Raw genomic sequence first — 229,244 nt, 5'->3', positions numbered from 1 at the left:
CAGGCAGTAGTGGAGGTACTGCGCCCAGCCCCCGCTTCCGAAAATGACGACCTTGCTCATAGGGTCCCCTCGTGACGGTGTGGATGGGTGGGCGGCAGGCTCAGGTGCTCGGCTTCACGCGCCGTCGGGGCCCAGCCGAGGTGGCGCACCATCGCCCCTACTGCCCACGCTGCCGGTCGATCAGCTCAGCCAGCTGGGCGATGGTGGGGTTGGCGAAAAAGGAGGACACCGGGACCTCGACCCCGAAGGTCCGCTTGATCTGCATGAGGATCCGGATGGCCGGCAAGGACTTGCCCCCGAGTTCGAAAAAGTCATCGTGGATGCCCACTTTGGACAATTTCAGGGCCTCCTTCCAGATGTCCGTGACCTGCTCCTCGGTTCCGCTCCGCTGCTCCGCATAGGTCGCGGAGACATCCGGCCGGTCGGAGTCCGGGACAGGCAGCGCCGCGCGATCGAACTTGCCGTTGACCGTCAACGGCAGCTTGGGCAGGCGGATGAAGTACGAGGGAATCATGTACTCGGGCAACGCACTCGCCACATGGTTCCGGAGGTCCTGCGCCGCGAGTGTCTGCTCGCCCACGTAGTACGCCGCAAGCCGGTTGACCGTGGCGTCATCCGTTCCCGAAGGCGCGCCGGAGGGCTGGACGACCGTGACCACGCAGTCGTGGATGTCCGGATGCTGCTGCAGCCGCGCCTCGATTTCCCCCAGCTCGATCCGGGCTCCGCCGATCTTCACCTGGTGATCCGAACGACCGAGGAAGATCAGGCGGCCATCCTCGGTCCAGCGGGCGAGGTCTCCCGTCTGATACACCCGCAGCCGCTTCGGCTCGGCGGAGCCATCGGATCGGCCGTCCCGGGGATGCCTTGGATCCGGGATCGTGATGAACCGCTGCTGCGTCAGGTCGGGCCGGTTCAGATAACCGCGGGCGAGCCCATCCCCCGCCAGGAACATCTGGCCGATGACCCCCGGCGGCACCGCCTTGAACTCCTCATCAAGGACGAAGACGTTCATGTTCGCCGCCGGGACGCCGATCGGGACCGACAGGGTCTGATCGTGATCCAGGTCGAAGCGATGGATCATGCAGCCGACGGTGGCCTCGGTGGGCCCGTACTCGTTGTAGATGCGGATCGGCGCACCAGCCTGCCGGGTGATGGCGCGGGCCAGGTCCGTCTTGAGGTCCTCCCCGCCGACAATCAGCACCTGGAGGTCCATGGAACGGAGCTCCATGTCCTTGATCATCGCGAGGTGCGCCGGAGTCAGCTTCATGACGTTCACGGCTTGGTCCTCAATCACCTTGAGCAGCAGCGTCCCGTGCGACCAGGTGTCGTCATGGTAGACGACGATGCGCCCACCGGAGACAAGAGGCGTGAACAGGGTCGTGACGGTGAGATCGAAGGCGAGCGAGGAGAACAAGGGCCAAGCCAGCCCCTCGCCGGAAACATAGGACCGCTTCGCCCACCAGATGTAGTTGACCAGGCTCCGGTGCTCGATCATGACCCCCTTGGGTTCGCCCGTGGAACCCGAGGTGTAGATCACATAGGCCAGCTTGCCGGGCGCCGTCAGCCGCTCCGGATTGGCCTGGTCGAAGCGCTCCAATCCGGCCAGATCCGGGTGGATCGTCACGACCTGCGCGGCCCTGGGCGGGAGGCCCTCAGCCTGGCCCCTCCCCGCGACCAGAAGCGGCGTGGCCCCCTGATTCGCGTCCCTGATCTGCTGGAGGATGTATTCGACCCGCTTGATCGGATTCGAGGGATCGATGGGCACATACGCCGCGCCTGCCTTGAGAATGCCCAGGATGGCACAGACCACCTCGATGGAGCGGTCCATCCTGAGGGCGATGAGGTGCTCAGGCCGGGTGCCGAGGGAGAGCAGGTGCCAGGCCACCTGGTTGGCCCGCTCATTGAGTTCGGCATAGGTGAGCGAACGGGCCTCGCAGCGGATCGCCTCGGCATCGGGCATCCCCAGCACCTGCTGCTCGAACAGGTCGACGATGGTCTTGTCGGACGGATACGGGCTCGCCGAATCGTTGAACGATTCAACGAGCAGGCGCGTGGGGTGGTCAGGCCTCAGGCCGGCGGTTGGCGTCATGGCCCCTGGTGTCTGGTCGTTCTTCATGCAGCCGTGCCCTTTCCCGCTGGACGCTTACCGCGTTGATTGGAACCTGGAGGACCGCCCCCGCACCCTAGCCCGTCGCCCGGGCCGGCGGCGATGGGGCGACCAGCGCAACCGCCGGTCCGGGGGCCCCGGCCCGAAGTCAGAGGGACCATGCGATCACCTCCTTCAGCACTTCGTTGGCCCCGGCGAAGATCCGGTGGACCCGGCTATCGGCCCACATGCGCGCGATCTCGTACTCCGTCATGTAGCCATAGCCCCCATGGAGCTGGACGCATTCATCCACGACTTCACATTCACAGTCGGTCAGCCAGTACTTCACCTGCGCCGCCGCGACCGAATCCAGCTGCCCCGCCACGAACCGGTCCACGCACTCATCGAGGAAGACCCGTCCGACACGGGCCTTCGTCGCACACTCCGCCAGCTTCATGCGGGTGTTCTGCAGCTCCAGGAGCGGCGCCCCATAGGCCATCCGCTCCTTGACGTAGGTGGACGTGAGACGAACAGCGGTCTCCATCGTCGCCACGGCGATGACACCGATGGCGAGCCGCTCGTAGATCATGCGCTCCATGATCTGAGCAAACCCCTGTCCCTCCTTGTTCCCAAGCAGGCAGGAAGCCGGGACGCGGACCTCGTCGAAAAACACTTCGCAGGTGTCCTGTCCGTGCATTCCCACCTTCTCCAGCGGCTGCCCTCGCGCAAAGCCCGCGAGCCCCTCCGTTTCGACCAGGAGGAGGGAGATCCCCCTGATCGGAGGCGCGGCCGGGTCGGTCCGGACGGCCAGGCAGACGAGACCCATGAGCGATCCGTTGGTAACGAATGTTTTTGAACCATTAATGATGTAGTCGTCACCGACGCGCTTGGCCGTCATCCGGATGCCCTGGAGGTCCGACCCCGCCGAGGGCTCCGTCAGCGCGACGGCTCCCACCAGCTCGCCGGCCGCCATGCGGGGGAGAAGGTCACGCTTCTGCTCCTCCCTTCCATAGGCATGGATGTAGTGGGCGACACCGTCATGCACGTAGGAGGCGAAGTTCACTCCCGCCTTGGCCAGTTCTTCCACGACGATCGCCTCGTGAACGAAGCTGCCGCCGCCGCCGCCGAATTCCGCTGGCAGGTCCACGAGCAGCATCCCGGCCTGCCCTGCTTTCAGCCAGGCGTCGGCGTCGGGGCGGTGCTGCGCCCGCCAGCGGGGCTGGTGTGGAACGAACTCCCGTTCAACAACCCTTGCGATCGCCGGTCGGAAAAGCTTCAGTTCTTCATCCATGGTAAGAACATGCAAGATTGCGCACCGCGCTCAAGGGGAAAAGAACGATCACCGGATCCAGATGCTCCGCGGACGCACCACCGGCGGAGAGGCGCCATCGGATCCTCTCCTTCTGGTGCCCAGAGGCCGTTCCCTCGAAGTTCATCCTTCCTCCTGGCCCATGGATCGGCAACTCAAAAAAAACCTTCGGATGAGGGCACGCTAACATGATTTTCCAAGAATGACATATACATTGCATAACAATTGGTGGCGGCCCTTTCGGCATTCGATATCACAACTGTTGGATCCGGCCGCTGGGCAGATCCCGTGCTGGGCCGCTCCGTCCGGCTGAACCCCAGGTCGGGTCCGGGCCGGAGGCAGGTGGAACCTTCCCGGCGGCAGTCCCATCTCCAGGAGCCCTGGGCCGGGAACCGAGCGGCGTTCCCCCACCCGTGACCCTCGTCACGCCCGGGCCTGCCGGGTGACCATTACAGTGGTCGTAACCGTCCCGGCCGACCGGCCGGGCATAGGGAGGTTTTGTGGACGCGCTGCTTGAAGCCCTTGAACCGAAGACTTTCTGGTCCTACTTCCTGGAGTTGTCGAAGATCCCCCGCGGGTCCAAGAACGAGGCCGCGGCGGCAGCCTGGGTGGCTGATCAGGCCAAGGCCCTGGGCTGCGAGGTGGAGCGCGACGAGGTCGGGAACGTGATCATCCGGAAGAAGGCCACGCCCGGGAAGGAAGGCCGGCCGACGACCTGCCTCCAGGCCCATGTGGACATGGTCTGCGAGCAGAACGAGGGCACCGGCCACGACTTCACCAAGGATCCCATCAAGGTCCGGAGAGAAGGTGATCTCCTCCGTGCCACGGGCACCACCCTGGGCGCCGACAATGGCATCGGAGTGGCCGCCGCCCTCGCGGTGCTGGCCAGCAAGGACATTGCCCACGGCCCCATCGAGGTGCTCATCACCATCGACGAGGAGACCGGCCTGACCGGCGCCAACGGCCTCCAGCCCGGCCGCCTCAAGGCCAAGTATCTCCTCAACCTCGACAGCGAGGAGGAGGGCTACCTCACCATCGGCTGTGCCGGCGGCGAGGACACCATCGTCACCCGCAGGCTCACCCGGGTCGCCGCCCCGGCCGGCAGCCACGCCTACCGCCTGAAGGTGTTCGGCCTCAAGGGCGGCCACTCCGGCATCGACATCCACGCCGGCCGCGGCAACGCCATCCGCATCCTCGCCCAGATCCTGGACGCCCTGAAGCCAGCCTTCAGCTTCGCCCTCGCCGGCATCAAGGGCGGCAACAAGCGCAACGCCATCCCCCGCGAGGCCTCGGCCCAGATCCTCCTGGATCCCGCGAAGGAGCAGGCCTTCAAGACGGCCCTGGCCGAGCATGAGGCCCACTGGCGCGCGGCCCTCGGCGCCTTCGATCCAGGCCTGCACCTGGCCCTCGAAGCCGGGGAAGGCACCCAGGTCATGTCCGGCGCCGAGGCGGACGCCCTGATCCGCCTGCTGCTGGCCCTGCCCCACGGTGTCGAGGCCATGAGTCCGGACATCCCCGGGCTGGTGCAGACCTCCACGAACCTGGGCGTGATCGAGACCCGCGAGGACGAGGTGGAAGTGAACCTCCTCACCCGCAGTTCCATCAACGCCTCGAAGACCGCCCTGTCCGAGCGCATCGCAGCCACCTGCGCCCTGGGCGGATTCGAGTCCCACGTCACCGGCGGGTACCCCGGCTGGAAGCCCGAGCCCAAGGCCTCGCTGGTCCGCATCGTCAACGAGACCAACCAGAAGGTCTTCGGCAAGCCGCTCGAGATCATGGCCATCCATGCCGGCCTGGAGTGCGGCCTCATCGGCGAGAAATACACGCAGATGGAGATGGTCTCCTTCGGCCCCAGCATGTGGGATGTCCACACCCCCGACGAGCACGTCAGCGTGCCTTCCGTGGGCAACTTCTGGAAGCTCCTGATCGCCGTCCTGGAGACCGTCTAACCCCGCCATTCATGGCCCTTGGCTCAGGCCCGGGGCCGTGATAGCCTTGTTGCTTCCGCCTTTGCGTGGAAGCCCTGGAGAGTTGTCCGAGTGGTTTAAGGAGCACGCCTGGAAAGTGTGTGTAGGCCAAAAGCTTACCGGGGGTTCGAATCCCCCACTCTCCGCCAGAAAGCGCCCCGCGAAGCGGGGCGCACTTGTCTAGCACGGAGAACCCGGGGGATTCGAAGTCACTGATGAGGAGGGCTGCGCCATGAAGGTCATGGGCATCGTCGGGTGGAGCGGCAGTGGGAAGACCAGCCTGGTGGTGGAGGTGCTGCCGCTGCTCCGAGCGGCGGGGCTGAAGGTCTCGACCATGAAGCACGCGCACCACCGCTTCGATGTGGACAAGCCCGGGAAGGACTCCTTCCGGCACCGGGAGGCGGGCGCCTCGGAAGTCCTGGTGGTGACCTCCTCACGCTGGGTGCTGATGCATGAATCCAGGGAGGAACCGGAACCCAGCATCGAATCCCTGATCGAGCGCATGACGCCCGTGGACCTGCTCCTCATCGAGGGCTTCAAGACCCACCCGCACCCCAAGTTGGAGATCCACCGGGAATCAGAAGGCAAGCCCCTGCTCTGCCCCGAGGATCCAGGGATCGTGGCCGTGGCCAGCGACCGCCCGTTGTCCGGGCTGAAGATCCCCGTGCTCGACCTGAACGATCCCCGGGCCGTCGCCGACTTCATCCTCGTCCACACCGGCCTGAGCAAGGCCTGAGGGCCCCGGCTCAGGTCTCAGGCCCCGTAGTGCTTGTAGAAGTACCAGGCTGACAGGATGAAGCCGATGCTGACGACGCCGACGCGCACGGTCTTGCGGCCGACGCGGTGGGCCATGTGGGAACCGAAGAGGCCCCCCAGCCCGGCCGCGACGGCCATGACACCGACGAGAACCCACTGCACGTTGCCGGGATGGCGCAGGAACTCCATACCCAGGAACGCGAAGATGGCGATGCCGTTGATGCAGAGGGCCAGCAGGTTCTTGAGGCCGTTCATCTGGTGGATGTCCGTGAGGCCCAGCAGGCTCAGGGCCGCGAGCATGAGGATGCCGATGCCCGCACCGAAGTAGCCACCGTAGATGCCCACGATGAACTGGAAGATCATGGCGCCGATCCACCACCCCGGTGTGCGGTCATGGCTGCCCATCTTCTTCAGCACCTTGTTGACGGGATCGTTGGCCGCCAGGAGGATGGTGGCCGCCAGGATGAGCCAGGGCACCAGCTGATCAAAGACCTTCTGGGGCGTGACCAGCATGAGCCAGGCCCCCAGGGCCCCGCCGATGAGCGAGGGGGGCATCAGGCGCAGGGCGAATTCCCGGATGCCGATGAGATCCTCGCGGTGGCCCCAGAAACCGCCAATGGAGCCGGGCCACAGGGCGATGGTGCTGGTGACGTTGGCCTGCTGACCCGTGAGGCCGATGCCGAGCAAGGCGGGGAACGACACCAGCGTGCCGCCCCCCGCGATGGAATTGATGGCCCCGGCGATGAAGGCCGCTGCCATGACAGTGAATACGTGTCCGATGTGCATGCCATCCAAGATGACAGGCTCGCGGGCCGATCAGAAGACAGCTACTTCCACTTGAAGGGGTAGATCGGTTTCTTCGAACCGTACTCAGGCGGCCACACGGTTTCATGCTTGCCGTTCTGGATCTGCTCCACCAGCATCTGGTGGTGGTTCTGGTTCGTGTAGCCGCTGTAGTCGATGAACCGGACGTCGCCCATGATGCCGTTCCAGTGGCCGCCACGCAGCTCCGCGCGGAGTTTCTCGCGGTCGCCGCCCACCTTGGCCGCGGCCTCCGCCATCACCATCATCGAGGCATAGGCGTTGGCGGCGTGATAGGGCACCTCGGCCTTGCCGAACTTGGCCTTGTAGCGCTTCCCGAAGTCCTTGGCGCCCGGCCAGTTCACATCGGTGGTCCACTGCGTGCTGGAGAACACGTTGTTGGAGATGGCCTGTTCCCGGGCGAACTCGGAGGACGCGAAGCCCGCGCCCGCACCCAGGAAGGCCTGGGGCTGAAGACCCACTTCGCGGGCCTGGCGCATGAGCAGGATGCCATCGGCCACGTAGGACACCATGAAGACGAGGTCAGGCTTGGTGGCCTTGACCTTCGCGAGGGTGGAGCGGTAGTCGGGCGAGCCCGCCGCATAGGCCTCCTCCATCACCACCTGGATGCCCACCTGGGCGGCGTAGGCCTTGGCCGACTTCGCCCCGGAGGTGCCGAAGTCCGTGTTCTCGTTCAGGATCGCCATGGTCTTGGGCTTGCCCAGCTTCTGGGCCATGGAGATGAGGATGGACGCATAGTCCTCGGTGGTGGCGCTGAGGCGGAAGACGTACTTCTGGTTCTGGCGGGTGATGTCTTCCTTCGACGCCACGGGCACCAGCAGCGGCACCTTGTATTTCTCGGCCAGCTTGGACACGGCGTTGGCGCAGGCGGAGCTGTAGGGCCCTACCACCGCGGCCACGCGGTCGCGGGTCACCAGCTTCTCCATGGCCGACATGGACACCTGGGGCTTGCCCGTATCGTCTTCGGTGACCAGCTCGACCTTGATGCCCTTCTTCTGGAGATCCTCCAGGGCCAGCTTGTAGCCATTGCTCATGTACTCGCCGATGGGCGCCTGGGTGCCCGTGGCGCAGTTGATGACCCCGATCTTCACGGGGGTCTGCGCCTGGAGGACAAGACCGAGGGCCATCAGGGGGACGAGGATTCTCAGCTTCATGCTGGCTCCTTGGATTTGGGATTGGAATGGGATGCTGGACGGGAGCCTAGCATGACGGGATCTCCCGGCGCGTGGTAGGCTCGCGGTCTTTCCCCGAGGTCGGCCATGCGGTTGCTCCTGGCATCGATTCTTCCCCTCGGCCTCGTAGCCGCGCCTCCCGCGGCGGGCCTGCGCGTCATGAAGACCCTCCCCATCGGGGGATCGGGCGGGTGGGACTATGTGGCCCTCGACAGCTCGGCCCGGCGCCTCTACGTGCCCAGGTCCGACCGGGTGCTGGTCCTGGACCTGGACGGCAAGCCCATCGGGGAGATCAAAGGCACGGACGGCGTCCACGGCGTCGCGCTGGCCCCGGGCCTGGACCGTGGTTTCACGAGCAACGGCCGGAGCCACACCATCACCATCTTCCGGCTGGCGACCCTGGAGGTTCTCGGCCAGGTCAAGGCCACCGGCGAAGGCCCGGACGCCATCCTCTTCGATCCCGCCACCAGCCGGGTGTTCAGCTTCAATGGCCGGGGGAGGAACGCCACGGTCTTCGACGCCGCCACGGGGAATGCCGTGGGGACCATCCCCTTCGGCCACAAGCCGGAGTTCGCCGCCACGGACGGCCAGGGACATGTGTTCGTGAACCTGGAAGATTCGGCGGAAGTGGCCGTGATCGATGCGAAGAAGCTCACCGTGGACCAGCGCTGGCCCCTGGCCCCCCTCCAGGATCCCACGGGCATGGCCATCGACCGGAAGCACCACCGGCTCTTCATCGTCGGGGGCAACAAGCTCATGGCGGTGCTGGACACGGGCACCGGGAAGATCGTGGCCATGCCCGCCATCGGGGCCGGCGCCGATGCCGCCGCCTACGATCCCGAGCTGGGCTTGGCCTTCAGTTCCAATGGGGAAGGCACCCTCACCGTCATCCGCCAGGAGAGCCCGGACCGGTACAGCGTCCTGGAGCAGGTCCCCACCAAGCGTGGGGCGCGCACCCTGGCCTTGGACGAGAAGACCCATCGGATCTACCTCCCCACCGCCGAGTTCACGCCCGCCCCGGCCCCGACGGCGGAGACGCCGAGGCCCCGGCCCGCCATGGCGCCCGGCAGCTTCCAGATCCTGGTGGTGGGACGCTAGATCTTCCTGAGTTCAACGACCACCAGCGCCGCCCCGCCATACCCCGGGATCAGCTGAAGACGGTCTGGGCCATCCTCCACCCGCAGCAGGTGGCGCCGGCCCAGGTGCAGGTCCGCCTCCGGAACATGGACGGTGCCCCCGGCCACGAAGACGAGCAGGGCCGAATCCGCCGGCCGGGACAGGGTGCGGGGTGAGGCCAGGCGGAAGGACTCCACCCGCGCGTGGCAGCACCGGGGATCCACCATCAGGTTGAAGTCCGTGCAGGGCCCGCCCACCAGCGTGGCCGTGGCCGGCCAGTCGCCGGAGAAACGGACGGGAGCCAGCGGTTCGGTGAGCCGCACCCGGCCCCGGGGGCCGAAGTCGAGGTCGAAGCCCTCGCCCTCCAGCAGGAGCAGCCACCGCTCCAGGCCCGGAAACGGGGAGAAGGGCCCGGATACCCCCACTTCCGCGGAGCTCAGACGCCAGCGGAAGCCCGACTCCAGCGAAGCTCCGGGCGGCTCCACGGCCAGCTCCAGCGTCGTGCCTCCGCCGTTCTTCCAGGGCATCCGCCGGCCCTCCTCGGGTGTGATGTGCTGCCATGTCATCGCCTGCCCTCCAGCCTCTGGGCCTCCGCCCGGCTCAGGGTCCTCCAGGGCCGGGGGAGCAGGCCGGGAACCCGGTCCATGTAGTCCCGGTAGGCGACACCGAAGCGGGCCAGGAGCTTCCGCTCCTCCAGCCACGATCCGACGATGAAGTAGACGGTGATCCATCCGGCCGACACAAGCCGCGCTGCGTTCATGTCGCGGGTCCAGAGGATCACCAGGAACAGGCTGTACCAGGGATGCCGCACGAAGCGGTGCAGGGTCGAGATCCGGAACGGCTCCAGGTCCTCGGCCATGCCCCGGCGGGTCCGGAGCTGCCGCCAGCCCAGGAATTCCCCCAGATCGTAGCCGGCGGGCCAGGCGACCAGGATCCCGGCCGCCACGAGGGCCAGCCCGTTCATCACCCAGGCTCCGGGGCCCTTCCAGCGCCACAGCCATACCCCCGGCCGGTCGACCACCAGCCCGAAGATCGGCAGGAGCGCCAGGCTGGCGACCAGGTTGTAGACCAGCCGATAGGCCGGCACCAGGCGCGGGAGGTGGGCGGCCACGGCACGCTTTAATCCCAGGGAGGCCAGGCCGGAATGCAGGGCCGCGTAGGCGATCCACGCGAAGGAAAGCAGCATCAGGTTGGCGGTGTCGGCACCCATGGGACGATTGTGGGCGCCCCTGTCTCCCGGGGCCACCGGCGGAAGCGGCAGGCGGGTTATCCTGTGGCGATGCATCTGACCTGGCCCCAGCCCGCGCGCGTCGCGCTCGTCCTAGCCCTGCTCTGGGTGGCCTACGTCCTACTCTGGACACCGGGCCCCTTCTCCCTGAGGCTGCTGGGTCTGTACCCCAAGAAGCTTGGCTCACGGGTGGTGGGCTGGGCCGCGGCCCGCTCCCTGCCGCACGCCTGGCGCGAGCCGCTGCTGGGCCGGTTCGCGGGGCACTTCGGCATCGACCTCGAGGAAGCCGAGCACGCCCTGGGGGACTACCCCAGCCTCCAGGCCCTGTTCACGCGGCGCCTCAAGGCGGGCCTCCGCCCCCAGGACGCGCCCCTGCCCGGCGCACTGAACAGCCCCGTGGACGCCCGCATCATCGCCAGCGGCCGCATCCAGGCCGATACGGCCATCCAGGCCAAGGGCCTGCCCTACCGCCTCTCCGAACTCCTGAAGCATGAGCGGGGCGCCGATCGTTTCGAGGGCGGCCAGTACCTCACCCTCTACCTGTCGCCCAAGGACTACCACCGCATCCACGTGCCCCTGGAAGGCAAGGTCACGGCCGTCAGCCGCGTGGAGGGTGAACTCTGGCCCGTGAACGACGCCAGCACCGGCGCCATCCCCCGCCTCTATGAGCGCAACCGGCGCGCGGTCTGGACCGCCCTGGGCGCGGGCACCTGCGAAGGTCTCGAGGTGGCCGCCGTGCTGGTCGGCGCCACGCACGTGGGCGGGGTGGTCATCGACGCCCGCTGGCTTGGAGGCCGGAGCCTGCCGGAAGATGGCGGGTTCCCCGTGAACCTGCTGCCCTGCGCGCCGGGCGAGGATCTCGGCACGTTCGAATTCGGCTCCACCGTGGTCCTGCTCATCGGCGGGCCGAGGGCCAGGGATTGGGCACCACTCCGCACGGAGGGCAGCGTGAAGGTGGGACAGCGGCTGGGGGCGTACCGGTGAACGAGACCGATATCTTCAACCAGGAGCCCCTCTGGGATGAGGGCGGCGACCTGCCGGGCGCCCTCGAGGCCCTGTTCACCGCGGCCGGCGAGGTGCTGGACCTGGCCCGGTTGAGGGAGCTCACGGGCCTGGGGGACGGCGCCCTCCAGCAGGGCATCGAGAAACTGCAAGAACGCCTGAGCGGCGCCAGCGGGTTGCGCCTCCTCGAGGTGGGCGGCGGGTGGCGCATGGCCACCAGCCCGCTCTACCGGGAGATGGTCGCCCGGCTGGTGACCACCACGCGCAGCGGCAAGCTCACGCCGGCGCAGATCGAGGCGCTGGCCATCGTCGCCTACCGCCAGCCCGTCACCATCACGGAGCTGAACGCCATCCGGGGTGTCACCAGCAGCGCCAACCAGGTGAAGAGCCTTCTGGAGCGCCAGCTCATCATCCCCGCGGGCCGCAAGCCCGTGGTGGGCCGGCCGATGACCTACGCCACCACCCAGGCCTTTCTCCTGCACTTCGGCCTGAAGAGCCTGCATGACCTCCCGCGGCTGGACGACTTCGGCGAAGGCCGCCTGGAAGCCCAGGCTTTGGCCGCGCTCGAACCGCCGATGCCTGAAGGCGGGCTCTTCGGGGAGGACGCGATGGAGACGATCGAAGACCTGCCCGAGGAAGGGTTCGAACCATGAACCAGGACACCACCCTCAGCCTCCAGGGACAGCCTGAAAAGCCGAAGGCCGAGACCCCCACGGGCTTTGTCCTCCAGTCCTGGCAGAAGGGCTGCCTGCTGGTCGTGCTCCTCGGCGTGCTCTACCTGCGGATCTGGCGCCGCAAGCGCGCCCACATCCTGGTATGCAGCCACTGCGGGAAAAAGAATCCCCCCCACCAGAGCAACTGCCAGAAGTGCGCAGCGCCGCTGATGCGGGTTCATGAATAGCTGTCAGCTATCAGCTGTCAGTGACTGAGAGCTGATAGCTGATAGCTGATAGCAGACAGCTAAAACTCGATATCGATGGATTCTTCGGCGAGATCGTTCTCTTCGCCCAGCACTTCGCAGGCGGCGCCGTACATCTGGAGCACGGCGGTCTTGCGGTTGCTCAGGCTGGTGAGCAGTTCCTTCACGCGCTGCACTTCGGAAGCGATGGTGTTGTTGATCTGGGACACCTCGGAGCGACAGCGCTCGCGGGTGGTCTCGTAGAAGGCCTTCTGATCCTGGCTCAGATCCATGGGTGCTCCCTGGGGGCGGCGAAACTGTTCGGAAAGGGTGATCTTATCCAGATCGCCTGTTCAGGACCACTGGGTCATGACCACCGGGCGATGGCCAGCAGGGCCACGAGGATCGCCGAAAGGCCCAGAATCACGGGCAACAGCCAGCGCGGCCGGGGCGGGATCTCTTCGATCGGCTCGAGGGGCTCCAGGGGTTCCAGGTCGGAATCCAGCGTCTCGGCGGCCAGGGGGACCTTCCGGATGGCCGTGTCCGCCTGGAGCGCCAGATTGCGGTGGGTCCCGCTCGTGAAGCCCGCGGGTGGCGGAAACCGGGAGGCGATCAGGTTCTCGAGGTTCTCGGGGGTCCCGTTGAGCAGGGTCTGCATGTACTCCGCCACGTCGTGCTCGGTGATGGGCGGACCCAGGCGCTGGAGGTAGTCGCGCAGGTCGCGCTCCATGAACCGCGCCGAGGGATAGCGATGGTCCACGCTCTTCTGGAGCGCCCGGTTCACGATGGCCACCATCTCCTTCGACACTTTCGGATTCAGCGCGAGCAGGTCCGACACCCGGCCGAGGCGCACCTTCTCGAGCACGCCGAGCTCCGAGTCTGCCTGGAAGCAGCGCTCGCCCGTGAGCAGCTCGAACAGGACCAGACCCAGCGAGTAGAGGTCCGAGCGGTTGTCCAGGGGCTGGCCCGTGGCCTGTTCCGGGCTCATGTAGAGCAGCTTCCCCTTGAGCGCCCCCGCCACGGTGTGGCTGGCCTTGCTGGCGGCCTTGGCGATGCCGAAGTCCACGAGCTTGACGGCGCCCTCGGTGGAGAGGATCACGTTCTGGGGGCTGATGTCCCGGTGGACCAGCTTCAGCTCGCGGTCGTCGAACCCCCGCTTCCGGTGGGCGTAGTCCAGGGCGGCAGCCACCTTCATCACCACGAAGGCCGCCACCTGCTCCGGGAAGGGCAGGCCGTATTCCCGAACCTTCCGCAGCAGCGTGCGGAGGTCGCGGCCATTCACATACTCCATGGCGATGTAGTACGAACTGCCGGCCTTCCCCAGGTCGAAGATCTGCACGATGTTCGGGTGGGTCAGCTGGGCTGCCAGCTTGGCCTCGTCGATGAACATGGTGACGAAGTCCTCGTTGTCGCTGAAGTGCGGCAGGATGCGCTTGATGGCCACGATCTTCTGGAAGCCCTGCACACCCCGCTGCTGGGCCTTGAACAGCTCTGCCATGCCGCCGATGGCGATCTTCTCCAGCAGGAAGTAGTTCCCGTACTCCTCCAGGATGTCCGGCGTTCCCACGGCCGCGGGTTTGGCCTCCTGCGCAGGAGGAGCCTCGGGGGCGCCCGCCGGGCCGCCGGACCAGGCGAAGGGGTCATGGACTCCGGAAATGCCGCTGAGCGTGAAGTCCGAGGGGCCCAGGGGCGACGCCGGCGGCAGGGAGGGGGTCGGCGCCGAGCCTGACATCGAGGCCAGCGCCGGGGCCACCCGCACCAGGGTCCTGGCCGGAGCGGGTTCGGGCAGTGCTTCCACCTCCTCGATCACCTCGCCGAAGATGTCCGCGGCGCTGAGGGGGGGCTGCGCCGCCGGCGCTTCGGATCCCGGCTGGGTCGGAACAAAGTCCAGGCCGCCCTCCAAGTCCGCCAGGAGGTCGCCGAAGATGTCCTGCGTGCTGAGCCTGGCGGCTCCAGGGCGATAGCGGCGGAGGATGGCGGCGATCTCACCATCGGGCCGCGTGCGCTCCAGGTATTCCTGCACGTCGGCCCCGGCCTCCTCCCCGTTCCCGGGGCCTTCGGTCACCACCAGGACCGGCAGCCGGGGGTTCCGCTCGCGGAGCCGCCGCACCAGTTCGCTGCCGGCCCCGCCGGGGGCGGAGGAATCCAGCAGCAGCAGATCCGGATCCAGGCCTGCCTGGAGGAAGTCCTCCGACCCGTCGTGGCGGATCCACTGGACCTCCCAGCCATCGCCTTCCATGGCAGACACCAGGCCGGGAGTCCGCAAGGACTCGCCGTCCACGATGAGAAGGAGAGGGCGCCGCATGGTCATCCAGAAGAAGCAGTGAGGGTTAAGGGTAACCAGAGGCTTTCCTCCTCGCCATAACCCCAGTGTTGAGGTAGACTTTTCGTTCGGTCCGGTGCTGCCCTGCAGCCCAGCTGAAATCCACGGGAAAGGAGGTGCATCCATATGCCTTTGGTCAAGGTCAAAGAAGACGAAACCTTCGAGTTCGCCCTTCGCCGCTTCAAGCGGAAGTGCGAGAAGTCCGGCATTCTCAGCGAGCTGAAGAAGCGCCAGCACTACGAGAAGCCCAGCACCAAGCGCAAGCGCAAGATGCTCGCCGCCCGTAAGAAGACCCTGAAGCGCCTCGCTCAGGAGCGCCGCATGATCGGATGAGATGAAGCTCCGCTTCCTCTCGAAAAAGGCCCGCGGAAGCGGGCCTTTTGTTTTACTGAAGGCTGAAGATGTCGCCCATGAACCCTGAACTCCATGCCCTTGAATTCCCCGATGCGGTGCGCCTGATCGAGTCGGGGGCCCGCACGGCGCCGGCCCGGGCGGCCCTGGGGGCCATGCAGCCCTGGGACGGGCTCGCGGGACTGCGGCGGCTGCACCAGATGGAGCTGCAGGACCTCTGGATGCAGTCGCCGGATCTCCTGCCGGTGCTGCCCATGGACGAGGCCCTGGACGAGCTGCTGAACCCGGCAGGCTGGCTGCTGTCGGAGCACTGGCGCCAGCTTCGGGACGGCCTGAGGGCCATGGCCCGCCTGCTGCAGAGCCTGGCCGCCCTGCCCTGGCCCGAGGCCCGCCCGGCGCCGGCGGGCACGCACCTGGGCATCGACCGCCTCCAGGTGACGGCGGCCCTCCTTCCCGACCCCGCGCCCATCGCCGAGCGCCTGACAAAGAGCTTCGATGCGGACGGCCGCCTGGACCCCCTGCGCATCCCGGCCCTGGCCAGCCTCCACCGCGGGCGCCAGGACGCCTTCCAGGCCGTCCAGGCCAAGCTCCAGAAGCTGCTGCGGGGCACCCCGGACGCCTTCAACGAGGCCACCATCGTCGAGCGCAACGGGCGCTTCTGCCTGCCCGTGCGCCAGGAGCGGCGCAGCCTCGTGCCGGGCCTGGTACTGGATCGCAGCGGCAGCGGCGCGACGGTCTTCATCGAGCCCATGGAAGCCGTGCCCCTCAACAACGCCTTCGTGGAAGCGGACCGCGACTACGCCCAGGCCGTGCAGGCCTTCCTGCGGGACCTGCTGGCGGAGCTGCGGGGCCGCCGGGAGGACTTCGCCCGCTGGCGGGACCTCCAGGCCCAGGCGGACCAGGGCCTCGCCCTCCTGCGCTGGGCCGCCCTCTGCGACGGCCGCCTGCCGGACGTGGAAACGGATCCCAAGCAGGGCCGCCTCTGCCTGCTGGACGCCCGCCACCCCATGCTGCTGCCCGCGGTGCGGGAGGCCATGGGCCTCGAACCGCTGGCCCACCCGGTGGTGCCCCTGAACCTGGTGCTGGAGGCGGAGAAGCCGGGCCTCGTCATCTCGGGCTCGAACACCGGCGGCAAGACCGTGGTGCTGAAGACCGTGGGCCTGCTCTCGGTGCTGGCCGCCTGCGGCTGCGCCGTGCCGGCGAAGGAAGGCTCCAGCTTCCCCGCCCTGCCCAGCCTCCACGCGGACATCGGCGACCACCAGACGATCACGGGAAGCCTCTCGACCTTCAGCAGCCATGTCCTGCATCTGAAGAAGATCCTGGAAAACGTCCATGACGGCGGCCTGGTGCTGCTGGACGAGCTGGGCACGGGCACGGATCCCAAGGAGGGCGCCGCCCTGGGCATCGCCATGCTCCAGACCCTGTCCCGGCGCCGCTGCTGGATCCTCTGCTCCACCCATCTGGGCGAGATCAGCCAGTGGGCCCTGCGGCACACGCGGTTCCAGAACGCCTCCGTGCAGTTCGACGAGGACCGCCTGGCCCCCACCTACCGCCTGCTGGTGGGCCAGCCGGGCCAGAGCCGGGCCCTCACCATCGCCGCCAAGCTGGGTCTGCCCAAGGCCGTGCTCGACCATGCGGACAGGGTGCTGGGCAAGCGGGAGCAGGACTGGCGGGACTTCCTGCGGGAGCTGGAGGCGGAGCGCACCCGCCTGCTGGAGGAGGCCGAGACGCTGCGCCAGCAGACGGCCGCCGTCGAGAAGGACCGGGAGATCCTCCGCCAGCGGGAGGCGAAGCTGCGGACCGAACGCGACGCCTTCCAGCAGGAATCCAAGGAGAAGGTGGCCCGGGTGCTGGACTTCCTCGACCATGAGGGCAAGCGGCTGGTGAAGGAGCTGAAGGAGCGCCAGAAGGCTGCCGCCGTGAACGCCGACCGCCTGGGCACCGAGGCCCACGAACGGGTGAAGCAGCTTACCCGCCTGGCGGAGGCCGAGCTGGCGCCGCGGGGCGCCAAGCCACAGACCACCGCCCCCAAGGAGGTCCGGGAGGGCGGGTACGCCCGTCACCGGGGCCTGGGCGTCGAAGGCAAGGTCGTCTCCCTCAAGGGGGACCGGGCCACCCTGGAGACGCCCCAGGGCCGCCGCCTGGAGTGCCGCCTCGGCGAACTGGAACCCATCGGGGCGCGGGAGGCGGCGCCGAAACCCACCGGCAAGGTGCGGGTGCGGGCCGAAGCCCAGGAGATCGACTCCGAGATCAACCTCATCGGCCGGGCCAGCGATGACGTGGACAGTGAGGTCTACCGTTTCGTCGAGGAAGCCCTGGCCGCAGGCCGGCGCTTCGTCCGCATCGTCCACGGCCACGGCACCGGAAGGCTGAAGGCCGCGGTCCGCGAGGCTCTGCGCGGGCACCCCGGCATCGCCCGGGTGGAGGACGCCCCCCAGAACCAGGGCGGAGCCGGCGCCACCGTCATCACGCTGAAGTGAGCCTGCCCACCGCATGAAGAAGGCCCCGCGGGTGCGGGGCCTTCTGCTTCGGATCCAGGGCCGGATCAGAACTTGACGCGGACGCCGACCTGGAGCTCGCGGGTCTTGTCCTTGGTCACGGTCCCGAGCTGGCCGAACTCGGCGTTGGTGATGATGTAGCCATTGGGGGAGCGGACGCTGAAGTCGGCCTTGTTGAACAGATTGTAGATGTCGATGATGCCTTCCACCTGGAGCTTGCCGTAGACCTTGAAGTTGCGGCTCAGGCGGAGGTCGAACTGGGTGTAGCCGGGCTGCCGCTCGTCGCCGCGGGTGTGCCCCGGGGCGAAGTGGTTGGCCATGCCGTCGCCGTTCACGTCATTGCCCAGGTAGGCCGAGTAGGGCAGGCCGCTCTGGTAGAGCCCGCGCACGGAGCCCTCCACGCCCCAGAGGATGGGGAAGTAGGCCACCACATTGGCGACCCAGCGACGGTCGCTGTCGCCGTAGCCGTAGTTGGAGGCGGGGTACTGGGGATTGGGCGTGAGGGAGGCGCCGAGCTCGCTACTGAAGTTCGGGCCGGAGGACGTGTAGGTGCCCCGCTCGAACGATCCGGTGTCCTGGGCCTTGGAGTAGGTCACGTTGCCGATGACACCGGTCTTCTCATCCCAGGTCTTCTTGACCGAGAAGCTCAGGCCCCGGTAGTGGCCCCAGCCGTCGGTCTTGACGAGGTAGACATCGCTGAAGCCGCCGACCGGATTGCCGGGCGTGACGGCGGCCTTGTTGAAGTCCACCCGGTGGCCACGGATGACCGCGTAGTTGGGGCGGGTCGCGATGCTCCAGGCGTCGATGCCGGGGGCATAGCCGTCGTTGTAGGCCTGGCCGCCGGTCTGGCCGAGGTTGATGTTCTCAAAGCGCTGCAGGTTCTCGTACCGGACATAGGTCGCCGTCAGGCCCACCACCAGGTTGTTGCCGAGGTCGTGCTCGACGCCGAGGCTGGCCTTCTTGGAGCGGGAGAGCTTGTTTTCGGGATCCCAGAGGGAGGTGGAGGAGGCGCCGGCCGTGAAGATCGGCATGGCGGCGATGGTGGCGAGCTCGGCGTCGGTGGCCTTCCGCATCGAGCTGCCGCTGATCAGGTTCGAGGCGCTCAGCAGGCCCGAGTTGAACAGGGCCAGGTTCGCGGCATTGGCGCGGTTGAGGGAGAAGCTGTAGTTGGTGATGATCTGGCCGTTGCCCGTCATGGTGTTGGAGTGGAGCAGCAGCGGGGTCGGGCTGCTGAAGGAGCCGTAGCCGCCCCGGACCACCGTCTTGCCCCGGCCATCCACGTCGAAGCTGAAGGCGAACCGGGGGTCCACGGCGCTGGCGCCGCTGGCCTGGTCCAGCCCCTGGAAGTTGGGGTTGGGCGCCGGGTTGTCCGAGAAGGACTGGTTGATGGTCCGCAGGCCCGCCGTCAGAGTCAGGCGCTTGTCGAGCAGGCCCGAATACTGGACCTGGCCGAACACGCTGTTGGTCTTGGTCCACATCTGGATGCGGCCGTTGTAGGGGCTGACGGCCCCGCTGTAGGTGATGGGGTTGGCTTTGTTGTAGTCGGGGTTCGGGGGGACCGGAGGCGTGTTCAGGTCGCCCAGCGTCCCGTTGGCCCAATCGGCTGCGGCGCCGTAGGTGCCGAACTGGAAGCGACCGGCATTGTTCTGGAAGAACTGGTTATCCACATCGACCTTCATGAGGTCGACGCCGCCTTTCACCTGGAAGTCGCCGTGGTTCCAGGTGGTCGCGCTGAAGAACTGCTGGGTGTTCTCGTTGCTCTCGCGGGGCGTGGAGGTCTTGGTGCCAAAGGCCATGAAGCTGGCGGTGGTGGGCACTTCAAGGGAGGGGACGCCCGGAACCGAGTTGTTCCGCATGGGCCGGGCCTCCCGGGCGATCTGCAGGCGGCTCTCCGTGAACAGCTCGTTGGTCCAGATGTCGTTGGCCTCGACCACCCAGCTGATCGAGTTCGTCTTGGTGGGGATGTTGTTGCTCTCGGCGTTGTTGGGGTTGGCGCTGGTGTTGTTCAGCGTGTCCGTCATCGTCTGGTAGTTCATCCGCAGGACGAACCGGTGGTTCTCGTTCAGCGAATAGTCCAGGCGGCCGAAGTACACCGTGTTGGTGTTCTCCATGGGATAGGCGTGCGGGGGGATGCCGGCCTTGGGATTGCCCAGTTCCTGGGCCAGGGTGAGGCCGTTCCGGTTGGTCAGTACGCCCCCCAGTGGGCTCGCCACGAGGTTGTTGAAGTCCTCTGGCCCCATGCCCGAGGTGTACGCCGGATTGGGAGTCACCCCGTCAGCCAGGAATTTGCTCTGCCCAAGCGAAGTCGGATTCGGATTGGCGGTGATGCTCTTGGTGTAGCGCTCAACCCCCATGAAATACCAGAGCTTGTCCTTCACGAGGGCCCCGCCCACGTTGAAGTTCACGTTGGTGGAGTCGTTGAACCTCTGGAGGTTGGTGGGTGTGTTGAAGGTGTGGCTGGGATCGTAGGGCACGGGCTTCGGCCGGGCGCTCCAGCTGGTGCGGCGGATCTGGTACAGGGCGCTGCCGAAGAACTCATTGGTGCCCGTCTTGGTCACCGCATTGATGGTGGCGCCGGCCTGGCCGTACTGGACGTCGTAGCCATTGGTGACGATCTGGAGTTCCTTGATCGTGTCCGCGCCGAAGATGAACGGCGTATAGACGCCACCGCGCTGCTCGTTGAAGAACGCGGAGTTCGTGCTCGCACCATCGATCTGGATGGCGTTGAAGATCTGGCGCCCGCCTTCGACGACGAGGCGGCCGTTGTTGCCGGACACCACTCCCGGGGAAAGCTTGGCCACGTCCGTGAAGTTGCGGCTGACCAGAGGGACGGCCTCGATCACCGCGGCATCCACACTGGTCATGACGTTCGTCTCTTTGGTGTCCACGCCGCCGGACACGCCCACGATCTCCACCATCGCGGAGGCCTCCGCCACGTCCAGCCGGAAATTGGCGATGGTGTTCTGGCCCAGGAGCACCTGGACATTGGTGTCCTTCAGGCTGCGCATGCCATTGGCGGTGACGGTGAGCTCATAGGTCCCCACAGGCAGCAGCCCGATCTGGTACTCACCCCCGGCATTGGTCGCGGCCGTGCGGGCCAGGCCCGTCTCGCGGTTCCGCAGGGAGAGGGTGGCGCCGGATACCGCCTGGCCGGCCGTGTTCTTCACCACGCCCCGCACCGCGCCGGCGGTGGAGGTGGTCTGGGCCGAGGCCACGGTGGCGCAGGCCAGGGCCGTCAGCGTGAGGGTTGTCCAGCGTCGAGTCATCGTCGCTCCTGAGGCCAGAAAATTGGCCGCCTATGAATTGCGGAGCCCGGTTTATTCCGGTGCATCCGTGGCATGGAAAGTCCAAGGATCCCCGATTCCTATACGGCGACTCAAGTGCCTTTTTTCCCCGAGAAATTCCCAGAGATGGTCGACAACCTTCATCCAACAGTTACAACCCGGGATGGCTCAGGCGAGATTCCTGGACTTCAGGAAGGTCACGAAGCCGAAGTCCCCATCGCTGATGTGGTGCTTCAGCCAGCCTTCCATGAAGGTCGGGACCATCAGGGCAAGGGCATGGGGGCTTTCCCGGAACTTGTCGAGCAGTTCATGGAGGCTCGTCAGCATCGAAGCGTGCTCGGACATGTGCTGGGTCAGGTCGGGGTAGCCGTAGCGCGCCATGAAGGACTCCTCCGTGGCGAAGTGGCGCTCCGAGTGGCTGACCAGCGTGGCCAGGAGCCGTTCGACCTCCCCCTGCTCCGCACCAGACTGGATGGAGTTCCGCAGGCAGTCGACGGTGGCGAATAGTTCCTGGTGCTGCTCATCGATGATCTGGATGCCGGTGTTGTAGCGGGTGTTCCAAACAACATCCATGGTCCAGATCCTTTTTCACGGCGGGAAACAGGGCGATCAGTTCAGGGGTCGCCAGCTGCAGGCGATCCACCATCAGGTTGCGTTCTTGATACGGCTAGCAGACAGCCGAATGTAGACTTCAAGGATGTTCTGATCAAGAAGATTATGCGCTTATTTCCTGGTTCGGGCCCCTGTGGGGCCCGAACGATGGTACCGGTGGTCGGACTCGAACCGACACTCCTTTAGGGGGAAACGGATTTTGAGTCCGTCGCGTCTGCCATTTCGCCACACCGGCCAGAAGGCCCAGGATAGCGCGGCCATGCAGGATTGCGAAAGGCCCGGACGAGCCGTGCAGCGCCGGCCCCCGGAGACTGTCAATCCGCCGTGAGGGGGATCCTCCTCCCCGCGCCGAAGGCCTTGGGGCTCACCTTGAAGGCGAAGGGCAGCTGGCGCCGCTTGAACTCCGTCCGGCGGAGGAGGCCCAGGATGCGGGGCAGCGCGGCCCTTGCCTGATCCAGATCGCGCCCTTCCAACAACAAGGCCAGGTCATCGGCGAGGCCCTCCTCGGGCCGCTGGGCCTCCAGGGCCGCACCCAGGATGGCATCCAGCTGGGCGTAGGGCAGGAGGCTGGCCTCGTCCGTCTGGCCCGGACGCAGTTCCGCCGTGGGCGGACGCTCCACCACGCCGCGGGGCACCGCCCCGCCCAGCTCTTTCGCCACGGCGTAGACCCGGGCCTTGAGGCAGTCCCCCAGAGGCGCGAAGGCGCCGATGCCATCCCCGTAGAGGGTGAAGTAGCCCGTGGCCGCCTCGCTCTTGTTGCCGGTGTTCACCACGGCCACGCGGCCGGTGCCGAGCCGCCGGTGGACCTCCGGCTCGGACGTCAGCGCCATGAGCAGACTGCCGCGGCACCGGCTCTGCAGGTTCTCGTCCGTGAGGCTGAAGGTGCGGCCGGGCAGGGCCTGCTCCAGCGCCGCGGTGAACCCTGCGAAGGGCTCGTCCACATTGATGTTCAGGAAGCCCATGCCCAGCTGCCGGGCCTGCTGTTCGGCGAGACTGGAGCTCTCTCCGCTGCTGAACCGCGTGGGGAGGGCCACTCCCAGCACGCGATCGGCGCCGAGGGCCTCCACGGCGAGGGCGGCGGCCACGGCGCTGTCGATGCCTCCGGAAAGTCCCATCACCAGCGCTTCGAGCCCCTGCTTGGCCAGGTTGTCCCGGATTCCCATCACCAGCGCGGTCCGCAGCCAGGATCCCTCTGCCACGGAGGACCAGGCATCGCCGGCAAGTCCCGTGTCGGTCATGACCTGCCCCACATGGAACGGCTCACAGCCCTGCCACCGTCCATCGGGAAGCGCCAGGCCCGAGCCGCCATCGAAGAGCAGCCAGCTTTCGGCCCCGACCCGGCTGGCATAGGCGATGGGGATCCCGTACTTCTGGGCCAGCCCCGGCAGCAGGCGGCGGCGCTGGGCATCCTTCGAGGGGATCGCCCAGGGGGCGCTGCGGCCCGCGGGCAGGTAGCTCCCCAGCCCACTGGGACTGGCGCTGGCATTGAGGATCAGCGTGGCACCGGCGGCCGCCAAGTCCGCGATCGGATCCAGACCATAGTCCACCGGCGCGTTGCCCAGCTGCGGATCCGCCCAGAGATCCTCGCAGATGGAGAGACCGATGCGCTGATCCCGGAAGGCCACCAGCGGCTGCGGTGAGGGATCGGGCTCGAAGTACCGATGCTCGTCGAAGACGTCATAGCTCGGCAGCACCCGCTTGTGCGCGCAGTGGCGGAGGGTCCCGCCTTCACACCACCACAGCTCGTTCCACAGGCGGCCGGATGGGGCCGGGCGGGCCGTCCCGAACAGCAGCGGCGCGGCTCCCGACAGAGCCGCCAGGCGGTGGGACTCCCGCTCGATGCGTCGCCGCAGGCCGGGCTCCCACAGCCGGTCCTCGGCCAGGTAGCCGGGGATGGCCAGCTCCGGGGCCAGGACCAGGTCTGCCCCCGCGGCCACGGCCTCGACATAGGCCGCCTCCAGGACGCGGCCGTTGCCCTCGGGGTCGCCGAGGCGCGCATTGAGCTGGAGGAGCGCGATCTTCATGACATCAACTTACCAGCCTCCCTACCAGCGGATCTCCGCGCAGGTGCCGCCCTCGGGGCGGGGGACCAGGCGCAGGTCGGCCCCCTGGGCGTTGAGCCATTTGAGGGCCAGCGGAAGGCCCAGGCCGGTGCCGTCCGGCCGGCCGCTCTCGAACGGCCTGAGCATGCGGACCGCCGTATCCTCCGAAAGCCCCGGGCCGCCATCCAGAATGTCCACCCGCCCTTCGGCGACCCGCACCAGGATCCGGCCTCCGAGCGGCGTGGCCTGGCAGGCGTTCTCCAGCAGGTTGACCAGGGCCTGATGGAGGAGCGAGGCATCCCCCGTGGCCCCCCCTTCTCCCTCCGCCACCAGCTGGCGGCCCTGGCTCACCGGGCGGCGCTTCAACTCGGACACGGCCTGGGCGGCGGCCTCCTCGAGGCGGAGCGGCTCCGCGGCCGGCACCAGGGGCCTCGCCCACTGGAGGAAGCGCTGGACGAGGCGCTCCAGTTCCTCGGTCTCCTCCAGCAGGGCCTCCGCCGTCTCGTCGTGGCCGGCCCGCTTGAGCATCTGTCCCCGGCCCTTGAGCACCGCCAAGCCGTTCTTCAGCTGGTGGGCCACCCCGGCCGTCATCTCGCCCAGCTCCGCGAACCGCTCCCGCAGCTGCCGGCGGTGGTCCTCGGCCTCGGCCTCGGTGACGTCCTCGAACTGCACCAGGGCGCCGATGCGGTCCGGGGCCTCGATGCGCTGGAGCCGCCAGCGGCGGCCCCCGGCCGCACAGCGCCAGGCGGGGCCGGGCTCACGGCCCAGGGCCTCCCTTAGCCAGGGGAAGGGCTCCAGCACGAAGGCCGCCTCCAGGCCCACGACACCGGGCCGGACCCCCAGCAGATCGCACCCGCGCCGGTTCAGGGCGGCCAGGCGCTGGCGCTGATCCACCCAGAGCACGCCCACGGGGAGCACGTCCAGCAGCCGCTCGTGGACCGTGCGCAGCTCGCCCAGGGAATGGGCCAGTTCGCCCCGCTCCCTCAGGCTGCCGGACACCGCGGAGAGCAGGAGCGCCTCGGGATCCGCCTTGGCGCGGCGGTGGATCCGCGCCCAGCGCGTGAGCACCAGGGCCGCGCCGCCGACGGCCACCCCGGCCGGGAGGGCCATGGCCAGCCACACGAGGGTACGGGACAGGGGTTCCATCGCCCCAGGGTATGCTCTTTCCATGGACAGGCAGCCCATCTACGTGGTGTCGGGGGGGTCCGGCGAGACCGCCCAGCGCATGGTCCAGGCGGCGCTGACCCAGTTTTCCAAGGGCGAAAGCTCCGCCCTGGTGCGGCGGTTCCAGAATGTCCGCTCCAAGGAGGACATGGACCGGGTGCTCCAGATGGCAGCGGACAAGCGCGCCGTCATCATCCACACCACCGTCTCCCGGGAGATGCGCTTCTACCTGGCGGATCGGTGTGCGGAGCTGCGGCTCACCCAGGTGGACCTCTTCGGCAACCTGCTGGACACCCTCGCCCTCTACCTCCGGGAGCGGCCCGAAGAGCGACCCGGCAGCTTCCACGCCGTGGGCGACAAGTACTTCCGCCGCATCGAAGCCATCGAGTTCGCCCTGAAGTTCGACGACGGCATCGACATGGGCGGCCTGCCGGATGCCGATATCGTCCTGGTGGGCATCAGCCGCACCAGCAAGACCCCCCTCTCCATGTATCTCGCCATGGAGGGCTACAAGGTGCTGAACGTGCCCCTGGTGCCGGGCGTGGCGCTGCCTTCCGAGCTCGAGGCCATTCCCCAGGGCCGGATCGTCGGCCTCACCATCCAGCCCGACCGGCTCCAGGAGATCCGCGCCTACCGTCTGAAGCGCCTGGGGGCCGCGGGCAGCGCGGACAACTACAGCGACCTGGGGCACATCCTCGACGAGCTGGTCTATGCCGACGAAGTCTTCAAGCAGCATCGCCGCTGGCCCATCCTCGACGTCACCGGCCGCAGCATCGAAGAAACCGCGGGCCTGGTGCTGGATCGCGTGTTCGGCAAGGAACGGGCCGTGTGAGGGCTGGCTGTCGGCTCTCAGCTGTCAGCTGACAGCTATCAGTGAAAGCCGACAGCTGACAACCATACCTACAGTTCCTCCTCCAGCCGCTGCACGAGCGTCCGCAGGATCTTGATCCGGCCGTAGTACTTGTCCTCGCTCTCGACGAGGGTCCAGGGGGCGATCTCGGTGCTGGTGCGGTCCAGCATGTCGCAGATGGCGGCCTCGTAGGCGGGCCACTTCTCGCGGTTGCGCCAGTCCTCCTCGGTGATCTTGAAGCGCTTGAAGGGAGTCGTCTGGCGCTCCTCGAAGCGGCGCAGCTGCTCCTCCTGGCTGATGGAGAGCCAGAACTTGAGCAGGATGCTGCGGTTGCGCACGAGCTGATCCTCGAAGTCGTTGATCTCGCTGTAGGCCCGCCGCCAGTCGGCCTCGGAGCAGAAGCCCTCCACCCGCTCCACCAGCACGCGGCCGTACCAGCTGCGATCGAAGATGGCCACCCGGCCCTGGCGGGGGAGGTGCCGCCAGAAGCGCCAGAGGTAGGGCTGGGCCCGCTCCTCCTCCGTGGGCGCGGCGATGGGGTGGATGTGGTACTGGCGGGCGTCCAGGGCCTGCGTGATCCGCCGGATCCCCCCGCCCTTGCCTGCCGCATCCACGCCCTCGAACACCAGCACCACCGCATGTTTCTGGAAGTTCCGGTGGCGGGTGAGCAGGTTCAGCTTCCCCTGGAGGGTGAGCAGCTCCTCCTCGTAGTCCTTCTTGTCGATGCGTTTCGAGAGGTCCAGGGCCTTGAGGACGTTCATGCCATCCAGGGAAACGGTGGGCGGCTGGGAAGGCCGGGCGGGCTCCACGGGGGCGGGATGATCCAACCGGGCCCGCAGCCGCTCCAGGAGGATCTTCCCCACAGTGAGCCGCTGGTAGTGGGGATCCACGGCCTCCACCACGATCCAGGGGGCATCTCCCGTGCTGGTGGACCGCAGGGCCCGCTCCGACACCTGCCGGAAGGTGTCGTACATGTCGAAGTGCTTCCAGTCGCGGGAGGTGACCCGCCAGCGGGTCCTGGGATCCTTCTCCAGCCCCTTCAGACGCTTCTTCTGGGCCTCCTTGCCGAGGTGCATCCAGAACTTCAGCACCAGGGCCCCTTCGTGGATGAGCATCTGCTCGAAGCGCGCCACCCGGGCCATGTCCTGGTCCAGGTCCGAGGTCTTGATGCGACCGTAGGCCCGCTCGAGGATGGGCCACGTGTACCAGGACCCGTCGAAGATCCCGATCGTCCCCTTGGGCGGCAGCAGGCGCCAGTAGCGCCACATGTGGGGCCGCTCGCGTTCCTCGTCCGTCGGCTCGGCCAGCCCATGCGTCTGGATGTGCCTGGGATCCATCCATTCATTGAGCGTGTTCACGGTCTCGCTCTTGCCGGCCCCATCCACCCCCGCCACCAGGATGATCACGGGGAATTTCGCCCCCGACAGGTCGTACTGGGCGTCCAGCAGCGCCTCCCGGAGGAGGGGAACCTCCCGTTCCCACACGTCCTTGGTGATCCTGTGGCCGAGCTCCGCGGATTCGAACATGGTTCCTCCGGGACGGTTCCGGAGGCCACGATAGCCGATTCCGGGCCGGAGGTTCAGTATTCGTTCGCCAGATCCCCCGCCCGCACCTGCTTCTCGAAGGGCTGGAACACCGGCGCGCCGGCGGCCTGGGCGATCCATTCGGCCACGCGGATGCCGTCCACGGCAGCAGAGGTGATGCCCCCGGCGAAGCCGGCGCCCTCGCCGCAGGGGTAGAGGCCCGGGTGCGACACCGACTGTCCGTCCTCGCCGCGCAGGAGCTGGATGGGGCTGCTGGTGCGGCTCTCGATGGCCAGCAGGATGGCCTCCCGGCTGGCGAAGCCGTGGATCTTCCTGTCGAAGGCAGGCAGGGCCCCCGCCAGCTGGTCCCGCACGAAGTCCGGCAGGCAGGTGCGGAGATCCGCCGCCACGGCGAAGGGCTTGAAGCTGGTGCGCGGCAGGCGGCCCGTGGCGCGGCCCTTGAGGAAATCCAGCACCGACATGGCCGGGGCCCCGTAGGTCTCCCCTGCGGCGCGGAAGGCGGCCTGTTCCCACTTCCGCTGGAAGTACATGCCCCCGAGCAGGTGGTCGCTGCCGAAATCCGCCGTGTTCACCTTGGCCACCAGGCCCGAGTTGGCGAAGCCCGAGTCGCGCTTCTCGTTGCTCATGCCGTTCACCACCACGCCGCCCGGCTCGCTGCTGCACTGGATGACCTCGCCGCCGGGACACATGCAGAAGCTGTAGGCGGCGCGGTTCAGGCCGAAGTTGCAGACCAGCTTGTAGTCCGCGGCGGGCAGCGAGGGATGGCCGGCGCTGGGGCCGTACTGGGAGCGGTCGATGAGGTCCTGGGGATGCTCCACCCGCACGCCCATGGCGAAGGGCTTCTGGCGCATGGCCACACCGTGCCCGTGCAGCATCTCGAAGGTGTCGCGGGCGCTGTGGCCCGGGGCCAGCACCAGGGCCTCGCAGGGGATCTCCTCGCCGTCGGCCAGCACTGCGGCGCGGACCCGGCCCCGGTCATCGAAGCGCACGTCCGCCAGCCGGGCCTTGAAGCGGTAGCGGGCCCCGCGCGCCTCAGCCTCCTTGCGGATCAGCACGGCGCAGCGGCGGATGACATCCGTGCCCACGTGGGGTTTGGCCAGGTAGAGGATCCGGGGATTCGCGCCGAAGCGCACAAAGGCCTCCAGCACATAGCGCGTGGCGGGATGGCCGATGCGCGTGGTGAGCTTGCCGTCGCTGAAGGTGCCGGCGCCGCCTTCGCCGAACTGGGCGTTGGCCTCGGGGTCCAGCACCGCGTCCTTCCACAGCCCGGTGATGGCCTGCACGCGCTCACCCATGGCGGGCCCGCGCTCCAGCACGATGGGTTCGATGCCATAGTCCAGGAGGCGCAGGGCGCAGAAGGTGCCCGCGGGGCCGCTGCCCACCACCACCACCCGGGGGCGGCGTGGCGGCAGGGCCACCGCGTAGGGTGGTAGGGCCGGCGCCAGGTCCAGCTTCAACCCGCCGGGCAGCGGGCCCAGGTCCAGGGCACGGTCCGTCTCGAAACTCAGAGTCGTGAGAAAACGGATGGCTCCCTTGTGGCGGGCGTCCAGGCTGCGGCGCTCCAGGGTCGCGGCCCGGAAGTCCTTCGGTGCACCGCCGAGGGCGTGGGCCAACGGCTTAGCCAAGTCCAGCGCCTCCTCGCCCAGGTTCATCGGCAGGTTGGAGAGCAGGTAGCGCATGGGAACCTCGGCGGAAGGAGTCCACGGGACTCAAGGCCTGGTTTCAGGATAGCCGCCCCGAGCCGCCCTGCGGAGCAGAGCGTCCGGGGCCCTATGGTTCTGTGGGCGAAGGCATCACCTTGGCCCGCTGGCGCTCGGCCCTCTCCAGATGCAGCGCCTGAGCGCAGTGGGGGCAGATGCCATGGGAGAACGTGGCCGAGGTGCGGGTGGAGATGTAGCCTTCCAACTGGGTCCAGTAGCCAGCGTCGTCGCGGATCTTCTTGCACTGGGAGCAGATGGGAAGCAGGCCGCTGAGGGTCTTGATCTCGCGCATCCGTTCCTGGAGCTCGCCATTCGTGCGGGCGAGCTCGTCGTTGGTGAGCTCCAGCGCGGCGCGATGGCCCCGGATCTTCCGGGCGTAGGTCCCGAGCACCAGCACGAGGGTCACGAGGAAGCCGGTGCTGGAGACCAGGATGAACGTGATGTAGCGCTGCTTCCCGATCCTCAGGTCCGAGATCAGCTTGTCCCGCTTCAGATCCTCGATCTCGCGGTCCTTCTTCTGCGTCGCCGCCTTCAGGGCGGCTTCGGCCATCTTCTGGCTCTCCACCACGGAATAGATGGAGTCCCGCGTGAGGACGGCCAGCTTGTAGTACCGGAAGGCGGCGGCGGTGTCCCCGGCCTTCTGGTGGAGGTCGGACAGGAGCTCGTAGCAGAGCTTCAGCTCATCCCGGGCGTTGATGGTCCGGGCCAGATCCGCGCCCTCCCGGACGAGGGGAAGGCCCTCCGCGATGCGCCCCCTCAGCAGGTCCAGCCGGGCCCTGGCCCGGAGCACCTGGACCATCCCGTGCTTCTGGTCCCGCTCCTGGTACTCCGCCTGGGCCTTGCGGAGGTAGGTGTCCGCCCGGGTGAACTGATTCAGTTCGGAAAGGGTGAGGCCCAGGTTGAGGTGGGCATAGGGGATGTAGGCCTTCTCGCCGATGGCGGTGGAAAGTGCCAGGGCCTCCTGGTGGTTCTTCAGGGCCTCCTCAAGCCGGCCGAGCTTGTACTGGGCGAAGCCGAGGTTGTGCTTGGCGAGGATGAGGCGTTTCGGGTCCGGCCTGGCCTCGACCCGCTTCAGGATCTGGTTGAAGTACTCGATGGCCTTTTCGTACTGCCCGCTGTGGTGGTACACCACGCCGATGAGGTTCAGCGACTGGCTGACGGCCTTCTCCTGGCCCAGTTCCTCCCGGAGGCGGAGCGCTTCGAAGCTCTCCTCCAGGGCTTGGCTGTAGGCCCCCACGAAGGTGTAGGTGATCCCCAGTGCGTTGTGGACCTTGGCGATCCGATCCTTGTCTCCGAGCGCCGTTCCGAGGGCCAGGGCCTTCTTCCCGTACTCGATGGCCAAGGCGAAATCGCCGGTCTGGCTGCAGCAGAAGGTGGCCGTGGACAGGAAGGCCGCTTCCTTCTCCCGGTCCCCTTCACGGATGGCGAGGGCGAGACCTTCCGTGGCGAATCCCAGCGCCTCCTGGGGCTGTTCGGATTCGAGGGCATTGGCCAGCTTGAGGAGCGCCGTGAGCCGCTCCGTTCCCTGGAGGGAGGGCAGGAGGGCCCTCATGGCGCCAGGGGAAGGCTCCTGGGCCCGGGCCAGGCTGGATAGGAGGACCAGCGCGAGGAGGGCGCCTCTCATGATGTTGCCGCGACAGACATGGCTACGCCTCCAGCGTCGAGCATACCCAGTGGGACCCCCTTCCTTGAACCGCCGGGGCCGGGCGCAGGAAGTCCCGGCTCATCCTCCCCAGGGCTCCGGCCGATAATGGACGGGACGGACGGAGGCAGCTTGGACGGATCCAGACCCAGGCAGGTGGTGGTCGCCGGAGGCACCGGCCTGGTGGGCCGCCCCCTGGTGCGGGCGCTGGTGGATTCGGGTGCGCGGGTGACGGTGCTGACGCGCCGCCCATCCCAGACCCTCCTGCCGGAGGGCGCCACCGCCCATGCCTGGGAGGATCTGCCCGCCGTGCTGGACGGCGCCGCCGCGGTCATCAACCTGGCCGGCGAGGGGATCGCCGACCAGCGCTGGACGACCGGACGCAAGGCAGCCATCCGGGAGAGCCGGGTTCTCGCCACCCGCCGCCTCGTGGAGGGCATGCGGGACTGCCAGAAGCCCCCCACGGCCCTGGTGAACGCCTCCGCCATCGGCTACTACGTTCCGAGGGATGGGGCCCCCGTGGACGAAGGCGCCGCACCCGGAGCGGGCTTCCTGGCCGAGGTGTGCCAGGCCTGGGAGGCGGAGGCCATGGCGGCATCGGACATCGGCGTCCGCGTCGCCCGCATCCGCATCGGTGTGGTGCTGGCCCGGGGGGAGGGTGCCCTGCCGAAGATGGCGCTGCCGGTGCGGTTCTACTTGGGCTGCAAGCTCGGATCGGGCCAGCAGGGGCTCAGCTGGATCCACCTGGATGACCTCGTGGCCATGTTCCTGGAGGCGGCCCGCAATCCGGCCTGGGAAGGCCCCTTCAACGGCACGGCGCCGGAACCCGTCAGCAACGAGGCCTTCACCGAACTGCTGGCCCGCCGCTTCCGCCGTCCCCTGTTCCCGGTGCCAGGCGCCGTCACTGCCGCCGCCACCAGGGTGATGCTGGGCGAGATGGCCACGAGCCTGCTGCTCCAGGGCGCCTTCGTGCTCCCGACCCACGCCCAGGCTCTGGGGTTCGGGTACCAGTTCCCCACCGCCGCTTCGGCCCTGGAGGATCTGATTTAGCTGTCAGCTGTCAGCTATCAGCTATCAGCTATCAGCTGTCGGCTGTCCGAGGCGCTCGAGGCCGCCGAACCGGGCCATGATGCGCCGATCGCCGCCCTGGTCGAAGCGGATGGTGTAGGTCAGGCCCTCGCCCCGGCCCGAGGAAGCCAGCACCGTGCCCGCGCCAAACCGGGCGCTCCTCACCCGGGTGCCAGTTTCAAACGCAGCCGGATCTTTGGCTTCGACAGGTTCGGAGAACCTGCCGCCCTCGGGTTCGCCCGACGGAACCGGCACCTCTTTGACCCGGTCGAAGAAGCTGCGGATGCGCTGGAGCTCGGTGGCCACGGACCCGCCGCCGGCGCTCCGGGTGAAGGAGCTGCCGGGCCGTACTCCCTCTCCGGACTGGTAGATCTCCGTCCCCCACCGGATGGGCGCCGTCAGAGCCTCCGCGGGGAGTTCTCGCAGGAAGCGGCTGGGCATCGAAAGCATCTCGGTGCCCATGATGCGCCGCCGCCGCGCCGCACTCAGCGTGAGGCGGCGCTGGGCGCGGGTGATGGCCACGTAGAAAAGGCGGCGCTCCTCCTCCAGGCCCTCGGGCGTCTCCCGGGCATTGCGGTTGGGGAAGACATCCTCCTCCATGCCGATGACGAACACGAACGGGAACTCCAGGCCCTTGGCGCAGTGGATCGTCATGAGGCTGAGCTGGGCAGAGTCCTCGATCTGGTCGGCGTCCGCCGCCAGCGTGATGCGGTCCAGGAACTCCGACAGGCGCAGGCCCAGGGACTCGGATTCAGCCGCGGCGCTGAGGAACTCCTCCAGGTTGCGGATGCGGCCCTCGGCCTCCAGGGTGGCCTCGTCCTCCAGACTCTGGAGGTAGCCGCTCTCCTGGAGCACCCACTTCACCAGGCCCGCCAGGCCCTGGGCCTCGCGCTCGGGGGCGGCCCGGTGGAAGAGCTCCAGGAACTTGCCCATCTCGCGCTGGGCGCGGCCCTTCAACTCGCCGGACCGCAGCAGCAAGGCCAGGCCTTCCAGTGGCGTGCCACCCTCGGGGATGGCGCCCTCGATCTTCCCCAGCGTGGTGGGCCCCACGCCCCGGGTGGGCGCGTTCACGCAGCGGCGGAAGCTCACCAGGTCGAAGGGGTTCGAGATGAGCCGCAAGTAGGAGATGAGGTCCTTCACTTCCTGGCGCTCGTAGAACTTCACGCCCCCCACCAGCCGGTAGGGCAGGTTCTGGGCCCGCAGGGCCTCTTCCATCTGCCGGGACTGCCAGTTGGCGCGGTAGAGCACGGCCACCTTGGCCTCGGGTTCCCGGTACCGCAGCTCCTGGATGCGCTGCACCACCCACTCCGCCTCCAGGCGCCCCTCGTCGGCCAGCTTGAAGGTGATGGTCTCGCCATCGCCCAGATCGGTCTTCAGGGCACCCTTGCCCTCCACGCGCTGGGAGTTGTTGGCGATCACCTCCGAGGCCGCGTCCAGGATCTTCTTCGTCGAGCGGTAGTTCTGCAGCAGCTCGATGCGCACGGCTTCGGGGAAGTCCTGCTGGAAGTCCAGGATGTTGCGGATGTCCGCGCCTCTCCACCCGTAGATCGACTGGTCTTCGTCACCCACCACGCACAGGTTGTGGTGGCGCCGCGCCAGGTGCTGCACCAGCAGGTACTGGGCGCGGTTGGTGTCCTGGTACTCGTCCACGAGGATGAACTTGAAGCGCTCACCGTAAGCTGCCTGCATCACCGGGTCGCGGAACAGGCGCTCGGTCCAGAGCAGCAGGTCATCGAAGTCGCAGGCGCGGTGGTTCTTCAGGCCTTTCTGATAGAGGTCATAGGCGTCCAGCACCTTGCGGGTCCAGGGGTCCAGGGCCTCCTCCCGGGCCTCCTCCGGCAGCAGGCAGCGGTTCTTGAAGTCGCTGATGAGTTCCAGAACCTTCTTCGGATGGAACTGCTTCTCCGGGAGCTTCAATTCCGCCAGCACCTGCTTCATGAGGCTCTTCTGGTCCGAGGGATCGAAGATGACGAAGTCCCGGCCCACGGGCGTGCGCTCGCCCTCGCGGCGGAGGATGCGCGTGCAGAAGCTGTGGAAGGTGCTCACCCACATCTGCGCGGCGGGCACGGACACCAGCCGCTGCACGCGCTCCCGCATCTCCTCGGCCGCCTTGTTCGTGAAGGTCATGGCCAGGATGGAGCCCGGATGGACGCCCTCCTCCTCGATGAGCCAGGCGATCCGGCGCGTGATCACCGTGGTCTTGCCCGACCCGGCGCCCGCCAGGATGAGCAGGGGCCCATGGGCGTGGCAGACGGCCTCCCGCTGGGGGGCGTTCAGGTTGCGGAGCAGGGGGTGGGTGGAAGGATCGGGAGCGGCGCCGGGCATCCCTTCATCCTATCGGCCCGCCTCCTGCTTCGGCGCGATGGCTTTGCCCTTCTCGGCCTTCCGGAGCACTTCTTTCACCAGGAGTGCCGCGTCGGCCTCGGTGAGGCGGTCCTTGAAGGAGGGCATGACCAGGCCGAAGAAGATCCCCTTGCGGATGGTCTTCTCCATGTCGGCGTCCGTCTCCTTGGCGGCCTTCGGGGAGTCCGTGAAATCGAACCCGCCCAGTTTCTTCCCTTCGGCGCTGTGGGCGGACCCGTCGGGACCGTGGCACTTCACGCAATTCTGGGAAAAGAAGGTCCGCAGCTCATCGACCGACTTCGCGGGAGCTTGGGCCCCCAGGCTGGTGACCAGCAGGAGGGAGGAAAGCGTCAGGAGGATCCGCATGGCCACCTCGATGGATGTTGAAACACCCGCCCAGGATGGGCCCGATGGCCCTGCGTGCAAGGGGAATCAGCGGGTTTTCCTGTGGGCCAGGGGGCCGATCACCTCCGTCAGCAGTCGCCTGGCCTCGGGTTCCGTGAGCTGCCGGGCGAACCCCGGCATGGCGCCCCGGCCCTTGAGGATCGAGGCCACCAGGGCCCCTTCCTCTTGGTGGGTCCGCCAGCGGCTATCCGCGAGGTTCCGTCCCCCCAGCCTGGCGCCCCCCGGCCCATGGCCGGAACCGTCGGCCCCGTGGCAGACGGCACAGCGCTCCCGGTAGAACGCCCGCAGGTCCCGCACCTGGGCGGACAGGGTGGCGGGCAGGATCGCCAGCAGCAGCGCAGCGGAACGGGTCCTCATGGCTCGACGCTACCACGGGCGGCGAAGCGCCGTTAGGCTGGAGCGGCGCGCCCGTGGCGGAATGGCAGACGCCGCGGACTTAAAATCCGCTTCCGGAAACGGAGTACCAGTTCGAGTCTGGTCGGGCGCACCAACAGCTGGAGGCTCACCCCTGCTCGGACAGCAGCTTCAGCAGGGGGATGAGGATCCCGTTGAACCGCTTCCAGCCCGAGAGATCACCGCGGACCAGGCGGTGGACCTTCACCCAGTCGCCCTCGCCGGCGGCCTTGGGCACTTCCTTGAGCATGAAGTCGTAGGCCAGGATGCGGGCGGCCAGGGCCGGCTCCAGCGCGCGGTCCGGGTCCTCCACCAGCTCCACGCCGACCAGCTTGCCGAAACGGGCGTACTCGGCCCGACCGAGCACCGGGATGAAGCCCCGGCCGCAGTACCTGGCGCCGTCGCCGGGTTCCGTGTTGCCCAGGGCGCGCTTGAACTCGTACATGCGCCGGAAATAGGCCTCGCTGCCCTGTTCCCGCTCCGGCGCGAAGAGATAGCTCTCCGCCCCGATGGTCGCAATGGCGGCCACCTCCGTGGCCGGATCCTGGATCTTGAGGGCGGCCAGCGCCTCCACCACCAGCGGCCAGTTCTGCTCCACGTTCGCGAGGGGCGCATGGAGGGTCGTCGCGATGACGTCCGCCTTGAATGGCATGGCTGGCTCCCGGAGGAAAACGGCAGGCTAGGCGGGCAATCTACCATGACGGCGGCCATCCCGCACGAGGGCCATAATCTCAGGCATGGACATCCATCGACTGCACACCGGTGAGGCCGAGGCCCTCATCGCCGCCACGGGCGCCGAGCTCCAGTCCCTGCGTCTGGGCGGGCGGGACCTCCTCTGGACTGCGGGCCCGCTCTGGCCCCGGCACGCCCCCCTGCTCTTCCCCATCGTGGGCCGCCTGAAGGACGACACACTGCGGTACGACGGCGCGGCCTTCCCGATGCCCCGGCACGGGTTCGCCCGGGACCGGGACTTCTCCCTGCTCGAGGCGACGGCCACCACCTGCACCGCCGAGCTGCGCGACGATGCCGCCAGCCGTGCCAGCTATCCCTTTCCCTTCGTGCTGCGAGTGGCCTACACCCTGAACGCGACCTCCCTGCGCATGGATCTCGCCCTGCGGAATCCCGGCACGGCGCCCCTGCCCGCCAGCCTGGGCCTGCATCCGGCGTTCCGGTGGCCCCTGGTGCCGGACCTCCCCAAGGCGGCGCACCGGCTCGTCTTCGAGGTCGATGAGCCCGGCCCTCTCCGGCGCCTGACGCCCGCCGGTCTGCTGGGCCCTGAGCCGCATCCCACGCCCATCCAGAGAACCGTGCTGCCGCTCCGCGAGACCTTGTTCAGTGAGGATGCCCTGATCTTCCTCGAGCCGCGAAGCCGGAGCCTGCGGTTCGAAGCGGAAGGCGGGTCGGCCTTCACCCTGCGCTGGGAGGGCTTCCCCCACCTCGGGATCTGGGCCAAGTCGGATCCGGGCCCCGCCTTTCTCTGCCTCGAACCCTGGGAGGGCCACGCCGACCCCGAAGGCTGGGACGGGGACTTCGCGACCAAGCCCGGAGGTTTCCTGCTCCCCCCCGGCGCCACCCGCCGCTGGAACCTCACGCTGACGGCCGATAGCTGATATCCGACAGCTTTCTAAACCAGCTCCGCCCCCAGAAAATGGGGGCTCGCCTGGGTGACCTTCGCCAGCACCAGCCCGCCGAAGGGCAGCTCGCGGCCGGGTCCGGCGGTCAGGTGCACGGTCTTCCACTCGCCGCTGCGGGCCAGCCACCAGCCGTGCTCGGTGGGCCCATGCGTTTCGATCCGAACCGGGATCTCCCGCCCCAGGAACCGTTCGTTGCTGGCTCGCGTGAGCTCGGTCTGGCGCTGCTGGAGCCGGGTCAGCCGCTCGGACTTCACGGCCATGGGCAGGTCGTCCTTGAGCCGCAGCGACGGCGTGCCGGGCCGGGGCGAATAGATGAAGCTGAAGGAGCCGTCGAAGGCGACTTCGCCCAGCACGCGCATCGTGTCCTCGAAGTCCCCGTCGGTCTCACCGGGGAACCCCACGATGAAGTCCGTGCTGAGGGCCATCCGCGCACGGCCCTCGCCCAGGTAGGCCAGGCGCTCCAGGTATTCGGCCACGGTGTATTCGCGCAGCATGCGCTTCAGCACCCGGTCGCTGCCGCTCTGCAGGGGCAGGTGGAGGAAGGGCGCCACCTTGGGGTTCGTGACCAGCACCCGCGCCAGCTCCTTCGTGAAGTTCATGGGGTGGCTGGTGGTGAAGCGGATCCACTCCAGGCCCTCCACCTCGGACACGCGCTCCAGCAGCTCCGCGAAGGTGCAGCCGCCCGCATAGCTGTTCACGTTCTGGCCCAGCAGCTCCACCTCGCGGTAGCCGCGTTCCACCAGGCCCCGGACTTCGCCCAGGACATCCTCGTATGGCCGGTGCCGCTCGGCCCCGCGGGTGGTGGGCACGATGCAGTAGGTGCAGGCGTGGTTGCAGCCCTCGGTGATGGTGACCAGGGCTTTGGCCGTGTCGCGCCGGCGGGTGACGGCGGGCGGGAACAGGTGGTTGTCCGGGTACTCGCCGGTGTCCATGACCCGGGCCCTGCCGGCCTGGGCCTCGGCCACCAGCCGCGGCAGCTGCTTCAGGGCCATGGTGCCCAGCACGAAGTCGAGGTGGGGCGCCCGCTTGAACAGAGCCGCCTGCTCCTGCTGGGCCAGGCAGCCCGTGACCCCCACCAGCAGGGGGCGCCGCTGCTTCTCCTCTCGCAGGCGGCCCAACTCCGAGTAGACCTTGTGCACGGCCTTCTCGCGGATGGAGCAGGTGTTGAGCAGCACCAGCTCGGCCTCCTCCGCCGAATCCACCGCTTCAAAACCCTCGGCCGACAGCAGCCCCGACAGCTTCTCGCCGTCGTGGTCGTTCATCTGGCAGCCCCAGGTCTGGATGTGGAACTTCATCGCACCGCCCAAACCTTTGAGTGTACTGAGAAAAAGGCTGGGACAGGATGAACAGGATTTCTTTGGATTAACGGGATTCAAGCCAAGGAGATGAATCCTGTCAGTCCTGGTTTTCATCCTGGCCAGGCTTTTCCGGCCTCCGACGCCTCAGAACCGGTAGCGCGCCGTGACGCTCACCTGACGGCCGGGGAGGAGGTAGTACTGGGCATCCCCCAGCTCGCTCTCGGCCACGGGCTTGCGGCAGTCGGTGAGGTTACGGCCCTCCAGCCGGAGCTCCCAGGTCCTCTCCCGCCAGCCCAGACTGGTGGCGAAAGTGGCATAACCCCCGGCGGGAGCCGTGTTGCGCTGATTGAGGAATACGGCCCCCACATAGGCCATCTCCGCCGAGGCGGTGAAGCCCTGGGCTGGCGCATAGGTGAGGCCTAGGCCGCCCAGGTGGTAGGGCGACATCTCCAGGCGCTTGCCGGCGAGCTGTGTCAGGGTGCCGTCGCCGAAATCCTTGGCGTAGTCGCGGAAGCGGGCGTCGTGGTAGCTGTAGGCGAGGCGGGCGGCCAGATCGTGCGTGAGGCGCCAGATGGCACTGGCCTCCACACCCTGGAACCGCTCGGTGCCGGCGTTCACGAGGACCGGCGCGCCGGCTGCGGACTGGGGCACGACCAGGTCCTCGAAATCCATGAGGAAGGTGCTGACCTCCAGGGCGAGCTTGCGGTCCACGAGATCCGCCTTGAGGCCGAGGTCGTAGCTGGTGGCGGTCTCGGGCTTCAGGATCAGAGAGCCGCTGTCCAGGCCGAAGTCCATGGCCGCGGGCTTGAAGGTGCTGCGCACGCCGGCGAAGAGGTTCACGCGATCCTCGCCGCGCCGCCAGGCGGTCCAGGTGGCCCCGGCGCTGCCGCCCAGCCGCGTGGTGGTCCGGGCGTCCGAGCCGCCCTCCTCGGTGCCGCTGGCGAAATCCAGCGTGGCCGTGCGGCGGGTCTCCTCCGCCCGGGTAAGGCGCAGGCCCGCCTCGACGATCAGGCGCGGCGCCACCTGCCACTGGGCGAGGGCGTAGAAGCCCGAGAAATCCCGGCGATCGTCGATGCGGATGTCCGCCTGGCTGGGGAGGTCGGCGGCCCCGGGAGCGCCGGACCCATCCAGGTTCACGAGGTAGTCGAAGTCCCCGCCACGGCCGCGGCCCTGACCATGCAGGTGATCCAGGCCCGCCACCAGCTTGAGGCCGTCGCCGCGCAGCCAGGTGAGGTGGGAATCGAGATAGACATCCGTGAGGTCGATGCGCTCCCGGAACCCGTGGGCGTTGGGAGCCGTGGTGCCCACGTCCGTGAGGAAGCCGCGGAAGGCATCCTGCCGGGCCCGGGACACGGACAGGGTGGTGGACCAGAGGGTGGCGGATGCCAAGGTCCGTTCGTACCCCGTGGTGAAGGTGGCGCGCCGGTCATTGAGGTAGGCACCGGCGGGATTGTGGTTGGCATTGAGGGGCACCTGGTCCGTCAACGTCCGCCCCACGCGGGGGAAGGGGCTTGCGGGCTGCTGGTCTGCAGCCGTGCCCTCAAGGTCGAAACGGACCACCCCGTCCAGGGCCTGGATCCGGTTGCGCCAGAGGAGGTGCGTGCGCTTGAAGCCGGTCCGTGCATCCTCGAACCCCTGGCTGTCGTGATCCACGGTCAGCATGGCCTCCGTGCCGGCCCTCGCGGGAAGGCGGAGCGAGACGGCGCCGCCGAAGGTCCCGTGGCTGCCCGCGGAGAGGCGGGCGGTGCCCCTTCCCTCCGGGGGCAGGCCCCGGATGACGTGGATGACACCGACGAAGGACGTGGCGCCGTACAGCACCGGAGCCGAGCCCCGCTGGATCTCGATGCGCTCCACCCCTTCGAGGCTCAGGGTGGAGAGGGCCGGGTTGAAGGCGCCGCCCCAGGGCACGCCATCCACCACGAGCAGGAAGGCGTCGAACTCCTTCAGGCCCCAGAACTCGGGCACGGAACCGGCCGGTCCGCCATCCCCGCCCGGGGCGATGGAGACGCCCGCCAGCAGGGCCAGGGCGCTCCCCAGATCCGTGGCGCCCCGCTCCGCCAGGTCCCTGGCGGTGAGCACGGTGATGGAGGCGGGCACCTTGGCCGGATCTTCCGGAAAGCGCGTGGCGGTGACCTCCACCACGGCAGCCGGTGGAACGGGAGGGGGTGTCTGGAACATCAGGATTCCTTAGGCAGCGTGGATTCGGGGTTTCGTCGCGGCAGGCGGACCTGGAGGCAGCCGGAGGCGGGTTCAACCGTCAAGCCCAGGTGGCTGGCCATGCCCCGCAGCCAGAGCCCAGCCAGGCTTCGCGGTGCGTCCGGGGGAGGTTCCGCTTCCAGCGCGAGCGGCAGGGCGGCATCCGTGATCCAGCGCAGGCCCCAGGCCTCGGGGCCGGCCTCCGCCTCCAGGCGCAGGGGCCCGGGCGCGGCCCAGGGGAGGATCTGCCGGGTGAAGGCCACGACCCAGTCCTGGAGCAGGGGCCCCGGCCAGGACGACCCTGCGTTTCCGGTGTTCACCAGATCGACCGGGCAGTGGAAGAGACTGCCGGTGGCATCGAGGCGGGTTCGCACGCCCGCCTCCCAGTCCGTCCACGGCATCGGCTCGGAATCGGGAATGCGACCGAGCGCCATGGCCCGGGCCATGGCCAGGAGGGTCTTGCCTTCCTCGACGAGCGTCTCCAGCCGGGCGTGGTTGTGCGGATCGAAGGGCTGATCCGGGTCACCCAGATCGGCCACACCCTGGAGCCCCGTCACCAGATTGTTGAAATCGTGCAAGGCCGCGCGCCAGAGTCCCTCGGAATCCATGCCCCCTCCCGGCCCACAAAAGCCTTGAATGACGTTACCTTGGGGGCCACCCTCTGTGCAGTACCGGAAGACCGGACCCCCAGGAACCCCACATGCAACAACCGATCAAGCGGCTGGGCGAACTGCTCGTGGAATCCGGCCTCATCACGCCGGCGCAGCTTCAATCCGCCATCACCCACCAGAAGATCGCCCGGGGGCGCCTGGGGAGCAATCTCGTGGCCCTCGGGTACATCACCGAGGAGGTCCTCATGGACTTCCTCAGCCACCAGGCGGGTGTGCCCCAGATGGATGTCCGCAACCTGGAGGTGCCCCCCGAGGTGCTGAAGCTGGTGCCCTATCGCCTGGCGGACCAGTTCACCGTGTTGCCGATCTCCATCAAGGAGCCCAAATCGCTGGTGCTGGCCATGTCCGATCCCTCGGACCTGAACGCCGTGGACAGCGCCCGATTCGCCTCGGGCCTGCACATCCAGCCCGTGGTGGCTTCCCACAGCGCCCTGAGGAAAGCCATCGGGGACCTCTATCGCGCCCTGGACGCGCCCATCCCCGGAGCCCCCCTCACGGTGGACGTGGGCGCGGACCATGAGGAAGGCGAGGCCCTTCCGGTCAATTTCCGACTCACCCCCCTGCCCATGCCCGCCGCGGCCGCGACGGACCCAGCCTTTCCGCCGGATCCGTTCTTCGGCCACCTGGGCGCGCCGCACCAGGAACCCACGAATCTCGACCCCTTCCAGTTCTTCGAACCGACCGAGGCCCCGCGTCCGACGGTGTCCCCCGACCTCATTCCGGGCCGCACCCTCCGCGAGTCGGTGCCCCCTCTGGAGTCCTACCAGACCCGCACGCTGGTCCTGGGCCTGATCCGCCTCTTCCAGCGCCGGGGGATCCTCGGCCAGGACGAGCTTCCGCGCCTGCTCGTCAACCTCGTCGAATCCGGAGAGATCAAGAACGGCGATAAAGGTGATTAACCTTCAACCTTCAGGATCGCCAGGAAGGCCTCCTGGGGGATCTCCACGTTGCCGATGGCCTTCATCCGCTTCTTGCCCTCTTTCTGCTTGTTGAGGAGTTTCTTCTTGCGGCTGACGTCGCCGCCGTAGCACTTGGCGAGCACGTCCTTGCGGCGGGCCTTCACATTGGTGCGGGCGATGATCTTGCTGCCGATGGCGGCCTGCACGGCCACATCGAACATCTGCTGGGGGATGACTTCCTTCATCCGCTGGCAGAGGGCGAGCCCCAGCGTCTGGCTCTTGCTGCGGTGCACCAGGATGGAGAGGGCGTCCACCGCCTCGCTGTTCACCAGGATGTCCATCTTCACCAGGTCGGACTCGGTGTAGTGCTTCATGTGGTAGTCGAAGCTGGCGTAGCCCTTGGAGACGGATTTGAGCTTGTCGTAGAAGTCCATCACCACTTCGTTCAGGGGTAGTTCGTAGACCAGCATCACGCGGTCCTGGCTCACGTATTCGAGCTTCTGCTGGAGGCCGCGGCGCTCCTCGCAGAGCTTGATCAGCCCACCCACGAAATCCGTGCGGGTGAGGATCGTGGCCTCGATGATGGGCTCCTCGATCTTGGCGATCTTCTGGAGGGGTGGCAGTTTCGAGGGGTTGTCCACGGCCGTCTCGGTGCCGTCGGTCAGGTGCACGTGGTAGCGCACGCTGGGGGCCGTGGTGATCAGGTCCAGGTCGAACTCGCGCTCCAGGCGCTCCTGGACGATCTCCATGTGGAGCAGGCCGAGGAAGCCGCAGCGGAAGCCGAACCCCAGCGCCGTGGAGGTCTCGGGCTCGTAGGTGAAGCTGCTGTCGTTGAGGCGCAGCTTGTCCATGGCGTTGCGCAGGTTCTCGAAGTCGTCGCTGGAGGTGGGGAAGATGCCCGCGAAGACCACGGGCTGGATCTCCTTGAAGCCCCTCAGCATCTCGGTGGCGGGCTTCGTCGTGAGCGTCACGGCGTGGGTCACCGTGTCGCCGACCTTCACGTCCACCAGCTGCCGGATGTTGGCCACCAGGTAGCCCACTTCCCCCACGGACAGCGATTCCTGCTTGTCCATCTTGGGATCGAAGATGCCGATCTCATCCACCCGATGCTCGCTGCCCGTAGACATGAAGCGGATCTGGTCCCCGGCCTTCAGGGTGCCGTTCACCACGCGGATGAGGTTCACCACGCCGCGGTAGGCATCGTAATAGCAGTCGAAGACCAGCGCCTGCAGCGGCGCATCCGGGTCGCCCTGGGGCGCGGGGATGCACTTCACGATCTGCTCGAGCACCTGGTCGCAGTTCGCCCCGGTCTTGGCGCTCACGTTCACGGCGTGGGCCGTGTCCACCAGGCCGATCACCGTGTCGATCTGCTCCAGCACACGCTCGGGATCCGAGCTGGGCAGGTCGGTCTTGTTCAGCACCGGGAACACTTCCAGCCCGTTCTCCAGGGCCAGGTAGGTGTTGGCCAGGGTCTGGGCCTCCACGCCCTGGGTGGAGTCCACCACCAGGATGGCGCCCTCGCAGGCGGCCAGGCTCCGGCTCACCTCGTAGGTGAAGTCCACGTGCCCCGGAGTGTCGATGAGGTTCAGGGTGTAGGTCTTCCCGTCCAGAGCCAGGTATTTCAAGGTCACCGCGTGGGCCTTGATGGTGATGCCGCGCTCCCGCTCCAGATCCATGTCGTCGAGGATCTGGGCCTGCATGTCCCGCCCCGCCACGGTCTTCGTCAGCTCGAGCAGGCGGTCCGCCAGCGTGGACTTGCCGTGGTCAATATGGGCGACAATGGAGAAATTGCGGATGAGACTGGGATGAGCCACTGAGGAACCTCGAACTGGTCATTGTACTGTTGGAAACCCTTGCTGTCTGCGGGGTTTTACCTACTCGGGGCTCATCCTGTGGTTGATCGGGGCCGATGAGGCCTATACCCTCGATATACGAGAGCTAAGGAGTTCGCTTGTCCCAGTTCGCGTCTCCCATGACCATCCTGATGGTGGAGGACAATGCCCTGCAGCGACGCCTGTTGGAGGCGCAGCTCCAGCCGCTGGGGCACCACCTCATGGTGGCGGCGAACGGCGAAGAGGCCCTGGGACGCCTCAAGGGCAGCGGCCCGCGCCCCGACATGCTCATCATGGATGTGGTCATGCCCTCCCTGGATGGGTTCAAGACCTGCGAGGCCATCAAATCCGATCCCGCTTTGGCGGACATCCCCATCCTGGTGCTGACGGCCCTGAGCCGGGACGCCAAGGACCGCAGCTACGCCGCCGGCGCTGACGATTTCATCCGCAAGCCTGCCAACACGCTGCTGCTCCAGGTGCGCGTGCAGACCCACCTCCGCATCCGGGCCCTGTCGCTCCGCACAGGCTCGCTGCCGACGGCCCGTCCCAAGGTGCTGGTGGCCTCCGCCAGCGCGCTGGTGCTCACCCAGGTCCAGAACCACTTCGGCAAGGACCAGGCGATGTACCTCGAGGCCCAGAGCGAAAGCCGGGCCCGGGCCCAGATCCTCGCCCACCGCCCCGACCTGCTGGTGCTCGACACGGACCTCTCTGAAGGCGGCGCCCAGAACCTGGTCGTGACCCTGCACCAGTCCGAAGAGCTGAAGAGCATGCCGATCCTCCTGCTGCATGAACCCGGTGAGCTGGAAACCTGGTCACGCTTGCGCGAACCCGTGGCCGATGCGCTGGAGAAGCCGCTGGTGGCGACGGAGACCCGCCGCCGCCTGGCCCTGCTGGCCCGGCTGGCCCAGCTGCAGAAACTCGTCGGGCAGGCATGACGCGTCGTTCCAGCCGCGGTTTTGGAGCGGCTCTCAGCCTCCTGGCCGCCCTCGCCTCGCCGGCCTCTGCCATGGAGGGCCGCGTCACGGATGGCCACCGGGGCCTGGCAGGTGTCCGTGTCTACCCCGACCGGCAGCCCCGGGTGTCCCCTGCCGCGGATCCACCGCTGGCCGTGACCGATGGGGAGGGGCGCTTCCAGCTGGACCTGGCGCCGGAGGACACCGTCCTGGCGGTGGAGAAGGACGGCTGGCGCCGCGACCTGGTGCCGGCCTCCGAATGGCGCGGCGACATCACCCTCAGCCCGGAGCCCCGACACCGGAAGGAAGCGGTCTTCCTGGTCCGCCTCGACTTCACCGACGAGCCCTCCAAGCTGCCGGACGGCGCCCTGCGGGAACTGATCTTCTCCCGCCGGCCCGGCGTGGCCAGCGCAGCCAACTACCTGTACGAAGTGAGCAAGGGGGTCGTGTCCCTCGTCGAAGGCCGCTTCCTCAAGCTCCGGAGCGCCGATTTTCCTGCCCCGCGGACCGATGCCCGCAAGATGGACATGGCCGGATGGGTGGTGGAGCGCCTGCAGGGCGAGGACCTTGGCGACTGCGACCGCATCGACAACCGCACCGGCGCGCTCCGGCCCGACGGCAAGCCGGACCACCTCTGGATCATCACGCCCGGCAAGCCCCAGTCGCTGACCGCCGATGACGCCGACCTCAAGGCCGTGAGCCTGCTGCTGCCCCTGCCCTGGAACCGGGCCCGCCGGTGGCCGCTGATCTTCATGACCGAGGAGGTCCCCCTCGGGAACATCGTCCACGAAGCCTTCCATGCCATGGGCGAGCACCGGGTGGATGACCTCTACCTGGGTTGCGACGATCCCCTGACGGCTGGCATCTGGGACCTCATGGACGCAGGCCAGTACCGCGGCTGGGACCGCTCCCACCCCGAAGAGGGCCCCTGGGTGGAGGACACCGGCTACAGCCCCTCCCACCCCACCGCCTGGGTGCGGTCCGAGCTCTGGTACCGGGGGTACTTCCGTTCCCTGATGACGCGCCATGCCGTGAAGGGCCGCGCCTGGGAGGGCTGGATCGCACCCGCCTCCCGCGCTCCGGGCGCCGATCCGCAGTGGGTGACCCTGCCGGATCCCCGGAAGAAGGGCCGCTTCTTCAGCCTGGAAGTGCGCCGGCCCTGGGGCTTCGAGCGGGGCCGCGTGGGGGGCCGCTTCGGACCCGGCTACGAGGGCCTGATCGTGGCCACCATCGATCCTTCGCTGTTGAGCGCTGGCGATCCGCGGGGCCCCGTGCGCGTGGTGGACGCCCATCCCGGCAGCCCCGAGCCACCCAAGCCCCGCTTCCCCTGCCGGCGCTGGGAACTGGATGACGCCGCCTTCAACCTGGGTCCCGGCGAAAACCCCAAGGGCCGCAGCGGGCCGCTGTCCTGGGAGGTCCTGGAGACCGACGCCAGCGGGCGCCTGCGTGTGCGGGTCAGCCTCCGGCGCCGCTGAGACCCGGCTGTCGACAGGAGCCCCCCATGCGCCCCGCCCTGCTTTTCTGCGCCACCCTCACCCTCGCCGCCCAGGCTCCGGCCGAGCAGGCCATCGCCGCTGTGCTGGATGGCTGGCACCTCGCGGCGGCGCAGGCGGACGAGGGACGCTACTTCGGCCTGCTGGCAGAAGACGCGGTGTTCCTGGGCACGGACCCGACCGAGCGCTGGACCAAGACTTCGTTCCAAGCCTGGGCCCATCCCATCTTCCAGCGCGGCCGGGCCTGGACGTTCAAAGCCAGGCGCCGGGCCATCACCCTGGCGCGGGACGGCCGGACAGCCTGGTTCGACGAGGATCTGGAGACGCCGAACCTGGGCCCGGCCCGGGGCACCGGGGTGCTCACCCGGGAGCCAGGCGGCTGGCGGATCCGGCAGTACAACCTGAGCGTGCCGATCCCCAACGACCTGATGAAGGCCGTCAAGGCCCAGATCGAGGCCCTGGCAAAAAAGCCATGAATCAGGGGAATTGCCAAGTAAGATGAGGCATGACTCCTCTCCGCTGCCTTCCCCTCCTCCTGGTTTCCCTCACCCTCGGCGCCCAGGGCTCCCAGAAGCCCGCTGAGCGCCTGCGGAGCGAGGCCTTCCGCACGCACGGCGCCTACACGGACCTCGCCTGGCTCTGCGACCGCATCGGGCCTCGCCTCAGCGGCTCGCCGCAGCTGGACCAGGCCATCGCCTGGGCGCAGGCGCGGATGAAGGCGGCCGGATTCGCCAACGTCCACCTCGAGCCGGCCATGGTGCCCCACTGGGTGCGCGGCCGGGAATCCGCCGAGATGCTCCTGCCCACCCCCCATCGCCTGAACATCCTGGGCCTGGGCGGCAGCGTGGGCACGCCCGAGGGCGGCCTCACCGCCGACGTGGTGGTGGTGGGTTCCTTCGACGAGCTCGACAAGCTCGGCGGGGCCGTGAAGGGGAAGATCGTCCTCTTCGACGTGCCCTTCCAGGGCTACGGCCACACGGTGGTCTACCGCCACGACGGGGCGGCGAAGGCGGCGAAGTACGGCGCGGTGGCCGCCCTGGTGCGCTCCGTGGGGCCCGTGAGCCTGGACACGCCCCACACCGGCGTCATGGGCTACGACCCCGCCTACCCCAAGATCCCCACCGCCTCGGTGACCCTGGAGGCCTCCACCCAGATGCGGCGCATGCAGGATCGCGGCGAGCAGGTGCGGGTCCACCTCGAGATGGGCGCGCAGACGCTCCCCGATGTCCCCTCGGCCAACGTGGTGGGCGAGATCCGGGGTACGGAAAAACCTGAGGAGGTGGTCATCCTCAGCGGCCACCTGGACAGCTGGGATGTGGGCCAGGGCGCCCAGGACGATGGCGCGGGCACCGTCACCGTCCTGGAGGCGGCACGCCTCATCCAGGCTCTGGGTCTGAAGCCCCGCCGCACCCTCCGCGTGGTGCTCTGGACCAATGAGGAGAACGGCCTGCGCGGCGGCCTCGCCTACCGGGATGCCCACCGCGCCGAGCTGGGGAACATCGTGGCCGCGTTCGAATCCGATTCCGGCAGCGAGCGCATCAAGTCCTTCGGCCTCGACCTCCGCAAGGCCACGCCGGAGGCCAGGACCGCCGCCCTGGCCTCGTTGAAGGGTCTGGCCTCGAGCCTCGAACCCTTCGGGTCCATCGATGTGCGGCTCGGCGGATCCGGTGCGGATGTGAGCCCCATGGTGGCCGAAGGCGTTCCGGGCATCGGCGTGGGCCACGCCGCCACCCACTACTTCGACATCCACCACACCCAGGCCGACACGTTCGACAAAGTGGACAAGGACGACCTCGCCTTCAACGCCGCCGCCCTGGCCTCGTTCGCCTTCGCGCTGGCGCAGTCGGACGTGAAGTTCCAGTAGCGGCCCGGAGCCGGGGGCACGGATTCCCCCGGCCCTCAGACCAGGCCTCGCCAAGGGGTGGTAACCTCAGTCCAGTACAACTGGGCGCGCTGTGACGTGTTGCAGCGAATGAGGGAGACAGCTAGATGGACTCCGCCCTGCCGAACCGCATCGCCTTTCTGGGCGGCTATCTGCCGCGGCTCTGCGGGATCGCCACGTTCACGCACGACCTCTGCGAGGCGGTGGCCCTCGCGGCGCCCTCGTCGCAGTGCTTCGCCGGAGCGGTGAATGACCGCATGGACGCCTACGACTACCCCGCCCGCGTCCGCTTCGAGCTGGACGAGAAGGAGCTCGATTCCTATCGCCGCGCCGCGGATTTCCTGAACTTCAACAACACGGACGTCCTCTGCGTCCAGCACGAATTCGGCATCTACGGCGGAGGGGCCGGCAGCCATCTCCTGGCCTTGCTCAAGGAAGTCCGGATGCCGGTGGTGACCACGCTCCACACGGTCCTCCGCGAGCCGAACGCGACGCAGCGCAGGGTGATGGAGGAGCTGATCCTCCGCAGCGACCGCCTGGTGGTCATGGCCCGCAGGGGCGCGGAGATCCTGCGGGACACCTACGCGGTTCCGCTGACCAAGGTGGACATCATCCCCCATGGCATCCCGGACATGCCCTTCATCGACTCCAGCTTCTACAAGGCGCAGCTCGGCGTGGAAGGGCGCAAGGTGCTGCTCACCTTCGGCCTGCTCGGGCCGGGGAAAGGCATCGAGCATGCCATCGAGGCCCTGCCTGAGATCGTGAAGCGCCATCCGAATGTGGTCTACCTCGTGCTGGGCGCCACCCATCCCCATCTGGTCGCCCGGGAAGGCGAAAGCTACCGGCTCAGCCTGGAGAGGCTGGCCGAGGACCGCGGCGTCAAGGAACACGTGATCTTCTACAATCGCTTCGTGTCCCTGGAGGATCTCAAGGAGTTCATCGGCGCGACGGACATCTACCTCACGCCCTACCTCAACGAGGCCCAGATCACGTCAGGCACCCTCGCCTATGTCTTCGGCGCAGGCAAGGCCGTGGTCTCCACGCCCTACTGGCACGCGCAGGAGCTGCTTGCCGAGGGCCGCGGCATCCTCGTGCCCTTCCGGGATCCGCACGCCATTGCCGAGGGCGTGTGCGCCTTCCTCGACGACCCGGGCCGCCTGAAGGCGACGCGGGATGAGGCCTATCAGCTCGGGCGCGCGATGATCTGGCCCGCCGTGGCGCAGCGCTTCATCGAATCCTTCCAGCGCGCCCGCACGGAACGGAGGGCGGTGCCCCGATCGGCCTTCGCCGGGTGGACCCTCGCCAGCCGGCCCTACGACCTGCCCCCGCTCCGGCTCGATCACCTCGTACGCATGAGCGACGGCACCGGCATCCTCCAGCATGCCACCTTCAACGTGCCGAATTTCCACGAAGGCTACTGTACCGACGACAACGCGAGGGCCTTCATCCTGTGCAACCTCCTGGATGAACTTGGCGGCCGCCCGCCGATGGAGGGCATCGACCGCCTGGCCACAAGCTACCTTGCCTTCCTGGCGGCGGCCCTGAACCCCGGAACGGGCCGCTTCCGGAACTTCATGAGCCACGGCCGGCAATGGCTGGAGGAAGCCGGCAGCGAGGACAGCCACGCGCGCGCTCTCTGGGCTGCGGGCACCGGCTCGGGGCGCTCGCGCAACCCCGGCCACCGGCGGCTTTCGGCCCAGCTCTTCGAGCGTGGCCTGCCCGTGCTCGAATCCTTCACGTCCCCCCGCGCCTGGGCCTTCACGCTGCTGGGCATCCATGAGTACCTCCGCACCTTCCCGGACCACGCCCAGGCCTTGGCTCTCCGAGAAACCCTGACGGCCAGGCTCATCGGCCTTTGGAAGGACTGCGCCACCGAGGATTGGCCCTGGTTCGAATCGAGCGCCACCTACGACAACGCCCGACTCTGCCAGGCCCTGATTCTCAGCGGCCAGAGAATGGCCCACCCCGAAGCCCTGGACATCGCGCTCAAGTCGCTGGGCTGGCTGATCTCGGTGCAGAAGACCCAGGAGGGGCACTTCCGCCCCATTGGAAGCAATGGTTTCTATGTCAGGGGAGGCGCCCGCGCCTATTTCGACCAGCAGCCGGTGGAGGCGCAATCCATGGTCTCCGCCTGCCTCGCGGCCTTCCGGGCCACCCGGGATGATCAGTGGTTGCGGGAGGCGAAGCGGGCCTTCGAGTGGTTCCTGGGCCGCAACGACCTCGGCCTGCCTCTGTACGATTCCAACAGCGGAGGCTGCAGTGACGGGCTGCATACGGATCGGGTCAGCGAGAACCAGGGCGCGGAATCCACCCTGGCCTTCCACCTGTCCCTTGCCGAGATGAACCTCGCTGCCCATGCCATCGCACCTGCCCCGACTCCCGCCCCATGACGACCATCCCGCTCCGCCGCCACGATGTCACGCTCGTCCCCGAGAGCGCCCGGGTCATCATCCGCCCCTTCGTGCCCTCCAGCGCCCACCGCATCACCACCATCCTCGGCCGTGCCCTCGCGCTGAGCGAGACCGAGGCCGCGGGCGAGCTGGACTCCATGCTGGGCGAGTTCGCCTCCCGGCACCTCGACATCGAGACGCCCCTGCTGGCGAACTTCGACCGGGTACTGCCCCACATCTTCACGCACCGCCCCCTCACCCACGCCCGCAAACTCCTCATCGGCGCCCTGTTCTCCGGGGAGTACGCACTCGAATCCGCGGCCCTCTTCAACCCCTCGATCGTCCCGCATCCCGACCAGGAGGGCGTACCCGAGGGCGCCTTGCGGTTCATCCTGAGCCTGCGGGCCACGGGCGAGGGGCACATCTCCTCCATCGAGTTCCGGACCGGACTCGTCGACAGGGATGGCGGCCTCCACCTGGACCCCATCTCGCCCTTCGTGGCGCTGCCGGACCTCAACCCCAATCCCAGCTACAAGAAGCTGCCGTTCATCGTCAAGCTGCACGAGATGGGCTTCGAGAATGGGCATGCGTCCATGGTGATGGATGCCCTCGGAGAGACCTTCACCCGGAGCGACCTGAACCGCTGCGTCCTCCGGATCCGGCGCGAAACCCGGCCCCTCACCCAGGACCTCAGCAACACCCTCCGCTGCATCCAGTGGCTGGCCGACTCCAACTACGAGCTTCACTTCTCCGCCAAGCTCGCCATGAGCGAGCGGATCATCTTCCCCGTATCGACGAACGAGAGCCACGGCATCGAGGATGCGCGGTTCGTCCGCTTCGTCGAGGAGGACGGATCGGTGATGTACTACGCCACCTATACCGCCTACAACGGGCACGCCATCCTGCCCCAGCTCATCGAGACCAAGGACTTCCTCCACTTCCGCATCCTCACCCTCAATGGCACGGCGGTGCAGAACAAGGGCATGGCCCTCTTCCCCCGGCGGATCGACGGCAACTACGCGATGCTTTCCCGCCAGGATGACGAGAATCTCTTCATCATGTTCTCGGATAACCCCCACCACTGGAGCGATTCGACCGTCCTGCTCCGTCCGACCGAGATGTGGGAGTCCGTGAAGATCGGGAACTGCGGATCGCCGATCGAGACCGAGGCCGGCTGGCTGGTGCTGACCCACGGCGTCGGGCCCATGCGGAAGTACTGCATCGGGGCCGCCCTACTGGACCTGCACGATCCGACGAAGGTCCTCGGCCGCCTCCGCGAGCCCCTGCTGTCGCCGGAGGGCTCCGGGAGGGAGGGCTATGTCCCCAACGTGGTCTACAGCTGCGGGTCCCTCCTCCACGGCCGCGACCTCATCCTCCCCTTTGCCATGAGTGACCGGGCCACCGCCTTCGCCAGCGTCCCCCTGGACGAGTTGCTGGCGGCGCTGCAGACCTGATTCCCGCAGCTCACACCCCCGGCGGGAACCCCACGGCAAGCCTCACCCGGGCGATGGCGGGGTCCACGCTGCCATCGGCGCGGCGGATGAGGATGGGCGACTCGACCTCCGGGCACTGCGCCCTGGCCCCGAAAGCCTCCGGATAGTCCTGGCGGCGCCCGGCGGCAAAGACATCCAGGCCGTAGGGCTCGTCGGCCTTGAAGACGATCTCGCGGCGGTGGAGGCAGAGCAGGCCGGCGTCGCCCAGCGCGGCCAGGGCGCGATCGCGCTGATCGTTGGGAAAGACACATGCGAAGATCCCGCCGGGGGCCAGGAGCCGGGCGGCGGTCTGCGCGTAGTCCGCGATGCTGCCGCGCACCTCCAGGCGGGCGGGTACGGACTGGGGGTGCGCCGCCGGCAGGCGGTGGCCTTCGGGCCAATAGGGGGGCGTGCCCGTCACCAGGTCGAAGGGTGCGTCCCCCTCGAACAGGGCCGGCTCGCGGAGGTCGCCCAGGCGCGGGAAGATCCGGCCTTCCTGGCCGTTGTAGCGGATGCTTTTCCGGGCCAGGCGCAGGCTCTGCTCCTGGGCCTCCACCGTATGGACCACGGCCCCGGGGCAGCGCCAGGCGGTCAGGAGGGCCACGCTGCCGATCCCCGAACCCAGATCGGCGATGCGGCCCGCCCGCGGGCACCAGGTGGTTCCGTACCAGGCCGTCACCAGGTCATCCGTGCTGAAGCGGTTGCCTTTCGCCAGCTGGAAGATCCGCCAGTGCCCGCACAGGCCATCCAGGGTCTCGCCGGGTTCCAGCTCCACGCCGCCCGGCGGGACGGGTCCCGGGCGGGTCCAGCCCTTGTAGGCGGGGGCATCGTCGGGAGCGGATCGGCGCGGCATTCCTTGAGTGTCCGATAAACCGCCTGGATTCAGAAGCGCCCCTGCGCGACACTCGAGCATGGCCGTGCCTGGGAAAACCCTGGAGCCCGTCCTCCGCGAGGGGGAAGGCTCGGCCTGCGAAGGGGACAGTTGCCTCACGCTGGACGGGGCCTTCGATCGGGTGAAGGCGGCCTTCCTCCAGCACCACCCCAAGGGGGATGTGGCCCTGCTCCGCCGGGCCTTCACCGTGGGCCGGGACATGCACGCCACCCAGCTCCGGAAGAGCGGCGAGCCCTACTTCTTCCATCCCCTGGCCGTGGCCCAGAGCCTGGCGGACTGGCGGCTGGACGCCGTGAGCGTGGCCTGCGGCCTGCTGCACGACGTGGTGGAAGACACCCTCATGACCCTGCCCCAGGTGAAGGCGCAGTTCGGGGACGAGATCGGCGAGATCGTGGACGGCCTCACCAAGATGAGCAAGCTGGCCTTCACGGACAAGCACCTGCTGAACGCCGAGAACGTCCGCAAGCTGCTGGTGGCCATGGGCAAGGACGTGCGCGTGCTGCTGGTGAAGCTGGCGGACCGCCTGCACAACATGAAGACCCTGGGCGTCATGGAGGAGGAGAAGCGCCGCCGCATCTCCCGGGAGACGCTGGAGCTCTACGCCCCCCTGGCCAACCGCCTGGGCATGGGCGTGGTGCGCCTCGAACTCGAGGATCTGGCCTTCCGCCAGCTGGAGCCCGAACAGTACGAGTACCTGAAGAACGCGGTGGAGGCCAAGCGCGCCAAGCTCTCCGGCACCATCCAGGAGATCCACGGCTCGCTCCAGGCCATCCTGCGCCAGCAGGGCATCAATGCCCACGTCTACGGCCGCGTCAAACACCTCTACGGCATCTGGAAGAAGATGGGCGCCCAGGCCAAGGGCTTCGAGGACATCCACGACTGGCTGGCCTACCGCATCATCTGTCCCGACCGGGCCAGCTGCTACACGGCCATGGGCCTCGTGCACGGCCTCTACCGACCCGTCCCCGGCAAGTTCAAGGACTACATCAGCCTGCCCAAGGAGAATGGCTACCAGAGCATCCACACCACGGTGCTGATGAGCTCCGGCGACATCTTCGAAGTGCAGATCCGCACCGAGGAGATGCACGTCCACGCCGAGGCCGGCATCGCCAGCCATTGGACCTACAAGGACGGCCGCATCGCCAACCGCCTGGAGATCAACCAGGTGGCGTTCCTGCGCCGCATGGTGGAGCTGCACCAGGACGCCCAGGACAGCCGTGACCTGGTGGCCAACCTGCGGGGCGAACTGACCTTCAACCGCATCCAGGTCTTCACGCCCAAGGGCGACCTCCGCAGCCTGGTGGAGGGCAGCACCCCGGTGGATTTCGCCTACGCCATCCATACCCAGGTGGGGCACCGCTGCGTGGGCGCCAAGGTGAACGGGCGCATGGTGCCGCTCAAGCACACCCTGCAGAACGGCGACCGCGTGGAGATCCTCACCCGCCTCGACCACAAGCCCAGCCGCGACTGGCTGGGCTTCGTGAAGTCCGCTGGCGCCAAGAGCCGCATCCAGGCCTTCATCCGCGAAGAGGAGCGCGCCCACGCCGTCACCCTGGGCCGGGAGCGGCTGGAGCGCGAGGCCCGCGCCCTGGGCGTGCGCCTGGACGACACCGAAGCGCAGACCAAGCTCGAGGCGCGGCTGACCGAGCTGAAGCTGGCGAACTGGGACGCGGCCTACGCCGCCCTGGGCTTCGGGCGCATCACGGTCCACAAGCTCCTCGAGCCCCTGGTGCCCGAACCCGAGCGCGCCAGGCCCAAGGAGAATGTCTCGAACCTCATGGACTCGGTGGTGGTGGGCGATACCGCCGGCATCCTCTATGCCCTGGCCGCCTGCTGCAAGCCCATCTGGGGCGACGAGGTGGTGGGCTACATCACCCGCACCCGCGGCACCGCCATCCACCGGGCCGACTGTCCCCAGCTGACGAAGGGGACCATGCACCCCGAGCGCCGCGTGAACGTGGCCTGGGGCAAGCACGGGACGGAACTCTACGACACGGAGATCGCCCTCACCACCGAGGACCGGCCGGGCATGGTGGCCGCCATCTCCGAGGGCATCCAGCGCGTGGGCATCAACGTGCAGCGCTTCCACGGCTCGGCCACGGAGGAGGGCGCGGGCCTCTTCCACATCGCCCTGCGGGTGCGGGACCGGACCCACCTCGTGGAGCTCATGGCCGGCCTGCGCCGCATCCGCGGCGTCTACACCGTCGAACGGGTGAAGGGATCCGTGTTCGGGAAGATCAAATGACCGCTTGGCGCGCCCCCGACGAAGCCCCGCCGCTCTCCTGGGCCCGCATCGCCGAGAGCCTGCGGCGGCCCCAGCTCGGGCCCGATCCCCACAAGATCAGCGCCCGCATCCCCGAGGACCCGCGCCGGGCGGCGGTGGGGGTGATCCTCTGGGGCGATGCCGCCGGCGCCCGCAAGCTGGTGCTGGTCCAGCGCGGCTATGGGGCGCCCCACCACCCCGGCGAGATCGCCTTCCCCGGAGGCATGGTGGAGCCCCGCGACCGCGACCTGCCCGCCACGGCCCGCCGGGAGGTGGCCGAGGAGATCGGCGTGTCCGAAGGCCTCTGGGAACTGGGCTGCTTCCCCGATGGCGTGGCCAAGGCCCGTGTGCGCTTCACGCCGGTCTTCTTCCGCTGGGAGGAGCCGAAGCCCAGCTTCCGCCTGGACCACGAGCTCGAGCAGGTCCTCCTGCTCCCCCTCGCCCCACTGATGGAAGCACCCTGGACCATCGAGCGCCTCGAACGCCACGGCCTGGCCCTGGACGTTCCCAGGCTCGAACTGCCCCAGGCTCCGCTCTGGGGGGCGACGGCCTTCGTGCTGAAAGCCTGGCTGGATGTGCTGCGCGAGTGCCCCGATCCGGGCCCGGCGGACCGCTGAGCCTCCGGCCATACACACCCGATGGGTCGATTGACACCCCTTCCCGGTGGACCTACATTCCGGCCGCAGGTCCCGGTCCGGACCTCCCTTGAGCGGCGCGGAGGAGCCATGATCCTCACCATCCGGAAGACGGGCGGCTCGGCAGCCATCTCGGAGATGCTGGGCACCGTGGACGCGACGCACCTGGACGCGGAGACCCGGCGGATCCTCGCCATCCAGTTGGAGGACCTGACGGATCTGACCATCGGCCATGAGCCCATTGACGCCGACTGCTTCCGCTACGAAGTGGAAGTCCAGGGCCCGGGCCGGTCCCGCAACCTCCTGGCCGTGGACGACGAAGGAGATCCGGATCAGCCCGCCTTCAAGGCCCTGGGCGCCCTGATGCGAACCCTCGGCCTGCCCCCACCCTGAAGGGGCCGGCCGAAGGCCCTTCAGAAGCCCTACTTCACATTCACGGCCAGCCAGGCGGTGTTCACAGTGGCGTACTCGTCGGAGGCGGCCCCATAGAGATCCGCGGCCGCGTTCAAGGTCGCCACGCGCGCACCCGCATAATTCGTGCGCTTGGTCATGTAGGTGGTGAGGGCCCGGTACCAGATGCGGCCGGCCTTGTCGTTGCCGATGCCGGTGATGCTGGTGACGCCGTTGGTCATGGGCGAGGCGATGTTGTCGCAGAGTCCGTCCACCAGGCTGCCGTGGGCGAGGAGGAAGAAGAAGTGGTTGGCCACGCCGGAGCTGTAGTGGACGTCCAGCCGGCCGATGGTGCTGCTGTAGAAGTCCGGGCTGCGGCCATCGCGGCTGGGCTTGTACATCCAGCGCAGGGCCTCGTTCGGGTAAGCGTGGCCCCAGCTGTTCTCGAACAGCTTGTAGTTGGCGGTGACATGGTTGGGACCCACGCCGGGTCCCGGCGTGCTGGGGATGAAGCTGCCGGTGCTGTTGTTCAGGGTGTAGAACTCCACCAGGGTGCCGAAGATGTCCGAGTTGGCTTCGTTGAGGCCGCCGGACTCTTTCCGGTACTGGAGGTTGGCCGTGGCCGCACAGACGCCGTGGCTCATCTCGTGGCCGGCCGTATCCAGGTCCGCCTCGCCCACGGAACCGCCCACCTGGCCATCCCCATAGGTCATGCAGAAGCAGCTGTCGGACCAGAAGGCGTTGTCGTACTGACTGCTGTAGTGCATGCGGCTGAAGGTGGCCCTGCCGGCATCGTCGATGCCGTCCCGACCGAAGGCGTTCAGGTAGAAGTCCCAGGTGGCCTGCATGCCCCGGTGGCCGTCCACGCCCGCAGTCTGGGCGTTCGCGCCCATGCCCGCCGTGCCATTGTACTGGAGGCCGTCGCCCCAGGCGTTGTCGGCGTCCGTGAAGATCGTCCCCGCGCCGGAGGTGCCGTTGAGCAGGTTGGTGGTGGCGTTGTTGCCGAAGGTGCCACCGGTGCCCCGGGTGGTGTCCCGCAGCTCATAGCCCGTGGCCGTGCTGTTCGTGGCGAGGCTCACGGTTCCGTACCACTGGGACTGGCCGCTGCCGGTGGCACCGGCGGTGCGGAGGGTATCCCAGGTGTCGAGGATCCGGCCCGTGTGGGCGTCCACCAGGAAGTCGGTGTGCTTCGTCTCCCGGGCCCCGTTCTCCAGCTCCGTGTGGACGTGGTAGGCCAGGGCGTACCGCGTGGCCCGGCCGGGACCGCCCGGCTCGAGGCCGGCCACGACCAGGGTGGCGGTCGGCTCATAGGCATAAGTGCCGCGGGGGGCCAGCGCCGCATGGGCCGCCGCCAGGGCCTCGGCCCGGCCCAGGGTCGGCTCCACACTGAGCGTCAGGCCCCGCACCAGGTCGTCGGTCACCGCCCGCACCCGGCCGCTCCGGAAGTGGACGATGGCCTCGCCCTCGAACACGGGCAAGCCCTTATAGGTCTGCTCCAGCCGGACGTGATCCTCGCCGAGGGCATCGGAGACGAGGTTCCGGAAGGTGAAGCCTGCGTGCTGGCCCAGACCCATCTGGAAGGCCCGGGCAGCCAGGTGGCCCCGGGCGTCGCGGACCAGGGCATCGGTGCGGGCCTGGTCCGCAGGCACGGCCAGCAGGCAGGCGGGAAGGAGGAAGGGAACCACATGGCGCATGGAACCTCCAGACAAGAGGAGGGTCGGAGTGTCCAACCGACCTGGGGCCACGATGCTACTCCCAGCAGTTAAGTTGTGTTAATTTTTCGACCCCTTTTGTACTGGCAAACTAATTATTCCCGGCACTGGACTTGGGCAGGCACGACAAGGCCCGGGCGCGCACTTGCGTGCCCGGGCCTTCCGGATTCGGGGGACTACTTCTTCTCGGCCTTCACCGAGCCATCCTTGTCCAGGTACTTGTCGGGATCCTTCTGGAGGGCCTCGCCGCAGTGCTTGCTGCACACGCGGTAGTCGCGGCCCCGCACGGCGACGGTGGTGGACTTCGCATCCACCGTCATCTTGCAGACGGGATCCTTGGTGTTGGTGGCGGGCTTGGCCTTCTGGGCCGCGGGGGCGGCCAGGACGGCGAGGCTCAGCAGGGCGGTGTTCAGCATGGGGTTCTCCTTCGGGAAACCAGTTTATCTCCTACTTCCGGGCGTTCTTCGGGGTGCCGTCCTTCTCGAGGTACTTGTCGGGGTTCTTCAGAAGCGTGGCGTCGCAGCCGCCGCAGCAGAGCCGGTAGGTCTGGCCGCGCACGACCACGGTCTTGGAGGTTTCAGTCACCTTGCCCCCGAGGACGGGGCACTTGGTGTTGGTGGCGGGCTTGGCCTGGGGTGTGGCCGCGACGGCCAGCGTGAGCAGGAGGTTGAGCATGGGAGATCCTTTCGAGAGCACGGCCCTGGGGTGGGCGGCGGTCCCTGGGCCGTGTCCGGGACCGCCGGGTTGAGGTGGGTGTCGCAGCGGGGATCAGGCTGGCAGTGGGGTGACCGGGCCTTCCGCCACCTCCCGGCGCTTCCAGAGGTAGTAGATGGCCGGGTAGACCAGCAGCTCCAGCAGGAAGCTGGTGGCCAGGCCGCCCACCATGGGCGCGGCGATGCGCTTCATGACGTCGGCGCCGGTGCCCGTGCTCCACATGATGGGCAGCAGACCCATGAAGGCGGCGAAGACGGTCATGGCCTTGGGCCGCACGCGCTTCACGGCCCCGTGGATGATGGCCTCCACCAGGTCGCCCGTGGTGTTCAGCCGGCCCTCCCGTTTCGCCTCGTCGTGGCTGAGGTCCAGGAAGAGCAGCATGAACACGCCGGTCTCGGCGTCCAGGCCCATGAGGGCGATGAGCCCCACCCACACGGCGATGCTCATGTTGTAGCCCAGGGCCCACAGCAGCCAGAAGGCGCCGATGGCGCTGAAGGGTACGGCCAGCATCACCACCGAGGCCTTGAAGGCGCTCTTGGTGTTGGCGTAGAGCAGGCCGAAGATCAGCACCAGCGTGATGGGCAGGATGACCTTCAGCCGCTCCTTCACGCGGATCATGTTCTCGTACTGCCCCGACCAGGTGAGGCTGTAGCCCGGCGGCAGCTTGAGGTCCTTCTCCACGGCGGCCTTGGCGTGATGGACGTAGGTGCCCACGTCGAACTTCGACGTGTCGAAGTCCACCAGCACGTAGCCGTTCATCTGGCCGTTCTCGTCGCGGATCATGGCGGGTCCGTTGGCCCAGGTGAGGTCCGCGATCTCCTCCATGGGGATCATGGCGCCGCTGGGCGTCGGGATGAGCACCCGCTTCAGGGCGTCGGGGCTTTCGCGGAAGTCCCGGGCGTAGCGGACATTCACGGGGTAGCGGGCCCGGCCGTCAAAGACCGTGCTCTGGTTGTCGCCGCCGATGGCGGTCATCACCAGCATGTTGGCCTGCTCCACGCTGAGCCCGTAGCGGGCGAGCTGCTCGCGCTTCAACACGAAGTCCAGGAAGTAGCCCTGGGCCGTGCGCTCCGCGAAGGCGCTGCGGGTGCCGGGCACGCCGGCGAGGATGCGCTCGGCGTCCACGGCCACCTTCTCGATGGTCGCCAGGTCGGCGCCATTGATCTTGAGGCCTACGGGCGTGCGGATGCCCGTGGAGAGCATGTCCTGGCGGGCCTTGATGGGCATGGTCCAGGCGTTGGGGATGGCCGGGAGCCGCACCACGCGGTCCAGGTCCGCCACGATCTCCTCCTCGGTGATGCGGTCCCGCCAGAGGGGGCGCAGGGCGGCCTTGAGGAAGTCGGGCGCCCAGGCGCTGAACCAGCGGGGCTTCGCGCGCCACTGCTCCTCGGGCTTGAGGACGATGACCGTCTCCATCATGGAGAAGGGCGCCGGATCCGTGGCCGTATCGGCGCGGCCGGCCTTGCCGAAGACGCGCTCCACTTCGGGCACGGTTCGGATGAGGCGGTCCTGCACCTGGAGGATGCGCTGGGCCTCGGTCTGGCTGAGGCCCGGCAAGGTCGAGGGCATGTAGAGGATCGTGCCTTCGTTGAGGGGCGGCATGAACTCGCTGCCCAGGTTCAGGAAGGCCGGGATGGTGGCCGCCACCATCAGCACGGCCACGGCGATGGTCGCCTTGGCGTGCTTCACCACGAAGCGGCAGGGCCCTTCGTAGATCCGGTGGAGGAAGACGCTGATGGGGTGCTTCTCCTCCGCGTAGTACTTGCCCACGGCGAGCTGGGTGAAGGTCCAGGCCAGCCACTTGGGCTTGAACATGAAGGGCTCCACCCGCGCGAAGAGCATGCGCATGGCGGGGTCCAGGGTCAGCGCCAGGATGGCGGCGATGGCCATGGCCAGGTTCTTGGAATAGGCCAGGGGCTTGAAGAGGCGGCCCTCCTGATCCAGCAGGGTGAAGATGGGCATGAAGCTCACCGCCACCACCAGCAGGGAGAAGAAGACCGAAGGCCCCACCTCCATCAGGGCCTCCAGCCGCACCTGGTGGAAGCTGCCGGGTTTCCCCGCCTCGATCCATTTCTCGATCTTCTTGTAGGCGTTCTCCACCTCCACGATGGCGCCGTCCACCAGCACGCCGATGGAGATGGCGATGCCCGCCAGGCTCATGAGGTTGGCGTTCTGGCCGATCCCGTACATCGGGATGAAGGCGAGCGCCACGCTCACGGGGATGGTGATGATGGGCACCAGGGCCGAGGGCACGTGCCACAGGAAGATGAGGATGATGATGGAGACGACGATCATCTCCTCGATGAGCTTGTGCTTCACCGTCTTGATGGCGTTGTGGATCAGCTCGGAGCGGTCGTAGACCGTGATCACGTCCACGCCTTCGGGCAGGCCCTGTTTCAGCTCGATGATCCGGGCCTTCACGCGCTCGATGACGTTAAGGGCGTTCTCGCCCTGGCGCATGACCACGATGCCGCCCACCACATCGCCCTGGCCGTCCAGGTCCGCGAGGCCCCGGCGCATCTCGGGGCCCAGAGTCACGGTGGCCACGTCGCCCAGGCGGACAGGGGTGCCGTTCTCGGCTTTGAGCACGGCCGACTCCAGGTCCTTCGTGGCCTTCACATAGCCCCGGCCCCGGACCATGTACTCGCGGCCGCTGTATTCGACGAGACGCCCGCCCACTTCCGCGTTGGCCCCCTTCACCGCCCCGATGACGGACTCGATGGGGATGCGGTAGGCCGCCAGCTTGTTGGGATCGACCTGCACCTGGAACTGCCGGGCCTGGCCGCCCACGGTGGCCACCTCGGCCACGCCGGGCGTGCTCTGGAGGCCGTAGCGGAGGAACCAGTCCTGGAGGGAGCGCAGCTCGTCCGAGCTGTGCTTGCCGCTGCGGTCCACCAGGGCGTACTGGTAGACCCAGCCCACGGAGGTGGCGTCCGGGCCGAGGGAGGTCTGCACCCCGGGCGGCAGGTTGGCGGTGATCTTCGAGAGGTACTCCATCACCCGGCTGCGGGCCCAGTAGATGTCCGTGCCGTCCTCGAAGATCACGTAGACGTAGGAGAACCCGAAGTCCGAGAGGCCGCGCACGGCCTTCACCTTCGGCGCCCCCAGCAGGCTGGTGACGATGGGGTAGGTAACCTGGTCCTCGACGATGTCGGGGCTCCGGTCCCACTTGCTGTAGACGATGACCTGGGTGTCGCTGAGGTCCGGCAGCGCATCCAGGGGGATGTTCCGCATGGTCCAGAAGGACATGGCCAGCAGCACCGCTGAGGCGGCGATGACCAGCCAGCGGTTCTCCGCAGAGAAGCGGATGATCCGCTGGAGGAAGGTCGGGTGTTCGGGATCGTAGGCCGTGGTTCCGCTCATCTCGGCCCCCTCAGTGCTGGTGGCCGGACGGGGCCGGCTGGGAGGCGCCCGCGGGGGCCGCGGGTTGGGCGTTCTTCTGGCTCATGTGGGCCAGGGCGGCCTTGAGGCGGGATTCGGAATCCACCAGGAAGTTGGCGCGGACGACGACCTCGTCCCCGGCCGCCAGGCCGGAGCGGATCTCCACCTGCTCCCCCACCGTGGCGCCGGTGGTGACTTCGCGGGGCTCGAACTTGCCGTCGCCCAGGGACACGAATGCCACCTTGGTGGTGCCTGCGTCCAGCACCGCATCCAGGGGGATGAGCAGGCCCTTGTGGCCCGGCCCGTGGAGCACCACGTCGCCGAACATCTCCGGCTTGAGGACCCCGCCAGGATTGGGGAACTCCAGGCGGGCCCGCGCGGTGCGGGTCTTGGGATCCATGACGGGATCCACAAAGGCGATGCGCCCCTTCAGGACCTTCCCCGGAGAGGCCTGGACCGTGAGTTCGGCGGGCAGGCCCACCTTCACACGGCCCAACTCGGCCTCGTAGACATCCACCTGCACCCAGACCCGGCTCAGGTCCGTGATCTCGAAGGGGATGTCCGCTGGTGTGAGCCGGGCGCCCTCCACCACGGTCTTCGCGGTCACGATGCCGGAGATGGGGCTGCGCAGCGTCAGGGCCCGCTGGACCTCGCCCGTCTTCTCCAGGCGCTCGACAGCTTCGGCGGGCACATCCCAGAGCAGGAGCCGCCGCCGGGCGGCCTCCAGCAGGTCGCCGCCGCTGGCCTGCAGCGAGCCGCCGGACAGGGCCTTCTGGGTCTTCAGGGCCAGCAGGTACTCCCGCTGGGCGCTGACGAACTCGGGGGCGTAGAGGCTGAACAGGGGCTGGCCCTTGGCCACGGGCTTGCCCACGAAGTCCACGAAGAGCCGCTCCACGAAGCCCTCCACCTTCACGGTCACCTTGCGGACGCGGGTCTCGTCGATGGCCACGCGGCCCAGGGCCCGCAGCTCGCCGCTGACGGTCCCCTCCACCACCTTCTCCGTGCGCAGGCCGATGAGCTGCTGGCGCTCGTGGTCGATCTTCACCGTGGCGTGGGACTCGATCCCCGCGCCTTCGCCTTTCAGATCACCTTCGTAGACGGGGACATAGTCCATCCCCATCTCGTCCTTCATGGGGACCGGAGAGGTCTGGCTCGGGTTCATGGGGGAGCGGTAGTAGACGATCTTGCCCCTGTCCTTGGGGGCCTCGCCTTCCATGGGCACCAGGTCCATGCCGCAGATGGGGCAGGTGCCCGCGTGGTCCTGGATGATCTGGGGGTGCATGGGGCACTGGTACATCTGCTTCTTCGGCGCCGCCGCGCTGGCGGCTTCGTGCTCGTGGTCGTGCTTCGGGGCGGGCCGGAGGAGGAGCGTGCCGCCCACCCCGGCGACGAGGCCCAGGGCCACCAGGCCGAGGGTGCGGAGGCGCGGGGCGCGAGCTGGCGACGGGGAATCGAAATCAGGTCGTTCGTTGGTCATGGCGGATCTCCTACATCTTGGACATGGCGGGGCCGCTGTCCTGGGCCTGGCCCGGGGCTTTGGCGGAGGAGGCGGACTTGGCGGGGGAGGCGGCGGCGCCTGCGGCAAGACTGGCGGAAGCCAGCGACCCGCCGCTGATGGGCGGAGTGGACCCGAGGGTCGCTTCGGCCAGGGCGATGTGCTGGGCCTGGAGCTGGGCCAGGGTCTGCAGGTAGGTGCCCTGGTCGCCCACCCAGCCGTTGAGGGCTTCGAGGGCCCCCAGGAAGGGCGCGCGGCCGGCTTCGTACTGGGCCAGCGACGCTTTGAAATTGGCCTCACTCTGCACCAGGAGGCCCTCGCGGTAGAGGTCGCGGGTGCGGCGCAGGGTCTCGATCTGGATGGCCCGCTCCTCGGTCCGCTGGCGCAGGAGGGTGCGCACGGATTCCACCTCGGCGCCCTGGCCGAGGCGGTGGTGCTCGTGCTCGGCGATGGCGCGCTGCTGCTTGGAGCGGCCATAGATGGGCAGGGAGATGCTCACGCCCACCTGCCACATGGGATCCAGGCTGCCCCGGGGCATGATCCCGGCGGTGACGGCGAAATCGGGGCGGCGGTCCAGCTTCGCCAGCTCCAGCAGCTTGTCGGTCTGCCGCACGCTGGCACGGGCGCCGGCCAGCTCGGGGCTGCGGGCCTCGACCTGCTCCGGCGTGAGGGGGGCGGGTTCCGGCAGGTCCGCCAGCGCGGCTGTGGTGGGAATGGGATCCACCGGGTCGTGCTGCCGGAGGCGGTTCAGTCCTGCGAGGGCCGACCGTTCCTCGGCCTCCAGGGACCAGGTCGCCTGCTTGAGGCGCGTGAGCTCCAGCTGGGCCCGCAGCAGGTCGCCCTGGCTGCCCTGGCCCACCTCGTAGCGGGTGCGGGCCAGGCGCTCAGCCTGCTCCAGGAAGACGGCCTGCTGCGCCAGCAGCTCCTTCTGGCCGCGCACCAGCAGCAGGGCCGCGTAGCCCCGGCGCACATCGGCTTCCAGGCTCATCTGCACGCGGCTGCGGGTGGCCTCCGACACGCCGACGCCGGCGGCGGCCACCTCCTTCCGCAGGCCGCGCTTGCCCGGCCATGGCAAGGGCTGGGTGAAGGCCACGCTGTAGAAGCTGGTCTCCATCTTGCCGACCTGGATCCCGTTGAAGCCGTCGTTCTGGAGGCCCAGGGACAGGGTGGGATCCGGCAGCACGCCCGCCTGGGGGATGCGCTCCTGGTCCATGCGCACGGCCGCCTCGGCCTTCTGGACGTCGGGGTATCTCCCGAGGGCTTCCGCCAGGAGGCCCGCCAGGACCGGATCGGCCTCCGCGGCCAGTGGGGATGGGGAGGGGTGGTGGATGGGGGCCTGGGCCACGGCCGGTGCGGCGAGCACCAGGGCCGGGGCCAGGCGCAGCAGCGTGCGCATGGGAATCTCCGGAAACGGGAAAGAGGAACGGCCCGCCCGCGGGCAGGCAGAGCTTCGCTCAATCCCGGATCAGATCCGGAGCGTGTCCAATCGCGCCAGGTGCCGCCCCAGATCCGGGTCGCGGCCGCCTTCGGTGGAGACAGGACGAAGGACGGGGCCCGCTTCGGAGGCCGCGCGGGCCCAGCCGGCCGGCTCGGGCCGGGGCTCGGTCCGGCGGGCGCCCTGCTCGGCCCGGCGGGCCGCCGGGGCGACGACCACCTGGCGCTCGGCGCAGGCGCCGCGCTGGGGCGTGCGGTTCCCCTCCGGCTTGGGGCATGGGCAGGGATCGCCCATGCCGCCGGGCATCATTCCGCAGCAGCACTCGTGCGGGGCCGACGCGGTCCGGTCGCCCGCCAGCGCCCAGTCCCCGCCCACGCCGCCCAGGAGCAGCGCGACGGCCAGGATGGCGCGCAGGATCGTCCGCACGGAGAAACCTCCGGATGGCTTCCATGATAGGCCTTCCACTCATGTGGCAACACGAAAAGGTTGACGCCGGTCACACCGGAAAAGGCCCCGCCCATCGCCAAACCGAGTCCCGGCGCCCATCGGCGCTAGGATGGAGAGATGGGCACGGTTGAGACGGCGGAAGTGGCGATCATCGGCGGCGGCATCGCCGGATTGAGCTTGGCGTTCCACCTGACCCGGGCCGGCCAGCGGGGCCTCGTCCTACTGGAGCGCGAAGACCAGCCCGGAACCTACGCCAGCGGTCACAACGCGGCCGTGGCCCGGTCGCTGACCGGCCGTGACGAGCACACGGCCCTGACGGTGGAGGGCCGCCGGCGGCTGGCGGAGGCCGGCCTGATGACCGCCGGCGGCGGCCTCCTGGTGAGCGTGGAACGCGGCCCCCTGGATGCCTTCGAGGCCGAGGCCGCCCGCCACGGCGTGGAGGTCCACCGCGGCGAAGGCATCCCCCTGCCCGGCCTCCGGGCTGCCGAACATCTCGCCATCCCCGGCGATGGCGTCATCGACGCCGCGGGCCTGCTGCAGACCTGCGCCGAGGGCGCCCGGGCCGGCGGCGCGGAGCTGCGCTTCGGCTGCGCGGTGGCGGCCGTGCAGGCCACCGGAACAGGCTTTGACCTGGACACAGATCGCGGCCCCCTCCACGCGAAAGCCCTGGCCATCGCCGCGGGCGCCTGGGCGGGCGAGCTCGGCCGGATGGCGGGCTCGCACATCGGCTTCACGCCCCTGCGGCGCTCGCTGGTCTGGAGCGGCGCGGCCCATCCCCAGGCCGAGCCCTGGGCCTGGTGGGTGGACCGCCCCTTCTACCTGCGGCCCGAGAGCGGCGGCGTCCTCATGTGCCCCTGCGAGGAGGTGGCCGTGCCCCTGCCCCCACGCGGCCGCCAGCCGGATACGGATCCCGCGGTGCTCGAGGGCCTCTTCGCCAGCCTGCGCGAGCTGGCGCCGGATCTGGCGGAACGCCCCATCACCCGCTACTGGACCGGCCTGCGCACCTTCGCGCCGGACCGCCGCTTCGTCATCGGCTGGGACCCCTGGAACCCGCGCCTGTTCTGGTCCGCGGGCCTGGGCGGCCACGGCATGACCAGCGGCCTCGCCGTGGGCGCCCTGGCGGCCGAGCGGTTCATGGACCGCCGTGGGGGAGGCCCCCTGGATCCGGCCCGCTTCCGCTGATCGCCACCCGGTTCAGCGGGGCGCGAGCACCGCGATGGTGAGCCGCGAGATGCAGGTGGGACGACCCGCCTCATCAGCCATCTCAATCTGCCAGACCTGAGTCGAGCGGCCGAGGTGCAGCAGCCGGCCGGTCCCGATGACCCACCCGGAGGTCACGCTGCGGAGGTGGTTGGCGTTGATCTCGAGGCCCACGACCTGATGCCCCGGCGGCGCTGCGAAGGCTGCGCCGCAGGACCCGATGGTCTCCGCCAGGACGACCGAGACGCCGCCATGCAGCAGGCCCATGGGCTGGCGGGTGGTGGCATTCACCGGCACCCGGGCCCGGATGAAGTCGTCCCCGACCTCCAGGAATTCGATGCCGAGGTGGGACACCGCCGTGTCCGCGCACATGGCCGTCAGCCGTTCGACCGAGAGGGGGGTTTTCCAGACCTGTTCCACGCGCCCATCCATCCGGGAGCCCGAGCGGCTCTGGTTCCAGCGTATCGCCCCCGGGTTCGGAACGACCCCGCCGATCGGGTAGGATCAGGCCATGCGCCCCGCCTCCCTCCGCGTCGCCCTCGTCCAGCAGGACACGGTCTGGCAGGACCCGGCCGCGAATCTGGCCCGGGCCCGGGGCTTCGTGGCGGAAGCGGCCCGTTCCGGCGCGCGGGTGGCCGTGTTCCCGGAGCTGTTCACCCTGGGCTTCACCATGGCGCCGGAGCCCTTCGCGGAATCCATTCCCGGCCCCACCACCGAGGCCGTCGCGGCACTGTCCCGGGAGTTCGGCCTCTACCTGGTGGCCTCCGCGGTGGAGGCCCACGCGCCCCACCCCCGCAACGCGGCCTTCGTCACCGCACCGGGCGGCTCGCTGCTCGCGGCCTACCGCAAGATCCACCCCTTCTCCTACGGCGAGGAGCACCAGCACTACTCGGGCGGTTCGGACGGCCCCGTCTTCGAGATCGATGGCGTCCCCTGCGGCCTGCAGATCTGCTACGACCTGCGCTTCCCGGAACCCTTCCGCGCCCTGGCGGCCAAGGGCGCCGAGGTGGTCTTCATCCCCGCCAACTGGCCCGTGCGCCGCATCGCCGCCTGGTCGACGCTGCTGGCAGCCCGCGCCATCGAGAACCAGATGGCCGTCTGTGGCGCCAACCGCGTGGGCCGCGACGGGGCCGGGCTCGACTACCCCGGCGCCTCCGCGCTCCACGACGCCTTCGGCGAGGTTGTGGCAAAGGGTGACGCAGCCGAGGGACTGGTGGTGGGCGACCTCGACCTTTCGGCGCTGAGGGCGTGGCGTGAGCGGTTTCCCGTGCTCAAGGACCGGCGGCCTGAGGTGTACCGGCGCCTGGTTGAATGAGCCCCGACCCGGGGTCCACCGCCCTCGAGGGCCTTTGATCGCCCCTACCTGGGCCGCGCGCGGAACCTAGAATGGGTGCGTATGCGAAAGGTGCCGCGCTGGGCCGCCGTCCTCCTCGCGATCGGAGCCGGGGCGATCCTTCTCATGGCGTGGCTCCTCCGGAAGCCGAGCCTGGCGGTGAAGGTCGCCCGCGCAGAGCCGGGGCCGGTGGAGGAGATCGTCGCCAACACCCGGGCGGGTACCGTGAAGGCCCACCGCCGGGCCAAGCTCTCGCCGCAGATCCCTGGCGTGGTGATCGCCCTGCCCCACCGCAAGGGCAGCCGGGTGGCCGCCGGGGACCTGCTCCTCCAGATCGAGGACTCGGTGCAGCGGGCGGCGCTGAACCTGGCGGAGGACCAGGTGCGCACCGCGGAGGCGCGCACGCGGGAAGCCTGCCTCGCGGCGGACCTGGCGGAGAAGGAGCTGGCCCGGGGCCTAGCCCTGAGCCGGGACGGTGTCCTCAGTCCGCAGGCTCTGGACGCCCTCCAGAGCGCCAGGGACCGGGCCATCGCCACCTGCCAGGCCCTGCGGGCCGCCCTGGGGGAGGCCCGCAGCCAGGTGCGGCTGGCCCGGGCCCAGCTCGCCCTCACCCAGCTGCGGGCGCCCTTCGCGGGCCTCGTGGCGGAGTGCTCGGGCGAGGTGGGTGAGTGGATCACGCCCTCGCCCACGGGCATCCCCATCCCGGCGGTGCTGGACCTCTTCGACCCGGCCACGCTCTACGTCAGCGCGCCCATCGACGAGGTGGATTCCCAGCGGGTGCGGGCCGGGATGCCGGTGCGGATCACCGTCGACTCCCACCCCGGCCAGAAGCTGACGGGCCGACTCGACCGCGTGGCCCCCTACGTCCTGGATGTCCAGGAGCAGAACCGCACGGTGGAGGTCGAAGTGTCGCCCCTGGATCCCTGGTCCGCCCAGGGCTTCCTGCCCGGCACCTCCAGCGATGTGGAGGTGATCGTGGCCCGGCGGGACGGCGTGCTCCGCATCCCCACCGCGGCCATCGCCGAGGGTGGGAAGGTGCTGGTGCTGGAGGGCGGGCGGCTGGTGGAGCGCACGGTGAAGACCGGCCTGCGCAACTGGCAGTTCACGGAGGTCCTTTCGGGCCTCACGGCGGGGGATCCGGTGGTCACGGTGCGGGACGCCACGGCCATCCGCCCCGGAGCTCGTGCCCATGCCCAAGATCAGGGCCGGGAGGGGCCATGATCGAGCTGCAGGGCGTGTGGCGCACCTACCCGGTGGGGGAGGGCGTGGTCCATGCCCTGCGGGACGTCAGCCTCAGCATCACGCCGGGCGAGCACGTGGCGCTCATCGGCCCGTCGGGGTCTGGCAAGTCCACCCTGCTGCACATCCTGGGCTGCCTGGACCGCCCCAGCCAGGGCCGCTACTGCTTCGAGGGCCGGGACGTGGTGGCGCTGCCGGAAGCCGAGCGGTCGCTGCTGCGCCGGACGCGGATCGGCTTCGTCTTCCAGTTCTTCCACCTGCTGCCCCGCCTCACCGCCCAGGGGAACGTGGAGCTGCCCATGCTGTTCAGCGGCGTCCCCCGCAAGGAGCGGAAGGCGCGGGCGGCCCAGGCCCTCGCCTCCGTGGGCCTCCTCCCACGCGCCGCGCACCGGCCGGACCAGCTCTCGGGCGGGGAGCGCCAGCGGGTCGCCATCGCCCGGGCCGTGGTCATGAACCCCGCCGTGGTGCTCGCCGACGAGCCCACGGGCAACCTGGACCGCGCCTCGGCCCAGGAGGTGATGGGGGTGCTGGAGGCCATGAACCGGCAGGGCCTGACGCTGGTGGTGGTAACCCACGACCCCCTACTCGCCGCCCGGGCCAGGCGGGTGGTGCACCTGGCGGACGGCCGGCCGTCGGACGCGCCCGGCGGGGAGGCCTAGATGGCCTTCCTCGACCTGCTCGGCTTCGCCGTGGGCGCCCTCCGGGGCCACAGGCTGCGCACCGCGCTCTCGGTGGCGGGCGTGGCCATCGGGATCACGGCGGTCCTCGCGCTCACGGCCCTGGGGGAAGGCGCCCGGCGCTACATCGTGGACGAGTTCGCCACCCTCGGCTCCAACCTGGTCATCATCCTGCCGGGCAAGGTGGAGACCACCGGTGGCGTGCCCTTCGGCGGCGTCACCCACGACCTCACGCTGGAGGACCACGCCGCCCTCGCGCGGCTGGGCCGCCTGCGCCGCGCCGCGCCCATCGCCGTGGCCACCGAGACGCTGCGCTTCCGCGACCTGGGCCGCTCGGCCCCCATCCTGGGCACCACCGCCGACTACCAGGAGATCCGCCGCCTCCGCCTGGCCGTCGGGACCTTCCTGCCCTCCGGCGATCCCGAGCGTTCGGGGACGGAGATCGTCCTCGGCACGAAGGTGGCCCAGGAACTGTTCCGCGGGGAGAACCCCCTGGGCCAGGTGGTCCGCGTGGGCCCGGACCGCTTCCGCGTGGTGGGCGTCCTCGCGCCCCGCGGCCTGTCCATGCTCGGCTTCGACCTGGACGAGGCGGCCTTCATTCCGGTACGCACCGCCATGCGGCTGTTCAACCGCACCAGCCTCTTCCGCATCGTGGCCGAGGTGCGGATCTTCGCCGAGATGGACCAGGCCAAGGCCGAGGTCCTCGCCCTCCTGAAGGACCGCCACCGGGCCGAGGACGCGACCGTCTACACCCAGGACGCCATGCTCGCCTCCTTCTCCGCCATCCTTCGGGTCCTGACGCTCTCGCTGGCGGGCATCGCCTCGGTCTCCCTGGTGGTGGCGGGCGTGGGGATCATGAACGTCATGCTCGTCTCCGTCACCGAGCGGCGCGCGGAGATCGGCCTGCTCAAGGCCCTGGGCGCCCCGGCCCCGCGGATCCTCCTGGCCTTCCTCGCCGAGGCCGTGATCCTCGCGGCCCTGGGCGGCGCGGCGGGGCTGGCGGCGGGCGCCGCCGGCGTGGGCCTGCTGGCGCTCGCCTACCCGGGCTTCCCGGTCGCCATCCCCCTCTGGTCCGTGGGCGCGGCCATGGCCCTCTCCTTCCTGGTCGGCGTGGGGTTCGGCGTGTGGCCGGCGCGGCGGGCCACGCAGCTCGATCCCATCGCGGCCCTGGCGCGGAGGTGAGGATGCCCCTGCTGCCCTCCGCCGAGCTCCTCCGCTTCGCCCTCGGGGCCGTGGCCGGCCACCGGCTCCGGTCCGCCCTCTCGGTGCTGGGCGTGGGCATCGGCGTGGCCGCCGTGGTGCTGCTGACATCGCTGGGGGAGGGCACGCGGCGGTACATCGTGTCCCAGTTCAGCCAGTTCGGCACCAACCTGCTGGCCATCAATCCCGGCAAGGTGAAGACCATGGGCCTGCCCGGCGTGTTCGGCGGCACCACCCACCTGCTCACGCCGGAGGACGCGGAGGCCCTCCGCCGCCTGCCGGGCGTGGAGGCCGTGATCCCGGTCGCCATGGGCCAGGGGCGGGTGGAGGCGGGCGGACGGGGGCGCAGCGTCTACATCTACGGCGTCAACCACGAGCTGCCCCGCGCCTGGGGCGTCGGCACGGCCCAGGGCAGCTTCCTCCCGCCCCTGGACCCCGGGCGCCGAGCCTCCCTGGCGGTGCTGGGACCCAAGCTGGCCCGGGAGATCTTCGGCAGCGCCTCGCCCCTGGGCCAGCGGATCCGCATCGGCTCCGAGAGCCTCGTCGTCATCGGAGTCATGGAGCCCAAGGGCCAGCTGCTGGGCTTCGATCTGGACGACACCGCCTACATCCCCGTGGGCACGGCCATGGGCCTGTTCAACCTGGCGGAGCTGCAGGAGATCGACCTTCTGGCCGCCACCAGCGAGGGCATCCCCGCCCTGACGGGCCAGATCAAGGCCACCCTCATGGCCCGGCACCGCGGCGAGGAGGACTTCACCCTCACCACGCAGACCGAGATGCTGGAGGTCTTCGGACGCGTGATCGGCATCGTGACCCTGGCCGTCACCGCCATCGCCGCCATCTCCCTCGTGGTGGGCGCCATGGGGATCCTGACGGTGCTGTGGATCTCCGTACACGAGCGCACCGCCGAGATCGGCCTCCTCCGGGCCCTGGGCGTGGACGGCCCGACGGTCCAGGCCCTCTTCTTCCTGGAGGCGGTGCTGCTGGCCGTGGGCGGAGGGCTCGGCGGCCTCGCCCTCGGCGGCCTGGTTCAGGCCCTCCTCCGCCTGCTGGTGCCCGGCCTGCCCCTGGCTACGCCGCCCGAAGCCGTGGCCGCCGCCCTCCTGGTGACCCTCGTCGTGGGCGCCGCCGCCGGCGTGCTCCCCGCGAGAAAGGCCGCCTCCCTGGATCCCATCGAGGCCCTGCGGGCGGAGTAGCTCCCGCGCCGACCGCCCCCGAGGCACCCGGTAGAATCGGGCCATGCCCGGCCTCCCCGACGCCCTCCGCGCCCTCCGCTACCGCAACTACCGCCTCTTCTTCTCGGGCCAGCTGATCTCGCTCATCGGCACCTGGATGCAGACCGTGGCCCAGTCCTGGCTGGTGTACCGGCTCACGGGCCAGGCCTCCATGCTGGGCCTCGTGGCTTTCGCCGGGCAGATCCCGGTGTTCCTCCTGGCCACGGTGGGCGGCCTGGCCGCCGACCACATGAAGCCCCACACGCTGATCGTCATCACCCAGAGCGCCTCCATGGGCCTGACGCTCATCCTCGCGATCCTGACGCTCACGGGCCACGTCCACCTGTGGCACATCATCACCACCTCGCTGCTGCTGGGCCTCGTGAACGCCTTCGACATCCCGGCCCGCCAGGTCTTCGTGGCCCAGACCGTCGGGCGGACCGACCTGATGAACGCCATCGCCCTGAACTCCTCCATGTTCAACGGGGCGCGCATCCTGGGGCCCGCCGTGGCCGGTGTGCTGGTGGCCTCCGTCGGCGAAGGCTGGTGCTTCCTCATCAACAGCGTGAGCTACCTCGCGGTCATCGCCGGGCTGCTGGCCATGCACCTCGAGCCCGCCCCCAGCCGGCCTTCGCCGAGCGGCCACTCGATCCTCGAGGGGTTCCGGTACGTCCGCCGGACCCGCCCCGTCCGGGACCTGCTCCTGCTGCTGGGCCTGGTGAGCCTCCTGGGGATGCCCTACAGCGTGCTCATGCCGATCTTCGCGGGCCAGATCCTCCACGGCGGGGCCAAAGCCCTGGGCACCCTCATGGGCGCTTCCGGCATGGGCGCCCTGGCCGGGGCCGTGATCCTGGCGATGCGGCCCAGCCCGAAGGGCCTCGGCGCGTGGATCGCCGCCTGCGCGTCAGGGTTCGGTGCGGCCCTCATCGCCTTCTCCCTGTCGCGGGCCTTCCCGCTCTCCGTGCTCCTCATGCTGCCCGTGGGCTTCGGCATGATCGTGCAGATGGCCTCCAGCAACACCCTCATCCAGATGATGGTCCCGGATGTCCTCCGGGGCCGGGTCATGTCCGTCTACTCGATGATGTTCATGGGCATGGCCCCCATCGGCGCCCTCCTCGGCGGCACCCTGGCGCACCGCCTCGGGGCGCCCCTCACCGTGGCCCTGGGCGGCGCCGGCTGCCTGCTGGGCGGTCTGGTGTTCGCGCTGCGCCTGCCGGCCTGGAGGCAGAGCGCCCGGACGCTGTTCCACGCCCAGGGGGCGGAGCGGAACGGGGGCTGAGACGCCCGGGCCGAAGGGTCCGGAATGGCCGTCAGGTGGTCGCCACCAGCAGCTCTTCGGCGGGATCCGGGGGGCGGAGGCCGTCGGTGCGACCGGTGAAGTAGCGCTGGGCCAGCAGGCCGGACGACACGTGCCGGGCCTCGCGGAACCCGGCGGCGCGGGCGAGGGCCACCAGCTCCGGCGGCTCGAAGAAGCTGAGGAAGGGCGTGCCGCTGGCCCGCGCGCCCTCCATGGCCCGCACCATGCCGGGGCGCACTTCGGGAGCAGCCATGTCCAGGGGTACCAGGAAGGACATCACCAGCGTGGAGCCCGGCGCCAGGGCCGCGACCCGGCCCAGCATCGCCGCGACGGCCTTCCGGGTGAGGTACATGCTCACGCCGGTGGAAGCCACCACCGCCGGCCGACGCGGGTCGAAGCCCGCCGCCACCAGCCGCTCCCACTCGCCGTCGCCGGCTTCGAAGTCCACGGGCACGAGCCGCAGCCAAGCCGGGATGCCGAAGCCGAGGTCCAGCAGCCGCTGGCGCTTCCAGGCCTGGGGCCCAGGCTGGTCCACCTCGAAGACGGTCATGTGGGAGGTCAGGTCGGCCCGGCGCTGGGCGAAGGTATCCAGCCCCGCGCCCAGGAACACAACCTGCGCCACGCCCCCGGCGGCTTGCTCCTCGACCCAGTCCTCGATGAACCGCGCCCGGGCCACGATGGACGCCCGGAAGGGCCGCGTGAACGGCCCCATGTCCGGCCGCTCCCGCCAGCCCGCCTCCGGCGCCGCCAGCCGCAGCCCCACCTCGTCCCGGAACACCGGCGGCGCCCCATCCACCTCCAGGTGCAGCGCCCGCCACAACGCCACCCGAACCGCCGTACTGTCCGGTGCCGCCAGAGGTCTCTCACGCATCGCGCCCTCGCTCAAAAACCATCGAAGGCAGTCTAGCGGGAGGAGATGGCGCCCAGAGATCGGAGGCTGGGTTCACTGGCGCAGGATCTTGTCCATTGATTTGCCCTTGGCGAGCTCGTCAATGAGCTTGTCGAGATACCTGATTTTCTGCGTGATGGGATCTTGAATGTCTTCGACGCGAATGCCGCAGACGACCCCCTTGATGTGAGCCCTGTTTGGATGGATCGCCGGGGCCTGGTCGAAAAAGGTCTGGAAATCGATTTGGACCGCTGTGTGGTGGCGGAGCTGTTCGCGGCTGTAGCCCGTCAGCCAGCAGATGATCGTGTCCACCTCTTCCTTGGTCCGATGCTTCCGTTCGGCTTTTTGCACATAGAGCGGATAGACCGTCGTGAAAAGCAGCTTTGAGATATCGCGTGGGGGCATGGTGGCGTCTCGTGGCGTGATGGTGTTCTGGGATGCCTTAGAAAGGAAGCTCGGCGGACTGGACCCTTGCGCCGTTATCCGCTGCCGCGAACGATCAGGTCCTGTTCAACCCGGGCTGAGGTGAGGCGGACTCGGGCTGACGATCCTTCAAAATCGAGAGGTAGCGCCCCCAGGGGCCCACCGCCCGGGTGTGTACCTTGGCGAGCGTTCGGGCGATTTGGCCGAGATGGTCCAGGTCATGCACAGCCCAAGTGGCCAGGAGCTGGCCCAGGGTGACCTCACCGAGTTCAGGATGAAGCCCGGTCCGGTCGAAGTCCGTTTCCCTGAGGTTCATGCCCAGGAGGGTGGCCATATTGTCCCGCCTGAGCCCTTCGAATGTCTGGAGCAGCTCGGACAGCGGCTTGCCTTGGCTCTGATTGAATTGAGCCGTTCGGTCAAATGGCTCGAAGGGGCGGGTCTCGCCCGCGAGGATGTGCCGTGCGCGGGGGATCCAGTTGGCGCGTTCGCCGTAAATCAGGTGGCCCATCACATCATATGGAGACCATGTGGCGCCGCCTTCGGTGGCGGTGACCAGGGCCTGGGGCAATCCCCCAAGCAGGGCTGACAGGCTGGCGGGGGTGCGCGACAAAACAGCCACGAGATCATCAAGGGAAGGCTTGTGGGGAGTCATGAGGCCATTCTACTGCCCTGGCATTCGGGCGAACCTTCCGGAGCATGCCGCCCGGGTTGCAGACCTGACCTTGAACTCGGCAAACCGCTGGGAGGTGGGATCACCACCGGTCCACCGGGGCATCTTGGCGGTTGCCTTCGGGCGACCTCGACGGCATGTCCGGGTGACCGCGGCCCATCCGGGGTCATCGGTGGCTCAGGGTTCCTTTCTCATTTCTCCGGATTCGCCGGCGCGTCGCGCTTGTACCACGAGGCCTGTCCATAGACGGGCTTCACCTTCTGTTCAAGGGCGACCAGCTGAGCCTGATTCAGGGGCAGGAACTCCCCCGCGATGCGGACGTTCTCTTCGAGCTGGGCCACGTTGTCCACGCCGATGATGATGGTGCTCACGGGATGGCTCAAGGTGTAGCGCATGGCCTCTTTGATGGTGAGGGTGCCGGGGCGGTCGTGCTTTGCGGTACCGCGCCGCTGCTCGGGGGGCGGCGGCTGCACACCGGCCAGGATGCGGCCGCGGGCGGGGATCTTCATGCCGATGATGCCCATCTCCTTCTCCACGGCCAGGGGCAGCAGGGTCTTCTTGAAGGGCAGGTGCCAGGTGTCGGCGGCGTTGAAGGCCATGAGCACCGTGTCGAAGGGGAAGCGGCGGATGGCCTCGGCCAGCACATCCGGATCCGTATGGCCGCTGAGGCCCAGGAAGCGCACCAGCTTCTGGTCGCGGGCCTTCTGGAAGGCCTCCAGGGCGCCGCCCTTGGCACAGACATCATCCACATCCTTCATGGAGCTCATGGCGTGGAGCTGCCAGAGGTCCACATGGTCGGTCTGGAGCAGCTTGAGGGAGGTCTCCAGCAGCCGCATCGAGCCGTCGGCCGTGCGGTCGTGGGTCTTGGTGGCGAGGAAGGCCTCGTGCCGCCGCCGCTTCATCACCTGCCCGAAGTACTGCTCGCTCCAGCGGGCCTCGCCGCCATAGCGGGCGGAGGTGTCGCAGTAGTTCACGCCGAGGTCCAGGGCCCGCTCGATGAGGGGGATGGCCACCTTCTCGTTGTGGGGCTTCTCGATGGCCGCCTGGCCACCGAGGCTGAAGATCCCCACCTTGTGCCCCGTGCGCCCCAGGTTGCGCGTGGGCATGGCCGCGGCCGTGGCGGGATTGAAGGGCGCGTGGGGCGCGGGATGCAGGGCCACGGGCTCGATGGATGCCGGGGCGCCCTCCAGGGCCGCGAGGCGCGTGGCGACCAGGCCTGCCGCGGCGGCGGCCCCCAGCTTGAAGAGATCGCGTCGGGTGGTGCCGGGCTCGGACATGGCGTCCTCCGGAAGTGCGTGCCTGATTATCGCGCCAGGAAGGCGTCCAGGTGTGCGAGGGCTTCGTCAACGCCCCCGTAGGTCCGGAAGGCCACACTCTCCTGGCGGATGCCCGTGAGCATCTTGCTGACGCGGACGCCTGCGCGGGCCAGGCAGAGCACGGGCTTGCCGCGCTCCAGGGCGTAGGCGATCTCGAAGCCCACGCCGTGGGAAGGCGTGCTCACCTCCGCGATCACCGCCTCGCTGGCGCGGAGCCAGGCCGTGTCGCGCTCGTAGACAGCCTCGGGCGACAGACCCCCATCCGCGGCCATGGCGGAGGCGTCGGCCAGGTGGGCCGTCAGCACGCGGTGGCCCAGGGCCTCCATCCGATCCACGAGGGCCGCCACCACGGGCTGGTCCTGGCGTCCGCCGGTGAGGGAGCAGGAGAGGTAGAGGTCCATGGGCTACTTTCCCACCAACTCGTCCGCGAGGTACCCCGCGTCCATGATCTTCCGCAGGGCCTCGAGGATGGCGCGGGCGTCCGTGGCGACGGCGCGCTTGGTGTCGGGGTCGTAGACGTAGTAGCCGCCCTGACCTTCGAACACGCTGTCGAAGTTGATGCCCACGAACTCGCCCTTCACGTTCACCACGGGGCTGCCGCTGTTGCCACCCACGGTGTCGCAGGCGTAGATGAAGTTGAAGGGAGTCGTCAGGTCCAGCTTCGACTGCCGCTTGAGCCAGCGCTCCGGCAGGGTCCAGGCCCCGTGCTCCGCGGCCGCCGCATTGCCGCCCCAGCCCAGGTGCCGGTCGTACATGCCCATGAACGTCGTGAAGGGCTGGGCCAGGGTGCCCGTGCCGTTGGCATAGGTGGCGACAGGGCCGTAGCCCAGCCGCAGGGTGAAGGTGGCATCGGGATACACGCCCCGGCCGAAGGCCTTGAAGCGGGCCTCGGCGATGCGCCCGCCGTGCTCGTTGAAGACGCCGGTGACCTCCGCCTCCAGCCGCTGGTGGATGGCGCGCCCGAAGGGATCGACCTTCCTGGCCAGGAGGATCATGGGATCCGTGCTGGCGTCGAGCGCGGCCTTGCCTCCTTCGGCCAGCGCCTTCCGCACGGCCGGGTCATCCAGCTTCGTGCCCGCCACCGCGGCCTGGGCCACGGCCTCCGGGGACTGGCCGGCCAGTAGCGCCTTCACGAAGGGGTGCTCCGCACCCAGCTCGTCCTGAGCCTCCTGCAGCCCGGCCGCCAGCAGGGTGGTGTCGATGGGCTTCTGAACGGGCCGGGGCGAGAGGAGCTGCGCCCGGGTGGCCTTGAGGTTGCCGTCGCTGAACTCGCTGAGCCGCTCAGCCGAGGGCTTGGCCAGTTCGTCCGCGAGCCGCACCAGGGTGAGGGCGTGGCGCAGGGCGGCCACCCGGCCCACCAGGGTCCCGCGTCCGCTGTCGAGGTAGGTGGCTTCCTTCAGCAGTGCCTTCTGCCGTTCCACAGCCAGGGCCACCCGGCCCCAGCTCTCCCCCACGCGGGCCTGCAGGGCAGGATCCTTGGCCACGGCCGCCTTCAGGGCGGCTTCAGCCGCCGCGACCTTCTTCAGGTTCTCCGGCTTGGCCAGGCCCAGCAGCTGCCCGCTGAGCCGCTTGTGACCGTTCTCGATGCCGTAGATGGCCTCGGCGGCGAGGCGGCGCGCCTCGGGTGAGGTGGCCGAAAAGGCCTGGAGGGCCTGCTTCTGGCGCTCCAGAGTGTGGAGCTGGAAGGGGATGCCGATGTCGCGGGCATAGGCCATCTGGGCGTAGGTCTGCTGGCGGTAGGTGATGCCCGGATGTCCCGAGATGAAGGTCAGCTCGCCCATGGCCACGCCCTTTGCGCTGAAGGGCAGGATGGCCTCGGGCCGGTAGGGCTTCCCATCCTCGTAGACGCGGAACAGGGAGAAATCCAGGTTGTGGCGGGGGTAGGTGTAGTTGTCGGGGTCGCCGCCAAAGGCCGCCACCTGGAGCTCCGGCGCCGCGACCAGCCGCACGTCGCCGAACTTCTTGTAGCGGTAGAGCCAGTACTCGCCGCCCTGGTACAGGGTGACGGGCTCGCAGGTGAGGCCGGTCTTCGCCTCCTCGGTCCGGCGGAGGTCCGCCAGGGCGTTGAGCCGCGCCGCCAGGGCCTCCTGGTCCGCCATGCCGGGCTTCACGGCGCCGTTCACCCGCGCCGTCACATCCTTCATGGAGACGAGCATCATCAGCTCCAGGCCCGGCACCTTGATCTCCTGGCTCCGCCGGGCCGCGGTGAACCCGTTCTTCACCAGATCGGCCTGGGCCGTGGACACCTGGGCGATGGCGCTCCGGCCCACGTGATGGTTCGTCACCACCAGGCCGTCGCGGCTCACGAAGGCCCCCGTGCCGCCGGGGAAGCGCACCGTGGCGAGCTGCAGGTTCTTCAGCCAGGCGGCATCCAGGGTCACGCCATATTTCGCCTTGATCTGCTGCACCGGGATGTTGTCGAAGGTCCACATGCCCTCGTCCGCGCGCAGCGCGGGCAAGGCGAACACGGAGACGAGGGACAGGGCGAGGGCGTTGAGGCGCACGGGGGACTCCGAAAAGGGGCCCCGGACGGGGCCCCTGGCATTCAGCGGTACGAGACTACTTCCCGGTCAGTTCGGCGGCGAGGTGCGGCGCATCATAGACCTTCACGAGCGCTTCGAGGATGGCGCGGGCGTCCACGGAGACGCTGCGGTTCACCTTCTCGTCGTAGTAGTAGCGGCCGGCGTTGCCTTCGATGTTGCCGTCGAAGAGCAGGCCCACCAGCTCGCCCTTGCGGTTCACCACGGGGCTGCCGGAGTTGCCGCCCGTGGTGTCCACGGCGTGGGAGAAGTTGAGGGGCGTCTTGAGGTCCAGCTTGCCCATGCGGTCCAGCCAGCGCTGGGGCAGGCGCCAGTCCGTATAGTCCTTCGCGTCATTGCCGCCCCAGCCGAAGTGGCGGTCGTAGAGACCGGCCCAGGTGGTGAAGGGCTGCTGGAGGGTGCCGTTGGCGGGATAGGTGGCCACGGCACCGTAGGTGATGCGGAGCGTGCCCGTGGCATCCGGCGGCAGGGTCTTGCCGTAGACGGCGAAGCGGGCCTTGGCGATGCGGGCACCGTGCTCTTCGAGGATGGCCTTCACATCGTCCTGCTTCTTGCGGAGGCTGAGCAGGATGGGCTCGAGCTTGCGGGCCAGCACGATCATGGGGTCGGCGCTCTCGGCCACGGCCTTCTTCCCGCCCTCGATCAGGGCCTTGCGCACGGCCGGGTCATTCAGCTTCGTGCCGTCCACGGCGGCCTTGGCCACCTCTGCGGGTTTCTTGCCGCCCAGGATCGCCAGGACGAAGGGATGCTGCGGCCCCAGCTCCCGGGCCGCGTCTTCCAGGCCGCGCGTGAAGAGCAGCGTCTCCAGCTCGGGGTTGGCACCCTGCCCCATCATGCCCATGGCGGGTCCGCCGAGGCGGGTCTTCAGGGTCTTCAGGCTGCCTTCCGAGCGGTACTCCGTCAGGCGCTTCTCCACGGGAAGCTCCTGCTGCTCGGCCAGGCGCACCAGGGCCTGGGCCTGGCCCAGCGTCGTGGAGCGGGCCGAGCCGACGGACTGGGCCTCCTTGAGGTACCCCTTCTGCAGCTGGATCGCCTGCTCGATGCGCGCCCAGCTCTGGCCGGCGCTGGCGGTCAGCTTGGGATCCTTGGCGACGGCGGCCTTGAGGGCCTTCTCCGCGGTCTCGATCCGCTTCATGGCCTCAGCATCCTTCAGGCCAACCAGGGCGCCCTCGTTGGCCTTGGCGCCGTTGTTGACGCCCAGGATCAGGGTCTGCACCTGGCGGGCGTGCTCGGCATCCCGCTTGCCGTATTCCTCAAGGATGGCGCGGGTGCGGTCGGCGCTGCGCAGGTAGGCGGGAATGCCCAGGTCCCGGTCGTACTTCATCTGGGCGAAGGTCTGGAGGCGGCTGGTGCGGCCGGGGTGGCCCACCACGAAGGTGAGGTCGCCCAGCTTCAGCCCCTCGGTGCTCCAGGTGAGGTGGTGGGCGGGATGGTAGGGCTGGTCGTTCTCGTAGACGCGGACCATGGAGAAGTCCAGGTCGTGGCGGGGGTAGGTGAAGTTGTCGTAGTCCCCGCCGAAGGCCGCCACGGCGATCTCAGGCGCAGCCACCAGACGGATGTCCTTGAACACCTTGAAGCCGTACATCCAGGTCTCGCCGCCCTGGTAGAGGTTCACCACGTCGTAGGTCAGCCCGCTGGCCTTCTCCAGCTCCGCCTTGATGGCATCCAGCTCCTTCGCCCGCACCGCGGCCGCCGCCTTCTCGCCGAGGCCCGGCTTGACGGCCTTGGCCACCCGCTCCGTCACGTTCTCCATGGCCATGAGGGTGCGGTAGGTGAGGCCGGGGATCTTGATCTCCTGGTCACGGCTCATGGCCACGAAGCCGTTCTTCACCAGGTCGCGGTCCTTGGTGGACAGGCGCTGGATGGAGCCCCGGGTGCAGTGGTGGTTGGTGACGACGAGCCCATCCGCGCTCACGAAGGAGCCGGTGCAGCCGCCCAGGGTGAGGGTGGAGAGGCGGACATGGTCGATCCAGTCCTTCCCCGGTTCGAAGGCGTACTTCTCCTTCAGCTGCTTCAGGGGCAGGTTGTCGAAGGTCCACATGCCGTCTTCGGCCCGGAGAACGGGCAGGGCGAGCAGGAGCGCAAGCGCGGAAAGGCGTTTCATGGTGACTCCAGAAGACAATTATTTCCCGGTGAGTTCGGCAGCCAGGGCCGTGGCCCCGTAGACCCTCTCGAGGGCGTGGATGATGGCCCGGGCATCCACGGAGACGCCGCGGTTGGCGGTGTCGTCGTAGAAGAAGTTGCCGGGCAGCATGTCGATATCGCCATCGAAGATGAGGCCCACCAGTTCGCCCTTGCGATCCACCACGGGAGAGCCTGAATTGCCGCCGATGATGTCGACCTTGTGGACGAAGTTGAAGGGCATGGCGGGATCCAGCGCGCCGCGCTTGTCGAGCCAGCGCTGCGGCAGGGCCCAGGCACCGCCGTGGGCCCCCGCCGCGTTGCCGCCCCAGCCGTCGTAGCGGTCGAAGAGCCCGCCGAAGGTCGTGAAGGGCTGGATCAGGGTGCCGTTGGCGGGGAACTCGGCCACGGGACCGTAGGTGAGGCGCATGGTGAAGGTGGCGTCCGGGTAGGTGTTCTTGCCGAAGACCGCGAAGCGGGCCTTGGCGATGTGGGCGGCATGCTCGGAGATGACGCTGTGGACCCGCTCCTCCTGCTTCCGGCGGATGGCGCGGCTCAGGGGATCCAGCTTCTTCGCCAGGAGGATCATCGGATCCCGGCTTTCCACGATGGCCTGCTTCCCGCCGGCCAGCAGGGCCTTGCGGACCTCGGGATCCCCGAGCTTCGACCCGGTCACCGCCGTCTTGGCGACCTCTGCCGGGGACTTGCCGCAGAGCATGGCCTTCACGAACGGGTGCTTCGGACCCAGCTCCCGGGCAGCCTCTTCGAGGCCGCGGGTGAACACGAAGGCCTCCTGCTCCGGGTAGTAGGGGGCAGGAACGACCAGCCGGGCCTTGGCGGACTTCAGGTTGGTGTCGCTGTATTCGGGCAGGCGCTTTTCGCCGGGGAGGCGCTCTTCCTCCGCGATGCGGACCAGGGCCAGGGCGTGGCCCAGCAGGGTGGAGTGGGCCGGGCCGACGTAGGCGTTCTCCTTCGCCAGGCCCCGGGCCTCTTTCAGGGCCGCCTCGATCCGGCCCCAGCTGGAACCGGCCTCGGCCTGCAGCTTGGGATCCTTGGCCACCTTGGCGCGGAAGGCCTTCTCATTGGCTTCGATGCGGGCCATGGCCTCCTTGTTCTTCAGGCCGGACCAGTAGCCGCCCAGGGCTTTGAGGCTGTTCTCGATCCTGAGGATCTGGGTCCCGACCTGGCGTGCCGCCTCGGGCGAGGTCTTGCCGTACTGGACCAGGGCCTCCTTCTGGCGCTCCAGCCCCTTCAGCCGCATGGGGATGGCGACATCCCGGGAATAGAGCATCTGGGCGAAGGTGTCCTGCCGCTTGGTGCTGCCGGGGTGGCCGATCACGAAGGTGAGGTCGCCCGCCTTCAGGCCCGCCCGGGTCCAGGCCAGGTGCTCGGGGGGGGTGTAGGGCCTGCCGTTCTCGTAGACGCGGAACAGCGTGAAATCGAGGTTATGGCGCGGATAGGTGAAGTTGTCGTAGTCCCCGCCGAACAGGGCGATCTGGAGCTCGGGGGCGAAGACCAGGCGCACATCGGTGTGCTTCTTGTACGAGTAGATCCAGTGCTCGCCGCCCTGGTAGAGCGTCACATACTCGCAGGTCAGGCCGCTCCTGGCCTGCATCTCCTGCTTGATCTTCTCGATCTCGGCATGGCGGGCCTTCGAGATCTCCTTCTCGGAGGCGCCGGGCACCTGGGTCTTGGCCAGGCGATCCGTGATGTTGTCCATGGCCATGAGCGTCATGAGCTCAAGGCCGGGCACCTTGATCTCCTGCTCCCGCGAGGCGGCCGCGAACCCGTTCTTCACGTAGTCGGCTCCCGGGCTGCTCACGCGCTGAAGCCAGCCCCGGCCGACGTGCTCGTTGGTCAGCACCAGCCCATCCCGGCTCACGAAAGAACCGGAACCGCCGGGAAACCGGAGCACGGAGAGGCGCACATGGTCGAGCCAGGCCTGGTCCGGCGCCCAGCCGTAGGCCGCCTGGAGCTTCTTGGTCGGCAGGTTGTCGAAGGTCCACATGCCCTCTTCGGCGCGCACGGGTGCGGAAGCCAGGGCGAACGCCATCAGAGGCAGCAGCAAAGGTCTTGCGCGGAACAACATGAAATCTCCAAGCCAGAGGAATAACCATCGTATCACTACGTATTCGGCCTCACAGGACTTCCCTCACTTCAAGCCCAGGCGCGCCGATCGGCCCGCTGCGCTGGAGCCCCCGGAGCCAGGCCCAGTGATGGGGATCACTTCCCAACCACGAGGTCTTGAATCGTTTATTTTTGAGACTCAATATCATAATCATGCTGACACCCACCACCCCCCTCCTTCCGCGCCTCCTTCCCGCCCTCCTGCTCACCGCATCCCTGGCGGCCCAGGAGAAAAAGGAAGGCCCCATCCAGGACAACTCCTTCCTCGTGGAGGAGGCCTACAACCAGGAGCCGGGCGTGGTGCAGCACATCAGCACCTTCACCCGCTACCAGGAGAGCAAGGACTGGGTCTACACCTTCACCCAGGAATGGCCCGTGGGCGGCCTGGCCCACCAGCTCAGCTACACCCTGCCCTGGCAGCGCCTGGGCGCCTCCCCCGATGGCAGGCGGGCCTTCGGGGACGTGGCTCTGAACTACCGCTACCAGCTGGTGGGCGACGGCGCGGCAAAGGTGGCCTTCGCTCCCCGGCTGTCCGTCCTGCTGCCCACGGGCGATGAGAAGCAGGGCTATGGCCGCGGCGCGGTCGGCGTGCAGGTCATGTTCCCCCTCAGCTGGGTCCTGTCGGAGGCCCTGGTGGCCCATTCCAACCTGGGCGCCACCCGGACCCCCGACGCCAGGAACGCCCTCGGGGAAAAGGCCACCACGCAGGATTTCACGGCGGGCCAGAGCCTCATCTGGCTGGCGAGCCCACGCTTCAACCTGATGCTGGAATACGTCTACACCAGCGGGCAGGCCGTCGCCGGCCCCGGCCAGACCCAGCGGCAGAGCACCTCCTTCATCTCTCCCGGCGTCCGCTGGGCCCACAACTTCCCCAGCGGCCTCCAGATCGTGCCCGGCCTCGCGGTGCCCATCGGCGTGGGCGCCAGCCGCGGCGAGAAGGCCATCTTCCTCTACCTGAGCTTCGAGCACCCGTTTACGAAAACCCGGTAGCCCCGCTCAGAACTTCAGCTTCAGGTGCGCCGCCAGGGTGCGGGGCGGGATGACGTGGGTGCCGCCGAAGGTGCTGAGGAAGTTGTAGAGGCCCTTCTCGTTCGTGGCGTTCAGCAGGTCCAGCCCGGCCGACAGCCGCCGCCCGCTCTTCAGCTTCCATTCCTGCCCGGCGTTGAGATCCAGGACCGTGCGGGACTTGATGCGGTAGTTGAGACCCACCAGGCTGTCGTGCTCGGCCCGGACGTAGGGGATGCCGAAGGCGTAGTCCGGGTTCCCCGCCACGGTGGCGGGATCGCCCGCCTCCAGGCCCGAGTCGTACCGGACCGAGGCCTGGCTGAAGAAGCCGCCCTGCTCGTAGCGCACGCCGACCTGGGCGGTGAGCTTCTGGTCGTGGTCGATGAGGTACGGGGTGCCGTTGGGCCCGTTCACCGTGGGATCCGCCGAATCCAGGCCGCCGAGGGTGGGGCTGAAGTAGAGCGTCCGGACGGTGCCCGCGCTCAGGTAGGCGGACCAGCCCTGGATGGGGACGGTGTCCACCCGGAGGTCCAGGCCGTGGAAGCGGCCCTTCCAGGCGGAGATGGGGAAGAGGATGCCGGTGTTCAGGAACTGGCTGTTGTCCGCGGAGTTCCGGCTGTCCTTCCACCAGTAGTCGAGGCTCACCCGCGCCACCTGCCCCAGCTGCTGCTCCAGGCCCACCAGGTAGCTGTCCTGGGTCTCCGCCCGCAACGGCGGCACGGGCGTGGCCGACTGGGTGACCAGGCTCCAGACCGTCTGGGAGGTGGAGAAGGCCAGGTTCTCGTTCTCGGGCGTGATGAGCAGCCGGTCATAGACCACCCGTACCAGGGTGCCGGTCCCGGGCAGCGTGTAGGTGAGGCCCAGGCGGGGCTGCAGCTCGTTCTGGGTGGCGTTCCGCCCCTTGTAGCTGTCGTACCGGAGGCCCGCGGACAGGGTCCACCGCCCGGCCTTCCAGTCGTCCTGGAGGTAGGCCGAAGCCAGCGAGGGCGCGAACCCGTCCACGAAGCGCAGGATGTTCCCGCCCCCGGCGGCCGTGTAGGGATAGAGCGGATCGGAGGGACCGGATACCTGCGAAGGATCGGTGATGGCCAGGTCGAAGCGCTCGTGCAGAGGGTACCGGACGACCTGGAGGCCCACCTTGAAGGTGTTGGCCCCGTTCCGCTGGGTGTAGCCCACCTGGGCGCCCTGGTTGTCCAGGCGCCGGTCGGAACGAATCCACACCGGGGTGTCCGAGCCACCGGTGCTGAAGCCGGGCTGCAGGTCCCGGGTGGGATCCAGACGGGAGGTGGCGCCCCGGTAGAAGATCGCCGCATCCAGGCTGCGGTCTGCGCCCAGCAGGTGGGTCCAGCCCAGGTTCAGGTTCACGTCCGTGTTGTGCGCCCGCTGGTCCTGTCCTGCCGCCTCCTGGGAGGCCAGATTCACCACGTCCCGATCCGTGCGGCCGCCGCTGGCCGAGAACCGCAGAATATCGTTGGCGCCCAGCAGCCAGTCAAAGCGGGTGAACAGGCGGTCCGTCGTCCCGTGGTTGTGCAGGTTCTCGAAGTTCACCGGATCCAGGAACCGGTCGCTCGACGAGGCCGCTCCGGTCACGAAGTAGCCGAAGGCCGCGGTGCCGCCCCGGGCGCTGAAGCCCAACTCCCGGGTGCTGAAGCGCGAAGCGCCCAGGGACGCGTCGCCCTGGAACGCGCCCGCCGATCCCAGGCCGGACTTGCTGGTGAGGTTCACCACCGCCGCCGGCTTCCCCCCGTATTCGGCGCTCACCCCGCCGGTGATCACCTCCATGCTCTCGACCTGCGAGGGGTCCAGGGAGTTCGAGAAGGTGGACTGCACCTGGTCCGTGACGGGCACGCCATCCACGACGTAGGTCACCTGCCCGTGGCTGCCCCGGAAATGGAACCGCCCGTTCTCATCCTGGATGAAGCCCGGCGTGGTGAGGAGGATGCTCTCCATGGCCCGGCTCTGCACGGCGGTGGGGATCTTCTCGATGGTGGAGTGGTCGATGTCGATATGGGCCGAGGGATGGGCCTCCACCAGCGACACCGTATCCTCCACCACCACCGTGGCCGAGGCCTGGGCGGGCTTCAGCCTCAGGTTCAGCTCCGTCGGCAGGTTCGAGCGCACGCCGAGGGTCTGGTGCAGGTCGAGCATCCCGGGGGCCGCCACCTCCAGGTGGTAGTCGCTGAACGGGATGTTGTAGGCGGCGTAGGCCCCCGAATCGTCCGTGACCACCGTCAGGCGGAACCCCGAGACCCGGTTCTCCAGACGGACCTGGGCCCTGGCCACCGGCCGGCCCTGGTCATCGGTCACCCGCCCGGTGAGCGCCCCGCTGCCCGCGGCCGCGGCGAAGACCGGACCGGCGGCGAGGAGAGCCAGGATGGTGGGGCCGAGCGTGTGGTGCGCCAAAGGGGGTGCCTCCAGATGGAATCATTTTCCAATTAATGGCTCGCGTCAATAGAAATTGATTCCATTTGTGACACACAGGGCCACTAAACCCCTTGCCTATCTGCGCGAAGATTGAGATGAATCCAGCCCGTTGGGGAGGCCTTTGACATGAAGCGGAAGCAGATGTGGATCCTCGGAGGAGGACTGGCGGTGGTCCTGATCGGCGGGCTGAGCCTCGCCGGCATGCGGGACAAGGGCATCGCCGTCCAGGTGGCCACCGTGGGCCGCGAGAACCTCCAGGCGAAGGTGAGTGCCAACGGCAAGATCCAGGCGGTGACCAAGGCGGATATCTCGGCCAGCATCATGGGCCAGGTCACGCGGCTGGCCGTGCAGGAAGGCGACCGGGTCCACAAGGGCCAGTTCCTCATGGAGATCGACCCCCGCAGCGCCCGGGCCAACACCGAGGCCATGCAGGCCAACCTGCACGCGGCCCAGTCGGACCTGATCTCCGCGACCGCCAACCTCGCCCAGGCCCGTTCCGACTTCGACCGCGCCAAGGCGAACCGCACCGCGGGCATCATTTCCGTGGCGGACTTCGAGCGGGCCAAGACGGCCTTCGAGACCGCCCAGGCCGCCCAGGAGACCGCCCGCCGCCGGACGGACCAGGCCAAAGCCAACGTGAGCCAGTCCCATGTGGGCCTCGGGTTCTCCACCATCACGGCCCCCATGGACGGCGTCGTCACCGCCCGCCGCATCGAGCTGGGCGAGACCGCCGTGCCCGGCATCCAGAACCAGCCCGGCACCGTGCTGCTCACCGTGTCCGACATGAGCAAGGTCGAGGCGGAGATGGAGGTGGATGAGGCGTCCATCCCCAGCGTGAAGCTGGGGCAGGAAGCCCAGATCCGCATCGATGCCTATCCCAACCAGACCTTCCAGGGTCAGGTCACGGAGGTGGGTGGCAGCCCCATCCTCAAGCTCACCGTCAACGAAGCCACCAAGTTCAAGGTGAAGGTCTGGATCAAGGACCCGCCCCTCACCATCAAGCCCGGCCTCTCAGCCCAGGCGGACATCTTCACCGGCAGCCGCGATCAGGCCCTGGCCATCCCCTTTCAGGCCCTGGTCATGCGCGAGATCAAGCTCAAGAAGGGCGAGACCCACAAGCCGGGCGCCCCGCGCGAAGAGGAGGGCGTGTTCCTGATGGAGGCTGGCAAGGCCAAGTTCACGGCCGTGAAGACCGGACTGATGGGCGACCTCTCCGTGGAGGTGCTCTCCGGCCTCAAGGGCGGCGAAACGCTCATCACCGGCCCCAACCGGGCGCTGCGCGATCTCAAGGGTGGCGAGGCGGTCCGGGTCGAGAAGGCGAAGAAGAAGGACAAGGACGACGCCAAGTCCTGAGACCCGACCATGAACCCGACCGAACTCCTCCGCGCCTCCCTCCGGGCGATCCGGGCGCACACCCTGCGCAGCTTCCTCACGCTGCTGGGCGTCATCATCGGCGTGGCCACCATCGTCGCCGTGGTGGGCGTGATCTCCGGCCTGAACACCTATGTGAAGGAGAAGATCATCGTCCTGGCCCCGGACGTCTACGTCGTCCAGAAGTTCGGGGTCATCCGCAGCCGGAAGGAGTTCATCGACGCCCTCAAGCGCCCGCCGATCACCTGGCAGGAGTACGAGCGGCTCTCCAGCGGCATCCTCAAAGAGGCCTCCCAGGTCTCCGCGGCCGCCGGCAACGCGATGCCGGTGAACTCGGGAACCCGCCATCTGGACAGCATCGCCGTGATCGGGATCACCTCCAACTTCGCGGATCTCTTCAACCTGGAATTCGAGGCGGGCCGGTTCTTCACGGAAAACGAGAACGACGCGGCCATGAACGTCGCCGTCATCGGGGCTGATACCCGCGAAGAGCTGTTCCCCCACCTGGATCCCGTGGGCCGGACGGTCCTGATCCGCGGCCTCCCCTTCCGGGTCATCGGGCTCATGCCCAAGCAGGGACGGAGCATCGGCTTCAACCAGGACGGGCGCATCTACATTCCCCTGCAGGTCTACCGCAAGAACTTCATGACCTCCAACGAGAGCCTGGAACTCCAGATCAAGGCGAGGAACGGCGTGGAAGGTCTGGATGCCTCCATGGACGAAGTGCGGGCCCTGTTCCGCGCCATGCGGCACACCAGCTTCCGCAGCCCGGATCCCTTCGGCATCCTCACCCAGGAGAGCCTCCAGGAACTCTGGAAGACCATCAGCAGCGCCGCGTTCCTGCTGCTGATGCTCATCTCCAGCGTGAGCCTCGGCGTGGGCGGCATCGTGATCATGAACATCATGCTGGTGAGCGTGGTCGAACGCACCCAGGAGATCGGCGTCCGCATGGCCCTGGGGGCGAGGAAACGCGACATCCGTCACCAGTTCCTGCTTGAGGCGGCCCTGCTGTCCGCGGCCGGCGGCGTGGTGGGCGTGCTGGTGGGTTCCGCGGGCGCCTTCACCGTCCGGGCCCTGGCCGACTTCCCCGCCCAGATCACCCCGGGCATCGTCTTCACGGGGATCCTCCTCAGCACCCTCGTGGGCCTGGCGGCCGGCTTCCTGCCCGCCTACCGGGCTTCCAACCTCGTCATCATCGACGCGATCCGGGCGGAGTGATCATGACCAGGAGGAAGGTGGGATTCAGGGGCATCGGCACCGAGAACGTGCGGTTCGCCCTGCGCGCCATGGTGGCCCAGAAGCTCCGGAGCTTCCTGACGCTGCTGGGCATCGTGGCAGGCGTGGCCACGGTCATCGCCATGGTGAGCTTCGTATCGGGCTTCAACGACGCCGTCACCGACAGCTTCTCCAGCTTCGGCACCACCCTGGTCCAGTTCCAGAAATACGAGCCGCGCTTCGGCGGCGGGCGCCTGCCCGAAGACCAGAAGCGCCGGCGCGACCTCACCATCGAGGATGCTGAAGCCCTCAAGCAGACCGCCACCCTGGCCGCGGCCGTGTCCCAGGAGCGCTACCTCTTCGGCAACGACGCCGCCAACCTCACGGTCAAGACACCCGAAGGCCAGGAGGGCAACAACCCCACCTTCGTGGGCACCAACCCCGACTACGCGCCCTCCAACAATTCCTTCATCCAGGACGGGCGGTTCTTCGTGGATGCCGATGTGGCCCACACCGCCCGCACCTGCGTGCTCGGGCCCCAGACCGCCGAGGCCCTGTTCGGCAAGAAGGATCCCATCGGGCGCACGGTCCTGGTGAACGGAACGGCGTTCAGCGTCATCGGCCTGCTGGAAAAGAAAGGCAGCTTCCTCGGCGGAGATGCCGACAACATCCTGATCATCCCCATCAGCACCTTCGACGAGATGTTCCCCCAGGTGAAGAACGGAGGCGGCGACACCATCCACATCGCCACGATCCCCAAGGACCCGAAGCGGATGTACGAGATGATGGACCAGGAGGTGGCGATCCTCCGCGCCCGCCGGGGCCTGAAGGCCAGCCAGCCCAACGACTTCGCCATCTTCACCAGCGAGGCCCAGCTCAAGACCTTCCAGCAGATCACCGGCGGCATCGCGGGCGCCATGGTCCTCATCGCCGCCATCGCCCTGCTCGTGGGCGGCGTGGGCGTCATGAACATCATGCTGGTGAGCGTCACCGAGCGCACCCGCGAGATCGGCGTGCGCAAGGCCCTGGGCGCCACCCGCAAGGACATCGCCATGCAGTTCCTGGTGGAGGCCATCAGCCTCACGGGCGTGGGCGGCGCCGTGGGCATCGCCGTGGGCCTGGGCATCGCCATGCTGGTGCGCCTGGTCTTCGAGTTCCCCGCCGCCGCGCCCGTCTGGAGCATCGTCCTGGGCTTCGGCGTCAGCACGGCCGTGGGCCTGGTGTTCGGGCTGTGGCCCGCCTTGAAGGCCGCGAAACAGGACCCGATCGAGGCCCTCCGCTACGAGTAGGCCACTCCATCGCCCGTGGTCCAGCGCCTGGGCGCTCGGCTTCGCCTCACGCACGGCGCCTGCTCCCCCGCGAACGGACGCGCCGCCGGCGCGTCCTCCCGCTCGCCTTTGGCTCGCGGAGCGGGTCCCGCGGCCCGCCTTGAAGGCCGCGAAACAGGACCCGATCGGGGCCCTCCGCTACGAGTAGCCGCCGTCAGCCCGCCACGACGGTCTTCACGCTGAACGCCGGGGGATGCTCGATGTGCTTCTTCACGGTGCACTGGCTGGCGGTGCGGACGAGGGCGTCGTGGTACTTCTCGGGGAAGTCGGCGGGCACCTGGATCTCCAGTTCCACCTGGCCCACCATGTTCGTGGCGGGGTCGGGAATGGTCCGCTGGACGAGGCGGATGCCCTCGGAGGACAAGCCCCGCTGCCGGCAGAAGTTCAGCACGTAGATGCCGGCGCAGGTGGCGAGGGAGGCCTGGAACAGCGCGAAGGGCGTGGGGGCCGACCCCTCACCGCCGGCCTGGGGGGGCTGGTCCGTCTGCACCGTGAAGGAGCCGAAGTGGGCGTCCACGCGGGCGCCGCCGGGAAAATCAATGAGCATGTCCATGGGCCGTCCCCTCGTGCAGGACTTCCATCTTTTCGCAGAGTCCCGCCGCCACCAAGCCCGATTCCCGGACAGTGCGGTGGCAGCTCCGGTGCCTAGCGCCCCTCGCCGGGATGGTATCGGCGCTCCAAGTGCTTTTCGATGTCAGAGCGGTAGAACAGGACATCCTTGAACCGGCCCTGGCTGTACCGTTCGGCCTGGTCCGTGAAATGGGGCGAGTCGGGATGCCCGCTCTCGCCACCGGCGAGGAGGCTCTTGGCGCGGAGGCGCGGGCCGAATTCGACGACGGCGACGAAGCTGTTGCCCCGGTCCCCGTAGATGCGGCGGGTGGGTTGGACCGAGGAGGCGCCGAAGGCGGCCAGGGAACCCCAGGTGGCCGAGGGGAACGGGACCGGCCAGCTGAACTTGGCGTCGTCGTAGGCCTGGGCCACGTCGCTGCTGAGCCGCTGGAACCGGTTGATCTCTCCCCACGGGGTCTTCCAGGTGCCGAAATCGGCCTCCAGCTTGGCGCTCGCCCGAGCGAGCGCTTCCAGCCTCTCCTGTGGGGCGAGGTTCTCTGCGATGTAGTCCAGCACCGGAACGCCCTTCCGGCGCGCGGCGGCGGACGAACGGGAGATCAGGTCCTGGCCCCAGTAGATCGCCAGTGAGGTCGGGACGGAGGTCAGCGCATAGCGCCGGTCCCAGGTGCGCAGGGCCTCGACCTGGGGCGCCAGCGCCGCCCTGAGCGGGTCCGCCGGGGGCAATCCGTCATAGGCCTCCAACAGCGCCGGGAGCAGGGGATCGAAGCCGGTCAGGTAGGTGTCGTAGGCGGCCGCGATCAGGCTGTCCAGGGTCATCACCTTCTGGTGCTGCAGCACCTTCACGGCGTGCAGGCCCCGCGCATTTTCCGGGTTCGCCCACATGTAGGCGGGATAGTCCGCCTGCCTGGGGCTGCTGGAACCCGCAGCGGAGAAGGGCCAGTTGTTGGTGTTCTGGATCCATCCGCTGGCAGGATTCAGCAGGGTGATGGTCTCTCCGATCGGATGCAGTCCCTTCCATTCCGTGGCGGCGAGGCTGCCGTCCACCGGCCGGGTCCAGTCGAACTTCGGATCGCGGATCGGCACGAAGTTCCCGTGGAAGTAGGCGATGTTGCCGTCAGCGTCGGCGTAGACGGTGTTGTTCGAGGAGTTGGTCTGCAGTTCCATTGTCTTGCGGAACGCGGCATAGCTCCGGGCCTTGGTGCGCAGGTACGACTGCATCAGCGCCTTCATGGGTTCCTGCATCAGCTTCACGGCGACCCACTTGCCGTTCGCCTCCCGCACGACCGGGCCGTGGTGGGTGAAGTAGGCCGTCACGGTCTTCCGGCTCATTCCCGCAGCGGTCCTGTAGGGCAGGACGATCAGCACGGCCTTCACCGGCCGTTCCCCATGTTCATACCGATAGGAGAACCGCCCTTCCTTCCCGGTGACCGTCTCGAGGTATTCATCGATCACGTCGGCCCCGCCGGACGTGTGCATCCATCCGGCCCGCTCGTTGAATCCCTGGTAGACGAAGAACTGGCCCCAGGTCACGGCGCCATAGGCGTTCAGGCCCTCCTCGCTGGCGACCTGCACCTCGGGCCGGAAATAGAAGGAGGTGTGGGGATTGATCAGCAGGAGCGCATGGCCCGAGGCGCTGAGCTTCGGGGCGATCGCGAACCCGTTGGACCCGCGCGGTTCAGGATCGAGGCCGGCGGAGGCGCCCGCCACGGCCTCCGGCCTGCGAGGGCCGTACATCCGCGCCAGCTCCTTCAGGTCGATCGACTCGATGTCGCCGCCAATGCTCCCTTCGCTGAAGGCCAGGGCCATCCAGGGCTCGAAGCGGGTGATCAGCCTCGGGGTGACCTCCGGGTGGGTGTACAGGTAGTAGTTCAAGCCATCGGCGAAGCCGACCATCAGTTGCTTCAGCCAGGCGGGACTGGCGGCATAGGCCGCCTTCAACCCTGCGGGCGTGATGTACAGCTTCATGCGGAGGTCGCGGTAGAGCTCGGCTTCCCCCTCAACTTCCGCCAGGCGGCCCAGCGCGTTGATGTAGTTCAGTTCGACCCGGTTGAAGTCATCTTCCGCCTGGGCGTACAGGAGCCCGAAGACCGCATCGGCATCGCGCTTCCCGAACACGTGCGGAATGCCCCAGGTGTCGCGCAGGATGGTGACGCGCTGCGCGGTGCGCCTCCAGCGGGCGAGGTCGGCAGCCTTCCCGCGCCGGGAGGTCGCCGCAGCCGGCCCACCGGGCGCAGCAGACGCCGCCAGGGCCCCCAGGCAGAAGGCGAGGCTCAGGAGGATGCGGCTTGGTTTGAACATCGTCCCCTCGGGCGCGGATTCGGGTTCCGGCGCGACCTGCATTGGTTTCGTGAGTCTCCATTCGATCTTGCCACAACCGGTGGCGGCGCCGGGCTCCGCGGCCCGCCGCGAAGGCGGATCCCGTGCCATCCCCAATCTCTCCTGCGCGGGCCCGGCTGGATCCGGCCAGAATGGAGGGCATGGACGCCCAAGAATTCCGCCGCCTCGGTTACCAGCTCGTGGACTGGATCGCGGACTACCGTGAGAACCTCGAGCGCCTGCCCGTGATGAGCCAGGCCAAGCCTGGCGAGGTCCGGGCGGCCTTCCCGGACCATCCGCCCCTGCACGGAGGCCGGGTCGCCCAGGCCCTGGCGGCCCTGGAGCGGGACGTGCTGCCCGGCATCACCCACTGGAACCATCCCTCCTTCTTCGCCTACTTCCCCAGCAACACCAGCTACAGCTCGATCCTCGGTGACCTGGCCGCATCAGGCCTGGGCGCCCAGGGCATGAGCTGGCAGACCAGCCCCGCGGCCACGGAGGTCGAGGAGGTGGTGATGGACTGGCTGCGCCAGATGGTGGGCCTGAGCACGGCCTTCACCGGCGTCATCCACGACACCGCCAGCACGGCCACCTTCACGGCCCTGCTCTGCGCCCGGGAGAAGGTCTCGGAGTACGCGCAGAACACCGAGGGCCTCCAGAGCGGCGAGGCGCCACTCGTGGTCTACGCCTCGGACCAGACCCACAGCTCCATCGAGAAGGCGGCCCTGCTGGCGGGTTTCGGCCGCAGCTACCTGCGCCTCATCCCCACGGATGAGCGCCACGCGATCCGCCTGGACCTGCTGCGGTCGGCCATCGAGAAGGACGTCGAGATCGGCCTGCGCCCCTGCGCCGTCGTCGGCGCCGTGGGCACCACCGCCACCACGGCCCTGGATTCCCTTCCCGCTCTGGCGGACCTCGCGGAGCAGCATGGCATGTGGCTCCACGTAGACGCGGCCCTGGCGGGCACGGCCATGGTGCTGCCCGAGTGCCGCTGGATGTGGGAGGGCATCGAGCGGGCCGACAGCCTGGTGTTCAACCCCCACAAGTGGATGGGCGTGGGCTTCGACCTCAGCGCCTACTACGTGCGCGATCCCCAGCACCTCATCCGCGTCATGAGCACGAACCCCAGCTATCTGCGCACGGCCCAGGACGGCCAGGTGAGCAACTTCCGCGACTGGCACATCCAGCTGGGCCGCCGCTTCCGGGCGCTGAAGCTGTGGTTCTACCTCATGGACGTCGGCGTGGCGGGCCTCCAGGCCCGCATCCGCCGCGACCTGGCGAACACCCAGTGGCTCAAGGAGCAGGTGGACGCGGCTCCGGATTGGGAACGGCTGGCGCCCGTGCCCCTGCAGACCGTCTGCCTCCGGCATGTGAAGCCGGGACTCGACGAGGCCGCCCTCGCCGCCCACAACCTGGACATCGCCCGCCGGATCAACGAGGGCGGCAAGGCCTACCTCACTCCTTCCATGCTGAAGGGGACGCAGATCCTCCGGGTGAGCATCGGCGCCGAGACGACCGAGCACACCCATGTCGAGCAGCTCTGGGCCCTCCTCCGGGAAGCGGCCGGCTGAGGCCGCCGGACAGATTTCCCTTGCCCGCCATGGCGATTCCCCACCACACTGTGGGTGTCATGACCACCTTCCCGGCCATCAACCCTCGCCCCAATCATCCCACCCCGACGGATGGGTTGGAGAGGGTCTAGACCAGACCGAAGCGTCACCCGCTCTCCAACCCCCGATCCTGCGATCGGGGGTTTTTGTTTTCGAGGTCCCCATGGTTCGCCAGCCGACATCGACCGCCAAGGCGGGGCCGAAGCCCCGCATCCTGGATCGCGCCGGCCTCCCGTCCGCCCGGCGGGTCGTGGTGAAGCTGGGCACCCAGGTGGTGGTGGACCCGGGCGGCCGACCGGCCCTCGCCCGCCTCTATGCCCTGATGGAGGCGGTGGCGGCGATGGCCTCGCGCGGCTGCCAGCCCGTGTTGGTGTCCTCGGGCGCGGTGGGGCTCGGTGCACGGCAGCTCGGGCTCGAGCCCAAGTCCCTGGCGGAGAAGCAGGCGGCGGCGGCGGCGGGACAGGGCGAGCTGATGGCCCTCTATCAGGAGGGCCTGGGCCGCCTGGGGTTCAAGGCCGCCCAGGTCCTGCTGACCGAGGACGACTTCGCCGACCCCACGCGCCACGCGAACCTGCGGCGGACGCTGGAGACCCTCCTCTCGCTGGGGGCCATCCCCGTCCTCAATGAGAACGACACCGTCTCCACCCTCGAGCTGGAGCGTCCCGCCGCCGGCCGGACCCCGGTCTTCAGCGACAACGACCATCTGTCGGCCCTGGTGGCGGCGCACCTGGAGGCGGACCTCCTGATTCTGCTCTCGGATGTCTCGGCCCTGCACACCGGCAACCCCAGGCTGGATCCCGCTGCGGTCCCCCTGGCCGAGGTGCCCTTCGGCCAGGTTCCCGCCGTGCGGACCGAGGGGCGGAGCGGCCGCGGGCGAGGGGGCATGACCAGCAAGGTGGCGGCCGCGCGTCTGGCCGCGGATCGGGGCGTGCCGGTGGTGCTCGCCTCCGGGCTCGAGCCCCGGATCCTGGAGCGCATCCTGGAAGGCGCTTCGGTGGGGACCCTCTTCACGCCCGACCCCGGCGGACCGAAAAACCCCGTGCCAGCCGGCAATCCCATCCGGCCCATGGCCCTGGCCGCCCGGGCGGCCTCGCGGCGCCTGGCCGTCACGGACACCGCCACCCGCGACCAGGCCCTCACCACCCTCGCCGACCTCCTCCTGGGGGAGGAGGCGGCGATCCTTGCCGCCAACGAGGCGGACCTGGCCGCGGCGAAGGCCACGCTCGGCGCCTCGGCCTGCCAGCGCCTGCGCCTCGACCGAGCCAAGCTGCACAGCATGGCGGAGGGCGTGCGGGCGGTCGCAGCCCTGCCGGATCCGCTGAACCAGGTCCAGCTTCGGCGCCAGCTCGATGACGGGCTGGAACTCACGCGCGTCTCCTGCCCCCTGGGCGTACTCGGCGTGGTGTTCGAGTCCCGGCCCGACGCCCTCATCCAGATCAGCGCCCTCGCCTTGAAGAGCGGGAATGCCGCGCTGCTGAAGGGCGGGCGCGAGGCGCGCCATTCCAACGCGGCCCTGCTGCACACCATCCAGGAGGCCCTGCGCCGCACCGGGCTTCCGGTTGCGGCCATCCAGGGCCTGGAGGATCGCGCCTCCGTCGAGGCGCTCCTGGCGCTGAACGAATGGGTGGACCTGGTGATCCCGCGGGGTTCCAAAGATCTCGTGAAGCACATCCAGAACGCCACGCGGATCCCCGTGCTCGGTCATGCCGAGGGGGTGTGCCACATGTACCTGGACGCCTTCGCAGACACCGACATGGCCGTCGCCCTGGTCCGGGACGCGAAGCTCCAGTACCCCGCCGCCTGCAACGCGGTGGAGACGGTGCTGGTGCATGCGGCCGCCGCGCCGCGTCTGCTGCCGGCCCTGACGGAGGATCTCCAGGCCCGCAAGGTCGAGCTGCGGGGGTGCGAGCGCTGCCGCGCCCTGGTCCCCTGGCTGGGCGCCGCGACATCGGCGGACTGGGACACGGAGTACGGCGAGCCCATCCTGGCCCTGAAGGTGGTGGCGGATCTGGAGGAGGCGCTGGCCCACATCCGCACCCATGGCAGCGGCCACACCGAGGCCATCGTCACGGAAGATCCCGCCGCCGCCGCCCGGTTCCTTGCGGAGGTGGATGCCGCGGGCGTCTACCACAATGCCTCCACGCGGTTCGCCGATGGGTTCCGGTACGGATTCGGCGCCGAGGTGGGCATCAGCACCGGGCGGATCCACGCCCGCGGACCCGTGGGACTCGAAGGTCTGCTGAGCTACCGCTACCTCCTCCGGGGCCATGGCCACCGGGTGGAGAATTACACCGGGCCCGCGGCCCGCCCCTTCCAGCACCTCGATCTGAGGTCGACATTATAAGCATCAATTATTGACACATAAGACTCTATAACTTTGAGCCCAAGAGATGAACTGTTAACCTTGACCAACGCTCGTCGCTCCTGGATTGCCGCAGGGGCGACTTTTTCGTATCGGGAGGACCCATGGCTGCCCTTCTCTCCCCTGAGACACCTGCCTTCGCCGTGCCTGAGGCCAACCTTGTCCCGGTGAGCGACCACCTGAAACAGCTGGCGCCGATTCCCGCTTCCCGCATGTTCCTCATCAACAAGTCGCTGAAGGTCTTCAAGGAAAAGCAGCCGGGCGTGCCCGTCTTCGACGCCAGCCAGGGCGACGGCGGCGCGTCGCTCCCCGGGGTGCCCGCGGAGCTGCTGGACCGCGCCTTCGAGATGCAGAAGCAGCACGGCACCGCGTACGACATGCCGTTCGGCACGGACGCCTACCGGAAGAGCGTGGCGGAGCAGTACTGGAAGCTGGCCCCCGACACGGGCTGGGGCCCAGCCAACATCATCGGCACGCAGGGCGGCCGCGACGGCCTCCAGAAGGCCTACCAGGCCATGCTGGCCCTCGGCCATGGCCGCCAGGGCGATGTGGTCGTCGTGAGTCGCGTGCCCTGGATCAGCTACAACTGGGGGCCCTACGGCATCGGCGCCAACGTGATGTGGGCCCCCGGCCGGGCAGAGGAAGGCTGGGCCTACTCCGAAGAAGGCATCCGGGCCTGCGTCGCCGAAGCCGCGAAGCACGGCCGCAAGGTCGCGGGTCTCGTCATCACCAGTCCCGACAATCCCACGGGCCAGACGCTCACCCTCGAGCGCCAGATCGTCCTCGCCCGCGCGGCGCTGGAAGCCGGCGTGGCCTATGTGCTCTTCGATTGGATGTACCACGCCGTGGGTGATGGCGAACCCTACGATGTGAACGTGCTGCTGCGCGCGTTCGAGCCGGACCTGCGCAAGCGCCTGATGGTGCTGGACGGTCTCACCAAGAGCCTCGGGGCCTCCAACATCCGCAACTGCCACCTGCTGGCGGACGCGGAGCTGGTCAAGGTCGTCGTGGCCCAGGCCTCGCACACCGTGATGCCCTCCTTCTTCAGCTTGGCCGTGGCCATGGCCGCCTACGAGAAGGGCTTCCAGGCCGCCTCCGCGCCCATCGCCGACCCCACCCGCGCCAGCCGCGCCTGGCTGCGCGCGTTCCTGAAGGCGCAGGGGCTCACCCACATCATCGGCCAGGGCTACTACGCCTTCATCAAGGTGGCGGACACCTTCCAGGCCAAGGGCTGGACCGACTCCGAACCCATGGGCCAGTACCTGGCCGAGGAGCATGGCGTGGCGGTGGTGCCCGGCGCCTTCTTCAGCCCCTACGGCGCCGAGTGGATCCGCTTCTCCTACGCCACCCCGCCCGAGCGCACCCAGGGCGCCGCCGAGCGGCTCGTGGCGGCGCTGAAGTCGCTTCAGGGTTGAACCGATTCACTTGCACTTCAATTGATTGATCTGGAGCACCCGTGTTCGACCTGAACGCCTTCGTGGAGAAATTCCAGCTGGCCCGCCAGACGGCCCAGGAAACGCGGCCCCAGGGCGGGCTCTGCGGGCTGGAGCTGGAGTGGAACCTGGTGGACCCCCAGTTCCGCCCCCTGCTCACCGTGGGTACCGGGCCCGACCGCATGTCCTTCGTCGATCACCTGCGCTCGAAGGTGCTGGCGCCCTGGACCGAGGAATACCACCAGCTGGAGGTCTTCCACTGGATGATCGAATGGGTCACGCGGCCCTACCACACGCCCAAGGGCGCGGTGTACGAAGGCCGCCTGCTGGAGGCGGCCCTCATCAACGCCCTCTACAAGGCCGGCCGGGCCTTCGGGGAACCCCTGTACTACTGGCACGGCAATCTGCTCGTGCTGCCTGAGATCGGGCCCGACTGCGTACCCATGTCCTGGCACCTGGCCAAGCGGCGCTACCTGCAGCGCTGCGTCGAGATCTACGGGACCGAGCTGGCCACCGCCGGCACCCACTCCAACCTGAGCCTGCCCGAGCCCATGCTGGCCTGGGACTTCATGCACCTGCCCGACGCCCAGCGCGGGGACAACCACCTGGACGCCTACAAGAACAAGGTCTACATCACCAGCACGCGGCTCATGCGGGCCTTCGCCGCCCTCTTCATCGCCACCAGCGCCAGCACGCCCCTGCAGGCTTCGGAGGAGGGCGGCAAGCCCGTCGTCCGGCTGACGCCCTACGAATCGGTGCGCAACCTCACCTTCCCGAACCCGCCCGCCCTGGACGTGCCGGACCTGAACCGCAGCCACTCCGACTACCTGCGCCTGTCCTACGACCTGGTCCGCCGCGGCGTTCGCTTCGGCAACAACAACTGGATCCCCGTGCGCGCCCGCTCCCAGGTCGAGCCCGTGGAGCGCCTCATCCAGGTCACCAGCGACCAGCTGCACGACATCTACGCCCGCGGCCTCTTCGCCGCCGGCGAAACCCGGAACGTGGAGGACATGGCCGCGCAGATCGAGCGCCAGAACCTCTTCGCCCGGATCGACCTGCCCATGGCCCGCGTGGAAGTGCGCACGGATGATCCCGGCCACGAACTGGCCCTGGACGTGGCCAACCTCACCCTCAAGCACCTGCTGCTGCTCCGCTTCTATGCCGATCCCGACTTCGCCCGCGGCTTCCGCTACGACGCCGAGGACATCACCCGGGCCCGCCGCAACGAAGACCTGGCGGCCCGCGAGGGCCTCAACGCCGTCATCGAGGACCCCCTCACCGCCAAGCCGGTGGCCATGCGCGCCTTCCTCGCCTGGACGCTCAACCAGCTGCGCCCCCTGGCGGAGGCCCTCGACTTCTGGGAGGACCTCCAGCCGCTCCGCGAGATGGTGGATGGCGCCCCAAGCACCGCCGAGAAGATGCGCCAGCGGCTGAGGGCCAAGCTCGGGACTTCGGACATCGTGCCGCCCGCCCTGCTCGTCGAGCTGGCCGAGGCCCGGACCGCCCAGGTCCGTGAGGAAGTGGAGACCGTCACCGCCCACCTGGCGGACCTCGGCACCGAGCAGGACAAGCTGCAGGACTTCGTGGAGCACGCCCGGGACGAAGTGCACCTGGACCCCCGCGCCCCCGTGCGGTTCCGCCCCCGGCCCGAGAAGCTGGTGGAATCCGGCTTCGTGGACAAGACCACGGAAGTGCTGTCCGTCTCCCAGCGGCTCATCCGCATTCCCAGCGTCACCGCCTGCCCGGAGGAGCGCATGCCCGAGATCCACCGGGCGGCCACCTTCATCTACGACTACCTGCGCAACCACGGCGTGCCCGTGCGCTACTTCGACCAGGCCACCTTCCCCGCCGTGCTGGCCCATTTCCCCGGCGGCGAGAAGGCCCCGGTCATGCTCTGCGGCCACTTCGACGTGGTCGAGCCCGAGCCCGACGACAGCCAGTTCGAGCCGAAGATCGAGGGCGACTACCTCTGGGGCCGCGGCGCGGCGGACATGAAGACCGTGCTCTCCACCTACCTGGTGTGGATGAAGGACACCCTCAAGAAGGGGGCGCCCTACCCGCCCGTGAGCCTCCTCATGCTCGGCAATGAAGAGAATGGCGAGCTTGAGCCGATGGGCACGCCCCACGTGCTCAAACAGCTCAAGGAGGAGTGGGACTACGAGCCCTCCTTCTTCGTGGCCGGCGAGCGCACCGGCGAGAAGGGCACCGAGCTCTGGGGCGAGGTCTGCACCCAGAACCGCGGCGTCCTTCGCTTCGAGCTGGTGGCCAGGGGCACCCGCGGCCACAGCGGCCTGGCGGGCGGCAGCGATCTCACCGAGCGCCTGTTGGGCGCCCGCGAGGCCCTGCGCGAGATGTTCGCAAAGCGCCTCACCCTCAAGGCCTCGGATGGCTGGCAGTCCCTGGCCCGCTTCGCCTACATCCAGGTGGGCACCCCGGGGGTCTACAACATCACGCCGGACCGCGGCGCCCTGGGCGTGGAGCTCCGCCCCATCCCCCAGGACGACATCTCGAGCCTGCGCGCCGCCATCGAAGCCATGGCCGCGGAGCGGGAGCTGGAGTTCGTGCCCGCCGCCTGGGAACCCGGCGTGGCCTGCGATCCGGAGAACCCCTACCTCAAGGCCCTGCTGGCGGGCATCGAAGCCGCCGGTGGCGAGGTGCGCCTGGGCCGCAAGGGCGCCGGCACCTCGGCCCGCTTCGCCCCCAAGGGCCAGGGCGTGGTCTGGGGCCAGACCGGCATCGGCCCCCATGCCGCCGGCGAGCGCCACTTCATCCCCAGCATCGATCCCTACTACCGGGCCCTGGAGGCCTTCGCGGCCAAGCTGAAGGCCTGACCGCAGGTAGGCTCCGGGATCGTGCCGGAGATCACTGTCGAAACATCTTCTTGGCCTCACCATCGTGGATGGGTTTCAGGATGAAGATCTGCTGATCTTCCGGAGACCCGGGAGCCTGCCCCGATGAGTCCTGTCTTGAGTCAGCCAGAATCTGCCCGCACGGGCCGCCGTGCCCCGGGCGGCCTGGTGGCGGTGTGCGGCTGGTGCGGGAAGGTCCGCGACCCCGCGGGAACCTGGGTGCCCGGGGACCCGGACCTCCTGGAAAGGGCGGCCAGGGTCCTCACCCACGGCGTGTGTCCGGACTGCGCCCGGCAGCACTTCCCCCGTCGCCGGTCGGCCGCCTGAGTGTGGCGTTTTTTTGCCGGCGGCACAGAGTGCCCAGCAGGTCGGAATCGTGCCCAAGGTCACTGTGACGAGGGCGCCTGACCATTGATCATGAGGTCAAGGAAAGCACCTCTCCGGCCCGCCCGGCGCCGCCTTTCCCGAGGACATCCCCATGATCCGCAGGTTGACCCGGCTCTGGCCATGGCTGGCCCCCTGGGACGAACAGGCCACGCTGGAGATCCGCCTGTTCCGGAAGGTCTGCCTGCTGACGGCGGGCCTGTCCCTGTTCATCGTCCTGCCCGTGAACCTGCTCCAGGACCTGCCCCTCGGCCTGGATCTGGCGGTGGCCGCCTTCGGCATCGTGGCCTACGCCCTCTACCGGGCCTCCCTGAACGGCCGGCACGCGATGAAGACCTTCTGCGTGCTCCTGGGCCTGCTGCTCAACTTCAGCTGGTTCATGAATGCGGGGTCCCAGGGGAGCGTCGGCATGTTCCTGTTCGCCGGGGCCATGGTGCTGAACATCTTCTTCCGGGGCCTCACCCGGTGGCTGGGCATGGCCGTCTTCATCGTCAACGGGCTGGCGCTGCTTTGGCTGGAGCGGGTCTATCCGAAGCTCGTCGTGCCCTACTCCCAGGCCCTCGACCGCCAGTGGGACCTCATGACCAGCTTCGTGGTGAGCACCCTCGCCTGTGTCCTGGTCCTGCGCGTGGTGCTGGCCGCCCACGATCGGGAGCGGCAGCGGCTCACCGCCACCAACGCCAAGCTGGAGCAGAGTCTGGCCGAGATCCGGACCCTCCAGGGCCTGCTGCCCATCTGTGGCTGGTGCAAGAAGATCCGGGACGACGCGGGCCTGTGGACTCAGGTGGAGCAGTACCTCGCCGAGCACACGGACGCGGCCTTCACCCACGGGATGTGCCCCGATTGCGCGAAAATCCACTTTCCCGGCAGACAGGCCCAGGAGCCCCGACCCGAAGGACAGGACCAGCCGGCCTGAGCCTCAGAAGTCCAGGTTCTCGGTGATCCGGGTGCCGTCCTTGCTGAAGGTGGCGAAGAACCTGGCGATGCGTGCCTCGGCCTCGGCCAGGTCGTCCAGGCCGAGGTTCAGGTTCAGCAGATCCACATACCAGGGGGCCTTCACGGGACTCTGGACGTAGGTCTGGACGATGGCGCGGGCGATGGGGAGGGTGGTGCCCTTGGAGTCGTCGTGGACGTCGCGGTTGCTGGCCTTGCGGAGCTTGGCGTATTCCTCCTCCAGCAGACGCGCGAAGAGGGCCGGCGTGAAGGCATCCCCGGCAGCGACACCGGTGGCCGTGTCCGCTTCCGTGAAGGTGGCGCCCTTGTGCAGCCATTCCCACAGGATCGACACGCGGATCTCGCCTGTGGCCATGTCCTCCATGAGGTAGAGGACGTCATCGTTGCCGAAGAAGTCGGCCGGTTTCAGCGCCGCTGCCTGGAAGCCGCGCAGGAAGGCGTTGCCGTACTGCAGGGCCACGGACAGCAGGTCCCGCGCGCCGGCGATGGTCCGGGGCGCCTCCTCGAGCTGCATCAGGCCCGCGGCGTCGCCGGGGTTGTAGGTCAGCGCCGGGAAGGCGCGGCCCATCTGGTTGGCCTCGCCCACGCGCTCCCACACGGGCCTCACGATGTGGACCATCTTCCAGTGGGCCACCCACTTCCCGGACGCGCCTTCGCGCTGCTCGCGCTCGGCCCCCGCCACCGCGCGCTTCATGCTGGCGGCGACGCCGGCCTCGCTGCCCACGGGGATGTTGGGTTCCATGCCGCCCTGCCAGAGGGCGAAGCGCCCATTCCGGTCCGGCGTGTTCATGGCGCGGCGCACGCGGTCCTCGTAGGTCCGCATGTAGCCGTAGGTCATGGTGATGGACTGGATGTTGGGGTTCACGAACTCCCGGTCCCAGGCCAGGGCGTCCGACACGCTGTTGATGTAGTCCCAGCGCCCGGTGTTGAAGCCCACGAAGTGGGGCGACAACGCCGCGCGGATCTCCATGAGCTGGAAGCACTGCTCGAGTTGCTCCACCAGCACGTAGACCTTGATGGTGCCCACAGGCAGGCCCAGGTGGGCTTCCAGGGCGAGCAGCAGGTCGTTCCAGAGGGCGGCGTCCTCGGCGGTCTGCGTCTTGGGCAGGTAGAGGACGATGCTGCGGCCCACGGCCCGCAGCCGCTCATGGTTGTTCACCACGTAGAGCACCAGGTCCGTGATGGAGGCGGAGAACCCGTGGCCGTCGCGGCGGATGTGGCGGTCCTCCAGGTGGAGCCCCCGGCACCGGTACAGCAGCGTGGTGAAGTCCAGCTGCTTCCGCCAGTCCGCGATGATCGGCCTGCCGAAGAACCCCTGGGCCCACTGGTTCATCTCGCGGGCGACCTCTTCGGCCACCTCCAGGAAGAGCCGATCCCGGGCGATGGCGAGCTTGAGGTTGCGGTGGTTGTCCAGGGACATGGTGTCCACCTGGCCCAGCGCATCCTCGCCGTCGAACATCCAGCCGTCGGCTCCTGAGAGCAGCGCGTAGGCCACGTTGCGGATGCCGGAGCGCGTGTCCGAGCGGGGCTTGGTGGCCGGCCCCGTGCCCTGGATCCACTGGCGCGTGAGGTCGGGCGGGATCACGGCGCCATCGAAGTTCCCGGCGCGGGCGTCGGCCACCTTGATCTGGGTGCCCGGAATCAGCGCTTCGGGATCGAGGAAGGCGATGCGCTCGCGGGCCTCGGCCCGCTGCTTCCGCCGGGCGGTGCGCGCCGCCATGCGCGCCCTGCGCTTCTCGTCGAGGGGCGCCAGCACCTCGAGGGCGCGGAGCACCTCCGGCGTGTAGACATCCGGGTAGGAGGACAGGACGGCGTCACGGAATTCGAGGGTCATGGTGTCTCCCTTGGGGAAATCGGCATGGACGGGTGCATCCATTCTTGCGGATCGCGGGGTGCGGCCCTCCGTCGAGGGCTTGTCAACCGGGTGTTCGTGTCAATCGCTTGTCAATCACAAAGCCCCCGAGTGTCAATCGAGGCTCACCGCCTCAGGGCCATGCCCACCTTCACCAGGCGGCAGGCCCTGGCGGCGGCGGCTTCCACCAGGATGGCGCCCTGGCCCATGCAGGCTTCCAGGGTCATGGGCTGGGGCACGGTGGTGGCCAGCGCATCGATGCCGTGGCCGAGGACATCGTCGGCGCCGTCACCCAGCCCGCCGGCAATGCACACCACGGGCACGCCATGGCGCTTGGCCACGGCCGCCACACCCACGGGCGCCTTGCCCATGGCCGTCTGGAAGTCCGTGCGGCCCTCGCCGGTGATGACCAGGTCCGCGCCCTGCACCAGGGCTTCGAAGCCCGTGGTCTCCAGCACGATGGCCACACCGGGCCGCAGGCTGGCGGGGGTGAAGAACAGCAGGCCCGCGCCGAGGCCGCCGGCGGCGCCGGCGCCCGGCAGCAGGGCGATGTCGCGGCCCGTGGCGGCCTTCGCCACGCCCGCGAAGACGCCCAGGGCCGCATCCAGTTCCTGGACCATCCCCGGGGTGGCGCCCTTCTGCGGGCCGTAGACGGCGGAGGCGCCGCGGGGCCCGCACAGGGGGTTGTCCACGTCGCAGGCCACCAGGATGCTGGCCTGGGCCAGCCGGGGATCCAGGCCCGAGAGGTCGATGTGGGCCACCCGGGCCAGGGCCGCACCGCCCTCGGGCAGGTCCCGGCCCTCGGCATCGAGGAAGCGTGCGCCCAGGGCCCGGGCCATGCCCGTGCCGCCATCGTTGGTGGCGCTGCCGCCGATGCCGATGACGAGCTTGCTCAGGCCGGCATCGAGGGCCGCCTTCATCAGTTCGCCCGTGCCGAAGGTGCTGGTGATGCGGGGATCGCGACGGTCCTTGGGCACCAGGGGCAGGCCCGAGGCCGAGGCCATCTCCAGGAAGGCAGTGGCGCCGTCGCCGGAGAGGCCCCAGTGGGCCCGCACGGGCTCGCCCAGGGGGCCGCGGACGTCCGAGTGCATGAGGCGTCCGCCCGTGGCGGCCACCAGCGCCTCGACCGTGCCCTCACCACCATCGGCGATGGGCACTTTGAGCACTTCCGCGGCCGGGAACACGGCGTGGATGCCGCGTTCCATGGCTTCCGCCACGCCCAGGGCCGACACACTGCCCTTGTAGGAATCCGGAGCCACGATGATGCGCATGGAACCCACCTCGATGTCAGTCAGAGATAAAACTACCGCCAAGACGCTCACGCGTCTTGGCGGCTGTCGATCAGCAGGTCAGGGAACGAGTCCCGGGAACAGGAACGCGAAGCCGAAGACCATGAGGCCCAGCAGGATCACGTAGGGGATCGTGTACTTGATCGTCTGTCGCATGATCAGGCCCTCCTTGCCGGCCAGGCCCACGGCGGTGGCGGCGATGACGATGCTCTGGGGCGAGATCATCTTGCCCGCGGAAGCGCCCGCGCTGCCGGCCGATGCCATGAGGATGTCGGACAGGCCCATGCCCTGGGCGGTGAGCTTCTGCAGGTTCCCGAAGAGGGCATTGGCCGAGGTGTTGCTGCCGGTGAGGAACACGCCCAGGGTGCCGAAGAGCGGGCTCAGGAACGGATAGACGTGCTTGCTCACCAGGGCCACGATGCCGTTGGCCATGGTGGCCACCATGGAGATCTGCTTGGTGGCGAGGTCGCCCACCACGGCCAGCTTGGTCTTGGGGTCGATGATGGGCAGGGCCATGTTCATCACTTCGGCGATGGCGAGGATGCTGGCCACCGCGATGAACGACGGGATCATCTGCTTGAAGGTCTTGCCGAACTGCTCGCCCATCACGCCGTAGCTGATGCCCATGAAGGGGAAGGCGATGAGGCCGGCGATGAGCATGATGGTGCCGGGGCTCTGGAGCCAGGTGAATGCGTAGAGCTTGCCGGGGTTGTAGATCTGGGCCTTGAGGAGCACCCACTTCCAGCCCGGGGCGCTACCGTTGAAGAGCGGCTTGGTGCTGGGTAGGTTCACGGCGATGACGAGCACCGCCAGCAGCAGGTAGGGCAGCCAGGAGAGGAACAGCTCCTTCGCATGGAACTCGCGCCGCTCCTCGGTGGCCGGGGCCTCGCCCTCGAAGAGCCAGGGCTGGGCGTGCTTCTGGAAGTTCAGGTAGATGGCGGTGGCCACGAGACAGACCAGGCCCGCCAGCACCGAGGTGAGGTCCGCGCCGATGAAGTTGGAAACGAGGAACTCGGTGATGGCGAAGCTGAGGCCCGACACCAGGATCGTGCCCAGGGCGCCCTTCAGCCCCTTGGACTTGGACATGGCATAGACCGTGGCGAAGGCCATGATCAGCGCCAGGGGCGCCATGAAGCGGCCCGTCATCTGGGAGAGCTTCATCACGTCCAGGCCCGTGGTCTTGGCCAGGGTCACCGTGGGGATGGCGAGGGAACCGAAGGGCACCGGGCCCGTGTTGGCCACCAGGCACACCAGCGCGGCCATCATCGGGTTGTAGCCCAGGCCGATGAGGATGCTGGCGGGAATGGCCACCGGGGCGCCGAAGCCGCAGATGCCCTCGAGGAAGGCGCCGAAGCCGAAGGCGATGAGCAGGGCCTGGGCGCGGCGGTCCACGGTGAGGTTCGCCATGGCACCCTGCATCTTGTCCATCCAGCCGGTGGCTTTCAGCACGTTGTAGACCACCAGCGCGCCGAAGGGGATGTACATGATCGGGAAGATGCCCGTGAGCCCGCCCTGGAAGGCCGCCAGCAGCGTCACCTTGGCCGGGAAGTGGAACACGAGGACGGCCGCGAGCACGGTCACCAGCAGGGCGACGGGCGCCACCTTCGCGGCGGGTTTCATCAGCAGCGGGATGCCGATGAGCAGAACGATGAGGGGCAGCGTGGCTGCAAGGATGCTCAATAACATTGTCGACCTCCGAATCGGTTGCAGAACAGTACCGCGCGATGGTCTGACCACCAAGCCAAAAGCGTTTTCCAAGCACATGGGCCGGAATCAGATGGATTCCGGCCCATGCATGTATGACTTGTGGTGTGGATTTTACCGGTATTGCCTGGGGTGGTTAGACCACCAGACCTATTTGGTTTTCACGGGATCCGCTGGCCGCTTGGGCAGGTGCATGGGTTTCTCGGCCATGCGCTTCAGCACCTCCTGCACGCCCCGCTCCAGCTGGCGATCATGGCCCGCCAGCATCGAAACGGGGTCGTTCTCCACCTCGATGTCAGGCGTCACGCCCTCGCCTTCGATGATCCATTCGCCCGTGGGCGCGTTGGTGCCCGAGCGCGGGACGAAGACGCTGCCGCCGTCGATCAGCGGCGTGTTGCCACCGCCCACGACGCCGCCCCAGGTCCGCTTGCCGATGAGGGGGCCGAGGCCCGCGAACCGGAAGTGATAGGGGAAGATGTCGCCGTCGCTGGCGCTCGTCTCGCTGGTGAGCGCCACCATGGAGCCGTGGAACACCGTGGAGGGATAGGTGGTCGGTTCGTCGCTGCCGAAGCCGAAGCGCGTGCCCAGCAGCTTCTTGCTGAGGCGCTCGATGATCATCTGGCTGATGTTGCCGCCGCCGTTGGCGCGGACATCCACGATCAGCCCCTCCTTGCGGATCTGCGGGTAGTACCACTTGATGAACTCGTACAGGCCGGGCGCCCCCATGTCGGGAATGTGGAGGTAGCCCACCTTCCCGCCGCTGAGCTTGTCCACGGTCTCCTTCGAGCGCAGCACGAAGTCCAGGTAGCGCAGGCTGGCCTCGCTCTGGATGGGCTGGTAGCTGACCTGCCGGGCCCCCTCGAAGCTGGGCTTGGTGTTCAGGGTGAGCGTCACCGTGAACGTCTTGTTGCGCAGCAGGCGGTAGGGGCTGTCGTCCGCCTTCAACTCCACGCCATCGATGGCCAGGATGTAGTCACCCTCGCGGGCATCCACGCCCACCTCCGTCAGGGGACTGCGGTACTTGGGTTCCTCGTTGTGGCCCCGGTAGATGTGGGCCAGGCGGTAGCGGCCCGCGGCGGCATCCAGCTCGAAGCGGGCGCCGGGCAGGCCCACCCGGGCGCGCTCGGGCAGGAACTGGTCGCCGCCTTCAGTGTAGGTGTGGCCGATGTTCAGCTCGGAGATGAGCTCGGTCAGGACGTAGGTCAGGTCCGAGCGGTGCGTGACGTACTGCAGCCAGGGGCGGTACTGTTCCCGCAGGGCCTTCCAGTCGTAGCCGTGCATGTTCTTCACGTAGAAGAAGTCGCGGAAGCGCCGCCAGGTCTCGTCGTAGACCTCGCGCCATTCCTCGGCGGGGATGCGGTCCACATAGAGGTCCTTCGTGGAGACGGTCTTCTTCTCCGTGGCCTTGGGCTTGGCGTCGATGAGCTGGAACGACGCCGCAGGGCCCTGGCCGGCGCGGGCTAGGATCTTGTTCCCGTCCTGGCTCAGCACCCAGCCCTGCACGCCCGCCATCAGCTCGCTCTCCTGGCGCTTCTTCAGGTCGAAGATCCAGAGGCCGCCCCCGCCCGGGCGACGGCCGTTGGCTTCGCCGTACACGAAGGGCTCGGACTTGCTGTAGAGGAGGAAGCCCTTCACCGCCTCCAGGCCGCTCAGGTTGTCGGCTGGCACGGGGACGCGCACGCCGCGCTGCTCGAAGCCATCGAAGTCGATGCGCACGGCCACAGGGCCCTTGGCCTCCGGCTTCTTCTCGCCGTCCTCCTTCCTCGGCCCCTCCTCCTTCTTCTCAGACGCCACGCCCACCTCGTCGCTTTCCGGCGGGAAGGGATGGGCCACGTCCTTCCGCAGGGCGTAGGCCACCACGTCCGTGTTGCGGTTGCCGGCGTAGTCGAACTCCAGGTCACTGATCTGCGGCGCATAGTCCCGGCGGCTGAGGGCATAGAGGTACTTGCCCTCGGGGTCCCAGGCGGGCTCGGTGACGGGGAACAGGTCGCCCGTCAGCCGGTGCAGCTGCTGGTCCGCCAGGCCCCAGATGTGGAGACTGCGGGTGCCGTTCAGGTTGGAGAGTGAGAAGGCCAGGAACTGGCCGTCCGGTGACCAGGCCAGGTCACCCACCCGGGCGAGGGGATCCTTGGCCGCTTTCACGAGCCTGCGATCGGCCACGCCGAGGACGTAGACGACGCCGTCCTTGTCCGTGAAGGCCAGGTGCTTGCCGCCGGGCGCCCAGAGCGGCGCGTTCAGCTGCCCCACCAGGCCGGAGGTCAGCGCTTCGGCCTTCCCCTTGCCATCCTGGGCCACGAGGTAGACCTGGTCTTCGCCACTCATGTCGGAGATGAAGGCCACCTTCCTGCCGTCCGGCGACCAGCGGGCGTGCCGGTCGTGGGCGCCGGAGCTGTTCGTGAGGTTGCGCGCGGGACCCTTCTCGATGGGCACGGTGAACACGTCCCCCCGGGCCACGAAGAGGGCGCGCTCACCCTTGGGCGACAGCGCGAAGCCCTCGATGTTGCGCTCGACGCTGATGCGCGAGGGCCGCGAAGCCCCGCCATCCGTGGGGACGGTGATGGAGATGGCCTGGTCGCTGCCGTCCTGGATGTTCATCACGCGCAGCTCGCCATTCAGCTCATAGACGATGCGGGACCGGTGATCGCTGGAGGGCCAGCGCACGTCCCAGGTCTTCTGGAAGGTGAGCTGTTTCACGGCATCCGTGGCGGGGTCCACCGCGTAGAGGTTCAGCTTGCCGTCGCGATCCGACGCGAAGTACACCTTGTCCCCGATCCACATGGGATCGCGCTCGGTGCGGGGGCTCGCAGCGATCTTCTTCTGCTGCTTCGTGGCCAGGTCGAAGACATAGAGGTCCTGGGCCCAGCCGCCCTGGTACCGCTTCCAGTGGCGGAAGTCGCGGAACATGGGCGCATAGGCGAGCCGCTTGCCATCCGGCGAGAAGGAACCGGGCCCGGCCGTGGGCATGGGCAGTTTCGTGGGCAGCCCGCCCTTCAGGCTCACGGTGTAGAGGGCCGAGCGGCTCAGCACACCGTCGGCGTCGCTTCCCGCGCGGAACAGCACGCTGGACCCATCGGGCGTCCAGCCCACCACCTGGTGGTCGTAGCCGCCCCGGGGCGGCAGCGGGCCCGCCGCAGGATCGTAGGTCAGCTGCCGCGGAATACCGCCGCCGCTGGGAATGACATAGACCTGCTCGTCACCGTCGTATTGGCCCGTGAAGGCGATCCACTTCCCATCGGGACTGAACTTCGCGAACAGCTCCAGGCCCGGATGGGCCGTCAGGCGGGTGGCCGAACCGCCCGTGCTGGCGGCGGTCCACAGGTCGCCTCCGTAGGTGAACACCACCTTGTCCCCTTGGATATCCGGGAAGCGGAGCAGTTTCGTCTGGGCCTGCGCGCCGCCGGTGCAGACGAGCGCGAGGACCAGACAACGGAGGAGAAGGGCGCGTCCAGGCATGGGAACCACCTCGTTGGTAAGGATGGAAAGTGCCGCCATTGTAATACGAGGTAGAACAGCCGATGCCATCAAATACCCCAAGCCCCATGGCCGGGCCCGGCCCAGATCCGCTAGCCTGAATGGCCATGCGCATCCCATTGGCCCTCTGTCTCGTGCTTTCCGGCTTTCTGCGGGCCGATGAACCGCCCATCGAGGTGAATCCCAACCGGCCGACCTTCGCCAATCCGGCCCTCACCACCCAACCGGGCGTCGCGGAGCTGGAATGGGGTCTCCAGCGGAGTGCCTTCCGCGAGGACGGCCCCAGCTTCGGAACACCCACCCTCCTGAAACTGGGCCTGGCGAAGGATCTGGAGCTTCGCCTCGCCTGTCCGGGCTACCTGCGCCTCGAACCCGCGGGCGCACCTCCAGCCTCGGGTCTGGGTGACTTCAACCTGGCTGTGCAGTGGTGCTACCTCCACGATGGCCTGTTCGGCATGGACCAGGCCATCCAGGTGGCCCACACCTTCCCCACGGCCTCGACGGCGCAGGGCCTCGGCAATGGCGCCCCGATCGACACGCTCACCCTGCTGTTCAGTCGGGATGCGGGGTCCTACCACATCGATGTGAACCTGCTGGAGTCCTGGATCGGGCTCACGCCTGACGCGGGAGGGGGCCGCGCCACCCAGACCGCAGGCACCGTCTCCATCACCCGCAACCTCAGCGACGCCTGGTCCATCACCGGCGAACTGTACGCCCTCCAGGCAACCCCGGTGAATGCGCGCATCGCCTCCAACCTTTGGGCCCTGGCCTACAAGGTCTCGAAGCGGCTGGTGCTGGATGCGGGCGTGGATGTGGGGCTGACCCGAGGGGCCCCCCGGTACACCGTCTTTGCGGGACTCACGGTGGGCCTGGGACGCTTCCGCAAGCCATGAGTGAAGCGGCCCCTCTCTCCGTCAAGCGCCTGCTGGAGCAGGTGAAGGCCCGGCTGGAGCCGCCGTTCGCGGCGGTGTGCGTGGTGGGGGAGGTGTCGAACTTCCGGGGCTCGGGCAGGCACTGGTACTTCACGCTGAAGGAGGAGGGCGCGGCCCTCTCCTGTGCGGTGTGGGCGGGGCAGCAGCGGTTCCTCCAGCACAAGCCGGCGGACGGGCAGCGGGTGGTGCTGAAGGGCAGCCTCAACCTCTACGTGGCGGGCGGGACGATCACGCTGGCCGTGACGCACTGCGAGCCCGCGGGCGTGGGCGACCTGCAGGCGCGGCTGCGGGCGCTCGAGGCGGACCTGCGCGCCCAGGGCCTCTTCGACCGGCCCAAGCGCCCCCTGCCCCGCTTCCCGCAGAAGCTCGGCATCGTGGCGGCCCTGGGCGGCGCGGCCCTGCGCGATGTGCTGGAGGTGACGGCCCGCCGCGCCCCGGGTATCGACCTGCTCATCGCCCCGGCGGCGGCCCAGGGCGAACGCTGCGTGCCGGAAACGCTGCTGGCGATCCAGGAGCTCCAGGATCCCTACTGGGGCTGCGAGGCCCTGCTGCTGGTGCGGGGCGGCGGCAGCCTGGAGGATCTCTGGGCCTTCAACGATCCGGAGCTCGTGCGGGCCGTGGCCGAGTGCCGCATCCCCATCATCACCGGGGTGGGCCACGAGATCGACACGACGCTGGTGGACCTGGCCGCGGACCGCCGCGCCGCCACCCCCAGCCAGGCTGCGGAGCTGGCCACCCCGGACCGCGTGGCCCTGGGTGCCGACCTGCGGCGGCGGACCGAGGCGCTGGCTGCGAAGGCCGCCTGGCGCCTGCGGGGCCTGGAGACCACGCTCAACCTGCTGACGGATCACGGCCTCCAGCGGACGGAACCGCTGGCCACGACCGGAGCGCGCCTGGCCGCCCTGGGCCAGCGCCTGGCCTTGGCCCACCCCAGCCGCGGCCTCGATGCCGCCGGCGGGCGGCTGGCCCTGCTGCGGCAGCGCCTGAACCAGGCCGCCGGACGCGCCGCCGGGGAGGCGGACCTGCCGCGGGTGTACGCAGCCCAGCGTGCCCTGGCCCCGGCGGTCCTGCGGGGGCTTCAGCAGCGGGATCAGCGCCTGGCGGTCCTTGGGGAACGGCTGCGGGGACTGGATCCCACCGGCCCGCTCCAGCGGGGCTTCGTCCTGGCCCTGGATGCCGAGGGACGCCCCGTCACCACGGCGATGGCACAGCCCGCCGGAGCGGCCCTGCGCCTGCGCTGGCGCGACGGCGAGCGGCAGGCCCGGCTGGAATAACCCAAGCAGAGATAAAGCGTGAAAGCGGGTAGCCCCAAACTTGAGTCGCGGGTAGTTTGTGACGATGGAGCCCTAGGCAGGACTATGCCACGAAACTTCTTTTTACCATCATCACGCTTGAGATCCCTGATCCTCGCCTTGGCGATGCTCGGCTGCGCCTTCGGCCTGGTCGCGGCTCCGCAGCGCGTGGTCCGGGTGGCGGTCTTCCCCCATGTCCCGGCCATCTTCATGGACAACCAGGGGCAACCCCAGGGCTTCTACGTGGACATGCTCCGGGAGGTGGCGGCCAAAGAGGACTGGGAGCTGCGCTTCGTTCCCGGCACCTGGCAGGATGGCCTCGACCGGGCCCGCTCCGGCGAGGTGGACCTGCTCACCAGCGTGGCCTACTCCCCTGAGCGCGATCGCTACCTGGATTTCGGCCAGGAGCACGCGTTCACGGCCTGGAGCATCCTGTACGCCCACCCCGGCTCTGGGATCACGACGGTGCTGGACACCCGGAACCGCCGGATCGCGGTCATGCGCGGTGACGCCAACGGTGAGCATTTCCGGGAACTCTGCACCCGGTTCAACCTCCCGGTCACCTACGTCGAGTTCGATGACTTCTCCGAGGTGCTCCAGGCCGTCGCCGAGGGACGCACGGATGGGGGTGTGACCTCCAGCTCCTTCGGCTACTCCCAGGAGTCCAGGTTCGGCGTGGAGCGCACCCCGGTGGTCTTCAGCCCTTTCGACCACCATTTCGCCACCAGGGATGGGCGGAACGGCGATCTGCTGGCAGTCCTGGACGCCTACCTGCGCGATGGGAAGAGCCGGCCCGACTCCGGGTACCACCGGGCCCTCAACCGCTGGCTGTCCTCCCAATCGAAGGCGGGGCTGCCCCCCTGGGCCTGGCGGACGGGCCTGGCCATCCTCGCGGCGCTGGCCCTGTCCATCGTGGTGGCGTTCGCCTTCCGGCGCAGGGTGGGAAAAGCCACGGCAGAGATCCGGGAACTGAACCGGGGACTTGAGCGGGAGTTGGCGGAACGGCACCGGGTGGCAGAGCAGATCCTCCACATGGTCCATGGCCTCTCGGCCACCACGGGGGAATCCTTCCTCCACGAGCTGGTCAGGCACCTGGCCCAGGCCACGGAAGCCGATGTGGCCTTCATCGGGGAGTGCCTCAGCGCCGGTGACGCGGGGCGGATCCGCACCCTGTCGGTCCTCTCCAAGGGTCTCCCCACCGAGAACTTCGAATACGCCCAGGCCGGAACCCCCTGCGAACGGGCCATCCGCGGCGAGGTCTGCGTGTTCGCCACCCATGTCCAGGAGAGCTTCCCCGCCTGCGGGATGCTCCACGATCTCGGGGCGGACAGCTACATCGGCGCGCCCCTGGTCGATTCCCAGGGCCGGGCCCTCGGCGTGCTGGCGGTGCTCCACCATGCCTCCCCGACCTCCCCTTCGGAGGTGGCCTCCCTGCTGAGGATCTTCTCCACCCGGGCCGCCGCGGAATTGGAACGGCGCGGGGCGGAGGAGGCCCGGCTCCTGCTCGAACGGCAGATGCAGCACGCGCAGAAGCTGGAGAGCCTGGGCGTCCTGGCGGGCGGCATCGCCCATGACTTCAACAACCTGCTCACCGCCATGCTGGGCCACATGAACGTGGCCCAGATGAAGCTGGCTCCCGAGTCCCCCGCCATGCCCCACCTCGACAGTCTGGAGCAGATCATCCACCGCGCCGCGGACCTCACCCGCCAGATGCTGGCCTACTCCGGCAAGGGGCGCTTTGTGGTGCGCCCCTACGACCTGAACCAGGTGGTGCAGGAAGTCACCCACCTGCTCGAGGTCTCCATCTCCAAGAAGATCGCCCTGCGTTTCCAGCTGGCTCCGGATCTGCCCCAGGTGGAGGCCGATGCGGCGCAGGTCCAGCAGGTCATCATGAACCTCGTCACGAACGCGGCGGATGCCATCGGGGACGCCGAGGGCACCATCCGCCTCAGCACCAGCAGCCTCCAGGTGGACCGCACCTACCTGGATCAGGTCTTCCACGGCCAGGACCTGGCTCCGGGGGCCTACGTGACCCTCGAGGTGAGCGACACGGGCTGCGGCATGACACCGGAAGTCCAGGCCCGCATCTTCGAGCCGTTCTTCACCACCAAGGTCTCCGGTCGCGGGCTCGGACTGTCGGCGACGGTGGGCATCCTGCGGGGCCACCATGCCGGGCTCCGGATTTACAGCGAACCCGGCCATGGCACCACCTTCAAGCTGCTCTTCCCGGCCAGCGAAGCCTGCACCGCCGAACCCCCCAGCGTCGCCACCGTGCCTGCTCCCTCCCAGAAGGCCTCGGTGCTGCTCGTGGACGACGAGGAGATGATCCGCGACGCCGCCGGCTCCGCACTGGAATCCCTCGGCCTCACCGTCCTCACCGCCGGCAACGGCCTCGAAGCCCTGGAGGTGCTGCACCATCGCGGCGGAGACGTGGACCTGGTGCTCATGGACCTCACCATGCCCCTCATGGACGGGCGGGAGGCCTTCCAGCAGATCCGCCGCATCCTGCCCCACCTCCCCGTGATCCTCAGCAGCGGGTACAGCGAGCAGGAATCCGCCCAGGACTTCACGGGCCGGGGCTTTGCGGGCTTCCTCCAGAAGCCCTATACCCTCCGCGCCCTGGAGCAGACCGTCCTCAGCACCCTCGGCAGGAGTCCCGAAGGTCCCTGACGGTTGGCTTCGGCGGTTTCGCCGGAGGGTGTTAACCACGCCATGAGGCATGCGGGCCGTGATAAGGTAAAAAAAATCGCCGGTGCCCAAATGTCCAATGAAACCGATGCCGAGTCCGTACCCTCCCACCGGAGGCGGATTCTGCCCCCCGGCACCCAGGTGGGCCGCTTCCGGGTGGAGGCCCTCCTCGGCACCGGCGGCATGGGCGAGGTCTACCAGGCCTGGGATTCCACCCTGGAGCGCAGCGTGGCCCTCAAGGCCCTGCGCGCCGGGGCGGAACGCGAAGCCTCCGCACCGGAGCGCTTCCGCCGGGAAGCCCTGGCCCTAGCCCAGCTGAACCACCCCAACGTCTGCCAGGTGCACGACTGGGTGGAGAACCCCAGCGGCACCTACATCGCCATGGAGCTCATCGAGGGCCGGACCCTGGACCAGGTGGCGCCGGAACTGGACGTGCGCGAGAAGCTCCGGGTGATCAGCGCCGTGGCCCACGCCCTGGAGGCCGCCCATGCCAAGGGGCTGATCCATCGCGACCTGAAGCCCGGCAACGTCATGGTGGCGCAGGCCTCCGGCACCCGGAAGCTCCAGGTGAAGGTCCTCGACTTCGGACTGGCGCGGCTGGTGGAGCCCACCGGCCCGGGCGATCCGCGCAGCACGCCCTCCGGGGTGCCGACGCTGGGGACCCTCAAGGCCATGGAGGAGGCGGGCCGGGCCAAGCAGGCCGAAGACGGCGAGGACCCCTCGGGCAACCACGCCTGGGAGCGGATCACCCAGGCGGGCACCTTCATGGGCAGCCCGAGCTATGCCTCCCCGGAGCAGATCCAGGGCCAGGCCGCGGGTTCCTCCAGCGATGTGTTCTCCCTCGGCATCCTCGCCTGGGAGTTGCTGGCCGGAGAACACCCCTTCCCCGGTGAAGGACGGGCGCGGATGCTGGCCATCGTCCAGGGCAGCCACCGCGACCTCAAGGTCCGCAGCCTGCCGTCGGGAGCCTCGGAGCTCCTGCTGTCCATGCTGGAGGCCCATCCCTTCAAGCGGCCCACCGCGGCCCAGGTCGGCCGGCGCCTCGACCACCTGCTCCGGCCCCGCAGCGCCCTGCGCTGGGCCGGCGCCTCCGCCCTCACTGCCCTGGCGCTGGCCACGGGTGCGCACTGGTTCACCACCCGGGGGATCATCGCCGACCTGACGCGCGAACGGCCCGCGCGGCTGGCCGTCCTGCCCTTCGCCAACACCACCGGCAACGATCACCTGGATTCCCTGACGCAGCTGGTGCTGCCGCAGATGCTCGAAGCCTCGCTGGCCGCCCAGGCCAAGCTGGCACCAGTGGATGCCGACAGCATGGCCCGGGGCCGGGCGGCCCTGCGCCTGGCCCCCCGGGGCCCGATCCCGCCGGGCGACCAGGCCCGCCTGATCTCCGCGCTGGGTGCCCAGCTGGTGCTGCGGGGCACCCTCGCCCGGGGCAGCGACGGCTCGGTCGTGCTGGCCTATGAGCTCAGCGATGCCGCCGGGAAGGCCCGGTACTCTGGCGAAGCCCGGGAGGCCAGTGATCGCGCGGCGGTGGCCCTGCCCCTCACCCGAAAGGTGGCGGCCGACCTCATCAAGGCCGTGGACCCCCTGGCCCCCAAGCCGCGAGCGGCGCTGCCCGTGGTGCCGGAAGCCATGGAGGCCTATGTGCGGGGTGCCGACCTCATGGACCGGGGAGACTTCAAGGAAGCCGCGCCCGCTTTCCAGGCTGCGGCACTGAAGGCCCCCGATTTCGCGCCGGCGATCCTGGGCTACGCCCGGTGCCTCAGCCGCCTGGCAGATGCCCCTCCCGAGCCCGTGTTCCAGTGGGCCCGCTGGTCCGCCCGGGCCCAGGGCGACCAGGTCAGCGAGATGAAGGCCCTGCACTATCTGTCCGTGCGACATGGCGACCGGGGCCAGTGGGAGGCTTCGGACCGCATCGGCCGCGAGGCCCTGGAACTGGCCCACGCCCTCGGTGAAGCGGCCTTCGAGGCGGGGATCCACGCCACCCTCGGCGTGAACTTCCAGCGCCAGCACAAGGCTGCCGAGGCGGAAACCGAATACCAGCAGGCCCTGGCCACCTACCAGCGCCTGGGCGACAAGCTGAATGCCACCCGGTCGCTCAACAACCTGGCCGTGATCGAGAAGGAGCGCGGCCACCTCAAGGAGGCCGAGGCCCGCTACCAGAGCGCCCTCCAGATCGTGCAGGCCTATGGCGACCGCTGGGGCGAGTCCTTCATCACCAACAACCTCGGCGACCTGGCCCTCGCCCAGGAGGGCGGGCTGGACCGCGCGGAGGCCTTCTTCCGCAAGGCCCAGACCCTGCGGCAAGCCATCGGCGACGACAACGGCCTGGTCTACTCCCTCATGGGCCTGGCCAGCGTGGCCCAGGCGCGGGGCGAGCTGGACCGCGCCGAGGGCCTGGAGCGCCAGTGCCTCGAGCAGGCCCGCAAGACCCAGCTCAAGCCCATGGAGGCCACCGCCCTCTACAACCTGGGCGAGATCAACCGCGACGCGGGGCGCTACGAGGCCGCCCGCATGTTCTACCGGCAGTCCCTGGCCCTCCACGAGGAGCTGGCGGACACGCTGATGGAGACCCACTGCCTGGCGGCGGAGGCCGAGTGCATGGCCCGCGAGGGCCGACGCGGCATGGCCCGCGCCCTGCTGGACCGGAGCCGCAACCTCTCCACCGAGGAGACGCCCTACATCCTCCGGGCCCAGGCCTGGCTGGCCCGCGCCGAGGGCCGGCTGGACGAGGCGAAGCAGCTGTTCGCGAAGGCCCTCGGCGGGGCCCGCATCCAGGCCCCCGAAATCATGCGGGAACTGAAGGCGGGGGCCCAGGGCTGACCCCCCGGGATCAGCGCTTGAGGATGAGCAGCGTCAGATCGTCCGCCAGGGGGCGGTCCTGGGTGAAGGCCATCACGTTCGCCAGGATGGTGGCCTGCAGATCCTCGGAAGGGCCGGCCAGCAGGGCTTCCAGGCGATCCTCGCCGTAGAAGCTGCCATCCGGAGCCTGGGCTTCCGACAGGCCGTCCGTGTAGAAGATCAGGCTGTCCCCGGGCTCCAGGACGCCTTCGCACAGATCCAGCGATGCTTTGAAGCGGGTGGCGCTGAGGCCCACGCCCAATCCACGGGGGTGGAGGCGCGCCACGCGACCGTCCGCGCCGCGCAGGAACGCGCAGGGATGGCCCGCCCGCACGAACCGGTACTGGCCCGTCCGGGGGTGGAAGGTGCCGTAGGCCAGGGTGAGGAAGAGGCGCCGGTCGTGGCCCTGGCACCAGATCGCGTTCAGCCGATCGGCCACCTCCACCGGGCCCAGGGTCTGCTTGTCCAGGGCGGACAGCACGCCCTTCGTCTCGGCCGCGTAGAAGGCGGCGCTGGTCCCCTTCCCGCTCACATCGAGGATGAGGAAGGCCAGGCTGCCGTCCGGCAGAGGGAACAGGTCGTAGTAGTCTCCCGCCACCTCGAGGGCCGGCAAGATCGCGGCCCGCACCGACGGCAGCCGCAGGGCCTCCAGGTCCGGCAGCAGCCGCATCTGGACCTCGCGGGCCACGCGCAGCTCCTCCTCCATGCGCAGGCGCTCCTCCCGCTCTATGCCGGCGGCCTGGAGGCGGCCCGCCATCTCGTTGAAGGCCGAGGAGAGCTGGGCCACCTGGTCGCGGCCCCGGGGCCGGATGCGGGTGGAGAAATCCCCAAGGCTGAGGCGCTTCACGCCGCCGTGCAGATCGTTCACCGCGCGGCCCAGGGACCAGGCCAGCACCAGCCCGAGGATCGCCGCCACCGCCTGGGCCATGAGCAGGCCCATCAGCACCAGGGAGACCACGATGATGGCCTTCACGGTGCCCTCGGACAGGGCCTGCCGGTCGCCGGAGCGGAAGCCGGCGAACAGGGCGTAGAGGTTGGTCTCCGGCGTGGCGGTCAGCACCATGGGCCGGCCCGTGGCCCAGTCCACGATGGGGAAGGCCAGGGGCGGAAGGTTGAACGGCGCGAATAGTCCGGAACCCCGGAGCGCTTGGCCCTTGGTCCAGCTCGCGAGGGTCTCCCGCTGGCCCACGAGGATGGGCGTCTCAGTGTCCCTTCGCCGGCCGCCGGCCTTGATTTGCAGCTTCTCCTCGCGTTCCCGGCCTTCCTTCCGCGGGGTGAGCTGGAACACCACCTGACCTCCCGCCAAGGCCTGGGCCCGATCGCCCAGCACGCCCAGGTTGAGCGACAGGATGCGGTATCCGCCGGCTTCCTTGCGCACGGCCCGCAGGTAGGTGTCCTTCCGGCCCGCTTCGGCATCCGCATCGTGGCTGTCCGCCCAGACCATGCCCACGAAGGAGGCGTCCATGCCCTCGGGAAGCTGGCGCGTGTGGTCCACCCAGGCCCCGCCGTAGGTGCGGAGGACCTGGAGGGCCGCGGCGTCGGAAGCCTCGCCGTTGGCGCTCCGCAGGGCCTCCTCCCAGGCCGCCAGGGTCTGCTGGGTGGAGCGGCTCACCTGAGCGCCGAGGCCCAGCCAGCTCAGGGCCATGAGCATCACGGCCATGGCCACCACGGGGAGCACGGACATCAGGGCGAGGATCATCCAGAGCCGCCGGGACACCCGGAACAGCAGCCGGTCCCAGACCCAGCGCAAGGCCCGGCCCAACAGGACCAGGGCCCCGATCCAGGCCAGGAACGCCGCGCAGCCCGAACCCACGGGCTTCAGGGCCAGGGGCAGGCCGAGCACGACCAGCACCCAGGGCCAGTGGCGGCGGAATCGGAAGGCCGCCCAGCCTCGGCGGATCAGGTCCTTCGCGCGTTGGGACATGGTCGGCTCAGGCCATCAGCATGCCGCCGTTGACGCTCAGCACCTGGCCCGTGATGTAGCCCGCCTCGTCGCTGGCGAGGAAGGCCACGGAGGCGGCGATGTCCTCGCCGGTGCCCATGCGGCCCAGGGGGATCTGCTTGGTGAACTCCGCCTTCACGTCTTCGGACAGGCCCGCGGTCATGGCGGTCTCGATGTAGCCGGGCGTCACGGCGTTGGCGGTCACGTTGCGGCTGGCCAGCTCCCGCGCCACGGACTTGGTGAGGCCGATGAGGCCGGCCTTGGCCGCCACGTAGTTCGCCTGGCCCGGGTTGCCCATCTGGCCGACCACGGAGGCGATGTTGATGATGCGGCCCCAGCGCTGCTTCATCATGGGCTTGGTGGCCGCCTGGATGGCCGTCCAGGCGCCCTTGAGGTTGGTGTCGATCACCGCATCCCAGTCCTCCTCCTTCATCTGGATGAGCAGCTTGTCGCGGGTGATGCCGGCGTTGTTCACCAGGATGTGGATGGCGCCATGCCGCTCCACCGTCGTGGCGACCGCGGCGCGCACGGAGGCCCCGTCCGACAGGTCGGCCACCACCACATCCGCCTTGCCGCCCGCGGAAGTGATGGCGTCGGCCACTTCCTGGAGCTTCCTCAGCGTCCGGGCCGCACACACCACTGTGGCGCCCTGGGCGGCGAGGCGCTTCGCAATGGCCTCGCCGATGCCCTGGCTGGCGCCGGTGACGAGGGCGATCTTGCCGTCAAGACGGAACATGGAACCTCCGGAGGTGGGCATCCAGTCTAGCAAGGCCCGCCGGACTCACTCCCGCATCCCGCTCCCGTCGAGGGCGTCGAAGAGCCGTTTGAACGGGTCCTCCGTCTGCGGGGCCCGCCTCAGATGCCCGTGCCCAGTCCCATCAGCACAGTGTCCACCGACGCCTGACCCGGGTCGGGGAGCCTCATCAGGAGCTTGGGGTTGAAATCCGAACCGTAGAGGCGCACATCCAGATGAGTGGCGTGGGGATCGATGGTGGTGGTGCCGATGACCGTCTCATCGCCCCGGGCCTGCATCTCGCAGAGGCGGTACCGGAGCCGCAGGTCGCCGCCGCGCTGGAAGCTGGCGCCGCGGAACCGGGGCCAGAGGGCCTTCAGGCTCACCCGGACCGTCTGGATGTCCACCCGCTCGATCCGCACGATGGCGCCGTAGCCCTGGCGGGCGTCCACATGGGCCTGGAGGCGCGAGGAGGCCGCCTCCCAGGTCTCGGTGGCGAGCGCCGTCTGGGCTGCGAGTAGAGCGATCACAGGCGACAGGAGTCGGATGGGAAACATGGATACCTCTGGAGATCTTTTCCTATGATGGTACGAACTCCGGCCCGTTCCAAACCTATTTGAGGCCTGCCAGCCACCGGCCCACCGGGCTGAGGTCCGCCATGGGGGTCTTGTCGCCGTAGCCGGCCAGGGCCGACGCGCCATCCAGGGCGGTCCGTGCCCGGGTCTCCCGCTTCAGGAGGTGATTCGCCTCCGGCAGCTCGATGACGACCCCCTTGAACCCGGGAGGCACCGCGTCCGGCTTCCAGGTCTGCACGTCCCGATCCCCCCAGACCACGGCGCAGGGCACCGGCAGGCGCTGGGCCAGAGCCCAGGGATCCAGGTCCAGCGTGTCGCGGACGAAGCCCCGGCTCTCGGGCAGGGCCAGCATCCGGGCCAGCCGCAGGACGCCGGGGGCCACCTGGGCGCCGGCCTCGGGCAGGGGCTTGTCCTGCCGGATCGAGGCCTCGGCCTCCTCCAGGTAGCCGAGATTCGCCTTGGCCACCTCGGCGGGCGCGCCGGCCGCATCCAGCTGGCCCTTCACCTGGGCCAGGATCACGCGCCCCATGCTGAGCCCCGGCATGGCCAGCAGCAGAGCCGCATCGGCCTCGCCACCCGCCAGAAGCGACAGCAGCGCGCCTTCGCTGTGGCCCACCAGCAGCAGCTTCTTCCCCTTCGCCTCCGGCAGCATGCGGGCCACCCTGAGCGCCGCCTTGAGGTCGCCCACCTGGGCATCCAGGGAGATGTCCAGCTTCGGATCCTTCGATCCGATGAAGCGCTTGTCGTAGCGCAGGGAGCCGATGCCCTGGCCCTGGAGCCAGACGGCGAAGTCCCGCCCGCCATGGCTGGGCACGGGGATCAGGGGGTTCGACCAGTCCCGGTCCGTGGGGCCGGAGCCGGCCACCATCACCGCGAAATAGGGATGGGCGCCGCCCGTCCTGACGCTGCCCTTCAGGGGGACGGCGTTGAAGCCCGGAAAGGCGATGTCCCGCTCCACCGGCGCCGGAGCGGGAGCCGGGGCCGTCTGGGAGAACGCTGCGAGCGCCGCGAGGGGAAGGCAGGGCCAGGCAGGGTTCATGAGGTCTCCGGAGTCGCAGGCATCCCTCCGTCCAGGGTAGACGAAGCGGAGGCCCTTCCCTTCAATGGGCCGGCGCGGTCGAAGGTTCGCGGGGGTCCACTTCCGATCCGCGCCCGGGAGCAGGCTGTCCATTGACAAGGAGGCAAAAGGTTCTCAATATTGCTGCTCTGGCAGTGATTGCTTAGGCATTGAATCAGGAACCGTCCATGGGCACCCATCGAAAAGAACCCGAACCGCTGTACACCCCCGAAAACTACAACCCCGAGGACAGCCTGGGGCGCCTCATCGCAGACACCTCCCGGCGGATCCTGGCCGGATTCGATGACGAAATGGCCAGCCAGGGCATGGGCATCACCGGCGCGCAGTGGGTCATCCTCATGCGCATCGCCCGAGGCTGCGCCTCCACGGCCGCCGAGCTGTGCCGCTTCGGCCACTGCGACACCGGCTCCATGACCCGCATGCTCGATCGCCTGGAAGAGAAAGGACTGATCCGCCGGGTGCCCAGCAGCACAGACCGCCGGGTCACCCGCCTGGAGCTTACGGACGCGGGTCAGGCGCTGCTGCCCCACCTGCCCCCGGTGGCCATCAAGGTGCTGAATGCCCACCTGAAGGGGTTCACCCGGGAGGAGCTGGATCAGCTCAAGGGCTTCCTGAACCGGATCCGGGCCAACAGCGGGTCGCCCGCATGACCGGCCGATGTTTTTTTTCGAGATCGATGGAGGTTTGCATGTCCCCCACCCGCCCCCGGGCCCTCCGCGCCCCCCATGGCCGGGGACAGGCGCTCACGCTCGCTCTGCTGGCCGCCGGCGGAGCCTCGGCCCAGGTCCCCCCTCCTGCCCCCATCGCCGCTCCGAGCCCTCAGCCCGCGGTGCAGCTCACCCTGGCCCAGGCCCTGAAGACCGCCCTCGAGCAGAACCCCCGGGTGCAGCAGTCGCTGCTGACCATCGCCGAGAGCGGCGATGACCGCCGGGCCGCCGCGGCGGCCCTCATGCCCCAGGTGGCTGCCCAGGCCTTCGGCCAGCGGAACAAGTACAACCTGGATGCCCTCATGGGCCTGGCCCAGCCCCACGGCCCCGAAGTGGTGGGCCCCTTCAACTGGGGCCAAGTGGGGGTGGAGGCCCAGGTGCCGGTCTTCGACCTCAGCCTCTGGAAGAAGTGGCGGGCCTCCCGCCACGCGGAGGACGCCGCCCGCGCCCAGGGCCGCGCCGTGCGCGAGGAGATCGCCGCCCTGGTGGTGGGCCAGTACCTCCATGCCCTCCGGGCGGCGGCCTCCGTGAAGGCGGGGGAATCCCGCGTGGCGCTGGCCGAGGCTCTGACCCAGCTGGCGGAGAACCAGCAGAAGCAGGGCGTGGGCACCAAGCTCGACACGCTGCGCTCGAAGGTGCAGCTGCAGACTGAACGCCAGCGCCTGATCCAGGCCCAGACCCAGCGCACCACCGCCCTGGCGGGCCTCGGCCGCCTGCTGGACTTGGCTCCCGGTACCCGGATCGACCTGGCGGACAGCCTCACCGCGCCCACCCTGCCTGTCGGCGGCTTCGAGGCGGCCTACCAGGCGGGCCTGTTGCAGCGCCCTGAGCTCGCCGCGCTGGATGCCCGGGAGAAGGCCGCCGAGAGTCTGCGCCAGGCGGCCCAGAGCCTGCGCCTGCCCACCCTCGTCGCCAGCGGCACTTACGGCTCCACGGGCCTCCAATCCCAGCCCTGGGTCAACACCTACCAAGTCTCGCTGGGGCTCCGGGTGCCCCTCTTCACGGGCGGCCTGGTGTCTTCGCAGATCTCCCGGGCCAAGTCCGAGCAGGTCCGGGTGCAGGAGGCCCGCCGTGATGTGCGCGCCCAGGTGGGGTACGAAGTCCAGGTGGCGCAGGCCGAGCTGGACGCCGCGGCCCACGAGGTGGAAGTCGCCGACCTCGCCGTGAGCCTGTCCACCGAAGCCCTCACCCAGGCCCGGCACCGCTTCGAGGCCGGCGTGAGCAACAACATCGAAGTGATCAATGCCCAGGACGAGCTGGCCCGCGCGAACGACAACCAGATCAATGCCCTCTACCGCCTGAACCAGTCCCGCGTGGACCTGGCCCGCGCCACTGGCCAGCTCGAACAGACCTTCGCCCGCTGATGGAGACCCCGATGAACCAAGATGCACCCATCGTTCAGGACACCCCCAGCGGCGCCGCTGCCGCCGGCATCTCCAAGGCCATGCGGGCCCTCCTCATCGGCACGCCCATCGCCCTCCTCCTCGGCGGCGGCCTGTGGCTCTACTCCCGCAACCGCGTGAGCACCGATGACGCCCAGGTGGACGGCCACTTGGTGCCGATCTCCTGCCGCGTGTACGGCACTGTGGACAAGGTGCTGGTGGAGGACAATCAGGCCGTGAAGGCCGGAGACCCTCTGGTGAGCGTGGATCCCCGCGACATCCAGGCCCGGCTCGACCAGGCCAGGGCCGCCCTGGCCCAGGCCCAGGCCCAGGTTGAAGGCGCCCGGGCGGACCTGGAGCGCGCCCGGGTGGCCTTCCAGCAGGCCAAGGGCTCAGACCTGGAGACGGCCAAGGCCAACCTGGATTCCAAGAAGGCCAGCCTCGACAAGGCGAAGATGGACGTCCAGCGCATGAAGCCCCTGGCCGAGCGGGAGGAGATCTCCGCCCAGCAGTTCGACGGCATCCGCACCCAGGCCGACGTGGCCGACGGCGACTGGCGCGCCGCCCAGCAGCGCATGGGCTCGCTCCAGCGCGAGGCCGACATCCGGAAGGTGGCCGTGGGCGCCGCCGAGGCCCGCCTGGCCTCGGCCCAGGCCCAGGTGGAGCAGGCCCGCGCCAGCCAGGAGGGACTGGAGCTCCAGCTCGGGTACACGAAGATCCTGGCGCCGGTGGATGGCGTGGTCACCCGCAAGTTCGTGGAGGCTGGGCAGACCATCCAGCCGGGCCAGGGCCTGATGACGCTGATCCCCCTGCACCAGACCTGGGTCACGGCCAACTTCAAGGAGACCCAGCTCGCGAAGATGAAGCCCGGCCAGGAGGCCGAGGTCAAGGTGGACATGAACGGCATGGTGCTGAAGGCCCACGTGGACTCCATCGCCGGCTCCACGGGCTCGCGCATGAGCCTGCTGCCTCCCGAGAATGCCGTGGGGAACTTCGTGAAGGTCGTCCAGCGCATCCCCGTGAAGATCCACATCGACGAAGCCGAAGCCCAGAAGGTCGTCCTGCGCCCCGGCATGAACGTCGAGGCCACGGTGTTCGTGAAGTGACCCAGCACCGCCGCATCAACCCCTGGATCATCGCCCTCACGGTGATGATCGCGACCTTCATGGAGGTCCTCGACACCAGTGTGGCGAACGTGGCGCTCCCGCACATTGCGGGGGACCTGTCGGCCACGGTGGAGGAGACCACCTGGGTGCTGACCTCGTACCTGGTGGCCAATGCCGTGGTGCTGCCCCTGGGCGGCTACTTCTCCAGCCTCATGGGCCGCAAGCGGTTCTACCTCACCTGCGTGAGCGTCTTCACGGTGGCCTCGCTGCTCTGCGGCATCGCGCCGTCGCTCGGCTGGCTCATCTTCTTCCGGGTGCTCCAGGGGCTGGGCGGCGGCGGCCTGCAGCCCATCTCCCAGGCGATCCTCGTGGAGACCTTCCCCCACGAGAAGCGCGGCGCCGCCATGGCCGTCTACGGCATGGGCGTGGTGCTGGCGCCCATCATCGGCCCGGTGCTGGGCGGCTGGATCACGGACAACTTCAGCTGGCACTGGATCTTCCTCATCAACATCCCCGTGGGCTTCCTGTCCTTCACGCTCACCAGCGCGCTGGTGCAGGACCCCCCGACCTTCCACCGCATCTCGCTCAAGGAAGGGGCGAAGTTCGACTACTTCGGCATCGGCATCCTCACCCTGGGCCTGGCCTCGCTGGAGATCGTCCTGGACGAGGGCCAGCGCAAGGACTGGTTCTCCTCGGGCTACATCGTCTTCTTCGCCATCATCGCGGTGGTGGCCCTGGTGTTCGCGGTCCTCTACGAGCTCCGCAAGACCCGGCCCATCGTGGACTTCAGGCTGATGAAGGACCGCACCTTCGCCGTGTCCATCCTCATGCTCTTCGTGCTGGGCTTCGTACTCTACGGCAGCCTGGCGCTGCTGCCCATCTTCCTCCAGACCCTGCTGGGCTACACGGCCCTGCTGAGTGGCTGGGTGCTGAGCCCCGGCGGGCTGGCCATCATGCTCATGATGCCCATCGTCGCCATGCTGCTGAAGAAAGTGGACACCCGCTGGCTCATCGGCATCGGCTTCTTCACCTGCGGCCTGGGCCTCATCCAGATGGCCGGCTTCAACCTGCAAGTGGACTTCAGCACGGCCATGTGGTCCCGCGTGCTGCAGAGCCTCGGCTTCGCCTTCTTGTTCATCCCCATCAATGTCTCGGCCTTCCAGCACATCCCCCACGAGAAGACCGCCTACGCCACCGGCCTCATGAACCTGGTCCGCAACATCGGCGGCAGCACCGGCATCGCCCTGGCCACCACCATGCTGGCCCGCCGGTCCCAGGTGCATCAGGCAAACCTCATCGGCCACCTGGCGCCGGGGAACCCGGCCTATCAGGGGTTCCTGGACCGGACCACCCAGCTGGGCGTCCTGCGCGGGGGGCTGTCACCCACCGACGCAGCCCACCTGGCCCAGGGTGCCGCCTACGGTACGGTGGTGAGGCAGTCCAGCATGATGGCCTTCTCGGACACCTTCTGGTTCATGGGCATCCTCTGCTTCTGCCTCTTTCCCCTGCTCTTCCTCATGCGGCGGAGCCTGGCCACGGGACCGGTGCACGTCGACTGACCGGCCAGGGCGGGTACCATGGGCCCCATGAGCCTGCGGACCCAGCCCCTCTCCGAACGCGCCTTCGCCTCCTTCATCATCTTGGCCCTGGCCGCCTTCCTGGCCGGGGGCTTGGTCTTCGCCGCCCGCCAGGAGCAGACGGGGATGGCCCAGGCCCCCGCGGCCCAGCCCCGCCTCCTGGCCGTGCTTGAAGGCGTCATGGCCCCCAACACGAGCCCCGCCGAGGTGGCGGTCTTCCGCACCTGGATCCAGGGCGGGGCCACCCGGGAGGGCTTCGCCCCCGTGGAGGCCATCGTCACCAACAACTGCGCCAGCTGCCATGGCCCGGGCGGCCAGTTCCCCCGGGTCACCGGGTACGACGACCTGCGGCCCCTGGCGCTGGAAGAGGCCTCCGACGGCCTGTTCGCCACGATCGGAACCCGCGGTCTGCACCTGGCCGTGTTCCCGCTGGTCTTCCTGGTGGTTGCCTTCGGCTACCTGCGGCGGACGGGCTGGAAGGGCCGGAACGTCCTCATGGGCGGTTGCGCCGTGGCCGTGCTGTTCGATGCGGGCCAGTGGTGGCTGCGGCAGGGGCATCCCGGCCACGCCTGGGCGGCCTGGACAGGAATGATCCTGCTGGCATTGACCTTCCTGACCTTGGCCGGGGTGATTCTGAAAGAACTGTGGCCGACCAGCGCCAAGGGCTGATGGTAGGTTCGGATGCGCGGCAGCCTGGGGTCAGCCGCTGACCTCAGTTCGATTTCGGTTTGGCATACATGTCCTTGAAGGTGAGGAGGTGGAGATTCATGCCATCGGTCTTGAATCGCCAGTTGAAGTCGCGATAGGCCTGCTCATCCTGGATCGTAGAGGGGAAATTCATTGGCGGAGCTTCCAAGGTAAAAGTCCCCGCCTCCGGATCTAGGAGCCACCAATCGATGAACGGGTAGAATCGGTGGCCGAAATCGATGCTCTGCTTAGCCTGCGGATCACTGGAAGAGGGATAGGCGACCATTTTCCGAGTCGTAAGGACCGCCTCCTCCGTCCGTGCCGAAATGAGAATCTGGTCATCCGGTCTGACGCCAAAGCCGAGGATTCCATCGAGCAGGGGGGTCTTCCCGTCCAGGAGCGGATCCTTGAGGCCCGAATACAGCCGGGTCACCCTTTTGAGGGCGCCAGTTTCACTGTCGAAAATCCAGAACAACCCAAGGGGACTGACATAGACGATACGGTTGGAAGTCCGGGTATAGGCATCCACCAGGAAAGTGGACATCAGGGCCCGGTAGGTGGGTCCCTGATCCCCTTGAAACTGGGGTTTCTCCAAACCCAGGTCAAACCCTGTCTCTACCTCGAGGCGCTGGTCCTCGGTGACACGCAGGATGGCGAACGGATAGGAACGGCCCATGGAGACGAAGACGCCCTTTCCCAGTGCGGCCCCAAGGAATTTGCCATTGCCCAGTTTCCACAGGCGGTTGGGGCCTGCCCCAGGGAAGGTGGCCTTCGCCAATACTTGCCAAGCCGACCCATCCCATTCCAGGACGCGTGAGGCCATGCGGGTGCCATCCTTGTCCGACCGGAGGGACCCCATCTGGAAACAGTAAAACTTGCCCTCAGCGAAATCGATGGAGCCCATGTGGTAGTAGTCAGGGTTCGCAGCGGACGGTTCGAAGGGATCCGGAGCCTTGATGTTGACCAGGATCTTGCCTTCTCGCGAAAGGACCTGTGCCCGGTTTGCCCTGGTCGAGTTTCGATAAATCAGGACCTGCCGGCTTCCATCCCAGAAGGTCGAATCAAAGCTGCGAATCCACCCCTGAGCCCGTGCCTGCGAAGCAAGCATAATCAACAACAGCGTCACGAAGGCAAGATCGCGCATCTGGACTCGCAGGTGGTGAGCGCTCACACGGAAGCCTGTCAATCGCAGCGAGCGTCTTCAGCGGCCAGGCTGTTATTGCACCACTGCCAGACCGTGGCACTATCACCTTCCCAGGTCTGACACGGGTTCTTGCACCAGCAGTCCGTCACAGTCCACAAAACACCGACCCAATTGGGGCTCATGCTACTTCCATTCCCGCATTGAACAGCCTTAGAGGTCGGCGCTGCCCCAATGAGGAGGGAACCCAAAAGAACATTGCGCAACAATCTGGGCTTAATGATCATGGCCATATCCTCTATGAATTATGCCGAAAAATTACCCCCCCCCCAGAGTGCTTGTCAAGGTAATTCAGAAAAACAAAATACCTGGCAGATTCACGGCGGAACCCACCCTTTCCTGGCAGGGGAAGGCTTCCGCCGCGGTTCCAATGTAGTTTCGGAATCGACCGCACGATGGTTCTCTATTACCAGCCTGCCTTCACCTGGTTCGGCATCGGCCAGCTCAGCTTGAGGACCATGAGCCACGGTAGGCGCGAATTGGGCCCCGCAGGCCGAGCACGAGATGGGGTGCCCCATGGCCCTTGGTCCGCGAAGGGCGCTTCGCTCAGTTCCGCCCACCGACCTTGATCGGTCGATCCCGAAAACGAGGGCAACCGACTGTGGCCGATGATCGAGTGGATTGATCCGTTAAGCCTACTGCGCCGTGGGCTCGTCCACGAAGTCCTCGTCCGAGAGGCCGCTGTCCGGGGGGAGCTTGGCCAGCTCGGCCTTCACGAGGTCCTGGTGCTCGACCTCCTCGTCGCGCAGCTCCTCGAAGAGGGCGCGGACCTTGGCGTCCTTCAGGGCGGGCAGGGCCGCCACGAAGAAGGCATGGGCCTTGACCTCGGAGGCCAGGGCCGCCTTCATGGCCTGGCGGGGGCTCATGAAGGCGCGGGCTTCGTCGAAGTCCGGCGCCTCCACGTCGAAGATCATGGCCCGGGTGACGGTGCGGGCCGCGGTGCCGAACAGCTGGCTCCGGCGGTCGGCCAGTTCCTGGCCGTGCTTGGCCTCGTTGACGGCCATGAGGCGGAAGAACTTCGCCGCCTCCGGGGTGCGGTGCTGGTCCATCTGCGCCGCGAACTCTTCGTAGCGTTCCTTCGCCTCCTCCTCGATCAGGACGGCCAGATCGAGGGCATCCATTAGGCTCAGGTGGGCGAAATCGATCCGTGCGGCCATGGGGCCTCCCGTCACTTCTTGATGAAGAGATCCAGGATGCGCTCCTTGGGGAGGGCGCCCTGGGAGAGCTGGGCCTGACGCTCGCGGATCAGCGCGTCGTAGGTCGGCGGCGGCTCGGGGTTCTTGTAGAACACGCCCAGGTGCAGCTTCTCGCCGTAGTGCTGGGCCAGATCCATGGCCGCCAGCCGGTCCGCCGGGTTGTGCCCGATGGCCGCGAGGTTCTCACTGATGGCCTTGAGGCCCTTGATCTGCTGGGCCTCTTCGCCATAGGTGACGCAGGGCGACTGCACGTTCACGAAGGCGAAGCCGGGGTAGCGGATGGCCTCCTCGATGGTGGCCGCCATGCCCGCCAGGTCCGTGGGCGAGGCCTGGGCCACAAAGCCCGCGCCGTAGGCCAGCACGTAGAGCAGCGGGTTCACAGGGTTCTCGAGGCTCCCGTAGGGCGAGGTGCAGGTGGTGCGGCCCTTCTGGGAGGTGGGCGAGAGCTGGCCCTTGGTGAGGCCGTAGATCTGGTTGTCCATCACGATGTAGGTGATGTCGATGTTGCGGCGGATCAGGTGGGCGATGTGGCCGCCGCCGATGGAGAAGCCGTCGCCGTCGCCGCCCGCGGCGAGCACCAGCAGGTCGGGGTTGGCCAGCTTGATGCCCTGGGCGATGGGCAGGGCCCGGCCGTGGACGGTATTGAAGCCGTAGGCCGTGGTGTAGCCGGGGATGCGACTGGAGCAGCCGATGCCCGAGATGAAGGCGACCTCATGGGGCGGGCGCCCGATGGCGGCCAGGGCCCGGTAGAGCCCCTGCACCACGGAGTAGTCGCCGCAGCCGGGGCACCAGATGGGCTTGAGGTCGCTCTTGTAGTCTTTCGCTTGGAATTCGCAGGTGGCGCTCATGGTCGACCTCACTCCTGGGGCTGAAGCTTGCCCTCGTGGCTGCGCTGCAGCTCCGAGAGGAGATGGTGGAGGGCCGCGACGATCTCGCCGGGCAGGAAGGGGTTCGCGCCGCTGCGGGCCAGGGACTGCAGGCCCTTGGGCAGGTCGAGGTGCATGCGCAGCATCTTGAACGTCTGGGCCAGGTGGGACTGTTCGACGACGAGGCCCTTCTGCACCGAGGCGAAGAAGTCGAGATAGGTCTGCTCAGCCACGGGATAGAGCAGGTAGGGCACCATCAGCTTGACGTCCAGGCCTTCAGCCCGCGCCATCTGCAGCGCTTCGCGGCAGACGCCGGCCACGCTGCCCCAGGCCACCAGGGCCAGCGGGGCGTCGGGGTTGCCGGTGACCTCGAACAGGTCCTTGCGGCTCTTGAGGGGATCGAACTTCTTGATGCGCTTGTCGTTCATGCGCGCGTGGACGGAGCCGCTGTTCGTGGGCGCGCCGGATTCCACATGCTCGATGCCGGAGGCCAGGTAGGTGCCCCCCAGCATGCCAGGATGGCTGATGGGGCTGATGTGGTTCTCGGTCTGCTTGAACCGCTTGTAGTCCTGCAGGTCGCTGCCGGTGGGGACGAGGCGGTTGATGATCTTGAACTGGCTGGTGTCGATGGGATCCAGCGTCTCCTTGCGGGAGGCGATCTCCTGGTCGGAGAGGATGATCACCGGCGTCTGGTAGTACTCGGCGATGTTGAAGGCTTCGATGGTGGTGCGGAAGATGTCGGCCACGGAGGTCGGAGCGAGCACGGGGCGGATCACGTCACCGTGGGCCGAGAAGGCCGCGGCGAAGAGGTCGGACTGCTCGGTCTTGGTGGGCAGGCCCGTGGAGGGGCCGCCACGCTGGACGTCCACGATCACCAGGGGCAACTCGGCGATGCTGGCGAGGCCCATCATCTCGGACTTCAGGGAGAGGCCGGGGCCGCTGGTGGCGGTCATGGCCTTCTTGCCGGCGAAGGAGGCGCCCACGGCGGAGCCGATGCCCGCGATCTCGTCCTCGGCCTGGAGCACGGCACCGCCGTACTTCCAGACGTGGTTGGTGAAGAACTGCATGATCTCGGTGGAGGGCGTGATCGGGTAGCCGCCGAAGAACTGGCAGCCAGCGAAGATGGCCGCGGCGGCGCACATGTCGTTGCCGTCGGTCAGGAGCTTCACACCGCCCTTGTTCGCGGAGGGCTCGATGGTCATGTCCGCCTTGAGGGGGTGCGACTTCGCGAAGGCCACACCGGAGTCGAAGGCCTTCCGGTTGGCTTCGACCAGCTCCTGGCTCTTCTTGGCCAGCTTCTTCGAGATGCCCTTCATCACGGCTTCGCCGCCGATGCCGAACCAGCCGGCGATGAGGCCCAGCACCACGGTGTTCTTGGCCCGTTCAGTGCCGGCCGTCTCCTTGGCCATGGCGGCGATGGGCACCGCGATCACCTGCAGGGGCGTCACACCCACCAGGGGGATCTGGTTCTCGGCCACCCCGGTGGCGGCTTCGTAGATCACCACGGTGGTGCCGGCCACGGGCAGCTCCGCGCCGAACTTGAGGAAATCCTCCCAGTTCAGGGCCACGGCCACGTCCAGGTTGCCGCCGGGGTTCAGGACCGGGTCGGTGCTGATGCGCACCCGGCAGGAGGACTCGCCACCGCGGATCTGCGAGCCGAAGCTCTTGGTCATCACGCCGTGGTAACCCTCGGCCGAAGCCGCCTGGAGAAGGGAGTCGCCGGCAGAGACGATGCCATCGCCCCCTGAACCGGCCATTCCGAAGACAAGATCCTTGCGCATGGGCACCTCGGACTGAGGGTGATGTGGGGGGTGCCGAGCCGCGTCCCGCCGCTCGATACCTCACACTGGAAGACGCAGTGTCGTTCCATCCACCCTACCCCCGGGGGGCATTGCTTTTCATCACACCTTCCCGGTGGAAAGGCCCTGCCATTGCAGTGTCAGCCTAGCTGGGCGAGGTCTTCAGGGGTGCCGAGGCTCAGCGCGGTCACCTCCAGGCCCCGCTCCTTGGCCTGCCGTTTCACCAGGCCCGCCAGGACCTTGCCCGGACCCAGCTCGAAGAAGGAGGTGACGCCCTGGTCCAGCAGCAGGTCGAGGGTGGCCTGCCAGCGCACGGCCCCGGGGATCTGGCGCACCAGGCCGTCGCGCAGGGCCTCTGGGGCTGAGACCGCGGCTGCGTCCACGTTGTTCACCAGGGGGCAGACGGGCGCCTTGAACGCCAGGCCCCTCAGGATGGGCTCCATGCGGGCCTGGGCGGGCTCCATCAGAGGGGAGTGGAAGGGGGCGCTCACGGGCAGCTTCATGGCCTTGCGCCCGCCGCGCGCCTTGGCGGCCTCCAGCGCTGCGTCCACGGCCTCCGCATGGCCGGCGATGACGATCTGGCCGGGGCCGTTGAAGTTGGCTGGAACCACGATCTTCCCGGTCGCGGCGGCCGCCTCGGCGCAGCTGGCCTCCACATCGGCCTGGCTCATGCCCAGGATGGCCGCCATGGCGCCCACGCCCACGGGCACGGCCTCCTGCATGGCCCGGCCCCGCTCACGCACCGTGCGAACAGCATCCTGGAAGCCCAGGGCACCCAGGGCCACGAGGGCGCTGTATTCGCCCAGGGAGTGGCCGGCCGCGAAGTCGGGGCGGGGCAGCCGGTGGGCCCAGGCGCGGACCACCATGGTGCTGTGGGTGAGAATGGCCGGCTGGGTGTGCTCCGTGAGCTTCAGGGTCTCTTCGGGCCCCTCGGCCATGAGCTTCGAGAGCGGGAAGCCCAGGGCCGCATCCGCATCCTGGAGCACGGCCCGCGCCGCGGGCTCCGCTTCAGCCAGCGCCACGCCCATGCCCACCGCCTGCGACCCCTGCCCCGGGAACAGCCAAGCCACTTTGCTCATCGAAACCTCCAACCGGCCAGAATTCGCCTCAGACAACTACACACGCAGAGGGTCGCAGAGGTGGCGGAGATTGGTGAGGCAAAACGTGATATCAGGTCTCTTCCTCTGCCATCTCGTCTTTACTCTGCGAGGGTTTTCATCTTTCGCAGGCCAGATCGGACGGACTCAGTCCTGCGGCAGCAGCAGGGCCACGCGCTCCTGGATGCGCTCGTGGAGGCGGTGCTCCACGGCCCGCAGGGCAGCGCGGATGGCGTTGCGCACGGCCTTGTGGTCGCTGCGGCCATGGCCGATGATGCTCACGCCCTTCACGCCCAGCAGCGGCGCGCCGCCGTACTCGGCATAGTCGAGCTTCTTCTTGAACCGCTTCATGGCGGGCTTCGCGAGGAGGCCCGCCAGCTTGGTGATGGGGGATTCCATGAAGCTGTCGCGGAGGCCGCCGATGATGCCCTCGGCCAGGGCCTCGCTGGACTTCAGCACCACGTTGCCCACGAAGCCGTCGCAGGCGATGACGTCGAAGTTGCCGTTCCAGATGTCCCGGCCTTCGGCGTTGCCCTCGAAGCGGATCTCCATCTCGCGGAGCATGGCGGAGGCGTCCTTGGTGACGTCCGTGCCCTTGCCGTCCTCTTCGCCCACACTGAGGATGCCCACGCGGGGCCGCTCGAGGCCAAGCACCTCTTCGGCGTAGACGGAGCCCATCACCGCGAACTGGGCGATGTGCTCGGCGCGGCTGTCCACGTTGGCGCCCACGTCGAGGAGCACCGTGGGTCCGCCCTTCATGTTGGGCAGGACGCTGGCCAGGGCCGGCCGGTCCACGCCGTCGAGCTTGCCGATGACGAGGCTGGAGGCCACCATGGCGGCGCCGGTATGGCCCATGGACACCACGCCGTGGGCCCGCCCCTCGCGCACGAGCTGGGCGGCCACCCGGATGGAGCTGTCCTTCTTCTCCTTGAGGATGCTGGTGGCCTTGTCCTCCATGACCACGGTCTGGGAGGCATGGACCACCTCCACGCGGGCCATCAGCTCCGGCGTGAAGCCATGGCGGGCCAGCTGCGGACGCACCACGGCCTCATCCCCGACGAGGATGAGGAAGAGCCCCGGCCAGGCCTGGAGGGCCTCCCGGGCACCCAGCAGCGTCGCATGGGGGGCGTGATCGCCCCCCATGACGTCCAATGCGATGCGGTGACTGTCCACCGCCTTAGGCGGTCGCGGCGACGCGGACGGCCAGCTTGCCGCGATAGAAGCCGCAGCTGGGGCACACGCGGTGGGGCAGCTTGGGGGTCTGGCAGTTGGGGCAGGTGCTGGCGCTCATGGCCTCCAGCGCGTCGTGGGTGCGCCGGCGGTCGCGGCGGGCCTTGGAATGGCGGCGCTTGGGATTCGGCATGGCTTGCTCCTAGAGGTAAAACGCAAAGTTTCAGGTTAAAGGTTTCAGGATTCCCGGTCCAGCTTGATTCCCGCCAGGGCCTTGGTGAGGGCCCGATTCAGGGCGGAGGGAGCCTGCACGGCTTCGGTCGGGCACTGGCAGGGGCCCTTGTTCCAGTTCTTGCCGCAGGTGGGGCAGAGCCCCTTGCAGCCCTCGGAACAGAGGGGGTGCATGGGCGCCTGGAGCTCGAACTGCTCGCGCACCAGCTCGGTCTCGTCCAAGGTGTCCTCCGGCAGGAAGACCACGTCCAGGTCCTGCGTGCCGAGGGTGTGGGACCCGCGGCCCACCAGGTCCGGATCCTTGCTGCCCAGGAACTGGCTCTCCACCACGAGGGGCCGGTCCAGGGGGGCGAGGCAGCGGCTGCAGGCGCCCTGCCAGACCGCCTGGCCTTTGACTTCCAGGAAGACGTCGCCGTCCGAAGCCAGCGCGAACACCGACCAGGCCAGGTCGCGCAGGGAGACGCCGCCCTCCAGCGCCACCTGCTCGGTGGTGCCGTTCAGGCGGAGGCCCTCCAGGGGCAGCTTGTGGAGATCGATCACTTCTTAGCTCCGGCATCGGCGCCCGGGGCATCGGCCTTGGGAGCCGCCGGGCTGCCCGCCCCACTGACGGGAGAGGAACCGGTCACCTGGCCGGGAGTCCGGACGATGGGGCCGGAGTCCTCCTGGTTGCTCGGGTCGCCGGCGCACTTCAGCTCGTAGGTGGCGCGGCTGGACTTGCCCTCGTAGGGCTGGCCGAAGGGGTCCTGGGCGGCCATGCCCGTCTTGATGAGGCTTTCCTTCACCAGCGTGGAGTTGCCGTCGATCATGGCGTCGTAGCTGCCGAAATCCGGGAAGCGGCCGTGCTTGAGGTAGTACTGGTCCAGCCCCTCGGCCACGATCTTGAGGTCATCCTGGGCCTTGAGGTAGCGGGCCTGGGCGGAATGCTTCTTGTACTGCGAAAAGCCCAGGGTGCCCAGGACGGCGATGATCATCATCGCCACCAGCAGTTCCAGCAGGGAGAATCCGCGGTCTCGGCGGGGGGCGGGGTTCGGGGTCATGGAAGGGTCCGGGGTGAGGGCTCGTCTGCGGTGCATCCGAGCGTTCCAGTGTGCCAGGAATGGCCGTAAATGCAAGGTTTCATCAGCATCATGCGTCCTTGGGGCCCTCGGTTCCGCCGCCTTCCTCCACCACGGGAGCCGGGAAGTCGGAAGGCCACGGGAAGTCCTGGGGCAGGGCCTCCAGGCCGCCCAGCTCCGCCAGCCAGTACCGGTAGGCCCGGAAGCTCATGCCCAGCCGCTTGCCGGCCTTGGTCTTCACCCCGCCCACCTCCTCCAGGGCCCGCCGGAGGAAATGGCCCTTGAGGGCGTTGATCCAGGCTTCCAGGTCGAAGCCCTCGGGCGGGATGGTGAGCGGGGCGGGACGGCCCGGCTCGCCGGCGGCGGCCTGCCCGAAGCCGTCGGGCAGCAGGTCCCGGGTGATGGGCCCCCCGGCGTTGAGCGCCACGCAGCGCTCCATGAGGTTCTCCAGCTCCCGCACGTTGCCCGGGAACCGGTAGGCCAGCAGCATGGCCATGGTGTCCGCGTGAAGCTGCATGGGCGCCTTGCCCAGCTTCTGGCAGGACCGCCGCAGGAAATGCTCGGCCAGCACCGGCAGGTCCTCGGGCCGCTCCCGCAAGGGGGGCAGTTCGATCTGGAGGATGTTCAGGCGGTAGAAGAGATCCTCGCGGAAGGCCCCGGCTTCCATCCGGGCCCGCAGGTCCCGGTTGGTGGCGGCGATGACGCGCACGTCCACGGCCCGCTCCTCGGTGGCCCCCAGGCGGCGCAGGCGGCGCTCCTGGAGCACCCGCAGCAGCTTCACCTGGAGGGACAGGGGCATCTCGCCGATCTCATCGAGGAAGAGGATGCCGCCGCCGGCCTCCTCGAAGAGCCCGCGCTTCATGGCCCCGGCGCCCGTGAAGGCGCCCTTCTCGAAGCCGAACAGCTCGCTCTCCAGCAGGGCCTCGGGCAACGCCCCGCAATTCACGGCCACGAAGGGGCCCTTGGCGCGGTCGGAGTAGCGGTGGATGAGCCGGGCCACCACCTCCTTGCCCGTGCCGCTCTCGCCCGTGAGCAGCACCGTCGTGTCGGCCCGGGAGACCTTGCCGATGAGGGCGTTGATCTTCCGCATGATGGGCCCGACCCCCACCAGCTCGCCCAGGTCCTGGGGCGGCGGTGCCGCCGGCTCCGTGGTGGCCAGCAGGCCCTTCAGCGTGCCGATGAGCTCCTCGTGCTTGAAGGGCTTGGTGATGAAGTCCACGGCGCCCTGGTTCAGGGCCTGCACGGTGGTCTCCGTGGTGGCGTAGGCGGTCATGATCACCACCGGCGTCTCCAGCCCCTGCTCCTTCATCCAGGTGAGCAGCTCGATGCCGGAGCCGTCCTTCAGCTTCAGGTCCGAGAGCACGCCATCGAAGGTGGTCTCCCGGAGGGCCCGCTGCCCCTCCTCGATGCCCGCGACCGCCTCACAGTGGAAATCGGCGCCCTCCAGGGCCAGGGTCAGCACCTCCCGGAGGCCGGGTTCATCCTCCACCAGCAGGATCCGTTGGGTCGTGGCGAGGGACATGGCAACCTGGAGAAGTGACGCGTTAGGTCAGTTATCCTATCTTGAACCCTTTTCTGGAGTCCCGTGAAGCACGTCGTGTTCGCGCACCGGAAGCTGTCCTTCGGGGGAGGCGAGCGGGTGCTCCTGGAGCAGGTCGCCGCGCTGGCGGACCTGCCGGTGAAGGTGTCCGTGATCTTCCGGAAGGAACCCGGCCGGCGGGACATCGAGCCCGAGCTGCGGGAGCGCAACCCGAACGTGGCCGAGGTGCGGCACCTTCCGGGGGCCGTGGGCGCCTTCCGCTGGCTGCGCCAGACGCGGCCCGACCTGCTGGTGCTCTGCAACCACAAGGGCGTGCAGCGCGCCCTGCCCTGGCTGGCCCGGTTCGGCGTGCGGATCCCCACGGCGCTCACCCTCCATGAGCACTACGAGCGCCACCTGCGGAAGTACCGCGGCGTGCGCGACCTCGTGGACCGCTGGCTCTGCACCTACGACTTCACCGCCGCCGTGCGGCAGCACCTCGGCGCCGCCCCGTGCAGCATCATCCACCCGCTGTACCCGCGGCCCGAGGCCCGGCCCGTGGACGCCGGGGAGCGCCGGGCGGCCCGGCTCGCGCTGGGCCTGCCTGAGGAAGGCCCGGTGGTGGGCTACGTGGGCCAGATCGACGGACGGAAGGATCCCGTCTCCGTACTGCGCTTCGCGGAGGCTCTTGGCGGCGACCCCGCCCTGCTGTTCGCAGGACGCGAAGAGCCGGGGACTGCCGCCGCGCTCCAGGCCGCCCTGGACGCCTCCCCCCTCCGCGGCCGCACCCGGCGCCTGGGGCCCCTGCCCGACCTGGGCACGGCCTTCGCGGCCCTGGACCTCTACGTCATGACGAGCCGCAACGAGGGCTTCTTCCCCCTGGCCCTCATCGAGGCCCTGGAGCGGGGCGTGCCCGTGCTGGCACCCACCGTGGGCGGCATCGGCACCGTGCTGAAGGATGGCGAGGGCGGCTTCCTCATCCCCAAGCCCGATGACCGGCGGACCATCGACACCGCCCTGCTGCGCGAGGCCGCCGGCCGCCTGGCGCCGATCCTGGCGGACCCCGCCGCCTGGGAGGCCCAGCGGGCCAAGGCCCACGCCTTCGGCACGGCCCTCACCCGGGACTACGATGCCGCGGCCAGGTTCCGCGAGGCGGTGGCGCCATGGCTGTGATCCCCGACCAAGCCACCTGGGTACGCTTCCCGCGGTTCGTGGGCGATGCCGCCATGCAGCTGCCGGTCCTGCGCCTGCTGCGGGAGATCGACGCCGGCCCCCTCGTGGTGTGGGGCCCGCGGACCACCGTGGGCCTGGTGGCGGACACCTGGTTCTGCGACGCCGCCTTGCCGGACGAAGGCAAGCCCGGCCCCTTCGCCATGGCCCGCATCCTGCGGCGACACCGCGCGGCCCGGAGCATCCACTTCCCGAAGTCCCTGCGCCCCGCCCTCGCGGCCTGGCTGGCCCGGGTGCCCGAGCGCATCGGCGTGGACGAGAGCCTGGCGGGGCCCTTCAACACCCACAGCGGCCCCTTCTGGGATGCGGAAGGCCCCTTCCTGCTCCGCTACCACGCGGTGCTGAAGCGGCGCTGGCCGGACCTCCCGCCCATGCCCTACGCCGATTTCGACCCGCGCGTGACCTTCGAGAAGCCCCGCGAACGCTACCTCTGCCTGATGCCCGGCTCCACCTGGCCTTCCAAGGCCTGGCCCGTGGCGCACTACCGGGCCCTCCTCCTGAAGGCCCGCGCCGAGGGCTTCGCCGTGGCCGTGCTGGGCTCGCCGGAGGAAGCGCCGACCTGTGCCGCGGTGGCCGACGGGGAAGGCATCGACCTCTGCGGGAAGACCAGCCTCAAGGAAGCCGCGGCTTGGATGCGCGGCGCCGCGGCCGTGCTGGGGAACGACTCCGGGCTCAGCCACCTGGCCGCCGCATGCGGGGCCCCCGTGCTGGCCCTCTACGGCGCCACGGACCCCGGCGGCTCCACGCCCTGGGGCCCGAAGAGCCGGGGGCTGCGCAAGGAGGGCATCCCCTGCGCCCCCTGCTTCAAGCCGGAGTGCTTCACCCCCGGCCACCCCTGTCTCGCGGACATCCAACCCGATCAGGTCTGGACCGACCTCTGCAGCCTGATCTCCGGATAGAATCACAGACTCTTCCTGCCGAGGTACCGCATGCTCCGCCGCCTCTTCTTCACCTGCGCCACCGTCACCCTCATGGCCCAGGCGCCGGTCATCACCTTCGACAAGACCCACTACAACTTCGGGCGGATCACGCCGGACCGGAAGGTGGCCGCGAAGTACCGGGTCACCAACACCGGCAACGCCATCCTCAGCATCACCCAGGTTCGGCCCAGCTGCGGCTGCACCGCCACCGTGATCGGCAAGTGGTCCGTCGCCCCCGGGGAGAGCACGGACCTGGAGGCCACCTTCGACCCGAAGGGCCTCAAGGGGGGTGTTCGCAAATCCATCGAAGTGATCTGCAATGACCCGAAGAACCCCGCCACCGCCCTGACCCTCGAAGCGGAGGTGGTGCAGGAGATCATGCCGTCCGTGGAATCCGTCTACTTCCATTACGTGCCCAAGTCCAGCACCTCCCGCAGCCTGGTGCGCTACGCCAGCGGCAACGGCGAGCCCGTCCAGATCGTGGACGTGAAGGCCCCGGGCGCCCCCTTCCTCGCCTTCGCCTATCGGCAGGAGGGCAAGGACCTGGTGATGGAAGTGGCCTTCGACGGCCGGAAGGTGCCCGCCGGCCGCCTCCGCGGCGTGGAGCAGGCCACGGTGCACTTCACGAACCCCCGCATGAACCAGCTGGCCCTGAACGTCCAGTGGGAGCTGAAGCCCGCGATCCAGGCCACCCCGGCGGAACTGGTGTTCCAGGACGTGGCCGGCCGGGAGCTGCGGCAGAAGCTCACCCTCAAGCAGGCCGAAGGCCACGCGTTCCGCGTCACCGGGAGCCACTGCTCGCTCACGGGCGTGCGGGTGGAAGGCCTGGGGCAGAAAGCCGCCGCCCAGGAGCTGACCGTGGTGCTGCCCGCCTCGCTGAAGGGCGGCAGGTACAGCGAGGTGCTGTCCCTGACCACCGATGACCCGGACCAGCCCGAATTGACGATCCGCCTGGCCGCCATCTTGAAATAGCAGCAAACCGTCAAGACCTGTCCGGATTTACCCTTCACCCCGACCGGGTGGGAGGGCTAGCCTGGAAGGATGCCGGAGTCCCGCAGATCCCATCTCGTCGCCGTCTTCGCCATGGCCGCCATCGCGGCCGTGTGGGGCGGCGGCTTCCCCGCCACCAAGTACTGCCTGCAGGCGGGCCTCTCCGTGGGCGCCTTGTTGACGCTCCGGTTCGCCATCGGAACGGCGGGCCTGGGCCTGATGATGCTGCTGCTCCGGGTGCCCATCCGCCGGCGGGACGCCCTGGACGGGCTTTGGCTGGGCCTGGTGCTGGCGACGCTCTTCTGGCTCCAGACCGACGGCCTCCGCTTCACTTCCACCTCGAAGTCCGGCTTCATCACAGGGCTCTACGTCATCTTCACGCCCCTGGTGGCGCTGCTCGTGGGGGACCGCCTGCGGCCCTCGCACGGCCTGGCCGCCCTGGTGGCCCTGACGGGGTTGGCCCTGCTGGTGCGCGAGCCCGGGGCGGCCTGGGGCGGCTGGAACCGCGGCGATTCCGAGACCCTGCTGGCGGCCGTGCTGTGCGGGTTCCACATCGTGATGACGGCGCATTTCTCCCGCCGCTCTTCGGGCTGGGTGCTGGCCTTCATGCAGGTGGCGGTCACCGGGGCCGTCTCGCTGGCGGTCACGCTGGCCCTGCCGGCGCCACACGGGTTCCAGGGCGCAGGGGCCGGGCTGGCCCGGGGCGGAACCTGGGTCGCCCTGGCCTTCATGGGCCTGCTGGCCACCACCCTGGCCTTCTATGTGCAAAGCACCATGCAGGCCCGCCTGGGCGCCACGGAAAGCGCCATCCTGTTCAGCCTGGAACCCGTGTACACGGCCGGCATCGCCATCAGCGGCATCGTCCCCGGTGTCCTCGAGCACCTGGGCCCCGCGCAGCTGGCGGGCGGCCTGCTGATCCTCGCCGCGACCTTCGTGGCCGAACTGGGGCCAAGGCTCCTGAAGCGCCTCCAGCGACCGGAACCGGAAGAGGCCATCGGATAGCCGTTATCCTGGAGAAGAAGAGGAGTCGGGCATGTTCATCGTCACGGGCGGTGCGGGATTCGTGGGCAGCAACCTGGTGCGGGAGCTGAACCGCCGGGGGCATACCGACATCCTCGTGGTGGACAACCTGGCCCGGGCAGAGAAGGCCCGGAACCTGGCGGACCTGACCCTCTCGGACTACATGGACAAGCGCGAGTTCCGGGCGCGGCTGGATGCCGGCACCCTGGACCTCCAGCCCGAGGCCGTGTTCCACAACGGCGCCTGCTCCGACACCATGGAGACCGACGGCCGCTACATGATGGAGAACAACTACGGGGACTCGAAGGCCCTGCTCCACTGGTGCCTGGCCCGGAAGACCCCGCTGGTCTACGCCAGCAGCGCGGCCACCTATGGCGCCAGCACCGACTTCGAGCCGGTGCCGCGCAACGAGGGCCCACTGAACGTGTACGGCTACTCCAAGCTGGCCTTCGACCAGCACGTGCGGAGCCTCCTGCCCGCCATCCAGAGCCCGGTGGTGGGGCTGCGCTACTTCAACGTCTTCGGGCCGCGCGAGCACCACAAGGGCCGGATGATGTCCGTGCTGCACCAGCTGCTGCGGCAGCTGAAGGAGGAGAGCGTCTGCCGCCTCTTCGAGGGCACGGAGGGCTACACGAACGGCGAGCAGCACCGCGACTTCATCTTCGTGGGCGACGTCGTGGCCATCAACCTGCACTTCGGCGGCGGCGGCATGGCGAAGGGCATCGTCAACGCCGGCACCGGCAAGGCCCGCAGCTTCAACGACATCGCCCGCACGCTCATCGCCCACCTGGGCCAGGGGCACATCGAGTACATCCCCTTCCCCGACGCCCTGCGCGGCAAGTACCAGAGCTTCACCCAGGCCGACGTCCGCAGCCTGCGCGCGGCGGGCTACACGGCTCCGTTCACGGAGATGGAGGCCGGCATCGCGGCGACGCTGGCGGAGATCTAGAGCCGGAGGCTAGGCCTTCCGATCCAGGATCACCAGGGTCACGTCATCCACGAAGGGCGCGGGGGCGTTGTAGGCGCGGGCCTGGGCGATGAGGGAGGCCGCGGCCTCCTCCGCACCGGCGGGCAGCTCCGCGCAGATGCGCCGCAGGCCGGCTTCCTCGAGCATGGTGCGGTCTTCCCGCTCCACCTCCACCAGACCATCCGTGTAGAGCACCAGACGATCCTCAGGAAGGAATTCGGCCTCGTGCTCCAGGAAGGGGAGCTGGGCATCCAGCCCCAGCATGAAACCCTTGCCCCGCAGGACCTCCGAACGCTGGAGCCCGCCCCGGGACCCCTTGACGATGCGCAGCGGCGCGCAGTGCCCGGCCGCCACATACCGGATGCGGTCCGTGGCGGAATCCAGACGCCCCAGCCAGGCCGTGGCGAACTGTTCGGCCAGGGTGGAGCGGCAGAGATCCTCGTTCATGCCCAGGGCCCAGGCCAGGGGCTCACCGCCCAGCCGCACCTGGTTCTCGAAGGAGGTCTTCACCATGGCCGAAATGAGCGCCGCGGTGACGCCGTGGCCGCTCACATCCGCGATCATCATGGCCGTGCTCCCGTCGGCCAGGGGCAGGACCGCATAGATGTCCCCGCCGATGCCCGCCGCCGGCAGGTAGCAGTGCGTGTAGTGCACGCCCGGTCCCTCGCCGGGCAGCTTGGGCAGCAGGCCCATCTGGAGGGCCGCCGCGAGCTCCATCTCCTCCCGTACGCGCTCCTGGAAGGCGGTCAGCTCCTTGTTCTGCCTCTTGATCTCCTTCTGCATCCCGATGAGGCGGAAGGTGGAGTCCACCTTGGCCAGCACCTCCTGGGCATGGAAGGGCTTGGAGATCATGTCGTCCGCGCCCAGGGTCAGGCTGCCGATGCGCGAGGCCGTGCCGTCCAGGGCTGACAGGATGATGAAGTAGATGTCCTGCGTGGCGGGATCGCTCTTCACCCGCTTGCAGAGCTCGTCGCCGGACATCTCCGGCATGCGCAGGTCCGAAATGATGAGGTCGGGCTTCAGGCGCCCCATCTCCCCGAGCGCCTCGACGCCATGCCCGGCGGTCAGGACCTGATAGCCCGCCCGCTTGAGGTAGAAGCTGAGGATATCCCGGATGGGTGCTTCATCATCCACCACCAGGACCACGCCCTTGGCCATGCGGAACCTTCAGGGAACGATGTTCCCGGCCATCACGCGCCGCGGAGGGCGTCCTGCTCCGTGGCGAAGATGGAGAAATAGTTGGTGAGGTTCGTCTGATCGAAGGTCTTCTTCACAGGCACGGGCAGGCAGGCGAGGTGGAGCTTGCCGCCGGACTTGTCCACGCTGTTCCGGGCGGCGACGAGGAGCCCCAGTCCCGAGGAATCGATGAAACTCACGCCCTCCAGGTTGATCACCAGGAGCTTGGGCTGGGCCGTGGCCACCGTCTCCCGGATCACATCCCGCAGCTGGGCGGTCACCTCGAAGTTGACCTTGCCCTGGATCGACACCACGGATGCGGTGCCCTCTTGGCGGGTCTGGATGTTCAACATGGCTCCTCCTGAAGAATTCCCTGAAGCACTCTCCGGCGCGCAGCGTCTCGCTGGCGTTGTTTATATTCCGAATGGGATGCTGGACCTGAACGTGAGCTTTGAAACCCTGATTGTTCCATCACTTGGACTTCATGTGCGAAGAAGAAAGTAAACTCCTCCTGTTCCTGGATCAACTCTGGAATCCGGGCGAGGTCCGCCAGATCCCCGCGCCCCAGGCCCCTGAGGCCCTCCTGGAGGGCGGCCAGGGCAGATGCGCCCGGACCCGGAAGCCGGATCAGCGTGCGCGCCGTGAACTGGATGGCTGAATAATCTTTGCTGGAAAAGGGGTTCTGTTCAATGCCGCCGGACTTGAGGGCCAGGGTGCTGCTGAGGGCCTGCCGGTCCTCCGGGCTCAGATCCTGGATCTCGAACAGGGGTGGCAGGGTCTCGGTCCAGGCAGCCAGGGCCTCGAGGTCGATCATCAGGTTCCGGCTTCGGCTGGGCTTGATGTGGGTGGGCATCAGCACGTGGTGGTCGAGGAGGAAACGGATGGCCATGAGGACGCCCAGGCGATCCTCGGCCACGAAGCGGATGCCGATCTGGTCGTAGATGGTCTCCGCCACGTTCTCGGGCTTGTGGAGCATCTTCAGGAGCATGGAGACCCGGTCCTTGTTCTCCTTCCGCTCCACGGCCACCAGGGGCACCTCGTAGGCGCCCCGGAGCAGCCAGCGGCCGTCCTCGCAGACGAGGTACTGGTCGTAGCGGCTGAAGACCTGGCGCTGGATCTCCGGCAGGAAGCGGAGGTTCACGTTGTGGTCCACGTGGAAGAGGGTATGCATCACCCTCAGCACGGCGCAGGACCAGCGTCCGTCCAGGGTCCGCGGGCGCTCCGAGGCCCAGACCAGGAGGTCGAGGGGATCCTCCAGGCCTCGCAGCTCGTTCGGAACATGGAGGTTCGTCCCCTCCAGGACCACGCCCTCGAGGAAATCGATGGCGTCCTCGTAGACCCGCATCACGTGGGCCCTCTGGACGGGACTGCCCATGTCATAGCCGTAGTTCAGGGCGAAATTCCAGGCCTCGTCATGGGACTGGATGCGCAGGCCCTCGAGGTCGATGGGGGATCCCCCCCCCAGAATCACCTGGGTGACTTCCGGCGGCATGGGGAAAAGGGCATGGTGACGCATGACATCCAGCATCTTTACCGGCATTCCTCAATATGGATCATAAAAAAACGGGGCGCCCAAAAAAGGAGCGCCCCGCTGGAACTCGGCTCGGCCCTACTTGATGGCGAAGGCGGCGACGAGCACGTAGATCACGAGGGCCTCGATGAGGGCCAGACCGATGATCATGGTGGTGCGGATGTTGCCGGCGGCCTGGGGATTGCGGGCCACGCCCTCGCAGGCGGCGACCACGGCCTTGCCCTGGGCCAGACCGCAACCGGCGGCGGCGATGGCGAGCGCGATGTGGGCGGTGAACTGACCCTCGAAGAGGCTCTTGGCGACGGGGGCGGCAGCGGGGGCGCCCTGCGCGAAGGCGACGGCGGCCAGGGTGAACAGGAACGCGGTGGTGAGGAACTTCTTCATGGTGGTGCTCCTTAAGAGATGCCCCAGGGGTTCGGAATCCCGAGGGCGGTGAAGGTAAAGCGGAATCGAAGTCGGAATGCGGGGATCAGGCTTCGCCTGAAGCCCGCATCGCGGGCACCCCCCAAACGGCGCTAATGCTCGTGAGAGACGGCACCACTGAGATAGATCACCGCCAGCATCGTGAACACGAAGGTCTGGATGAGGCCGAAGAAGAGGCCCAGGAACATCATGGGCACCGGCAGCAGGATGGGCATCAGGCCGAAGAAGATGCCGGCCACCACGTGCTCGCCGGCGATGTTGCCGAAGAGACGGAGGGAGTGGCTGAGGATGCGGCTGAGCAGGCCCAGGATCTCGAGGGGGAACATCAGTGGGGCCAGCCACCAGATGGGACCGGCGAAGTGCAGCCAGTATTTGCCGACGCCCTGCTCCTTCATGCCCTGGAAGTTGTAGTAGCCGAAGACCACGAGGGCCGCACCCAGGGTCACGTTCCAATTGCTGGTGCCGGGGCTCAGGGCCGGGAGCAGGCCGAAGAGGTTGTTGAAGAAGACGAAGAGCGCCATGGTCCCGATGAAGGGCAGGTACTTCTCACCGTGGTGGGCGATGTTGTCGTTGATCATGCCCTTGAGCCACTCGACCACACCCTCGAACATCTGCTGGAGGGGGCCGGGGATCCGGGACAGGTTCTTGCGCACCAGGGTGGTGAAGAGCATGGCCACCAGAGCCGCCAGAGCCGCGTTCAGCAGGTGGTCATAGCGCTCGAGGATGGACAGGGCCGCCCCGTGAGCGAAGCCGGGCCACGGGTGCTGGGACAGGTGGAGCACCTGGGTGAGCCACTGGGCGAGCAACGATGCGTGGTGTTCCATCTCGGTCGAACCTCAATCAGGCGGCGTCATCGGGTTTCCGGAAGGCCAGGCGCACGGCTTCCAGGAGGATGCCGGCCACGAACAGGAGCACTCCCATGGCCAGCGGCAGGGCTTCCGCCGGGTATCTGCCCATCATCCCACGCAGCACCAGTGCGATCAATGCCAGTTTGCCGAGGGAGAGAAAGCCGTAGAGCCACCTCCGGCGCACGGAGGGGGTCAGCATACGGGCCGTGAGAATGCGGTGGAGGGTCCAGAAGGCCAGGCTCGTCAGGGCCCCGACGCCGAAGGCCAGGGCCGCTGTCCAGGACCGGAGAACGCCCCAGAGGGGCAGGCCCAGGAAACCCAGGACCACTATGGCGCCAGTCACGCGGCGGAGGTGATCTCCGCCCTCATCCCTGCTCCCGCCCTCACTCATGGGGGCCCTTCCCGTCATCGAGGCGCTTCAGCTCCTCCGCGTCCCGCTTCGCCATCCGCCGGTTGACCTTGTAGAGTTCCCAGAAGGCCGCGGAAATGCCCCAGATCAGGCCCGCCCACTGCCCGATGGCGGGGTGCCCGAACCGCCCCCCGATCCAGCGGCCCAGGAAGAACCCCAGGGCGATGCAAAGGGGGAACGTCAGCCCCATGGACATGAGGTCGCCCCAGAGGGCCCGCTCCCCAGGATCTGCGTCCCCGCCCCCACGCCTGAAGATCACTGTCGTCTCCCAAAAAGAAGGCGCGGAGCGGCCCGCGCCTCCCAGTGTACGCCTTGGGCAAGGCCGAAGGCTGGGGACGCTCGCGCCACGACGAACCTTCGGGCAGAAAAAGCAGAAGCCCGGCTTGGCCGGGCTTCTGTGCGGGGGTCCGGGGAGGTTCGCGTAAGCGAGGCCCCCCGGAGAACGTCAAACCCAGGTGATCTTGGCCGCCCAGTCCACCAGCCAGGGCCCGCAGGCCGTGGCCACCAGGACGAGGGCGCAGGCGACGGTCACGACGAAGACGGAAGTGGCACCCATGGGAGCCGCAGGTTCGCCGTCCGGCTCGCGGAAATACATCTGCGCGACCACGCCCAGGTAGTAGTAGGCACCCACGGCGCTGGTAAGCAGCGCGATGGTGGTGAGGGTGACGAAACCCTGCTCGATGGCCAGCTTGAAGAGGTAGAACTTGCCGAAGAAGCCCGCCAGGGGCGGGATGCCGGCCAGGCTCAGCAGGAAGATCATCATGGCGAAGGCCAGCACGGGGTGCTTCCGCCCCAGCCCCTTGAAGTCCTCGATGCGCTCCCCTTCACCCTTGCCCTGGAGGTAGATCACCACGGCGAAGGCGCCCGTGTTCATCACGATGTAGATGAGCATGTAGAGCCACACGGCCTGGGCCCCGGCCCTGGGATCGCCCGAGAGCACGCCCAGCAGCATGTAGCCCACGTGGGCGATGCTGGAGTAGGCCAGCAGGCGCTTCATGCTCTCCTGCTTCACGGCGGTGACATTGCCCAGGATCATGCTGGCCCCGGCGATGTAGCAGAGGGGCAGGACCCACTCGCTGGACACGCCGTGGAGGCCCGCGCCGAAGACGCGCAGGAAGGCGGCCAGGGCCGCGGCCTTGGGGGCGGTGGCCATGAACATGGTGATGGGCGTGGGGGCGCCCTCGTAAGCGTCCGGCGACCACATGTGGAACGGCACGGCCGCCACCTTGAAGGCCATGCCCATCAGCACCATCAACACCCCGGAGAAGACCAGGAGGTTGCTGGTGGTCGGCGTGAGGGCCAGGGCCCGGTTCAGGTCCGCCAGGTTCGTGGTGGTGCCCCCGGCGGCGCCATAGAGCAGGCTGATGCCGTAGACGAGGATGCCGCTGGAGAAGGCGCCCAGGAGGAAATACTTCACACCGGCTTCCACGCTGGTGGACCGCTCGCGAAGGTAGGCCACCAGGATGTAGATGCAGATGGCCATCAGCTCGAGGCTGAAATACATGGAGATCAGGTCCGAGGCGCCGCAGAGGAAGAGCATGCCCGACAGGGAGAACAGGATCAGGGCGTAGTACTCCACCGTCTGCTGCTTGAGCCCGTTGAGCAGCTTCACGCTGAGGGCCACGGTGGCGGCGGTGCCCAGCACGCAGAGCATCTGGAATCCGCGGGTGAGCCCGTCCATGCGGAACATGCGGGAGAAGCCTTCGCCATCCGGAGTCCGCCCGATCAGGGCGGCGGTGACGGCCAGGATCACCAGGGTGATCGGGGCCCACTTGTGCTTCTCGTTCCGATGGAAGAAGAGGTCGCCGGGCCAGAGCATGAGCGTGGCCGTGACCATCAGGAAGAGTTGGGGCGTGATGAGATGCGTGTCCTTGAGGAGCGCATCCAGGAGCCCCTGCGCAAAGCCGGTCATCAGTGGCCTCCGCCGTGGGCAGGTGCTTCGTGGACGGGAGCCTCATGACCCACGGGCACGGCTTCATGACCGGCAGGAGCCGCATCTTCATGGTGGGCCGGGGCGGTCATGCCCTGCATGCCGAGCTTGGCGGCGATCGCCTGCTGGGCGGCCAGGGACTGGGCGGCGTGGTAGCCGGGGGTGATCTGCTCCACCAGCTTGCGCACGGGGGCGTCCATCACATCCATGACCGGCTTGGGATACATGCCGATCCAGAAGGCCGCCACGACGAGAGGCGCGAAGTAGAGGATCTCGCGGAGGTTGAGGTCCTCCATCTTCTCGTTGACGGCGGTGATGGGTCCGAACATCACGCGCTGGTACATCCACAGCAGGTAGGCGGCGCCGAGGATGATGCCCAGCGTGGCCACGACCGCCGCCCAGGGGAAGGCCTGGAAGGAACCCATGAGGATCACGCCTTCGCCGATGAACCCGTTCAGCAGGGGCAGGCCCAGGCTGCTCATGGTCATGATCATGAAGACGGTGGCGTAGACGGGCATGCTCTTCGAGAGGCCGCCGAAGTCCGCGATCATGCGGGTGTGGCGGCGCTCATAGACGATGCCCACCGCGAGGAAGAGCCCGCTGGTGCTGATGCCGTGGTTGATCATCTGGAACAGGCCGCCCTTGATGCCGTAGGGATTCAGGGCGAAGAGACCCAGCATGCAGAGGCCGAGATGGCTCACGGAGGAGTAGGCCACCAGCTTCTTCATGTCCTTCTGGATCATGGCCACCAGCGCGCCGTAGATGATGCCGATGAGGGACAGCGCGATGAACCAGGGCATGAGTTCCTTGGTGGCGCTGGGCAGGATGGGCAGGAGGAACCGGACGAAGCCGTAGGTTCCCATCTTCAGGAGGATGGCCGCCAGGATGACGGAACCGGCCGTGGGTGCCTGCACGTGGGCATCCGGCAGCCAGGTGTGGAACGGGAACATGGGGACCTTGATGGCGAAGCCGATGAAGAAGGCCAGAGCCAGCAGGATCTGGTAGGTCTTGGTCTGCTGCGCGATCACCGGGGCCATGGCCTGGAAGCTCTCCAGGGAGAAGTTGTAGGCGCCAGTGGTCTTGTGCTGCAGGAAGTAGATGGCCAGGATCGCCACCAGCATCAGCACGCCGCCCGCCAGGGTGTAGAGGAAGAGCTTGATGGCGGCGTAGAGCTTCTGGGGGCCGCCCCAGATGGCGATGAGGAAGTACATCGGCACCAGCATCACTTCCCAGAACAGGTAGAAGAGGAACATGTCCTGGGTGATGAACACGCCGAGCATGGCCGTCTGGAGGACCAGCATCCAGATGTAGTACTCCTTGTGCCGCTCCTCGATGGCCTTGAAGGAGCAGGCGATGGCGATGGGGCCCACGAAGGTGGTCAGGAGCCAGAGCAGGAGGCTGATGCCGTCCATGCCCACGGCGAACTTCACCCCGAGGGAGGGGATCCAGTCCCAGGCCTTGAACCACTGGACCGCGTCGCTGGCCCGGTCATAGCCGAACCAGAAGACGGCGCTCATCAGGAAGCTGACGATCATCACCAGCAGGGAGCCGATCTCGAAGACCCGGCGCTGGTCCTTGGGCACGAGAAGCAGGACCAGCGCCCCCAGGAGGGGCAGGAAGGTCGCCACCAGCATCAGTGTCGTGTTTGCGGTGAACATGGGGACTCCAACCAATGAGGGCTAGGCGAGGAATTTCCAGAAGGCGAAGACGAGGAAGCCGATGAACATCACGAAGGCGTAGTGCTGCACGCGGCCGCTCTGCAGGCTCCGGAAGACCGAGCTGGTCTCCTGGATGATGTAGGCCGTGAGGTTGACCGCGCCGTCCACCAGCTTCTGGTCGATCCAGTGCGACAGGTCGGCCCAGATGATCGTGACGCGCGCAGCACCGTTCACCATGCCGTCCACCACCCAGGTGTCGAAGCTCCAGAGCTGGGCGGAGAAGCGCTTGATGGGCTCGATGAGGGCCGCCTCGTAGAACTCGTCCACGTAGTACTTGGCGTTCACCCAGCGGTAGAGGTTCGGATAGCGTGCCACGAAGGCCTTGGCTCGGCTCCAGCTGGGATCCACCTTGTAGATCCACCAGGCCAGCAGCATGGCGCCGGGGGCCCAGACCAGAGTCGCCCAGGCCATGAGGCCATATTCCATCGCGGGCGGGATGTGCTCGCCGTGATGGGCCGGCGCCACCTGGTAGAGCAGCGGCTCGATCCACTTGCTGAACAGTTCAGCGGGCACGATGGGCAGGACGCGGTGCAGGCTCTCGGGATAGTTCAGGAAGCCGCCGACCACCGCCAGGCCCGCCAGGATGGCCACCGGCAGCCACATGCGCCAGGAGACCTCGTGGGGGTGATGCCCGGGCACCACATCGTGATCCTCGGGATCGTCACCGCGATGGTTGTGTGCCTGGTCCAGCTCGTGGAGGCCGTTTTCCATGTGGCCGTGCGCGTCGTGGCCGTGGGCCCCATGTCCGTGATCGTCGTGGGCGTGGTGCGCCTCGGACTGGACGGACAGGCCGTAGGGGTCATTCCCGGCTCCACGGTACTCGCCGTAGAAGGTCATGGCGATGAGGCGGGTCATGTAGAAGGCCGTGCAGAAGGCGCCGAGCATGCCGAGGATCCAGGCCACCAGGTTCAGCACGGGCCCGGTGTAGTGGCCGTGCTGGTACCAGCCTTCGAACACCTTCCAGAGGATCTCGTCCTTCGAGAAGAAGCCCGAGAAGGGGAAGATGCCGGCGATGGCGAAGGTCGCCAGGATCATGCTCATCGCGGTGATGGGCATCAGCTTCTTGAGGCCGCCCATGTTGCGCATGTCCTGCTCGTGGTGGCAGGCGGCGATCACGGCACCGGATCCGAGGAAGAGGCTGGCCTTGAAGAAGGCGTGCGTGAAGACGTGGAACATGCCGGCGCTGAAGGCCCCGGCGCCCATGCCCATGAACATGAAGCCCAGCTGGGACACGGTGGAGTAGGCCAGCACCTTCTTGATGTCGTACTGGGCCAGACCCATGGTGGCGGCCACGAAGGCCGTGAGCGAACCGAAGGCCAGCACCACCGCGAGCGCCATCGGGGCATTCACATAGATGAAGTTCAGCCGCGTGATCATGTAGAGACCGCTGGTCACCATGGTCGCGGCGTGGATCAGCGCGCTGACGGGCGTCGGACCCGCCATGGCGTCCGGCAGCCACACATACAGGGGGATCTGCGCGGACTTGCCCATGGCGCCCACGAAGAGGCAGCAGCCGATGAGGTTGAACCACCAGGTGGGGCTCGCGGTGTGGCCATAGAGCGTGATGGCCGGCATGGTCGCGATCCCGCGGACGGAGCCCATCAGCGTGTCGTAGTCGAGGGTGCCGAAGACCTGGAAGATCAGGAAGAACCCGAGCATGAAGCCGAAGTCGCCGATGCGGTTCGTGACGAAGGCCTTCTTGCCCGCGACGGCGGCGAATTCCTTCTCGAAGTAGAACCCGATGAGCAGGTAGGAACAGAGGCCCACCCCTTCCCAGCCCAGGAACATCATCAGGATGTTGGCGCCCAGCACCAGGTTCAGCATGCTGAACACGAAGAGGTTCATGTAGGCCATGAAGCGGTAGTAGCGGCCGTCATTCCGCTCCTCCGCCATGTAGCCCGTGCTGAACAGGTGGATGAGGAAGCCCGCGCCGGAGACCAGCAGGGCCATGCAGCCACTGAGCACGTCGAACTTGTAGGCCCACTGGATCTTGTAGGTGGTCATCCCGCCCAGCACGTGGGCGCCCCCGATATCGAACCAGGTCCAAAGGCTCTGGTGGAGGGATCGGCCATCCGCAGGCAGGCCGGCGAGCTGGACGAAATGCCACAGCGTAAGCAGGAAGGCCACGCCCACGCTGCCCAGGGCGAAGAAGTCCACCACCTTGGTGTTCTTCAGCTTGCGGCCGCTGAGGCCGTTGATGAGGAACCCGAAGAAGGGCAGGAAGGGGATCAGCCAGAGGTAGCTGCTGGGATGAGAGGCGGCGGTCATTGCGTGTTCCATGGTCGTCGTCATCCCTTCAACAGGTTGATATCGTCCACCTGGACGGTGTCGCGCCTGCGGTAGAGGGCCACCACCAGGGCGAGCCCCACGGCCACTTCGGCGGCGGCGAAGCCCATCACCAGCAGGGCGAAGGCCTGGCCGGCGACCGAGCCGTTGTGGCGGGCGAAGGCGATGAAGTTCAGGTTGGCGGCGTTGAGCATGAGCTCGACGCACATGAGGATGATCAGGGCATTGCGCCGGATGAGGACGCCCGCGATGCCGATGGAGAACAGCAGGAAGGAGATGAGGAGGACTGCGTTCAGGCTGACCATCACACCCGCTCCGTCTTTGCCAGCACCACGGCACCCACCAGGGCCACCAGCAGGATCACGCTGAGGATCTCGAAGGGCAGGAGGTAGTCCGCGAAGAGGCCGCGGCTCACCGCCTGGGCGTTCTGATGGGCCACATCCAGTCCCTTGGCCAGTTCCGGCCGCAGCACCAGGGCCTCCGGCGAGGCGACGCCGAAGAAGGCTTTGCGGAACACGGCCAGGAACATCGCGGCACCCACCGCGACGGCTGCGACCGCGTAGCGCGACTGCAGCTGGAAGACCTCACCCTCCTTCTTCTTGCTCACTTCGACGAGCATGACCACGAAGAGGAAGAGCACCACGATGCCTCCCGCGTAGACCAAGATCTGGGCCACGCCCAGGAACTCGGCTTCCAGCGCAAGGAAGCATCCGGCGATGTTCAGCATCGCGAAGAGGAAACCCAACACGCTGTGGATCGCGCTCTTGGAGGCGATCATGAGCAGGCCGCCGACTAGGGCCATGACGCCGAAGATGGCGAACATGTTCCGGCCGATCGTTTCGATGAAATGTTCCATGGGACGTCCTCTGGATAGGCGCGAAAGGGGAATCAGTCGTCAGCCACGCTGAACTTGCCCGTCGGGCTGAGTTCGAACATGTTCTGGCCGAGCCCTTCCGTGCCCAGGGAGAAGTCCTCCCGGTTGTAGGCGGCCAGCTCGAACTGGTGATTGAGGATGATGGAATCGAAGCCGCAACTCTCCACGCAGAATTCGCAGAAGATGCAGCGCTCCATCTCGAAGTCGTAGCGCACGGGGAAGGGCATCTTGCGCCCCTCCTTCTTCCCCTTCTCGATGGTGATCACCTGGGTGGGGCAGATCTTCTCGCAGGCCAGGCAGCAGACGCACTTGATCTCGCCCTGCTCGTCCTTCAGAAGGGTCAGGCGTCCGCGGAACCGCGGCTGGACCTTGGCGGGCACCTCGGGGTACTCGGAGACGATGTGGAACGGGACCTTGCGCCGGTTGGCCGTGAAGAAGACCTGGCTGAAGTGCTTGCCGGTGACGGACAGGCCCTTGGCGATGTCGGCGGGGATGAGGGTCCTCAGGAACTTGTTCATGGACGGCCCCTTAGACGGCGAAGCAGCGGATGACGGCCGCCAGCAGGAGGTTGACCAGCGCCAGGGGGATCAGATACTTCCAGCCCACGGCCATGATCTGGTCGTACCGGTAGCGGGGGATGGTGCCGCGCACCCAGATGTAGGTGAAGAGGAGGAAGACGATCTTGGCCACGAAGAAGATGGCGTGGGGCTGTCCGAACCACGACAGGAACCCGGGCAGGTAGGGGTTCAGCAACCCCTGCAGGCCGAAGGGGAGCAGCCAGGGGCCGCCCAGGAAGAAGGCGGAGGCCAGGGCCGACACGACCGTCATGTTGATGTACTCGGCCAGATAGAAGAGGCCGAACTTCATGCCGGAATACTCGGTGTGGAAGCCCGCCACCAGCTCGTTCTCGGCCTCGGGCATGTCGAAGGGCAGGCGGTTGGTCTCCGCGAAGCCGCAGGTAAGGTAGAGCAGGAAGCCGATGACCTGGGGCACCAGGGCCCAGGCCGGCATGCCGGTCGCCATGCGCGAGGACATCTCGCTGAAGTTGAGGCTGGCGGCGAGGACCACGGGGGCGAGGAGGCTGAGGGTCAGCGGGACTTCGTAGCTCACCATCTGGGCCGCGCTGCGCAGGCCGCCCAGGAGGGGGTACTTGGAGTTCGAGGACCAGCCGGCAAGGACGATGCCGTACACCCCCACGGTCGCCACGCCCAGGATCCAGAGCAGGCCCACGTTGATGTCGGCGATGCCCCCGGAAACCGGGAGGCCGCCCAGGTAGGGGAACCAGGCGGGGAAGGTGAAGAAGGTGCCGGGCACGAAGGAGATCGCGGCGAACACCACGATCGCGGCCACCATGCTGATGGACGGCGCGAGGAAGAAGACGAACTTGTCGGCCTTGGCCGGCATGATGTCCTCTTTGAGGATCAGCTTGAGCACGTCACCCACGAGGCCGGGGATGCCGCGCCAGTAGGAGAGGACAGGCACCCTGCCCATCTTCCACATGGTGCGGTTCATCCAACCGCTGAAGCCGACATGGCCACTGGCGACACGAGTGGAGCCCAGGCGCTGCTGGAGGTGGCCGAGCACCTTGCGCTCGGCGAACACCGTGAGGGGAACGACGACGAAGACGAAGATCACCACCAGCAGGCACTGGATGAGGGTGATCACGATGGACTGGGTGAGGGTCGGGGTCGGCATGTCTTGGGATCCTCGTCGGCTAGCGGTCGATCTCGCCGAGCACGATGTCCAGGGAACCGATGGCCGCGACGACGTCGGCGATCAGCCCTCCCTCGGCCATCTTGGGCAGGGATTGGAGGTTGATGAACCCAGGAGCCCGAACGTGGAACCGGTAGGGATTCAGCGAGCCCTTCTCGCCCACGAGGTAGTAGCCGATCTCGCCCTTGGGCGACTCGGTGGCGTGGTAGACCTCGTTGACCTCGGACCGCAGGATCTTGGGGAGCTTGGCCATGACCGGGCCTTCCGGCATGCCGTCCATGCACTGCTGGATGATCCGGGCGCTCTGGCGCATCTCCGCCATGCGGACCTGGTACCGGGCGTAGGTGTCCGCCTCGGTGCGGGTGGGCACCTCGAAATCCATCTCGGCGTAGGCCGCGTAGGGGAAGGCCTTGCGGATGTCGTAGGCCACGCCGGCCGCGCGGAGCATCGGCCCGGTGACGCCCAGGGCGATGGCGTCCTCGGCGCTGAGCCGGGCGACCCCGACGGTGCGCTTCTTCCAGATGCGGTTCTCGGTGAGCAGGTTCTCGTATTCCTCGAGGCAGCTGGAGAACTTGGCCAGGAACTTGTGAACCAGCTTCTCGAAGCCGGGGGGCAGATCCTCGCGCAGGCCGCCGATGCGGAAGGCCGTGGTCGTGAGGCGGGAGCCACAGAAGGCCTCGTTGATGTCGAGGACGTCCTCGCGCTCACGGAAGGCGTAGAGGAACACCGTCAAGGCGCCGATGTCCATGGCATGCGTGCCCAGCCAGATGAGGTGGGAGGCGATGCGGTTGAACTCGTTCAGCAGGGTGCGGATGTAGTGGGCGCGGCGGGGCACGGTGATGCCGAGCAGCTTCTCGTTGGCCTCCACCCACCCCAGGTTGTTGGCCACGGCGGAGCAGTAGTCCATGCGGTCCGTCCAGACCTGGCCCTGGAAGAAGGACTGGTTCTCGCAGATCTTCTCCACGCCCCGGTGCAGGTAGCCGATCATCGGCCGGCAGTGGGTGACGGTCTCGCCATCCAACCGGAGCTTCACCCGGAGCACACCGTGCGTGGACGGATGCTGCGGGCCCAGGTTGATTTCCATTTCCTCGTTCTTGAACACCGTCCGCTCCTAGTCCGCCTTGGGTTGCTTCAGGTTGATGCCCAGCTGGCCGGCCTTCTGGAGGGCGATGCGCTCAAGCATGCCGCCGCGGTCCTCGCGGAAGGAGATGTCGCGCTGGCCCCAGCCCACGGTCGGGTAGTCCTTCCGGAGGGGATAGCCCTCCCAGTCCTCGGGGCAGAGGATGCGGGTCATGTCCGGATGGTTCTGGAAGCGGATGCCGAGCATGTCGTAGATCTCCCGCTCCATCCAGTTGGCGCTGGGATAGAGGGGGCAGGCGCTCTCCGGCATGAACCCTTCGGGCGCGAGGATGCGGAGCCGGAGCCGCTTGCGGCGGCTGATGCTCGTCAGGTGGTAGACCACGCTGCAGGTGAAGTCCTTGGCCGCCGGATAGTGGGTGGCGGACTGGTCGGCGAGCATCTCGTACTTCAGGTCGGCCTCGTCGCGGCACAGGGCCAGCGCCTCGAGGATGGCCTCTTTCTTCACCTGGCAGACCAGTTCTCCGGCCTGCTCGAAGACCTCCTCCACCTTGTCGCCCAGGAGGGCCTGCAGCTTCAGGAGATCGGCGTCCGTGGCCTCCTGCGGAACTGGGGCCTTCATGTCGTTGTCGTCCTTGCGGGGGACCGGCCGGACGGGAGGCTTGGGGGCGTCCTTGCCCTCGGCCTCGGCCTTGGCCTTGGCGGTCTCAAAGTCCGCCAGGGTCTTCTGCCACTTGGCCTCATCGGCCTCGGTGGCGGCCTTCTGTTCGGCCAGGTAGGTCCGGTAGCCCGGCAGGGGCACCGTCTTGGGCATGGTGATCTGGCGGTTCGGCGCGGCCTTGTAGTCGTACACGTAGGGGCCGGCAGGTGCCTCCGGAACTTCCGGAGTCTGGGGGACGTTCGGTTCCGACATCAGCCGACCTCCTCGAAGATGTCTTTGTACCGGTCAGCCAGGCTGCTGGTCATGATCTTGTCCTGCAGCTTCAGGAACCCGTAGATGAACGCCTCGGGACGGGGCGGGCAGCCGGGGATGTAGACATCCACGGGGATGACCTTGTCTACGCCCTGGATCGTGTGGTACGAGTCGAAGGGGCCGCCGGCGGTGGCGCAGGAGCCCATGGCCATCACCCACTTGGGTTCGGGCATCTGGTCGTAGAGGGTCTTGATGACCGGGGCCATCTTGTAGGTCACCGTGCCCGCGATGATCATCAGGTCGGCCTGGCGCGGGCTGGCACGGAAGATCCCGGCGCCGAAGCGGTCGAAGTCGAAGCGGCTGGCGCCGGCGGCCATCATCTCGATGGCGCAGCAGGCCAGGCCGAAGGTCACGGGCCACACGCTGGTGGCGCGGGACCAGTTCATGACCTTCTCCACCTTGGTGGTGATCAGGATGTGCTCCAGGGCGGTGGGTTGGTTCATTCCCATGTCAGGGCTCCCTTGGACCAGATGTAGCCGTAGCCGAACAGCAGCAGGAACAGGAACAGGCCCAGTTCGATGAAGCCGAACACGGCCAGTTCCTTCATCTGGATGGCCCAGGGCATGAGGAACACCGTTTCCACGTCGAACACCAGGAACATCACTGCCACCAGGTAGTAACGGACGGAGAACTTCTCCCGTGCCTCGTTGGTCGTGACGATGCCGCACTCGTACGTGGCGTACTTCGCCGCGCTGGGCCAACTGGGCCGCAAGAGTCGCGACAGATTCAGGATGATGATTGGCAGGGCCACTGCTACCAGGATCAGCAGCAGGATGGACGCGTACCCACGCATGGAGCCTCCAGGACCAGTCATTGTGGAGTGCCGGTCCCACGCAGGTCAACGATCGAAGCCAACCGTGGCGTCCTTTGTGATCCAGGTCCAATTCCGCCCCTTCGGGTGGGCCCACCTTCCAGTAGGATGTTTCCATGACTTTTCCTAATTCCCCGGACCCTGCGGACGCCGTCGAGACCGGCGACTCGGCCCTGACTGACTTCCGGCCGGCCCGGGAGTTGTACCCCACCCTGGACCTGACCCGGGAACTGGTGGAGTTCGCCCTGTTCCAGGCCATCCCCCTCGACCTGATGCTCAAGCACCACTTCGTGCCGGTGCAGGAGCGGGAGGGCGTCCTGTGGCTGGCCATGGCGGACCCCCTGGACATCCCCACCCAGGACCTCCTGCGGCAGCAGCTCAAGCGGCCCCTCCGGTTCGCCGGCGCCCCGCTGGCCCAGATCCAGGAAGTGCTGAAGAAATCGGAGAGCGGCCAGAAGGTCATGGACGAGGCCGGCGAGGCGCTCAAGATCCAGGTGCTCCACGAGGAGGATCTTGACGACGAGGTGCTCGACCTGGAGCGCCTGACCGACAAGGACGAGGCTCCCATCGTCCGCCTGGTGGACACCACCATCTTCAACGCCCTGCAGCGCCGCGCCTCCGACGTGCACCTGGAGACCACGGCCACGGGCTTCCAGATCAAGTACCGCATCGACGGCAGCCTCTATCCGGCGGCCGAGCCCATCGACCGGCGCTTCGCCTCGCCCATCATCAGCCGCATCAAGGTCATGTCCGAGCTGGACATCGCCGAGAAGCGCAAGCCCCAGGATGGCCGCTTCAAGCTCAAGGTCCGCGGCCGGGCCATCGACTTCCGCGTGAGCATCATGCCCACCATCCACGGCGAGGACGCGGTCATCCGCATCCTCGACAAGGAGAACCTCACCGAGGAGTTCCAGACCCTGACCCTGGAGATCCTCGGCTTCTCCGACCACGAGCTGAAGCGCCTGCGCCGCTTCGCCCGCGAACCCTACGGCATGTTCCTGGTGACGGGCCCCACGGGCTCCGGCAAGACCACCACCCTCTACGCCGTGCTGAGCGAGATCAAGGCGCCCGAGGACAAGATCATCACCATCGAGGATCCCGTCGAGTACCAACTCGAGGGCGTGACCCAGATCCCCGTGAACGAGAAGAAGGGCCTCACCTTCGCACTGGGCCTGAGATCCATCCTGCGCCACGACCCCGACAAGATCCTCGTGGGCGAGATCCGCGACCCGGAGACGGCCCAGATCGCCATCCAGTCCGCCCTCACGGGCCACCTGGTCTTCACCACCGTCCACGCCAACAACGTGCTGGACGTGATCGGCCGCTTCCAGCACATGGGCGTGGAGGTCTACAACTTCGTCTCGTCCCTGAACTGCATCCTGGCCCAGCGCCTCATCCGCGTGCTCTGCCCCAAGTGCAAGCGCCCCGCCCCGCCGCCCGCCCCCCAGGAGCTGGAGGAGAACGGCGTGGACGAGGCCTGGCTGAGGAGCGCCACCCTCTTTGACCGCGTGGGCTGCGTGGACTGCCACGGCACGGGTTTCCGCGGCCGGCAGGCCATCATCGAGTTCATGGGCCTCAACGACGAGATCCGCGAGCTGCTCATCCAGCGGGCGCCGACCCGCGAGGTGAAGGCCGCCGCCCGCCGGGGAGGCATGCAGTTCCTCCGCGAGAGCGCCATCGAGAAGGTGCGGCTCGGCATCACCACCTTCGCCGAGATCAACAAGGTGACCTTCCGCGACGGCGCCTGATCACCCCCGCTCAGCGCGCATTCGGCGGGGCCTTGGTGCGTTTCACCAGGTCCCGGAGCTCCGCCAGGGCCGGCTCGAGCGACCTGGGGAACTCGCCCCGGGCCTTCGCCGCCTCGGCTTCCGCCAGGAAGGTGGCGGCGTAGTCCCGGGCCGCCGAAACGGCCCGGGCGTACCGCGGGTCGCCACGGAGCTTCTGCAGGTCCGGATCCACGAGCAGCCAGTCCAGGAAGGGCGGGAAACCCGAGTTCGCGCACTGGTCCAGCAGCCAGAGGGCTTCTTCCCGAAGGCCCAGGCGGACCAGCAGGGGAACGTAGAACACGGCGCGGTTCACCCAGTCCATGGCGCCCAGGTCCGCCCTGCGCCAGTCCTGGTGGACCTGCCGCCCCAGCCGCCTCCCGCCGTCCAGGTCCCCGTCCATCAGGAACCGCATGAGTCGCGAGGCCTCCTGCCATTGGACCTCGGTGTAGGCCTTCCGGGCCTCCTCATAGCGGCCGGCATGGAACAGGGAGAAATACAGGATCCAGGTGTGGAACCCCTGCTGACTCTCCACCCGCGCGGCGCGCTCCGCCACCGCGACCCCTTCGGCGGCGTCCCCCACCATCGTCAGGCACATGGCCGCCCATGAGTAACCCAGCGGGTTCAGGGGATTCAGTTCCACGCTCCTCAGACCGGCGGCTTTCTGGAAGCCGGCCGTGGGGGCGACGGATCCCAGCGTGATGAAGCCCCGGGCCTCGGTCGGCGCATGGTGCGTGGCCTTGATGGCGAACGCCGTCACGGCCGCGGGATCGACCTTGGGCCGGTTGACCTCGATCCGGCTCCGCACCGCCCAGGCACGGCCGCAGCGGGGATCCAGAGCCAGCGCCTGCGCCACCCACTGCTCCGCCTCCGCGCCAGCCCGCGCATCCCTCGTGATGAAGTGCTGGGAGTCGAAGAGCCCGGCGATCTCCGCAACCAGCTGCGCATTGGCGGGGTCCAGCGCATGGGCGCGCCGGAACGCCGCCAGCGCCTGATCGAAGTCCCGCGGGTCCTTGCTGCGGGCATAGCGCTGCTGGAAGAACACGCCCTCCCGAAGGCCCAGTTCCACCTCCACTTCCATTGGGCCACCCCCGATCCGGCGCGGATCCTGAGTGGCACTGGACAGCTTCAGGAAGCCGATGAGCGAATCCGCCGCCTGCTCCAGAAGCTGCTGGTAGGCCCCGCGCGATCCTTCGAACCGGCCCGCCCACTTGACCTTCAAAGTGGCTGTCTCGACCAGCTGGACCGTCAGGATGAGTCGCTCTCCCTGGGCGGTCACGGAGGTCACCACCAGGTTCTCCACCCCATAGGCCTCTGCGATCTTTCCCAGGTCCCCATGCATCTTCTCCACCTGGTAGCTGGTGGGCGGCACCTTCATGTCCACCCCCTCCACGCCCGCCAGCAGGGCCGAGAGCGAGTGGGGAATGGCGTCCGCCAGGAAGGCCGATTCGGTGGGTCCCACCACTTTGGAGGGCAGGGCCACCAGGTTCGAGTTCCGGGGCGACCTCTGGGGTTCCGGGCTCCAGGCGGCCCAGCCCAGGGCCACGGCCACCCCCGCCAGGGAGACTCCCACCAGGGCCAGCCTCACGCGGCGCCTCCCTCCCAGCGCAGCCGCAACCCCAGGGAAGCCCTCGCCGGACGAGGCCTGCCGACGCAGGGACCCCAGCTGCCGCGCCAGGTCCTTCGTCGAGCCGTACCGCTTCCCCGGCGATTTCTCCAGGCACCGCGCCACCACGGCCGCCAGCGGGCCGGACGGCACCAGGGGGGCCGGATCCCCGCCCACGATCGCCGCGAGCGTCTCGGTGGTTGAAGGCCCCCCAAACGGCTGGCGCCCGCTCAACATCTCGTACAACACCACCCCAAGGCTGAACTGATCCGAGCGGAAGTCCACCGGATGGCCGCAGGCCTGCTCTGGGCTCATGTAGGACGCGGTGCCCAGCACCATTCCCGCCAGGGTCTCCGCGCCTGAGTCCTGCCTTCCCAGCGGCCCCTGCTTGGCCAAACCGAAGTCCAGGATCTTCACGACCCGGTCCCGCGTGAGGAAGAGATTCTCCGGCTTCAAGTCCCGGTGGACGATCCCCCGTTCATGAGCCGCGGCGAGCCCCGCCGCGATCTGCCCGGCCAGATCCACCACCCGCTCCACGGGAAGGGCCCCCTGCCCCATCAGGGTCCGGAAGGTCTGCCCCTCCAGGAGCTCCATCACCAGGTATGGGGAACCCTCATGGGTGCCGAGATCGTGGACCGTGAGGAGGTTTGGATGGTTCAGCGCGCCCGCCGCGCGCGCCTCCTGCTCGAAGCGCTTCAGCCGCTCCCGGTCCTCCGCGAACCCTTCCGGCAACACCTTGATGGCCACTTCGCGGCCCAGCTTGGGGTCCTCCGCCCGGTAGACTTCCCCCATGCCGCCTTTCCCCAACAAGGTGAGGATCCGGTAGGGGCCGAGGTTCGTTCCAGGCGCGAGGCTCATGGAGCACGACCGTAGGTAGAGTCTCAGCAGGCTAGCAGAATTCCGGCTAGGCGGACCGGCCGAAGTTCAACAGTTCCGCCGAGGTCTCGAGGCCATTGGCCAGGTCGAGCAGCACCTCCCGCGGGGCGGGTTCCTGGGCGGCGTCGGCCAGGGCGCGCACGACCCGGGCGGTCCCGTGGGGATCTTCCACCAACCGCCGCAAGGCGTCGAAAGCCTCCCGCTTGAGGCTTCCCCCCACGGTGTCCGGAAGCTCGTGCAGCTGCTCGATGGCGTGGCCCAGGCTCAGCACCGCCAGGATCCCCTTGGGCCAGCGCCACCCCAGGTCCTTCGCCCGCCCCAGGTGCAGCGAAAGCCGGAGAATCTGCCGCGCCCCCCGCGCCCGCCAGTCCGCGAGGGCCTCGCCGGGGCCGGTCTCGACCATCCGCAGCAGGTCCCGCCGGATCACGCCCACGGCGTCCTCCGCCTGCCGGACGGAACGCCGGGGCATCAGGATGTAGTTGCCCGCCACCAGGGAGGCTGCGGCGGCCAGGGCGGCCGAGCCTCCAACCACCTCCTTCGCGCCGGGGCTGCCCGTGGCGCCCGCCTGGCTGGCCAGCAGGAAGCACATGTTGAAGTCCACGCCGGCCAGCGCCGTGCGGGGGTGGGCCCTGAGGAGGCCCCCCACCAGCAGAAAGGGCGCCAGCGTCCACAGGAGCCCCGGAGGCGAGGGGAAAGCGGGTTGCACCCCGAGGCGGTAGAGGATCGCGACGAAGGCCCCGGCCGCCACCCCGGCCAGCAGCTTGGGGGCGATGTGATGGGGAAGCGCCATGGAACCCAGCACCAGCGAGAAGATGCAGACGCCGATGGCAGCCTGGACCGCCAGAGGCGAGCCCACCCGATGGGCCAGGGCCGCCGCCAGGAAGGTCGCGGCCCCGGAGGCCAGGGCCGTGCGTCCGGCCTGGGGCCATTCCCGGTGCGGCGCGAGGGCGGCCAGCTCCCGCCGCAGGGGGAGGGCGGTGGATCCATCCAGAGGCCGGCCAAGGGCGGCATTGGCCTCCAGGAGGCGAACGAGGGCATCGGCGAGGCGCCCGGAGCCGGGGATCTCCGCCATCCGGGGGACCTCGCCCATGGGCGGGCAGCCCTCCGAACGGAGGTGCTCCGCCACGGGGTCCAGCCCACGGGCCAGCGCATCGGCGCCGGCCGCCCCCGGGCGCCCATCCGGCCGGAGCGCCACGGCGGCGCTCATGGTTCCGAGCATGCCCACCATCAGCGAGTCGACATCATGCAGGCGGCGGTAGCCTTCGAAAGAACCCGCCAGGATCAGGCGCGCGGAGGCTTCGACTTCGCTGATCTCGGCGAGGATCCTGCGCTTCTCGACACTCAGGGTGGAGGCCCCGCGGCGCAGGACTTCAGCCGCGTAGGCCACGGCATCCGCCGACAGCAGCCGGATGCGCAGGAAGAACGCCTGGCGGGGCGATTCGGGGGTCGCCAACCCCGTGATCACGGTGGCCACCATCACGCCGATGAGGGTGCATTCCACCCGGGCGATGGCGAACTCCAGCGAGGCCCCCGGCGCCAGCACGGCCGGCATCACGACGATGGCTGCGGTGATCCCCGCCAGCAGCGCCCCGTAGCCGTGCACCCCCCGCAGGACATGGGTCAGCCCGCCATTGAGGGCCACCCACAGGCCCAGCAGGCCGAATTGCACATACGCATCCACGGGAATGTGGAGGATCGCGAAACCGACCGCCGCGCCCAGCAGGGTGCCCAGCACGCGGAAGAGGGCCCGCTCGACCAGCACGCCCCGGGAGGCCTGGGCCACCACCCACACCGGCATGGCCGCCCAGTAGGCGTTCTGGACATGCACGAGCGTGGCGATGGCGAAGGCCACCCAAGCCGACAGGGCCAGCACCAGCGCCCGCACGACCACGGCGCGGTCGAGGTGCGGCGCTTTCATCCCGCGCCCTTGACCAGTTCCCGTTCCAGGCTCTGCAGCCGTTTGAGGCGTGCGAAGAGACCCGCCTCGAGGGCCAGTTCATCCGGGGTGCCCAGCTGGATGGCCCGGCCCTCCTCCAGCACCAGCACCCGGGCGCAGGTCTCAGCCACGAAGACCCGGTGCGTGGCCAGCACCAGGGTGGACTTGCCGAGGAAGGCGCGGAGGTTCTCGAGGATGCGGCTTTCGGTTTCGGAGTCCACCGCGGAGAGGGCGTCATCCAGCAGCAGCAGCCGGGGCCGGCGCAACAGGGCGCGGGCCAGGGCCGTGCGCTGGCGCTCGCCACCGCTGAGGGCCACGCCCCGCTCGCCCACCACGGTGTCCAGGCCATCCGGCAGGCGGTGGATCAGTTCATCCATGGCCACCACCCGGGCGATCTCCCAGATCTCCTCCTCCGTGGCCTCGGGGCGGCCCATGGCCAGATTCATGCGGAGGGTGTCGGAGAACAGGAAGGCCTCCTGGGGCACCCAGCCCAGCCCCGCCCAGTGGCGGCGCAGCGTGGTGTCGGAAAGCGGCTCGCCGTCCACGAGCATCCGCCCCGCCTGCGGGGCCCGCAGGCCCGCCAGCACCTGCAGCAGCAGGGTCTTGCCGGAGCCGATGCCCCCCACGACGGCCAGGCTGTCGCCGGGCGCGAGGGCGAGGTCCAGGGGGCCCAGGCCACGGCCGGTCTCGAAGCGGTGCGTCACATCCTCGAGCGCCAGGGCCGCCGGAACCTCCGGCAGGGTGATGGGTTCGGCTGGAGGCAGCGGCCGTTCGGGGCTGTGAAGCAGCTGATCCAGCCGCTCCTGGCCGGCCTTGGCCCGCTGGAAGAGGTTGGCCGACCAGCCCAGGCTCATCATGGGCCAGGCCAGGGCCACAAGGAAACCCGTGAAAGCCGTGAGGTCGCCCAGGTTCAGGATGCCCCGCACCATCAGGCTGCCGCCGTAGGTCACCAGCACGAGGGCGGACACGCCGCTGATGAGGGCGGAAAGCGGCGCGTAGGCGCTGAAGATGACCGACTGCTTCATGCTGAGCGAGGCATGGCGCCGGCTGAGCGCGTCGAACTGCGCCACCCGGACCTCCTCCAAGCCGAAGGCCTGCACCACCCGTTCGCCGCTGATGGTCTCGTGGCTGTGGGTGGTGAGGGCCGAGAAGGCCAGCTGCAGCTTCTGCTGCACCATGTGGCTCCACTTCCCGATGACGTAGTAGCCCATGGCCAGGAAGGAGAAGGGCAGCATCACCGCGAGGGTGAGCCTCCAGCTCGTGCTGAACATCAGGCCCAGCGTCACCGGCAGGATCGAAAGCACCTGGAGGAAGCTCATGAGCCCCGGCCCCGTGGCCATGCGGACGGTGCCCACATCGTCGCCCAGGCGGGACATGAGATCGCCCACCCGCTGCCGCTCGTAGAAGGCGAAGGGGCGGGAGAGCAGGAAGGTGTAGAGGGATTCGCGCTGCTCCCGCTCCACATCGCGGCTGAGGCCGATGAGGGTGTTGCGCATGAGGTAGCGACCGATGCCCGCAACCGCCGTGAAGGCCAGCATCCACGCCAGGAAGACCCGCGAGCCGTGCCAGTCCTGCCGCTCCAGGGCGTGCACCGCCCGCCCCGACCAGTAGGGCACCACCGAAGCGGCCACGCTGCACCAGACTGTGGCCGCCAAGCCCCAGTACAGGGTGCGCCGGTGGCGGTCCATCAGCGGCCACCACCAGAACAGCTTGGACTCCGAAAGATCCGCCACGAGGCCTCCGCCAATCAGAGTAGCAACACCGATCCCCGGACCCTAGGCTGGTCGGGCAAAACCGCCGGCAGGAGGACCGGCGGACTGCGGTTCCCCGAAGCGGGGCCGCCCCCTGAGCGCCACCCCTTGGCAGGCCTCCGGGCCCCGGGCATCCTGGAGGAAACTTCCTCGAGCCTCCCACGATGCGGAACCGCCTGGTCGCCCTGTCCCTGGTCTTCCTCTCGGCCCTGCTCCCAGCCCGGGCCCAGATGGTGGAGGAGTCCCTGCCCAGGGATCCGGGGCCGCTCGACTTCATCCACGGCGACAGCTACGAGCAGTGGATCCTCCAGGCCCTGGCTGGCGACGCCCTGGTGGGCCTCGGAAGCAGCGGCCAGGCGGTGCCGCGCCTGGCGACCTCCTGGAAGATCCAGAGGGATGGCACCATCACCTTCACCCTGCGCGAGGATGTGCGCTTCACGGACGGCAGCCCGGTCACCCCGGAGGACATCCTGTGGACGCTGGCGGAGATCCGCCGCGATCCCAAGGCCAGCCCGACCAAACGGGCCATCCTGGAGGGCGCCACGGCGGGCCAGCAGGATGGCCGGGTCTGGATCCGCTCGCCCAAGCCCCCGGGCCGCCTGCTGCTGGAGCTGGCCCGGGTGCCTGTGGCCCAGAAAGGCCACCCGGAGCGGGGTTGCGGCCCCTTCCGGTTCCAGAAGGAACCGGCGGCCTGGACCTTCTTCCGCCGCGAACACTTCCTGAAGCCCGGTGTCGACGGCATCCGGTTCCGCCTGCTGGGTGATCCGACCACAGTGCTCCAGGCCCTCCAGAAGGGCTGGCTCACCATCGGCGCCCCGCCCGCCCGACCCGTGGCACCTCCCGCCACCCACCGGGTGCTGGTCCAGCCCATGAACGCCCAGCTCGTGGTGTGGAGCCACGCCGGAACGGGCCCCCTTCAGCTCCTGGAACGCTGGCGCCAGGATGCCTTCCCGCCGGGTCTCCTGGGGCAGAATGCCAAGCCCAGCCGCGGTCTGTGGCCGGAGAGCCTGGGCTTCGAACCCCAGGCCATCGAGACTGAAGCCGCCCCGCCCAGACCTCCGGCGCCCCTGAAGCTGATCTATGTCTCGGGCGATGCCTTCACCGGGAACCTGCTGCTCGCCCTGCGGGAGCGGGCCCGCAAGGACGGCTTCGACCTCCAGTTGATCCCCCTGGAGCAGGCCATCCTCGTGGACCGGCTCCGCAAGGGCGACTTCGACCTGGCCTGCTCCGTGGTCGTCTTCGAGCCGCACCCCTGGGCCGTCCTGGAATACATGGAACCCAAGGGCCCCATGAATGTCACCGGCTGGCACGATCCGCAGTTCGCGGCGCTGGCCGCAGGCCTCCGGCAGGCAGGAGAGGTCGGCTGGCGGGATCTCCAGAGCCTCTGGGCCGGCCATCCGGCCGCCCTGCCCCTGCTCGACTTCCAGAGCGTCATCTGGGTGGACAAGCGCCTCGAAGTGGCGCCCAGTCCCCTGGGGCTCTACCTGGGCACCCCCGGAGCCGCGGGCTGGCGCTGGAACCGGTGACCTGGCCTTCCTCCCGCCGGCCCCTGGCCCAGGGCGTCGCCATCTGGGGCCTGGCCCTCGCCCTGGCCTGGAGCCTTCCCGGGGCTCTCTGGCGCCCGGTCCCGCCACCGCCCTTCCCCTTCCACGCCCTGGTCCCCGCCGGGATCGGCCTGACCCTCCTGGCCGTGGCGGCGCCTCTGCTGGCCTGGCTTGGCGGACCGGACCTCGCGACTCGGCGGCCTCTGGCCCTCCTGGAGGCCCCGCCGGACCTGCTCTGGGCCGGCGCCCTGCTGGCGTTCTGGCCCGCCGCCTGGGGTCCCCCGGGTCCGGAGGGCTGGCTCCTCGCCTTCCTCGCCGCGGCGCTTCCCGGCGAGGTTCGCTGGCTGGCCTCGGCCCTTCCAGGCGAAGTGCCCTTCCCCGCGGCCTGGGGGCGGCAGGTGGTGCGGAAGACGCGCCAGCTCGCCCTCCTGCGGCTCCTGGGCCGCTGGCTGGCCGCCCGCCTGCCGGTCTGGCTCACCGCCTCCCTGGTGCTGGAGCGGATGCTGGGCGTGCCGGGCCTCGGGACGGATTGGATGGACCGTGTGGCCGGGCGGGACCGGGCGGGCCTCGCGGCCTGGGTGGCGGCCCTGGCCCTGCTCTGGCTGCTGTCCAGGTCCCTGGATGCCGAGCCGGCCTCGTGAGATGGCGCCTCGCCTTCCTGCTGGCCTTGGCCCTGCCGGACCTGCCTCTGGACCCCTTCCATGGCAGCCTCGCGGCCTCGCTTCGGCACCCTCTGGGGGTGGACGAGCTAGGACGGGACGCCCTGGCGCGGTTGCTGCTGGCGGGTGCCCGCAGCGTGGGGTTCGCCAGCGCCTGTGCGCTGCTGGCGCTCGGCTTGGCCCTGGTCCTGGCCTGGCGGGGGCAGCGCTGGCACGGGGCCCTGTCGGCCCTCCGCAGCCTGCCGCCGGTGCTCTTCCTGCTGCCCCTGGCTGCGGTCACCGGCGGGATCGGTGCCCCGGCCCTGCTCCTGCTGCTGGGTCTGCTGCTCGCCCCCCACCTGGAGCCGCCCCTGCGCACCCGGCTGGAAACCTTCCGCCAGTCACCGGCCTGGGCGGCAGAGCGCACCCTGGGCGCCACGCCGGCCTCCAGCCTCCGCCGCTGGGCTCCCTGGGGCTGGGAACAGACCACGGGTCTCCTCCCCAGCGCCTGGCTCGGCGCCCTCTGGGGCGAGGCCACCCTGTCCACGCTGGGCCTGGGCCCGGGTCCCGACCACGACAGCCTGGGCCGGCTCCTCCTTGAGCAGCTGCCGCGCCTGGCCACCGACCCCACGCCCCTCGGCTGGGCCGCCCTGGCCCTGGTGCTGGCCCTCGCCTGGAGCGCCTCCCGAGGGACCGGAGACCAGAACACGGCCCTCAAGGGCAGGGCCAGTTACTAATCCTGTCGACCCTGTTCCGGCTTCCCGGCGGCTTAGAGCTTGGCCTGCATGATGTCGAGGATCTCTCCGTCGGCGCAGGCCATGCCCTGCTGGGCCAGGCGGCCCAGGTGGGCCAGGGAGGCTTCGCCGGTGGCGCCGACGATGCCATCCGTCGCCGGAATGCCGAAGCCCGCGAGGGCCAGCTCCGCCGAGCGGAAGGCGGCCTCGACCCCCGTCATGGCCTTCATGGCGCAGCCGATCTTGGCTCCGTCGCAGATGAGGCCCGCCAGGTTGCCCACCATGTTGTGGATGGCCAGTTCCATCTGGGGGATCCCGCCGCCGCCCAGGTGCACCAGGCCCACGGCGATGCCGATGCCCGCGGCGTTGGAGGCGCCGCACACCGCGGAGAGCGTCCCCAGGCGGTGCGTCGTGGCTGTGGTAAGGAGGCAGGCCAGGGCCAGGGCCTCCTCGATCCGGGCCTCGGAGTAGCCCTGGTGCCGGGCCCACAACCCCAGCGCCACGGACACGGTGATGCCCTTGTTGCCGGATCCTGCCAGGGACATCACCGTGAGCGGCTCACCGGACATGCGGCCCAGCACCCCGGAACTCACCAGGCGCGGGATGCGCAGCCACGGCTCGCCCTCCGGTCCCGGCACGAAGCCCGGCGGCAGATGGCCCACGCTCTGCTCGGCCATGGCCAGGTTCAGGGCCAGGCCCTGGCGCAGGCGCGCCCGATCGACTTCGGTGATCGTGCCGGCCAGGGCTGCCAGCTCCGCCAGGGACATGGATCCCACCTGCTCCCGGATGCGGTCTCCCGCATCCGGACCGACCTGGGCCGCGGCCACGGGCACCGCGACACCGTCGGCCTCCAGGCGCACCAGACGGGTGTGCTCCTGCTCCAGGACCGCCCGGCCCACACCACCCTCGCTGGCCACGATGCAGTCGATGTAAAGGTCCGGGCGGGTGGCGTCGACCTCCACGTGGAGGGCCCCGCGCTCCAGGAGCCGCTCAGCCCGCTCCAGCGCCTCCGGCGTGACGGACTCGAAGATCTGCAGGGCCGGGGACGGATCCGGCAGCACGGCCCCCAGGGCCAGGGCCCAGAGCACGCCTGTGCGCCCCCCGCTGTTGGGGATGCCCACGGCATGGCAGTTCTTGTAGGTGCGCACGTCGAGCACCAGCCGGGCCATGCGCGGCTCGCCCTGGCCCTGGCGGGCGGCCAGGCAGGCGGCGTAGGCCACGGCCGCGGGTTCCGTGCAGCCCAGGGCGGGTTTCCACTCGGCAGAAAGATAGTCGGTCAGGTTCATGGCCATCCTCGGGGCCCCATTCTGGCCGGAATGAAGCATGTCCCCGGTCACAGGCCCTGCGCTACCCTACCGCCCATGACTCCCCTCGTCGGACACCCCCTCCCCGCCTTCTCCCTCCAGGACGACCAGGGGGCGACGGTCACGGCCGCGGACCTCAAGGGCCACTGGACCGTGCTCTACGCCTACCCCAAGGACAGCACCCCCGGCTGCACCACGGAGGCCTGCGACTTCCGCGACAACCTGGCCCGGGTACAGTCCCTCGGCGCCCAGGTGTACGGGATCAGCCGCGACAGCCTGAAGAGCCACCAGAACTTCATCACGAAGCAGAGCCTCCCCTTCCGCCTGCTCTCCGACCCCGACTGCGCCCTCCTTAAGCCGCTCGGCGCCTTCGGCAAGAAGCTGATGTACGGCAGGGAAGTCGAAGGCATCATCCGCAGCACCTTCCTCGTCGATCCCAAGGGCATCGTTCGCCACGCGTGGCCCAAGGTCAGCGTGAAAGGGCACGTGCAGGACGTTCTGGACGTGCTTTCGAACCTGAAGGGCTGACATGAACTGGACCTACCTCGGGATCGCGGCCCTCCTGCCGCTGACCGCCGCCTTGATCGCAACCCTGCTGGCAGGGGCCGTCCAGGCCATCCGCTCCAACCGGGCCGGCGGCAGCAGCCGCGTGGCCTTCCACCGCCTCCTCCGCACCCTGGCCCTGGTGTTCCCCCTCGCGTTCCTGCTGGCCGCACTCTGGGATGGCCATCGGGTGTGGCGAGGCCTTACGGGCGTCGCGCTGGGCCGACCGGCCGACCAGCGCGTGATCGGCCAGCTGCGTGCCAGCGGCCGTCATTTCCTCCGAAAGGATCCAGCCAAAGCTGCTCTCTGGTTCCAACGGGCGGCCGAGGGGGGCGATGCGGAGGCGCAACTCCTCCTGGCCCGAGTCCTACTGAATGGCCAAGGCCTCCCCCGTGACCCCGAAGGCGCCCTCCGGTGGGCCCAGGCTGCGGCGAACCAGGGCCTTCCCGATGCCATGGTCCTCACCGGAGACCTGCTGCGCCCAGGCGACGCAGCGGCCGCCGGAAGCTGGTATCAGCGCGCTCTGGCCGGCTATCGCCAGCGGATCCAGTCGGGAGACGCGGATGCCTGCCTGTCCTATGGCCTGATGCACGCCACCGGCAAGGGCATCGAGAAGGACCCCGTCGAAGGCGTGGCCTGGATGCTCGTCGCCCAGCGCCTGGGGATGGACCCGCTCAAGGCCGTCATCCTCAAGCTGAGTGAAGGCCCCCTCAACAAGCCCCAGCGCGAGGAAGCCGCCCAGCGTGCGGCCGCCATCCAGAAGACCCTGCCCCCGAAGGGGAAAAGCTGAAACCGGATTTCAATCCTGCCCAAGCCTTCCGAATGGCCGGCGCCTATCCCGCCATGATGCTGAAGCCGCCATCGACGTAGAGCACCTGGCCGGTGATGCCACGGCCCATGTCGCTGACGAGGAACACGCCGGCATCTCCGACTTCCAGCTGGTCGGTATCCCGCTGCAGCGGCGTGTGGGAACGGTGGGCCTTCAGCTTCGAGCCGATGCCGGGAATGGCCGAGGAGGCCAGGGTCTTGATCGGGCCTGCGGAGATGGCGTTCACCCGGATGCCCTGGGGGCCGAGGTCGGCGGCCAGGTAGCGAACCGTCGATTCCAGGGCGGCCTTGGCCACGCCCATCACGTTGTAGCCGGGCACCACCCGCTCGCCGCCCAGGTAGGTGAGGGTCACGATGGCGCCGCCTTCGGCCATGAGGGGCTGGGCCGCATTGCAAACCGCCGCCAGGGAGTAGGCGCTGATGTCGTGGGCCACCCGGAAGTCCTCGCGGCTGGTCTCCACGAAGCGGCCTTCCAGGGCCTGCCGGGGCGCGTAGGCCACGGCATGCACCACGAAGTCCAGCTTGCCCCACTTCTTGCGGATCTCGTCGAAGGCCATGACGATCTGGCTGTCGCTGCCCACGTCCATGGGCAGCAGCAGGGGGTTCTTCAGGTCCGCCGCGAGCTCGCGGACGTTCTCGCCCAGGCGCTCGTTCTGGTAGGTCAGGCAGAGCTGGGCACCGGCCTCGGCCACCTTCTGGGTGATGCCCCAGGCAATGGACCGCTTGTTCGCCACGCCGATGATCAGCCCGCGCTTCCCCTCCAACAACCCGCCCTTGGTGCTCATGCGATCTCCTCCAGAGTCGTGTGCAGACAATCACTTAGCATAGCGGAACCCGCACCGCCACGCTATACCCGGGGTCAGGACTGGACCACGGGCCTCGGCGGGCCGGCCCCCCGGAGGAAGACCGATCGTCCCCGATTTCAGGGATGGCGCTGAAATCAGTGGCAAAAAAAATCTTCCCCCAATCCTGTCCATCCGGCCCTCCGATCCTGTTAATCCTGGTTTCGCCTGTTTGCTGAAAGGCCGTCCGTGCCCCTCCCCATCCCCATCGCCCTGATCCTCCTGGCCCAGTCCCCAGCCCCCGCCTTCCGCGCCGACCTGGACGCCGGACGCTACCTCAAGGTGCTGTCGGACGCCGAGGCCCGGCTGCGCCAGGACGGCAGCGACGCTGCCGCCTGGGCCGCGAAATCCCAAGCTCTGTCCAGTCTCCAGCGCTTCACCGAGGCCCGTGTGGCGGCGGATCGCGCACTGGCCTTGAAACCCGGTCTGGCTGATGCCCTGCTGGCCCATGGTCTGGCCCGGGCCGGTGAGGCCATCCGCCAGCGCGATCTGGGCAGCCTTCGGGGGGCCCTGAGTGCCATGGACGACCTCCGGGCCGCCACCGAGGCCGACCCCACCTTGGCTCCCGCCTGGATGAGCCTGGGGCTGGCCTACGAGATGCTGCCAGGGATCCTGGGCGGTTCCACGAAGAAGGCCCTGCGCTGCGCCGACCAGCTGCGCCGCTTGGCCCCCGCCCGGGGCGACCTCCTCCAGGCTCTCGTCCTGGTGGAAGAGGACAAGTGGCGCGAGGCCGAGCCCTATTTCGGCCGCGCTCTGGCCCAGGCCCCGCAGGACCCCGAAGTGGTGGGCCAGTGGCTGGACGCCCTGGACCGCCGGCCCGCCAAGCGGGCCCTTGGCGAAGCGGGAAAGAATGCCCGCCTGCTGGCGGAAGCGCCCCGCCTGCTGCCCGGGGTGCGCACCCGCGCCCGCGGCGTGGCCGCCGTCAGCGATGCCTACCTCCACGGCGGTCGGCCCGACCTGGCTTGGCAGGTCGTCCAGGACCACCTCGCCCGCGTGGACGCCCCCAGCCTCCTCCGCCTGCAGCTCGGCAAGGTGGCCGCCGTCAGCGGCCTCCACCGCCCCGAGGGCCTCGCCGCCCTCGATCAGGTCCTCCGCGAACCCCTCGAAGGCGGTGCCGCCGGCTACCCCGGCGCCTGGTGGCGGAAGGGGCAGATCCTGCGGGACCTCGGGAAGAAGGACGAAGCCCGCAGAGCCGCCCAGGAGGCCCTTAAACTTGATCCCAGGCACCGGGGGGCGAGGGAATTGCTGGAAAATTCGGGGCCAAGTTAGGGCCTGCATTCCAGACTAAATATCAGGCATACCCATTGGGGTGGTCCCTCTTCCAATCCCAGGTATCCCGGATGATCCCCTCTAGGTCGGCATGGCGGGGCGCCCATCCAAGTTCCCGGCGGATTTTCTCTGAACTGGCAATGAGGATCGCTGGATCCCCGGGCCTGCGAGGAGCCTCAACCACGGGAACCGGGCGCCCAACCACTCGTTCTACTGCAGCGATCACCTCTCGGTTGCTGAATCCCCGGCCATTCCCCAGGTTGAAGATGTGCCGCCTGCCAGGAAGTTCTGCCTCCAGCGCAAGGATGTGCGCGCTGGCCAGATCCATTACGTGGATGTAATCACGAACGCATGTTCCATCGTGCGTAGGGTAGTCCGTACCGAACAGGGTAAGTGCCTCGCGCTGACCCATGGCCGTCTCCAGCAACAGGGGGATCAGGTGCGTCTCTGGGCGATGGTCCTCCCCGTAAACCGGACCTGCCCCCGCCGCATTGAAGTAGCGCAGAGAGATACAAGTCATGTCGTGAAGTTTTGCCACCCAATCCATACCGTGATCTGCAAAAAGCTTGGCTTGGCCATAGGTGTTGGTCGGGCAGGTGGGGTGGGCCTCATCGATGGGCGTGTATTGCGGATCGCCATAGACTGCCGCGGTTGATGAGAAAATGAACTTGCGAACGCCCCGATGGGCTGCAATCTCCAACAGTCGGAACGTATTCCCCGTGTTGTTCCGCAGGAACCGACTTGGGTCCCGCATGGATTCTCCGGCCTCAATGTAGGCCGCGAAGTGCATCACAGCAGCGAAGGGTCCCTGGTCAAATGTCCGCCACAGCACCTCATCCGAAGCCAGATCGCCTTTGACAAGCCTCGCCCCTACAGGAACGGCCTGCCGGTGCCCCTTCTCCATGGAATCCAGGATGACCACCTCATAGCCCCTAGAGATCAACTCCGCGGCCACCGTGCTTCCGATGAAGCCTGCACCGCCTGTGACTAAGATTTTCATGGGGTTTGAGCGTCCATCATTCATTCCTTATACATTGAATCTGTGTTGCTATTTTGGTTTGAATCCAAACGAGCAGTACTGCCCCCCCATCGGGAACTTCCGGAGCATTTTTTCTACCCAGGGGAAACGCCGGGTCAGCCCTTGGGGAAGGAACAGGAAGAAATCCATTCCCATATTCCGGAAACCCTGACGGTGCATCAGGCGGCGTGCAAGCCTGCCAAGTAGAAGCTGTGCATCCGCATCCACTGGGCATCTCCGCACGATGATCTGGGTGACCGGGTTCAGGGGATTATGCTCCACCATGGCGAAGATCCCGCCCGGGACGAGAACACGGAAAATATCCCGCGTGAGCGCATCACGATCCGCCGGCAGCACATGGTGGTACACACAGACGGCGGAGACGAATTCGAAGCTCTCGTCCGGATAAGGGATCGAAGTGGGGGTTCTCTGCACCCGGACATTCGGGTTGCCTGCTCGGGCCAGCATTTCAGCCGAAGGGTCGCAGCCCGCTGAACCGGCAAAATCAGCCTGCGCCATGGACATCAACTCACCCTGGCCACACCCCACATCCAACCACCGCATGCGGTGGGGGTCCATTCCTTGGCGTGCGAAAAAAGCTGCGAAGACCTGGCGTTTCCTCTCGGCAAAGAACCCGGAATCCTTCGTGAAAGCCTCCCGGATGGGATCCTTCAGAAGTTCGCGGTACTGCCCTGCGAACCCATCGAATTCCCTGTTCTTGTCTTCATGATCCACAGCATTCATGGGAGGTCGGGCTCCTGAGGCCGGTTCATGCCTTCGGGGGGAAATTCTTGGTTCTTGCGACGACATACAGAGGGCGTTCCTTGACCTGCTCATAAATCTTGGCCACATATTCACCGAGCAACCCGATGCTCACCAAGATGGTTCCTCCAATAAAGCAGGTGACCGCAATGCTGGAAGCCCACCCGCGAACCACGTCGAGACCCCAGAAGGTAGCCCCCATGGCGAACAGGCCGTAGCTGAAACTCCCAATGGCCAGAGTCATGCCCGCTCCGAAGATCAGCCTGAGGGGCAAGGGAGAGAAGGAGAGCGCCGCATTCCAAGCGAACAGGAGCATCTTGCTCAATGGGTACTTGGTTTCCCCGGCCGCTCTGCGGGGCCGTATGAATTCGACGGAGGTCTGTGGGAAACCGATCCAGGCCACCATACCGCGGAGAAATCGATGCGTTTCACGCATGGATTGCAGGGCATCAAGGCAGGGGCGGCTCATGAGCCGGTAGTCTCCCACATCAACTGGCAAGTCTTTGTGAATCAGTCGGCGCATGATTCTGTAGAACGCCCATGCGGTGGCCTTCTTGAACCAGGTCTCGCCTTCGCGGGCGGTCCGCTTCGCATAAACCACATCGAAGCCCTGGCAGTATTTTTCGAGCATGGCGCTGATAAGCTCGGGCGGATCCTGGAGGTCAGCATCCATCAAGATGACAGCTTCTCCCCGCGAGAAGTCCAACCCTGCCGTTGCTGCCAATTGGTGCCCAAAATTCCGGGCGAGCGCGAGTACCTTCAGGCGCGAGTCGGATTCTGATTCCTTGAGCAGAATCTGAATGCTCCTATCGCTGCTGCCGTCATCGACCAGGATCACCTCCGAAGGACAGGAGAGGGTGTTGAGGATCTCCCTGAGCCGGGGTATCAGGAGCGGTAAAACCTCTTCCTCGTTGAAAATCGGAATGACCAGCGAGAGGAGCGGGGGAAGGGGCCGCGGCACCAAGTCGAAGAACGTATCGCTCATCGGGAACCAGATCCTTGTGTGGGAGATCCTAGGAGAGGGGGTTCCCGAGAGTAGCATGCAGCGTTCTTGCCATTTTCGAACGGCCCAAGCCATCCAGAGCTCTGCATTCGCTATCCTGACACTGTCGAAGACCAGACCCAGGCATGTCGAATCCATCCGTAATTTCCGCCGGAACATCATCTCGGGGGTGCCCATGGGCCCACGCAAGGCTTGGGTTGAGAAACTACAAGCATTCGCCCTGTCCTCCCCCGGTGTCTTCCTGGCCATCACCGGGTTCGCCGGATTGCTCGTGGGCTTGGCCCAAGCTGTCCGCCCCTACCCCTTCACAACGACCGCGGACAACCTCCCTTACTATGGCCCGCTGATCAAGGCACACACGGACTGCCTGTTGGACCACGGCCAGCTGCTCCGCATGGTTTGGGATCTCGGCGCGGGCTGGTCTCCCTGGGAGAGCGGGCAGGTCGGTCTGCTTTACCCGGCATACCACTTGGCGAACCTGCTGGCCCGAATGATCGGTCATCCTCTTGCCATCCTGGAGACCAGCGCCTGGCTGCATCTGGTTCTGGCCGGGGCCTTCTCATGGCGCCTGCTTCCCACTCGGTTCGAATGGCGTGAGCGCCTGCTGGCCAGCCTTGCCACCATGGCCCTCCCCGGCCCCTTCATCCTTGGGGCCAACTGGCACAACTATCTGGCATGCCACCCCTGGTTCCTGGCCATGGCCCTCCTCTCCTGGCGAGACTCCGAACTGGAAATCCAATCCTGGCGCCCGAACCTGCCCATGGTCGGTGCCAGCCTGGCCTTCTTCCTATCGGCTCATCCAAGCATGTACGTGTTCGGGGTGTCTCTGCTCGCCCTATGGACCTTGTCCTACGAGAAGTGGGCATCATCGCGGCTGGGGATGGTCCGATTGGCCTTGGCCCAGATTCCCGCGGTGGCGCCTCTGCTTTATCTGAAGGGGGTTTCCACTGGGGCCAATCCCGATTGGATGCTGAGCCGGGACAACCCGAAATTCATCCTGATGCACGCGCAAACCCTGGGGACTTGGCTGCATGGAGTCTTGGTCGGAAACCTGATCCCCAGCGGAGGGTTCCAGGTCTGGGCCCGGGCCAGTTGGACGGGCATCGGCATGTTCTTCGCCCCCAGCCTCGTCCTTGTGGTGTGCCTGGCTTCAAAGAGGCGAAACTTCCGCCCCGTCGTGTTCTTCCTGTTCTTCGGCGCTCTGCTCAGCATCGCGACTTTCCCATGGCTTCGGTTCCTGGCTGTCGGACCCTTCGCGGGTTTCCGGTGGACCTGGAAGCTGAGCATCTTCTTTGGAACGCTGAGCCTCCTGTCGCTCCTGCGCGAAGAGGGGTTTAGGGGGCTCAAGCCTTATTGGCGCCAAGGCATCCTGGGAACCCTTTGCGTCCTGGGCACCTTGGTTTGCCTCAGAGGCCTCGCCTTCGATCTGCTTCCCAGCCTCCAGGGCACGCATGCCCTCGGTGCCCAGGTGGTTCTATCGGAGTCCCGCCGGTGCTTGGAAAAGGCTGAGGTTCCCCCCGGATCCCGCTTGGTGATGATCGGGGCCTTCAACATGCTGCAGCCCCTCCCCGTGCCCATGCTTGGCCTCATTGGCAATGCGCCATTACTTTATGACCAGGGGAACCTCTCGCTCTACGAGCCGATGGAGCCTGCCGTGGCGAGCCGGGCCCACTATGGCCTGACGGTCCCCTGGCGGGGGGCCATTCCCGTGGAAGGGTTTGCGGCCAAACGTCAGGAATCGATCGATCGTCTCCGGCAGGCTGGCGTTCAGGCTCTGGTGGCCGCGGACCCGATGGTGCTGGCCCCCCTCGGGAATGTCAGCTGTTTTGTGGATGTCCTTGGGCGGAGAACCTATGTCGCCCGAATGCCGGAGGCCATGCCCTTCACCTACCCATGGGCAGGGGTGCAGGGCCGGATGACGCCCTTGGAACACAAGCCCGATGGCAGGTTACAGACGGCCTCCCCCTCGGACCAGGTGCCATCCCTCAATAATCCCAGGGCAGTGGATTGGCAGCGCCTGCCGGACGGTCGCTGGGAAGGCACGCCAGAAGGGCCCGGCATGGTCTGGGTTCTTGGCGTGCTCCTGGGAGCATTGATGACAGCCTTATTGCTGGACCGATCCCGATTCCGGCCCTGATGCGTCAAAAAATGGACCCATTGCGTCAGCACCATCTCCTGAAAATGAGACGGGCCGATACGTAATCCCACTTGCCTCATACAGGACCTTGAATACACTGAGCACACCACCTCTGGCACGAGACTTGATAATCTTGGCTCGGCCCTTACTAAGGAGACGCCCATGAAGAAGCAGTCCGGCTTCACCCTCATCGAGTTGCTGCTGGTCCTCGCGATCATCGGCATCATCAGCGCCATCGCCATCCCGGCCCTGCTGGGTCAGCGCGCCCGGGCCCGTGACAAGGCCACCATCTCCAACATGGACGGTCGCGTGGGCGATCTGGTCGGCCAGTATGATCGCCTGAAGGAGAGCGGAACCTCCGCCAGCCTGATTCCCGGCATGCTGCAGACCTATCTCACTCAGACCTCCGGCAAGGATTACAATCCCTGGAATCCCGCCCTCCCCGCCTTCCCCGCCACTTGCGTCACGGCTGGCACGGACCGCACCGCCTCCACGGCGGCTCTGTCCGCGGCGGCGAAGGTCTCGAAGCCTGGTGATGTGGCCTTTGTCGTGAGCCCCCCCCAGCCCTCCGTGGCCGCCACCTCGACGGCCTCGGCCGTTCCGGCTGGTGCTGGCTTCATTGCCGGCGCCGCCAAGATCAATGGCGTCGTGAACGGGCAGAGCACGGTCACCAAGGTCAGTGCTGTCGAGTAATCAACTCGAACCGCACACCTGGAAAAGAGGGCCCAGGCATTCCTGGGCCCTCTTTTTGGTGGTCTACCCCACCTGATTGCACACAGATCGACTGGTTGGAGAGGGCCCTTTCATGCCGAATCGTATAACGCGCTGGTCAGGAGTCCTGGTTTCCGCCCTTTCCGTCCTCGCATTCTTTCTGTGCCTGGCTTGGCTGTACATGAAGACCCCCCAGGGGGGTATGTCAGCCTTCGTCTCAGACGGCCTGAAGTCCCCTCTCGTCCGGGCTTTCGCCTGGAAGCTGGCCCTGACCGAGGTGCTGCCACTCTACCTGGTGACTGGGATCCTGCTCTGGTGCATCACCTTGCTCTGGGCGGGCCTGCCCTGGGCCCTGGGCCGGGGCTGGTGGCATCGTTGGACGGGATGGCAAGCCATGGGACTCACGGCCCTGGCCCTAGGTTGGGTCCACGGGGTGCTCTGGTGGGAGGTCCCCACGGCCCTGTGGCTGGTGCCTGGCCTCAACCGGGTCCCCTTCGGCCTGCTCTTCCCCCTGCTGGCCCTGTTGCTGGCGCTGGGCGCCTGGGCGCTCATCCGTCGGGCGAGTCGGCCGGCCCAAATCTTGACGACCTTAGCTGGATGGATTCTGCTCTGGACGGTCTTCGCCCAGACCCCGATCTGGCTGGCCAGGGTTCATCCCAAGCCTCCTGCGGTACCCGGCTCCGCCAAGGTGCTGATGGTAGGTCTGGATGGCCTGCGGGATGACACGGCCACCGAGGCCGGCCTCCCAACCTTCCAGGGCACCCGCTACCCCAATGCCTACACCTGCATCCCGGCCACTCGCCTGCTGTACGGCATCCTCTGGGGGGGGGACCCTGAGCACTATTCCACCGGTCACGCCTTTCCTGCGATCGAGGAAATGGAAGGGAAGTTTCCCTTCGAGACCGTCCTGCTCGCCCGAGCCAAGGGCCTGAAGCCCCGCTTCTTCATCGACGATGGCGGTACCATCGGCTTGGCGGGTCGATCCGAGGCCTTCGACGCGGTGGAGATGCCCGCAAGAGGTTGGGAGAACTTCGTCAACAGCAACTTGGCCCCTCACCTGCCGCTGTACGCCGTTTGGCTGAACGTGCTGCGGGTCTTCCCCACGACCACCCCCTGGACCCCCCTGGACGCAGGGCTAAGGCAGGCGTTGGACCACGGGCGGGGCAGTGGTTGGGTGATGTACCACTCCTGCTTGGCCCACTCCCCCATTTTTCTCACCCGGGAGGAATTGAAGGAGATTCCGGGTTGGTGGCGTGTCTCCCCGCTCAGCTTTCGGCCCTTCGGTAGCTGGGCCATGCTCGATGACCAGGCCGCCGCCACCTGGAACCCCAGGACTGACCCCTTCCTGGCCTACACGATCCGAATGCGGCACATCCTCGCCGCCTGGAAGGAGCTCTGGAATACCCTCGATCAGGATCCCAATTACAAGGATGCGGTCAAAATTTTGTTCTCGGACCACGGCGAACGGTTCTACCACGTCACCGATACCATCCGCCTCCAAGGAGTGCATGGGTTCGACATTGACCCCTGGGAGGGGCGGATCCCCCTGGTGGTCTGGAACCCCCATACTCCCGGTCCTGCTCAAGGCTCAGAAGAAGCCGTGAGCCTGCTGGATCTGCGGCGGACCATCTACCACCACCTGATCGACGATGCTCCCTTCTCGGTGGACCCGCCCGCGGGCCACCGCGCCTTCATCCGGTACCACACCATCAATGGCCAGTTTCTGCGGGAACCCGCCAAGGAATACCGGCAATTCTCTGCGGAGGGAGTCATCAAAGGACTGGCGATCGGCTACGACGGCCTATGGGCCCTGCAGTACGAGAAGCCCGCCTCTGAACGTAACAAGGACGTGGCCGTAGCCGAAGCCGCCAAGGATGTCCTCACAGTGTACAAGCCCCTGAAGGCCGGGGGCGCCCACAAGCTGGTCTACAAGGGCTATGTCCGGGTGGAGTCCACAGAAATATCGGAAGAGGCCTTCCAGAAGGTGAAGAAGGACATCGAAGCCGACTACTTCCGAAAAGAAACGGAAAACTGAAGAGGACCGGCTTAACGAAGCCGCGCCAGTTCCTTCCCAGACTGGTCCATCTGGTAGGCCACCGTGGTATCGCTGAGGCTGGGGTCGAACACCGTCAAGGTGTAAGCGAGCCCGGCGTTGGTGATCGTCACCGTGTAGTTCATCTTGCTGTTGCCCTGAGGGGTGAAACTCGGAGCGATATCGGTGCTGGGGCGGGTGCCGTCGGCCTTCCAGGAATAGGTGCCAGCCGTACCGTAAAGGCCATTCTCAGCCTTGCGGTTTTCCAGAGCCATGGCCAGCACCTTGGCGTTGGAGATGGCATCTCCAATGACCCGGGCCCGGCGCCGCTGGCCCAGGAAGCTGGGAATGGCGATGGCGCTGATGACGCCGATGATGGCCAGCACCAGCAGCAGTTCGATAAGGGAAAAGCCCCGGGCATGGCCGGAACGGCGGGGCGCCAAGCGGGATAGCAGGCCGGACATGGGGACCTCCAGGGGTTTCGGGAAAAACATGCAAGGCGCGTGCTGAACCGCCGCGATCAATCCTTCCCGAACACATTGGCCAGGTTGAAGATGGGCAGATACATGGCAATGACGATGAAGCCGATGATGCCGCCGAGGATAGCGATCATGATGGGTTCCATGAGGCTGGTGAGGTTCGCCACGGCGTTGTCCACCTCGTCCTCGTAGAAGTCCGCCACCTTGGACAGCATGGCATCCAGGGCACCGGTGGCCTCGCCCACACCCACCATCTGCACCACCATGGGCGGGAAGACCTTGGTCTCGGCCAAGGGCGTGGCGATGTTGCGGCCCTGCTCCACGGCATCCTTGGACTTGAGGATTGCGTTCTGGATGACCATGTTGCCAGCGGTGCGGGCCGTGATGTCCATGCCTTCGAGGATGGGCACGCCGGAACTGATGAGGGTACCCAGGGTCCGGCAGAACCGGGCCACAGCCACCTTGCGGAGCACGTCACCAATGATGGGGATCTTCAGCATGAAGCCATCGATCAGGAGGCGGCCAGCCGGCGTCCTGTAGTACTGGCGGAGGCCAATCACGATGAGGACCACGGCGATGATGATGATCCAACTGTAGTTGATGAGGGCGCTGGACAGGGCCATGCACATCAGGGTCGGGAAGGGCAGCTTGCTGCCCAGACCGTCATACATGGCGGAGAAGACGGGGATCACCTTCACCATGATGATGACCACCACGGCGATGGCGATGGTGATGACGGCCACGGGATAGGTCATCGCGCCTTTTACCTTGGCGGTGAGCTTCACGGCCTTCTCGATATAGGTGGATAGCCGCTGGAGGATGACATCCAGGATGCCGCCGCTTTCGCCGGCACCCACCATGTTCACGTAGAGATCGTTGAAGGCCTTGGGGTGTTTGGAGAGGGCCGCTTGGAGGGTGAGGCCCTTCTCCACATCCTCCCGCACGGCCTCAATGATCTTCTGGAAGCCCTTGTCCTGCTGCTGGGCCCCGAGGATCTCCAGGCACTGCACCAGGGGCAGGCCGGCGTCGATCATGACGCTGAACTGCCGGGTGAAGATGGCCAGGTCTTTGGCCTTCACGCTACCGAAGGACTTGGTGCCCTTGGCGGCCATGGCGCCGATGGAGGTCACCTCGATACCGTTGCGCTTCAGGGTGGCGGCGGCGGCATCCCTGGATTCGGACACCAGGACACCCTCCTGGGCCTCCCCCATTCGATTCTTGCCTTTCCATGCGTATGCGGGCATGCGGACCTCGGCGGGCTAGGAACGGTGGTGCCTTCAGGATAGGCAGGAATGGATCAGTGGTGAAGACCCAATGGGTCGCAGAGTGTGACTTTAGGTGTACTTGATGTTGGGATTCCGCCCGCCGAGCGCGGGGTTGCTGGTGGTGGCGGGCTGTGCGGCGGCCCCCCGACCGCCGGCGGAGCCGACACCCACGCCCCGGTTGATGAGTTCCCGCAACTCGTCGGCGTTGGAGGAATACTCGAAGGCCTGCTCCTGGGTGATCTCCTTCCGGAGCACCAAGTCGGACAGGCTCTGGTTGAAGGTTTGCATGCCGTATTTGGTCTGGCCGGACTGCATGGTCCCGTAGATCTGGTGGATCTTGTCCTCGCGGATGAGGTTCCGGATGGCGGAGTTGGGGATCATGATCTCTAGGGCCAGGGCACGGCCCTTGCCGCCGGCCTTGGGGATGAGGCTCTGGCAGATCACGCCCTCGAGCACCAGGGAGAGCTGGGCCCGGACTTGGGCCTGCTGATGGCTGGGGAATACGTCGATGATGCGGTTGATGGTCTGCACGGTGCTGTTGGTGTGCAGGGTGGCGAAGGTGAGGTGGCCCGTCTCGGCGATGGTGAGGGCCGACTCGATGGTCTCCAGGTCGCGCATTTCACCCACCAGCACCACATCGGGATCCTGGCGCAGGGCCGAGCGGAGGGCCTTCTTGAAGCTGTGGGTGTCCGCGTGGATCTCCCGCTGGTTCACCAGGGCCCGCTTGTGCTTGTGGACGTATTCCACCGGGTCCTCGATGGTGAGGATGTGCACCGGCTCCTCGGCATTGATCTTGTCCACCATGGCGGCCAGAGTCGTGGACTTGCCGGAGCCCGTCACGCCCGTCACCAGCACCAGGCCGCGGGGCTTATCGCAGAGGGCCTGGACCGAAGGCGGCAGGCCCAGCTGATCGAAGCTGCGGATGTTCTCGGGGATGGTGCGGAAGACCCCCGCGGTGGCGCCGCGCTGGTTGAAGACATTGGCGCGGAAGCGGGCCACGCCCTGGAGGCCGAAGGAGAAGTCCACTTCGAGATCCTCCTCGAGACGGTGCTTCTGCTGGTCCGTCATGACACCGTAGCAGAGCCAGCGCGTCTGGGACGCATCCATGGGCGGCAGCTTGAGGGGGACCATGCGACCATCGATGCGGATCTGCGGGGCGGTATCCGTGGTGATGTGAAGGTCCGTACCCCCGTACTCCACCATCGTCTTGAGCAGCTGCTGCAGCGGAGCCACGTAGTTGGAACCGATTTCACTCATGCTGGGGACTCCTACAGGACGGTTTCGCGGATGATCTCTTCGATGGTGGTGACACCGTCGAGCACCTTACGGCAGCCGGAGCGGCGGAGGGTGATCATGCCCTCTTTCTGGCCCTGTTCGCGCAGTTCGATGGCAGAGGCTCCGGTGAGGATCATGTCCTTGAGGGTCTCGGACATCTCCAGCACCTCGTAGAGGCCCACACGGCCCTTGTAGCCGCGCTTGTTGCAAACATCGCACCCAACGGGCTTGTAGAAGGTGATGCCGCGCTGGATCTCCTCCGGGGTGAAGCCCACCTCGCGCAGGGCCTCCTCGGGCTGGTGGTGGGTGTCCACGGCCTTGCAGCTGCCGCAGAGCCGGCGCACGAGGCGCTGGGCGCAGATGATGTTCACCGAGGTGGCCACCAGGAAGGGTTCCACGCCCATGTTCATGAGGCGGTTGATGGTGCTGGGGGCGTCGTTGGTGTGCAGGGTGGACAGCACCAGGTGGCCCGTGAGGCTGGCCTTGATGGCGATCTCGGCGGTCTCGAAGTCGCGGATCTCGCCCACCAGGATGATGTTCGGATCCTGCCGGAGGAAGGAGCGCAGGGCCGCCGCGAAGTTGAGGCCGATCTGCTCCTTCATCTGCACCTGGTTGATGCCGGGGAAGTTGAATTCGACCGGATCCTCGGCGGTGAGGATGTTGGTGTCCACCGTGTTGAGCTTGGCGATGGAGGAGTACAGCGTATTGGTCTTGCCGGATCCGGTCGGTCCCGTCACCAGCACCATGCCGTAGGGCTTGGAGATCTGCCGATCCCAGCGTTCCAGGCTCTCCGGCTCGAAGCCCAGCTTGGTGAGGTCGAGCATGAGTTTGTCGCTGTCCAGCAGCCGCAGCACGATCTTCTCGCCGAAGAGTGTGGGCAGGATGCTCACGCGGTAGTCAATGACCTTCTGGCGGCCGCCCATGTTCACGCGGAGCTTGATACGGCCGTCCTGGGGCAGCCGCTTCTCGGCGATGTTGAGCTTGGCCAGGATCTTCACGCGGGAGGTGAGGGGGTCTCTCAGCTTCAGGTTCGGCCGCATGACTTCCATGAGGATGCCATCGATGCGGAACCGGATGCGGTAGTTCTTCTCGTAGGGTTCGATGTGGATGTCGGAGGCCCCGCGCTTGATGGCGTCGATGAGCACCATGTTCACGAGCTTCACGACCGGGGCATCCTCGCTGCCTCGCCTCAGGGCCCCGACGTTGATGCTTTCTTCATCGTCGTCCGTGGCCTCGAACTCGGCATCGGCATCCAGCTCCTGCTCCAGCTCCGATAGATCGATCCGCTCGTCCTCCTCGTTGAAGGGTTTGGCAGGAAGACTATCCGTGGGCCCGGCGGCCGTGGCCCCGCCTCCTCCCATGGTGGCCATGGTGGAACGGGCGCCCTGGTTGTCCGCCAGGCGCACGCTGCTGGAGCCGCCGTAGTACTTCTCGACCGCCCGCACCAGGCCCATCTCGCTGGATACGACCGGATCCACGTTGTAGCCCGTGTGGAAGCGCACGTCATCCATGGCGAAGATGTCCGTGGGGTCGGACATGGCCAGTGTCAGCACGTTGCCGGTGCGCTGCAGGGGCAGCACTTTGTGGCGCTGGGCCAGGTCTTTCGGGATCAGGGCGATGACCGCCGGGTCGATGGGGGGCCACTGCTCCAGGTCCGCAGCGGGCACGCCGTACTGCATGCCCAGGAAACTCACGATGTCCTGATCAGAGCAGAAGCCCTGGCGAACCACGATGCTTCCGAGCTTCCCACCCTCGCGCCGCTGGATCTTGATAACTTCTTCCAACTGGGCATCCGTGATGAGCTGAGCCTTGACGAGCATTTCCCCGAGCTTGCTGACCACTGGCTGCCTCCGGATGGGGTGAGCCGATGGTATCACCCTTGGACGCATCCCTGCGTCCGGCCTCATCCCCTCGGCCGGCCCATTGTATGCTTTCGCCATGCCTGTCCCAGGAACCCCGCCTCAGCGCCTGCTGCTGGCCCGGCAGTTGATCCGGGAGAAGGGTCTATCCCGGACGGACCTCACCCTGCTGGAGGACATTCTCCGCGAAGGGGCGGGCGACCTGGATCCGCTGCTGGAGGCGCCCTCGCGGGGGGCGGCCCCCGCCGGGGAGTCCTCTGCCCAGGCCAACCTGCGACGGAACCTCGGCCTCTTCCTGGCCTTCCTGCACCAGTTCTCGCCCCGCCGGCTCGGCGAGGCCCGGGCGGCCATGGGCCAGGTCCTCCAGCACAGCCTGGGGCGGCTGGCCGACCTGACCGGGACCGCCCACCGGGAGCTGATGGTGGAATTGGAGCAGCCCGCCTGGGTGGGGCTCCTGCTGGATCTTCTCGCCTCCCTCCGGGCCATGGCCCCCCCTTCAGGAGAGGATGCCGGGGCCCTCCGGGCTCTGTGGGCGGCCTTCCTGGAGGACCACCGCGAACCCTTCCGCCAGATCCTGGCGGCCCTCCAGACCTGCCAGAACGGGCCGGAAGCCGTGGCCCTGCTGAACGCCCAGATGAAGGTGGTGAACCGGGCCATCCAGGGCCGGGGCCGCCTGGAGGAATCCCTGGCGCGGCTGGCGGAGCAGCTGGAGGCCTGCATCCCCCCGAAGTTCCACGCGCGGGTGGAGCCGCTGCTGCTGCTGCAGAATGTGGTGTCCAACCTGCGTCTGAGCCTGCTGCGCCCCCTGGACCGGGGGATCCACTGGCCCGCGGTGGAGCAGGTGCGGGGAAGCCTGCGCTGGCTCTGGGACCACCTCGGCTGGGTCCTGCCCCGCATGGACGCCGAATTGTTCCGGGACCGCATGCCCGCCGACCTGCGGAAGCTGCTCCAGGATCTCCGCCGGGAGGACCGGGCCCTCTTCTCCGTGGTGGCCCGGGCCCTGGCCAGCCACATCTCCCTCCTGGGACTCATGGAATCCATGGAGCCCGCCACCGGCGCCGGGGTCCAGGATCTCTATGCGACCGTGCCCACCTTCCTGGTCATCGAATCCGAACTGGGACGGGTGGTGGAACGGGCCTACGATCCGGGCCGGGCGGCGCTGCTGAACCCGGATCGGGCCGAGATCCCGCGGCTCAGGGCCTACCTGCGGCAGGCCGTGCTGAGTCTGCGCCAGGATCAGGCGACGCTCCGCAGCCTCCTGCAGCAGGCCCTGGCGGGGGGGGATGCGGATCAGCTGGCCCACACCCTGGACAACCTGCGCGGCCTGCTCATCAACCACCAGAAACAGCTCATGGGCGAGCTGGTGGGCCTGTTCTCGCCGGACGTCCAGCAGCGGCTGTTCCCTGAATCCCCCAGCCTGATGGAGGAGGGCGAGCGGCTCCGGCTCCGCATCCAGCGGCTCTGGGAACAGGTCCCGCCCATCCATGCCCAGCTCCTGCTGAGCCTGGAACTGCAGGACTGGCCGAGGCTCGCCCTGGGCCTCGCCCAGGCCTACCGCCACCTGCTGACCTTCCGCCGCAGCCCGGAATTCCCCTTGATGCGGCGGCCCGACCGGGAGGAGGCCGAGCGGCTCATCCAGGACCTGGGCCGGCTCCTGGAGTCCCCCGAAGAGGTCCACCAGGCCCTGCGCGACAGCATGGACGTGCTGGGCGAGCTGCTCCGCTTCCTGGAACTGTTCCTGCTCCGGATCAATGCCCGGGTCCCCCTCATCCGCCAGGACCTCGAAGTGGCCCAGGAGGCGCTCAGGCTCATCGCCGACCTGAAGGAGGGGCCCACCGGCCCCGAGCGCACCCGCCTCTCCCACAAGCTGATCCAGAATGCCAAGCGGCTTGGTGTCCGCGATGCCCAGGCCGTGATCCTGCTCAAGCGCTGGGTCCGGGCCGAGCGCAGCCAGCGGGAAGGATCCCTGCCCATCCTGGAACAGCTGGGGGCCCACCTCGGCCAGCTTGCCTTGAGACTGGAAGCCGCGCTGGGCTGACCCGGCCCTTGACCACCACCCTCTTCCCGGGAGTTCCATGCACCACCTCCACTGGCTGGAACCGCATCCCTCCCGGGCGGGTGACGCTTTGCGCCAGGCTCTGGAAGGGTGGGGCCACCCGGTGGTGCCTGGGCCGGGGCCCGGTTCGCTGGTGCTGGTGGCAGAGCGGCCCGATCCTGGGCTGATCCCCGCGGAGGGCTCGGAGATCCTCTGGTGGGTGCAGCGGGCGGATCCGGAGGAGGTCAGTGCGGTGCTCGAGCTGAGACCCGGCTGGGTGCTCCTCCAGGACCGCCCCCTCGAGGCGGCCCAGGAGGCCCTCCGGAACCTGCGCCAGCGGGATCTCGGCAGCGAGGGCTGGCTGCGCCAGATGCTCCACCTCGCCTCGCTGGATGACCTCCTGAAGCTCGTGCTGAACCGCGCCGTGCGCCAAGCCCGGGCGAGGGGCGGGGCCATCTGGCTCCGGAAGGACAACCTGTTCTACCAGAGGGCCGGAGACGGTTCCTTCCCCGAGGCCCCCCTGCCCCGCAAGGAGGCTGCGGAGCTGGTGCGCCGGGGGGAGGCCCATCAGCTGGCAGCGTCGGAGCAGCTGGGCCTCCTGCGGCTGCTGGATCCCCAGGAGCCGCCCGAGCGGTTCCTCCAGGGCTTCGAGGACGTGGAACCCCTGCTGCTCAATGCCTGGCGGCTGGAGGAGAGCCGGGCGCTCTCCTTCAAGGACGACCTGACCGTGGCCCAGAACCGCCGCTGCCTGGAGGCGGAGTTGCCCCAGGCCGTGCGCATCGCCGCCGCCAAGGGCGAGTCCGTGGCCCTCGTCTTCCTCGATGTCGATGACCTCAAGCAGGTGAACAGCCAGTACGGCCATCCCGCCGGCAGCATCGTGCTGGAGGCCGTGGCCCGGACCGCCCAGCGCCTCTGCCGCGCCCACGACCGCCTCTACCGCTACGGGGGGGACGAGTTCTGCATTCTCATGCCGGGCACCCTCGCCCGGGGCGCGCAGAAACTCGCAGAACGCCTGGTCCAGGTCATCCTCGGGCAGACCGTGACCCTGGGGAGCGACCGCCTGACCATCTCCTTGAGCGCGGGCGTCGCCGCCTTCCCCGAGCATGCCGATGGCGCCGGCCACCTCATCGAACAGGCCGACCGGGCCCTCCTGCGCGCCAAGCGGGAAGGCAAGCGGCAGGTGGCGGTGGCGGGGGGCTAAGGGCAGTCTGAAGTCCGGACTGGATGCCTACTTCCGCTTCTTCTTCCCGCCCTTCTCGGACCCGAACACCTTGGAGAGGAAGCCCGCTTCCTCGTCCCCGGCGCGCTCGCCGTCGAGGCTGCGGCGGAGCTGGTCGAGGAGCTGGCGCTGCTCGGCCGTGATGGAGGTGGGGACGGCCGCGCGCAGGTGCAGGAAGAGGTCGCCGCGGCCACTGCCCTGCAGGCGGGGGATGCCGGCGTTCACCAGCTTCACGACATGGTCCGCAGGGGTGCCGGGGGCGAGCTTCACCTTGTCGGCACCGTACGGCGTCTCCACCTCCAGCGCACCGCCGGTCACCAGCAGGGGCCAGGAGACCTCCAGGCGCTGATGGAGGTCGAAGCCATCGCGTTCGTACCGTGGATCCGGCTCCACGTCGAACACCACGTAGAGATCACCGGTCCGGCCGCCGAACCGGCCGGCCTCGCCCTGGTTCTGGAGGCGCAGCCGGGTGCCCCGGTCCACGCCGGCCGGCACCTTGAAGCTCACCTTGGACTTGCGGTGGACGCGGCCCTCGCCCCGGCATTCGCGGCAAGGCTTGGGGATGATTCGGCCCTTGCCCTCGCAGCGGGGACAGGGCGTGAGCATCTGGAAGAACCCCTGCCGCATGGCCACCTGGCCCGCACCGCGGCACTGGGGACAGGTCTCCGGACGGGAGCCGGCCTCGCAGCCGGAGCCGTGGCAGGTGCCGCAGGCCTCGAGGCGCGGGATGCTGAGCTCCACGCTGTCCTTGCCGAAGATCGCATCCCGGAAACTCAGCTTCAGGTTGTATTGCAGGTCCGAGCCGCGTTCCTCACCACTGGACCGGCGCCGGCCGCCACCCCCGAAGAGGTCCCCGAAGAGCCCGCCGCCGAAGAAGCTGCCGAGGATGTCCTCGAAGTCCGCAAACTGGTTGGGGTCGAACTGGAACTGCTGCCCGCCGCCGGCTCCGCCCAGGCCGGCGTGGCCGTACTGATCGTAGGCCTTCCGCTTCTCGGGGTCCGACAGCACGCTGTAGGCTTCCGCAGCCTCCTTGAATTTCTCCTCCGCCTCCTTGTTCCCGGGGTTGCGGTCGGGATGTAATTCCATGGCCAGCTTGCGGTAGGCCTTCTTCAGTTCGTCCGCCCCGGCCTCCTTGGAGACGCCGAGCACTTCGTAGTAGTCGCGCTTCATGCACCCATCCTGGATTCCAGGATAGCCGATAGCCCGGGCCTAGTTGGGCCCCGCGCCCTCATCCTCGCGGTCCAGGGACGCCATCATGGCCTCGCTGGCGGCGAGGACGGCATCGGTCAGCAGGTTCTGGGCTTCCAGCAGCTGGCCTTCGCAGGCCCGGAGCGCGGCAGGATCCTGGGCGGCCACGGCCTGCCGAGCCCGGGTGAGCACGTCCCGGATCATGGCCTGCTGGCTCTCCTGCAGGTACTTGCCGCATTCGGCGAAGCTCTTGTCGCAGGAGAAGATCAGCCCCTCCGCAGAGGCGAGGTATTTCAGCGCGTCCCGCTTCTTCACGTCCGTCTCGGCGTTGGCCAAGGCCTCGCGGATCATGCGCTGGATCTCCAGCTCCGAGAGGCCCGAGCTGGGCCGGATGCTCAGGCCCTGTTCCAGGCCGGTCATGAGATCCCGAGCGGACACCTTGACGATGCCGTTGGAGTCGATGTCGAAGGCCACTTCGATCTGCGGCACGCCCTTGGGCAGGGGCGGCAGGTTGATGAGGTCGAAGCGACCCAGGCTCTTGTTGTGCTCGGCCAGCTCCCGCTCGCCCTGGAGCACGTGGATCTCCACCCGGTTCTGGTTGTCCGTCACCGTGGTGAAGGTCCGGGCGTCCCGGGTGGGGATGGTGGCGTTGCGCTGGATGATCTTCACGAAGCCGCCGCCCTGCGTCTCGATGCCCAGCGACAGCGGCGTCACGTCCAGCAGCACCAGGTCCTTGATGTCGCCCTTGAGGACGGCGCCCTGGATGGAGGCGCCGGTGGCCACCACCTCGTCGGGGTTGATGCTCCGGTTGGGTTCCTTCCCGAAGAAGTCGCGCACCAGCCGCTGCACCATCGGCATGCGCGTCTGGCCACCCACCAGGATCACTTCATCGATCTGCTTCGGCGTCTTCCCGCCCTGCTCCAGCGCGTCCTTGATGGGGATCAGGGTCTGCTCCACCAGCCCCTGGGCCATCCCTTCCAGCTGGGCCCGGGTGAGGGTGGCCTCCAGGTGCTGCGGACCGCCCGGGGCCTGCGCGATGAATGGCAGGCGGATCTCGACGCGATCCAGGGTGGACAACTCACACTTGGCCTTCTCGCTGGCCTCCTTGAGCCGCTGCAGGGCCATGCGGTCCGAAGAGAGGTCGATGCCGGTCTTCTCGCGGAACTGCTCCACCAGCCAGTTCTGGATGGCCAGGTCGATGTCCTCGCCGCCGAGGAAGGTGTCGCCGCTGGTGGCCAGCACCTCGAAGACGCCATCATTCATTTCCATCAGGGTGAAGTCGAAGGTGCCGCCGCCGAAGTCGTAGATGGCCAGGATCTGCTTGAGGCCCTTCTTGTTGAAGCCGTAGGCGAGAGCCGCTGCCGTGGGCTCGTTGATGATGCGCTGCACGTTGAGGCCGGCGATCTTGCCGGCGTCCTTGGTGGCCTGGCGCTGGGCATCATCGAAGTAGGCGGGCACCGTGATCACGGCGTCGGTCACGTCCTCGTGGAGGAAGGCCTCGGCGGCCTGCTTCAGGGAACGGAGGACGATGGCCGTCACTTCGGGCGGTGCATAGTCCCGCTCGCCCACGCGCAGCCAGGCGTCCCCGTTGGGCGCAGCCACCACCGGGAAGGGGAGGCGGCCCACGGCCTCCTGGACCTTGGGGGCGCTGAACCGCTGCCCAATGAGCCGCTTCACGGCGAACAAGGTGCGCTGGGGATTCGTGACGGCCTGGCGCTTGGCGATGTGCCCCACCAGGACGTCGCCCTTGTCCGTGAAGGCCACCACCGAAGGCGTGGTGCGGCTTCCCTCCCGGTTGGGGATCACCCGCGAGTCCCCGCTTTCCATCACGCAGACGCAACTGTTCGTCGTTCCCAGGTCAATGCCGATCAGTTTGCCTGCCATGGGTGGAACTCCGGGGGATCGCGGCTCGATGATAAAAGGAATTCGCAGTGTCATCCACTGCTGGCGCTGCACCTGGTTAGGACTTTCCCGGCTCCTGGAGCCGGTTCACTACGACCCGGGCCGGGCGGAGGAGCTGTCCCTTGAGGCTGTAGCCGCGCTCGTAGACCGCAGCCACGGCTCCGTCTGGAAGGTTCGGATCACTGAAGGTGGTGAGCGCCTCGGCGTGCAGGGCATCGAAGGCATCGCCGATCTTGAGGGGCATGGCTTCGACGTTCATGCGGCGGAGCGCTTCCAGGAACTGTTTCTGGATCAGTTCCACACCGGCGCGGAAGGACTCGACGTCCTGGTAGGAGGCGCTGAGGCCCCGCTCGAAGTTGTCGAGCACGGGCAGCATCTCGAGGAGGATCTTGCGCTCGGCCTGCTCCACGGCCATGGCGATATCCCGCTGGGCCCGGTTACGGAAGTTGTTGAAGTCCGCAGCGAGGCGCCGGTGCTGATCCATCAGCTCCGCCTCACGATGGAGCATCTCCTCCATCTGCTTCTCGGCCTCGGTGAGGGCCGATTCCAGGTCCACCCGGGGTTCCCCCAGGTCCGTGGGATCGGCTTCATCACCCGCTGTGGCCGGGTACACCGAAGCCACTTCGTCGGCGACGGACTGGAGGTCCCCCTCCAGGGCATCATCCAGGCTGAGGTCCACCACGTCCTCGGGTTCTCCGGAAGGCGGAGCGGGCTTGTCATGGGGCTCGCGGGGGGTACCGGTGGTCATCGCAGCAGTATACGCAAGTCCGGGCCCCAGGCCGTCAGGAACCGCCCTGGCGCCGCTGGATCTGCCGGGACCACCAGCGCAGGCCGCCCATCACCCGGCCGTAGTCCATGCGGAGCGGTCCCACCAGGGCGAAAGTCACGTAGCCGGCGGGGCCGAGTCCCACGGTGCGGACCGCCGTGGCCAGGGGCCAGCCGTCCAGGTAGGGGTTCTCCGAACCCAGCAGCAGCTGGATGTCCTGCGAGGCGCGATCCGCAAAGGCGTTGAGCAGGCGGGCCAGGCGGCCGCGTTCCTCGAAGGCCGCCACCAGGCCCCGGAACCGGGCCACATCCTCGAACTCGGGGAGCCCACCCAGTCGACCCAGGCCGGAGACCAGCACCGGGGGGTCCCCGGCCGGCCCGTCCTCGGGCCAGCGGGAGGCCAGCTCCTGAAGCCGGGTCCGCAGGGTCTCGCCCTCCTCGGCTCCGGCCCTGAGGGCATCCAGGAGGCGGGTCCGCATGTCCGCCAGGGTGAGGCCCGCGAACTGGGCTGTGGCATAGTTCCCCAGCTCCGTGAGGACGGTGTCGGCATAGTTCCAGGGGTTGTCCATGAGGCGGTGGTCCACCTCGCCCAGGCTCCCCACCCAGATCGCCACGAGACGGCCGGGACCGACCGGCACGAATTCCAGGCGCACCAGGCGGCTCTGCGTCAGGGGCAGAGGCAGGGCGACGCAAACTCCGCCCATCACCTCGGCCAGCGTCCGGCTGGCATGGCGCGCCCAGGATTCAGGGTCCAGATCCAGGCCCTCCAGGGCTGCGGAAAGGCGGCCCTCCAGCTCGGGATCCGGAGCTTGCGCCTTCAGCCAGCGGTCCACGTAGTAGCGGTAGGCCCGCTCCGTCGGCACGCGCCCCGCAGAGGTATGCGGCTGGGCCACCATGGACTCGTCCTCCAGGTCCGACAGCACGTTCCGGATCGTGGCGCTGGAAAGGGGCTCTGGGAACCGCTTGGCCAGCAGGCGCGACCCCACCGGCTCCCCCGCCTCGAGGTAGGCCTCGATGAGGGTGCGGAGCACGGACTCGCCGCGGGGATTGAGGTTGGGAGTGGCCATGGGGTGAACTTTGCCGGACTGTCATACTATATACCCCCGATCCGGAGGTCCCATGCGCACCGCCCTGACCCGCCTTTCCCTCGCCGCAGCGCTCATCCTGAGCTTTGCGTGCAACCGCAAGAGCGAGGCTGCCATCCAGGCCGACGAGGCCGCGAAGGCCGCGGAGGCCAAAGTTGCCCAACTCGAACAGCAGCTGGCCGAAGCCAAGTCCGGCAAGGTCACCGGTGAGGACGCCGAGACCGTCAAGCAGGTCACCAAGTCCCAGGTGAAGGCCCTGGAGCGCCAGGTGGCCGACGCGAAGAAGCGGGCCGAGGCCAAGAAGCAGGAAGCCGCCGTCCTGGCCGCCGCCCCCGTCGCCAAGGAGGCCCCCAAGCCCGTGGTGGTGGAGGTGCCCACCGGCACCAAGCTGGAGATCGCCCTGACCCGCGACCTGGCCACCGACAAGGATCAGGCCGGTGATGCCTGGGAAGGCTCCCTCGCCAGCGATGTCGTCGTGGACGGGAAGCTGGTGTGGAGCGCCGGCAGCTCCGCCCGGGGCGTGGTGACCCAGAGCGCCGCCGCGGGCCGCCTGAGCAACGGCAAGGGGGCCCTGGGCATCCGGCTCACCGAGATCGCCGGCGTCGGCATCGACACGGATACCCACGTGGTGGTGGCGACGGCCAGGGGCGAGCGCAACGCCAAGTACATCGGCGGCGGCGCGGCCCTTGGCGCGCTGGTCGGCCTCCTGTCCGACAAGAAGAACCAGGGTGACCACGCCCTCGGCGGCGCGGCCCTTGGCGCCGCCGCCGGCACCGCGGTGGCCGCCGGCACCGCCGACACCGTCATCCGCATCCCCGCCAACAAGCCCGTGGCCTTCAGCCTGACCAGCCCCGAGCGGGTGACGCTGAAGAAGTAGCGTTTGGCTGTCAGCTATCAGCTGTCAGACAAAAAAGAAGCGGGAGGCGTGCCTCCCGCTTCTTTGCTTTTACCGAGAGCTGACAGCTGATGGCTGACAGCCCGCCTCACGCTTCCAACGCCTGCAGCCGCTCGGCCTCGAACGCTGCCCTCAGCGGTTCGATGATTGGTTCGATCTGCCCGCTCATGAAGCTGTCGATCTGGTGGATGGTCACCCCCACCCGGTGATCGGTGACGCGGCCCTGGGGGAAGTTGTAGGTGCGGATCTTCTCGCTGCGGTCACCGCTGCCCACCTGGGACTTGCGCAGCGCCGAGTGGGCCGCGTCGGCTTCGTCCTGGGCCTTCTGGAGCAGCCGGCTGCGCAGCACGGTCATGGCCTTGGCCATGTTCTTGATCTGGCTCCGCTCGTCCTGGCAGCTCACCACGGTGTTCGTGGGCAGGTGGGTGAGGCGCACGGCGGAATAGGTGGTGTTCACGCTCTGGCCGCCCTTGCCGCCGGAGCAGAAGGTGTCGATGCGCAGGTCCTTCGGGTGGATCTCGATGTCCACCTCCTCGGCCTCGGGCATGACCGCCACCGTCGCCGCGGAGGTGTGGATGCGGCCCTGGGTCTCGGTCTTGGGCACGCGCTGGACCCGGTGGACGCCACTCTCGAAACGGAAGAGGCTGTAGGCGCCATCGCCCTGGATCTCGGCGGTGGCCTCCTTGAGCCCTCCCGCATCCGCGTCGCTTTCGTCCAGCACGGACACCTTGAAGCCCCGGCGCTCTGCGAAGCGGATGTACATGCGGAACAACTCCGCCGCGAACAGCGCCGCCTCCTCTCCACCAGTACCGGCGCGGACTTCGAGGATCACGTTCTTCTCATCGGCCGGATCCTTGGGGATGAGCAGGTGCTTGATCTCGGCCTCGCCCTCGGCGATGGCCTTCTTGAGGTCGGGAATCTCCATTTCCGCCATCTCGCGGAGTTCCGGATCCATGGTCTTGTCGCCCAGGATGGACTCGGCCTCCTCCAGCTGTTTCAGGCGCGTGCGCTGAGCCTGGAAGGCCAGCACCACAGGCTCGAGTTCGGCCCGGAGCTTGGTCAGCTCACGCAGGCGCTTGGGATCCGACACCACAGCCGGATCCTGCAGCTGCGCCTCCACTTCCTGGAAGCGGGCTTCGACGGCTTCGAGTTGGTCGAGCATGGAACCTCCGGGATGATCAGATGGTCGGAGCATCGGATGGCCGGAAGAGGCGATCACCGGCCGACCAGCCAAACAAAAAGGACGGGCCGAATGCTCGGCCCGTCCCTCGGAATGACACAGCTAGGCTTCGGTGGTCTCGGCAGCGGCCTCGGGGGCCGCAGCGGGGACTTCCTTCTTCGCATACTTCTTGTTGAACTTCTCCACGCGGCCTTCGGTGTCCATCAGGCGCTGTTTGCCCGTGAAGAACGGGTGGCAGTTGGAGCAGATTTCCACGCGCAGCTCCTTCTTGGTGGAGCGCGTCATGAACTCGTTGCCGCAGGCGCAGTGCACCTTCACGTCATGCAACTCGGGGTGGATCTTTTCCTTCATCTCTTCCTCCTGGGACCGACCGGATGCCCCCATGGGCGGGGTGTACGCACGCGGCTTGTCCACGCAAGACGAATAGCTTATCGCCAAAGCCCCTGTTCCTCAAGGGGGATTCCCCGGGAGAGCCTCACCCCTGTTCCTGGGGCATCAGCACCCAGCGCTCGGCCAGAACGCGGCGCAGCTTCAACGCCAGCATCACGCTGACCAGCAGGGTGGCGTTGAAGCTCAGCTCCAGGGGCACCTGCCACCACTGGAAGCGGATCCGGCCCAGGAAGCCGGTCTCGACGGCGAACATGAAGGCCGTGAAGAGGACCGGCTCGAGGAGGGTCTGCCAGAGAGGGCGCTCCTGGCTGTGGCGTTCCAGGAGGAAGCCGGTGTAGGCCCCGTAGAACAGCCGGGTCGGCTTGAACCCATGGGCGGTGGTGAATCCGAGGGGAATGGACAGCAGGGAGGTGAGCAGGACGGCCACGACCGTCCTCGCCCAGGGGTCCAGCCGCAGCCAGTGCCGCCGGGCCCAGAAGTAGCCGGCCCCCACGGCCAGGCCCTGGGCCGCCGCAAAAGCCACGCAGATATACCAGCGCCAGCCTTCGAACCACATGTGGCTCCCCGTGGCCACGCCGATGATCATGCCAGCGGCCAGGGCCGTGCCGCCACGGTGGTTGGCATCCTGCCCCTCCCCTGCGGCCAGCTCTTGCGCCAGCCGGCCCGGGCGTTCCTTTTCCGCAAGCAGGGCCGCCATGGCGGACTCGCCCTCTAGTCCCCTGGCGTCAGCCTCATCCAGAAGGTGGGCCTCCAGTTCCCGCAGCAGCATGAACCTCCGCCGTCGGGACACGCCCCCCAGGCCGGCAGCCACTTGGGAGAGGTAGCCGTCGAGGGCCCGGGACATGGACGGAAAATCCTCAGGCCCTGGGCCCGACGAAGGCCTGGACCATGTCCACGAACTGGTTCCACTCCTTCTTCTTCGCGGTCAAAAAGGCCTGCCCGGCGGGCTGGATGGCGTAGTAGCGGCGCTCCCGGCCGTTCTCCTGGGTTTCCCAGTAGGAGGCGATGAATTCCGTGGCTTCCAGCTTGTGGAGGGCCGGGTAGAGGGCCCCCTCCTTCAAGGTGTACGTGCCACCGGTACGCTGGCGGACCGTCTCGATGATCTGGTAGCCGTACATGGGCCCCTCGCAGAGCAGCGACAGCAGCAGCAGGGGAGTGCTGCCCTTCAGCAGTTCACGATCCACAGGGTCCTCCGGGTTAGGCAGGCTTATTGTGCCTCGCAAATTGATGGCCGTCAAGGCCGGGGGCTTGAAAAATCCTTTTGACTCAAGGGAATCGGAGCACAGGGAGTCTGGTCTGACCGCCACCCCGTGGCGCCCAGCGGAGGGCCCCGCCGCGACCCGGAAAAACCTGGGCGATCCCCACTCGCCGGCTGGAAGCCAGGGGGCCGGAACAAAGCAGAGGGGGGCTAGCCCGATCGGAAATCGAACTGGTCTGGCTGCGCCATCCCCGGTCTCGCTTCCGACAGCCCACTGGGCTGTCTCCGCGATCCCACTCGCTGGTTCGATCCCAGAAACCATCCACAAAGCCAGGGGGGCCGCTGGCCCCCCTGGCTTTGTTGGTGCACCCGACTGGAATCGAACCAGCGACCTTTGGCTTCGGAGGCCAACGCTCTATCCAACTGAGCTACGGGTACTACGACCTCTCATCATGGCTTCGATCGGCTTTTCATTCAAGGTTGACGCGCCGAACCTGCGGCGGGCGGCCTTTGGCTTCGGAGGCCAAGGCCCCCTCAGCTTGGCCCGGCCACGGTTCTCCGCCGCACGCTGCCGTTGGCCTCGGCGAAGTAGCGGCGGACACCGCGGGTGATGGCGTCGGCCACTTTCGCGCGGAAGGCGGCGTCCTTGAGCTTGGCCTCCTCCTTGGGGTTGGAGATGAAGGCCACCTCCACGAGGACGGCGGGCATGGCCGCGCCCCGCAGGACGATGAAGGGGGCCTGCTTGACACCCCGTTCCTTGATGCCCGCCAGCCGGTTCAGCTGGCCCTGGATCGCCACCGCCAGACGCTCGGAATCCTGGAGGAAGGCCTTCTGCGCCAGGTCGTCGAGGATGCTCGCCACCACGCTGTCGGCGCTGGCCGGGGCGGCCCCGGCGCCGGCGTTCTCGGCGGCCACCACCTCGTCGTCGTCCCCCTTGCCCAGGCTCAGGAAGTAGACCTCGGATCCCCGGGCGGCGCGCGTCCGGGCGGCGTTCAGGTGGAGGCTGATGAAGAGGTCGGCCCCCTGGGCATTGGCAGCCCGGGCCCGGTCCCAGAGGGGGATGAAGGTGTCGTCATCCCGGGTGAAGACCGCCTCGAACCCGGCGGCTTCCAGCTTGGCGGCCACGGCCTGGCCGATCTCCAGGGCGGCGGCCTTCTCCTTCAGGCCCTTGGGACCTTTGGCGCCACCGTCATCCCCGCCGTGGCCGGGGTCGACCATGACCTTCAGGCGCGGCGGGTGGACCGGGGGACCGGTGGGTTTGGGAGTCTGGGCCCAAGACAGTAGGCTGAAGGTGAGCGGAAGGCTCAGGAGTCGGATCATGGCCCAATCGGTGAAAGGCATGCGGGATCTGTTCGGGGCGGAGCTGCGTTGGTTCCAGCATATCGAAGAAACCGCCCGCCGCGTGTTCGGCCGCCACGGCTACGGCGAGATCCGCACCCCCATCCTGGAAGAACTGGACGTCTTCAAGCGCAGTGTGGGCGAAAGCTCCGACATCGTGAACAAGGAGATGTACGAGTTCACGGACAAGGGGGGCCGCCAGGTGGTGATGCGCCCCGAAAACACCGCAGGCGTGGTGCGGGCCGCCATCCAGCACAAGCTGCTGGCCTCCAGCGATCCGGTGCTGCTCTATTACATCGGCCAGCAGTTCCGCTACGAGCGCATGCAGACGGGCCGCTACCGCCAGTTCTGGCAGATCGGGGCCGAGAGCTTCGGCGTGGCAAGCCCCGAAAGCGAGGCCGAGAGCCTCCTCATGCTCCACAGCTTCCTGAAGGAACTGGGCCTCAAGCAGATGGTCTTCTCCATCAACAGCGTGGGCACGCCCGAGTCGCGCCCCGCCTTCTACGAGGCCTTCCGGGCCTTCTTCGCGGAGCGCCAGGACCGTTTCTGCTCCGACTGTCATCGGCGCATCGAGTCCAATCCGCTGCGCGTCTTGGACTGCAAAAATGAAAGCTGCCAAGCGGCCTTGGAAGGGCATCCCGTCATCACCGACTACCTGGACGAGGCCTCGGCGAAGCACCATGCGCGCCTCAAGGCCCTGCTGACGGAGCTGGCCATCCCCTTCGAGGAGAACCCCCGGCTGGTGCGCGGCCTGGACTACTACACCCGCACCGCCTTCGAGCTGCTCAGTTCCGACCTCGGCGCCCAGAGCGCCCTGCTGGGCGGCGGGCGCTATGACGGCCTGGTCAAGCAGCTGGGCGGACCCGAGGTGCCGGCCTTCGGCTGGGCCATCGGCCTGGACCGCCTGGCCATGGTCCTGCAGCAGGTGCGGGGCGAGGCGCCCCATGTCGCTCCGGCCCTGCTCATCCCCCTGGGCGAGCGGGCCGCCACCGAGGCCTTCAAACTCGCGCGCGGCCTCTGGGACGTGGGCGTGGCGGTGCAGCTGGAGACCCGGGGCGGGGCCCTCAAGAAGGCCATGGCCACGGCCAACCGCACCGGCGTCCAGACCGTGCTCATCCTCGGCGATGGCGAACTGGACGGCGGCACCATCACCGCCCGGCACATGGCCACGGGCGAGCAGGAGAGCTGGCCCTTGAGTGAATTGGCTGCCCGGCTGAAGCCGGCAGCATCCTAGGAACGGACCGCCTTGAGCAGGGCCTTGAACCGCGGATCCTTTCGGATGGGGTCGGCCATGGGCTCCCGCTCCAGGTAGATCAGGTATTCGCAGCGCTCGTCCAGGGCCCTGCGCAGGCTCTGGAGTTCCCCTTCGCGATCGCCCAGCCCACCCTGGATCCCCGCCAGGAACAGCGCAGGCACATAGAGGGGTCTGCCCCCGAAGTCGGGCGGGTGCCGGAGCAGGTCGAGCATCTCCTCCGCCCTCCGGCGGTCGCCTTTCGCGGCGTAGGCATGCCCGAGGAAGAGGGTCATCCCCGGCGCGCGCCCCGAGAGTTCCCACCCCTGGTGCAGGGCCGTGATGGCCTCGTCGTAGCGCCCCTGCATCTCCAGGGCCCGCCCCAGGTTCAGGTAACCGAGGATGAAATGGGGATCCAGCTCCAGGGCCTTCTGGGAGGCGGCGGCGGCCTCGCCGTAACGGCGGGCGAAGTAGTGCGCCTCGGCCAGGGCGGACTTCACCGCCGGGGACAGGGGATCCAGCTGTTCGGCCTTCCCCAGCTCCTCCAGGGCATCCTCGCTGCGCCCCCGGGCGTTCAGGTAGAGGGCGTACCACTGGTGCGCCGTGGCGTAGCCGGGATTCAGCTCGATGGCCCGCCGGAAGGAGGCCTCGGCGCCCTCCCAGTCCCAGTCGTAGATGAGGCGGATGTGGCCAAGGGAGGCGTGGGCCTCGGCCAGGGACGGATCCAGTGTCAGCGCCGCCATCACCGCCTGCTTGGCCAGGGGCATGGCCTCCTTCGGGGCCATGGCGCCCATTTCGGCGGAACCCAGCAGGGCATAGCAATCCGCGATCCCCACGTGGGTGGGCGCAAAGGTCGGATCCAGCCGGACCGCCACCTGGAACTGCTCCAGGGCCCGGTAGAGGTCCTGCGGCGTGCGCCGGTTCCAGAAGAAACGCCCCTTCAGGTAGGCCGCGTAGGCTTCCGGCTTCACGGCCCGGGGATGGGTGCGGCCGGGATCCAGCCGGAGGTTGATGCCCCCGGCGATGGCATCCGCCACTTCTCGCTGCAGCACGAGGACATCGCGGACATCGCGGTCATAGCTGTGGTCCCAGACATAGGTCTCGTCATCGCCCCGCACCAGGTGGGCCGTGACGCGCACCCGGTCCCCGGCGCGCCGGACCGATCCCTGCAGCAGGTAGTCCACCCCCAGTTCCCGGGCGATCTGGCGAGGGCGCTTCGGGGTATTCCGGTACCCGAGGGCCGACCGCAGCGCCACCACCCGGGCCCCCTCGCCCTGCTGCTGCCCGAGCTGCGTGATCAGCTCCTCGGTGAAACCATCGCTGAAGAACTCCTGGTTCTTCTCCTCTCCGAGGTTGACGAAGGGCAGCACCGCCAGGGCCGGGCCCGGGCGGGAACGGACCACCCGGTGGGCCACCATCCAGGTTCCGCCCGCGAGCAGAACGGCGAGCAGGGACCAGAGCGCCAGCGGCCCGGCGGACGAGCGCCCTCGCAGCGCCGGGGGCACGGGCACCGATGGTTCGGCCGCGGCCCTCTCTTCGGGGACAGCCTCCAGCCCCGCAGGTTCCTCCAGGGCCAGCCCGGGTCCGGGCAGCCCCACTTCCACCTCGGGGCCGTTCCCGTTGGCCGGCGGCAGGCGGCGCCCATCCAGCCAGACGTCCACCTCGGAACGCAGCGCGAACACACTGCCCTGCTTGTCATGCAGGTGCCGGTGAACCGGGAGGCCCTCCAGCTTCTCCCAGCGCTGCACGGTCCTGACGTCCCGGTCCAGATAGGCCGCGATCTCCTTCCAGGATTCGAGGCGCGCCTCCAGGACCTCTTGTGCCATTGTCCCCCCGGCTGAAAGGCCAGCCTGCACCCAGGACCGAATGATCGAGCTGATGGTGGAATGACCCGAAATTATACCAAACATCCATGGGCCGCGAAGGGAACTTGAAAGAAGCGGATCGAGGGCACGACAAAGGACGACATGCGTGCCTTGCCGCTGGCCTCCACCCCCTGGATGGGCTCACCTTCTCCAGCGCACCTGGCCCACCTCTGGAGACCGTCATGTCCGTGATCCGGTCGCATGGATCGAGCCTCTTCATTCTGCTCTGCAGTCTCAGTCTTGGCGCTCAGGAGGCGTTCCCCTCCTCCGCTCGCCTCTATGTGGGATTCACGGTGGGCTCGCAGCACACCGAGGTGGCCCGTACCGGCCAGGCCGGTCTGACCCCGCTGGACCGCGGCACGCTGGGCCTCCTCACCGGGGCGACCTTCGGCCCCACCTGGGGCGCGGAACTGGGGTTCCATTTCCTCGGCCGCTATCCCGCGGGCAGCAGCACCGATGCCTACGGCACCATCGACTGGGAACGGGAGGTCCATGGGCTCTCGTTCACGGGGACCGCACGGGTGCAGCTGGGCCGGCGGGTGGCCCTCTATGGCCAAGCGGGCCTGATGTTCTGGTCCGCCGAGCCGCGCTCGCACCAGAACGGCTGGGCGTCGGTCACGGACGGCAGGGACCGCGGCCGGAGTGGCGGAACGCCCCTGCTGGCCACAGGCCTGGATTTCAGCCTCGGTCAGAGCTGGGACCTCCGGCTCGAGGCCAGCGTGGCGGACCGGATCCTCGAGGCCCGCATGACCCGGTGCGCCGCCGGCTTCATCTACCGCTTCTGAAAACAGCTTCCGGGAGGCCCCGGATGGGAGGCACCATGGCACGGTTCATCGGTCTCGACCTTGGCGCGGAAACCCTCAAAGCCGCCGAACTGGTGCGGGAGGATGGCCGTTGGACCTGGGCGCGGCGGGCCTGCATCGCCCATGGCAAGGATCCTGGCAAGGCCCTCCTGGACCTGCTGGGCGGGTGGGATTGGGAGGGTGTGGCAGGTGCGGCGGTGACGGGCCGCCTGGGGCGCCCCGTGGCGCTGCCCCGGGTGCCGGGGCGCCAGGCTCTGGCCGCGGGCTTCCGGCTCCGGCACGGGCCGGAGCCCGCCACGGTGGTCTCCATCGGCAGCCGGGGGTTCTCGGTGCTGGAACTCCGGGCCAAGGGCCCCGAGGTCTACCGAGAGAACGGCCGCTGCGCGCAGGGGACGGGGAACTTCCTGCAGCAGCTGGTGGGGCGGTTCGGACTCACGGTGGAAGAGGCCTCGGCCCTGGCGGAGGGCGTGACCGATCCCGCGCCCCTGTCGGGCCGCTGCCCCGTGATCCTCAAGACGGACATGACCCACCTGGCCAACAAGGGGGAATCCCGCGAGCGCATCCTCGCCGGGCTGCTCGACGCCATCGCGGAGAACGTGCAGGCCCTCATGAAGCCCAAGGTCTGTCCGGAACGGCTGCTGCTCGCCGGCGGTGTGGCGAAGTCCGCCCGCATCCAGGCCCACTTCCGCCGCCATGCGGCCACCCACGGGATGACCTACCTGGATGCCTCCGAAGATGACCGCATCTACCTGGAGGCCCTGGGCTGCGCCGTCCTGGCCGGCGAGACCCCCGGCCCCCTGCCGACCCTGGGAGCGCTGCTGCACACCCCGGACCGGGTGGCGCTGGCGCTATCGGAACCCCTCGCCTTCCACCTGGATCGGGTCCGCCGCCTGGCGCCCTCCGAGCCTCTGGCCGCAGGCCCCGTGAAGCCCGGGCCCGTGGAAGTGATCGTGGGCTTCGACATCGGCTCCACGGGCTCGAAGGCCGTGGCCCTGGAACCGCTCAGCGGCCGCGTGCTCTGGGATGGCTATCTGCCCACGGACGGGGCGCCGGTGACGGCGGCCCAGGCGCTCATGAGCGACCTCCTGGCGGGCCCTGCGGGCGAGCTCAGCATCCGGGGCTTCGGCGTGACCGGCTCCGGCCGGGAGATCGTGGGTTCCCTGCTCTCCGTCTGCTACGGCCGGGAAGCCGTGTCCGTGCTCAACGAGATCGCCGCGCACGCCACCGGCGCCCTCCAGTGCGATCCGAGGGTGGACACCATCTTCGAGATCGGCGGGCAGGACGCGAAGTACATCCGCCTCGCGGACGGCAAAGTGGTGGACGCCGCCATGAACGAGGCCTGCTCCGCGGGCACCGGATCCTTCATCGAGGAGCAGGGCCGCCGCTTCACCGGGATCGACTCCGTGGCGCAGCTGGGCGAGGTGGCGCTCTCCGCAGAGCACTGCATCTCCCTGGGCCAGCACTGTTCGATCTTCATGGCCGAGGTCATCGACGAGGCCGTGGCCGCGGGCATGCCCCAGTCCAGCATCATCTCGGGCATCTACGACTCCGTGGTGGCGAACTACCTGAATCGCGTGAAGGGCAGCCGCTCTGTGGGTCAGGTGATCTTCTGCCAGGGCATGCCCTTCGCCTCCGACGCCCTCGCCGCGGCCGTGGCCCGGCAGACTGGCTCGGAAGTCATCGTGCCGCCCCGGCCCGGCCTCATGGGCGCGGTGGGCATCGCGCTCCTGGCCGCCCGCGAGCTGGCCTGGGAGGAAGGGGAGGATCTCGACGGGGCCCGCTTCCTCCAGGCGGAAGTGGCCGCCAAGGACCAGTTCGTGTGCACCGCCACGCAGGGCTGCGGCGGCGCCGGGAACAAATGCCGCATCGACCGCCTCACCACTCGGGTGGACGGCACCACCACCCGGTTCACCTGGGGCGGGGGCTGCTCCCTGTGGGACAAGGGCACCCGGCGGGCCAAGCTGCCGGACCGGGCCCCCGACCCCTTCCGGGAGCGCAAGGAGCGGGTCGCACAGCTGTCCGCGCGTCTTTCCGACCGGCGCGGGCGGCCCCTCATCGGGATCAGCAGCGAGTTCCAACTCCAGGGTTCCTTCCCCTTCTTCGCGACCTTCCTCCACGAGCTCGGTTTCGACCTGCAGGTGGCGCCCACGCCAGGACGCGACACCCTGAAGCGGGGCATCGAGGAGGCGGGCGTGCCGTTCTGCGCGCCCATGCAGCAGTACCACGGCCTGGTCGCCGGCATGGCCGACGCGAAACCGGACTACCTCTTCCTGCCCATGATGCGCGAGCTCCCGAGGGTGGGCGGGGAATCCCATGCCGTGGTCTGCCCCATCTCCCAGGGGGCTCCGGACGTGCTCCGCCTGCAGCTGGGAGCGGCTGCGCCCAAGGTGCTGTCCCCGGTGGTGGATTTCGGTACCGGAGCCTACGACTCTCCGGCCTTCCTCCGTGTCTGCCGGCGCCTGGCCAGGGACCTGGGCCGGGACCTGCCGTCGGAGTGGCGCTCCGCCTGGCGGGCGGCCCGCAGCGCCCAGCTGGCCTTCGAGGCGGAGCTGCAGGACCTGGGCCGCCGGGCCCTGGCCTTCTGCCGGGAGCGGAACCTGGTGCCCGTGGTGCTGCTGGGCCGGAGCTACACCCTGCACAACGAGGTGCTGAATTCCAACGTGCCCGCCATCCTGCGGGAGCAGGGCGCCATCGCCCTCCCGCTGGACTGCCTGCCCGTGGACGAGGGCGCCCCCATATTCGACGAGGTGTTCTGGGGGCACAGCCAGCGCATCCTGCGGGCCGCCTGGCAGATCCGCCGGACGCCTGGCCTCTACAGCGTCTTCTGCTCGAACTACGCCTGCGGTCCGGACAGCTTCACCGTCCCCTTCTTCGCCTGGCTCATGGAGGGCCGCCCGTACGCCGTGATCGAAACGGACGGGCACTCCGGGGACGCCGGCACCAAGACGCGGGTGGAGGCCTTCCTCCACTGCGTCCGCGAGGACCGGCTCCGCGTCGGCGCCGCCGAACCCCGGGAGGCCGCAGACCTGTGCGTGGGCACCCACACCTTCCAGGAGATCCACCAGAGCGGAGACCTCCTCCTGATCCCGCCCATGGGTCCCGAGGCCGCGGCGGTCGCGGCGGTCATGCGCGGCCTGGGACTGCCGGCCGAGGCCCTGCCCCCTTCGGATGCGGACGCGCTCCGGCTGGGGCGGCGGCAGACCTCCGGAAAGGAGTGCCTGCCCATGACCCTGGTGCTGGGCGGGCTCCTGGCCCACCTGGAGCGCCATCCGGACCAGCGCGTGATCCTGCTGCTGCCGGCCGCCTTCGGCCCCTGCCGCATGGGCGCCTACCGCACCCTGCACCAGCTGATCCTGAAGCGTCTGGGCGAGGCGGGACGGGTGCGGATCTGGTCGCCGCCCTACGGGGACTATTTCCGGGGCCTGCCCACCGGCTTCAAGGCGCTCATCCTCGCCGGCATGGCGGCCTTCGGCACGCTGGAACGGGCCCTCTGCCACGTCCGGGCCGCCGAGCGGACACCCGGCGCGGCGGACACCATCCGGGACCGCTGGGCCGCCCGCATCGCCGCCCACCTCGAGGCCACGGCCGCCGGAGACCTCGGCGCGGCACGGGTGGTGTCCGAGGTCGCCACGGGCCGTATCTACGGGATCCCCGCCCTCCTCCGCCAGGCCCTTGCCGAGCTCCGGCAGGCCGACAGCGGCGCGGACCTGCCCCGGATCCTGCTCACGGGGGAGATCTACGTGCGCCTCGATCCCTTCGCCAACGGGCAGATGGCCCGCGGGCTCGCCGCCCGGGGCCTCCGGGTGGATGTGGAAGCCACCACCGACTTCATCGAGTATTCCGAGTACACCGCGCGGGTCATGGGGACCAAGACCGGTCCGGCCGCCCTGGTGGAGCGATGGGTCCGGGAACGGATCCTGGCCGTGGCCGAAGGTACCCTCGAGACCGAGTTCGGCTGGCGCCGCCGCGGGAGCCTGCCCAAGGTCCTGGAGGCCTCCGCCCCCTACCTGCGCGAGGCCCTGGAGGGCGAGGCCGTGCTCACCCTCGGCGCCCCGCTCCTGGCCTGGCGCCGCGGCGAGATTGACGCCGCCGTCCTGGTCGGCCCCCTGGAATGCATGCCTTCCAAGCTGGCGGATGCGCAGTTCATCCATGCCTCCGAGCGGGAGGGCCTGCTCACCCTCTCCGTGAACCTGAACGGCGAGCCGCCGGACCCCGAAGCCCTGGACGCCTTCGCCTTCGAAGTGCGCCGCCGGCACCTGCTCCGCCGCCGGCACCGCCCTTCCGCCTCCGCGGACGGTCTGCTGCGGACCGCCTCCGCGCTCTGAACCACCCCGCAACCCCGTCGGCCCTCGGCCGGCCCTGCACTGGAGTCGCCATGCACCTGTCCCTTCGCATCCTCGCCCTGGTGGCCTCCGCCACCGCCCTCCAGGCCTGGGGTCCCGGCACCCATACCTATGTCGCCTACCAGCTCAAGGAGGTGGGTACGAACAAGGCCGAACTGCTCTACGGCGCCATCGCCCCGGACTTCAACCTGCTCAAGTCCATGTCGGCCACGGATCCGCTGTTCCTCGCCACCCACTACCTGGCCCTGGCCCCCTGGGAAGTGGCCGGCACGCCCGAGGAGCGCGCCCTGGCCTGGGGCTTCGCCAGCCACAACGAGGCCTGGGGCGCGGACCATACCGCCCACATCGCCAGCCTCACCCTGACGGACACCTCCCAGGGCTATGTCATCCAGAAGGCCGCGGTCCTCAAGGCCACGCTGGACGCCCAGCTCACCGCTGCCGGCATGGACAGCTACCTCGGACTGATCACCCCGGACAACTGCCACTTCATCCTGGAATACGGCATCGACCTGCTGGCCCGGCGGCTGGATCCCTACCTCGGCGCCAAGCTCGTGGAGGCGGCCTCCCACCGCAGCCCCGCCATGGGCTCGCTCATGGCCCGCGCCTATGCCCCGGGAGACACGGAAGGCGGCGCTACCCTGGCGTACATGGAAGGCGTCTGGCGCACCTTCATGGTCCGCTACGGCCACATCCTCAAGGAACCCGAGGCCAAGGCCCTGCCGATGATGGCGGACTTCCTGGTGGACCTGGGCATCCAGCTCCAGGTCCTGCCCCCCGTCCCGCCGGACCAGCGCCCCGCCCTGGTGCAGCTCATCGGGCTGGCCCTGGCGGATGCCATCACCATCTGCACCCCCGACTACCCGGGGGAGATCGACGCCACCATCCAGTCCCTGCGGACCAGCCCCCTCAGTGGGATGGAGCTCTGATTCACGCCTTTTACCTTGTGGTGGACCGCCGGGGGCTCGCCTGACGGAGATGGCTCGCCAAATCCTGACCAGGGCGGTAGACTATCTCCTTCGTGATCGCAGGCGACCCCCGGTCTCCGCCTCTTCTCAGTCCGAACCCCCCTTTTCGCCCTGACCGGGCCCCCGGAACCATCCGCGGGCGGGCCCTTTCAGGAGCGACCATGTCCTTCGATACCCTCGGGCTGCTGCCCGAGCTGCTGCGCGCCGTACGCGAGCAGGGCTATGAACACCCCACCCCCATCCAGACCCAGGCGATCCCGCTGGTGCTGGAGGGCCGCGATCTCATGGCGCGGGCCCAGACCGGCACCGGCAAGACCGCCGGCTTCACCCTGCCCATGCTGCAGATCCTGGCCCCCCAGGCCAACACCTCGGCCTCTCCCGCGCGCCACCCCATCCGCGCCCTCATCCTCACGCCCACCCGCGAGCTGGCCATGCAGGTGGAGGAGAGCGTCCGCACCTACGGCAAATACCTCCCGCTGCGGTCCACCACCATCTTCGGCGGTGTGAACATCAACCCCCAGACCAAGGCCCTCCGCGCCGGCGTCGAGATCCTCGTCGCCACCCCGGGCCGCCTGCTGGACCACCAGGGACAGGGCAACCTGAACTTCAGCCAGCTGGAGATCCTGGTGCTGGACGAAGCCGACCGCATGCTCGACATGGGCTTCATCCGCGACATCCAGAAGATCCTCGCCCTGCTGCCCGCCAAGCGGCAGACCCTGCTCTTCTCGGCCACCTTCACGGACGAGATCAAGCAGCTGGCCTCCAAGTTCCTGAAGGCCCCCGCCTCCGTGCAGATCACGCCCCAGAACACGGCCGCCGAGCTGGTCCGCCAGGTCGTCCATCCCGTGGACCGCGAGCGCAAGCGCGCCCTGCTGGCCCACCTGATCACCAGCCGCAAGCTCGAGCAGGTGCTGGTCTTCACCCGCACCAAGCACGGCGCCAACCGGCTGTCCGAGCAGCTGGACAAGGATGGCATCAGCTCCATGGCCATCCACGGCAACAAGAGCCAGCCCCAGCGCATCAAGGCGCTGGAGGACTTCAAGAAGGGCGCAGTCCGCGTCCTGGTGGCCACGGACATCGCCGCGCGCGGCCTGGACATCGACATGCTGCCCCACGTGGTGAACTACGAGCTGCCCCAGGTGCCCGAGGACTACATCCACCGCATCGGCCGCACGGGCCGGGCCGGCAGCGAGGGCGAAGCCCTGTCGCTGGTCTGCGTGGACGAACACAAGCTGCTCAAGGACATCGAGAAGCTGCTGCGCAAGGAGCTGCCCAAGGACGTGATCCAGGGCTACGCCCCGGATCCCAGCATCCCCGCCGAGCCCATCCAGACCGGCCGGCAGGGGGGTGGTGGCGGCCGTGGCCGCGGTCCCGCCCGCAGCGCCCGCCCCTCCTCGGGCCAGCCCCCCCGGGGCGAGCGGGGGCGCCACCCCGCCCGGCCCAGTTCGCGCGGAAAGTGAAGGCGGGCGGGGCCCGGCCATCTCCGGACGTTCAGGGAGATTAAGTCGGGTTATACCCCTTGACACGAGGGTAAACCAGGCGCAGCCTTGTTGCTTATGCAAGAACTGGCCCCCGACCCCCTTTCTGACGCCGGCATCGGAATCCTGGCCGCCGCCGTCCGCCGAACGCTCAAGCAGGTCGTCTGGGCCCGCCTCGCCCCCTATGGGCTCAGTCCCCAGCAGTTCTGGGTGATCCTGGTGCTCATCCGGAAGGGGCCCTCGTCGCTCCACCCGCTGGCCCAGCAGGTGTGGATGGACGACCCCACCGCCAGTCGGGTGGTGAAGGCGATGGTGAAGAGCGGCTGGCTGACGGCCAAGCCCGACCCCCGGCATGGCCGCCGTATCCTCATCGACCTGGCACCGGGATCCGTGGCCGCGGCCCGCGAGCTCCAGAATCTGGCCAAGGAGCTCGATGAGTCCATGGCCGCCGGCCTGACCCCGGTGCAGCAGGGCGTTCTGCAGAGCGGACTCCGGACCATGATCGGTAACCTGGAGGCCATGTACTCGGCCGCCCTCGCCGAAGACGCCGGCAAGCCCCTGGCTCTGCAGTCCTGATCCGACCTGAGGGCTGGTTCTCCGCCCGGCGCCAAGCACCAAAGTCCATCCGCTCCACTCGCTCGAAAAGGCCTCGATCCCCCATGGACGCCAACGATCCCATCCAGTCCCCTGAATCTGGCGCCGGGCGCCCCGCCCTGCTCCGCGGCTGGCGCCTCGTGGCCATCCTGGCGGCCGCGGCGATTCTCGCCCTGGCCCTCTTCGGCCGCAGTGGCAAAAAGGGTGCTGACAAGAACCCGGCCGGTGGACGCCCCGTACCCGTCGTGGCGGCTCAGGCCCGCCTCGGCGACATGCCGGTGAGCCTCACGGGCCTCGGCACCGTCACCGCCCTGAACACCGTGACCGTGAAGAGCCGCGTGGATGGCCAGCTGGTACGCGTGGCCTTCACCGAAGGCCAGATGGTGGGCCAGGGCCAGCTGTTGGCGGAGATCGATCCACGCCCCTTCCAGGTGCAGCTCATGCAGGCCGAAGGCCAGCTGGCCAAGGACCGGGCCGCCTACCAGAACACGCTGGCGGACCTGAAGCGCCTCCAGGGCCTGGTGGAGCAGGGCATCGTCTCCCGGCAGCAGCTGGACACCCAGAATTCCTCCGTGGCCCAGTACGAGGCCACGCTCAAGGCCGACCAGGCCCAGGTGGAAAGCGCCCGGCTGAACCTCACCTACAGCCGCATCACCGCCCCCATCTCGGGTCGGGTGGGCCTCCGCCAAGTGGATGCCGGCAACATGGTGCGCGCCAGCGATGCCAACGGCCTCGCCGTCATCGCCCCGATCCAGCCGATCAACGTGGTGTTCTCGGTGCCCGCGGACAGCATCCAGAAGGTGCTGGGGCAGACCGCGAAGGGCGGGAAGCTGCCCGTCGAGGCCTGGGATCGCGACCTCAAGACCCGCCTCGCGACGGGCTCCCTGGCGGCCATCGACAACCAGGTGGACCCCACCACCGGCACCGTGCGGCTCAAGGCCCTGTTCACCAACGACGACCGGAGCCTCTTCCCCAACCAGTTCGTGAATGCCCGCCTGCTCGTCGACACCCTGCGCCGCGTGGTGATCGTGCCCACGGCCGCGGTGCAGAGCAGCCCCCAGGGCGCGTTCGTGTATGTGGTGAAGGCGGACGGCACCGCGGACATGCGCGCCGTCGAAGTGCTCGCCACCGACGGCGACGAGACCGCCCTCAAGCAGGGCCTGGCCGGCGGCGAGACCGTCATCACCGATGGCCTCGACAAGCTCCGCCCCGGCAGCAAGATCGCCCTGCCGAAGCCCCCGGCCGCGAAGGGCTGACCCGATGAATCCATCCCGGCCCTTCATCCTCCGGCCGATCGCCACCTCGCTGCTGATGGCCGGGCTGCTCCTGGTGGGCCTGCTGGCCTTCCGCCAGCTGCCCGTCTCCGCCCTGCCCCAGGTGGACTACCCCACCATCCAGGTCGTCACCTTCTATCCCGGCGCCAGCCCGGACGTGATGGCCTCGGCCATCACCGCCCCCCTGGAGCGCCAGTTCGGCCAGCTCCCGGGGCTGAACCGCATGTCGTCCTCCAGCTCCGGCGGCAGCTCCATCATCACCCTGCAGTTCGTGCTGGACCTGAACATCGACGTGGCGGAGCAGCAGGTGCAGGCGGCCGTGAACGCCGCGGGGACCTACCTCCCCCGTGACCTCCCCAACCCACCCATCTACAGCAAGATCAATCCGGCCGACGCGCCCATCCTCACCCTGGCGCTCACCTCGAAGACCCTGCCACTCTCCAAGGTGGAGGACTTCGCGGACACCCGCCTCGCCCAGAAGATCTCCCAGCTGCCGGGCGTGGGCCTCGTCAGCATCAGCGGCGGCCAGAAGCCCGCGGTCCGCATCCAGGCCAACCCCACGAGTCTCGCCGCCAAGGGCCTCACCCTGGGCGATGTGCGCACCGCCGTGGCCGCGAGCAACGTCAACCAGGCCAAGGGCAGCTTCGACGGCCTGCGCCAGGCCTACGCCATCGGCGCCAATGACCAGCTGCTGTCCAGCGAGGATTACCGGCCCCTCATCATCGCCTACCGGAACGGCGCCCCCGTGACCTTGTCCGATGTCGCCCTCGTGCAGGACGACGTGGAGAACGCGCGCCTGGCCGCCTGGAAGAACGCCACCCCTGCCGTCATCCTCAACATCCAGCGGCAGCCCGGCGCCAACATCATCGCCGTGGTGGACCGGGTGAAGGACCTGATGCCCCAGCTCCGGGCCTCCCTGCCCGCCGCCGTGGAGCTCAACATCCTCACGGACCGCACGGTCACCATCCGGGCCTCGGTCGCGGATGTCGAATTCGAGCTGATGCTCACCATCGCCCTGGTGGTCATGGTGATCTTCCTGTTCCTCCGCACCCTGGCGGCCACCATCATCCCCAGCGTGGCCGTGCCCCTCTCGCTGGTGGGCACGTTCGGGGTGATGTACCTGCTGGGCTACAGCCTGAACAACCTCACGCTCATGGCCCTCACCATCTCCACGGGCTTCGTGGTGGACGACGCCATCGTGATGATCGAGAACATCATGCGCTACATCGAGGAGGGCGAGCCGCCTCTCCAGGCGGCGCTGAAGGGCTCGGGCCAGATCGGCTTCACCATCCTGTCCCTGACCGTCTCGCTCATCGCCGTGCTCATTCCGCTGCTCTTCATGGGCGACATCGTCGGGCGCCTCTTCCGGGAGTTCGCCGTCACGCTGAGCGTCACCATCCTGGTGTCTGCCGTGGTGTCGCTCACGCTCACGCCGATGATGTGCGCCAAGCTCCTGAAGCACACGCCGGAATCCGAGCAGGGCCGCTTCTACCAGTCCTCGGAGCGCGTCTTCCAGCGGATCATCGCCTTCTACGGCCGCACCCTCACCTGGGTGCTCAAGCACCAGACCGGCACCCTGGTGGTCGCCGTGGCCACCCTGGCCTCCACGGTGCTGCTCTACATCGCCATCCCCAAGGGCTTCTTTCCCGTGCAGGACACCGGCGTGCTCCTGGGCATCTCCGAGGCCCCCCAGACCGTCTCCTTCCCCGCCATGGCGGAGCGGCAGCAGGCCCTCGCCGCCGAGATCCTCAAGGATCCGGCCGTGGAAAGCCTGTCCTCCTTCATCGGCATCGACGGCACCAACACCACCCTCAACAGCGGCCGCATCCAGATCAACCTCAAGCCTCTGGAGGAGCGGGGCCTCAGCGCCATCGAGGTCATCCACCGCCTCCAGCCGGCGCTGACGAAGGTCGAGGGCATCCGCCTCTACCTCCAGCCCGTACAGGACCTCACCGTGGAGGACCGGGTCAGCCGCACCCAGTACCAGTACACGCTGGAGGATGCGGACCCCAAGGAACTCGGCGTGTGGGTACCCCGGTTCGTAGAGCGGCTCTCCGCGTTGCCCGAGCTGCGAGACGTGGCCAGCGACCAGCAGAACGCCGGCCTCCAGATCCGCATCATCCTCGATCGCGCCACGGCCTCGCGCCTGGGCATCACGCCCCAAATGCTGGATGACGCACTGTACGATGCCTTCGGCCAGCGGCAGGTCTCCACCATGTTCACGCAGCTGAACCAGTATCGCGTGGTGCTCGAGGCCCGCCCCGGCCAGTATCAGCGGCCCGAGGACCTCCAGGCCATCTACGTGCGCTCCGCCTCCGGCGGGTCCGTACCCCTCAGCGCCTTCACGCGCATCGAGACCGTTTCAGCCCCCCTGGCGGTGAACCACCAGGGCCAGTTCCCCACGGCCACCGTGTCCTTCAACCTGGCCCCCGGCGCCTCCCTGGGCGATGCCGTGAAGGCCATCCAGCGGACCCGGAACGAGCTCGACCTGCCCCCCAGCATCAAGGCGGGCTTTCAGGGCACGGCCCAAGCCTTCGGGGCCTCGCTCTCGAACACGCCCTTCCTCATCCTCGCGGCGGTGCTGACGGTCTACATCCTGCTGGGCGTGCTGTACGAGAGCTACATCCACCCCATCACGATCCTCTCCACCCTGCCTTCGGCCGGCGTGGGCGCCCTGCTCTCGCTCATGCTCTGCCGGACGGACTTCAGCGTCATCGCGCTCATCGGCATCATCCTGCTTATCGGCATCGTGGAGAAGAACGCCATCATGATGATCGACTTCGCGCTGGAGGCCGAACGCAAGGACGGCCTGCCGCCGGAGGAGGCCATCTACCAGGCTTCGCTGCTGCGGTTCCGCCCCATCATCATGACCACCATGGCGGCCCTGCTGGGGGGCGTTCCCCTGGCGCTGGGCACCGGCGTCGGCGCCGAGCTGCGCCGTCCCCTGGGCATCGCCATCGTGGGTGGTCTCATCTTCAGCCAGGTGCTGACGCTCTACACGACCCCCGTCATCTACCTGGCGTTCGACCGGCTCGCACGCCGCGTCCGCGGCCTGCGCAAGGTTCCCGCGGAATGAGCATCTCCACCCCCTTCATCCACAGGCCCGTGGCCACCACGCTGTTGACGGTGGCCCTGGCCCTGCTGGGTGCCATCGCCTACACGTTCCTGCCGGTCTCGCCCTTGCCCCAGGTGGAGTTCCCCACCATCCAGGTCTCCGCCGGGCTGCCCGGCGCCAGTCCGGAGACCATGGCCTCGTCCGTGGCCACGCCCCTGGAACGCCAGTTCGGGCGCATCGCGGGGATCACCGAGATGACCTCCGCCAGTTCCCTGGGCGGAACGAACATCACCCTCCAGTTCGACCTCAGCCGGAACATCGACGCCGCAGGCCGCGACGTGCAGGCAGCCATCAACGCAGCCCGGGGCGACCTGCCCTCCAACCTGCCGAACAACCCCTCGTACCGGAAGGTGAATCCCGCGGATTCGCCCATCCTCATGCTGGCGCTGACCTCGAACCTGATCCCCCGGGAGCGCATGTATGACGTGGCCTCCTCGGTGCTCCAGCAGAAGCTCTCCCAGATCCAGGGCGTGGGCCAGGTCTTCGTGTGGGGCGGCGCGCTGCCCGCCGTACGCGTGGACGTGAATCCGGCCGTCCTCAATGCCCAGGGCATGGCCCTGGAGGATGTCCGCCTCGCCATCGCCGGGGCCAACATCAACCGGCCGAAGGGGGACATCGCCAACGGCAGCACCGCGTGGTCCCTGTCCACGACGGACCAGCTGATGAAGGCCGCCGACTATCAGCCGCTGATCGTGAGATACCGGAACGGCAACGCTGTGCGCCTGTCCGACGTGGCCACGGTCACGGATTCCGTGGAGAACGTCCGCAACCGGGGCCTGTCGAACGGCGTCCCCGCCATCATCGTCCCGATCTTCCGCCAGCCGGATGCCAACATCATCGAGACCGTGGACCGGGTCCGGGCCATCCTCCCCCAGCTCCAGGCTTCGCTGCCCCCCACCATCGAGCTGAAGGTGCTCATCGACGCCACCCGCACCATCCGCGCCTCGGTGAAGGATGTGCAGCTGGCCATGAGCATCTCCATCGCGCTGGTGATCCTGGTGGTGTTCGTGTTCCTGCGCAGCGTGCGCTCCACGCTCATCCCCAGCGTGGCGGTGCCCATCTCCCTCATCGGCACCTTCGGCGCCATGTACATGCTGGGCTACACCATCGACAACCTGTCGCTGATGGCCCTCACGGTGGCCACGGGCTTCGTGGTGGATGACGCCATCGTGGTGGTGGAGAACATCACGCGCCACCTCGAAGGCGGCATGCAGCCCATGGAAGCGGCCCTGCATGGCGCCAAGGAGATCGGCTTCACGGTGGTCTCCATCAGCATCTCCCTGATCGCCGTGTTCATCCCCATCCTGCTCATGGGCGGCATCGTGGGCCGGCTGTTCCGCGAGTTCGCGGTGACGCTGTCCGTGGCCATCGTGGTCTCCATGGTGGTGTCCCTCACCACCACGCCCATGATGTGCTCCCGCCTGCTCCGGCCCCACGGCGAGGAGCGCCACGGCCGGGTCTTCATGGCCACGGAGCGCGCCTTCCAGTGGATCATGCGGCACTACGAGACCTCGCTGGCCTGGGTGCTGCGGCACCAGCGGTTCACCCTGACCGTGGCCCTGGGAACCATGCTCGCCACGGTGGGGCTCTACGTGGTCATCCCCAAGGGCTTCTTCCCCCAGCAGGACACGGGGCGTCTGACCGGCTCCATCCAGGCCGCCCAGGACATCTCCTTCGCCGGCATGGAGAAGCTGATGACAGGGTATGTGGCCATCGTGCAGGCCGATCCCGCCGTGGAGAACGTCACGGCCTTCATCGGCGGGGGCAACACGGGCCGCATGTTCGCCTCCCTGAAACCCAACGACCAGCGGAAGGAGACCGCCGACCAGGTCATCGCCCGCCTCCGCGGCAAGACCGCGCACCTTCCGGGCGGCACCCTCTACATGCAGCCCGTCCAGGACATCCGCATCGGCGGGCGGCCCTCCAGCTCCCAGTACCAGTACACCCTCCAGGGCGACGATGCCCGCGAGCTGTTCGAATGGGCGCCGAAGGTGCTCCAGAAGCTCCGTACGGTGCCCCAGCTGGCCGATGCCAACACGGACCTCCAGAACAAGGGCCTCGAAGCCTCGCTGGTCATCGACCGCGCCACCGCCTCGAGGCTGGGCATCACGCCCCAGGCCATCGACAGCACCCTCTACGACGCCTTCGGCCAGCGCTTCGTGTCCACCATCTACACGACTCTGAACCAGTACCATGTGGTGATGGAGGTGGACACCCCCTTCATGCAGACCCCCGACGGCCTGCGCCACACCTACGTGCGCTCCACCTCCGGGGACCTGGTGCCCCTCAGCGCCTTCACCCGGCTGGAGCGGCGGAACACGGCCCTCTCCGTGAACCACCAGGGCCAGCAGCCCTCCGTGACCCTCTCCTTCAACCTGCCCCCGGGCGTGGCCCTGGGCGATGCGGTGGCCGCCATCGACAAGGCCCAGGAGGAGATCCGCCTGCCCGGCACGATCCGCGGCAGCTTCATGGGCACGGCCCAGGCCTTCAAGGCCTCGCTGTCGAACCAGCCCCTCCTCCTGGTCGCCGCCCTGCTGGTGGTCTACATCGTGCTGGGCGTGCTGTACGAAAGCCTCATCCATCCGCTCACGATCCTGTCCACCCTGCCCTCCGCAGGGGTGGGCGCTCTGCTGGCCCTGCTGGCCTTCCGTACGGAGCTGAGCGTCATCGCCTTCATCGGCATCATCCTGCTCATCGGCATCGTGAAGAAAAACGCCATCCTCATGATCGACTTCGCCATCGAGGTGGAGCGCCGGGAGGGCAAGACCCCAGAGGAATCCATCTTCCAGGCCTGCCTGCTGCGATTCCGCCCCATCACCATGACCACCATGGCGGCCCTGCTCGGCGGCCTGCCCCTGGCCATCGGCATGGGCACCGGCTCCGAGCTGCGCCGCCCCCTCGGCATCGCCATCGTGGGTGGGCTCCTCTTCAGCCAGCTCCTGACCCTCTACACCACCCCGGTCATCTACCTCTACATGGACCGGGTGCGGCTGCGCTGGGAGCGGTTCCGGGCCGCCCGGCGCGCCCTTGCCCCGGCCAGCGAAAGCTGAGGGCGCCATGGCCTCGGGCGACTGGTCCCGGGAAGTTCCCCAGCCGTCCCGGCAGGGTGCCTCCCTGGGCCTGAAGGTGGCACTGGGGATCCTGGCCATCCCCATCGCCCTGGTGCTGTTCCTCCTCGGCCAGTCGAAAACGGTCGAAGCCCAGGCCTGGCCCGTGGTCCGCCGGGTCGCCCTGCGGCTGCAGACCGACGCCGAAGCGAGGCGGCTCTACCGGGCCAACCCGGCGCTGCTGAGGAGCTATCCCAGCGAGGAGGCCTTCCTCGAGCGGGTGCGGGCCTACCGGACCCAGTTCGCCAGCCTGCCGGGCCTGCCGCCCAAGGCCGACCGCTACGAGTGCCACGCGGGGCCCAACGGGTTCCGAGCCTCCGTGCAGGGCTCGGACGGGTCCTGGGCCACCCTCGAGGTGAGGCAGGACATCCTCCTCGAGAAAGTGCCGGGGGAGGGGATCCTCCGCCTGGAGTTCTCCCCGACCCGGGGACCCAGTGACGCAGCGCGAAGGGCCCTCCGGAAAGCCAGGGCCGGAGCCCGCACCGCCTTCCGTGGGCCTTCCCGGGGCCCGGCCGGCGGCCTCCCCGCTTGAGCCGGCCCCCTCGGGGTGCGATCCTGTAAGGCTATGAAACTCGATCGGCTCGGCGACTTCCAACGCACCCACCGCAACGGCGACCTGCGCCTCGACCACGCCGGCCAGGCGGTCCGCCTGCTCGGCTGGTGCCGCCGCGTGCGCAACCTGGGCTCCCTGGTGTTCCTGGACCTGCGCGACCGCTGGGGCCTGGTGCAGCTGGTGGCCAACGAGGAGACCGCCGATCCCGACCTGCTGGCCCGACTCAAGGCCGTGCGCAGCGAGTTCGTGCTGGCCGTGGAAGGCGTGGTGGCCGAGCGGGAGAGCAAGAACCCGAACATGGCCACGGGCGACATCGAGATCCGCCTGACGGGCCTGAAGATCCTCAACACCGCTGCCCCCCTGCCCTTCCCCCTGGAGGATGAGGGCGTGGGCGAGGACCTGCGCCTCACCTACCGCTTCCTGGACCTGCGCCGCGAGCAGCTCCAGCGGAACCTGGTGCTCCGCAGCGAGGTGGCGAACCTCACCCGGAACCACTTCCGGGAGCTGGACTTCATCGAGGTGGAGACGCCCATCCTCACCAAGTCCACGCCGGAAGGCGCCCGCGACTACCTGGTGCCCAGCCGCGTCCACACCGGCGAGTTCTTCGCGCTGCCCCAGAGCCCCCAGCTCTTCAAGCAGCTGCTCCAGGTGAGCGGCTTCGAGCGCTACGTGCAGATCTGCCGCTGCTTCCGGGACGAGGACCTGCGGGCCGACCGCCAGCCCGAGTTCACCCAGATCGACATCGAGATGAGCTTCGTGCGCCAGGAGGACGTCCAGGGCGTCATCGAGCCGCTGATGGTGAAGCTGGCCAAGATGATCGGCAGGGATGTGACCGCGCCCTTCCCCCGCCTGCCCTACCGGGACGCCATGGAGTGGTACGGCTCCGACAAGCCCGACCTCCGCTGCGCCATCAAGATCCAGGATGCCACCCGCCTCTTCGCCACCAGCGGCTTCAACCTCTTCCGCGCCGCCGCCGAGAGCCAGGGCCAGCGCCGCGTCCGGGCCCTGTTCTTCCCCGGCGAGGCCGCGGGGTCGCTGAGCCGCAAGCAGCTCGACGAGCTGGGCGAAGCCGCCAGGCAGCTGGGCGCCGGCGGCCTGCCCTACGCCAAGTGGGGCAAGGACGGGCTTTCCAGCAGCTTCAAGAAGTTCCTCGACGAGGGGGCCGAAGCGGCCCTGAAGGACCACTTCGGCGCCAAGGGGGAAGGACTGGCCATCTTCGCCGTGGGCACGGACGCGCAGACCAGCCGCGTGCTGGGTGAGCTGCGGCTGCGCCTCGCCCGCCAGTTCGGGATGCTGGACGAATCCCAGTTCGCGTTTCTGTGGGTCGTGGACTTCCCCCTGCTGGAATGGAGCGGCGAGGACGACGGGGAGGGCGGCCGGTATGTGGCCTGCCACCACCCCTTCACCAGCCCCCATCCCGACGACCTGGACCTGCTGGAGACCGATCCGGGCCGGTGCCGCGCCGTGGCCTACGACCTGGTGCTCAACGGCTTCGAGGTCGGCGGCGGCAGCATCCGCATCCACGACGCCGAGACCCAGAGCCGCATGTTCCGGGCCATCGGCATCGGCGAAGCGGAGGCCCGCGCCAAGTTCGGGTTCCTGCTGGACGCCCTCAGCTACGGCGCCCCGCCCCACGGCGGCCTGGCCCTGGGCCTGGACCGGCTCGTCATGCTGCTGGCGGGGGTGGACAACATCCGCGAGGTCATCGCCTTCCCCAAGACCGCCCAGGCCCGCTGCCTCATGACGGACGCCCCCAGCCCCGTGGACGAACGCCAGCTCCGCGAGCTGCACCTCCTGCAGGACGCCCGGCAGACCTACCGCGTGGGTGCCGTGTTCTTCGAATCCGCCGAAGGCGGCAGCCCCGAGCTGCGTGGCCAGGCGCTCCAGCAGATCGGCCAGATGACCCCCCGGCAGGCCCAGGGCCTCGTCACCCTCGACGCCCAGGGTCAGATCCTTGATGCGCAGACCCTCAGTGGCCCGACCTTCGAGTTCTGACCCCTTCCCGGAACCTTCCTGGACGAGAGCCCACCATTCAGGGGATCCTCCCGTTCGACGAGAGACCAGGTCTACCCTTCAACCACGCCTTGGCCTTCGCGGTCTTGTTTTCTGGGAGGTTCGATGATCCAGGGATTCCCTAGCCCGAGTGCGGGATTTCATTCCATGCGCGCGTGGCTCGTAGCTGCCGGACGCTCCGTCCGCGGGCTGCGCCGCACCCGGCTCCTCATCCTCCCCATGCTGCTCTTGGCCCTCGGCTTCGGCTGCTCGTCCCACCATACCGATGCCTCCGCCCCCGGAACCCCGCCGGCCATCACCTCGAATCCAACGAGTGTCAGCACCGTTTCCGGCCGATCCGTCAGCTTCGCGATCACGGCCACCGGGGCGGCCACCCTGTCCTACCAGTGGGCGAAGGACGGCCACGACATCCTGGGCGCCATCGGGTCCACCTTCACCCTCTATCAGGCCAAGGTCGAGGACGCGGGGAGCTACACCGTGACCGTGACCAACTCCATCGGCACCGCCACCAGCGGGGCGGCCACGCTCACCGTGGCGGCGGCCCTGACCTTCACCTCCCCCATGGGCCTGGCCTATGACGGGTCGGGGAACCTGTTCGTGTCCGACATGGACGACCACACCATCTGGAAGGTGGATGCCACGAACCACAAGGCGCTGGTGGCCGGGAGCTCCGGCCTGCCCGGCACCCTGGATGGCCAGGGCGGCAGCGCGCGGTTCAACCACCCGGGTGGCCTGGCCTTCGACCCGGCCGGAAACCTGCTGGTGGCCGATACGGGCAACCACACCATCCGGCGCATCGCCGCGGATGGCACCGTCACGACCCTCGCCGGCGCCGCGGGGATCCCCGGGTCCACCGATGGTGGAGCCTCCCAGGCCCGCTTCAATGCGCCCTTCGGCCTGGCGGTGGACGCGACCGGAGTCCTCTACATCGCCGACTCCCAGAACCACACCATCCGGATGATGGCCACGAACGGGACCGTCTCGACCTACGCTGGCACCCCCGGCACGGCCGGGCTGGCGGACGGAACCGGCTCCAGCGCCCTGTTCGACCAGCCGAACGGGATCGCCCTCGCGCCGAATGGAACGCTGTATGTCGCGGACTATGGCAATTCCTGTGTCCGGAAGGTCGCCCCGGGCGGGATCGTGACCCGGCTGGCGGGGCAGATCAACAATGCCGGCTTCGCCGATGGCAGCGGCCTCTCGGCCCAGTTCCGCACGCCCGTGGGAATCGCCCTGGATGCCGCCGGCATCCTGTGGGTCGCCGACACCCACAACCACGCCATCCGGCGTCTGGCCGCGGATGGCACCGTCAGCACCCCGGCGGGCTCGGGGGGCGTCTTCGGCAACGCCGATGGCAGCGGCAGCGCAGCGCTCTTCAACCTCCCCTGCGGCATCGCCACCGCCCCTTCGGGCAGCCTGGTGGTGACCGACGTGAACAATCACCAGCTGAGGACCGTGACTTCCGCCGGGGCCGTCACGACCTTCACCACGCCCTGATCCCGGCCCCAGGATGGCGCCCCTGCCGGTCGCCTGATCCCCACCGGGCCAACCGGCCTCCCGCACGCACGATCTGCCCTCGCCCCCTGGCCCCACCGGGCCAGGGGGTTATTTTTGCGGCATGGGCACCACGCTGGATGTCCGGGCGGCCGCGGTGGCCGGAACGTTCTACCCGCGCGAAAGCGGGGAACTGAGTCGTACCATCCAGGCCCTGTTCGCCGACGCGGCCGGAGCAAGCCCGTGGCTCGGCCCGCCCAAGGCCTTGATCGTGCCGCATGCGGGCTATATCTACTCCGGCCCCATCGCCGCCAGCGCGTACGGGCCCCTGGGCCGGCTGCGGGACATCATCCAGCGGGTGGTGGTGCTCGGTCCCGCCCACCATGTGGCCTTCCCGGGCCTGGCCCTCCCCGGCACCTCGGCCTTCGATACGCCCCTGGGCCGGATCCCGGTGGATGGCGAGGCCGCCGACCTCCTGCGTCCCCTGGCCCGGGTGACCACCAACCCTGCGGCCCATGCGCGGGAGCACTCGATCGAAGTGCAGCTGCCCTTCCTTCAGCAGACCCTCGGCGCCTTCCACCTGGTGCCGCTGGCCGTGGGGCAGGCCTCCGCAGCCGCGGTGGCCGAGGTCCTCGAGGTCCTCTGGGGCGGCCTGGAGACCCTGATCGTCATCAGCTCCGACCTGTCCCATTACCTCCCCTACGACCAGGCCCTGGCCCTGGATCGACGCACCTGCGGCAGCATCTCGGACCTGGATCCGCTGGCCAGCCACGAGCAGGCCTGCGGCGCCACGGCCGTGAACGGACTGCTGCTGGCCGCCCGCCGGCACCGGCTGAAGCCCCATCTGGTGGACCTGCGCAACTCCGGCGACACCGCCGGGGACCGCGACCACGTGGTGGGCTATGCCGCCTTCGCCTTCACCCCGGAGGCCCCCCATGTTCCATCCGCACCCGCCCCCTGACCGCGGCCCCATCCTCCTGGCGATCGCCCATGGCGCCATCGCGAGCCAGCTGGGCATGGGCGCGCCGCCGTTCGAGGTGGAACCCTGGCTTCAGGAGCCCGGCGCGACCTTCGTCACCCTCAAGCGTCACGGCCTGCTCCGGGGCTGCATCGGCACCCTTTCCCCAAGGCGGCCCCTGGGAGAGGATGTGGCCGCCAACGCGAGGGAGGCCGCCTTCCACGATTCCCGCTTCCCCCCCCTGTCGCGGAGCGAATTCCCCGACACGGAGGTCGAAGTCTCGCTCCTCGGGCCCCTGGAAGCCCTTTCATTCGACAGCCAGGCCCACCTGATGGCCCAGCTCCGGCCTCACGAGGATGGCCTGGTGCTGGAGTGGGGCGGGCAGAGGGCCGCCTTCCTGCCCCAGGTCTGGGATCAACTGGGCGATCCCGGGGACTTCCTCGCCCACCTGAAGCAGAAGGCGGGCCTGCCCGGGGAATTCTGGGACGACGGATTCCGGTTCGCCCGGTTCAGCGTCATGCAGTTCCAGGAACCGGCAGGCGTGGGACACCGCAGGTGAGGCCATGGGCGAGGTTCCCCATCCGGCCCGCTGGTGGCATCGGCTCGAGGACGGCCGCCTCCAGTGCGACCTCTGCCCCCGCGACTGCAAGCTGGGCGAAGGCCAGCGGGGCGCCTGCTTCGTCCGCCAGCACACGGCGGGCGGCATGGTCCTCACCACCTACGGCCGGTCCTCGGGCTTCTGCATCGACCCCATCGAGAAGAAGCCGCTGAATCATTTCCTCCCGGGCTCGCGAGTTCTGTCCTTCGGCACCGCGGGCTGCAACCTCATGTGCAAGTTCTGCCAGAACTGGGACATCAGCAAGGCGAGGGACATGGACCGCCTCACGGACCGGGCCTCGCCGGAGGGCATCGCGGGGGCCGCGGCCGCCTCCGGATGCCAGAGCGTCGCCTTCACCTACAACGACCCGGTGATCTTCGCGGAATACGCCATGGACGTGGCCGACGCCTGCCACGAGCGGGGAATCCGGACCGTCGCCGTCACGGCCGGGTACATGCACGCGGAGCCCCGGCAGGCCTTCTACGCCAAGATGGATGCCGCCAACGTGGACCTCAAGGCCTTCACGGAGGGGTTCTATGCGCGGCTCTCCGCGGCCCACCTCCAGCCGGTTCTGGACACGCTCCGGTACCTCCGGCACGAGACGGACACCTGGCTGGAGATCACCACCCTCCTGATCCCCGGCCAGAATGATTCCAGCGACGAGCTCGCGGCCCTGTCCGACTGGATCGCCCGGGAGCTGGGCGTTGACGTGCCCCTGCACTTCAGCGCCTTCCACCCGGACTACAAGATGACGGACCTGCCCCGGACGCCCGCCGCCACCCTCACCCGGGCGCGGGAGATCGCCCTGGCCGCAGGCCTCCACTACGTCTACACCGGCAATGTGCAGGACCTCGACGGAGGCACGACCCGCTGCCCCTCGTGCCAGGCGCCCCTCATCGTCCGGGACTGGTACCGGATCGAGCGGAATCGCCTGGCCGCGGCCGGCCGCTGTCCGGACTGCGGGGCCAAGATCCCCGGGCATTTCGAGAAGGCGGCCCTGCCCTTCGGCAACCGCCGCATCCCGGTCACGATCCCCCAGGACGATTGAGGCGCCTCTCCCCGGCGGGCGTACCTTGAAGCCATGCTCCCGGTGCTGCTGCTTCCCATCCTGCTCGCCCCCTCGTCGGGCGGCCCGGCACCTCGAAAGGAGGCCCGCATGGAGCTTCGGATCCCGGCCTTTCCCAATGGCGGCACCATTCCCCGCGCCCACACCGCCGATGGGGCCGACCGCTCCCCGGCCCTCCAGTGGGGCGAGCCGCCCGCAGGCACCGCCGCCTTCGCCCTGGTCGTGGAGGATCCCGACGCCCCCGCCGGCACCTGGGTCCACTGGGTCCTCTACGACCTGCCGGGAACCGCGAGGTCCCTGGCAGAGGACCAGCCCCGCACGGCCGATCTTCCGGGGGGCGCCCACCAGGGCAAGAACAGCTGGGGCCGCCTGGGCTGGAACGGCCCCTCGCCCCCGCCAGGCAGGCCCCACCGCTACCTCTTCCGGCTCACAGCCCTCTCGGCCCCGCTGGGCCTCCCCGCCGGCGCCAGCCGGGCCCAGGTGGACGCGGCGATGAAGGGCAAGGTCCTCGCCGAGGGCACCTGGATGGGCACCTACGGGTGCTGAGCGGCCGAGCCTCAGGGCTTGCCGGACTTCAACCGGATCGTCTCGCCATCCACCACGAAGACCCCATACCCGTGGTGGTGGAGGGTCTTCGGCTTCTTCTGCGTGGAATCGATCCAGGCCTGGACCACCTCCAGCACGAAGAGGTTGTAGCGGTTCACGAAGCGCGTGTCCGCGACTCGGCACTCCAGGTTGGCGAAGCACTCGGCCACCAGCGGCGCGGCCACCTTCTTCGCCGGCAGGGGCGTGAGGCCGAAGGCCGCGAACTTGTCGAGGTCCCGGCCCGAGGCGTTGCCCACCTTCACCACCTGCTTCGCGAGCCCGGCCGCGGGAATCGCGATCACGCATTCCCGCGTCTTCCGCAGCGCCTCGAAGCTGTGGTTGGCCCCGCTCACCAAGCAGCCCACCAGGGGCGGATTGAACTCCATCATCATGTGCCACGACATGGCCATGAGGTTGGCCCGCCCCCGGTGGGCCGTGGTGAGCAGCACCACGGGGCCAGGCTCCAGCAGGGTGTACACCTCCGACAGTGGAAGGGCCCTCCTCATGGCGCGCCTCCTTCCCTCCGCCCCCTTTCCGGGGGTGGCCCGATCCAAGCCTACGCCGGGAGGGAAGGCCCAGGCCGGCCCCAACCAGAAAAAATGCAACCGATGGGTTGCACTCACTCCCGACCCGCCTAACATGCAACCTGGAGGTTACACATGACGACGTCCAACACCGACTGCATCAGGAAGGAGATCCATCTCCGCGCGCCCCAAGCACGGGTCTGGAAGGCGCTGTCGGACGCCGAGGAATTCGGCACCTGGTTCGGGATGAAGCTGGAGGGGCGCTTCGTGCCCGGCCAGCCGGTCTTCGGGCGGATCACCCATTCCGACTACTCGCACATCCTCCTGGAGATGAGGATCGAGCGCATGGAAGCCGAGCGCCTCTTCTCCTACCGCTGGCACCCCTACCCCATGGACGTGAAACGGGACTACTCGGTCGAACCCATGACCCTCGTGGAGTTCCACCTCGAAGCGGCCGAGGGCGGCACCCTGCTCAAGGTGATGGAGTCCGGCTTCGACCAGCTGCCGCCCGATCGGCGCGACGAGGCCTTCCGCATGAACGATGCCGGGTGGGCGGGCCAGCTGCCCCGGATCGAGCGCCATGTCACGGCCTGAGGCCCTCTCCCCCGCGCGCCTGAAGGACGCGGCGCCGCTCTTCGCTGCGCTGGGGGATGCCACGCGCCTGAGCCTGCTCGTCAGCCTCTGCGCCGGCGGGCCCCTCACCGTCACCCGCCTGAGCGGCCAGTCGGCAGTCTCCCGGCAGGCCATCACCAAGCATCTCGAAGTGCTGTCCGAGGCGGGGCTCGTCAAGAGCACCCGCCATGGGCGGGAACGCATCTGGACCTTCGAGCCCAAGCGCCTCGAGGACGCCCACCAGTACCTGGCGCGCCTCTCCAGGGAGTGGGACGTCGCCCTGGCGAGCCTCAAGGCCTTCGTCGAAGACTGACCCCCGACCAGCCATCCCGGGCGGGATCCCCGCCCCGATCCCCCACCGCCTGCACCAGGCAGGCAGATCCCCGTCTGCCCTCAGCGGACAACCCGCGCCCACGCGCCCTTACAAGGAGGACCCATGTCCCAGCCCTGGACCACGCTCTTCTCCCTCAACCGTCAGGTCCTGATGGCCCGGAACCTGGCCGACGTCACCCAGGACCAGGCCGACCAGCCGCCCGCGCCCCGCGTGAACAGCATCACCTGGATCCTCACCCACCTCGTGGAGAACCGCCGCTGGCTCCTCGGGACCCTGAGCCGGTCGGGCGAGCGCCCGGCGGCAGCCGGGCCGCAGTCCCTGGCACAGCTTGAGGCGGCCATGGACGAGACGCAGGCGGCCCTGGCGGAGGCCTTCGGTGCCGTCGCCGACTGGAGTGAGCTGCGGATCCATCCCGCCCTGCAGACCCCGGCCCCCCTGGACCAGATCGTGGGCACCTTCCTCATGGAGGAGGCCTATCACCTGGGCCAGATCGGCACGGCCCGGAAGCTTATGGGGCTGCCCGGCGCGATGAAGGCGCCGGAGGTCGCAAAGGTCTAGATCGACCCGTCAACGCCCCGCGCCCCGAGGCGACCCACCGCCGGATCTGTCCCAGAATGGAGGCATGAACCTCACGCTCCGCCACAGGGCCCAGGCCATCCTCCGCGAGGCGGGGTGGGAGCTCGCGCCGCCTCCGGTGATCTGGTCGCCCCGCATGGCGCGGTGCGCGGGTCTCTTCGTGATCGAGAA

The 229,244-nt window shown here is 68.3% G+C and carries 187 protein-coding genes and 4 tRNA genes (1 of these 191 running past the window's edge); 86 read left to right on the top strand and 105 right to left on the bottom strand.

Annotated features, from left to right (window positions below; genetic code table 11):
- From MLE43_RS14495 to MLE43_RS14485, 3 genes are all read right to left on the bottom strand, one after another.
- Window positions 1-60, bottom strand: partial view of an acetyltransferase gene (locus tag MLE43_RS14495; protein ID WP_243305299.1) — the 5' end (the start) only. 615 nt of this gene lie to the left of the window's left edge; only the first 60 of its 675 coding nucleotides appear in the window; it begins with the start codon at window positions 58-60; the stop codon falls past the left edge of the window.
- Between the two features lie 97 nt (window positions 61-157).
- Entirely contained in the window at window positions 158-2,089 is a 1,932-nt protein-coding gene (locus MLE43_RS14490; RefSeq protein WP_243305297.1) for a non-ribosomal peptide synthetase, read from the bottom strand.
- Between the two features lie 166 nt (window positions 2,090-2,255).
- Window positions 2,256-3,377, bottom strand: a complete 1,122-nt coding sequence (locus MLE43_RS14485; protein ID WP_243305294.1) for an acyl-CoA dehydrogenase family protein — start codon at window positions 3,375-3,377, stop codon at window positions 2,256-2,258.
- Between the two features lie 518 nt (window positions 3,378-3,895).
- On the opposite strand from MLE43_RS14485, the gene MLE43_RS14480 reads away from it, so the two are divergent.
- The 3 genes from MLE43_RS14480 (at window position 3,896) to mobB (ending at window position 6,098) form a co-directional block, all read left to right on the top strand.
- Window positions 3,896-5,344, top strand: coding sequence for an aminoacyl-histidine dipeptidase (locus MLE43_RS14480; protein ID WP_243305292.1), 1,449 nt, complete (start codon window positions 3,896-3,898; stop codon window positions 5,342-5,344).
- A gap of 76 nt (window positions 5,345-5,420) precedes the next feature.
- Window positions 5,421-5,511: transfer RNA gene (locus MLE43_RS14475), tRNA-Ser, on the top strand.
- A gap of 83 nt (window positions 5,512-5,594) precedes the next feature.
- The gene (gene mobB, locus MLE43_RS14470) at window positions 5,595-6,098 is read left to right on the top strand and encodes a molybdopterin-guanine dinucleotide biosynthesis protein B (protein WP_243305290.1); all 504 of its coding nucleotides are present in this window, start codon (window positions 5,595-5,597) and stop codon (window positions 6,096-6,098) included.
- A 17-nt stretch (window positions 6,099-6,115) separates the two neighbouring features.
- Here mobB and MLE43_RS14465 read toward each other — a convergent pair whose 3' ends face one another.
- Both MLE43_RS14465 and MLE43_RS14460 read right to left on the bottom strand, forming a co-directional pair.
- Window positions 6,116-6,904 (bottom strand): sulfite exporter TauE/SafE family protein, encoded by a 789-nt coding sequence (locus MLE43_RS14465; protein WP_243305287.1) that lies wholly within the window; start codon window positions 6,902-6,904, stop codon window positions 6,116-6,118.
- A 41-nt stretch (window positions 6,905-6,945) separates the two neighbouring features.
- Window positions 6,946-8,094 (bottom strand): ABC transporter substrate-binding protein, encoded by a 1,149-nt coding sequence (locus MLE43_RS14460; RefSeq protein WP_243305285.1) that lies wholly within the window; start codon window positions 8,092-8,094, stop codon window positions 6,946-6,948.
- A gap of 105 nt (window positions 8,095-8,199) precedes the next feature.
- Here MLE43_RS14460 and MLE43_RS14455 point away from each other — a divergent pair, with 105 nt between their 5' ends.
- Entirely contained in the window at window positions 8,200-9,210 is a 1,011-nt protein-coding gene (locus MLE43_RS14455) for a YncE family protein (protein ID WP_243305283.1), read from the top strand.
- Here MLE43_RS14455 and MLE43_RS14450 read toward each other — a convergent pair.
- Together MLE43_RS14450 and MLE43_RS14445 are read right to left on the bottom strand one after the other, a co-directional pair.
- Complete coding sequence (locus MLE43_RS14450; protein ID WP_243305281.1) at window positions 9,207-9,794, bottom strand: HutD/Ves family protein; 588 nt, start codon at window positions 9,792-9,794, stop codon at window positions 9,207-9,209. The two genes, MLE43_RS14455 and MLE43_RS14450, sit on opposite strands and share 4 nt — an antisense overlap.
- Window positions 9,791-10,438, bottom strand: coding sequence for a methyltransferase family protein (locus tag MLE43_RS14445; protein WP_243305280.1), 648 nt, complete (start codon window positions 10,436-10,438; stop codon window positions 9,791-9,793). Before MLE43_RS14445 ends, MLE43_RS14450 begins: the two co-directional genes overlap by 4 nt.
- A gap of 69 nt (window positions 10,439-10,507) precedes the next feature.
- On the opposite strand from MLE43_RS14445, the gene asd reads away from it, so the two are divergent.
- The 3 genes from asd to MLE43_RS14430 are packed head-to-tail and all read left to right on the top strand — an operon-like array spanning window position 10,508 to window position 12,359.
- Entirely contained in the window at window positions 10,508-11,440 is a 933-nt protein-coding gene (gene asd / locus MLE43_RS14440) for an archaetidylserine decarboxylase (protein WP_243305277.1), read from the top strand.
- Window positions 11,437-12,111, top strand: coding sequence for an SMC-Scp complex subunit ScpB (gene scpB / locus MLE43_RS14435; protein ID WP_243305274.1), 675 nt, complete (start codon window positions 11,437-11,439; stop codon window positions 12,109-12,111). Before asd ends, scpB begins: the two co-directional genes overlap by 4 nt.
- Window positions 12,108-12,359, top strand: a complete 252-nt coding sequence (locus MLE43_RS14430) for a hypothetical protein (protein ID WP_243305272.1) — start codon at window positions 12,108-12,110, stop codon at window positions 12,357-12,359. The genes scpB and MLE43_RS14430 overlap by 4 nt, the downstream gene beginning before the upstream one ends.
- A 59-nt stretch (window positions 12,360-12,418) precedes the next feature.
- Here MLE43_RS14430 and MLE43_RS14425 read toward each other — a convergent pair whose 3' ends face one another.
- The gene (locus MLE43_RS14425) at window positions 12,419-12,649 is read right to left on the bottom strand and encodes a hypothetical protein (protein WP_243305270.1); all 231 of its coding nucleotides are present in this window, start codon (window positions 12,647-12,649) and stop codon (window positions 12,419-12,421) included.
- A gap of 74 nt (window positions 12,650-12,723) precedes the next feature.
- Window positions 12,724-14,661, bottom strand: coding sequence for a serine/threonine-protein kinase (locus MLE43_RS14420; RefSeq protein WP_243305268.1), 1,938 nt, complete (start codon window positions 14,659-14,661; stop codon window positions 12,724-12,726).
- 144 nt (window positions 14,662-14,805) lie between these two features.
- Between MLE43_RS14420 and rpsU the strand changes: the two genes are divergently transcribed.
- Together rpsU and MLE43_RS14955 are read left to right on the top strand one after the other, a co-directional pair.
- The gene (gene rpsU / locus MLE43_RS14415) at window positions 14,806-15,012 is read left to right on the top strand and encodes a 30S ribosomal protein S21 (protein WP_026852993.1); all 207 of its coding nucleotides are present in this window, start codon (window positions 14,806-14,808) and stop codon (window positions 15,010-15,012) included.
- A 77-nt stretch (window positions 15,013-15,089) separates the two neighbouring features.
- Complete coding sequence (locus MLE43_RS14955; protein WP_275976254.1) at window positions 15,090-17,510, top strand: endonuclease MutS2; 2,421 nt, start codon at window positions 15,090-15,092, stop codon at window positions 17,508-17,510.
- A gap of 65 nt (window positions 17,511-17,575) precedes the next feature.
- Here the strand turns inward: MLE43_RS14955 and MLE43_RS14405 are convergent, their stop codons facing one another.
- The 5 genes from MLE43_RS14405 to MLE43_RS14385 all read right to left on the bottom strand — a co-directional run bounded on the left by MLE43_RS14405 (window position 17,576) and on the right by MLE43_RS14385 (window position 24,612).
- Complete coding sequence (locus MLE43_RS14405) at window positions 17,576-20,794, bottom strand: TonB-dependent receptor (protein ID WP_243305266.1); 3,219 nt, start codon at window positions 20,792-20,794, stop codon at window positions 17,576-17,578.
- A gap of 186 nt (window positions 20,795-20,980) precedes the next feature.
- Window positions 20,981-21,385: a bacteriohemerythrin gene (locus MLE43_RS14400; RefSeq protein WP_243305262.1), complete on the bottom strand. Its 405-nt coding sequence runs from the start codon at window positions 21,383-21,385 to the stop codon at window positions 20,981-20,983.
- Between the two features lie 187 nt (window positions 21,386-21,572).
- Window positions 21,573-21,659: transfer RNA gene (locus tag MLE43_RS14395), tRNA-Leu, on the bottom strand.
- Window positions 21,660-21,738: 79 nt separating this feature from the next.
- Complete coding sequence (gene nadE, locus MLE43_RS14390; RefSeq protein ID WP_243305260.1) at window positions 21,739-23,448, bottom strand: NAD(+) synthase; 1,710 nt, start codon at window positions 23,446-23,448, stop codon at window positions 21,739-21,741.
- 21 nt (window positions 23,449-23,469) lie between these two features.
- Complete coding sequence (locus MLE43_RS14385; protein WP_243305258.1) at window positions 23,470-24,612, bottom strand: sensor histidine kinase; 1,143 nt, start codon at window positions 24,610-24,612, stop codon at window positions 23,470-23,472.
- A 22-nt stretch (window positions 24,613-24,634) separates the two neighbouring features.
- Between MLE43_RS14385 and MLE43_RS14380 the strand changes: the two genes are divergently transcribed.
- Complete coding sequence (locus tag MLE43_RS14380; RefSeq protein ID WP_243305256.1) at window positions 24,635-25,462, top strand: pyruvate, water dikinase regulatory protein; 828 nt, start codon at window positions 24,635-24,637, stop codon at window positions 25,460-25,462.
- 68 nt (window positions 25,463-25,530) lie between these two features.
- Here MLE43_RS14380 and pap read toward each other — a convergent pair whose 3' ends face one another.
- The 3 genes from pap to MLE43_RS14365 all read right to left on the bottom strand — a co-directional run bounded on the left by pap (window position 25,531) and on the right by MLE43_RS14365 (window position 30,348).
- Window positions 25,531-27,006: a polyphosphate:AMP phosphotransferase gene (gene pap, locus MLE43_RS14375; RefSeq protein WP_243305254.1), complete on the bottom strand. Its 1,476-nt coding sequence runs from the start codon at window positions 27,004-27,006 to the stop codon at window positions 25,531-25,533.
- Window positions 27,007-27,059: 53 nt separating this feature from the next.
- Complete coding sequence (locus tag MLE43_RS14370; RefSeq protein WP_243305252.1) at window positions 27,060-28,703, bottom strand: NAD(P)/FAD-dependent oxidoreductase; 1,644 nt, start codon at window positions 28,701-28,703, stop codon at window positions 27,060-27,062.
- A 91-nt stretch (window positions 28,704-28,794) separates the two neighbouring features.
- Window positions 28,795-30,348: a tetratricopeptide repeat protein gene (locus MLE43_RS14365; RefSeq protein ID WP_243305251.1), complete on the bottom strand. Its 1,554-nt coding sequence runs from the start codon at window positions 30,346-30,348 to the stop codon at window positions 28,795-28,797.
- 150 nt (window positions 30,349-30,498) lie between these two features.
- Between MLE43_RS14365 and MLE43_RS14360 the strand changes: the two genes are divergently transcribed.
- Complete coding sequence (locus MLE43_RS14360) at window positions 30,499-31,416, top strand: TIGR01777 family oxidoreductase (RefSeq protein ID WP_243305249.1); 918 nt, start codon at window positions 30,499-30,501, stop codon at window positions 31,414-31,416.
- 24 nt (window positions 31,417-31,440) lie between these two features.
- On the opposite strand, the gene MLE43_RS14355 is transcribed toward MLE43_RS14360, so the two are convergent.
- The 3 genes from MLE43_RS14355 to MLE43_RS14345 all read right to left on the bottom strand — a co-directional run bounded on the left by MLE43_RS14355 (window position 31,441) and on the right by MLE43_RS14345 (window position 34,539).
- On the bottom strand, window positions 31,441-33,759 hold the full coding sequence (locus MLE43_RS14355; protein ID WP_243305248.1) for an ATP-dependent helicase: 2,319 nt from the start codon (window positions 33,757-33,759) through the stop codon (window positions 31,441-31,443).
- 9 nt (window positions 33,760-33,768) lie between these two features.
- Window positions 33,769-34,143, bottom strand: coding sequence for a c-type cytochrome (locus MLE43_RS14350; RefSeq protein WP_243305245.1), 375 nt, complete (start codon window positions 34,141-34,143; stop codon window positions 33,769-33,771).
- A gap of 66 nt (window positions 34,144-34,209) precedes the next feature.
- Window positions 34,210-34,539 carry a c-type cytochrome gene (locus MLE43_RS14345; RefSeq protein WP_243305241.1) on the bottom strand — a complete coding sequence of 110 codons (330 nt, stop codon included), beginning with the start codon at window positions 34,537-34,539 and terminating at the stop codon, window positions 34,210-34,212.
- 47 nt (window positions 34,540-34,586) lie between these two features.
- On the opposite strand from MLE43_RS14345, the gene MLE43_RS14340 reads away from it, so the two are divergent.
- A tRNA-Leu gene (locus tag MLE43_RS14340) sits at window positions 34,587-34,672 on the top strand.
- 12 nt (window positions 34,673-34,684) lie between these two features.
- Here the strand turns inward: MLE43_RS14340 and MLE43_RS14335 are convergent.
- On the bottom strand, window positions 34,685-35,227 hold the full coding sequence (locus tag MLE43_RS14335; protein ID WP_243305239.1) for a hypothetical protein: 543 nt from the start codon (window positions 35,225-35,227) through the stop codon (window positions 34,685-34,687).
- Window positions 35,228-35,312: 85 nt separating this feature from the next.
- Here MLE43_RS14335 and MLE43_RS14330 point away from each other — a divergent pair, with 85 nt between their 5' ends.
- Window positions 35,313-36,185, top strand: coding sequence for an aldose 1-epimerase family protein (locus tag MLE43_RS14330; RefSeq protein ID WP_243305237.1), 873 nt, complete (start codon window positions 35,313-35,315; stop codon window positions 36,183-36,185).
- Between the two features lie 14 nt (window positions 36,186-36,199).
- On the opposite strand, the gene miaB is transcribed toward MLE43_RS14330, so the two are convergent.
- The 3 genes from miaB to MLE43_RS14315 form a co-directional block, all read right to left on the bottom strand.
- On the bottom strand, window positions 36,200-37,504 hold the full coding sequence (gene miaB / locus MLE43_RS14325; protein ID WP_243305235.1) for a tRNA (N6-isopentenyl adenosine(37)-C2)-methylthiotransferase MiaB: 1,305 nt from the start codon (window positions 37,502-37,504) through the stop codon (window positions 36,200-36,202).
- Between the two features lie 147 nt (window positions 37,505-37,651).
- A complete protein-coding gene (locus MLE43_RS14320; RefSeq protein WP_243305233.1) occupies window positions 37,652-39,685 on the bottom strand; it encodes a TonB-dependent receptor in 2,034 nt (677 codons plus the stop codon).
- Window positions 39,685-40,311 (bottom strand): hypothetical protein, encoded by a 627-nt coding sequence (locus tag MLE43_RS14315; RefSeq protein WP_243305232.1) that lies wholly within the window; start codon window positions 40,309-40,311, stop codon window positions 39,685-39,687. The genes MLE43_RS14320 and MLE43_RS14315 overlap by 1 nt, the downstream gene beginning before the upstream one ends.
- Window positions 40,312-40,403: 92 nt before the next feature.
- Between MLE43_RS14315 and MLE43_RS14310 the strand changes: the two genes are divergently transcribed.
- Window positions 40,404-41,273 carry a cyclic di-GMP-binding domain-containing protein, MshE-related gene (locus MLE43_RS14310; protein ID WP_243305230.1) on the top strand — a complete coding sequence of 290 codons (870 nt, stop codon included), beginning with the start codon at window positions 40,404-40,406 and terminating at the stop codon, window positions 41,271-41,273.
- Here the strand turns inward: MLE43_RS14310 and lepA are convergent.
- On the bottom strand, window positions 41,270-43,087 hold the full coding sequence (gene lepA, locus MLE43_RS14305; RefSeq protein WP_243305227.1) for a translation elongation factor 4: 1,818 nt from the start codon (window positions 43,085-43,087) through the stop codon (window positions 41,270-41,272). The two genes, MLE43_RS14310 and lepA, sit on opposite strands and share 4 nt — an antisense overlap.
- A gap of 137 nt (window positions 43,088-43,224) precedes the next feature.
- On the opposite strand from lepA, the gene MLE43_RS14300 reads away from it, so the two are divergent.
- The 6 genes from MLE43_RS14300 to MLE43_RS14275 all read left to right on the top strand — a co-directional run bounded on the left by MLE43_RS14300 (window position 43,225) and on the right by MLE43_RS14275 (window position 51,277).
- Window positions 43,225-44,040, top strand: coding sequence for a response regulator (locus MLE43_RS14300; protein WP_243305225.1), 816 nt, complete (start codon window positions 43,225-43,227; stop codon window positions 44,038-44,040).
- Complete coding sequence (locus tag MLE43_RS14295; protein WP_243305223.1) at window positions 44,037-45,533, top strand: hypothetical protein; 1,497 nt, start codon at window positions 44,037-44,039, stop codon at window positions 45,531-45,533. The genes MLE43_RS14300 and MLE43_RS14295 overlap by 4 nt, the downstream gene beginning before the upstream one ends.
- 26 nt (window positions 45,534-45,559) lie before the next feature.
- Window positions 45,560-46,027 carry a nuclear transport factor 2 family protein gene (locus tag MLE43_RS14290; protein WP_243305222.1) on the top strand — a complete coding sequence of 156 codons (468 nt, stop codon included), beginning with the start codon at window positions 45,560-45,562 and terminating at the stop codon, window positions 46,025-46,027.
- A 29-nt stretch (window positions 46,028-46,056) separates the two neighbouring features.
- The gene (locus tag MLE43_RS14285; protein WP_243305220.1) at window positions 46,057-47,415 is read left to right on the top strand and encodes a M20/M25/M40 family metallo-hydrolase; all 1,359 of its coding nucleotides are present in this window, start codon (window positions 46,057-46,059) and stop codon (window positions 47,413-47,415) included.
- Between the two features lie 125 nt (window positions 47,416-47,540).
- On the top strand, window positions 47,541-49,823 hold the full coding sequence (locus MLE43_RS14280; protein WP_243305218.1) for a glycosyltransferase family 4 protein: 2,283 nt from the start codon (window positions 47,541-47,543) through the stop codon (window positions 49,821-49,823).
- Complete coding sequence (locus MLE43_RS14275) at window positions 49,820-51,277, top strand: glycoside hydrolase family 130 protein (protein WP_243305217.1); 1,458 nt, start codon at window positions 49,820-49,822, stop codon at window positions 51,275-51,277. Before MLE43_RS14280 ends, MLE43_RS14275 begins: the two co-directional genes overlap by 4 nt.
- A gap of 10 nt (window positions 51,278-51,287) precedes the next feature.
- Here the strand turns inward: MLE43_RS14275 and MLE43_RS14270 are convergent, their stop codons facing one another.
- Window positions 51,288-52,148, bottom strand: a complete 861-nt coding sequence (locus MLE43_RS14270; RefSeq protein WP_243305215.1) for a tRNA1(Val) (adenine(37)-N6)-methyltransferase — start codon at window positions 52,146-52,148, stop codon at window positions 51,288-51,290.
- A gap of 64 nt (window positions 52,149-52,212) precedes the next feature.
- Between MLE43_RS14270 and MLE43_RS14265 the strand changes: the two genes are divergently transcribed.
- The 3 genes from MLE43_RS14265 to MLE43_RS14255 all read left to right on the top strand — a co-directional run bounded on the left by MLE43_RS14265 (window position 52,213) and on the right by MLE43_RS14255 (window position 55,478).
- Window positions 52,213-54,432 carry a RelA/SpoT family protein gene (locus MLE43_RS14265; RefSeq protein WP_243305214.1) on the top strand — a complete coding sequence of 740 codons (2,220 nt, stop codon included), beginning with the start codon at window positions 52,213-52,215 and terminating at the stop codon, window positions 54,430-54,432.
- Complete coding sequence (locus MLE43_RS14260) at window positions 54,429-55,067, top strand: NUDIX hydrolase (protein ID WP_243305211.1); 639 nt, start codon at window positions 54,429-54,431, stop codon at window positions 55,065-55,067. Before MLE43_RS14265 ends, MLE43_RS14260 begins: the two co-directional genes overlap by 4 nt.
- Window positions 55,068-55,175: 108 nt before the next feature.
- On the top strand, window positions 55,176-55,478 hold the full coding sequence (locus MLE43_RS14255) for a hypothetical protein (protein WP_243305209.1): 303 nt from the start codon (window positions 55,176-55,178) through the stop codon (window positions 55,476-55,478).
- Between the two features lie 29 nt (window positions 55,479-55,507).
- Here the strand turns inward: MLE43_RS14255 and MLE43_RS14250 are convergent, their stop codons facing one another.
- The 7 genes from MLE43_RS14250 to MLE43_RS14220 all read right to left on the bottom strand — a co-directional run bounded on the left by MLE43_RS14250 (window position 55,508) and on the right by MLE43_RS14220 (window position 64,638).
- Window positions 55,508-57,169: a M4 family metallopeptidase gene (locus MLE43_RS14250; protein ID WP_243305205.1), complete on the bottom strand. Its 1,662-nt coding sequence runs from the start codon at window positions 57,167-57,169 to the stop codon at window positions 55,508-55,510.
- A gap of 194 nt (window positions 57,170-57,363) precedes the next feature.
- Window positions 57,364-57,603 (bottom strand): hypothetical protein, encoded by a 240-nt coding sequence (locus tag MLE43_RS14245; RefSeq protein WP_243305202.1) that lies wholly within the window; start codon window positions 57,601-57,603, stop codon window positions 57,364-57,366.
- Window positions 57,604-57,634: 31 nt separating this feature from the next.
- Window positions 57,635-57,862 carry a hypothetical protein gene (locus MLE43_RS14240; RefSeq protein ID WP_243305200.1) on the bottom strand — a complete coding sequence of 76 codons (228 nt, stop codon included), beginning with the start codon at window positions 57,860-57,862 and terminating at the stop codon, window positions 57,635-57,637.
- A gap of 93 nt (window positions 57,863-57,955) precedes the next feature.
- Complete coding sequence (locus tag MLE43_RS14235) at window positions 57,956-61,264, bottom strand: efflux RND transporter permease subunit (protein ID WP_243305198.1); 3,309 nt, start codon at window positions 61,262-61,264, stop codon at window positions 57,956-57,958.
- Window positions 61,265-61,274: 10 nt separating this feature from the next.
- On the bottom strand, window positions 61,275-62,759 hold the full coding sequence (locus tag MLE43_RS14230) for an efflux RND transporter periplasmic adaptor subunit (protein ID WP_243305197.1): 1,485 nt from the start codon (window positions 62,757-62,759) through the stop codon (window positions 61,275-61,277).
- Between the two features lie 10 nt (window positions 62,760-62,769).
- Window positions 62,770-64,173 carry a TolC family protein gene (locus MLE43_RS14225; protein ID WP_243305195.1) on the bottom strand — a complete coding sequence of 468 codons (1,404 nt, stop codon included), beginning with the start codon at window positions 64,171-64,173 and terminating at the stop codon, window positions 62,770-62,772.
- A 69-nt stretch (window positions 64,174-64,242) separates the two neighbouring features.
- Window positions 64,243-64,638: a hypothetical protein gene (locus tag MLE43_RS14220; protein ID WP_243305193.1), complete on the bottom strand. Its 396-nt coding sequence runs from the start codon at window positions 64,636-64,638 to the stop codon at window positions 64,243-64,245.
- Between the two features lie 138 nt (window positions 64,639-64,776).
- On the opposite strand from MLE43_RS14220, the gene MLE43_RS14215 reads away from it, so the two are divergent.
- On the top strand, window positions 64,777-65,841 hold the full coding sequence (locus MLE43_RS14215) for an NAD(P)/FAD-dependent oxidoreductase (RefSeq protein WP_243305191.1): 1,065 nt from the start codon (window positions 64,777-64,779) through the stop codon (window positions 65,839-65,841).
- 12 nt (window positions 65,842-65,853) lie between these two features.
- Here MLE43_RS14215 and MLE43_RS14210 read toward each other — a convergent pair whose 3' ends face one another.
- Entirely contained in the window at window positions 65,854-66,231 is a 378-nt protein-coding gene (locus MLE43_RS14210) for a hotdog fold thioesterase (RefSeq protein ID WP_275976267.1), read from the bottom strand.
- Between the two features lie 139 nt (window positions 66,232-66,370).
- On the opposite strand from MLE43_RS14210, the gene MLE43_RS14205 reads away from it, so the two are divergent.
- The 6 genes from MLE43_RS14205 to MLE43_RS14180 all read left to right on the top strand — a co-directional run bounded on the left by MLE43_RS14205 (window position 66,371) and on the right by MLE43_RS14180 (window position 72,801).
- Window positions 66,371-67,174, top strand: a complete 804-nt coding sequence (locus tag MLE43_RS14205) for a carbon-nitrogen family hydrolase (protein ID WP_243305185.1) — start codon at window positions 66,371-66,373, stop codon at window positions 67,172-67,174.
- 81 nt (window positions 67,175-67,255) lie between these two features.
- On the top strand, window positions 67,256-68,413 hold the full coding sequence (locus MLE43_RS14200) for an efflux RND transporter periplasmic adaptor subunit (RefSeq protein ID WP_243305184.1): 1,158 nt from the start codon (window positions 67,256-67,258) through the stop codon (window positions 68,411-68,413).
- Window positions 68,410-69,090: an ABC transporter ATP-binding protein gene (locus tag MLE43_RS14195; RefSeq protein ID WP_243305181.1), complete on the top strand. Its 681-nt coding sequence runs from the start codon at window positions 68,410-68,412 to the stop codon at window positions 69,088-69,090. Before MLE43_RS14200 ends, MLE43_RS14195 begins: the two co-directional genes overlap by 4 nt.
- The gene (locus MLE43_RS14190; RefSeq protein WP_243305179.1) at window positions 69,091-70,290 is read left to right on the top strand and encodes an ABC transporter permease; all 1,200 of its coding nucleotides are present in this window, start codon (window positions 69,091-69,093) and stop codon (window positions 70,288-70,290) included.
- A gap of 2 nt (window positions 70,291-70,292) precedes the next feature.
- Window positions 70,293-71,504 (top strand): ABC transporter permease, encoded by a 1,212-nt coding sequence (locus tag MLE43_RS14185; RefSeq protein WP_243305177.1) that lies wholly within the window; start codon window positions 70,293-70,295, stop codon window positions 71,502-71,504.
- 43 nt (window positions 71,505-71,547) lie between these two features.
- The gene (locus MLE43_RS14180; protein WP_243305175.1) at window positions 71,548-72,801 is read left to right on the top strand and encodes an MFS transporter; all 1,254 of its coding nucleotides are present in this window, start codon (window positions 71,548-71,550) and stop codon (window positions 72,799-72,801) included.
- Between the two features lie 31 nt (window positions 72,802-72,832).
- Here MLE43_RS14180 and MLE43_RS14175 read toward each other — a convergent pair whose 3' ends face one another.
- The 8 genes from MLE43_RS14175 to MLE43_RS14140 form a co-directional block, all read right to left on the bottom strand.
- Entirely contained in the window at window positions 72,833-73,690 is an 858-nt protein-coding gene (locus tag MLE43_RS14175) for a class I SAM-dependent methyltransferase (protein WP_243305173.1), read from the bottom strand.
- Window positions 73,691-73,762: 72 nt separating this feature from the next.
- On the bottom strand, window positions 73,763-74,113 hold the full coding sequence (locus MLE43_RS14170) for a DUF2200 domain-containing protein (RefSeq protein ID WP_243305172.1): 351 nt from the start codon (window positions 74,111-74,113) through the stop codon (window positions 73,763-73,765).
- A 94-nt stretch (window positions 74,114-74,207) separates the two neighbouring features.
- On the bottom strand, window positions 74,208-74,783 hold the full coding sequence (locus MLE43_RS14165; protein ID WP_243305169.1) for a DinB family protein: 576 nt from the start codon (window positions 74,781-74,783) through the stop codon (window positions 74,208-74,210).
- Between the two features lie 209 nt (window positions 74,784-74,992).
- A complete protein-coding gene (locus tag MLE43_RS14160; RefSeq protein ID WP_243305167.1) occupies window positions 74,993-76,078 on the bottom strand; it encodes an aldo/keto reductase in 1,086 nt (361 codons plus the stop codon).
- A 26-nt stretch (window positions 76,079-76,104) separates the two neighbouring features.
- Complete coding sequence (locus MLE43_RS14155) at window positions 76,105-76,518, bottom strand: nucleoside 2-deoxyribosyltransferase (protein ID WP_243305165.1); 414 nt, start codon at window positions 76,516-76,518, stop codon at window positions 76,105-76,107.
- Between the two features lie 3 nt (window positions 76,519-76,521).
- On the bottom strand, window positions 76,522-78,621 hold the full coding sequence (locus MLE43_RS14150; RefSeq protein ID WP_243305163.1) for a S46 family peptidase: 2,100 nt from the start codon (window positions 78,619-78,621) through the stop codon (window positions 76,522-76,524).
- 55 nt (window positions 78,622-78,676) lie between these two features.
- Entirely contained in the window at window positions 78,677-80,761 is a 2,085-nt protein-coding gene (locus tag MLE43_RS14145; protein ID WP_243305161.1) for a S46 family peptidase, read from the bottom strand.
- A gap of 18 nt (window positions 80,762-80,779) precedes the next feature.
- The gene (locus MLE43_RS14140) at window positions 80,780-82,867 is read right to left on the bottom strand and encodes a S46 family peptidase (RefSeq protein ID WP_243305159.1); all 2,088 of its coding nucleotides are present in this window, start codon (window positions 82,865-82,867) and stop codon (window positions 80,780-80,782) included.
- Between the two features lie 191 nt (window positions 82,868-83,058).
- Here MLE43_RS14140 and MLE43_RS14135 point away from each other — a divergent pair, with 191 nt between their 5' ends.
- The gene (locus tag MLE43_RS14135; RefSeq protein WP_243305157.1) at window positions 83,059-83,895 is read left to right on the top strand and encodes a transporter; all 837 of its coding nucleotides are present in this window, start codon (window positions 83,059-83,061) and stop codon (window positions 83,893-83,895) included.
- A 6-nt stretch (window positions 83,896-83,901) separates the two neighbouring features.
- Here MLE43_RS14135 and MLE43_RS14130 read toward each other — a convergent pair whose 3' ends face one another.
- Window positions 83,902-86,313, bottom strand: coding sequence for a TonB-dependent receptor (locus MLE43_RS14130; protein WP_243305156.1), 2,412 nt, complete (start codon window positions 86,311-86,313; stop codon window positions 83,902-83,904).
- A 147-nt stretch (window positions 86,314-86,460) separates the two neighbouring features.
- On the opposite strand from MLE43_RS14130, the gene MLE43_RS14125 reads away from it, so the two are divergent.
- From MLE43_RS14125 to MLE43_RS14115, 3 genes are read left to right on the top strand one after another with little or no spacing between them, the layout of a single operon-like run.
- Window positions 86,461-87,687, top strand: coding sequence for an efflux RND transporter periplasmic adaptor subunit (locus MLE43_RS14125; protein WP_243305153.1), 1,227 nt, complete (start codon window positions 86,461-86,463; stop codon window positions 87,685-87,687).
- A gap of 9 nt (window positions 87,688-87,696) precedes the next feature.
- Complete coding sequence (locus MLE43_RS14120) at window positions 87,697-88,923, top strand: ABC transporter permease (protein WP_243305151.1); 1,227 nt, start codon at window positions 87,697-87,699, stop codon at window positions 88,921-88,923.
- A gap of 2 nt (window positions 88,924-88,925) precedes the next feature.
- The gene (locus tag MLE43_RS14115) at window positions 88,926-90,209 is read left to right on the top strand and encodes an ABC transporter permease (protein WP_243305149.1); all 1,284 of its coding nucleotides are present in this window, start codon (window positions 88,926-88,928) and stop codon (window positions 90,207-90,209) included.
- A gap of 193 nt (window positions 90,210-90,402) precedes the next feature.
- On the opposite strand, the gene MLE43_RS14110 is transcribed toward MLE43_RS14115, so the two are convergent.
- Window positions 90,403-90,801: an OsmC family protein gene (locus tag MLE43_RS14110; RefSeq protein WP_243305147.1), complete on the bottom strand. Its 399-nt coding sequence runs from the start codon at window positions 90,799-90,801 to the stop codon at window positions 90,403-90,405.
- A gap of 92 nt (window positions 90,802-90,893) precedes the next feature.
- Window positions 90,894-93,116, bottom strand: a complete 2,223-nt coding sequence (locus MLE43_RS14105) for a penicillin acylase family protein (protein ID WP_243305144.1) — start codon at window positions 93,114-93,116, stop codon at window positions 90,894-90,896.
- A gap of 179 nt (window positions 93,117-93,295) precedes the next feature.
- On the opposite strand from MLE43_RS14105, the gene MLE43_RS14100 reads away from it, so the two are divergent.
- The 6 genes from MLE43_RS14100 (at window position 93,296) to MLE43_RS14075 (ending at window position 102,688) form a co-directional block, all read left to right on the top strand.
- Window positions 93,296-94,705 carry a pyridoxal phosphate-dependent decarboxylase family protein gene (locus tag MLE43_RS14100; RefSeq protein WP_243305140.1) on the top strand — a complete coding sequence of 470 codons (1,410 nt, stop codon included), beginning with the start codon at window positions 93,296-93,298 and terminating at the stop codon, window positions 94,703-94,705.
- A 202-nt stretch (window positions 94,706-94,907) separates the two neighbouring features.
- On the top strand, window positions 94,908-97,088 hold the full coding sequence (locus MLE43_RS14095; RefSeq protein WP_243305138.1) for a glutamate-5-semialdehyde dehydrogenase: 2,181 nt from the start codon (window positions 94,908-94,910) through the stop codon (window positions 97,086-97,088).
- A gap of 122 nt (window positions 97,089-97,210) precedes the next feature.
- A complete protein-coding gene (locus tag MLE43_RS14090; RefSeq protein ID WP_243305136.1) occupies window positions 97,211-98,521 on the top strand; it encodes an aminotransferase class I/II-fold pyridoxal phosphate-dependent enzyme in 1,311 nt (436 codons plus the stop codon).
- Between the two features lie 41 nt (window positions 98,522-98,562).
- On the top strand, window positions 98,563-101,370 hold the full coding sequence (locus tag MLE43_RS14085) for a M20/M25/M40 family metallo-hydrolase (protein ID WP_243305134.1): 2,808 nt from the start codon (window positions 98,563-98,565) through the stop codon (window positions 101,368-101,370).
- A 135-nt stretch (window positions 101,371-101,505) separates the two neighbouring features.
- A complete protein-coding gene (locus tag MLE43_RS14080; RefSeq protein WP_243305132.1) occupies window positions 101,506-101,715 on the top strand; it encodes a hypothetical protein in 210 nt (69 codons plus the stop codon).
- A 151-nt stretch (window positions 101,716-101,866) separates the two neighbouring features.
- Window positions 101,867-102,688 carry a hypothetical protein gene (locus MLE43_RS14075; protein ID WP_243305130.1) on the top strand — a complete coding sequence of 274 codons (822 nt, stop codon included), beginning with the start codon at window positions 101,867-101,869 and terminating at the stop codon, window positions 102,686-102,688.
- A gap of 3 nt (window positions 102,689-102,691) precedes the next feature.
- On the opposite strand, the gene MLE43_RS14070 is transcribed toward MLE43_RS14075, so the two are convergent.
- The 4 genes from MLE43_RS14070 to MLE43_RS14055 form a co-directional block, all read right to left on the bottom strand.
- The gene (locus MLE43_RS14070; protein WP_243305127.1) at window positions 102,692-104,560 is read right to left on the bottom strand and encodes an aldolase/citrate lyase/malate synthase family protein; all 1,869 of its coding nucleotides are present in this window, start codon (window positions 104,558-104,560) and stop codon (window positions 102,692-102,694) included.
- Window positions 104,561-104,703: 143 nt separating this feature from the next.
- The gene (locus tag MLE43_RS14065; protein ID WP_243305125.1) at window positions 104,704-105,849 is read right to left on the bottom strand and encodes a glycerate kinase; all 1,146 of its coding nucleotides are present in this window, start codon (window positions 105,847-105,849) and stop codon (window positions 104,704-104,706) included.
- A gap of 78 nt (window positions 105,850-105,927) precedes the next feature.
- Window positions 105,928-107,547: an L-lactate permease gene (locus MLE43_RS14060; protein ID WP_243305122.1), complete on the bottom strand. Its 1,620-nt coding sequence runs from the start codon at window positions 107,545-107,547 to the stop codon at window positions 105,928-105,930.
- A 174-nt stretch (window positions 107,548-107,721) separates the two neighbouring features.
- Entirely contained in the window at window positions 107,722-111,024 is a 3,303-nt protein-coding gene (locus tag MLE43_RS14055; RefSeq protein ID WP_243305121.1) for a S41 family peptidase, read from the bottom strand.
- Window positions 111,025-111,149: 125 nt separating this feature from the next.
- Between MLE43_RS14055 and MLE43_RS14050 the strand changes: the two genes are divergently transcribed.
- The 4 genes from MLE43_RS14050 to MLE43_RS14035 all read left to right on the top strand — a co-directional run bounded on the left by MLE43_RS14050 (window position 111,150) and on the right by MLE43_RS14035 (window position 118,780).
- Window positions 111,150-111,935 carry a transporter gene (locus tag MLE43_RS14050; RefSeq protein WP_243305118.1) on the top strand — a complete coding sequence of 262 codons (786 nt, stop codon included), beginning with the start codon at window positions 111,150-111,152 and terminating at the stop codon, window positions 111,933-111,935.
- Window positions 111,932-113,248: an exodeoxyribonuclease VII large subunit gene (gene xseA / locus MLE43_RS14045; RefSeq protein ID WP_243305116.1), complete on the top strand. Its 1,317-nt coding sequence runs from the start codon at window positions 111,932-111,934 to the stop codon at window positions 113,246-113,248. Before MLE43_RS14050 ends, xseA begins: the two co-directional genes overlap by 4 nt.
- A gap of 117 nt (window positions 113,249-113,365) precedes the next feature.
- Window positions 113,366-115,936 (top strand): response regulator, encoded by a 2,571-nt coding sequence (locus MLE43_RS14040; RefSeq protein ID WP_243305114.1) that lies wholly within the window; start codon window positions 113,366-113,368, stop codon window positions 115,934-115,936.
- Between the two features lie 90 nt (window positions 115,937-116,026).
- Window positions 116,027-118,780: a serine/threonine-protein kinase gene (locus tag MLE43_RS14035; protein WP_243305112.1), complete on the top strand. Its 2,754-nt coding sequence runs from the start codon at window positions 116,027-116,029 to the stop codon at window positions 118,778-118,780.
- Window positions 118,781-118,790: 10 nt separating this feature from the next.
- Here the strand turns inward: MLE43_RS14035 and MLE43_RS14030 are convergent, their stop codons facing one another.
- From MLE43_RS14030 to MLE43_RS14015, 4 genes are all read right to left on the bottom strand, one after another.
- Window positions 118,791-120,722, bottom strand: a complete 1,932-nt coding sequence (locus tag MLE43_RS14030; RefSeq protein ID WP_243305110.1) for a PP2C family protein-serine/threonine phosphatase — start codon at window positions 120,720-120,722, stop codon at window positions 118,791-118,793.
- A 7-nt stretch (window positions 120,723-120,729) separates the two neighbouring features.
- The gene (gene fabG, locus MLE43_RS14025) at window positions 120,730-121,476 is read right to left on the bottom strand and encodes a 3-oxoacyl-[acyl-carrier-protein] reductase (RefSeq protein ID WP_243305108.1); all 747 of its coding nucleotides are present in this window, start codon (window positions 121,474-121,476) and stop codon (window positions 120,730-120,732) included.
- A gap of 119 nt (window positions 121,477-121,595) precedes the next feature.
- Window positions 121,596-122,030, bottom strand: a complete 435-nt coding sequence (locus tag MLE43_RS14020; RefSeq protein WP_243305106.1) for a hypothetical protein — start codon at window positions 122,028-122,030, stop codon at window positions 121,596-121,598.
- Window positions 122,031-122,085: 55 nt separating this feature from the next.
- Window positions 122,086-123,087 carry an alpha/beta hydrolase gene (locus MLE43_RS14015; RefSeq protein ID WP_243305104.1) on the bottom strand — a complete coding sequence of 334 codons (1,002 nt, stop codon included), beginning with the start codon at window positions 123,085-123,087 and terminating at the stop codon, window positions 122,086-122,088.
- Window positions 123,088-123,293: 206 nt separating this feature from the next.
- On the opposite strand from MLE43_RS14015, the gene MLE43_RS14010 reads away from it, so the two are divergent.
- From MLE43_RS14010 to MLE43_RS13990, 5 genes are read left to right on the top strand one after another with little or no spacing between them, the layout of a single operon-like run.
- A complete protein-coding gene (locus MLE43_RS14010) occupies window positions 123,294-123,776 on the top strand; it encodes a MarR family winged helix-turn-helix transcriptional regulator (protein ID WP_243305103.1) in 483 nt (160 codons plus the stop codon).
- Window positions 123,777-123,814: 38 nt separating this feature from the next.
- Complete coding sequence (locus MLE43_RS14005) at window positions 123,815-125,197, top strand: TolC family protein (protein WP_243305101.1); 1,383 nt, start codon at window positions 123,815-123,817, stop codon at window positions 125,195-125,197.
- Between the two features lie 11 nt (window positions 125,198-125,208).
- Entirely contained in the window at window positions 125,209-126,321 is a 1,113-nt protein-coding gene (locus MLE43_RS14000; protein ID WP_243305099.1) for an HlyD family secretion protein, read from the top strand.
- A complete protein-coding gene (locus MLE43_RS13995; RefSeq protein ID WP_243305098.1) occupies window positions 126,318-127,880 on the top strand; it encodes a DHA2 family efflux MFS transporter permease subunit in 1,563 nt (520 codons plus the stop codon). The genes MLE43_RS14000 and MLE43_RS13995 overlap by 4 nt, the downstream gene beginning before the upstream one ends.
- Window positions 127,881-127,898: 18 nt before the next feature.
- Window positions 127,899-128,567 carry a hypothetical protein gene (locus tag MLE43_RS13990; protein ID WP_243305096.1) on the top strand — a complete coding sequence of 223 codons (669 nt, stop codon included), beginning with the start codon at window positions 127,899-127,901 and terminating at the stop codon, window positions 128,565-128,567.
- A 43-nt stretch (window positions 128,568-128,610) separates the two neighbouring features.
- Here MLE43_RS13990 and MLE43_RS13985 read toward each other — a convergent pair whose 3' ends face one another.
- From MLE43_RS13985 to MLE43_RS13940, 10 genes are all read right to left on the bottom strand, one after another.
- Window positions 128,611-129,729, bottom strand: coding sequence for a hypothetical protein (locus MLE43_RS13985; RefSeq protein WP_243305094.1), 1,119 nt, complete (start codon window positions 129,727-129,729; stop codon window positions 128,611-128,613).
- Window positions 129,730-130,421: 692 nt separating this feature from the next.
- Window positions 130,422-130,943, bottom strand: coding sequence for a ferritin family protein (locus tag MLE43_RS13980; RefSeq protein ID WP_243305092.1), 522 nt, complete (start codon window positions 130,941-130,943; stop codon window positions 130,422-130,424).
- 11 nt (window positions 130,944-130,954) lie between these two features.
- Complete coding sequence (locus MLE43_RS13975; protein WP_243305090.1) at window positions 130,955-131,830, bottom strand: 2-oxoacid:ferredoxin oxidoreductase subunit beta; 876 nt, start codon at window positions 131,828-131,830, stop codon at window positions 130,955-130,957.
- Between the two features lie 8 nt (window positions 131,831-131,838).
- A complete protein-coding gene (locus tag MLE43_RS13970) occupies window positions 131,839-133,629 on the bottom strand; it encodes a 2-oxoacid:acceptor oxidoreductase subunit alpha (protein ID WP_243305088.1) in 1,791 nt (596 codons plus the stop codon).
- Between the two features lie 158 nt (window positions 133,630-133,787).
- Window positions 133,788-134,726, bottom strand: a complete 939-nt coding sequence (gene fabD, locus MLE43_RS13965) for an ACP S-malonyltransferase (protein WP_243305086.1) — start codon at window positions 134,724-134,726, stop codon at window positions 133,788-133,790.
- 165 nt (window positions 134,727-134,891) lie between these two features.
- Window positions 134,892-135,917 carry a phosphate acyltransferase PlsX gene (gene plsX / locus MLE43_RS13960; RefSeq protein ID WP_338029086.1) on the bottom strand — a complete coding sequence of 342 codons (1,026 nt, stop codon included), beginning with the start codon at window positions 135,915-135,917 and terminating at the stop codon, window positions 134,892-134,894.
- Window positions 135,918-135,921: 4 nt separating this feature from the next.
- On the bottom strand, window positions 135,922-136,107 hold the full coding sequence (rpmF, locus tag MLE43_RS13955) for a 50S ribosomal protein L32 (RefSeq protein WP_243305082.1): 186 nt from the start codon (window positions 136,105-136,107) through the stop codon (window positions 135,922-135,924).
- A gap of 44 nt (window positions 136,108-136,151) precedes the next feature.
- Window positions 136,152-136,685: a YceD family protein gene (locus MLE43_RS13950; RefSeq protein ID WP_243305081.1), complete on the bottom strand. Its 534-nt coding sequence runs from the start codon at window positions 136,683-136,685 to the stop codon at window positions 136,152-136,154.
- Complete coding sequence (locus tag MLE43_RS13945; RefSeq protein ID WP_243305079.1) at window positions 136,682-137,218, bottom strand: type II secretion system protein; 537 nt, start codon at window positions 137,216-137,218, stop codon at window positions 136,682-136,684. The genes MLE43_RS13950 and MLE43_RS13945 overlap by 4 nt, the downstream gene beginning before the upstream one ends.
- A gap of 52 nt (window positions 137,219-137,270) precedes the next feature.
- Window positions 137,271-138,722 carry a sigma-54-dependent transcriptional regulator gene (locus tag MLE43_RS13940; RefSeq protein WP_243305077.1) on the bottom strand — a complete coding sequence of 484 codons (1,452 nt, stop codon included), beginning with the start codon at window positions 138,720-138,722 and terminating at the stop codon, window positions 137,271-137,273.
- A 63-nt stretch (window positions 138,723-138,785) separates the two neighbouring features.
- Between MLE43_RS13940 and MLE43_RS13935 the strand changes: the two genes are divergently transcribed.
- The 5 genes from MLE43_RS13935 (at window position 138,786) to rfaD (ending at window position 143,828) form a co-directional block, all read left to right on the top strand.
- Window positions 138,786-139,892, top strand: a complete 1,107-nt coding sequence (locus MLE43_RS13935; protein ID WP_243305075.1) for a glycosyltransferase family 4 protein — start codon at window positions 138,786-138,788, stop codon at window positions 139,890-139,892.
- Window positions 139,883-140,848: a glycosyltransferase family 9 protein gene (locus tag MLE43_RS13930; protein ID WP_243305072.1), complete on the top strand. Its 966-nt coding sequence runs from the start codon at window positions 139,883-139,885 to the stop codon at window positions 140,846-140,848. The genes MLE43_RS13935 and MLE43_RS13930 overlap by 10 nt, the downstream gene beginning before the upstream one ends.
- Window positions 140,849-140,878: 30 nt before the next feature.
- Window positions 140,879-141,841, top strand: a complete 963-nt coding sequence (locus tag MLE43_RS13925) for a DUF1573 domain-containing protein (RefSeq protein WP_243305070.1) — start codon at window positions 140,879-140,881, stop codon at window positions 141,839-141,841.
- 69 nt (window positions 141,842-141,910) lie between these two features.
- Entirely contained in the window at window positions 141,911-142,861 is a 951-nt protein-coding gene (locus MLE43_RS13920) for a DMT family transporter (RefSeq protein WP_243305068.1), read from the top strand.
- 31 nt (window positions 142,862-142,892) lie between these two features.
- On the top strand, window positions 142,893-143,828 hold the full coding sequence (gene rfaD, locus MLE43_RS13915; protein ID WP_243305066.1) for an ADP-glyceromanno-heptose 6-epimerase: 936 nt from the start codon (window positions 142,893-142,895) through the stop codon (window positions 143,826-143,828).
- Between the two features lie 9 nt (window positions 143,829-143,837).
- On the opposite strand, the gene MLE43_RS13910 is transcribed toward rfaD, so the two are convergent.
- From MLE43_RS13910 to MLE43_RS13825, 18 genes are all read right to left on the bottom strand, one after another.
- On the bottom strand, window positions 143,838-145,004 hold the full coding sequence (locus MLE43_RS13910) for a PP2C family protein-serine/threonine phosphatase (RefSeq protein ID WP_243305064.1): 1,167 nt from the start codon (window positions 145,002-145,004) through the stop codon (window positions 143,838-143,840).
- A 32-nt stretch (window positions 145,005-145,036) separates the two neighbouring features.
- On the bottom strand, window positions 145,037-145,375 hold the full coding sequence (locus MLE43_RS13905) for an anti-sigma factor antagonist (protein ID WP_243305061.1): 339 nt from the start codon (window positions 145,373-145,375) through the stop codon (window positions 145,037-145,039).
- Entirely contained in the window at window positions 145,369-146,538 is a 1,170-nt protein-coding gene (locus tag MLE43_RS13900) for a TIGR04552 family protein (RefSeq protein ID WP_243305059.1), read from the bottom strand. Before MLE43_RS13900 ends, MLE43_RS13905 begins: the two co-directional genes overlap by 7 nt.
- 93 nt (window positions 146,539-146,631) lie before the next feature.
- Entirely contained in the window at window positions 146,632-146,937 is a 306-nt protein-coding gene (locus tag MLE43_RS13895) for an ATP synthase F0 subunit C (protein WP_243305056.1), read from the bottom strand.
- A 131-nt stretch (window positions 146,938-147,068) separates the two neighbouring features.
- The gene (gene atpB, locus MLE43_RS13890; RefSeq protein WP_243305054.1) at window positions 147,069-147,800 is read right to left on the bottom strand and encodes a F0F1 ATP synthase subunit A; all 732 of its coding nucleotides are present in this window, start codon (window positions 147,798-147,800) and stop codon (window positions 147,069-147,071) included.
- A 16-nt stretch (window positions 147,801-147,816) separates the two neighbouring features.
- The gene (locus MLE43_RS13885; RefSeq protein WP_243305052.1) at window positions 147,817-148,167 is read right to left on the bottom strand and encodes a hypothetical protein; all 351 of its coding nucleotides are present in this window, start codon (window positions 148,165-148,167) and stop codon (window positions 147,817-147,819) included.
- Between the two features lie 40 nt (window positions 148,168-148,207).
- Window positions 148,208-148,429, bottom strand: a complete 222-nt coding sequence (locus MLE43_RS13880) for an AtpZ/AtpI family protein (protein ID WP_243305050.1) — start codon at window positions 148,427-148,429, stop codon at window positions 148,208-148,210.
- 249 nt (window positions 148,430-148,678) lie between these two features.
- Window positions 148,679-150,145 (bottom strand): NADH-quinone oxidoreductase subunit N, encoded by a 1,467-nt coding sequence (locus tag MLE43_RS13875; RefSeq protein WP_243305048.1) that lies wholly within the window; start codon window positions 150,143-150,145, stop codon window positions 148,679-148,681.
- Window positions 150,145-151,821, bottom strand: coding sequence for a complex I subunit 4 family protein (locus MLE43_RS13870; protein WP_243305045.1), 1,677 nt, complete (start codon window positions 151,819-151,821; stop codon window positions 150,145-150,147). Before MLE43_RS13870 ends, MLE43_RS13875 begins: the two co-directional genes overlap by 1 nt.
- Before the next feature lie 21 nt (window positions 151,822-151,842).
- Window positions 151,843-154,149 (bottom strand): NADH-quinone oxidoreductase subunit L, encoded by a 2,307-nt coding sequence (gene nuoL, locus MLE43_RS13865; RefSeq protein ID WP_243305042.1) that lies wholly within the window; start codon window positions 154,147-154,149, stop codon window positions 151,843-151,845.
- 20 nt (window positions 154,150-154,169) lie between these two features.
- Complete coding sequence (nuoK, locus tag MLE43_RS13860) at window positions 154,170-154,472, bottom strand: NADH-quinone oxidoreductase subunit NuoK (RefSeq protein WP_243305041.1); 303 nt, start codon at window positions 154,470-154,472, stop codon at window positions 154,170-154,172.
- Window positions 154,472-155,023 (bottom strand): NADH-quinone oxidoreductase subunit J family protein, encoded by a 552-nt coding sequence (locus MLE43_RS13855; protein WP_243305039.1) that lies wholly within the window; start codon window positions 155,021-155,023, stop codon window positions 154,472-154,474. The genes nuoK and MLE43_RS13855 overlap by 1 nt, the downstream gene beginning before the upstream one ends.
- A gap of 32 nt (window positions 155,024-155,055) precedes the next feature.
- Complete coding sequence (locus MLE43_RS13850) at window positions 155,056-155,559, bottom strand: NuoI/complex I 23 kDa subunit family protein (RefSeq protein ID WP_243305037.1); 504 nt, start codon at window positions 155,557-155,559, stop codon at window positions 155,056-155,058.
- Window positions 155,560-155,569: 10 nt separating this feature from the next.
- Complete coding sequence (locus MLE43_RS13845; protein WP_243305035.1) at window positions 155,570-156,736, bottom strand: complex I subunit 1/NuoH family protein; 1,167 nt, start codon at window positions 156,734-156,736, stop codon at window positions 155,570-155,572.
- 19 nt (window positions 156,737-156,755) lie between these two features.
- Complete coding sequence (locus MLE43_RS13840) at window positions 156,756-157,856, bottom strand: NADH-quinone oxidoreductase subunit D (RefSeq protein ID WP_243305032.1); 1,101 nt, start codon at window positions 157,854-157,856, stop codon at window positions 156,756-156,758.
- A gap of 9 nt (window positions 157,857-157,865) precedes the next feature.
- A complete protein-coding gene (locus MLE43_RS13835) occupies window positions 157,866-158,744 on the bottom strand; it encodes an NADH-quinone oxidoreductase subunit C (RefSeq protein WP_243305030.1) in 879 nt (292 codons plus the stop codon).
- Window positions 158,744-159,253, bottom strand: a complete 510-nt coding sequence (locus MLE43_RS13830) for an NADH-quinone oxidoreductase subunit B (RefSeq protein ID WP_275975692.1) — start codon at window positions 159,251-159,253, stop codon at window positions 158,744-158,746. The genes MLE43_RS13835 and MLE43_RS13830 overlap by 1 nt, the downstream gene beginning before the upstream one ends.
- Window positions 159,244-159,597 (bottom strand): NADH-quinone oxidoreductase subunit A, encoded by a 354-nt coding sequence (locus MLE43_RS13825; protein WP_243305028.1) that lies wholly within the window; start codon window positions 159,595-159,597, stop codon window positions 159,244-159,246. Before MLE43_RS13825 ends, MLE43_RS13830 begins: the two co-directional genes overlap by 10 nt.
- Window positions 159,598-159,731: 134 nt before the next feature.
- Here MLE43_RS13825 and MLE43_RS13820 point away from each other — a divergent pair, with 134 nt between their 5' ends.
- Window positions 159,732-161,363 carry a GspE/PulE family protein gene (locus MLE43_RS13820; RefSeq protein WP_243305026.1) on the top strand — a complete coding sequence of 544 codons (1,632 nt, stop codon included), beginning with the start codon at window positions 159,732-159,734 and terminating at the stop codon, window positions 161,361-161,363.
- A 10-nt stretch (window positions 161,364-161,373) separates the two neighbouring features.
- On the opposite strand, the gene MLE43_RS13815 is transcribed toward MLE43_RS13820, so the two are convergent.
- The 3 genes from MLE43_RS13815 to MLE43_RS13805 are packed head-to-tail and all read right to left on the bottom strand — an operon-like array spanning window position 161,374 to window position 167,529.
- A complete protein-coding gene (locus tag MLE43_RS13815) occupies window positions 161,374-163,842 on the bottom strand; it encodes a protein kinase domain-containing protein (protein ID WP_243305025.1) in 2,469 nt (822 codons plus the stop codon).
- A gap of 46 nt (window positions 163,843-163,888) precedes the next feature.
- Entirely contained in the window at window positions 163,889-165,778 is a 1,890-nt protein-coding gene (locus tag MLE43_RS13810) for an FUSC family protein (protein ID WP_243305023.1), read from the bottom strand.
- Window positions 165,775-167,529 (bottom strand): ABC transporter ATP-binding protein, encoded by a 1,755-nt coding sequence (locus MLE43_RS13805; RefSeq protein WP_243305021.1) that lies wholly within the window; start codon window positions 167,527-167,529, stop codon window positions 165,775-165,777. The genes MLE43_RS13810 and MLE43_RS13805 overlap by 4 nt, the downstream gene beginning before the upstream one ends.
- A gap of 182 nt (window positions 167,530-167,711) precedes the next feature.
- On the opposite strand from MLE43_RS13805, the gene MLE43_RS13800 reads away from it, so the two are divergent.
- From MLE43_RS13800 to MLE43_RS13790, 3 genes are read left to right on the top strand one after another with little or no spacing between them, the layout of a single operon-like run.
- Entirely contained in the window at window positions 167,712-169,073 is a 1,362-nt protein-coding gene (locus tag MLE43_RS13800) for an ABC transporter substrate-binding protein (RefSeq protein ID WP_243305019.1), read from the top strand.
- Window positions 169,070-169,732 (top strand): hypothetical protein, encoded by a 663-nt coding sequence (locus tag MLE43_RS13795; protein WP_243305017.1) that lies wholly within the window; start codon window positions 169,070-169,072, stop codon window positions 169,730-169,732. The genes MLE43_RS13800 and MLE43_RS13795 overlap by 4 nt, the downstream gene beginning before the upstream one ends.
- Window positions 169,729-170,466, top strand: a complete 738-nt coding sequence (locus MLE43_RS13790) for a hypothetical protein (RefSeq protein ID WP_243305015.1) — start codon at window positions 169,729-169,731, stop codon at window positions 170,464-170,466. Before MLE43_RS13795 ends, MLE43_RS13790 begins: the two co-directional genes overlap by 4 nt.
- A gap of 32 nt (window positions 170,467-170,498) precedes the next feature.
- Here the strand turns inward: MLE43_RS13790 and MLE43_RS13785 are convergent, their stop codons facing one another.
- Window positions 170,499-171,749, bottom strand: coding sequence for an L-serine ammonia-lyase, iron-sulfur-dependent, subunit alpha (locus tag MLE43_RS13785; protein WP_243305013.1), 1,251 nt, complete (start codon window positions 171,747-171,749; stop codon window positions 170,499-170,501).
- 75 nt (window positions 171,750-171,824) lie between these two features.
- On the opposite strand from MLE43_RS13785, the gene MLE43_RS13780 reads away from it, so the two are divergent.
- Together MLE43_RS13780 and MLE43_RS13775 are read left to right on the top strand one after the other, a co-directional pair.
- Window positions 171,825-172,295 (top strand): peroxiredoxin, encoded by a 471-nt coding sequence (locus tag MLE43_RS13780; protein WP_243305011.1) that lies wholly within the window; start codon window positions 171,825-171,827, stop codon window positions 172,293-172,295.
- A 1-nt stretch (window position 172,296) separates the two neighbouring features.
- Complete coding sequence (locus MLE43_RS13775) at window positions 172,297-173,100, top strand: tetratricopeptide repeat protein (protein WP_243305009.1); 804 nt, start codon at window positions 172,297-172,299, stop codon at window positions 173,098-173,100.
- A 43-nt stretch (window positions 173,101-173,143) separates the two neighbouring features.
- On the opposite strand, the gene MLE43_RS13770 is transcribed toward MLE43_RS13775, so the two are convergent.
- Window positions 173,144-173,923 (bottom strand): enoyl-ACP reductase FabI, encoded by a 780-nt coding sequence (locus MLE43_RS13770; RefSeq protein ID WP_243305008.1) that lies wholly within the window; start codon window positions 173,921-173,923, stop codon window positions 173,144-173,146.
- 246 nt (window positions 173,924-174,169) lie between these two features.
- Between MLE43_RS13770 and MLE43_RS15025 the strand changes: the two genes are divergently transcribed.
- On the top strand, window positions 174,170-175,249 hold the full coding sequence (locus tag MLE43_RS15025) for a tetratricopeptide repeat protein (RefSeq protein ID WP_243305006.1): 1,080 nt from the start codon (window positions 174,170-174,172) through the stop codon (window positions 175,247-175,249).
- A 22-nt stretch (window positions 175,250-175,271) separates the two neighbouring features.
- On the opposite strand, the gene galE is transcribed toward MLE43_RS15025, so the two are convergent.
- From galE to MLE43_RS13750, 3 genes are read right to left on the bottom strand one after another with little or no spacing between them, the layout of a single operon-like run.
- The gene (gene galE / locus MLE43_RS13760; RefSeq protein ID WP_243305005.1) at window positions 175,272-176,249 is read right to left on the bottom strand and encodes a UDP-glucose 4-epimerase GalE; all 978 of its coding nucleotides are present in this window, start codon (window positions 176,247-176,249) and stop codon (window positions 175,272-175,274) included.
- A 48-nt stretch (window positions 176,250-176,297) separates the two neighbouring features.
- Window positions 176,298-177,011: a class I SAM-dependent methyltransferase gene (locus tag MLE43_RS13755; RefSeq protein ID WP_243305003.1), complete on the bottom strand. Its 714-nt coding sequence runs from the start codon at window positions 177,009-177,011 to the stop codon at window positions 176,298-176,300.
- A gap of 25 nt (window positions 177,012-177,036) precedes the next feature.
- On the bottom strand, window positions 177,037-178,014 hold the full coding sequence (locus MLE43_RS13750; protein ID WP_243305001.1) for a glycosyltransferase family 2 protein: 978 nt from the start codon (window positions 178,012-178,014) through the stop codon (window positions 177,037-177,039).
- 193 nt (window positions 178,015-178,207) lie between these two features.
- Between MLE43_RS13750 and MLE43_RS13745 the strand changes: the two genes are divergently transcribed.
- The 3 genes from MLE43_RS13745 (at window position 178,208) to MLE43_RS13735 (ending at window position 182,915) form a co-directional block, all read left to right on the top strand.
- On the top strand, window positions 178,208-180,169 hold the full coding sequence (locus MLE43_RS13745; protein ID WP_243304999.1) for a hypothetical protein: 1,962 nt from the start codon (window positions 178,208-178,210) through the stop codon (window positions 180,167-180,169).
- A gap of 162 nt (window positions 180,170-180,331) precedes the next feature.
- Complete coding sequence (locus MLE43_RS15020) at window positions 180,332-180,862, top strand: type II secretion system protein (protein WP_338029085.1); 531 nt, start codon at window positions 180,332-180,334, stop codon at window positions 180,860-180,862.
- A gap of 220 nt (window positions 180,863-181,082) precedes the next feature.
- Entirely contained in the window at window positions 181,083-182,915 is a 1,833-nt protein-coding gene (locus tag MLE43_RS13735) for an LTA synthase family protein (RefSeq protein WP_243304996.1), read from the top strand.
- 11 nt (window positions 182,916-182,926) lie between these two features.
- Here the strand turns inward: MLE43_RS13735 and MLE43_RS13730 are convergent, their stop codons facing one another.
- The 4 genes from MLE43_RS13730 to pilB all read right to left on the bottom strand — a co-directional run bounded on the left by MLE43_RS13730 (window position 182,927) and on the right by pilB (window position 187,772).
- Window positions 182,927-183,376, bottom strand: coding sequence for a type IV pilin protein (locus MLE43_RS13730; RefSeq protein ID WP_243304994.1), 450 nt, complete (start codon window positions 183,374-183,376; stop codon window positions 182,927-182,929).
- A gap of 56 nt (window positions 183,377-183,432) precedes the next feature.
- On the bottom strand, window positions 183,433-184,635 hold the full coding sequence (locus MLE43_RS13725; protein WP_243304992.1) for a type II secretion system F family protein: 1,203 nt from the start codon (window positions 184,633-184,635) through the stop codon (window positions 183,433-183,435).
- A 90-nt stretch (window positions 184,636-184,725) separates the two neighbouring features.
- Window positions 184,726-185,889, bottom strand: coding sequence for a type IV pilus twitching motility protein PilT (locus MLE43_RS13720; protein ID WP_420843217.1), 1,164 nt, complete (start codon window positions 185,887-185,889; stop codon window positions 184,726-184,728).
- A 35-nt stretch (window positions 185,890-185,924) separates the two neighbouring features.
- Complete coding sequence (gene pilB, locus MLE43_RS13715) at window positions 185,925-187,772, bottom strand: type IV-A pilus assembly ATPase PilB (RefSeq protein WP_243304989.1); 1,848 nt, start codon at window positions 187,770-187,772, stop codon at window positions 185,925-185,927.
- A 97-nt stretch (window positions 187,773-187,869) separates the two neighbouring features.
- Between pilB and MLE43_RS13710 the strand changes: the two genes are divergently transcribed.
- On the top strand, window positions 187,870-189,828 hold the full coding sequence (locus MLE43_RS13710; protein WP_243304987.1) for a hypothetical protein: 1,959 nt from the start codon (window positions 187,870-187,872) through the stop codon (window positions 189,826-189,828).
- A gap of 37 nt (window positions 189,829-189,865) precedes the next feature.
- Complete coding sequence (locus MLE43_RS13705; protein WP_243304985.1) at window positions 189,866-191,026, top strand: GGDEF domain-containing protein; 1,161 nt, start codon at window positions 189,866-189,868, stop codon at window positions 191,024-191,026.
- Between the two features lie 27 nt (window positions 191,027-191,053).
- On the opposite strand, the gene dnaJ is transcribed toward MLE43_RS13705, so the two are convergent.
- From dnaJ to MLE43_RS13685, 4 genes are all read right to left on the bottom strand, one after another.
- A complete protein-coding gene (dnaJ, locus tag MLE43_RS13700; protein ID WP_243304982.1) occupies window positions 191,054-192,214 on the bottom strand; it encodes a molecular chaperone DnaJ in 1,161 nt (386 codons plus the stop codon).
- Window positions 192,215-192,253: 39 nt separating this feature from the next.
- Window positions 192,254-194,116 carry a molecular chaperone DnaK gene (gene dnaK, locus MLE43_RS13695; RefSeq protein WP_243304980.1) on the bottom strand — a complete coding sequence of 621 codons (1,863 nt, stop codon included), beginning with the start codon at window positions 194,114-194,116 and terminating at the stop codon, window positions 192,254-192,256.
- A 76-nt stretch (window positions 194,117-194,192) separates the two neighbouring features.
- Entirely contained in the window at window positions 194,193-194,882 is a 690-nt protein-coding gene (locus MLE43_RS13690; RefSeq protein WP_243304979.1) for a nucleotide exchange factor GrpE, read from the bottom strand.
- 34 nt (window positions 194,883-194,916) lie between these two features.
- Window positions 194,917-195,966: an HrcA family transcriptional regulator gene (locus tag MLE43_RS13685; protein WP_243304977.1), complete on the bottom strand. Its 1,050-nt coding sequence runs from the start codon at window positions 195,964-195,966 to the stop codon at window positions 194,917-194,919.
- A 52-nt stretch (window positions 195,967-196,018) separates the two neighbouring features.
- Here MLE43_RS13685 and MLE43_RS13680 point away from each other — a divergent pair, with 52 nt between their 5' ends.
- On the top strand, window positions 196,019-196,861 hold the full coding sequence (locus MLE43_RS13680) for a hypothetical protein (RefSeq protein WP_243304975.1): 843 nt from the start codon (window positions 196,019-196,021) through the stop codon (window positions 196,859-196,861).
- 106 nt (window positions 196,862-196,967) lie between these two features.
- Here MLE43_RS13680 and prfA read toward each other — a convergent pair whose 3' ends face one another.
- The 6 genes from prfA to MLE43_RS13650 form a co-directional block, all read right to left on the bottom strand.
- Window positions 196,968-198,041 carry a peptide chain release factor 1 gene (gene prfA / locus MLE43_RS13675; protein ID WP_243304973.1) on the bottom strand — a complete coding sequence of 358 codons (1,074 nt, stop codon included), beginning with the start codon at window positions 198,039-198,041 and terminating at the stop codon, window positions 196,968-196,970.
- 120 nt (window positions 198,042-198,161) lie between these two features.
- Window positions 198,162-198,410, bottom strand: a complete 249-nt coding sequence (gene rpmE / locus MLE43_RS13670) for a 50S ribosomal protein L31 (RefSeq protein WP_243304972.1) — start codon at window positions 198,408-198,410, stop codon at window positions 198,162-198,164.
- 124 nt (window positions 198,411-198,534) lie between these two features.
- Window positions 198,535-199,293, bottom strand: a complete 759-nt coding sequence (locus tag MLE43_RS13665) for a hypothetical protein (RefSeq protein ID WP_243304970.1) — start codon at window positions 199,291-199,293, stop codon at window positions 198,535-198,537.
- Window positions 199,294-199,306: 13 nt separating this feature from the next.
- Window positions 199,307-199,633, bottom strand: a complete 327-nt coding sequence (locus tag MLE43_RS15015) for a PadR family transcriptional regulator (protein ID WP_243304967.1) — start codon at window positions 199,631-199,633, stop codon at window positions 199,307-199,309.
- Between the two features lie 375 nt (window positions 199,634-200,008).
- Window positions 200,009-200,085: transfer RNA gene (locus tag MLE43_RS13655), tRNA-Arg, on the bottom strand.
- Between the two features lie 96 nt (window positions 200,086-200,181).
- Window positions 200,182-200,967: an N-acetylmuramoyl-L-alanine amidase family protein gene (locus MLE43_RS13650; protein ID WP_243304965.1), complete on the bottom strand. Its 786-nt coding sequence runs from the start codon at window positions 200,965-200,967 to the stop codon at window positions 200,182-200,184.
- Between MLE43_RS13650 and hisS the strand changes: the two genes are divergently transcribed.
- The gene (gene hisS / locus MLE43_RS13645) at window positions 200,966-202,219 is read left to right on the top strand and encodes a histidine--tRNA ligase (RefSeq protein WP_243304963.1); all 1,254 of its coding nucleotides are present in this window, start codon (window positions 200,966-200,968) and stop codon (window positions 202,217-202,219) included. The genes MLE43_RS13650 and hisS overlap by 2 nt on opposite strands.
- On the opposite strand, the gene MLE43_RS13640 is transcribed toward hisS, so the two are convergent.
- The gene (locus MLE43_RS13640; RefSeq protein WP_243304961.1) at window positions 202,216-204,042 is read right to left on the bottom strand and encodes a tetratricopeptide repeat protein; all 1,827 of its coding nucleotides are present in this window, start codon (window positions 204,040-204,042) and stop codon (window positions 202,216-202,218) included. The two genes, hisS and MLE43_RS13640, sit on opposite strands and share 4 nt — an antisense overlap.
- Window positions 204,043-204,263: 221 nt before the next feature.
- On the opposite strand from MLE43_RS13640, the gene MLE43_RS13635 reads away from it, so the two are divergent.
- The 15 genes from MLE43_RS13635 to MLE43_RS13565 all read left to right on the top strand — a co-directional run bounded on the left by MLE43_RS13635 (window position 204,264) and on the right by MLE43_RS13565 (window position 226,988).
- Window positions 204,264-204,866, top strand: a complete 603-nt coding sequence (locus MLE43_RS13635) for an outer membrane beta-barrel protein (RefSeq protein ID WP_243304959.1) — start codon at window positions 204,264-204,266, stop codon at window positions 204,864-204,866.
- A 35-nt stretch (window positions 204,867-204,901) separates the two neighbouring features.
- A complete protein-coding gene (locus MLE43_RS13630; RefSeq protein WP_243304957.1) occupies window positions 204,902-209,209 on the top strand; it encodes an acyl-CoA dehydratase activase-related protein in 4,308 nt (1,435 codons plus the stop codon).
- Window positions 209,210-209,259: 50 nt separating this feature from the next.
- Window positions 209,260-210,153 carry a hypothetical protein gene (locus tag MLE43_RS13625; protein WP_243304955.1) on the top strand — a complete coding sequence of 298 codons (894 nt, stop codon included), beginning with the start codon at window positions 209,260-209,262 and terminating at the stop codon, window positions 210,151-210,153.
- A 200-nt stretch (window positions 210,154-210,353) separates the two neighbouring features.
- A complete protein-coding gene (locus MLE43_RS13620) occupies window positions 210,354-211,652 on the top strand; it encodes a DEAD/DEAH box helicase (RefSeq protein WP_243304953.1) in 1,299 nt (432 codons plus the stop codon).
- Window positions 211,653-211,748: 96 nt separating this feature from the next.
- Window positions 211,749-212,246, top strand: a complete 498-nt coding sequence (locus MLE43_RS13615; protein WP_243305371.1) for a MarR family winged helix-turn-helix transcriptional regulator — start codon at window positions 211,749-211,751, stop codon at window positions 212,244-212,246.
- A gap of 83 nt (window positions 212,247-212,329) precedes the next feature.
- Window positions 212,330-213,520 carry an MdtA/MuxA family multidrug efflux RND transporter periplasmic adaptor subunit gene (locus MLE43_RS13610; protein WP_243304951.1) on the top strand — a complete coding sequence of 397 codons (1,191 nt, stop codon included), beginning with the start codon at window positions 212,330-212,332 and terminating at the stop codon, window positions 213,518-213,520.
- A gap of 4 nt (window positions 213,521-213,524) precedes the next feature.
- Entirely contained in the window at window positions 213,525-216,614 is a 3,090-nt protein-coding gene (locus MLE43_RS13605; protein ID WP_243304949.1) for an MdtB/MuxB family multidrug efflux RND transporter permease subunit, read from the top strand.
- Window positions 216,611-219,703, top strand: a complete 3,093-nt coding sequence (locus MLE43_RS13600) for a multidrug efflux RND transporter permease subunit (protein ID WP_243304947.1) — start codon at window positions 216,611-216,613, stop codon at window positions 219,701-219,703. Before MLE43_RS13605 ends, MLE43_RS13600 begins: the two co-directional genes overlap by 4 nt.
- A gap of 7 nt (window positions 219,704-219,710) precedes the next feature.
- Window positions 219,711-220,292, top strand: coding sequence for a hypothetical protein (locus tag MLE43_RS13595; RefSeq protein ID WP_243304945.1), 582 nt, complete (start codon window positions 219,711-219,713; stop codon window positions 220,290-220,292).
- Between the two features lie 33 nt (window positions 220,293-220,325).
- Window positions 220,326-222,308 (top strand): aspartate--tRNA ligase, encoded by a 1,983-nt coding sequence (gene aspS / locus MLE43_RS13590; RefSeq protein WP_243304944.1) that lies wholly within the window; start codon window positions 220,326-220,328, stop codon window positions 222,306-222,308.
- Window positions 222,309-222,473: 165 nt separating this feature from the next.
- Window positions 222,474-223,823 carry an immunoglobulin domain-containing protein gene (locus tag MLE43_RS13585; protein WP_243304943.1) on the top strand — a complete coding sequence of 450 codons (1,350 nt, stop codon included), beginning with the start codon at window positions 222,474-222,476 and terminating at the stop codon, window positions 223,821-223,823.
- A 121-nt stretch (window positions 223,824-223,944) separates the two neighbouring features.
- Window positions 223,945-224,781 (top strand): AmmeMemoRadiSam system protein B, encoded by an 837-nt coding sequence (amrB, locus tag MLE43_RS13580; RefSeq protein WP_243304941.1) that lies wholly within the window; start codon window positions 223,945-223,947, stop codon window positions 224,779-224,781.
- Window positions 224,756-225,337 carry an AmmeMemoRadiSam system protein A gene (gene amrA, locus MLE43_RS13575; protein WP_243304939.1) on the top strand — a complete coding sequence of 194 codons (582 nt, stop codon included), beginning with the start codon at window positions 224,756-224,758 and terminating at the stop codon, window positions 225,335-225,337. Before amrB ends, amrA begins: the two co-directional genes overlap by 26 nt.
- 4 nt (window positions 225,338-225,341) lie before the next feature.
- On the top strand, window positions 225,342-226,424 hold the full coding sequence (gene amrS, locus MLE43_RS13570; RefSeq protein WP_243304937.1) for an AmmeMemoRadiSam system radical SAM enzyme: 1,083 nt from the start codon (window positions 225,342-225,344) through the stop codon (window positions 226,422-226,424).
- A 108-nt stretch (window positions 226,425-226,532) separates the two neighbouring features.
- On the top strand, window positions 226,533-226,988 hold the full coding sequence (locus MLE43_RS13565) for a YbhB/YbcL family Raf kinase inhibitor-like protein (RefSeq protein ID WP_243304935.1): 456 nt from the start codon (window positions 226,533-226,535) through the stop codon (window positions 226,986-226,988).
- An 11-nt stretch (window positions 226,989-226,999) separates the two neighbouring features.
- Here MLE43_RS13565 and MLE43_RS13560 read toward each other — a convergent pair whose 3' ends face one another.
- Complete coding sequence (locus tag MLE43_RS13560) at window positions 227,000-227,533, bottom strand: flavin reductase family protein (protein WP_243304932.1); 534 nt, start codon at window positions 227,531-227,533, stop codon at window positions 227,000-227,002.
- Between the two features lie 153 nt (window positions 227,534-227,686).
- On the opposite strand from MLE43_RS13560, the gene MLE43_RS13555 reads away from it, so the two are divergent.
- From MLE43_RS13555 to MLE43_RS13545, 3 genes are all read left to right on the top strand, one after another.
- Window positions 227,687-228,145 (top strand): SRPBCC family protein, encoded by a 459-nt coding sequence (locus MLE43_RS13555; protein ID WP_243304930.1) that lies wholly within the window; start codon window positions 227,687-227,689, stop codon window positions 228,143-228,145.
- On the top strand, window positions 228,132-228,476 hold the full coding sequence (locus tag MLE43_RS13550; protein ID WP_243304928.1) for an ArsR/SmtB family transcription factor: 345 nt from the start codon (window positions 228,132-228,134) through the stop codon (window positions 228,474-228,476). The genes MLE43_RS13555 and MLE43_RS13550 overlap by 14 nt, the downstream gene beginning before the upstream one ends.
- 123 nt (window positions 228,477-228,599) lie before the next feature.
- Window positions 228,600-229,055, top strand: a complete 456-nt coding sequence (locus MLE43_RS13545) for a DinB family protein (RefSeq protein WP_243304926.1) — start codon at window positions 228,600-228,602, stop codon at window positions 229,053-229,055.
- Window positions 229,056-229,244 lie beyond the last annotated feature (189 nt).

Origin of the sequence: Geothrix oryzisoli (assembly GCF_022808865.1) — a bacterium.
In the GTDB taxonomy this organism is placed as follows: Bacteria; Acidobacteriota; Holophagae; order Holophagales; family Holophagaceae; genus Geothrix; species Geothrix oryzisoli.
Note: the sequence above shows the minus strand (reverse complement) of the source record. Positions and strands in the feature narration are given on the sequence as shown.

Excerpts from the sequence above, each read along its gene's own strand:
- MLE43_RS14490 (WP_243305297.1), bottom strand. The coding sequence starts at position 2,089 with ATGACGCCAACCGCCGGCCTGAGGCCTGACCACCCCACGCGCCTGCTC.
- MLE43_RS14485 (WP_243305294.1), bottom strand. The coding sequence starts at position 3,377 with ATGGATGAAGAACTGAAGCTTTTCCGACCGGCGATCGCAAGGGTTGTT.
- mobB (WP_243305290.1), top strand. The coding sequence starts at position 5,595 with ATGAAGGTCATGGGCATCGTCGGGTGGAGCGGCAGTGGGAAGACCAGC.
- MLE43_RS14465 (WP_243305287.1), bottom strand. The coding sequence starts at position 6,904 with ATGCACATCGGACACGTATTCACTGTCATGGCAGCGGCCTTCATCGCC.
- MLE43_RS14460 (WP_243305285.1), bottom strand. The coding sequence starts at position 8,094 with ATGAAGCTGAGAATCCTCGTCCCCCTGATGGCCCTCGGTCTTGTCCTC.
- MLE43_RS14455 (WP_243305283.1), top strand. The coding sequence starts at position 8,200 with ATGCGGTTGCTCCTGGCATCGATTCTTCCCCTCGGCCTCGTAGCCGCG.
- MLE43_RS14450 (WP_243305281.1), bottom strand. The coding sequence starts at position 9,794 with ATGACATGGCAGCACATCACACCCGAGGAGGGCCGGCGGATGCCCTGG.
- MLE43_RS14445 (WP_243305280.1), bottom strand. The coding sequence starts at position 10,438 with ATGGGTGCCGACACCGCCAACCTGATGCTGCTTTCCTTCGCGTGGATC.
- asd (WP_243305277.1), top strand. The coding sequence starts at position 10,508 with ATGCATCTGACCTGGCCCCAGCCCGCGCGCGTCGCGCTCGTCCTAGCC.
- MLE43_RS14430 (WP_243305272.1), top strand. The coding sequence starts at position 12,108 with ATGAACCAGGACACCACCCTCAGCCTCCAGGGACAGCCTGAAAAGCCG.
- MLE43_RS14425 (WP_243305270.1), bottom strand. The coding sequence starts at position 12,649 with ATGGATCTGAGCCAGGATCAGAAGGCCTTCTACGAGACCACCCGCGAG.
- MLE43_RS14420 (WP_243305268.1), bottom strand. The coding sequence starts at position 14,661 with ATGCGGCGCCCTCTCCTTCTCATCGTGGACGGCGAGTCCTTGCGGACT.
- rpsU (WP_026852993.1), top strand. The coding sequence starts at position 14,806 with ATGCCTTTGGTCAAGGTCAAAGAAGACGAAACCTTCGAGTTCGCCCTT.
- MLE43_RS14955 (WP_275976254.1), top strand. The coding sequence starts at position 15,090 with ATGAACCCTGAACTCCATGCCCTTGAATTCCCCGATGCGGTGCGCCTG.
- MLE43_RS14405 (WP_243305266.1), bottom strand. The coding sequence starts at position 20,794 with ATGACTCGACGCTGGACAACCCTCACGCTGACGGCCCTGGCCTGCGCC.
- MLE43_RS14400 (WP_243305262.1), bottom strand. The coding sequence starts at position 21,385 with ATGGATGTTGTTTGGAACACCCGCTACAACACCGGCATCCAGATCATC.
- nadE (WP_243305260.1), bottom strand. The coding sequence starts at position 23,448 with ATGAAGATCGCGCTCCTCCAGCTCAATGCGCGCCTCGGCGACCCCGAG.
- MLE43_RS14385 (WP_243305258.1), bottom strand. The coding sequence starts at position 24,612 with ATGGAACCCCTGTCCCGTACCCTCGTGTGGCTGGCCATGGCCCTCCCG.
- MLE43_RS14380 (WP_243305256.1), top strand. The coding sequence starts at position 24,635 with ATGGACAGGCAGCCCATCTACGTGGTGTCGGGGGGGTCCGGCGAGACC.
- pap (WP_243305254.1), bottom strand. The coding sequence starts at position 27,006 with ATGTTCGAATCCGCGGAGCTCGGCCACAGGATCACCAAGGACGTGTGG.
- MLE43_RS14370 (WP_243305252.1), bottom strand. The coding sequence starts at position 28,703 with ATGCGCTACCTGCTCTCCAACCTGCCGATGAACCTGGGCGAGGAGGCG.
- MLE43_RS14365 (WP_243305251.1), bottom strand. The coding sequence starts at position 30,348 with ATGAGAGGCGCCCTCCTCGCGCTGGTCCTCCTATCCAGCCTGGCCCGG.
- MLE43_RS14355 (WP_243305248.1), bottom strand. The coding sequence starts at position 33,759 with ATGCCCGGCGCCGCTCCCGATCCTTCCACCCACCCCCTGCTCCGCAAC.
- MLE43_RS14350 (WP_243305245.1), bottom strand. The coding sequence starts at position 34,143 with ATGCGGATCCTCCTGACGCTTTCCTCCCTCCTGCTGGTCACCAGCCTG.
- MLE43_RS14345 (WP_243305241.1), bottom strand. The coding sequence starts at position 34,539 with ATGAGGACCCGTTCCGCTGCGCTGCTGCTGGCGATCCTGCCCGCCACC.
- MLE43_RS14335 (WP_243305239.1), bottom strand. The coding sequence starts at position 35,227 with ATGCCATTCAAGGCGGACGTCATCGCGACGACCCTCCATGCGCCCCTC.
- MLE43_RS14330 (WP_243305237.1), top strand. The coding sequence starts at position 35,313 with ATGGACATCCATCGACTGCACACCGGTGAGGCCGAGGCCCTCATCGCC.
- miaB (WP_243305235.1), bottom strand. The coding sequence starts at position 37,504 with ATGAAGTTCCACATCCAGACCTGGGGCTGCCAGATGAACGACCACGAC.
- MLE43_RS14320 (WP_243305233.1), bottom strand. The coding sequence starts at position 39,685 with ATGTTCCAGACACCCCCTCCCGTTCCACCGGCTGCCGTGGTGGAGGTC.
- MLE43_RS14315 (WP_243305232.1), bottom strand. The coding sequence starts at position 40,311 with ATGGATTCCGAGGGACTCTGGCGCGCGGCCTTGCACGATTTCAACAAT.
- MLE43_RS14310 (WP_243305230.1), top strand. The coding sequence starts at position 40,404 with ATGCAACAACCGATCAAGCGGCTGGGCGAACTGCTCGTGGAATCCGGC.
- MLE43_RS14295 (WP_243305223.1), top strand. The coding sequence starts at position 44,037 with ATGACGCGTCGTTCCAGCCGCGGTTTTGGAGCGGCTCTCAGCCTCCTG.
- MLE43_RS14290 (WP_243305222.1), top strand. The coding sequence starts at position 45,560 with ATGCGCCCCGCCCTGCTTTTCTGCGCCACCCTCACCCTCGCCGCCCAG.
- MLE43_RS14285 (WP_243305220.1), top strand. The coding sequence starts at position 46,057 with ATGACTCCTCTCCGCTGCCTTCCCCTCCTCCTGGTTTCCCTCACCCTC.
- MLE43_RS14280 (WP_243305218.1), top strand. The coding sequence starts at position 47,541 with ATGGACTCCGCCCTGCCGAACCGCATCGCCTTTCTGGGCGGCTATCTG.
- MLE43_RS14275 (WP_243305217.1), top strand. The coding sequence starts at position 49,820 with ATGACGACCATCCCGCTCCGCCGCCACGATGTCACGCTCGTCCCCGAG.
- MLE43_RS14270 (WP_243305215.1), bottom strand. The coding sequence starts at position 52,148 with ATGCCGCGCCGATCCGCTCCCGACGATGCCCCCGCCTACAAGGGCTGG.
- MLE43_RS14260 (WP_243305211.1), top strand. The coding sequence starts at position 54,429 with ATGACCGCTTGGCGCGCCCCCGACGAAGCCCCGCCGCTCTCCTGGGCC.
- MLE43_RS14255 (WP_243305209.1), top strand. The coding sequence starts at position 55,176 with ATGATCCTCACCATCCGGAAGACGGGCGGCTCGGCAGCCATCTCGGAG.
- MLE43_RS14250 (WP_243305205.1), bottom strand. The coding sequence starts at position 57,169 with ATGCGCCATGTGGTTCCCTTCCTCCTTCCCGCCTGCCTGCTGGCCGTG.
- MLE43_RS14245 (WP_243305202.1), bottom strand. The coding sequence starts at position 57,603 with ATGCTGAACACCGCCCTGCTGAGCCTCGCCGTCCTGGCCGCCCCCGCG.
- MLE43_RS14240 (WP_243305200.1), bottom strand. The coding sequence starts at position 57,862 with ATGCTCAACCTCCTGCTCACGCTGGCCGTCGCGGCCACACCCCAGGCC.
- MLE43_RS14235 (WP_243305198.1), bottom strand. The coding sequence starts at position 61,264 with ATGAGCGGAACCACGGCCTACGATCCCGAACACCCGACCTTCCTCCAG.
- MLE43_RS14230 (WP_243305197.1), bottom strand. The coding sequence starts at position 62,759 with ATGACCAACGAACGACCTGATTTCGATTCCCCGTCGCCAGCTCGCGCC.
- MLE43_RS14225 (WP_243305195.1), bottom strand. The coding sequence starts at position 64,173 with ATGCGCACGCTGCTGCGCCTGGCCCCGGCCCTGGTGCTCGCCGCACCG.
- MLE43_RS14215 (WP_243305191.1), top strand. The coding sequence starts at position 64,777 with ATGGGCACGGTTGAGACGGCGGAAGTGGCGATCATCGGCGGCGGCATC.
- MLE43_RS14210 (WP_275976267.1), bottom strand. The coding sequence starts at position 66,231 with ATGTGCGCGGACACGGCGGTGTCCCACCTCGGCATCGAATTCCTGGAG.
- MLE43_RS14205 (WP_243305185.1), top strand. The coding sequence starts at position 66,371 with ATGCGCCCCGCCTCCCTCCGCGTCGCCCTCGTCCAGCAGGACACGGTC.
- MLE43_RS14200 (WP_243305184.1), top strand. The coding sequence starts at position 67,256 with ATGCGAAAGGTGCCGCGCTGGGCCGCCGTCCTCCTCGCGATCGGAGCC.
- MLE43_RS14195 (WP_243305181.1), top strand. The coding sequence starts at position 68,410 with ATGATCGAGCTGCAGGGCGTGTGGCGCACCTACCCGGTGGGGGAGGGC.
- MLE43_RS14190 (WP_243305179.1), top strand. The coding sequence starts at position 69,091 with ATGGCCTTCCTCGACCTGCTCGGCTTCGCCGTGGGCGCCCTCCGGGGC.
- MLE43_RS14185 (WP_243305177.1), top strand. The coding sequence starts at position 70,293 with ATGCCCCTGCTGCCCTCCGCCGAGCTCCTCCGCTTCGCCCTCGGGGCC.
- MLE43_RS14180 (WP_243305175.1), top strand. The coding sequence starts at position 71,548 with ATGCCCGGCCTCCCCGACGCCCTCCGCGCCCTCCGCTACCGCAACTAC.
- MLE43_RS14175 (WP_243305173.1), bottom strand. The coding sequence starts at position 73,690 with ATGCGTGAGAGACCTCTGGCGGCACCGGACAGTACGGCGGTTCGGGTG.
- MLE43_RS14170 (WP_243305172.1), bottom strand. The coding sequence starts at position 74,113 with ATGCCCCCACGCGATATCTCAAAGCTGCTTTTCACGACGGTCTATCCG.
- MLE43_RS14165 (WP_243305169.1), bottom strand. The coding sequence starts at position 74,783 with ATGACTCCCCACAAGCCTTCCCTTGATGATCTCGTGGCTGTTTTGTCG.
- MLE43_RS14160 (WP_243305167.1), bottom strand. The coding sequence starts at position 76,078 with ATGTCCGAGCCCGGCACCACCCGACGCGATCTCTTCAAGCTGGGGGCC.
- MLE43_RS14155 (WP_243305165.1), bottom strand. The coding sequence starts at position 76,518 with ATGGACCTCTACCTCTCCTGCTCCCTCACCGGCGGACGCCAGGACCAG.
- MLE43_RS14145 (WP_243305161.1), bottom strand. The coding sequence starts at position 80,761 with ATGAAACGCCTTTCCGCGCTTGCGCTCCTGCTCGCCCTGCCCGTTCTC.
- MLE43_RS14140 (WP_243305159.1), bottom strand. The coding sequence starts at position 82,867 with ATGTTGTTCCGCGCAAGACCTTTGCTGCTGCCTCTGATGGCGTTCGCC.
- MLE43_RS14135 (WP_243305157.1), top strand. The coding sequence starts at position 83,059 with ATGCTGACACCCACCACCCCCCTCCTTCCGCGCCTCCTTCCCGCCCTC.
- MLE43_RS14125 (WP_243305153.1), top strand. The coding sequence starts at position 86,461 with ATGAAGCGGAAGCAGATGTGGATCCTCGGAGGAGGACTGGCGGTGGTC.
- MLE43_RS14120 (WP_243305151.1), top strand. The coding sequence starts at position 87,697 with ATGAACCCGACCGAACTCCTCCGCGCCTCCCTCCGGGCGATCCGGGCG.
- MLE43_RS14115 (WP_243305149.1), top strand. The coding sequence starts at position 88,926 with ATGACCAGGAGGAAGGTGGGATTCAGGGGCATCGGCACCGAGAACGTG.
- MLE43_RS14110 (WP_243305147.1), bottom strand. The coding sequence starts at position 90,801 with ATGGACATGCTCATTGATTTTCCCGGCGGCGCCCGCGTGGACGCCCAC.
- MLE43_RS14105 (WP_243305144.1), bottom strand. The coding sequence starts at position 93,116 with ATGTTCAAACCAAGCCGCATCCTCCTGAGCCTCGCCTTCTGCCTGGGG.
- MLE43_RS14100 (WP_243305140.1), top strand. The coding sequence starts at position 93,296 with ATGGACGCCCAAGAATTCCGCCGCCTCGGTTACCAGCTCGTGGACTGG.
- MLE43_RS14095 (WP_243305138.1), top strand. The coding sequence starts at position 94,908 with ATGGTTCGCCAGCCGACATCGACCGCCAAGGCGGGGCCGAAGCCCCGC.
- MLE43_RS14090 (WP_243305136.1), top strand. The coding sequence starts at position 97,211 with ATGGCTGCCCTTCTCTCCCCTGAGACACCTGCCTTCGCCGTGCCTGAG.
- MLE43_RS14075 (WP_243305130.1), top strand. The coding sequence starts at position 101,867 with ATGATCCGCAGGTTGACCCGGCTCTGGCCATGGCTGGCCCCCTGGGAC.
- MLE43_RS14070 (WP_243305127.1), bottom strand. The coding sequence starts at position 104,560 with ATGACCCTCGAATTCCGTGACGCCGTCCTGTCCTCCTACCCGGATGTC.
- MLE43_RS14065 (WP_243305125.1), bottom strand. The coding sequence starts at position 105,849 with ATGCGCATCATCGTGGCTCCGGATTCCTACAAGGGCAGTGTGTCGGCC.
- MLE43_RS14055 (WP_243305121.1), bottom strand. The coding sequence starts at position 111,024 with ATGCCTGGACGCGCCCTTCTCCTCCGTTGTCTGGTCCTCGCGCTCGTC.
- MLE43_RS14050 (WP_243305118.1), top strand. The coding sequence starts at position 111,150 with ATGCGCATCCCATTGGCCCTCTGTCTCGTGCTTTCCGGCTTTCTGCGG.
- xseA (WP_243305116.1), top strand. The coding sequence starts at position 111,932 with ATGAGTGAAGCGGCCCCTCTCTCCGTCAAGCGCCTGCTGGAGCAGGTG.
- MLE43_RS14035 (WP_243305112.1), top strand. The coding sequence starts at position 116,027 with ATGTCCAATGAAACCGATGCCGAGTCCGTACCCTCCCACCGGAGGCGG.
- MLE43_RS14030 (WP_243305110.1), bottom strand. The coding sequence starts at position 120,722 with ATGTCCCAACGCGCGAAGGACCTGATCCGCCGAGGCTGGGCGGCCTTC.
- fabG (WP_243305108.1), bottom strand. The coding sequence starts at position 121,476 with ATGTTCCGTCTTGACGGCAAGATCGCCCTCGTCACCGGCGCCAGCCAG.
- MLE43_RS14020 (WP_243305106.1), bottom strand. The coding sequence starts at position 122,030 with ATGTTTCCCATCCGACTCCTGTCGCCTGTGATCGCTCTACTCGCAGCC.
- MLE43_RS14015 (WP_243305104.1), bottom strand. The coding sequence starts at position 123,087 with ATGAACCCTGCCTGGCCCTGCCTTCCCCTCGCGGCGCTCGCAGCGTTC.
- MLE43_RS14010 (WP_243305103.1), top strand. The coding sequence starts at position 123,294 with ATGGGCACCCATCGAAAAGAACCCGAACCGCTGTACACCCCCGAAAAC.
- MLE43_RS14005 (WP_243305101.1), top strand. The coding sequence starts at position 123,815 with ATGTCCCCCACCCGCCCCCGGGCCCTCCGCGCCCCCCATGGCCGGGGA.
- MLE43_RS14000 (WP_243305099.1), top strand. The coding sequence starts at position 125,209 with ATGAACCAAGATGCACCCATCGTTCAGGACACCCCCAGCGGCGCCGCT.
- MLE43_RS13990 (WP_243305096.1), top strand. The coding sequence starts at position 127,899 with ATGGGCCCCATGAGCCTGCGGACCCAGCCCCTCTCCGAACGCGCCTTC.
- MLE43_RS13985 (WP_243305094.1), bottom strand. The coding sequence starts at position 129,729 with ATGCGCGATCTTGCCTTCGTGACGCTGTTGTTGATTATGCTTGCTTCG.
- MLE43_RS13980 (WP_243305092.1), bottom strand. The coding sequence starts at position 130,943 with ATGGCCGCACGGATCGATTTCGCCCACCTGAGCCTAATGGATGCCCTC.
- MLE43_RS13975 (WP_243305090.1), bottom strand. The coding sequence starts at position 131,830 with ATGAGCGCCACCTGCGAATTCCAAGCGAAAGACTACAAGAGCGACCTC.
- MLE43_RS13970 (WP_243305088.1), bottom strand. The coding sequence starts at position 133,629 with ATGCGCAAGGATCTTGTCTTCGGAATGGCCGGTTCAGGGGGCGATGGC.
- fabD (WP_243305086.1), bottom strand. The coding sequence starts at position 134,726 with ATGAGCAAAGTGGCTTGGCTGTTCCCGGGGCAGGGGTCGCAGGCGGTG.
- rpmF (WP_243305082.1), bottom strand. The coding sequence starts at position 136,107 with ATGCCGAATCCCAAGCGCCGCCATTCCAAGGCCCGCCGCGACCGCCGG.
- MLE43_RS13945 (WP_243305079.1), bottom strand. The coding sequence starts at position 137,218 with ATGCACCGCAGACGAGCCCTCACCCCGGACCCTTCCATGACCCCGAAC.
- MLE43_RS13940 (WP_243305077.1), bottom strand. The coding sequence starts at position 138,722 with ATGTCCCTCGCCACGACCCAACGGATCCTGCTGGTGGAGGATGAACCC.
- MLE43_RS13930 (WP_243305072.1), top strand. The coding sequence starts at position 139,883 with ATGGCTGTGATCCCCGACCAAGCCACCTGGGTACGCTTCCCGCGGTTC.
- MLE43_RS13925 (WP_243305070.1), top strand. The coding sequence starts at position 140,879 with ATGCTCCGCCGCCTCTTCTTCACCTGCGCCACCGTCACCCTCATGGCC.
- MLE43_RS13920 (WP_243305068.1), top strand. The coding sequence starts at position 141,911 with ATGCCGGAGTCCCGCAGATCCCATCTCGTCGCCGTCTTCGCCATGGCC.
- rfaD (WP_243305066.1), top strand. The coding sequence starts at position 142,893 with ATGTTCATCGTCACGGGCGGTGCGGGATTCGTGGGCAGCAACCTGGTG.
- MLE43_RS13910 (WP_243305064.1), bottom strand. The coding sequence starts at position 145,004 with ATGGCCAAGGGCGTGGTCCTGGTGGTGGATGATGAAGCACCCATCCGG.
- MLE43_RS13905 (WP_243305061.1), bottom strand. The coding sequence starts at position 145,375 with ATGTTGAACATCCAGACCCGCCAAGAGGGCACCGCATCCGTGGTGTCG.
- MLE43_RS13900 (WP_243305059.1), bottom strand. The coding sequence starts at position 146,538 with ATGCGTCACCATGCCCTTTTCCCCATGCCGCCGGAAGTCACCCAGGTG.
- MLE43_RS13895 (WP_243305056.1), bottom strand. The coding sequence starts at position 146,937 with ATGAAGAAGTTCCTCACCACCGCGTTCCTGTTCACCCTGGCCGCCGTC.
- atpB (WP_243305054.1), bottom strand. The coding sequence starts at position 147,800 with ATGGAACACCACGCATCGTTGCTCGCCCAGTGGCTCACCCAGGTGCTC.
- MLE43_RS13880 (WP_243305050.1), bottom strand. The coding sequence starts at position 148,429 with ATGTCCATGGGGCTGACGTTCCCCCTTTGCATCGCCCTGGGGTTCTTC.
- MLE43_RS13875 (WP_243305048.1), bottom strand. The coding sequence starts at position 150,145 with ATGACCGGCTTTGCGCAGGGGCTCCTGGATGCGCTCCTCAAGGACACG.
- MLE43_RS13870 (WP_243305045.1), bottom strand. The coding sequence starts at position 151,821 with ATGTTCACCGCAAACACGACACTGATGCTGGTGGCGACCTTCCTGCCC.
- nuoL (WP_243305042.1), bottom strand. The coding sequence starts at position 154,149 with ATGACCGCCGCCTCTCATCCCAGCAGCTACCTCTGGCTGATCCCCTTC.
- nuoK (WP_243305041.1), bottom strand. The coding sequence starts at position 154,472 with ATGGTCAGCCTGAACGCAGTCCTCCTCATCTCCTTCCTGCTGTTCTCC.
- MLE43_RS13855 (WP_243305039.1), bottom strand. The coding sequence starts at position 155,023 with ATGGAACATTTCATCGAAACGATCGGCCGGAACATGTTCGCCATCTTC.
- MLE43_RS13850 (WP_243305037.1), bottom strand. The coding sequence starts at position 155,559 with ATGAACAAGTTCCTGAGGACCCTCATCCCCGCCGACATCGCCAAGGGC.
- MLE43_RS13845 (WP_243305035.1), bottom strand. The coding sequence starts at position 156,736 with ATGCCGACCCCGACCCTCACCCAGTCCATCGTGATCACCCTCATCCAG.
- MLE43_RS13835 (WP_243305030.1), bottom strand. The coding sequence starts at position 158,744 with ATGTCGGAACCGAACGTCCCCCAGACTCCGGAAGTTCCGGAGGCACCT.
- MLE43_RS13830 (WP_275975692.1), bottom strand. The coding sequence starts at position 159,253 with ATGGGAATGAACCAACCCACCGCCCTGGAGCACATCCTGATCACCACC.
- MLE43_RS13825 (WP_243305028.1), bottom strand. The coding sequence starts at position 159,597 with ATGCGTGGGTACGCGTCCATCCTGCTGCTGATCCTGGTAGCAGTGGCC.
- MLE43_RS13820 (WP_243305026.1), top strand. The coding sequence starts at position 159,732 with ATGACTTTTCCTAATTCCCCGGACCCTGCGGACGCCGTCGAGACCGGC.
- MLE43_RS13815 (WP_243305025.1), bottom strand. The coding sequence starts at position 163,842 with ATGAGCCTCGCGCCTGGAACGAACCTCGGCCCCTACCGGATCCTCACC.
- MLE43_RS13810 (WP_243305023.1), bottom strand. The coding sequence starts at position 165,778 with ATGAAAGCGCCGCACCTCGACCGCGCCGTGGTCGTGCGGGCGCTGGTG.
- MLE43_RS13800 (WP_243305019.1), top strand. The coding sequence starts at position 167,712 with ATGCGGAACCGCCTGGTCGCCCTGTCCCTGGTCTTCCTCTCGGCCCTG.
- MLE43_RS13785 (WP_243305013.1), bottom strand. The coding sequence starts at position 171,749 with ATGAACCTGACCGACTATCTTTCTGCCGAGTGGAAACCCGCCCTGGGC.
- MLE43_RS13780 (WP_243305011.1), top strand. The coding sequence starts at position 171,825 with ATGACTCCCCTCGTCGGACACCCCCTCCCCGCCTTCTCCCTCCAGGAC.
- MLE43_RS13775 (WP_243305009.1), top strand. The coding sequence starts at position 172,297 with ATGAACTGGACCTACCTCGGGATCGCGGCCCTCCTGCCGCTGACCGCC.
- MLE43_RS13770 (WP_243305008.1), bottom strand. The coding sequence starts at position 173,923 with ATGAGCACCAAGGGCGGGTTGTTGGAGGGGAAGCGCGGGCTGATCATC.
- galE (WP_243305005.1), bottom strand. The coding sequence starts at position 176,249 with ATGAAAATCTTAGTCACAGGCGGTGCAGGCTTCATCGGAAGCACGGTG.
- MLE43_RS13755 (WP_243305003.1), bottom strand. The coding sequence starts at position 177,011 with ATGAATGCTGTGGATCATGAAGACAAGAACAGGGAATTCGATGGGTTC.
- MLE43_RS13750 (WP_243305001.1), bottom strand. The coding sequence starts at position 178,014 with ATGAGCGATACGTTCTTCGACTTGGTGCCGCGGCCCCTTCCCCCGCTC.
- MLE43_RS13745 (WP_243304999.1), top strand. The coding sequence starts at position 178,208 with ATGGGCCCACGCAAGGCTTGGGTTGAGAAACTACAAGCATTCGCCCTG.
- MLE43_RS15020 (WP_338029085.1), top strand. The coding sequence starts at position 180,332 with ATGAAGAAGCAGTCCGGCTTCACCCTCATCGAGTTGCTGCTGGTCCTC.
- MLE43_RS13735 (WP_243304996.1), top strand. The coding sequence starts at position 181,083 with ATGTCAGCCTTCGTCTCAGACGGCCTGAAGTCCCCTCTCGTCCGGGCT.
- MLE43_RS13730 (WP_243304994.1), bottom strand. The coding sequence starts at position 183,376 with ATGTCCGGCCTGCTATCCCGCTTGGCGCCCCGCCGTTCCGGCCATGCC.
- MLE43_RS13725 (WP_243304992.1), bottom strand. The coding sequence starts at position 184,635 with ATGCCCGCATACGCATGGAAAGGCAAGAATCGAATGGGGGAGGCCCAG.
- MLE43_RS13710 (WP_243304987.1), top strand. The coding sequence starts at position 187,870 with ATGCCTGTCCCAGGAACCCCGCCTCAGCGCCTGCTGCTGGCCCGGCAG.
- MLE43_RS13705 (WP_243304985.1), top strand. The coding sequence starts at position 189,866 with ATGCACCACCTCCACTGGCTGGAACCGCATCCCTCCCGGGCGGGTGAC.
- dnaJ (WP_243304982.1), bottom strand. The coding sequence starts at position 192,214 with ATGAAGCGCGACTACTACGAAGTGCTCGGCGTCTCCAAGGAGGCCGGG.
- dnaK (WP_243304980.1), bottom strand. The coding sequence starts at position 194,116 with ATGGCAGGCAAACTGATCGGCATTGACCTGGGAACGACGAACAGTTGC.
- MLE43_RS13690 (WP_243304979.1), bottom strand. The coding sequence starts at position 194,882 with ATGACCACCGGTACCCCCCGCGAGCCCCATGACAAGCCCGCTCCGCCT.
- MLE43_RS13685 (WP_243304977.1), bottom strand. The coding sequence starts at position 195,966 with ATGGCCACTCCCAACCTCAATCCCCGCGGCGAGTCCGTGCTCCGCACC.
- MLE43_RS13680 (WP_243304975.1), top strand. The coding sequence starts at position 196,019 with ATGCGCACCGCCCTGACCCGCCTTTCCCTCGCCGCAGCGCTCATCCTG.
- prfA (WP_243304973.1), bottom strand. The coding sequence starts at position 198,041 with ATGCTCGACCAACTCGAAGCCGTCGAAGCCCGCTTCCAGGAAGTGGAG.
- rpmE (WP_243304972.1), bottom strand. The coding sequence starts at position 198,410 with ATGAAGGAAAAGATCCACCCCGAGTTGCATGACGTGAAGGTGCACTGC.
- MLE43_RS13665 (WP_243304970.1), bottom strand. The coding sequence starts at position 199,293 with ATGTCCCGGGCCCTCGACGGCTACCTCTCCCAAGTGGCTGCCGGCCTG.
- hisS (WP_243304963.1), top strand. The coding sequence starts at position 200,966 with ATGGCCCAATCGGTGAAAGGCATGCGGGATCTGTTCGGGGCGGAGCTG.
- MLE43_RS13650 (WP_243304965.1), bottom strand. The coding sequence starts at position 200,967 with ATGATCCGACTCCTGAGCCTTCCGCTCACCTTCAGCCTACTGTCTTGG.
- MLE43_RS13640 (WP_243304961.1), bottom strand. The coding sequence starts at position 204,042 with ATGGCACAAGAGGTCCTGGAGGCGCGCCTCGAATCCTGGAAGGAGATC.
- MLE43_RS13635 (WP_243304959.1), top strand. The coding sequence starts at position 204,264 with ATGTCCGTGATCCGGTCGCATGGATCGAGCCTCTTCATTCTGCTCTGC.
- MLE43_RS13630 (WP_243304957.1), top strand. The coding sequence starts at position 204,902 with ATGGCACGGTTCATCGGTCTCGACCTTGGCGCGGAAACCCTCAAAGCC.
- MLE43_RS13625 (WP_243304955.1), top strand. The coding sequence starts at position 209,260 with ATGCACCTGTCCCTTCGCATCCTCGCCCTGGTGGCCTCCGCCACCGCC.
- MLE43_RS13620 (WP_243304953.1), top strand. The coding sequence starts at position 210,354 with ATGTCCTTCGATACCCTCGGGCTGCTGCCCGAGCTGCTGCGCGCCGTA.
- MLE43_RS13615 (WP_243305371.1), top strand. The coding sequence starts at position 211,749 with ATGCAAGAACTGGCCCCCGACCCCCTTTCTGACGCCGGCATCGGAATC.
- MLE43_RS13610 (WP_243304951.1), top strand. The coding sequence starts at position 212,330 with ATGGACGCCAACGATCCCATCCAGTCCCCTGAATCTGGCGCCGGGCGC.
- MLE43_RS13605 (WP_243304949.1), top strand. The coding sequence starts at position 213,525 with ATGAATCCATCCCGGCCCTTCATCCTCCGGCCGATCGCCACCTCGCTG.
- MLE43_RS13600 (WP_243304947.1), top strand. The coding sequence starts at position 216,611 with ATGAGCATCTCCACCCCCTTCATCCACAGGCCCGTGGCCACCACGCTG.
- MLE43_RS13595 (WP_243304945.1), top strand. The coding sequence starts at position 219,711 with ATGGCCTCGGGCGACTGGTCCCGGGAAGTTCCCCAGCCGTCCCGGCAG.
- aspS (WP_243304944.1), top strand. The coding sequence starts at position 220,326 with ATGAAACTCGATCGGCTCGGCGACTTCCAACGCACCCACCGCAACGGC.
- MLE43_RS13585 (WP_243304943.1), top strand. The coding sequence starts at position 222,474 with ATGCGCGCGTGGCTCGTAGCTGCCGGACGCTCCGTCCGCGGGCTGCGC.
- amrB (WP_243304941.1), top strand. The coding sequence starts at position 223,945 with ATGGGCACCACGCTGGATGTCCGGGCGGCCGCGGTGGCCGGAACGTTC.
- amrA (WP_243304939.1), top strand. The coding sequence starts at position 224,756 with ATGTTCCATCCGCACCCGCCCCCTGACCGCGGCCCCATCCTCCTGGCG.
- amrS (WP_243304937.1), top strand. The coding sequence starts at position 225,342 with ATGGGCGAGGTTCCCCATCCGGCCCGCTGGTGGCATCGGCTCGAGGAC.
- MLE43_RS13565 (WP_243304935.1), top strand. The coding sequence starts at position 226,533 with ATGGAGCTTCGGATCCCGGCCTTTCCCAATGGCGGCACCATTCCCCGC.
- MLE43_RS13560 (WP_243304932.1), bottom strand. The coding sequence starts at position 227,533 with ATGAGGAGGGCCCTTCCACTGTCGGAGGTGTACACCCTGCTGGAGCCT.
- MLE43_RS13555 (WP_243304930.1), top strand. The coding sequence starts at position 227,687 with ATGACGACGTCCAACACCGACTGCATCAGGAAGGAGATCCATCTCCGC.
- MLE43_RS13550 (WP_243304928.1), top strand. The coding sequence starts at position 228,132 with ATGTCACGGCCTGAGGCCCTCTCCCCCGCGCGCCTGAAGGACGCGGCG.
- MLE43_RS13545 (WP_243304926.1), top strand. The coding sequence starts at position 228,600 with ATGTCCCAGCCCTGGACCACGCTCTTCTCCCTCAACCGTCAGGTCCTG.